This is a genomic window from Paenibacillus taichungensis, assembly GCF_050994985.1.
In the GTDB taxonomy this organism is placed as follows: domain Bacteria; phylum Bacillota; class Bacilli; order Paenibacillales; family Paenibacillaceae; genus Paenibacillus; species Paenibacillus taichungensis.
In genome coordinates this window covers 3,748,110-3,978,795 of record NZ_CP194720.1, presented here as the reverse complement: position 1 = coordinate 3,978,795, position 230,686 = coordinate 3,748,110, and the positions used below count along the sequence as shown (strand labels likewise).

The 230,686-nt window shown below is 46.7% G+C and carries 202 protein-coding genes, 4 tRNA genes, 1 other RNA gene, 2 pseudogenes and 1 riboswitch (2 of these 210 only partly in view); of the genes and pseudogenes, 142 read left to right on the top strand and 67 right to left on the bottom strand.

What is annotated here, in order from left to right; all coding sequences use genetic code 11:
- A protein-coding gene (locus tag ACR1R9_RS17680; RefSeq protein ID WP_099854736.1) for a YheC/YheD family protein crosses the window boundary here: on the bottom strand, positions 1 to 320 show its 5' end (the start). The gene continues 1,048 nt to the left of window position 1, outside the view; 320 of the gene's 1,368 nt are visible here — the first part of the coding sequence; it begins with the start codon at positions 318 to 320; the stop codon falls past the left edge of the window.
- Positions 321 to 600: 280 nt separating this feature from the next.
- Between ACR1R9_RS17680 and ACR1R9_RS17675 the strand changes: the two genes are divergently transcribed.
- The 3 genes from ACR1R9_RS17675 to ACR1R9_RS17665 all read left to right on the top strand — a co-directional run bounded on the left by ACR1R9_RS17675 (position 601) and on the right by ACR1R9_RS17665 (position 2,910).
- On the top strand, positions 601 to 948 hold the full coding sequence (locus ACR1R9_RS17675; RefSeq protein ID WP_076289793.1) for a YlbF family regulator: 348 nt from the start codon (positions 601 to 603) through the stop codon (positions 946 to 948).
- A gap of 102 nt (positions 949 to 1,050) precedes the next feature.
- The gene (locus ACR1R9_RS17670; protein WP_076289792.1) at positions 1,051 to 1,338 is read left to right on the top strand and encodes a hypothetical protein; all 288 of its coding nucleotides are present in this window, start codon (positions 1,051 to 1,053) and stop codon (positions 1,336 to 1,338) included.
- Positions 1,339 to 1,575: 237 nt separating this feature from the next.
- Positions 1,576 to 2,910 carry a DRTGG domain-containing protein gene (locus ACR1R9_RS17665; RefSeq protein WP_064639320.1) on the top strand — a complete coding sequence of 445 codons (1,335 nt, stop codon included), beginning with the start codon at positions 1,576 to 1,578 and terminating at the stop codon, positions 2,908 to 2,910.
- Positions 2,911 to 3,074: 164 nt separating this feature from the next.
- Here the strand turns inward: ACR1R9_RS17665 and ACR1R9_RS17660 are convergent, their stop codons facing one another.
- The 3 genes from ACR1R9_RS17660 to ACR1R9_RS17650 form a co-directional block, all read right to left on the bottom strand.
- Entirely contained in the window at positions 3,075 to 3,416 is a 342-nt protein-coding gene (locus ACR1R9_RS17660) for a YtpI family protein (protein WP_179087170.1), read from the bottom strand.
- A 97-nt stretch (positions 3,417 to 3,513) separates the two neighbouring features.
- Positions 3,514 to 4,002, bottom strand: a complete 489-nt coding sequence (locus ACR1R9_RS17655) for a hypothetical protein (RefSeq protein WP_076289791.1) — start codon at positions 4,000 to 4,002, stop codon at positions 3,514 to 3,516.
- Between the two features lie 21 nt (positions 4,003 to 4,023).
- Positions 4,024 to 4,353, bottom strand: coding sequence for a YtrH family sporulation protein (locus ACR1R9_RS17650; RefSeq protein WP_024629128.1), 330 nt, complete (start codon positions 4,351 to 4,353; stop codon positions 4,024 to 4,026).
- Positions 4,354 to 4,660: 307 nt separating this feature from the next.
- On the opposite strand from ACR1R9_RS17650, the gene ACR1R9_RS17645 reads away from it, so the two are divergent.
- From ACR1R9_RS17645 to ACR1R9_RS17610, 8 genes are all read left to right on the top strand, one after another.
- A complete protein-coding gene (locus ACR1R9_RS17645; protein ID WP_433923095.1) occupies positions 4,661 to 8,725 on the top strand; it encodes a DNA polymerase III subunit alpha in 4,065 nt (1,354 codons plus the stop codon).
- Positions 8,726 to 9,280: 555 nt separating this feature from the next.
- Positions 9,281 to 9,772 (top strand): phosphatidylglycerophosphatase A family protein, encoded by a 492-nt coding sequence (locus ACR1R9_RS17640; RefSeq protein ID WP_024629130.1) that lies wholly within the window; start codon positions 9,281 to 9,283, stop codon positions 9,770 to 9,772.
- A 285-nt stretch (positions 9,773 to 10,057) separates the two neighbouring features.
- Positions 10,058 to 10,246 carry a hypothetical protein gene (locus ACR1R9_RS17635; RefSeq protein ID WP_017689496.1) on the top strand — a complete coding sequence of 63 codons (189 nt, stop codon included), beginning with the start codon at positions 10,058 to 10,060 and terminating at the stop codon, positions 10,244 to 10,246.
- A gap of 406 nt (positions 10,247 to 10,652) precedes the next feature.
- Positions 10,653 to 11,546, top strand: a complete 894-nt coding sequence (gene accD, locus ACR1R9_RS17630; RefSeq protein WP_053783533.1) for an acetyl-CoA carboxylase, carboxyltransferase subunit beta — start codon at positions 10,653 to 10,655, stop codon at positions 11,544 to 11,546.
- Entirely contained in the window at positions 11,547 to 12,578 is a 1,032-nt protein-coding gene (locus ACR1R9_RS17625; RefSeq protein WP_076289789.1) for an acetyl-CoA carboxylase carboxyltransferase subunit alpha, read from the top strand.
- 105 nt (positions 12,579 to 12,683) lie between these two features.
- Positions 12,684 to 14,111 (top strand): pyruvate kinase, encoded by a 1,428-nt coding sequence (gene pyk / locus ACR1R9_RS17620; protein ID WP_063568089.1) that lies wholly within the window; start codon positions 12,684 to 12,686, stop codon positions 14,109 to 14,111.
- Between the two features lie 130 nt (positions 14,112 to 14,241).
- Positions 14,242 to 14,748 carry an acyl-CoA thioesterase gene (locus ACR1R9_RS17615; protein WP_076289788.1) on the top strand — a complete coding sequence of 169 codons (507 nt, stop codon included), beginning with the start codon at positions 14,242 to 14,244 and terminating at the stop codon, positions 14,746 to 14,748.
- 6 nt (positions 14,749 to 14,754) lie between these two features.
- Positions 14,755 to 15,156, top strand: coding sequence for an FxsA family protein (locus ACR1R9_RS17610; RefSeq protein ID WP_076289787.1), 402 nt, complete (start codon positions 14,755 to 14,757; stop codon positions 15,154 to 15,156).
- A gap of 111 nt (positions 15,157 to 15,267) precedes the next feature.
- Here the strand turns inward: ACR1R9_RS17610 and ytvI are convergent, their stop codons facing one another.
- The gene (ytvI, locus tag ACR1R9_RS17605) at positions 15,268 to 16,386 is read right to left on the bottom strand and encodes a sporulation integral membrane protein YtvI (RefSeq protein ID WP_076289786.1); all 1,119 of its coding nucleotides are present in this window, start codon (positions 16,384 to 16,386) and stop codon (positions 15,268 to 15,270) included.
- A gap of 478 nt (positions 16,387 to 16,864) precedes the next feature.
- Here ytvI and citZ point away from each other — a divergent pair, with 478 nt between their 5' ends.
- The 4 genes from citZ to ACR1R9_RS17585 all read left to right on the top strand — a co-directional run bounded on the left by citZ (position 16,865) and on the right by ACR1R9_RS17585 (position 20,935).
- Complete coding sequence (gene citZ / locus ACR1R9_RS17600; RefSeq protein ID WP_076289785.1) at positions 16,865 to 17,977, top strand: citrate synthase; 1,113 nt, start codon at positions 16,865 to 16,867, stop codon at positions 17,975 to 17,977.
- A 144-nt stretch (positions 17,978 to 18,121) separates the two neighbouring features.
- Positions 18,122 to 19,414, top strand: coding sequence for an NADP-dependent isocitrate dehydrogenase (gene icd, locus ACR1R9_RS17595; protein WP_062329572.1), 1,293 nt, complete (start codon positions 18,122 to 18,124; stop codon positions 19,412 to 19,414).
- Between the two features lie 15 nt (positions 19,415 to 19,429).
- Positions 19,430 to 20,371, top strand: a complete 942-nt coding sequence (gene mdh, locus ACR1R9_RS17590; protein WP_076289784.1) for a malate dehydrogenase — start codon at positions 19,430 to 19,432, stop codon at positions 20,369 to 20,371.
- Positions 20,372 to 20,509: 138 nt separating this feature from the next.
- The gene (locus ACR1R9_RS17585) at positions 20,510 to 20,935 is read left to right on the top strand and encodes a hypothetical protein (protein ID WP_099854726.1); all 426 of its coding nucleotides are present in this window, start codon (positions 20,510 to 20,512) and stop codon (positions 20,933 to 20,935) included.
- A 227-nt stretch (positions 20,936 to 21,162) separates the two neighbouring features.
- On the opposite strand, the gene ACR1R9_RS17580 is transcribed toward ACR1R9_RS17585, so the two are convergent.
- A complete protein-coding gene (locus tag ACR1R9_RS17580; protein WP_076289783.1) occupies positions 21,163 to 22,722 on the bottom strand; it encodes a histidine kinase N-terminal 7TM domain-containing diguanylate cyclase in 1,560 nt (519 codons plus the stop codon).
- A 433-nt stretch (positions 22,723 to 23,155) separates the two neighbouring features.
- Here ACR1R9_RS17580 and ACR1R9_RS17575 point away from each other — a divergent pair, with 433 nt between their 5' ends.
- From ACR1R9_RS17575 to ACR1R9_RS17520, 12 genes are all read left to right on the top strand, one after another.
- Positions 23,156 to 24,025: an SDR family oxidoreductase gene (locus tag ACR1R9_RS17575; RefSeq protein ID WP_326067739.1), complete on the top strand. Its 870-nt coding sequence runs from the start codon at positions 23,156 to 23,158 to the stop codon at positions 24,023 to 24,025.
- A 275-nt stretch (positions 24,026 to 24,300) separates the two neighbouring features.
- Positions 24,301 to 24,645: a cupin domain-containing protein gene (locus ACR1R9_RS17570; RefSeq protein WP_433923096.1), complete on the top strand. Its 345-nt coding sequence runs from the start codon at positions 24,301 to 24,303 to the stop codon at positions 24,643 to 24,645.
- A 30-nt stretch (positions 24,646 to 24,675) separates the two neighbouring features.
- Positions 24,676 to 26,505: a two-component system histidine kinase PnpS gene (pnpS, locus tag ACR1R9_RS17565; protein ID WP_076289780.1), complete on the top strand. Its 1,830-nt coding sequence runs from the start codon at positions 24,676 to 24,678 to the stop codon at positions 26,503 to 26,505.
- A gap of 115 nt (positions 26,506 to 26,620) precedes the next feature.
- A complete protein-coding gene (locus ACR1R9_RS17560; RefSeq protein WP_053783546.1) occupies positions 26,621 to 27,349 on the top strand; it encodes a response regulator transcription factor in 729 nt (242 codons plus the stop codon).
- 152 nt (positions 27,350 to 27,501) lie between these two features.
- The gene (locus ACR1R9_RS17555) at positions 27,502 to 28,695 is read left to right on the top strand and encodes a methyl-accepting chemotaxis protein (protein ID WP_433923097.1); all 1,194 of its coding nucleotides are present in this window, start codon (positions 27,502 to 27,504) and stop codon (positions 28,693 to 28,695) included.
- 218 nt (positions 28,696 to 28,913) lie between these two features.
- Complete coding sequence (gene pstB, locus ACR1R9_RS17550; protein WP_063568101.1) at positions 28,914 to 29,669, top strand: phosphate ABC transporter ATP-binding protein PstB; 756 nt, start codon at positions 28,914 to 28,916, stop codon at positions 29,667 to 29,669.
- Positions 29,670 to 29,732: 63 nt separating this feature from the next.
- Positions 29,733 to 30,392: a phosphate signaling complex protein PhoU gene (gene phoU, locus ACR1R9_RS17545; protein ID WP_076289778.1), complete on the top strand. Its 660-nt coding sequence runs from the start codon at positions 29,733 to 29,735 to the stop codon at positions 30,390 to 30,392.
- Between the two features lie 220 nt (positions 30,393 to 30,612).
- The gene (polA, locus tag ACR1R9_RS17540; RefSeq protein WP_433923098.1) at positions 30,613 to 33,267 is read left to right on the top strand and encodes a DNA polymerase I; all 2,655 of its coding nucleotides are present in this window, start codon (positions 30,613 to 30,615) and stop codon (positions 33,265 to 33,267) included.
- A 116-nt stretch (positions 33,268 to 33,383) separates the two neighbouring features.
- Positions 33,384 to 34,214 carry a DNA-formamidopyrimidine glycosylase gene (gene mutM, locus ACR1R9_RS17535; RefSeq protein WP_063568104.1) on the top strand — a complete coding sequence of 277 codons (831 nt, stop codon included), beginning with the start codon at positions 33,384 to 33,386 and terminating at the stop codon, positions 34,212 to 34,214.
- 154 nt (positions 34,215 to 34,368) lie between these two features.
- Positions 34,369 to 35,142: a manganese efflux pump gene (locus tag ACR1R9_RS17530; protein ID WP_433923695.1), complete on the top strand. Its 774-nt coding sequence runs from the start codon at positions 34,369 to 34,371 to the stop codon at positions 35,140 to 35,142.
- A gap of 9 nt (positions 35,143 to 35,151) precedes the next feature.
- Positions 35,152 to 35,748, top strand: coding sequence for a dephospho-CoA kinase (gene coaE, locus ACR1R9_RS17525; protein WP_433923099.1), 597 nt, complete (start codon positions 35,152 to 35,154; stop codon positions 35,746 to 35,748).
- Complete coding sequence (locus ACR1R9_RS17520; protein ID WP_063568107.1) at positions 35,745 to 36,308, top strand: lytic transglycosylase domain-containing protein; 564 nt, start codon at positions 35,745 to 35,747, stop codon at positions 36,306 to 36,308. Before coaE ends, ACR1R9_RS17520 begins: the two co-directional genes overlap by 4 nt.
- Positions 36,309 to 36,415: 107 nt before the next feature.
- On the opposite strand, the gene ACR1R9_RS17515 is transcribed toward ACR1R9_RS17520, so the two are convergent.
- Entirely contained in the window at positions 36,416 to 36,637 is a 222-nt protein-coding gene (locus ACR1R9_RS17515) for an alpha/beta-type small acid-soluble spore protein (protein ID WP_053783555.1), read from the bottom strand.
- A gap of 115 nt (positions 36,638 to 36,752) precedes the next feature.
- Here ACR1R9_RS17515 and nrdR point away from each other — a divergent pair, with 115 nt between their 5' ends.
- The 3 genes from nrdR (at position 36,753) to ACR1R9_RS17500 (ending at position 37,567) form a co-directional block, all read left to right on the top strand.
- Positions 36,753 to 37,220, top strand: a complete 468-nt coding sequence (gene nrdR / locus ACR1R9_RS17510) for a transcriptional regulator NrdR (protein WP_076289773.1) — start codon at positions 36,753 to 36,755, stop codon at positions 37,218 to 37,220.
- A 185-nt stretch (positions 37,221 to 37,405) separates the two neighbouring features.
- Positions 37,406 to 37,478, top strand: a tRNA-Ala gene (locus ACR1R9_RS17505).
- 16 nt (positions 37,479 to 37,494) lie between these two features.
- Positions 37,495 to 37,567 (top strand) — tRNA-Lys (locus ACR1R9_RS17500).
- A gap of 219 nt (positions 37,568 to 37,786) precedes the next feature.
- On the opposite strand, the gene ACR1R9_RS17495 is transcribed toward ACR1R9_RS17500, so the two are convergent.
- Together ACR1R9_RS17495 and ACR1R9_RS17490 are read right to left on the bottom strand one after the other, a co-directional pair.
- A complete protein-coding gene (locus tag ACR1R9_RS17495) occupies positions 37,787 to 38,983 on the bottom strand; it encodes an MFS transporter (protein ID WP_433923100.1) in 1,197 nt (398 codons plus the stop codon).
- A 71-nt stretch (positions 38,984 to 39,054) separates the two neighbouring features.
- Positions 39,055 to 39,336, bottom strand: coding sequence for an ArsR/SmtB family transcription factor (locus ACR1R9_RS17490; RefSeq protein ID WP_063568292.1), 282 nt, complete (start codon positions 39,334 to 39,336; stop codon positions 39,055 to 39,057).
- A 530-nt stretch (positions 39,337 to 39,866) separates the two neighbouring features.
- Here ACR1R9_RS17490 and ACR1R9_RS17485 point away from each other — a divergent pair.
- The 6 genes from ACR1R9_RS17485 (at position 39,867) to ACR1R9_RS17460 (ending at position 46,920) form a co-directional block, all read left to right on the top strand.
- Positions 39,867 to 41,513 carry an AraC family transcriptional regulator gene (locus tag ACR1R9_RS17485; protein ID WP_433923101.1) on the top strand — a complete coding sequence of 549 codons (1,647 nt, stop codon included), beginning with the start codon at positions 39,867 to 39,869 and terminating at the stop codon, positions 41,511 to 41,513.
- A gap of 115 nt (positions 41,514 to 41,628) precedes the next feature.
- Complete coding sequence (locus ACR1R9_RS17480) at positions 41,629 to 42,603, top strand: iron-hydroxamate ABC transporter substrate-binding protein (RefSeq protein ID WP_433923102.1); 975 nt, start codon at positions 41,629 to 41,631, stop codon at positions 42,601 to 42,603.
- Between the two features lie 12 nt (positions 42,604 to 42,615).
- Positions 42,616 to 43,623, top strand: coding sequence for a FecCD family ABC transporter permease (locus tag ACR1R9_RS17475; protein WP_326067731.1), 1,008 nt, complete (start codon positions 42,616 to 42,618; stop codon positions 43,621 to 43,623).
- Entirely contained in the window at positions 43,620 to 44,627 is a 1,008-nt protein-coding gene (locus ACR1R9_RS17470) for a FecCD family ABC transporter permease (RefSeq protein WP_310852496.1), read from the top strand. Before ACR1R9_RS17475 ends, ACR1R9_RS17470 begins: the two co-directional genes overlap by 4 nt.
- Before the next feature lie 191 nt (positions 44,628 to 44,818).
- Positions 44,819 to 45,634, top strand: coding sequence for a helix-turn-helix domain-containing protein (locus ACR1R9_RS17465; RefSeq protein WP_099853622.1), 816 nt, complete (start codon positions 44,819 to 44,821; stop codon positions 45,632 to 45,634).
- A 236-nt stretch (positions 45,635 to 45,870) separates the two neighbouring features.
- Positions 45,871 to 46,920 (top strand): NAD(P)/FAD-dependent oxidoreductase, encoded by a 1,050-nt coding sequence (locus tag ACR1R9_RS17460; protein ID WP_433923103.1) that lies wholly within the window; start codon positions 45,871 to 45,873, stop codon positions 46,918 to 46,920.
- Positions 46,921 to 47,065: 145 nt separating this feature from the next.
- On the opposite strand, the gene ACR1R9_RS17455 is transcribed toward ACR1R9_RS17460, so the two are convergent.
- The 3 genes from ACR1R9_RS17455 to ACR1R9_RS17445 form a co-directional block, all read right to left on the bottom strand.
- Entirely contained in the window at positions 47,066 to 47,362 is a 297-nt protein-coding gene (locus tag ACR1R9_RS17455) for a putative quinol monooxygenase (RefSeq protein ID WP_053783565.1), read from the bottom strand.
- A gap of 86 nt (positions 47,363 to 47,448) precedes the next feature.
- Positions 47,449 to 48,099, bottom strand: coding sequence for a nitroreductase family protein (locus ACR1R9_RS17450; protein WP_076289766.1), 651 nt, complete (start codon positions 48,097 to 48,099; stop codon positions 47,449 to 47,451).
- A 27-nt stretch (positions 48,100 to 48,126) separates the two neighbouring features.
- Entirely contained in the window at positions 48,127 to 48,546 is a 420-nt protein-coding gene (locus ACR1R9_RS17445; protein WP_099853618.1) for a MarR family winged helix-turn-helix transcriptional regulator, read from the bottom strand.
- Between the two features lie 439 nt (positions 48,547 to 48,985).
- Here ACR1R9_RS17445 and ACR1R9_RS17440 point away from each other — a divergent pair, with 439 nt between their 5' ends.
- From ACR1R9_RS17440 to ACR1R9_RS17420, 5 genes are all read left to right on the top strand, one after another.
- A complete protein-coding gene (locus ACR1R9_RS17440; RefSeq protein ID WP_076289764.1) occupies positions 48,986 to 49,507 on the top strand; it encodes a TetR/AcrR family transcriptional regulator in 522 nt (173 codons plus the stop codon).
- A 116-nt stretch (positions 49,508 to 49,623) separates the two neighbouring features.
- Complete coding sequence (locus tag ACR1R9_RS17435) at positions 49,624 to 50,577, top strand: NAD-dependent epimerase/dehydratase family protein (protein ID WP_433923104.1); 954 nt, start codon at positions 49,624 to 49,626, stop codon at positions 50,575 to 50,577.
- A 325-nt stretch (positions 50,578 to 50,902) separates the two neighbouring features.
- Positions 50,903 to 56,845, top strand: a complete 5,943-nt coding sequence (locus tag ACR1R9_RS17430; RefSeq protein WP_433956379.1) for a collagen-like triple helix repeat-containing protein — start codon at positions 50,903 to 50,905, stop codon at positions 56,843 to 56,845.
- Between the two features lie 412 nt (positions 56,846 to 57,257).
- Positions 57,258 to 58,685 carry an FAD/NAD(P)-binding protein gene (locus ACR1R9_RS17425; RefSeq protein ID WP_433923696.1) on the top strand — a complete coding sequence of 476 codons (1,428 nt, stop codon included), beginning with the start codon at positions 57,258 to 57,260 and terminating at the stop codon, positions 58,683 to 58,685.
- A 167-nt stretch (positions 58,686 to 58,852) separates the two neighbouring features.
- Positions 58,853 to 59,302: a hypothetical protein gene (locus ACR1R9_RS17420; RefSeq protein WP_433923106.1), complete on the top strand. Its 450-nt coding sequence runs from the start codon at positions 58,853 to 58,855 to the stop codon at positions 59,300 to 59,302.
- Positions 59,303 to 59,418: 116 nt separating this feature from the next.
- Here the strand turns inward: ACR1R9_RS17420 and ACR1R9_RS17415 are convergent, their stop codons facing one another.
- Positions 59,419 to 60,102, bottom strand: a complete 684-nt coding sequence (locus ACR1R9_RS17415; protein ID WP_076292092.1) for a G1 family glutamic endopeptidase — start codon at positions 60,100 to 60,102, stop codon at positions 59,419 to 59,421.
- Positions 60,103 to 60,364: 262 nt separating this feature from the next.
- Here ACR1R9_RS17415 and ACR1R9_RS17410 point away from each other — a divergent pair, with 262 nt between their 5' ends.
- The 4 genes from ACR1R9_RS17410 (at position 60,365) to ACR1R9_RS17395 (ending at position 65,138) form a co-directional block, all read left to right on the top strand.
- Positions 60,365 to 61,111 carry a DeoR/GlpR family DNA-binding transcription regulator gene (locus ACR1R9_RS17410; protein WP_433923107.1) on the top strand — a complete coding sequence of 249 codons (747 nt, stop codon included), beginning with the start codon at positions 60,365 to 60,367 and terminating at the stop codon, positions 61,109 to 61,111.
- Positions 61,112 to 61,113: 2 nt separating this feature from the next.
- Positions 61,114 to 62,025, top strand: a complete 912-nt coding sequence (gene pfkB / locus ACR1R9_RS17405; protein WP_076292090.1) for a 1-phosphofructokinase — start codon at positions 61,114 to 61,116, stop codon at positions 62,023 to 62,025.
- Positions 62,026 to 62,160: 135 nt separating this feature from the next.
- Positions 62,161 to 64,155, top strand: a complete 1,995-nt coding sequence (locus ACR1R9_RS17400; RefSeq protein ID WP_076292089.1) for a PTS fructose transporter subunit IIABC — start codon at positions 62,161 to 62,163, stop codon at positions 64,153 to 64,155.
- Positions 64,156 to 64,352: 197 nt separating this feature from the next.
- On the top strand, positions 64,353 to 65,138 hold the full coding sequence (locus tag ACR1R9_RS17395) for a class I SAM-dependent methyltransferase (RefSeq protein WP_175381640.1): 786 nt from the start codon (positions 64,353 to 64,355) through the stop codon (positions 65,136 to 65,138).
- A gap of 125 nt (positions 65,139 to 65,263) precedes the next feature.
- Here the strand turns inward: ACR1R9_RS17395 and ACR1R9_RS17390 are convergent, their stop codons facing one another.
- The 3 genes from ACR1R9_RS17390 to ACR1R9_RS17380 all read right to left on the bottom strand — a co-directional run bounded on the left by ACR1R9_RS17390 (position 65,264) and on the right by ACR1R9_RS17380 (position 68,647).
- Positions 65,264 to 66,403, bottom strand: coding sequence for a zinc-dependent alcohol dehydrogenase (locus ACR1R9_RS17390; RefSeq protein ID WP_433923108.1), 1,140 nt, complete (start codon positions 66,401 to 66,403; stop codon positions 65,264 to 65,266).
- A gap of 76 nt (positions 66,404 to 66,479) precedes the next feature.
- Positions 66,480 to 67,643 (bottom strand): oxalate decarboxylase family bicupin, encoded by a 1,164-nt coding sequence (locus ACR1R9_RS17385; RefSeq protein ID WP_326067270.1) that lies wholly within the window; start codon positions 67,641 to 67,643, stop codon positions 66,480 to 66,482.
- A gap of 119 nt (positions 67,644 to 67,762) precedes the next feature.
- A complete protein-coding gene (locus tag ACR1R9_RS17380; RefSeq protein ID WP_326067269.1) occupies positions 67,763 to 68,647 on the bottom strand; it encodes an SDR family NAD(P)-dependent oxidoreductase in 885 nt (294 codons plus the stop codon).
- Positions 68,648 to 68,853: 206 nt separating this feature from the next.
- Between ACR1R9_RS17380 and ACR1R9_RS17375 the strand changes: the two genes are divergently transcribed.
- On the top strand, positions 68,854 to 69,291 hold the full coding sequence (locus ACR1R9_RS17375; protein WP_076292084.1) for a MerR family transcriptional regulator: 438 nt from the start codon (positions 68,854 to 68,856) through the stop codon (positions 69,289 to 69,291).
- A 61-nt stretch (positions 69,292 to 69,352) separates the two neighbouring features.
- On the opposite strand, the gene ACR1R9_RS17370 is transcribed toward ACR1R9_RS17375, so the two are convergent.
- A complete protein-coding gene (locus tag ACR1R9_RS17370) occupies positions 69,353 to 70,285 on the bottom strand; it encodes an AraC family transcriptional regulator N-terminal domain-containing protein (RefSeq protein ID WP_433923109.1) in 933 nt (310 codons plus the stop codon).
- Between the two features lie 165 nt (positions 70,286 to 70,450).
- Between ACR1R9_RS17370 and ACR1R9_RS17365 the strand changes: the two genes are divergently transcribed.
- The 5 genes from ACR1R9_RS17365 to ACR1R9_RS17345 all read left to right on the top strand — a co-directional run bounded on the left by ACR1R9_RS17365 (position 70,451) and on the right by ACR1R9_RS17345 (position 75,179).
- Complete coding sequence (locus ACR1R9_RS17365; protein ID WP_433923110.1) at positions 70,451 to 70,726, top strand: Atu4866 domain-containing protein; 276 nt, start codon at positions 70,451 to 70,453, stop codon at positions 70,724 to 70,726.
- A 26-nt stretch (positions 70,727 to 70,752) separates the two neighbouring features.
- Complete coding sequence (locus ACR1R9_RS17360; RefSeq protein WP_175381635.1) at positions 70,753 to 71,490, top strand: SDR family oxidoreductase; 738 nt, start codon at positions 70,753 to 70,755, stop codon at positions 71,488 to 71,490.
- Between the two features lie 142 nt (positions 71,491 to 71,632).
- Complete coding sequence (locus ACR1R9_RS17355; protein ID WP_076292081.1) at positions 71,633 to 72,535, top strand: LysR family transcriptional regulator; 903 nt, start codon at positions 71,633 to 71,635, stop codon at positions 72,533 to 72,535.
- Between the two features lie 98 nt (positions 72,536 to 72,633).
- Complete coding sequence (locus ACR1R9_RS17350; RefSeq protein WP_433923111.1) at positions 72,634 to 73,383, top strand: spermidine synthase; 750 nt, start codon at positions 72,634 to 72,636, stop codon at positions 73,381 to 73,383.
- A gap of 179 nt (positions 73,384 to 73,562) precedes the next feature.
- A complete protein-coding gene (locus tag ACR1R9_RS17345) occupies positions 73,563 to 75,179 on the top strand; it encodes a sensor domain-containing diguanylate cyclase (protein WP_433923112.1) in 1,617 nt (538 codons plus the stop codon).
- Between the two features lie 70 nt (positions 75,180 to 75,249).
- Here ACR1R9_RS17345 and ACR1R9_RS17340 read toward each other — a convergent pair whose 3' ends face one another.
- From ACR1R9_RS17340 to ACR1R9_RS17325, 4 genes are all read right to left on the bottom strand, one after another.
- A complete protein-coding gene (locus ACR1R9_RS17340; protein WP_064639235.1) occupies positions 75,250 to 75,609 on the bottom strand; it encodes a winged helix-turn-helix transcriptional regulator in 360 nt (119 codons plus the stop codon).
- Positions 75,610 to 75,816: 207 nt separating this feature from the next.
- The gene (locus ACR1R9_RS17335) at positions 75,817 to 76,212 is read right to left on the bottom strand and encodes a DoxX family protein (RefSeq protein WP_076292078.1); all 396 of its coding nucleotides are present in this window, start codon (positions 76,210 to 76,212) and stop codon (positions 75,817 to 75,819) included.
- Positions 76,213 to 76,271: 59 nt separating this feature from the next.
- The gene (locus tag ACR1R9_RS17330) at positions 76,272 to 77,264 is read right to left on the bottom strand and encodes a Gfo/Idh/MocA family protein (protein WP_433923113.1); all 993 of its coding nucleotides are present in this window, start codon (positions 77,262 to 77,264) and stop codon (positions 76,272 to 76,274) included.
- A gap of 40 nt (positions 77,265 to 77,304) precedes the next feature.
- Complete coding sequence (locus ACR1R9_RS17325) at positions 77,305 to 78,492, bottom strand: adenosylhomocysteinase (protein ID WP_099853590.1); 1,188 nt, start codon at positions 78,490 to 78,492, stop codon at positions 77,305 to 77,307.
- 234 nt (positions 78,493 to 78,726) lie between these two features.
- Between ACR1R9_RS17325 and ACR1R9_RS17320 the strand changes: the two genes are divergently transcribed.
- Positions 78,727 to 78,810: transfer RNA gene (locus ACR1R9_RS17320), tRNA-Leu, on the top strand.
- A gap of 59 nt (positions 78,811 to 78,869) precedes the next feature.
- On the opposite strand, the gene ACR1R9_RS17315 is transcribed toward ACR1R9_RS17320, so the two are convergent.
- Positions 78,870 to 79,049, bottom strand: a complete 180-nt coding sequence (locus ACR1R9_RS17315; RefSeq protein ID WP_063564909.1) for a hypothetical protein — start codon at positions 79,047 to 79,049, stop codon at positions 78,870 to 78,872.
- Between the two features lie 160 nt (positions 79,050 to 79,209).
- Between ACR1R9_RS17315 and ACR1R9_RS17310 the strand changes: the two genes are divergently transcribed.
- Positions 79,210 to 80,364: a sn-glycerol-1-phosphate dehydrogenase gene (locus ACR1R9_RS17310; protein WP_433923114.1), complete on the top strand. Its 1,155-nt coding sequence runs from the start codon at positions 79,210 to 79,212 to the stop codon at positions 80,362 to 80,364.
- Between the two features lie 689 nt (positions 80,365 to 81,053).
- Here ACR1R9_RS17310 and ACR1R9_RS17305 read toward each other — a convergent pair.
- Entirely contained in the window at positions 81,054 to 81,650 is a 597-nt protein-coding gene (locus ACR1R9_RS17305; RefSeq protein ID WP_024629188.1) for a helix-turn-helix domain-containing protein, read from the bottom strand.
- Positions 81,651 to 82,088: 438 nt separating this feature from the next.
- Here ACR1R9_RS17305 and ACR1R9_RS17300 point away from each other — a divergent pair.
- The 4 genes and pseudogenes from ACR1R9_RS17300 to ACR1R9_RS17285 form a co-directional block, all read left to right on the top strand.
- Positions 82,089 to 82,481, top strand: a pseudogene (locus ACR1R9_RS17300) (phage holin family protein); the annotation flags it as partial.
- Positions 82,482 to 82,765: 284 nt separating this feature from the next.
- Entirely contained in the window at positions 82,766 to 83,053 is a 288-nt protein-coding gene (locus ACR1R9_RS17295; RefSeq protein WP_063564906.1) for a Dabb family protein, read from the top strand.
- 171 nt (positions 83,054 to 83,224) lie between these two features.
- Entirely contained in the window at positions 83,225 to 83,686 is a 462-nt protein-coding gene (locus ACR1R9_RS17290) for a DUF86 domain-containing protein (protein WP_076292073.1), read from the top strand.
- 11 nt (positions 83,687 to 83,697) lie between these two features.
- Positions 83,698 to 84,603 (top strand): DUF4261 domain-containing protein, encoded by a 906-nt coding sequence (locus ACR1R9_RS17285; protein WP_326067261.1) that lies wholly within the window; start codon positions 83,698 to 83,700, stop codon positions 84,601 to 84,603.
- Positions 84,604 to 84,620: 17 nt separating this feature from the next.
- Here the strand turns inward: ACR1R9_RS17285 and ACR1R9_RS17280 are convergent, their stop codons facing one another.
- Complete coding sequence (locus ACR1R9_RS17280) at positions 84,621 to 84,767, bottom strand: hypothetical protein (RefSeq protein WP_433923115.1); 147 nt, start codon at positions 84,765 to 84,767, stop codon at positions 84,621 to 84,623.
- A 24-nt stretch (positions 84,768 to 84,791) separates the two neighbouring features.
- Between ACR1R9_RS17280 and ACR1R9_RS17275 the strand changes: the two genes are divergently transcribed.
- The 6 genes from ACR1R9_RS17275 to ACR1R9_RS17250 all read left to right on the top strand — a co-directional run bounded on the left by ACR1R9_RS17275 (position 84,792) and on the right by ACR1R9_RS17250 (position 88,843).
- Positions 84,792 to 85,178 (top strand): YtxH domain-containing protein, encoded by a 387-nt coding sequence (locus ACR1R9_RS17275; RefSeq protein ID WP_076292071.1) that lies wholly within the window; start codon positions 84,792 to 84,794, stop codon positions 85,176 to 85,178.
- A gap of 226 nt (positions 85,179 to 85,404) precedes the next feature.
- Positions 85,405 to 86,214 (top strand): glutamate racemase, encoded by an 810-nt coding sequence (racE, locus tag ACR1R9_RS17270; RefSeq protein WP_076292102.1) that lies wholly within the window; start codon positions 85,405 to 85,407, stop codon positions 86,212 to 86,214.
- Between the two features lie 236 nt (positions 86,215 to 86,450).
- Positions 86,451 to 87,665 (top strand): M14 family metallopeptidase, encoded by a 1,215-nt coding sequence (locus ACR1R9_RS17265; protein ID WP_433923116.1) that lies wholly within the window; start codon positions 86,451 to 86,453, stop codon positions 87,663 to 87,665.
- 230 nt (positions 87,666 to 87,895) lie between these two features.
- Positions 87,896 to 88,153, top strand: a complete 258-nt coding sequence (locus ACR1R9_RS17260) for a hypothetical protein (protein ID WP_433923117.1) — start codon at positions 87,896 to 87,898, stop codon at positions 88,151 to 88,153.
- Positions 88,154 to 88,297: 144 nt separating this feature from the next.
- Positions 88,298 to 88,600: a hypothetical protein gene (locus ACR1R9_RS17255; RefSeq protein WP_063564902.1), complete on the top strand. Its 303-nt coding sequence runs from the start codon at positions 88,298 to 88,300 to the stop codon at positions 88,598 to 88,600.
- Between the two features lie 21 nt (positions 88,601 to 88,621).
- Positions 88,622 to 88,843, top strand: a complete 222-nt coding sequence (locus ACR1R9_RS17250; protein ID WP_024629198.1) for a DUF1450 domain-containing protein — start codon at positions 88,622 to 88,624, stop codon at positions 88,841 to 88,843.
- Between the two features lie 93 nt (positions 88,844 to 88,936).
- Here the strand turns inward: ACR1R9_RS17250 and ACR1R9_RS17245 are convergent, their stop codons facing one another.
- Positions 88,937 to 89,335, bottom strand: a complete 399-nt coding sequence (locus ACR1R9_RS17245; protein WP_433923118.1) for a hypothetical protein — start codon at positions 89,333 to 89,335, stop codon at positions 88,937 to 88,939.
- Between the two features lie 204 nt (positions 89,336 to 89,539).
- Here ACR1R9_RS17245 and ACR1R9_RS17240 point away from each other — a divergent pair, with 204 nt between their 5' ends.
- A complete protein-coding gene (locus ACR1R9_RS17240) occupies positions 89,540 to 89,821 on the top strand; it encodes a hypothetical protein (RefSeq protein WP_076292069.1) in 282 nt (93 codons plus the stop codon).
- 173 nt (positions 89,822 to 89,994) lie between these two features.
- Positions 89,995 to 90,825: an aldo/keto reductase gene (locus ACR1R9_RS17235; protein ID WP_433923119.1), complete on the top strand. Its 831-nt coding sequence runs from the start codon at positions 89,995 to 89,997 to the stop codon at positions 90,823 to 90,825.
- 146 nt (positions 90,826 to 90,971) lie between these two features.
- Here ACR1R9_RS17235 and ACR1R9_RS17230 read toward each other — a convergent pair whose 3' ends face one another.
- The 4 genes from ACR1R9_RS17230 to ACR1R9_RS17215 form a co-directional block, all read right to left on the bottom strand.
- On the bottom strand, positions 90,972 to 91,706 hold the full coding sequence (locus tag ACR1R9_RS17230; protein WP_433923120.1) for a DsbA family oxidoreductase: 735 nt from the start codon (positions 91,704 to 91,706) through the stop codon (positions 90,972 to 90,974).
- 156 nt (positions 91,707 to 91,862) lie between these two features.
- Positions 91,863 to 92,288 (bottom strand): cytidine deaminase, encoded by a 426-nt coding sequence (locus tag ACR1R9_RS17225; RefSeq protein WP_076292066.1) that lies wholly within the window; start codon positions 92,286 to 92,288, stop codon positions 91,863 to 91,865.
- Positions 92,289 to 92,377: 89 nt separating this feature from the next.
- Entirely contained in the window at positions 92,378 to 94,375 is a 1,998-nt protein-coding gene (locus ACR1R9_RS17220; RefSeq protein WP_433923121.1) for an LTA synthase family protein, read from the bottom strand.
- Positions 94,376 to 94,588: 213 nt separating this feature from the next.
- On the bottom strand, positions 94,589 to 95,740 hold the full coding sequence (locus tag ACR1R9_RS17215) for a THUMP domain-containing class I SAM-dependent RNA methyltransferase (protein WP_076292064.1): 1,152 nt from the start codon (positions 95,738 to 95,740) through the stop codon (positions 94,589 to 94,591).
- A 241-nt stretch (positions 95,741 to 95,981) separates the two neighbouring features.
- Between ACR1R9_RS17215 and ACR1R9_RS17210 the strand changes: the two genes are divergently transcribed.
- Positions 95,982 to 96,614 (top strand): O-methyltransferase, encoded by a 633-nt coding sequence (locus ACR1R9_RS17210; RefSeq protein WP_099853576.1) that lies wholly within the window; start codon positions 95,982 to 95,984, stop codon positions 96,612 to 96,614.
- Between the two features lie 244 nt (positions 96,615 to 96,858).
- Here ACR1R9_RS17210 and ACR1R9_RS17205 read toward each other — a convergent pair whose 3' ends face one another.
- Positions 96,859 to 98,070 carry an asparaginase gene (locus ACR1R9_RS17205; RefSeq protein WP_175381622.1) on the bottom strand — a complete coding sequence of 404 codons (1,212 nt, stop codon included), beginning with the start codon at positions 98,068 to 98,070 and terminating at the stop codon, positions 96,859 to 96,861.
- Between the two features lie 506 nt (positions 98,071 to 98,576).
- On the opposite strand from ACR1R9_RS17205, the gene ACR1R9_RS17200 reads away from it, so the two are divergent.
- The gene (locus ACR1R9_RS17200) at positions 98,577 to 99,791 is read left to right on the top strand and encodes a cytochrome P450 (RefSeq protein ID WP_433923122.1); all 1,215 of its coding nucleotides are present in this window, start codon (positions 98,577 to 98,579) and stop codon (positions 99,789 to 99,791) included.
- Positions 99,792 to 99,908: 117 nt separating this feature from the next.
- Here ACR1R9_RS17200 and ACR1R9_RS17195 read toward each other — a convergent pair whose 3' ends face one another.
- Positions 99,909 to 101,120, bottom strand: a complete 1,212-nt coding sequence (locus tag ACR1R9_RS17195; RefSeq protein ID WP_076292060.1) for an MFS transporter — start codon at positions 101,118 to 101,120, stop codon at positions 99,909 to 99,911.
- A gap of 204 nt (positions 101,121 to 101,324) precedes the next feature.
- Between ACR1R9_RS17195 and hemE the strand changes: the two genes are divergently transcribed.
- The 6 genes from hemE (at position 101,325) to ACR1R9_RS17165 (ending at position 107,884) form a co-directional block, all read left to right on the top strand.
- Complete coding sequence (gene hemE, locus ACR1R9_RS17190) at positions 101,325 to 102,389, top strand: uroporphyrinogen decarboxylase (protein ID WP_063564891.1); 1,065 nt, start codon at positions 101,325 to 101,327, stop codon at positions 102,387 to 102,389.
- Positions 102,382 to 103,332: a ferrochelatase gene (hemH, locus tag ACR1R9_RS17185; RefSeq protein ID WP_076292059.1), complete on the top strand. Its 951-nt coding sequence runs from the start codon at positions 102,382 to 102,384 to the stop codon at positions 103,330 to 103,332. The genes hemE and hemH overlap by 8 nt, the downstream gene beginning before the upstream one ends.
- A complete protein-coding gene (gene hemY, locus ACR1R9_RS17180; RefSeq protein WP_076292058.1) occupies positions 103,332 to 104,756 on the top strand; it encodes a protoporphyrinogen oxidase in 1,425 nt (474 codons plus the stop codon). The genes hemH and hemY overlap by 1 nt, the downstream gene beginning before the upstream one ends.
- A gap of 189 nt (positions 104,757 to 104,945) precedes the next feature.
- Complete coding sequence (locus tag ACR1R9_RS17175) at positions 104,946 to 106,355, top strand: CapA family protein (protein WP_433923123.1); 1,410 nt, start codon at positions 104,946 to 104,948, stop codon at positions 106,353 to 106,355.
- A 35-nt stretch (positions 106,356 to 106,390) separates the two neighbouring features.
- Positions 106,391 to 107,143 carry a glycerophosphodiester phosphodiesterase gene (locus ACR1R9_RS17170; RefSeq protein ID WP_076292056.1) on the top strand — a complete coding sequence of 251 codons (753 nt, stop codon included), beginning with the start codon at positions 106,391 to 106,393 and terminating at the stop codon, positions 107,141 to 107,143.
- Positions 107,144 to 107,248: 105 nt separating this feature from the next.
- Entirely contained in the window at positions 107,249 to 107,884 is a 636-nt protein-coding gene (locus ACR1R9_RS17165) for a fumarylacetoacetate hydrolase family protein (protein WP_310852520.1), read from the top strand.
- Positions 107,885 to 108,001: 117 nt separating this feature from the next.
- Here the strand turns inward: ACR1R9_RS17165 and ACR1R9_RS17160 are convergent, their stop codons facing one another.
- On the bottom strand, positions 108,002 to 108,403 hold the full coding sequence (locus tag ACR1R9_RS17160) for a hypothetical protein (protein WP_310852521.1): 402 nt from the start codon (positions 108,401 to 108,403) through the stop codon (positions 108,002 to 108,004).
- Between the two features lie 364 nt (positions 108,404 to 108,767).
- On the opposite strand from ACR1R9_RS17160, the gene ACR1R9_RS17155 reads away from it, so the two are divergent.
- From ACR1R9_RS17155 to ACR1R9_RS17115, 9 genes are all read left to right on the top strand, one after another.
- Positions 108,768 to 109,325: a MarR family winged helix-turn-helix transcriptional regulator gene (locus tag ACR1R9_RS17155; RefSeq protein WP_076292053.1), complete on the top strand. Its 558-nt coding sequence runs from the start codon at positions 108,768 to 108,770 to the stop codon at positions 109,323 to 109,325.
- Between the two features lie 46 nt (positions 109,326 to 109,371).
- Positions 109,372 to 110,811 carry an aryl-sulfate sulfotransferase gene (locus ACR1R9_RS17150; RefSeq protein WP_076292052.1) on the top strand — a complete coding sequence of 480 codons (1,440 nt, stop codon included), beginning with the start codon at positions 109,372 to 109,374 and terminating at the stop codon, positions 110,809 to 110,811.
- A gap of 21 nt (positions 110,812 to 110,832) precedes the next feature.
- Positions 110,833 to 111,888, top strand: a complete 1,056-nt coding sequence (locus tag ACR1R9_RS17145) for an ABC transporter substrate-binding protein (protein ID WP_433923124.1) — start codon at positions 110,833 to 110,835, stop codon at positions 111,886 to 111,888.
- 26 nt (positions 111,889 to 111,914) lie between these two features.
- Entirely contained in the window at positions 111,915 to 112,691 is a 777-nt protein-coding gene (locus tag ACR1R9_RS17140; RefSeq protein WP_310852524.1) for an ABC transporter ATP-binding protein, read from the top strand.
- Positions 112,692 to 112,707: 16 nt separating this feature from the next.
- Positions 112,708 to 113,481, top strand: coding sequence for an ABC transporter permease (locus ACR1R9_RS17135; protein WP_076292050.1), 774 nt, complete (start codon positions 112,708 to 112,710; stop codon positions 113,479 to 113,481).
- Positions 113,482 to 113,718: 237 nt separating this feature from the next.
- Complete coding sequence (locus ACR1R9_RS17130; protein WP_099853722.1) at positions 113,719 to 114,528, top strand: DUF92 domain-containing protein; 810 nt, start codon at positions 113,719 to 113,721, stop codon at positions 114,526 to 114,528.
- Positions 114,529 to 114,541: 13 nt separating this feature from the next.
- Positions 114,542 to 115,120 carry a TetR/AcrR family transcriptional regulator gene (locus ACR1R9_RS17125; RefSeq protein WP_076292048.1) on the top strand — a complete coding sequence of 193 codons (579 nt, stop codon included), beginning with the start codon at positions 114,542 to 114,544 and terminating at the stop codon, positions 115,118 to 115,120.
- A gap of 75 nt (positions 115,121 to 115,195) precedes the next feature.
- Entirely contained in the window at positions 115,196 to 117,133 is a 1,938-nt protein-coding gene (locus tag ACR1R9_RS17120; RefSeq protein ID WP_433923125.1) for an ABC-F family ATP-binding cassette domain-containing protein, read from the top strand.
- A 166-nt stretch (positions 117,134 to 117,299) separates the two neighbouring features.
- A complete protein-coding gene (locus tag ACR1R9_RS17115; RefSeq protein WP_433923126.1) occupies positions 117,300 to 118,238 on the top strand; it encodes a hypothetical protein in 939 nt (312 codons plus the stop codon).
- A 187-nt stretch (positions 118,239 to 118,425) separates the two neighbouring features.
- Here ACR1R9_RS17115 and ACR1R9_RS17110 read toward each other — a convergent pair whose 3' ends face one another.
- From ACR1R9_RS17110 to ACR1R9_RS17090, 5 genes are all read right to left on the bottom strand, one after another.
- Positions 118,426 to 119,466, bottom strand: coding sequence for a M42 family metallopeptidase (locus tag ACR1R9_RS17110; protein ID WP_175381613.1), 1,041 nt, complete (start codon positions 119,464 to 119,466; stop codon positions 118,426 to 118,428).
- A 116-nt stretch (positions 119,467 to 119,582) separates the two neighbouring features.
- Positions 119,583 to 119,972 carry a LapA family protein gene (locus tag ACR1R9_RS17105; RefSeq protein WP_076292044.1) on the bottom strand — a complete coding sequence of 130 codons (390 nt, stop codon included), beginning with the start codon at positions 119,970 to 119,972 and terminating at the stop codon, positions 119,583 to 119,585.
- Positions 119,973 to 120,108: 136 nt separating this feature from the next.
- A complete protein-coding gene (pepF, locus tag ACR1R9_RS17100) occupies positions 120,109 to 121,899 on the bottom strand; it encodes an oligoendopeptidase F (RefSeq protein ID WP_433923697.1) in 1,791 nt (596 codons plus the stop codon).
- 200 nt (positions 121,900 to 122,099) lie between these two features.
- Positions 122,100 to 122,285 (bottom strand): hypothetical protein, encoded by a 186-nt coding sequence (locus ACR1R9_RS17095; RefSeq protein ID WP_024629224.1) that lies wholly within the window; start codon positions 122,283 to 122,285, stop codon positions 122,100 to 122,102.
- A 3-nt stretch (positions 122,286 to 122,288) separates the two neighbouring features.
- Entirely contained in the window at positions 122,289 to 122,522 is a 234-nt protein-coding gene (locus ACR1R9_RS17090) for a hypothetical protein (protein ID WP_024629225.1), read from the bottom strand.
- Between the two features lie 163 nt (positions 122,523 to 122,685).
- Here ACR1R9_RS17090 and ACR1R9_RS17085 point away from each other — a divergent pair, with 163 nt between their 5' ends.
- Entirely contained in the window at positions 122,686 to 122,883 is a 198-nt protein-coding gene (locus ACR1R9_RS17085) for a cold shock domain-containing protein (RefSeq protein ID WP_017689394.1), read from the top strand.
- A 146-nt stretch (positions 122,884 to 123,029) separates the two neighbouring features.
- Here the strand turns inward: ACR1R9_RS17085 and ACR1R9_RS17080 are convergent, their stop codons facing one another.
- Entirely contained in the window at positions 123,030 to 124,199 is a 1,170-nt protein-coding gene (locus tag ACR1R9_RS17080) for an MFS transporter (protein WP_175381612.1), read from the bottom strand.
- Positions 124,200 to 124,236: 37 nt separating this feature from the next.
- The gene (locus tag ACR1R9_RS17075) at positions 124,237 to 125,577 is read right to left on the bottom strand and encodes a multi antimicrobial extrusion protein MatE (protein WP_433923127.1); all 1,341 of its coding nucleotides are present in this window, start codon (positions 125,575 to 125,577) and stop codon (positions 124,237 to 124,239) included.
- 179 nt (positions 125,578 to 125,756) lie between these two features.
- Here ACR1R9_RS17075 and ACR1R9_RS17070 point away from each other — a divergent pair, with 179 nt between their 5' ends.
- Both ACR1R9_RS17070 and pfkA read left to right on the top strand, forming a co-directional pair.
- Positions 125,757 to 126,836, top strand: coding sequence for a tetraprenyl-beta-curcumene synthase family protein (locus tag ACR1R9_RS17070; RefSeq protein WP_175381611.1), 1,080 nt, complete (start codon positions 125,757 to 125,759; stop codon positions 126,834 to 126,836).
- Positions 126,837 to 126,888: 52 nt separating this feature from the next.
- Entirely contained in the window at positions 126,889 to 127,860 is a 972-nt protein-coding gene (gene pfkA, locus ACR1R9_RS17065) for a 6-phosphofructokinase (RefSeq protein WP_076292040.1), read from the top strand.
- A gap of 78 nt (positions 127,861 to 127,938) precedes the next feature.
- On the opposite strand, the gene ACR1R9_RS17060 is transcribed toward pfkA, so the two are convergent.
- The 4 genes from ACR1R9_RS17060 to ACR1R9_RS17045 all read right to left on the bottom strand — a co-directional run bounded on the left by ACR1R9_RS17060 (position 127,939) and on the right by ACR1R9_RS17045 (position 132,028).
- Positions 127,939 to 129,300, bottom strand: a complete 1,362-nt coding sequence (locus ACR1R9_RS17060; protein ID WP_326067286.1) for an MATE family efflux transporter — start codon at positions 129,298 to 129,300, stop codon at positions 127,939 to 127,941.
- Positions 129,301 to 129,507: 207 nt separating this feature from the next.
- On the bottom strand, positions 129,508 to 130,689 hold the full coding sequence (locus tag ACR1R9_RS17055; RefSeq protein WP_433923128.1) for a putative glycoside hydrolase: 1,182 nt from the start codon (positions 130,687 to 130,689) through the stop codon (positions 129,508 to 129,510).
- A 162-nt stretch (positions 130,690 to 130,851) separates the two neighbouring features.
- Positions 130,852 to 131,040, bottom strand: coding sequence for a hypothetical protein (locus tag ACR1R9_RS17050; RefSeq protein WP_029880762.1), 189 nt, complete (start codon positions 131,038 to 131,040; stop codon positions 130,852 to 130,854).
- A gap of 175 nt (positions 131,041 to 131,215) precedes the next feature.
- Positions 131,216 to 132,028, bottom strand: a complete 813-nt coding sequence (locus ACR1R9_RS17045; RefSeq protein ID WP_375165310.1) for a YitT family protein — start codon at positions 132,026 to 132,028, stop codon at positions 131,216 to 131,218.
- A 312-nt stretch (positions 132,029 to 132,340) separates the two neighbouring features.
- Here ACR1R9_RS17045 and ACR1R9_RS17040 point away from each other — a divergent pair, with 312 nt between their 5' ends.
- From ACR1R9_RS17040 to ACR1R9_RS17025, 4 genes are all read left to right on the top strand, one after another.
- Complete coding sequence (locus tag ACR1R9_RS17040; RefSeq protein WP_076292037.1) at positions 132,341 to 133,924, top strand: DEAD/DEAH box helicase; 1,584 nt, start codon at positions 132,341 to 132,343, stop codon at positions 133,922 to 133,924.
- A gap of 183 nt (positions 133,925 to 134,107) precedes the next feature.
- A complete protein-coding gene (locus tag ACR1R9_RS17035) occupies positions 134,108 to 134,944 on the top strand; it encodes a YesL family protein (RefSeq protein WP_076292036.1) in 837 nt (278 codons plus the stop codon).
- Between the two features lie 51 nt (positions 134,945 to 134,995).
- Positions 134,996 to 135,187: non-coding RNA, 6S RNA (gene ssrS, locus ACR1R9_RS17030), on the top strand.
- 186 nt (positions 135,188 to 135,373) lie between these two features.
- A complete protein-coding gene (locus tag ACR1R9_RS17025; protein WP_024629239.1) occupies positions 135,374 to 135,766 on the top strand; it encodes a DUF1499 domain-containing protein in 393 nt (130 codons plus the stop codon).
- 73 nt (positions 135,767 to 135,839) lie between these two features.
- Here the strand turns inward: ACR1R9_RS17025 and tpx are convergent, their stop codons facing one another.
- A complete protein-coding gene (tpx, locus tag ACR1R9_RS17020) occupies positions 135,840 to 136,358 on the bottom strand; it encodes a thiol peroxidase (protein ID WP_063564797.1) in 519 nt (172 codons plus the stop codon).
- Positions 136,359 to 136,505: 147 nt separating this feature from the next.
- Between tpx and ACR1R9_RS17015 the strand changes: the two genes are divergently transcribed.
- Both ACR1R9_RS17015 and ACR1R9_RS17010 read left to right on the top strand, forming a co-directional pair.
- Positions 136,506 to 137,132, top strand: a complete 627-nt coding sequence (locus tag ACR1R9_RS17015) for a rhomboid family intramembrane serine protease (RefSeq protein WP_076292034.1) — start codon at positions 136,506 to 136,508, stop codon at positions 137,130 to 137,132.
- A gap of 70 nt (positions 137,133 to 137,202) precedes the next feature.
- Positions 137,203 to 138,114, top strand: a complete 912-nt coding sequence (locus ACR1R9_RS17010; protein ID WP_024629242.1) for a LysR family transcriptional regulator — start codon at positions 137,203 to 137,205, stop codon at positions 138,112 to 138,114.
- Positions 138,115 to 138,149: 35 nt separating this feature from the next.
- Here the strand turns inward: ACR1R9_RS17010 and ACR1R9_RS17005 are convergent, their stop codons facing one another.
- Both ACR1R9_RS17005 and ACR1R9_RS17000 read right to left on the bottom strand, forming a co-directional pair.
- Positions 138,150 to 138,830, bottom strand: a complete 681-nt coding sequence (locus tag ACR1R9_RS17005; RefSeq protein WP_099853542.1) for a zinc metallopeptidase — start codon at positions 138,828 to 138,830, stop codon at positions 138,150 to 138,152.
- A 29-nt stretch (positions 138,831 to 138,859) separates the two neighbouring features.
- Entirely contained in the window at positions 138,860 to 139,288 is a 429-nt protein-coding gene (locus ACR1R9_RS17000) for a MerR family transcriptional regulator (RefSeq protein ID WP_076292098.1), read from the bottom strand.
- Between the two features lie 354 nt (positions 139,289 to 139,642).
- Here ACR1R9_RS17000 and ACR1R9_RS16995 point away from each other — a divergent pair, with 354 nt between their 5' ends.
- The 3 genes from ACR1R9_RS16995 to ACR1R9_RS16985 are packed head-to-tail and all read left to right on the top strand — an operon-like array spanning position 139,643 to position 142,905.
- Positions 139,643 to 141,043: an ammonium transporter gene (locus ACR1R9_RS16995; protein WP_433923129.1), complete on the top strand. Its 1,401-nt coding sequence runs from the start codon at positions 139,643 to 139,645 to the stop codon at positions 141,041 to 141,043.
- Positions 141,044 to 141,076: 33 nt separating this feature from the next.
- A complete protein-coding gene (locus tag ACR1R9_RS16990) occupies positions 141,077 to 142,171 on the top strand; it encodes a DUF294 nucleotidyltransferase-like domain-containing protein (RefSeq protein ID WP_433923698.1) in 1,095 nt (364 codons plus the stop codon).
- Entirely contained in the window at positions 142,168 to 142,905 is a 738-nt protein-coding gene (locus tag ACR1R9_RS16985) for an exonuclease domain-containing protein (RefSeq protein ID WP_076292031.1), read from the top strand. Before ACR1R9_RS16990 ends, ACR1R9_RS16985 begins: the two co-directional genes overlap by 4 nt.
- Here the strand turns inward: ACR1R9_RS16985 and ACR1R9_RS16980 are convergent.
- Positions 142,891 to 143,379 carry a Mov34/MPN/PAD-1 family protein gene (locus tag ACR1R9_RS16980; protein WP_433923130.1) on the bottom strand — a complete coding sequence of 163 codons (489 nt, stop codon included), beginning with the start codon at positions 143,377 to 143,379 and terminating at the stop codon, positions 142,891 to 142,893. The genes ACR1R9_RS16985 and ACR1R9_RS16980 overlap by 15 nt on opposite strands.
- A gap of 184 nt (positions 143,380 to 143,563) precedes the next feature.
- Between ACR1R9_RS16980 and ACR1R9_RS16975 the strand changes: the two genes are divergently transcribed.
- The gene (locus ACR1R9_RS16975; protein ID WP_076292096.1) at positions 143,564 to 144,115 is read left to right on the top strand and encodes a TlpA family protein disulfide reductase; all 552 of its coding nucleotides are present in this window, start codon (positions 143,564 to 143,566) and stop codon (positions 144,113 to 144,115) included.
- A 93-nt stretch (positions 144,116 to 144,208) separates the two neighbouring features.
- Here ACR1R9_RS16975 and cimA read toward each other — a convergent pair whose 3' ends face one another.
- Complete coding sequence (gene cimA, locus ACR1R9_RS16970; RefSeq protein WP_433923131.1) at positions 144,209 to 145,828, bottom strand: citramalate synthase; 1,620 nt, start codon at positions 145,826 to 145,828, stop codon at positions 144,209 to 144,211.
- Between the two features lie 545 nt (positions 145,829 to 146,373).
- Between cimA and ACR1R9_RS16965 the strand changes: the two genes are divergently transcribed.
- The 3 genes from ACR1R9_RS16965 to ACR1R9_RS16955 all read left to right on the top strand — a co-directional run bounded on the left by ACR1R9_RS16965 (position 146,374) and on the right by ACR1R9_RS16955 (position 149,651).
- Positions 146,374 to 147,678, top strand: a complete 1,305-nt coding sequence (locus ACR1R9_RS16965; RefSeq protein ID WP_433923132.1) for a DNA polymerase IV — start codon at positions 146,374 to 146,376, stop codon at positions 147,676 to 147,678.
- A gap of 119 nt (positions 147,679 to 147,797) precedes the next feature.
- A complete protein-coding gene (locus ACR1R9_RS16960; RefSeq protein ID WP_053783645.1) occupies positions 147,798 to 148,040 on the top strand; it encodes a ferredoxin in 243 nt (80 codons plus the stop codon).
- Between the two features lie 171 nt (positions 148,041 to 148,211).
- A complete protein-coding gene (locus tag ACR1R9_RS16955; protein WP_433923133.1) occupies positions 148,212 to 149,651 on the top strand; it encodes a L,D-transpeptidase family protein in 1,440 nt (479 codons plus the stop codon).
- 86 nt (positions 149,652 to 149,737) lie between these two features.
- Here ACR1R9_RS16955 and ACR1R9_RS16950 read toward each other — a convergent pair whose 3' ends face one another.
- Positions 149,738 to 149,875, bottom strand: coding sequence for a hypothetical protein (locus ACR1R9_RS16950; RefSeq protein WP_162842436.1), 138 nt, complete (start codon positions 149,873 to 149,875; stop codon positions 149,738 to 149,740).
- Between the two features lie 255 nt (positions 149,876 to 150,130).
- On the opposite strand from ACR1R9_RS16950, the gene ACR1R9_RS16945 reads away from it, so the two are divergent.
- The 3 genes from ACR1R9_RS16945 (at position 150,131) to ACR1R9_RS16935 (ending at position 152,660) form a co-directional block, all read left to right on the top strand.
- Entirely contained in the window at positions 150,131 to 151,228 is a 1,098-nt protein-coding gene (locus ACR1R9_RS16945; protein WP_175381654.1) for a quinone-dependent dihydroorotate dehydrogenase, read from the top strand.
- Positions 151,229 to 151,363: 135 nt separating this feature from the next.
- Positions 151,364 to 152,179 carry a GTP pyrophosphokinase gene (locus ACR1R9_RS16940; protein WP_053783647.1) on the top strand — a complete coding sequence of 272 codons (816 nt, stop codon included), beginning with the start codon at positions 151,364 to 151,366 and terminating at the stop codon, positions 152,177 to 152,179.
- A complete protein-coding gene (locus ACR1R9_RS16935) occupies positions 152,166 to 152,660 on the top strand; it encodes a DUF309 domain-containing protein (protein WP_076292026.1) in 495 nt (164 codons plus the stop codon). Before ACR1R9_RS16940 ends, ACR1R9_RS16935 begins: the two co-directional genes overlap by 14 nt.
- Before the next feature lie 210 nt (positions 152,661 to 152,870).
- Here ACR1R9_RS16935 and ACR1R9_RS16930 read toward each other — a convergent pair whose 3' ends face one another.
- Complete coding sequence (locus ACR1R9_RS16930) at positions 152,871 to 153,419, bottom strand: thioredoxin family protein (protein WP_099853532.1); 549 nt, start codon at positions 153,417 to 153,419, stop codon at positions 152,871 to 152,873.
- Positions 153,420 to 153,640: 221 nt separating this feature from the next.
- On the opposite strand from ACR1R9_RS16930, the gene ACR1R9_RS16925 reads away from it, so the two are divergent.
- From ACR1R9_RS16925 to ACR1R9_RS16900, 6 genes are all read left to right on the top strand, one after another.
- A complete protein-coding gene (locus ACR1R9_RS16925; protein WP_433923134.1) occupies positions 153,641 to 155,329 on the top strand; it encodes an RsmB/NOP family class I SAM-dependent RNA methyltransferase in 1,689 nt (562 codons plus the stop codon).
- Positions 155,326 to 156,072 (top strand): pseudouridine synthase, encoded by a 747-nt coding sequence (locus tag ACR1R9_RS16920; RefSeq protein WP_433923135.1) that lies wholly within the window; start codon positions 155,326 to 155,328, stop codon positions 156,070 to 156,072. Before ACR1R9_RS16925 ends, ACR1R9_RS16920 begins: the two co-directional genes overlap by 4 nt.
- A gap of 347 nt (positions 156,073 to 156,419) precedes the next feature.
- Positions 156,420 to 157,223, top strand: a complete 804-nt coding sequence (locus ACR1R9_RS16915; protein ID WP_099853719.1) for a Cof-type HAD-IIB family hydrolase — start codon at positions 156,420 to 156,422, stop codon at positions 157,221 to 157,223.
- A gap of 99 nt (positions 157,224 to 157,322) precedes the next feature.
- A complete protein-coding gene (locus tag ACR1R9_RS16910; RefSeq protein WP_433923136.1) occupies positions 157,323 to 158,378 on the top strand; it encodes a hypothetical protein in 1,056 nt (351 codons plus the stop codon).
- 103 nt (positions 158,379 to 158,481) lie between these two features.
- Positions 158,482 to 159,036: a GNAT family N-acetyltransferase gene (locus ACR1R9_RS16905; RefSeq protein WP_433923137.1), complete on the top strand. Its 555-nt coding sequence runs from the start codon at positions 158,482 to 158,484 to the stop codon at positions 159,034 to 159,036.
- 440 nt (positions 159,037 to 159,476) lie between these two features.
- The gene (locus tag ACR1R9_RS16900; protein ID WP_433923138.1) at positions 159,477 to 160,607 is read left to right on the top strand and encodes a glycosyltransferase family 4 protein; all 1,131 of its coding nucleotides are present in this window, start codon (positions 159,477 to 159,479) and stop codon (positions 160,605 to 160,607) included.
- 89 nt (positions 160,608 to 160,696) lie between these two features.
- Here ACR1R9_RS16900 and ACR1R9_RS16895 read toward each other — a convergent pair whose 3' ends face one another.
- A complete protein-coding gene (locus ACR1R9_RS16895) occupies positions 160,697 to 161,755 on the bottom strand; it encodes a YkvI family membrane protein (RefSeq protein ID WP_076289378.1) in 1,059 nt (352 codons plus the stop codon).
- Between the two features lie 205 nt (positions 161,756 to 161,960).
- Between ACR1R9_RS16895 and ACR1R9_RS16890 the strand changes: the two genes are divergently transcribed.
- The 4 genes from ACR1R9_RS16890 to ACR1R9_RS16875 all read left to right on the top strand — a co-directional run bounded on the left by ACR1R9_RS16890 (position 161,961) and on the right by ACR1R9_RS16875 (position 163,758).
- A complete protein-coding gene (locus ACR1R9_RS16890) occupies positions 161,961 to 162,542 on the top strand; it encodes a xanthine phosphoribosyltransferase (protein WP_063564778.1) in 582 nt (193 codons plus the stop codon).
- Positions 162,543 to 162,640: 98 nt separating this feature from the next.
- Positions 162,641 to 162,970 (top strand): hypothetical protein, encoded by a 330-nt coding sequence (locus tag ACR1R9_RS16885; RefSeq protein WP_024629266.1) that lies wholly within the window; start codon positions 162,641 to 162,643, stop codon positions 162,968 to 162,970.
- Between the two features lie 122 nt (positions 162,971 to 163,092).
- Positions 163,093 to 163,311, top strand: a complete 219-nt coding sequence (locus ACR1R9_RS16880; protein WP_076289379.1) for a hypothetical protein — start codon at positions 163,093 to 163,095, stop codon at positions 163,309 to 163,311.
- A gap of 117 nt (positions 163,312 to 163,428) precedes the next feature.
- A complete protein-coding gene (locus ACR1R9_RS16875; RefSeq protein WP_062322073.1) occupies positions 163,429 to 163,758 on the top strand; it encodes a carboxymuconolactone decarboxylase family protein in 330 nt (109 codons plus the stop codon).
- Positions 163,759 to 163,873: 115 nt separating this feature from the next.
- Here ACR1R9_RS16875 and ACR1R9_RS16870 read toward each other — a convergent pair whose 3' ends face one another.
- The gene (locus ACR1R9_RS16870; RefSeq protein ID WP_076289380.1) at positions 163,874 to 164,338 is read right to left on the bottom strand and encodes a C40 family peptidase; all 465 of its coding nucleotides are present in this window, start codon (positions 164,336 to 164,338) and stop codon (positions 163,874 to 163,876) included.
- Between the two features lie 5 nt (positions 164,339 to 164,343).
- A riboswitch (cyclic di-AMP (ydaO/yuaA leader) is annotated at positions 164,344 to 164,475 on the bottom strand.
- A 423-nt stretch (positions 164,476 to 164,898) separates the two neighbouring features.
- Between ACR1R9_RS16870 and ACR1R9_RS16865 the strand changes: the two genes are divergently transcribed.
- From ACR1R9_RS16865 to ACR1R9_RS16805, 13 genes are all read left to right on the top strand, one after another.
- Positions 164,899 to 164,982 (top strand) — tRNA-Leu (locus ACR1R9_RS16865).
- Between the two features lie 331 nt (positions 164,983 to 165,313).
- Positions 165,314 to 169,252 carry a X2-like carbohydrate binding domain-containing protein gene (locus ACR1R9_RS16860; RefSeq protein ID WP_433923139.1) on the top strand — a complete coding sequence of 1,313 codons (3,939 nt, stop codon included), beginning with the start codon at positions 165,314 to 165,316 and terminating at the stop codon, positions 169,250 to 169,252.
- A 370-nt stretch (positions 169,253 to 169,622) separates the two neighbouring features.
- Complete coding sequence (locus tag ACR1R9_RS16855) at positions 169,623 to 171,833, top strand: helix-turn-helix domain-containing protein (protein ID WP_099853518.1); 2,211 nt, start codon at positions 169,623 to 169,625, stop codon at positions 171,831 to 171,833.
- A 326-nt stretch (positions 171,834 to 172,159) separates the two neighbouring features.
- A complete protein-coding gene (locus tag ACR1R9_RS16850) occupies positions 172,160 to 173,044 on the top strand; it encodes an ABC transporter permease (RefSeq protein ID WP_143805411.1) in 885 nt (294 codons plus the stop codon).
- Between the two features lie 15 nt (positions 173,045 to 173,059).
- Positions 173,060 to 173,959, top strand: a complete 900-nt coding sequence (locus ACR1R9_RS16845) for a carbohydrate ABC transporter permease (protein ID WP_076289382.1) — start codon at positions 173,060 to 173,062, stop codon at positions 173,957 to 173,959.
- 97 nt (positions 173,960 to 174,056) lie between these two features.
- On the top strand, positions 174,057 to 175,697 hold the full coding sequence (locus ACR1R9_RS16840) for an extracellular solute-binding protein (RefSeq protein ID WP_433923140.1): 1,641 nt from the start codon (positions 174,057 to 174,059) through the stop codon (positions 175,695 to 175,697).
- Positions 175,698 to 175,801: 104 nt separating this feature from the next.
- Positions 175,802 to 177,529, top strand: coding sequence for a right-handed parallel beta-helix repeat-containing protein (locus tag ACR1R9_RS16835; protein ID WP_433923141.1), 1,728 nt, complete (start codon positions 175,802 to 175,804; stop codon positions 177,527 to 177,529).
- Between the two features lie 22 nt (positions 177,530 to 177,551).
- Positions 177,552 to 179,927: a glycoside hydrolase family 95 protein gene (locus ACR1R9_RS16830; RefSeq protein ID WP_076289384.1), complete on the top strand. Its 2,376-nt coding sequence runs from the start codon at positions 177,552 to 177,554 to the stop codon at positions 179,925 to 179,927.
- Positions 179,928 to 180,055: 128 nt separating this feature from the next.
- Positions 180,056 to 182,113: an alpha-galactosidase gene (locus ACR1R9_RS16825; RefSeq protein ID WP_076289385.1), complete on the top strand. Its 2,058-nt coding sequence runs from the start codon at positions 180,056 to 180,058 to the stop codon at positions 182,111 to 182,113.
- Between the two features lie 152 nt (positions 182,114 to 182,265).
- On the top strand, positions 182,266 to 184,596 hold the full coding sequence (locus ACR1R9_RS16820; RefSeq protein WP_076289386.1) for a glycoside hydrolase family 95 protein: 2,331 nt from the start codon (positions 182,266 to 182,268) through the stop codon (positions 184,594 to 184,596).
- A gap of 100 nt (positions 184,597 to 184,696) precedes the next feature.
- A complete protein-coding gene (locus tag ACR1R9_RS16815; protein ID WP_433923142.1) occupies positions 184,697 to 186,229 on the top strand; it encodes a response regulator transcription factor in 1,533 nt (510 codons plus the stop codon).
- Positions 186,230 to 186,541: 312 nt separating this feature from the next.
- Positions 186,542 to 191,125 carry an S-layer homology domain-containing protein gene (locus ACR1R9_RS16810; RefSeq protein WP_433956378.1) on the top strand — a complete coding sequence of 1,528 codons (4,584 nt, stop codon included), beginning with the start codon at positions 186,542 to 186,544 and terminating at the stop codon, positions 191,123 to 191,125.
- Positions 191,126 to 191,292: 167 nt separating this feature from the next.
- Positions 191,293 to 193,413 (top strand): alpha-galactosidase, encoded by a 2,121-nt coding sequence (locus ACR1R9_RS16805; protein ID WP_433923144.1) that lies wholly within the window; start codon positions 191,293 to 191,295, stop codon positions 193,411 to 193,413.
- 68 nt (positions 193,414 to 193,481) lie between these two features.
- On the opposite strand, the gene ACR1R9_RS16800 is transcribed toward ACR1R9_RS16805, so the two are convergent.
- Positions 193,482 to 195,239 (bottom strand): cache domain-containing sensor histidine kinase, encoded by a 1,758-nt coding sequence (locus ACR1R9_RS16800; protein WP_433923145.1) that lies wholly within the window; start codon positions 195,237 to 195,239, stop codon positions 193,482 to 193,484.
- A gap of 222 nt (positions 195,240 to 195,461) precedes the next feature.
- On the opposite strand from ACR1R9_RS16800, the gene ACR1R9_RS16795 reads away from it, so the two are divergent.
- The 3 genes from ACR1R9_RS16795 (at position 195,462) to ACR1R9_RS16785 (ending at position 199,074) form a co-directional block, all read left to right on the top strand.
- Positions 195,462 to 196,418, top strand: a complete 957-nt coding sequence (locus ACR1R9_RS16795) for an ABC transporter permease (RefSeq protein WP_433923146.1) — start codon at positions 195,462 to 195,464, stop codon at positions 196,416 to 196,418.
- 28 nt (positions 196,419 to 196,446) lie between these two features.
- Positions 196,447 to 197,337 (top strand): carbohydrate ABC transporter permease, encoded by an 891-nt coding sequence (locus ACR1R9_RS16790; protein WP_076289391.1) that lies wholly within the window; start codon positions 196,447 to 196,449, stop codon positions 197,335 to 197,337.
- Positions 197,338 to 197,469: 132 nt separating this feature from the next.
- The gene (locus ACR1R9_RS16785; RefSeq protein WP_099853504.1) at positions 197,470 to 199,074 is read left to right on the top strand and encodes an extracellular solute-binding protein; all 1,605 of its coding nucleotides are present in this window, start codon (positions 197,470 to 197,472) and stop codon (positions 199,072 to 199,074) included.
- Positions 199,075 to 199,155: 81 nt separating this feature from the next.
- Here the strand turns inward: ACR1R9_RS16785 and ACR1R9_RS16780 are convergent, their stop codons facing one another.
- The gene (locus ACR1R9_RS16780) at positions 199,156 to 201,594 is read right to left on the bottom strand and encodes a glycosyl hydrolase family 95 catalytic domain-containing protein (protein WP_433923147.1); all 2,439 of its coding nucleotides are present in this window, start codon (positions 201,592 to 201,594) and stop codon (positions 199,156 to 199,158) included.
- A 209-nt stretch (positions 201,595 to 201,803) separates the two neighbouring features.
- On the opposite strand from ACR1R9_RS16780, the gene ACR1R9_RS16775 reads away from it, so the two are divergent.
- Both ACR1R9_RS16775 and ACR1R9_RS16770 read left to right on the top strand, forming a co-directional pair.
- Positions 201,804 to 202,703 carry an AraC family transcriptional regulator gene (locus tag ACR1R9_RS16775; RefSeq protein WP_099853500.1) on the top strand — a complete coding sequence of 300 codons (900 nt, stop codon included), beginning with the start codon at positions 201,804 to 201,806 and terminating at the stop codon, positions 202,701 to 202,703.
- Between the two features lie 76 nt (positions 202,704 to 202,779).
- Complete coding sequence (locus tag ACR1R9_RS16770; RefSeq protein WP_433923148.1) at positions 202,780 to 203,727, top strand: divergent polysaccharide deacetylase family protein; 948 nt, start codon at positions 202,780 to 202,782, stop codon at positions 203,725 to 203,727.
- On the opposite strand, the gene ACR1R9_RS16765 is transcribed toward ACR1R9_RS16770, so the two are convergent.
- Positions 203,702 to 204,475: an N-acetylmuramoyl-L-alanine amidase family protein gene (locus ACR1R9_RS16765; RefSeq protein WP_433923149.1), complete on the bottom strand. Its 774-nt coding sequence runs from the start codon at positions 204,473 to 204,475 to the stop codon at positions 203,702 to 203,704. The two genes, ACR1R9_RS16770 and ACR1R9_RS16765, sit on opposite strands and share 26 nt — an antisense overlap.
- A gap of 195 nt (positions 204,476 to 204,670) precedes the next feature.
- Here ACR1R9_RS16765 and ACR1R9_RS16760 point away from each other — a divergent pair, with 195 nt between their 5' ends.
- On the top strand, positions 204,671 to 204,895 hold the full coding sequence (locus ACR1R9_RS16760; RefSeq protein ID WP_076289396.1) for a YqzE family protein: 225 nt from the start codon (positions 204,671 to 204,673) through the stop codon (positions 204,893 to 204,895).
- Between the two features lie 94 nt (positions 204,896 to 204,989).
- Here the strand turns inward: ACR1R9_RS16760 and ACR1R9_RS16755 are convergent, their stop codons facing one another.
- Genes ACR1R9_RS16755 through ACR1R9_RS16745 form a run of 3 tightly spaced genes read right to left on the bottom strand, consistent with a single transcriptional unit; the run spans position 204,990 to position 209,209 of the window.
- Positions 204,990 to 206,195, bottom strand: coding sequence for a hypothetical protein (locus ACR1R9_RS16755; protein WP_433948928.1), 1,206 nt, complete (start codon positions 206,193 to 206,195; stop codon positions 204,990 to 204,992).
- Positions 206,196 to 206,222: 27 nt separating this feature from the next.
- The gene (locus tag ACR1R9_RS16750) at positions 206,223 to 207,446 is read right to left on the bottom strand and encodes a YqhG family protein (RefSeq protein WP_433923152.1); all 1,224 of its coding nucleotides are present in this window, start codon (positions 207,444 to 207,446) and stop codon (positions 206,223 to 206,225) included.
- Between the two features lie 2 nt (positions 207,447 to 207,448).
- Positions 207,449 to 209,209 (bottom strand): DEAD/DEAH box helicase, encoded by a 1,761-nt coding sequence (locus ACR1R9_RS16745; protein WP_433923153.1) that lies wholly within the window; start codon positions 209,207 to 209,209, stop codon positions 207,449 to 207,451.
- A gap of 190 nt (positions 209,210 to 209,399) precedes the next feature.
- Between ACR1R9_RS16745 and ACR1R9_RS16740 the strand changes: the two are divergent.
- Positions 209,400 to 210,092, top strand: a pseudogene (locus ACR1R9_RS16740) (HAD family hydrolase); the annotation flags it as partial.
- A 53-nt stretch (positions 210,093 to 210,145) separates the two neighbouring features.
- Here the strand turns inward: ACR1R9_RS16740 and msrA are convergent.
- The gene (gene msrA, locus ACR1R9_RS16735) at positions 210,146 to 210,661 is read right to left on the bottom strand and encodes a peptide-methionine (S)-S-oxide reductase MsrA (protein ID WP_433923699.1); all 516 of its coding nucleotides are present in this window, start codon (positions 210,659 to 210,661) and stop codon (positions 210,146 to 210,148) included.
- A 51-nt stretch (positions 210,662 to 210,712) separates the two neighbouring features.
- The gene (locus ACR1R9_RS16730; RefSeq protein WP_433956377.1) at positions 210,713 to 211,348 is read right to left on the bottom strand and encodes a Crp/Fnr family transcriptional regulator; all 636 of its coding nucleotides are present in this window, start codon (positions 211,346 to 211,348) and stop codon (positions 210,713 to 210,715) included.
- 127 nt (positions 211,349 to 211,475) lie between these two features.
- Here ACR1R9_RS16730 and ACR1R9_RS16725 point away from each other — a divergent pair, with 127 nt between their 5' ends.
- The gene (locus ACR1R9_RS16725) at positions 211,476 to 212,291 is read left to right on the top strand and encodes an HAD hydrolase family protein (RefSeq protein ID WP_433923155.1); all 816 of its coding nucleotides are present in this window, start codon (positions 211,476 to 211,478) and stop codon (positions 212,289 to 212,291) included.
- A gap of 97 nt (positions 212,292 to 212,388) precedes the next feature.
- On the opposite strand, the gene ACR1R9_RS16720 is transcribed toward ACR1R9_RS16725, so the two are convergent.
- Positions 212,389 to 213,021, bottom strand: a complete 633-nt coding sequence (locus ACR1R9_RS16720) for a LysE family transporter (protein WP_433923156.1) — start codon at positions 213,019 to 213,021, stop codon at positions 212,389 to 212,391.
- Positions 213,022 to 213,292: 271 nt separating this feature from the next.
- On the opposite strand from ACR1R9_RS16720, the gene ACR1R9_RS16715 reads away from it, so the two are divergent.
- Both ACR1R9_RS16715 and ACR1R9_RS16710 read left to right on the top strand, forming a co-directional pair.
- Positions 213,293 to 213,853, top strand: a complete 561-nt coding sequence (locus tag ACR1R9_RS16715) for a flavin reductase family protein (RefSeq protein ID WP_433923157.1) — start codon at positions 213,293 to 213,295, stop codon at positions 213,851 to 213,853.
- Positions 213,854 to 214,366: 513 nt separating this feature from the next.
- Positions 214,367 to 216,460, top strand: coding sequence for an acyltransferase family protein (locus ACR1R9_RS16710; RefSeq protein ID WP_076289405.1), 2,094 nt, complete (start codon positions 214,367 to 214,369; stop codon positions 216,458 to 216,460).
- A 160-nt stretch (positions 216,461 to 216,620) separates the two neighbouring features.
- On the opposite strand, the gene ACR1R9_RS16705 is transcribed toward ACR1R9_RS16710, so the two are convergent.
- Positions 216,621 to 217,727, bottom strand: coding sequence for an FAD-dependent monooxygenase (locus ACR1R9_RS16705; RefSeq protein ID WP_433923158.1), 1,107 nt, complete (start codon positions 217,725 to 217,727; stop codon positions 216,621 to 216,623).
- A 252-nt stretch (positions 217,728 to 217,979) separates the two neighbouring features.
- A complete protein-coding gene (locus tag ACR1R9_RS16700) occupies positions 217,980 to 218,504 on the bottom strand; it encodes an NAD(P)H-dependent oxidoreductase (protein ID WP_053783691.1) in 525 nt (174 codons plus the stop codon).
- Positions 218,505 to 218,693: 189 nt separating this feature from the next.
- Here ACR1R9_RS16700 and ACR1R9_RS16695 point away from each other — a divergent pair, with 189 nt between their 5' ends.
- Positions 218,694 to 219,176, top strand: a complete 483-nt coding sequence (locus tag ACR1R9_RS16695) for a MarR family winged helix-turn-helix transcriptional regulator (protein ID WP_076289407.1) — start codon at positions 218,694 to 218,696, stop codon at positions 219,174 to 219,176.
- Positions 219,177 to 219,260: 84 nt separating this feature from the next.
- Here the strand turns inward: ACR1R9_RS16695 and ACR1R9_RS16690 are convergent, their stop codons facing one another.
- On the bottom strand, positions 219,261 to 219,560 hold the full coding sequence (locus ACR1R9_RS16690; protein ID WP_433923159.1) for a hypothetical protein: 300 nt from the start codon (positions 219,558 to 219,560) through the stop codon (positions 219,261 to 219,263).
- Between the two features lie 215 nt (positions 219,561 to 219,775).
- Here ACR1R9_RS16690 and ACR1R9_RS16685 point away from each other — a divergent pair, with 215 nt between their 5' ends.
- The 3 genes from ACR1R9_RS16685 to ACR1R9_RS16675 all read left to right on the top strand — a co-directional run bounded on the left by ACR1R9_RS16685 (position 219,776) and on the right by ACR1R9_RS16675 (position 223,671).
- Positions 219,776 to 221,800, top strand: coding sequence for a Na+/H+ antiporter (locus ACR1R9_RS16685; protein ID WP_076289409.1), 2,025 nt, complete (start codon positions 219,776 to 219,778; stop codon positions 221,798 to 221,800).
- Positions 221,801 to 221,888: 88 nt separating this feature from the next.
- The gene (locus ACR1R9_RS16680) at positions 221,889 to 222,827 is read left to right on the top strand and encodes an aldo/keto reductase (protein ID WP_433923160.1); all 939 of its coding nucleotides are present in this window, start codon (positions 221,889 to 221,891) and stop codon (positions 222,825 to 222,827) included.
- 67 nt (positions 222,828 to 222,894) lie between these two features.
- Positions 222,895 to 223,671 (top strand): polysaccharide deacetylase family protein, encoded by a 777-nt coding sequence (locus ACR1R9_RS16675; protein ID WP_076289411.1) that lies wholly within the window; start codon positions 222,895 to 222,897, stop codon positions 223,669 to 223,671.
- A 100-nt stretch (positions 223,672 to 223,771) separates the two neighbouring features.
- On the opposite strand, the gene ACR1R9_RS16670 is transcribed toward ACR1R9_RS16675, so the two are convergent.
- Both ACR1R9_RS16670 and ACR1R9_RS16665 read right to left on the bottom strand, forming a co-directional pair.
- Complete coding sequence (locus tag ACR1R9_RS16670) at positions 223,772 to 225,313, bottom strand: DHA2 family efflux MFS transporter permease subunit (RefSeq protein ID WP_076289412.1); 1,542 nt, start codon at positions 225,311 to 225,313, stop codon at positions 223,772 to 223,774.
- 8 nt (positions 225,314 to 225,321) lie between these two features.
- Positions 225,322 to 225,957, bottom strand: coding sequence for an HlyD family efflux transporter periplasmic adaptor subunit (locus tag ACR1R9_RS16665; protein ID WP_053783698.1), 636 nt, complete (start codon positions 225,955 to 225,957; stop codon positions 225,322 to 225,324).
- A 201-nt stretch (positions 225,958 to 226,158) separates the two neighbouring features.
- Here ACR1R9_RS16665 and ACR1R9_RS16660 point away from each other — a divergent pair, with 201 nt between their 5' ends.
- The 3 genes from ACR1R9_RS16660 (at position 226,159) to ACR1R9_RS16650 (ending at position 227,574) form a co-directional block, all read left to right on the top strand.
- On the top strand, positions 226,159 to 226,629 hold the full coding sequence (locus tag ACR1R9_RS16660; RefSeq protein ID WP_099853474.1) for a hypothetical protein: 471 nt from the start codon (positions 226,159 to 226,161) through the stop codon (positions 226,627 to 226,629).
- A gap of 126 nt (positions 226,630 to 226,755) precedes the next feature.
- On the top strand, positions 226,756 to 226,962 hold the full coding sequence (locus ACR1R9_RS16655) for a YwbE family protein (protein WP_063564738.1): 207 nt from the start codon (positions 226,756 to 226,758) through the stop codon (positions 226,960 to 226,962).
- A 21-nt stretch (positions 226,963 to 226,983) separates the two neighbouring features.
- Positions 226,984 to 227,574, top strand: a complete 591-nt coding sequence (locus ACR1R9_RS16650; protein ID WP_175381582.1) for a DUF4269 domain-containing protein — start codon at positions 226,984 to 226,986, stop codon at positions 227,572 to 227,574.
- Positions 227,575 to 227,587: 13 nt separating this feature from the next.
- Here ACR1R9_RS16650 and ACR1R9_RS16645 read toward each other — a convergent pair whose 3' ends face one another.
- Positions 227,588 to 229,024, bottom strand: a complete 1,437-nt coding sequence (locus ACR1R9_RS16645) for a hypothetical protein (protein ID WP_433923161.1) — start codon at positions 229,022 to 229,024, stop codon at positions 227,588 to 227,590.
- 369 nt (positions 229,025 to 229,393) lie between these two features.
- On the opposite strand from ACR1R9_RS16645, the gene ACR1R9_RS16640 reads away from it, so the two are divergent.
- A protein-coding gene (locus ACR1R9_RS16640; protein WP_433923162.1) for a histidine kinase crosses the window boundary here: on the top strand, positions 229,394 to 230,686 show its 5' portion. It continues 507 nt past the right edge of the window; only the first 1,293 of its 1,800 coding nucleotides appear in the window; its start codon is at positions 229,394 to 229,396; its stop codon lies beyond the right edge, outside the window.

The window sequence follows — 230,686 nt, the reverse complement described above, 5'->3', positions numbered from 1 at the left end:
TGATCGGGGTAATCCTGGCTAACTAATACACTGATGTAAGGTCCGAGGCGCAGCGTGCGGCTGGCTGAACGATAAGATATCCTCAGGACCGAACGGGGAACAAGGCCGGTCTTGCTGGCTACCGTCTGATTGATGCGCAGACCGTCATACCTAGGAACAGGGATGACAGTGACCTCACGGCGGAAAGAGCCGAATTGTAACTGAAGCGGTCGGCCTGAAGGGATTTTAAGTGCCTTGAGCACCCCTTCGCCCAGCATGATGACGTCGTCCTGCAGGATGCCCGAGCCGGTAACCTGAATCGTTACTTTTTTAGTGGACATCACGGATCTCCTTCCGGGCGGCAACTTGATGTCTGATCTCGAAGTTGAACGGCATCTGAACATGGCATGTGCTTCATCATATGAGGACATATAACCCTTGGTGATTGACCCATTTGGATTAAATGCATTTGATGCCCAGTAGGTAATGAATGGCATGTTTCCGCAATCTTTGTTTGACGGAAGTGAAATACGTGTATTAACACGGGTGAACGTTGCGATGAGAATGCGAATGAATACGAATGGATAACAGAAGAACAACCCAATTTGAGGAGGAATTATAGTGAACATTTATGACAAAGCCAATGATTTGGCCAAAGCACTGAGAGAAAGCAGCGAGGTGGAAGAAATTACTTCTGCGATGAAGCTGATTGAAGCAGACCCGGAAGCAAAGGCTATGCTGGATAATTTCCGTGATCAACAGATGGAATTGCAACAACGTATGATGAGTGGGGATATGCCTGCACCGGACGAAATGGAGAAAATGGAGAAACTGTTTGAGGTACTGAGCCTGAACCTGAATATCCGTCGTCTGTTTGACGCTGAACGTCGCCTGAGTGTTATTATCGAAGACGTGAACAAAATTATTGCAGACAGCCTGGGTCATCTGTACGGTGGCGCTGAAGCCTAAACCGAAAACCTTGTCCCGTTTTTTTGCCAGAACCTCTCATATTAGCTCCTTATCGTTCATAGACTAGACATATAGAGTCGATCAAGAACGAAGGAGCTGTGAATGGTGAAAAGGTTGAAGAAAGCAAAACATGTGATCTATCTGCTTATCGCGTTGTCGATGCTAGTCATTGCGTTGCCGCGGATTTCCTTTGCTGGTGGAATGGACTGGGTTAATATTTTTGGCATCGTATGGGTGCTGTTCTCCTTATTAATCATTGGTGCACATCTACATTTTATTCTTGGTGTGGATGAAGAGAAGAAGCGTGCACTAGAAGCTGTTCGGCGAGCAAAGCTGCGGCAGTGGGAGATGAAACTGGTGGACAAGCAGGAGCAGAGCAAATCTGTATAAGGTTTGGAACACAGATGACATGGTGATAGAGATGGTTCTATCTGCCTAAGTAAGGCCGGATTCCCTTTGGTATGAAAGGGACCGGTCTTTTTTTATACCCGTAATTAGCTGTTCCGATTATTCAGATCAATGTAGCGCAGATCTTTAGGAGAATGGTGCGTAGAATGGGGTTATTTTCCTAAGGTCGTGTTATAATAGATACAGAATAGTACAGATGCATCTTCGGGGGTGGTACAGATGGACGGACAGGAAGAAAACGTGACGAAGCACGAACAATTGCTTCAACATATTGAACAACTGAAGGTAGGCAGCAAAATATCGGTGCGTGGACTAGCGCGGGAATTGGGCGTAAGCGAAGGAACAGCGTACCGTGCAGTAAAAGAGGCAGAGAACTTCGGCCTGGTCGTGACCAAGGAACGAATTGGAACAGTGCGGATCGAGAAAAGACCTCGCGGTATGACCGAGCAGCTGACTTTTGCCGATGTGGTAACCATCGTCGAAGGTCATGTGCTGGGTGGAAGTGACGGTCTGGCCAAACCGCTTCACAAGTACGTGATCGGTGCGATGAAAGAGCAGGCCATGGCCCGATACATTGACGCGGGAAGCCTGTTGATTGTTGGTAACCGGGACAATGCACATTCCCTCGCACTCGAACAGGGTGCAGGTGTATTAATTACAGGTGGCTTCGGTACAAGCCGTGAAGTGAGAGTGATGGCTGATGAGTTGGGTCTTCCCATCATTTCCTCCAGACATGACACGTTTACAGTAGCTTCAATGATTAACCGTGCGATCTTCGATCGACTGATTAAGAAAAAGATTATGTTGGTGGAGGACATTATCGGTCAAAAGCCACGTCTTCAGGTGCTAAAGGTGACCAGTTCAGCCGCGGATTTTCATCTGCTGGTCTCCGAAACGGGAGAGCATCGCTTTCCGGTAGTAGATGAATGGAACCGGGTTATCGGTATCGTAAGTCTCAAAGATGTGAGCGAGTTAAAAGAGGATCAGAGTATTGAGAAGTGTGTCGTACGTCGCCCAATCACAGCCTCGCTGCAAACCTCACTGGCTTCGGCTGCACAGATCATGACCTGGGAGGGTATTGACTTCCTACCAATTGTGGATCGGAATCGTAAACTGATTGCATCCGTCACACGTAAGGAAGTGCTGCAGGCGATGCGTGATGCACAGAAGCAGCCACAGCTTGGAGAGACGTTTGATCATCTGATCTGGAACGGGTTTGCGGAAGAGCGCGGAGAGCAGAACGAATTGTTTTTCCACGGATTCATCATTCCACAGATGGCGACAGACCTCGGTACGATCTCGGAAGGTGTTCTGTTGAATGTGATGACACAGGCGGGACGGCGTGCCGCATGGGACGTTACAGGTAACGACCATGTGGTGGATAATGTAACAACGTATTTTGTTCGTCCGGTACAGATTGAAGATCAGATTCTGGTTCGTCCCATTATTTTGGAGACAAGTCGCCGGACCTGCAAAATGGATATTGTCATTTCCCGTGATGGGAATGTTGTATGCAAAGCGGTGATGACCCTGCAATCCATCGACCATGCCTAGAAAAGCGAGAAATCCTGGATTTGAAAAATATTATAAGTTCGGAAAAAAGAGAGTATCCTCTTATCGAAATAGCGCACTGTACCCGAAATCAACGTGGCTCAGGCTTGTTCGATAGATGAGGATACTCTTTTTTTGGTAAAACGTAATGACATCGTGCTAATGCATCAGGCAGATTGTCCGGATGTCTTGCCAGTTGCACCGTCTGCATGCTGCTGAAGACGGGCATAGTAACTGCGGTTACGTAAACCGGCGAACAGGTTGTACGCTCCCATAATTAGAAATAGCGCTTCCACAACGACGGATAGCGTAGAACCGGTAAACACAAACATCAGGATGAGGGAAAGAATAATCAGCATGCTACCCATCCAGACGTTGGTCCATGAGCGATAAAGACCTGTCGCGATGGGATCAGTGGTTCTGCGGGAACGAATGCTGTTCAGAGCTGAACAGACCATGGCCAGGGCAAAGATGGCGATTAGGACATATTTGAGTACATCGATGAACACAAAGACGCAGCTCCTTTTCTGGAAAGCATTTACTGCCCTTATTGTACCATGCAGGCAGAGGGCAAGGGCAGTTTTTTTCCGGGGCTATCATCTATTTCTAAGCCGGAACGTGCATCCGAATCTGTACCCAAACTTGCAGCACACCTTCCATCACCAGCATTGTTTTCACCTGAACGGTATATTCCTTTTCTCTGACCGTGTACACTTTTTGGTTCAGCATGATGCGCGTCATTTTGCTGTACTCATCGATGTTGAATACGTCGCGGCCCCGGAGCACCTCAAGTTCATCGCCCAGTTTCTGTAACATCACTTTCAGGGAGGCCTCGTCCGGACCTTTGTCAGAATCTTCTGCACGGACCTTGATTTCCTTAATGACGGTTTGGCGTTTACTGTATTTTTTCAGCGTTTTAATATCCTCCTCATTCTGATGCAGCTGAAGCTGCAACTCCTGATTGTTGAGCCACAACTCGTTGTAACTCAAGTGAAATACACCGTTGTACACGACACAACCGGCGATCATTCCCAGAACAAAGACAGCAGTCATGCGCATAAGCGGGCGGTAACGTGCAAAAGGCGGGATTCTCATGGGCGCTGTTCTGGAGTCATGCTAACCCCGTCCTCCACCACATACCCATTTCACCAGTTCGGTGCCCATGTGGGCGCCCATAAATGCGGATATTAAATACAAAATTTGTTTGACTGCCGGAGACAGATTGCCGTCCAGCACGTTGCTTTCGATCACCCGCATCGGATCGATTGTACCGCCAACGGCCGCCGCGAGCGCCCAAATTTTTATTTTCCCAGCGACGTCAAGCATCGTCTGTGTCGGAGGCTGGAGAGAGACCACCGCTCCAATACCTCCAATCATCGCGCCGCCCAGCACGATCCCAAACGCAATGAAGAAATCAAGAATAGCTTTGGACAAAAATGTGCTCATCCGGCAACACCCCTTTCAGACCCAGCAGCACACCTCCTGTCTTCGGTCCGTAACAGGGGGAGCGGCTTGTACTTCTATTGTATGGGCGTGCCCCCGAACGTTATGATAAAATAGAATAATAAAACACTCTTCAATAGGATGAATCCTTATATTTTCATTCATTTCATTAATAGAGCATTTTACATGAAAACAGAAAGCAACTTTCGGTCTGAACCGAAGGATGAAAAATACGGATAGAAGAAGATAGTGCTGTAACCTGATTCAAGAAGGTTGCTGCGACTATCCATGGCGAAAGGAAGAAAAAAACATGAGTTCTTTTGTGCATTTGCACGTTCACAGTGAATATAGTTTGCTGGACGGCGCTGCGCGTATACCGGATCTCGTGAATAAAGCCGCGGATCTCGGAATGACTACGCTGGCATTGACCGACCACGGTGTAATGTATGGTGCTATTCCTTTCTATAAAGCATGCGTCGAGCGGGGAATTAAGCCGATCATTGGATGTGAGGCTTATATGACTGCCGGGTCTCGCAAAGAGCGGGGAAGCCGGAAGGATCAGCCGATCCATCATCTGATTTTACTGGCCAAAAATATGACGGGTTATCGCAATCTGATGAAACTATGCTCCATCGGTCATTTGGAAGGCTTCCATTACAAACCACGTATTGATATGGAGAGTCTGGCTGCTCATCACGAGGGTATCATCTGTTTAAGTGCTTGTCTGGGAGGCGAGGTTCCCCAGCATTTGCTGCATGGACGCGAGGAAGAGGCGAAGCGTGCGGCGCTGCGTTACAAACATATTTTTGGTGCCGATTTCTATCTGGAACTGCAGGATCACGGGCTATCTGAGCAAAAAAGAGTGAACCCCCAACTGATCCGTCTGGCAGCAGAGCTTGATATTCCACTGGTGGCGACCAATGATGCGCACTATCTGTCCGAAGAGGACGCCGAGCTTCAGGATGTGTTGATCTGCATCGGAACAGGGAAAACGGTAGATGACGAGAATCGGCTGCGCATCGGAACCAATCAGCTCTATCTTAAAAGTGAAAAAGAAATGGCGCGTTTGTTCCCCCATGTGCCCGAGGCTTTGACGAATACGGTTCGCATCGCGGAGTCGTGTGAGTTGCAGCTGGAGTTCGGTAAATCCATTTTGCCGGAATATAGACCGCTTCCTGAAGGGAAAACTCCTTCTGCCTATCTGCGTCAGTTGTGCGAAGAGGGAATGGAAGAGCGCTATAGTGAATCATCACGTTGGATGGATACGGAGCTCAGAGTCGAACTTGAACAGCGGCTGGATTATGAGCTCCGGGTTATAGACAGTATGGGATTCTCGGATTATTTCCTGATCGTATGGGATTTTATCGCCTATTCTCACCAGCAGGGAATTGTCACCGGACCGGGTCGTGGCTCCTCGGCAGGTAGTCTGGTTGCCTACACCTTGCGTATTACAGACGTTGATCCCATGAAATATAACCTGCTCTTCGAGCGGTTTTTGAATCCGGAGAGGATCTCCATGCCGGATATTGATATCGACTTCAGCGATGAACGTCGGGACGAAGTCATTGAGTATGTTGCGAAAAAATACGGTAAAGCCCATGTCGCCCAAATTATTACCTTTGGTACGATGGCTGCCCGTGCTGCTGTTCGGGACGTTGGACGTGCACTGAATGTGCCTTACGGCGAGGTGGACAAGGCAGCGAAGCTGATTCCTGCACAGCTTGGTATTAACATTCAGCGGGCAATGGAAGCCACCCCTGAACTGAAGGCTTTGTATGAGACCAAGCCGAAAACACGTGAATTGCTCGATATGGCTATGAAGGTGGAAGGCATGCCTCGTCATGCTTCCACGCATGCGGCGGGGGTTGTCATCTCCCGTGATCCGCTGACGGATGCTGTTCCGCTTCAGGAGGGCAGTGAGGGAACGGCCCTAACGCAATATTCCATGGAAAACCTGGAGTCTATTGGACTGCTCAAAATGGACTTCCTCGGTCTGCGTACCCTTTCAATTATTGAACGATGTCTGCGCTGGATTGGTGAAAATGGCGAAATTCCGGATTTTCGTCATATTCCGGACGATGATGCACTCACGTATGAGATGCTTGGTCGAGGTGACACGATGGGTATATTCCAGCTCGAATCCGCAGGAGTGCGTCGTGTCCTGAAGGAGCTGAAGCCGAGTGTATTTGAAGATATTATTTCCGTACTGGCCTTGTATCGTCCGGGCCCGATGGAGTTCATATCCAAATACATTCAGGGCAAACACGGACAGATCGAAGTGGATTATCCACATGCGGATTTGGAGTCCATTCTCAAGGATACGTATGGCATCATTGTATATCAGGAACAAATTATGCAGATTGCTTCCCGGATGGCAGGCTTCTCTCTTGGTGAAGCGGATTTGCTCCGTAGAGCGGTTTCCAAGAAGAAACGGGAAGTACTGGATCTCGAACGTGGGCATTTTGTTCAGGGCAGTCTTAAGCAAGGATACACTGAAGCGGAGGCAGACCTGGTCTATGACATGATCGTCAAGTTTGCCAACTATGGTTTCCCGCGTGCTCATGCCGCTGCGTATGGCGTGCTTGCTTTCCAGACGGCTTATCTGAAAGCACATTATCCCATTCATTTTATGGCATCCATGTTAACAGCCGTTATGGGCAGTCACCGTAAAGTAGCGGAGTACGTTGTGGAATGCAGACGCATGAATATTGAAGTGCTTCCACCGGATGTGAATGAGAGCGGCATTCTGTTTACACCTGTGCTTGCATCATCTAGCAGAACTAGTGCTGGACAAGCGGCAGAAACCCAACGTTTAGGGGGAGAAAGTGGTGAGAACGGTACAGCAGGTTCTACGGTGGAACGTGCTGTACATGATGATCATTATTCCGGACAAGCAGAGTACGGTGAAGCACCTCTGCCGGATGACCCGGGTCCCGAACCAGACGAAGACGGTAGTGGTGCATATGAGTGGCAGGCAGCGACGACAGTGCAAGAGCAGTCCGAAGATCGAAATAATTCTGGCGTAGTGACTGTTTCTACAGCAGAACGCCTGCATGGGACTGGGGAAGAGGAGTCCTCGCATTCCGAACAGCATGGAATGTCCGCTGTACAGGAGAAAGATGGATTGTCGAATCAGAACTCTGATGCAGATACAGCAACCGGGGCGATACGTTTTGGTCTGGCTGCGGTGAAAAATGTAGGTACCCAGGCGATGGAGAGTATCATGATTGTACGGCAGGAAAGACCGTTCGACAGCCTGCTCGATTTTTGTCGTCGCGTCGATTTGCGTGTATGCAACAAACGTGTAATTGAATCGCTTATTCAGGCGGGAGCCTTTGACACATTGCCTGGGCACCGTGCCCAATTACTGGCGATGCTGGATGAGACCGTGGAAGCCGCACTGAAATGGCGCAAGGAACGCGAGGATCTGCAAATTCAATTGTTTGATTTTGTCGAGACGCCGAACTGGGAGATTGAATATCCCGAAATTCCGCCTTATTCCGGGAGCCAGCAGTTGGAGCTGGAGCGTGAGCTGTTAGGTTTGTATCTGTCTGGTCATCCACTGGATGATTACGAAGATGTGCTTGAATCCAGCGGCGCAGATCGCATTATGGAACTGACGGAAGCGGCTGACGATACGATGGCCGTCGCAGCCGGTATGGTTGTGTCTGTGAAGTCGATTACGACGAAACAGGGCAAGGCTATGGCGTTCATGGAGCTGGAAGACCAGATCGAACGCTGTGAAGTGGTTCTCTTTCCCGAAGTATGGCGGCGCAGCCAGCAGCATGTCGGGAAAGGTGAACTGCTCGTCGTGCGCGCCAAGGTGCAGCAGCAGGACGAAGGGTTCAAGCTGCTGGCTGAGGAAGTGGCGCCGTTGTCATCGGCGGCACTGGAACAGCAGCTGCGCAGCCGCGAACGGCGCGGTAAGCCCGGCAGCGGCAGTGCTTCGCGCCCGGCGGCTCCACCACGGCAGGCGGCTGGCGCGGGAGCCGGAGCACAGCGCAGCAGCGGAAGCCAAGGCCCGTCAGCGACGCACAGCGCTGCGGGTGGATCTGGAGCGGCCGATGCTAATGGGGCTGCTTCCGTGGCTCGCCGGGCCGATGAGGCCGCTGGCGGCACGGAGCAGAGTCGTGGGCCGCGAGTGATGGAGCAGCGAGTGTTCGTGAAGATCACTCCGCAGGCGGAGAATCCAGAGCTCCTCGCCCGACTGAAACAATTGCTTCAGCAGCATTCGGGTCCGGTTGCGACGGTGCTCTTCTATGAACAGCAGCAGAAGCTGCTCGCATTGAGTGATGCCTACCGGATTAAACCTTCGCCCTCTTTGTTCTCCGAGATGGAGAAGATGCTGGGTGAGGGGACGGTCAAAATAAAATAATTGGTTTTCATGCACGTAATTGTTTTCTCGATTCAAAGCGCTAACGAAACTACCGCGCCTTAACAGGCGGATGATCGTAAAACGCGAAGTTTAACGAACTACAGTAACGTCACTCAGGTACAAAACTGCGGCACGACCTATAGAATGACGAAAAAACATCTCTGTAATTGTTAAACCGCAGTTTTGTGAAAAATTGGAGCTTATCGCGTGCGTTGATTTCATTTGGTCCGAATCGAATAAAACTAAAAAGGTATCCCAGGCCATGTTCATGACTTTGAGAACCCCCTCTTATTCCCAAGATGAAGCCTGTTCGGCCAAATGCCGAGCAGGTTTTTTGTATTTATTTTACCAAATTAAATCAAGAATGAAGGGGAAGGAGATATTGAACACAAGCATGTAATATGTGAATTTTTTACATAATTTATAGGATAAGCAGACTGCCAAAGCGAATGCGCGTTTCGCATTTTTTATGAACATTTTGCGAGTTTGCCGCATACACTTGAGAACACCGAAGGACCTGGGGGTCCTCGGGGGAGCGATGCGGGAGGTCGAGATATGTCATATGAAATCGTAGAAGCCATGCTGGCCCGGCGGGGTGTACAGATTGATGCAATCGCGGAAATTGTATATCGTCTGCAAAAAGGGTACCACCCGGAACTGACTATGGATGACTGTGTCACGAGTGTAAAATCGGTACTGCAGAAACGTGAGGTGCAATATACGCTATACACAGGTATAGCCCTCGACGAGCTTGCTGAGAAACGCCTTTTGCCGCAACCTTTGCAGGCAATTATGGAGGCGGATGAATCCCTGTATGGAGTGGACGAGACTCTTGCTCTTGGCATTACCCATGTGTATGGTATGATCGGTTTAACCAGTTTTGGTTATCTGGATAAAGAAAAGATTGGTGTCATTCATGATCTGAATGAAGCAGGACCAGCTATACATGTTTTTCTGGACGACCTGGTTGCCGGGCTCGCCGCTGCTGCTTCTGCCCGAATTGCTCACAAAAATATTAAAGCCAAGAAATATCCATCGGATATCTGATTTTCTTCATTTGTGTTTTCATTCATTTGGTATCTTTTGTTTGTTCAATGGAAGGTCATCCAGGGTGGCTGTTGCTGCCCTGAGCGGCCTGAAATCCCTTTTTTGAAAAGGAAAGTCCTAGGATCATTGCATCACCATATCGGTTATCCTCGCGGGACAAATGTCCCTATAGATCTCGTTTTCTCCCCAAAGGTCCCGAACCCTTCCTTGCAGAAAAAAAGTGAGGTATGTTATCATTAGTCCAATATACGGGCTCTGAACATTAGCTTAGGGGGCGGACATGGCATGTGGACGGTGATTTACATTGCACCGACAGCAAAGGTTGCGGACAAGATTAAGACCAAGCTTTCGGAAGAAGGTTTTCTGGTACAGACCCGTCCCATCAGTTTATCCAAGCAGCAATTTGAGATTCGCGTCCCTTCAGGGGAATTGGAAGAGGTTCAGGAAGTGCTGAATTCGATTCTGCATTCCTGATTCATTCGATATCAGACGTGCCTTGGCAGATGAAGAAGTACCAATGGTACATAAGGGACTGACCGCGTAAGCGGAGTGAGGAATCGACTTGCATGTATTGTATGCTGCTGTCCTTCCTTCTTTTTTTGTTAGGACAAGGACCGACCAGATTGCTCCCAGAGACCCTACCAAGACAGATTCAAACATCGGCGCAACAATCTTTCGGTTATTGCAGGTAACATCAATCGTGCTGACAGAAGCCGCTGATCCTTGCCTTATACCGGCGGATTTTTTTGTTGTGAATGCTGGACAAGGCCCATGGCAGCGTATGGGTCGTAAGCGGTTTACCGCAGCGCGCGGATGAAGTTGCTACATGCAACGGACTGCAGGTTGCGGCCATCAAATCAACGGCTGGAGAGGTGTAGTTGTGTTCAAAGATATATTCCAAAAAAAACGGAAGTACGCCACCATACCTTCCGAGCGTGCGCTTCGTGGCGAAGGTCAGGAAGCTGGAGAACGTCCAAAACGGGAAATACCTGAAGGGCTTATGAACAAGTGCAGCAAATGCGGCACGATTCAATATAGCAAGGAATTGGAAAAAAATTTAAAAGTATGTCCGGCTTGCGGTTACCATATGCGGTTGAACGCAATGGAACGTATTGCTATGGTTCTAGATGAGCAAGGGTTTGTGGAGCATGACGCTGATATGATCTCGGTTGATCCGCTCGACTTCCCTGGATATAGCAACAAACTGGAACAACAGCGCCTGAAGTCTGGACTGAAGGAAGCTGTCATTACGGGTGAGGGAACCATAGAAGGTTTGCCTGTGGTTGTTGCTGTCATGAGCTTCGACTTCTTCACAGGCAGTATGGGTTCGGTAGTAGGGGAGAAAATTACTCGTGCGATTGAGCATGCAACAGAGAAACGCTTGCCTTTGATCATTTTCTCAACATCTGGGGGTGCCCGGATGCAAGAGAGTATTCTTAGCCTTATGCAAATGGCAAAAACAAGCGCGGCTTTGTCCCGTTTGGATGAACAGGGTGGGTTATATATTTCGGTCATCACCGATCCGACGACAGGTGGAGTTTCGGCCAGTTTTGCGAGCCTTGGTGATATCATCATTGCTGAGCCGGGAGCTGTATTTGGCTTCGCCGGTAGAATCGTCATTGAGCAGACAATCCGTCAGAAACTGCCTGATGATTTCCAGACGGCAGAATTTAATTTGCAGCACGGCCAGCTGGACATGGTGGTCCATCGCAAAGAACTTCGAGCCACCCTTGGCAAGCTTCTAGACATGCATAGTGAAAAAGGAGGGGTCTAAATGGCGGGTGAGTTGCCATATGAAGCGCCTCTGGTTGAGATGCGCAAAAAGATCGAAGAGCTCGTACAGTTTGGACAGGAAAAAGGCATCGACTTCACCGATGAAATTGCCCGCCTGGAAGAACGTTATCATAGACTCGAAGAAGAGATTTATTCCGGCATAACGGCTGCCCAGAAAATGCATTTGGCGCGGCATCAGCAGCGTCCGACGGCACTGGATCTGATCCAATTGATATTTACCGATTTCATGGAGTTGCACGGTGATCGCATGTTCGGAGATGATCTTGCGGTCGTTGGCGGACTGGCGAAGCTGAACGGAAAAACAGTAACGGTTATCGGCCAACAGCGGGGGAAAGATACAAAAGATAATATCGCCCGTTTTTTTGGGAGCGCACATCCGGAAGGTTTCCGAAAAGGGCTGCGTCTGATGAAGCAAGCGAACAAATTTGGTCGTCCAATTATTACATTCGTTGATACTAAAGGGGCGTATCCGGGTAATACTGCTGAAGAGAGAGGTCAATCGGAAGCTATTGCCCGTAACCTGCTTGAAATGGCGAAGCTCTCGGTGCCCGTTATCATAGTGGTCATCGGCGAAGGCGGCAGCGGCGGGGCTCTAGCTATGGCTGTGGGTAATCGTGTGTTGATGCTGGAGCATGCGATTTACTCTGCGATCTCTCCGAACGGTGCTGCGTCCATTCTTTGGAAAGATGCATCCAAGGCAGATCAGGCGGCCGAAGCGATGAAAATAACGGCCAAAGACCTTCTGGAGATGGAGGTCATTGAAGAAATAATTCCTGAGCCACGCGGCGGTGCTCATCGGGATTATGAAGAATCTGCGGCTGCGATAAGCGAGGCTTTGGTTCGTCATCTGGACGAGATGAAAGGTTGGAGTGGTGACCAATTGAAACAGGATCGGTATGAGAAATTCCGTAAAATTGGATCAGTCACGTTTGAACCTGAAGTGCAGATAGAAGTTCCCCAAGTGCCAGTTGAAGTCGATACAGCAGGTAATTTGTCGGGAAATGCAGAATGATGTGACGAATTTCCTATACAAATGAGCAAAAGTATAGTAAATTTAATAGTTGGAAAAAGAAAAAGAGATAAAAAGATAGACCTTTAAAATCGGAGGAAACCCAAAATGCGCAAAACAAAGATTGTATGTACGATTGGTCCATCCAGTGAATCATTGGAAAATACCAAAAAATTGATTATGGCCGGTATGAACGTGGCCCGTTTGAACTTCTCCCACGGTGATTTCGATGAGCACGGCGGACGGATCACAGCAATTCGCCAAGCGTGCGAAGAGCTGAACAAGACAGTAGCGATCTTGCTGGACACCAAAGGACCGGAAATTCGGACAGGTAAACTCGAAGTGGAGCCTATCGAATTGGTTCAAGACGAGTACATCACTTTGACAACAGAAGAAATTCTGGGCACCAAAGAACGTCTTTCCATTACGTATGCAGATCTTCCGAGTGATGTTGAACCGGGATCTACAATTCTGATCGACGACGGTCTGATCGGACTGACTGTGGTGGAAGTGCAAGGCACCGAGATCAAATGCCGTATCGTTAACGGTGGTACGATCAAAAGCAAAAAAGGTGTTAACGTTCCGGGAGTTGCTATTTCTCTGCCGGGTATCACTGAAAAAGATGCCAACGATATCGTATTCGGTATCGAACAAGGTGTCGATTTCATCGCGGCTTCTTTTGTTCGTAAAGCAAGCGACGTCCTTGAGATTCGTGAATTGCTTGAAAAACACAATGCCGGACATATCCAAATCATCTCTAAAATTGAGAACCAACAAGGTGTGGACAACTTGGATGAAATCCTTGAAGTGTCCGATGGCCTGATGGTTGCTCGTGGAGACCTGGGTGTAGAGATTCCTGCGGAAGAAGTACCACTGGTACAAAAACGCATGATCGAAAAATGTAACGTTGCAGGCAAACCGGTTATCACAGCTACACAAATGTTGGATTCCATGCAACGCAACCCGCGTCCAACACGTGCAGAAGCAAGTGACGTGGCTAATGCGATCTTTGACGGTACAGATGCAATCATGTTGTCAGGTGAAACAGCTGCGGGTAAATACCCAGTTGAATCCGTTCTGACAATGTCCCGTATTGCCGAAAAAGCAGAATCCGCTCTGCCTTACCAAGAGCTGTATCTGAAACAACGTGTTGCTCAACAAACAACAGTTACTGAAGCAATCAGCCAATCTGTTGCCCTGTCAGCTCAAGATCTGAACGCTAAAGCGATCATTACTTCGACTGAATCCGGTCATACAGCACGCATGATTTCTAAATATCGTCCAGAATCTCCAATCATCGCGGTGACAACGGAAGACAGAACTTCCCGTCGCCTTGCATTGGCTTGGGGTGTAACACCAGTCAAAGGAAGACTTGTGGATTCCACTGACGCTTTGTTTGAAAATGCAATTGAAGGCGGCGTGAAATCCGGACTTGTAAAAGAAGGAGACCTTGTTGTTATTACAGCGGGTGTACCTTTGGGTCGTTCGGGTTCCACTAACCTGATCAAAGTAAGCCAAATTCCAAACAACGCATAATTGTGTTTGGACGAGAAGCAACAGGAATGAAGCAATGGGGCGTTTGCGTCCCGTTGCTTTTTTTCCATCTTTATGACACTTTAACGCCGCTAGATACGTAAGCATTGGTATATCGAAGGAGGCCTGTAACATGCAACAACAAAGCAATGGCAGTTGGTACACTGCACGCCTTCGCGTGCGTTATCAAGAAAGTGATCAGATGGGTGTTGTCTATCACGCTAACTATTTGAATTGGTTTGAAATCGGTCGAACCGAGATGATTCGCCAAATGGGGTATACATATCGTAAAATGGAGGAACAGGGGTTACTGCTTCCGGTAACCGGACTTGATGTGAAATATCATAAACCTGCCCGGTATGATGATGACATTGTCATTTTCACCCGTATTGCTGCATTTAGTGGTCTGCGACTGAACTATGAGTATGACATAAGGCGCATGACTCCAGACCTTAATGAGCAGATAGACGTTGGGCAACGAGTATGGTCATCTGAGGAGTCCCTTCCTGGTGAACGGTTGGTTACAGGCTCTACCCAGCATGTATGGGTCAATGGGGACTGGAAGCCAGTCAGGCTGGATAAGGCAGCTTCTGAGCTCTACAGCGCGCTTGAGAAAGTGTGGCTTTCAGGAAAGGGGTAATACGTAATGCGAAAATGGATGTGGGCCCTGCTATTAATCATTCCGGTGATTGAACTGTTTGGTTTCATTCTTATGAGTGACTGGATTGGAGCCGGAAAGACACTGCTTCTCATGATTCTCACGTCCTTGATCGGTATAGCAATGTTGCAGTTTGAAGGACGAAAAGTACTTATTGATGCCAAATCCGAGATGGAGCGCGGTAAGGTGCCCGGAAGGAAAATGGTAGATGGACTATTTATTTTTGTCGGTGGTTTCCTACTGTTGATTCCGGGATTTATCACAGATCTGATCGGTTTTACACTGTTGTTTCCAGTAACACGTTCAGTATACCGTCTATTCTTCCTGGGCTGGCTGGAGAAAAAAATGAGAAACGGAAGTATTAAGTTTTATCGTGGTCCGAAAAAATAGGACATACCAGCACGAGTTAAAGAAAGGCACCCACCACCAGATTCGTTCTGATGAGCGGTGCCTTTTTTAATTTTGATGATATGCGGATAACAGAAAACAGAAATCATGAATTCATCGGACACGTCCGTTAATAATGTATGTTCGGAGATCGCGGAATACGTTCGCTCGATTGAATGCATCAAGGATAACGAGGCTGACAGGACCGATGATCAAACCGAGTACACCAAATAGCTTCAATCCGACGAACATGCCAACCAATGTGGCGAGAGGGTCCAACCCAACACTGCTGGCAAGCACTTTGGGTTCAATGATTTGGCGGGCAATCAGCACAATAAGATATACAATACTGATGCCGATCCCCAGGTAGAGATCTCCATTCATAAGCAGGTATGCGGCCCAGGGAACCATCACCAAGCCGACGCCGAGATAAGGAAGCAGATCCACCAGACCGATGAGTAAAGCAATTGTGAAGGCAGACTTAACCTGGAGCACAAGCAATCCGATCATGACAAATAATGCGGTGATGGAGATCATGATCAACTGGGCTCGTGCATAACCGAACAGTGCTTTTTTGAGATCATTCCATATGTCAGTAATCGGTTTGCGAATGGAAGAGGGCACCCAGCCCGATACGGTAATGCTATGTCTGGTCCAACTTTTGCTAATAAAGAAAGTTGACAGCAGGACCACGATTAATACGGCTCCCATATTGGGTAGAGAAGTGAGCAGGTTCAGGATCATGTTGAAAAATCCGGTGACCAGATCCGTTACTGCTGTACCTACCGTTTCGGTTGTTTTGCTAATATTGCTGTTAATGGTCTCCTGATAATTGGGATTTTCTTTGTAAAATTCATTAATTTGTCCAATTAAACTCTGAATCGTATCATTCTGAGTCCAGCGGACGAACGTAGCTTTTATCTCATCGACATGAAGGTCGAAGCTCGTCGTTAGTGAAATAACTTCCTTGACCATACGGGTTACCGCGGCAGATAATACGACGACAATGGCCCCGAAATAAATGATTAGTGATAAGGTTACAGCCAGCCAGCGGGGAAATCGGGCCTTGTATTGAAGCAACTTCACCAGAGGATTCATCGCATAGGCGATAATCCAGGCGATGGCAAAAGGATATAACAGAGGGAACAGCAGGTATATGGCAACGGCAATGAGTATGGTCGCGATAATCACCCATAAGCCGCGCAACAGGCGTTTCATTATGATTCTATCCAAGCATCAACTCTCCTTATTCCATTTCAAGCTACCATGAGGGAAGCACAGGAAGCTATCTAGTTAATATAGAGCAAATACACTGATTTGAAACGCCAGGATGTCGTCGAATTATATCTTTTCTTTTGCCTAGAGTATGCCTCATGTTCACAAAATATAGCAATAAAAACTTGATTTATAGCACGGATTTATATAAAAAGAATAAAATGTCAACCTTGTTTTTGTAAAGGTTTTCAAAAATGCTTTATCGGTCTGATAAAGAAGTTTGATGTGCGGATGACCTCGCATCATGTTCACATAAACGACAAAATCCAGTATGATGAGATAAGGAAATACCGATTGACAGATATGAAAACCGGATATTGAGGTATTTATTAATTTTAAAATGTAAATGGTTACAAAAGAAGGACGAGTGCGTTTAAGCACGTAGATGACACTCTGGATGGGTTCTTGATTTCGTTTATTAAAGGAGAGATGTAATATGACAGCTACCAAAGGTCTGGAAGGCATCGTTGCAACAACCTCTTCGATCAGCTCCATTGTAGACGGTGTGCTTACATACCGTGGTTACGATATTGACGATCTGGCAGAACATGCAAGCTTTGAAGAAGTTGCCTATTTACTGTGGTTTGGTAAATTGCCAACTACGGATGAACTGAAATCCCTTCGCAAAAGCCTGAGCGATTACGCGCCGATTCCGAGCGAGTTGATTGCACAAATCCAATTGTATCCGAAAAACATGAGTACCATGGCAGCACTGCGTTCCGCAGTATCCGCACTGGCTCTGTACGATGAGCAGGCTGACGAGATGACAGCGGAAGCGAATGAGAACAAAGCGGTTAAGCTGCAAGCGCAGTTGCCAACCATTGTGGCAGCCATAGCCCGTATCCGTCAGGGCAAAGAACCTGTGGCCCCAAAAGAAGGCGCTTCCATCGCAGAAAACTTTTTATATATGATGACTGGAGAACAACCAGCCGAGACCGCTGTTAAAGCCCTTGATCAAGCGCTTGTCCTGCATGCGGATCACGAGTTGAACGCTTCTACATTTGCAGCACGTGTAACAGTAGCTACGCTGTCCGACATCTATTCGGGAGTAACTTCTGCGATTGGCGCATTGAAGGGACCATTGCATGGCGGTGCAAATGAAGCCGTTATGAAAATGCTGAATGAGATTGGTACACCTGATCGTCTGGAGGCGGCTATTCAAGAAAAATTGAACAACCGTGAGAAGATCATGGGCTTTGGACACCGTGTATACAAAAATGGAGACCCACGTGCAAAACATCTGCAAAAGATGTCCAAGGAACTGGGAGAAATGAACAACGATACACGCCTGTACGAAATGTCGGTGAAGATCGAAGAACTGGTAACAGGACAAAAAGGTCTGAAACCAAATGTAGATTTCTATTCCGCTTCCGTATACACCCAATTGGGTATTGAAGAGGTACTGTTTACACCAATCTTTGCGATTAGCCGTGTATCAGGTTGGACTGCTCATATTCTGGAACAACTTGCGGATAACCGTATTATTCGTCCGCGCGCCGAGTACACAGGCCCAACAGATCAGAAGTACGTTTCAATCGAACTTCGCTAATGGCATCAAAACCAGTATAATAAAAAAGGATGAAGGGTATAACCTGTTGGCTAATACGGTCAGCCTGTTCATAACCCTTCCTCCAACAAGACAAGCGGTATGTTATCATACTGCATCTACGAAACCCAAGGAGGAATTATACTAATGAAATTAGAAAAATTTGCTCACCCAACTGAAGGCGAAAAAATTCAAATTGATAACGGTACACTGCAAGTACCTAATAACCCGATCATTCCATTTATCGAAGGTGACGGTACAGGCCGTGACATCTGGAAGGCTTCCAAACGTGTATTGGATGCAGCTGTTGAAAAAGCATATGACGGCAACAAAAAAATCGCATGGTACGAAGTGTTTGCTGGCGAGAAAGCATTCAATACATACGGGGAGTGGCTGCCAAACGATACGCTTGAAGCCATTCGCGAGTATATCGTAGCGATTAAAGGACCACTGACTACACCTATCGGCGGCGGAATTCGTTCCCTGAACGTAGCGCTTCGTCAAGAACTGGATCTGTACACTTGCTTGCGTCCTGTTCGTTATTTTGATGGTGTACCTTCTCCGGTTAAACGTCCTGAGCTGGTAGACATGGTCATTTTCCGTGAGAATACGGAAGATATCTATGCGGGTATTGAATACGCAGAAGGTTCCGAAGAAGTGAAAAAAGTAATCCAATTCCTGCAACAGGAGATGGGAGCAAACAAAATCCGCTTCCCTGAAACTTCCGGTATTGGTATCAAGCCAGTATCCTCTGAAGGTTCCAAACGTTTGGTACGTGCAGCAGTACAATATGCCATCGATCACAACCGTAAGAGCGTTACATTGGTACACAAAGGTAATATCATGAAATTTACAGAAGGTGCCTTCAAAAACTGGGGTTATGAAGTTGCTGAAGAAGAGTTCGCTGATAAAGTGTTCACTTGGGCACAATACGATATCATTAAAGAAAAAGACGGTACGGATGCAGCTAATGCAGCTCAAAAAGCAGCTGAAGATGCTGGCAAAATCATCGTGAAAGATGCTATTGCCGATATCGCTCTGCAACAAGTATTGACTCGTCCAGGTGAGTTCGATGTAATCGCAACGTTGAACCTGAATGGTGACTATCTGTCCGATGCACTTGCTGCACAAGTTGGCGGAATTGGTATCGCTCCAGGAGCGAACATCAACTATGTAACAGGACATGCTATCTTCGAAGCTACTCATGGTACTGCACCTAAATATGCAGACAAAGATGTCGTGAACCCTGGTTCCGTTATTCTGTCCGGCGTTATGTTGCTTGAGCACCTGGGATGGCAAGAAGCAGCTAACCTGATCTACAAAGGTATGGAAACTTCCATCAACAACAAAACAGTAACTTATGACTTTGCACGTCTGATGGACGGCGCTACTGAAGTGAAATGTTCTGAATTTGCTGATCAAATCATTAAAAACCTGTAAGGGGAGATGTGAATCGTGACTATTCAGCGCAAAAAAATCACAGTAGTCGGCGCCGGATTTACCGGAGCTACAACGGCTTTGATGCTTGCCCAAAAAGAACTCGGGGATGTAATTCTGGTTGATATTCCACAACTGGAAAACCCGACTAAAGGTAAAGCGCTCGACATGTGGGAAGCTAGTCCTGTTCAGGGCTTCGACAGCAATATCGTCGGTACTTCCAACTACGAGGATACTGCAGGTTCGGAGATTGTTATTATTACGGCAGGTATTGCCCGTAAACCGGGTATGAGCCGTGATGATCTGGTCAACACGAATGCAGGAATCGTGAAGTCTGTTTGTGAAAATGTGAAAAAATATTGCCCTGATTCCATCGTCATTATTCTAAGCAACCCGGTAGATGCAATGACATATGCAGCTTATCAGACGCTTGGTTTTCCTAAAAACCGCGTAATCGGTCAGTCCGGTGTACTGGATACTGCACGTTATTGTACATTCATTGCACAAGAGCTGAATGTATCGGTTGAAGACGTCCGTGGATTCGTGCTTGGCGGACACGGAGACGATATGGTACCACTCGTTCGTTATTCCAGCGTTGGCGGGATTCCAATCGATACCCTCATCCCGGCAGATCGCATTGAAGCCATCGTACAACGCACACGTGTTGGCGGCGGTGAGATCGTGAACCTGCTTGGAAATGGCAGCGCATATTATGCACCAGCAGCTTCATTGGTGCAAATGACCGAAGCCATTTTGAAAGACAAAAAACGAATCATTCCGGTTATTGCTTACCTTGAAGGGGAATATGGCTACAACGACTTGTTCCTTGGTGTGCCAACCGTTCTGGGTGGTAACGGAATCGAAAAAATATTTGAACTGGAACTGACTGCTGAAGAAAAAGCGGGACTAGACAAATCTGCGGATTCGGTTCGTAACGTCATTTCAGTAGTAAACTTGTAAGTTTGAAATTTTTTTGACAGGAACAGACAGAAAACCTCCGGATCATCCGGAGGTTTTCTTTTCTTTGGATAAGTTCCCCAGTATAATGAGATGTGATGTATAGCACACTGAATGAAATTTTTGAGGAGGATGGACATTTTGACAATGATTATGTATTTGCTCCATATTATTGGAGCACTGGCGATGGGCTTCTATCTGATCTTGCCATTCGTAGTTGGCAAAATCCGGACCTTGAGTGTCGCCGCTCAAGAGGGAGCATTTGCATCGCTCCGTTCATTGAACCGTATCGCACAGTACGGACTTGTGATTCAGCTTCTTACGGGTGGTTACTTGATGACCAAGGGTGACTATTCCTATGTGTGGATGGGCGTAGTAGTGGTATTGTTGCTGGCTATCGCAGCAATTGGTGGCATTATGGGGAAACCGCTACGGTTGGCAGCAGAGGCTGTGAAAAGCAATCGTGACGTCAGTGCAGAGCAGAGCAAGATTCGTACGTTCAGCACATTACTGGCCGTATTCCTGCTCATTATGGTATATCTGATGGTGAACAACCAGGTAATCTAATAACTGCTGCGAACAAGTTTTATTGGCGAGCTTAACTTAAAACGTTTGCACTTCTAACGTTGGGACAAGCTGAATAAGAAAGTGAAATCTTGAATCGTAGTGAAATAGACAGCCCAGAGGCTGTCTATTTTTGTTCGCTTTATTTTGGCAAAATGTCTGACAAGAAGCGAGGTGGTGGTGTTGAACTAGCGGCATGTATAGGTTCACTTTGTTTACTCTACATTTAGTTAACTCAGGCTCACAGCGTGGGCAAATACGGTGTTACGACCGTTACGCTTGGATTCATATAGTGCTGTATCGGCATCACGCAGTAAGGATTCCAAAGAATCGGACCCTCCATTATATTGCGCCACTCCAAAGCTTGAAGTCAGTGGAATACGAGTACCTTGTACCTCCAGCGGGTCATTCAACAAAGCCACGCGTAACTTCTCAGCAAGCTGCTCACCGTCTTGGAGGGAGGCATTGGGTACCGCGATAACAAACTCTTCTCCTCCATAACGTGCAAACAACATCTCCGAATTCAGATAACGATTACATACAGAGACCACATGAATGATCGCCTGATCGCCAACGTCATGTCCATAGGTATCGTTAATTCGTTTGAAAAAATCAATGTCAAATAATATAAAGGCTGCAGGCCGCAGATTAAGCTGGGCTTCGCTCAGTATCTCTCGACCTCTAAGTAGGAACTGCGTACGGTTATAAATTTTGGTGAGACCATCAAAGTAAGCCATTTGTTTCAGTTGTTCCTGAAGGAAACGTTGCTCTGTAATATCAATCAGCATAATCAGAGTGCCAACGGCCTGTCCTTCTTTGTTATAAACATAAGAGGTCCTTACTTGATAACAGACGGTCTCTCCGCTCAATTGCCAGTACAAATCGGTTTGCAGACCTTCTCGGCCATATTCTACTGGAAAGGTCTCGCCGGCAAGGGATAGCCATATATCGTTCAGATGTTGACCCACCATGCTGAAATCAAGCTCTGGAAGCATATCACGCAGAGATTTGTTGTAATCGACGAGACGATTGGAACTATCCAGCACAATAACGCCTTCACGCATGCTCTCAAAGATACTATCTTTGGCAATAGGTACGATGGTTAGCAGTCGGGATGATAGAATGGCCCAGATGTACATTGCGGATGTAATGCACATGAGAACCGGAACCGGGTCCATACCACCTGGGGTCAGACCAAGCAAATACACAAAGGCCGCTACCATAGGAATAAGTTGTGAAGTGATCAGTGTGAGTAACTGACGACGATACATCTTTTTGGTATGTTTCCATTGTCCGACGAGAATAAGGCAGGCACATAGCAGACAGGAAAAGGTGAATGCACCATGAACAACGTACCATTGCCCTATGGCAATATCCATTAGAGGGACGGGACTATCTTCTCTTAGCCATACTCTTTTATAGAAAAGATGATGAAAATCATTTGTTGCGACCATGAACAAGGTAATGGAAGGGATTACAAACAGCGCCGCAGAAGCTTTTTTGGATAACTTTTTACCTGTGTATTGCATCATGAGCATCAGTCCAAGAGAGGCGGAGAAAGGCATGCCGATGTATTCGACGACCGTCCAGAATTTCATCTGCTCCAGTGTATTGCTGGCGAGCTCAATCGCGTATCCGAAGGTGTAAACAGACAGAGCTGCTGTATAGAGAATGAATATCTTCGAACTGGGGATTTCTGCTCTTCTAACATAAGTATATAAACACAGAAAAACATTCAGCACAGCTGAAGTAGTTACAAGTGTTATATAAGAATTAATGTGCGATTCCATGGGTTAGGTCTCCATATTAGATCAGAATATTTGCTAAGTTGGAAGTACGACAGTCTCATTCAAACTGAATTAATGCTGTTTAAAGCTTATCTGTATACTGTACATTGTACATCAGCCCCTACGGCATAGGAATACAATTTGGGTGGTGAATCGGTCAATTTCGAAAAAATTTCGAATGTTTGGAAATATAGATCGAATTCAATGCGGCTTTGCCTCAGTTACAGCATGTTTACGAGAGAAGATAAAGAAACAACCATTTTAGTATAGGGAATTTGTTGTTTAACCGCCAAAAGCGAGTGGTAAGTATGTATCGAGGCAATAGATCAGGGACTTTGAAGCATGACTGTTGAAAAAGGGAATAATCTGTAATGTTCATGCCATCCTACAGAATGAGACTAGATCAGATATTCCATTTTGAGAGGAGAAATGCCAGATGTCAACCAACACACAAAACAAAAAGACGATGCCAGCCCAACATCAGAATCAGCGCCCGGGTATTGAATCGGAGATGCACCCCAAGCCAGAGTTTGAGAAACCTGAATATAAAGCAGCCGGTAAATTGTTGGATAAGGTTGCTCTGATCACGGGTGGAGACAGCGGAATTGGACGTGCTGTTGCCGTTACATATGCGAAAGAAGGCGCAGATGTAGCGATTATATACCTGAGTGAACATGAGGATGCAGAAGAGACCAAACGTCAGGTCGAGCAGGAAGGACGCAAATGTATTTTGATTGCCGGTGACATTGGTGACAATGCCTTTGCCAAGAAATCCGTGCAACAGACAGTAGATCAGCTGGGCAAGCTGGATATTGTCGTGAATAATGCAGCGGAGCAGCATCCCCAGCAGCAGCTGGAGGATATTACTCCAGAACAGTTGGAGCGTACGTTCCGCACAAATATTTTTGGCATGTTTTATATTACACAGGCTGCTCTGCCACATCTTAAGAAAGGCAGTACAATCATTAATACAACCTCCATTACCGCATATCGCGGAAATCCGACGTTAATTGATTATTCATCTACGAAAGGAGCTATCACTTCATTTACACGCTCCTTGTCGATGAACGTTGTGGAGAAGGGAATTCGTGTGAATGCTGTCGCTCCAGGGCCGATTTGGACCCCGCTCATTCCATCCACATTTGATGAGAAAAAAGTGAGCGAATTTGGTGCAACTCAGCCGATGAAACGTCCAGGGCAACCGGATGAACTGGCTCCAGCTTACGTGTATCTCGCTTCGGACGATTCTTCCTACGTGAGCGGTCAGGTGATGCACGTTAATGGCGGCGAAGTGGTCAACGGATAATCCATTGACGGCGTAATTCGAATGAAGGCGTATCGTTTACCAGCACGACTGGTCGATACGTCTTTTTTTATGAGTATATTGCGAAATGGATTTAATTTTGATCCTATTTACAAAAGTCGGGATCGGCGTTGATACAATCATGATATTTTATCATTAGGCTTGCCAGTGGATAGTTCTAGAACAGCTGCCGCTCTGCTGCTTATCAAAAATGGCAGGGTCTCCATGCTATCTGTGATATGATATAGACCGAACAAGTAAGCTTCGGGGGCGGTCATATGAAGATTAGCAAACAAAATGCAGCACACTATATATGGGGTGGACAATGTGATGGCTGGCATCTCGTCCAAAATGAAGCACTGAGCGTTATTCATGAACGTATGCCTGCAGGAACATCTGAAACCCGGCATTATCATTTGATAAGTCGTCAGTTCTTTTTCATCCTTAGTGGTGAGGCCTGTATGGAACTTAACGGGGAAGAGTTCATGCTCGGACCCCATGAAGGGATAGAAATTGCGCCGAAGATGCCACATCAGATGCAGAATCGTGGAGAAGCAGATGTGGAGTTTCTTGTTATTTCACAGCCCACCACTCGTGGTGATCGAATAGAAATGGATATGTAATTATTAATTTTATAACAAAGGAAGAGATAGATGAGACCGTTCCGAATTCGCCTTGCCATCATTATGATGGTGCTGATCGGTATTTCCGTCATTGTTGCGGGTTATACGATGGGCAGAGTTTTTAAGACTACTCACATTACCGCACTGGAGCAAACGATGGTGCGTGAGATTAACTTGCTCAAAGCAACGTTCCCGTTTCATGATGCAACTGATCCAAACAATGCAGAGACACAGAAATATTACTCTGAACGTGCTGTCGAGCTGGATCGACTGACGGATTCACGGGTAACCTTTATCAATAAAGACGGAACGGTCATTGGTGACTCGGAGAGCGATCCCAATTCAATGGACAACCACTTGAACCGTCAAGAGATTAAAGAAGCGGTTGGACAAAACTATGGTCAGTCAATTCGTTATAGTGCAACATTAGGACAGGACATGCTGTATGTTGCGCTTCCTGTGAATTCGGATCAAAGCGACATGATTGAGTTACCCAATGGGAAATTTGACGGTTACATTCGACTATCCATGAGCCTTGAAGCTGTAGATCAGGGCCTTCAGCAGGGATGGATTTTGATGTTCTTCACCCTGGGCCTTCTGTTTCTGATTGTGGCTCTGGTAAGTTACCGGGTTGCGCGGGGACTGACATCACCCATTGAGCATATTACGAAGGTGGCTCACCGGATCACCAAGCTGGATTATGATGCGAGAGTGGATGTAACTCGAAATGATGAGATCGGTCAACTGGGACTTGCCATTAATGGAATGGCAGACAGCCTTCAGATGCAGCTAAAAACGATTAGAGATAATGAAGCGCTGCTGCAAAGCGTGCTTGCCAACATGACAGGCGGCATTATCATGATTGATGCAGGTCAATCCATTGCGCTGGTTAACCGGGAAGCGGAGCGTATGCTTGGCATTCAGGCGGAGCGGGTTACCGGGAAACCTTATATTGAATTGAAGCGGCATTATGAGCTGACGCGCACGATTGAAGAAAGTGTTGCATTGCGAGAACCAATGCATGAAGAAGTAAGTGTGTTCAATCCGGTGGAAAAATTGATTCGTATTGATGGAGTACCGATGTCTGAAGATGACGGCGCTTATCGGGGAATGCTCTTCCTCCTTCAGGATGTAACAGCAATCCGCAGGCTGGAATCGATGCGCAGTGAGTTCGTAGCAAATGTATCTCATGAACTTAAGACGCCGGTAGCTGCAGTCAAAGGTTTTGCCGAAACGCTTCTTAGCGGTGGCGTACAGGATAAAGAGACAGAGCGTTCATTCTTGCAAATCATATATGATGAAGGTGACAGACTGAACCGATTGATCGGAGATATTCTGGAATTGTCCAAAATTGAGTCCAAACGGGCTCCGCTGCAGTGTTCACCTGTGCATGTGCATTCGTTCTTCGAGATGGTTCTGGGTACCTTGTCCAAGGTGGCGGAGAAGAAAGAGATTCGGCTGGAGATGAATGTTCCCGAAGAATTGTATATTGAAGCTGATGAGGATAAAATGAAGCAGATCTTTATTAATCTGTTATCCAACGGCATTAATTACACTCCTGAGGGTGGACGGGTAAAACTACAAGTGTCGGTTGAACATAATGAGGACGAAGAAGAAGTTGTATTTGCAGTATCCGACACAGGAATTGGTATTCCGAAGAAAGATTTGCCGCGGATTTTTGAACGCTTCTATCGGGTAGACAAGGGCAGATCCCGTAATTCGGGAGGAACTGGACTTGGACTTTCAATTGTGAAACATCTGGTAGAATTGCACCATGGCAAACTGTCTGTAGAGAGTGAACTTGGCATGGGGACTACGTTTCGTGTTATCCTTCCATTAATTCAGGATGAAGAAATCTAGTGCAATGGAAGTGAAATGTAAAAGGAATGCGCTGTTTTACACAGAGTTAACAATTAGGTGCTATGATAAACAAAGTGTTGTGGCAACAGACAACCTATAGGAGAGAAGGGGTATCATGGCGCAGCGTTTGCTCGTTATTGAAGATGAACCAACATTATCAAGATTGCTTACGTACAACCTGACACAAGAGGGCTATGATGTTATTGCTGAGGATCACGGATCTTCAGGTTATGATCGGGCGTTGTCCCAGGAATTTGATCTGATTCTGCTGGATCTGATGCTTCCTGGAATGAATGGTCTGGATATTCTGAACAAGTTACGAATTCAGGGTGTCAGCACACCGGTCATTATTCTCACAGCCAAAAACGGTGAAGCCGAAGTTGTACAAGGCTTAAAATCAGGTGCCGATGATTATATTACGAAGCCATTTGGTGTATCTGAATTGCTTGCACGTGTAGATGCAGTATTAAGACGTTATTCGAACGGTGAAGATTTGCCGCAGCCAGAGGATAAGGACGGGTCACGTATTATTCTGGGAGAGCTTGAGATTTATCCTTTGAAGTATGAAGTGACACTGGGTGGACAATCCATCAGTCTTCGTCCCAAGGAATTCGAGGTACTGCTTTATCTGGCCAAGAAGCCGGGTGTTGTGCTTACTCGGGATGATCTGATGAATGCGGTCTGGGGCTTCGATTATATCGGAGGACAGCGCACGGTGGACGTTCATGTCAGTTCATTACGGAAAAAGTTGGAGCTTGATCCGGAATCGGTTCACATTGATTCAATTCGCGGTGTAGGTTATAAATTAGTTGTAAAAAGAAAAACTCCCCATCATTCAAGTTAACAATGATCGGGGAGTTTTATTTTACATTCCGTTAACACAAACAATTATTTTCCTTTACGTATAGGGAGTAGGATGAAGCTGTCTGAGTGATACTTTGTACCTACATATCCCACCTCAGGACGGAGCTCATACGTAAAGGAGATTGCGCATTTATGCCCATGTTGCTCGAAGTGAAGCCCGACCAGCCCGAAGAAATAATAGATACGCAACAGGATCAAGTTATAGCTCCCATGGGAGAGCAAAAAGATGATGATAAAGTTGGGGTCACCAAAGAGAATGTAATCTCATTAAGGGATTATTGCCGTCAAATACCTGTAATTGACGTTCACACTACCTGTGGGGAAGCGGCAAGCCTGCTCAATCAGGATCAGGAGTACCCTTGTATTGTATTATGTGCTGATCACATGCAGCCATTAGGTTTGTTGATGCGAGAGACGTTATACCGGATGTTGAATGGACGCTTCGCGGCAGATCTCTTCTATCGGAAGCCGGTTGTTCATGTAGCGGACTCTTCTCCTGTTATTGTCGATGTGCATGCAGAAGCGACTGCGATTATTGACATTGCCTTGGCGCGCAGTGAGCAATATTTCTACGATTGTTTGATCGTTACGGAAGAAGACCGATTGCTGGGTGTGCTGACGATGAGGGATGTCATGTCCCTTTCCCGTAAGCTGCAGCATGTGGCTTCGGAAGAACGTGTACATATTATTACACAGAGCAGGCAGGAAATAACGAGAATTAACGACTCTGTCACCAAACTGGTTCAAGCAGCTCGAAAGGCGGGGCAAGAAGCGTCTCAGATCATGCAGTTATCCGAACGGGGAGCAAGCAGTCTCAATCAGGTTGATGCTTCCTATAACCGTGTATATCAGCATATGGAGGGTCAGCAGAAGCACGCGGATGACATGCTTCGCTCCATCGATATGGGTTCCGGGATGGCGCGTTCCATTCGTTCATTGGCTGACCAAAGCGGGCTACTCGCCATGAATGCTTCCATTGAAGCGGCACATGCGGGGGAGTATGGACGGGGTTTCCAGGTCGTCGCTGGTGAGATTCGCGCACTAGCCAAGCAGACCCGTGAGGTTGCGGGTAATATGTCCTCTTTACTGGATGATATCGGAGGATTGACCAGACAGACTGTAGAACTGGTGAGAGCAAGCTCGGCAGAGATTGATAACAGCTCTGTTCATGTAAACGAAGGTGGGGCTGCGTTCAAACAATTGAACACGGCTGTAGCTGGCATGTCCCATATTGCAGCGGATATCGCGATGGAAGGCAATACGGCGGGAGAATTGGCTGGGCACATTCGGGAGAGACTGCAAGATATGGTTCAGGCGGATGACTAAACGAAGGTAGGATGGACATCATTCATACACAATGACCGGATAGGAGGGTCGTGGGTGTGAAAGATGTCTCTTTTTACATTCCGTTAACATGAAAGTGATACTGTTTTTACAATGAGAGGGTAGGATATTATAGATGACCGAGAGCCAAGTTCAATCATTGGCATCGGTCTACGTAAGGGAATCTGGTTGTCCCTGCCGCGAAGGAGAAGTGAACATCCATGAAGGACCTCATTCACATTGAAGGACTTAATTTATACTATGATACGCATCACGCGCTTAAAAATATATCGATGGACCTGCCGGAGAAGACGGTTACTGCATTTATTGGTCCGTCGGGCTGTGGTAAATCGACCTTGCTTCGTACATTGAATCGGATGAATGACATGATTCCAGGCGTACGTGTGGAAGGACAAGTTATGTTGGACGGTTCTGACATTTATAGCAATGAGATTGAAGTAGAGACGCTGCGCAAGCGGGTCGGAATGGTATTTCAGCAGCCTAACCCTTTTCCAAAATCCATTTACGATAACGTGGCCTATGGACCACGACTTCACGGGGTGACGCAAAAAGCCGAACTGGATCGTTTGGTTGAGCAGAGTCTTGTTCATGCTGCACTGTGGGATGAAGTAAAGGATGTGCTCAAAAAATCAGCACTCAGTCTCTCTGGTGGACAACAGCAGCGCCTCTGTATTGCGCGTGCTCTGGCCGTGCAGCCTGACGTACTGTTGATGGATGAAGCAACATCTGCACTTGATCCAATCTCAACGCTTAAAATTGAGGAACTGGTCAAGGAATTGCACCACAAATACACGATTGTAATGGTAACCCACAACATGCACCAAGCTGCACGTGTATCGGGTCGTACAGTATTTTTCCTGAACGGAGAAGTGGTGGAGGCAGCAGATACAGAAACGTTGTTCTCCACACCGCAGGATTCCAGAACCGAGGATTATATATCCGGACGGTTCGGATAAGCAAGCTGAGTTCGAACGATCCCGGCATGTCCGGAGATGATGGATAAGGAGGACATGGAATCTATGATTCGCAGAAAAGAATTTGATCAGGAGCTTGAGGAACTGCGCACACTGCTTCGGCAAATGGGTGAGCATGTAGGCACAGCTTTGGATGGTGCTATTGAAAGTTTACAGACGATGGATGCCGAGAAAGCTCAGGTCATCATCAAGAATGATGCGAATCTGAATGCCCTGGAAGACAAGATTATGGAACTGGGTTCCAAGCTCATCATTACACAACAGCCGGTAGCGAAGGATTTGCGACGCATTATTGTTGCCTTCAAAATCTCAAGTGACTTGGAGCGTATGGGTGACCTTGCGCTGGATGTGGCCAAAGTGACCCTTCGTATGGATGGGCAGGAGCTCATTAAACCGCTTGTGGATATTCCAAGAATGGCGGAAATCGTGAAGTCCATGATTGAGGAATCCATTGAATCCTTCCTGAAAGAAAATACGGATCTGGCCTACAAAATGGCTCAGACCGATGATCAGGTTGACCAATTGTACAGTCATATGATCAGTGATCTCTACTCGTTTATGACAGACCATCCAAATAAGGCTTCCCAAGCGATGCTTTTGATGTTGGTAGGACGTTATATCGAACGGATTGGTGACCACGCAACAAATATTGGTGAGAGCACGGTGTATCTGGTAACAGGAAAACGCCCTGATTTGAATCAATAGGTAACCGCTTATAGTGGAATTGGGGTATTATTCGTAGCGAAATGAAGGGACTTTCTCTCGGTCGGCCTGTGAACAGGTCACCCGCTGAGGGAGTTCCTTTTTTTGCAGGCCAAATCATGACCTATAAAGATGACTAATTTTTTTGTTGTAACTGGTGTGTATGGTATCATGAGAGTAGATGTAATTGAAGGATTGACCATACGATACGCGAGGTGCTGGAATGGACAAGTTTATTCTTATAGATGGAAATAGCATTATTTACAGGGCATTTTTTGCAATGCCGCCGCTAACTAACTCGAAAGGCTTGCACACCAATGCGGTGTACGGCTTCACCACGATGCTGCTGCGCTTGCTGGAAGAGCATAAACCGACACATGTGATGGTGGCATTTGATGCAGGCAAAGTTACGTTCCGGCACGAAGGTTACCAGGAATATAAGGGTGGTCGTGAGAAAACACCACCGGAGTTGTCCGAGCAATTTCCGCTGCTGAAAGAGCTGCTTCAGGGCTTCGGGATTGCCCAGTTTGAGCTTGCAGGGTTTGAAGCGGATGACATTATCGGAACATTAACGAAACGTGCGGACGAAGCTGGAAGACAGGTTCTCGTTGTGTCGGGTGACAAAGATATGTTGCAGCTTGCCTCTGAACATGTGCATATCGGGCTTACGCGTAAAGGGGTAACCGAGATTGAGCTATACGATCCCGCTCAGATTAAGGAGCGCTATGGTCTGACCCCGCTGCAAATCATTGACCTCAAAGGTCTGATGGGCGATGCGTCCGACAATATTCCGGGCATTCCTGGCGTCGGAGAGAAAACGGCTCTGAAACTGCTGCACCAGTTCGGTTCGGTTGAAGAAGTTCTTAACGGTACAGGTGAGCTAAAGGGAAAAATGAAAGAAAAGATTGAGGCTCACGCCGAAGATGCACGTATGAGTAAGCAGCTTGCCACGATCCACCGTGAAGTTCCATTGGAACAAACTTGGGAAGATATGCAGTTTGCTGGCTTAAAAGAGGAACTGGCAGGTCCGGCTTTGGCCAAGCTCGAATTCAAGTCTTTGCTTGAGCGCCTGTCATTCCGTGCAAGTGTAGTTTCTGAACAGGAAGCCGTTCCGGCTGCCGCAGTGGAATCCTCCATTGCAACAGAAGAAACGATTAGTGAACTGTTCGGTTCACTCGAATCCATTGATGTGCTGCATGTGGAGACACATGGCGATAACCCGCATCAGGCGAAACTAATTGGACTTGCTGTCGGTTCAGCCGGAACCTATACATTCCTGTCTCCCGAATTGCTTCAGTCTGAGGCAGCGGCCCCAGTGAGAGAGTGGCTTGGCAATGCAGATCAACCCAAGCGTGGTTATGATCTGCACCGTGTTGATCTGGCATTGCATGCGCATGGCATTGAGTTTGCTGGAGCGTCATTTGATGTGCAGCTGGCTGCCTATTTGCTTGATCCAACCGAATCGAATCAGACGATCAGTGGCCTGACCACGAAGTATGGTCTGCCTTCCCTTGTGGAGGATGATACGGTTATGGGCAAAGGTGCAAAATACCGGGTGCCTGAGGCGGATATACTGGGCGATTTTCTATGTCGCAAAGCGGCCGCAGTAGCAGCCATTATTCCACTCCAGGAGCAGGCACTGGAGAGCAATGAGATGAACGCACTTTTCCATGAACTCGAAATGCCGTTGTCACGTATTCTTGCAGATATGGAGAAACAGGGCATTAAGGCTAATACGGCAGATTTGCAGGCTTTGGGTAGTGAGTTCGAAGAAAATATCAGCAGGTTGATGGCGGAAATCTACAAGCTTTCCGGCACGGAATTCAATCTGAATTCACCGAAACAGCTGGGTGAGATTTTATTCGATAAACTAGGTCTGCCTGTGGTGAAGAAAACAAAAACAGGATACTCTACGGATGCCGAAGTATTAGAGAAGCTGGCTCCATATAATGATGTGGTCAAACATATTCTGCAATATCGTCAACTTGCCAAGTTACAGTCCACATATGTAGAAGGACTGCTCAAAGAGATTTCAGATAAGGATGGCAAGGTGCATACGTTTTACCGTCAGACGATCGCGGCTACTGGGCGTCTGAGCAGCCAGTTCCCGAACTTGCAGAACATTCCGATTCGGATGGAGGAAGGTCGTAAAATCAGGAAGGTATTTGTTCCTTCCGAGCCGGGCTGGTCCATTTTGGCAGCAGACTATTCGCAGATTGAACTGCGCGTCCTTGCACATATTTCAGATGATGAGCGGCTGAAGGAAGCTTTTGTTCAGGACATGGATATCCATACGAAGACGGCCTCCGATGTGTTTGGTGTGAAGCCAGAAGAGGTGGATGGAGACATGCGTCGTTCTGCCAAGGCGGTTAACTTCGGAATTGTTTATGGCATCAGTGATTACGGCCTTTCGCAGAACCTGCACATCACGCGGAAAGAGGCAGCACAGTTTATCGATCAATACTTTGAAGTATTTCAGGGTGTTCGCCGATATATGGATGATATTGTGAAGGAAGCCCGTCAGGATGGTTATGTCAAAACGTTGCTGGAACGCCGTCGTTATCTGCCAGAAATCAATGCAAGCAACTTTAACCTGCGTTCCTTCGCGGAACGGACAGCGATGAATACACCGATTCAGGGAACTGCGGCAGATATCATCAAGCTTGCCATGGTACAGATGGATGAAGCACTGCGTGAACGCAAGCTGAAGAGCCGCATGCTATTACAGGTGCACGATGAGCTTGTATTCGAAGTGCCTGCGGATGAAATGGAACTGATGAAAGAGCTGGTTCCTTCGGTGATGGAAAAAGCATTGGAGCTGTCAGTGCCGCTAAAAGCGGAAGTCAGCTACGGAGAAAACTGGTACGAGGCTAAATAATAGATCCCAAGCGGGTTTTCCGTTATTTTACAAAATATTTTTCAACTGTTTTCGACACAAGAAGGGGTCCCGCTGAGCGCCATCTTCCGTTATAATATAGGGGAGGTGAGAACATCATGCCGGAATTACCGGAAGTCGAAACAGTCAGAAGAACATTGAATCAACTTATTGTTGGCAAGACCATTGACTCCGTTACCGTTAGCTTGCCGCGGATTATTCAGCGGCCGGACGACATAGATGCATTTGCAATGGAACTTAAGGGACATACCGTGATCGGTGTGGAGCGCAGAGGCAAGTTTTTGCGTATTTTGCTGGACGGGCTGGTGCTTGTCTCCCATCTGCGGATGGAAGGCAGGTACGGGGTATACCAACAGCATGAGGAAGTGGAGAAGCATACCCATGTTATCTTTCACTTTACCGATGGTACAGAATTACGTTACAAGGATGTCCGTCAATTCGGTACAATGCATCTCTTCAATGCAGGGGAGGAACTGGTATCCAAACCTTTGTTAAAACTGGGGCTGGAGCCGCTTGATCCTGCGTTTACTGTAGCTGCATTCCGTGATGCTGTTGGCAAACGCACGACCAAAATTAAAGCCGTCTTGTTAAATCAGGCATATGTGGTCGGCATCGGGAATATTTATGTGGACGAGGCCTTGTTCCGCGCTGGAATTCATCCAGAAACCATTGCCAAGACATTAACCGAAGCCCAGTTAACCGTGCTGCATGAAGCGATCGTGGTTACGCTCCAGGATGCGGTGAATGCAGGAGGTTCCTCCATTAAGTCCTATGTCAATGGACAGGGCGAGATGGGAATGTTCCAGCATCAGTTGAAAATATATGGACGCAAGTCTGAACCTTGTGCAACGTGTGGCACATTAATCGAGAAGAGTGTTGTAGGTGGTAGGGGCACGCATTACTGTCCAAACTGTCAACCGCTGCTCTAAATCGTTGATGGGTTTGGTAGCATGAACGAAATCGTCAAATTGTAGCACCCTTGGATTCCTCCCTCCATATACTGATATGGCAGAAATAAGCGGGCGTATACCCATACTGGCAGCCGCCAGTTGGAACGAGTTCCGCACAGGGGAGGAATCCGGGGTGCTGCATCATTTTATTTCATTACTGGCGCTTGCTTTGGCGCTTAGTTTAGATGGTTTTGGAGTCGGGATTACATATGGGCTGCGGAGAACTAAAATTCCGCTGTTATCCATTGTCGTCATTTCCATCTGTTCGGGTCTGGTTATTGCATTATCGATGCAAGTAGGTGTACTTCTGTCTCATGTCGTATCTCCGGACGTGGCTTCAATTGTTGGAGCGGTTATTCTGATCGGTATTGGCGCATGGTCGTTGCTGCAACTCATTCGAAAACGGGGCAAGGAACAGCTGGAAACGGACAATGGAGTGGGTGAGGGAACAGCAGCAGGAACAATCCGCAGTAGTACGCAAGCCTCACCAGAAGCTCAGCCGAAGGGCAGAAATCAGGTGCTCGCGCTTGAACTTGAGCCATCTGCTTCTGGAGGATCTCTGGAACGAATGGTCTTTACACTTGAGCTGCGGAAGCTGGGTGTAGTTATACAAATTCTGCGGAGTCCCTCGAAGGCAGATATGGATAACTCGGGCAGTATATCCGTCCAAGAAGCGATGTGGCTTGGTATAGCCCTTTCTCTGGATGCTTTCGGTGCAGGATTAGGGGCAGCGTTATTGGGATTCCCAACTTTGTGGACAGCATTAGTTATTGCGTTGTTCAGCGGAGCATTTCTGTCTCTGGGCATGAAAGTTGGATTACGCTTTGCTGCTTTGCGGTGGATGCGAAGATTATCTGTATTACCTGCGCTTTTATTAATGTTTATGGGAATAATGAAGTTGTTGTGAGGTGAAATAATGAATATTGGCTTAACCGGCGGGATCGCGACAGGCAAAAGCAGCGTGTCCGCCTTTCTCGCCAGTAAGGGAGCGTTGCTCATTGATGCAGATGTGATTGCCCGGGAAGTAATGCTGCCCGGGCATCCCGTTTTGGCTGCGGCTGTACAGCGGTTCGGACAAGCCATATTGAATGAGGACGGAACATTGGATCGGAAAAAGCTTGGCAGTATTGTGTTTCAGAATCCAGAGGAACGTAAGGCACTTGAGGCGATTACACATCCTGCGATCCGCAAGGAGATGCGCGAGCGCGCTGCACTGTATGAGCTTGAACATCCGGAAAAGCTGGTCGTATCGGATATTCCGTTATTGTACGAGTCAGGGCTGGAGGATGGCTTCGAAGAAGTGATGGTTGTTTACGTTCCGAGATCAGTGCAGCGGGAACGACTGATGGGCAGGGATGGAATGACGGCGGAACAGGCAGACGCCCGTATCGACGTGCAGATGGATATTGAAGATAAGAAGCAGCGTGCTGACGTGGTTATTGATAACAGCGGCTTGTGGTCAGAGACGGAGCAGCAACTCATTTCTTTTTTGCATCGTAAGGGCCTAATATGAGATTGCTGCGTAAGAAACGGGTATTGTTGTTGATGTTTGTGTCTTTTGTATTGGTGCTGTTCCTGAATACCAATTGGATGTCATGGTTCTATCCGATTCATTATAAGGAAGAGATTCGTGCCCAGTCTCAGAGTTATGAGGTTGATCCGTTTCTCATCGCTTCCATCATCAAGGTGGAGACCAATTTTAAGACAAGCAAGGAATCCAAGAGAGGTGCCATCGGGTTAATGCAGCTAATGCCTGACACTGCTAACTGGATTATGGAGCAGGCCAAAATTCCGGGCACCTCACTGGAAGAATTGAAGCACGAGCCTGAAAGGAATATTCAGCTGGGTACCTGGTATCTACGCAACCTGTCAGATCAATTTGACGGGAATGAAGCGGCTATGATTGCTGCTTACAATGCAGGTCCAGGTAAAGTGAACTCATGGCTAAGGGATGGCGTATGGGATGGTTCATTCGAGACGGTCAAAGATATTCCGTTTGGTGAAACCCGGCACTATGTACAACGCGTCATTTATTATTATAATCAGTATGTAAAGATCTATAATACGTTCTAAGTTAATACAATCTGGATTCATGGTCTAAAATAAGTAGAAGCACCGAGCAGGCCGGTTGTTCACCGGCCGCTCCATGCTCCTCTGTGTACCGTATTACGATGCAGATATTATTGGTATTGACCTGCCAATTGCTGTTCTGCAATTGTTACCAGACGCTTCGTGATGTATCCACCGATCGAACCGTTCTCGTAAGAAGTCATGTTACCTTGGTATCCGTCTTGTGGGATGCTGATTCCGAGTTCTTGAGCAACTTCATATTTCAGTTGTTCGAGAGCTGCGGAAGCTTTAGTTACCACCAGGTTGTTGGAGTTACCATTGCTTTGTGCCATTGCTGTTCACCTCCTCGCGGTTGGTAAAAGTATTATGTGTCGGCAATACGATTTTCATAACTAAATGCATGTAGGCAATTTCTGGTAAAAAGTAAAACATGGGAAGTGATCTGATTTGAAATGTCCTTATTGCGCCTATCTGGGCACAAAGGTGCTTGATTCAAGGCCGGCCAATGAATCGAAATCGATTCGTCGTCGTCGTGAGTGTGAGCAATGTAGCCGTCGATTTACAACTTTTGAAATGGTGGAAGAAACACCGCTGATCGTCATCAAGAAGGACGGCAGTCGTGAGGAATTTAGCCGGGACAAGATTCTTCGTGGCCTGATCCGGGCTTGTGAGAAACGTCCGGTCTCTGTGGAGACACTTGAAATGATGGTATCTGAGGTAGAGAAGTCTCTGCGAAATACAGCCGATGCTGAAGTAGAGAGCCGTCAGATTGGCGAACTACTGATGGAACAGCTATTTCCAGTGGATGAAGTAGCCTATGTGCGCTTCGCTTCGGTGTACCGTCAATTCAAAGACATCAATATGTTTATGAAAGAACTCAAATCCCTATTGTCCAAAGATGACAACGTGGATTAGTGAAACGGGTAAAAGGGGAAGAGCATTCTGGGGTTACCATCTGTGTGTTCCAGTAAAAAGGTTGTTCTTCTCCAATCACTTTAGCTTCAAGAAAAAGTTGTTGACAGCAAAAGCTGTATTTTATATGATATAGGAGTCGCCTGCGGAGCATTGCAGATTTGGACAACTTGTTATATTCATAATTTGGGGCCTTAGCTCAGCTGGGAGAGCGCATCGCTGGCAGCGATGAGGTCAGGGGTTCGATCCCCCTAGGCTCCATACAAGAACATCATATGGACTCTTAGCTCAGTTGGTAGAGCAGTTGACTCTTAATCAATTGGTCCAGGGTTCGAGTCCCTGAGAGTCCATCAAAAAGAACGGCAGAGATGCCGTTCTTTTTTTATTAGGAGACAACTTGATTGCTTTTATACAGTTACAGAGTCTTTAAGTGGCAAAATGCTTAACTATATGACGAAATTGTCGTGCTGCGCCACGGGAAGAAAAACAAATTCCTGACCCGACTTGAATAGAAAAACAAAAACCAGGGTGCTGTAAATTAGCAGCCTGGTTTTTTGGGGAGATTTGAATTACGCACAAGTCTCGACTAGGCTGCATTTTACTTCTTCGCGGCGTTTGCGCAAGTAGGAAATACGGAAGAAGGTAGCAGCAGTTACAGCAGCCAGAATGACGCTCGTTGCGCCGATCCAACTGATGTAGCTCAGTGATGCCTGCTCGACGACAACACCGCCAAGACCAGCACCAGCGGCCATGCCAAGATGCAAAACGGAGGTATTCATACTAAGCATAATGCCCGATGCCTCTGGAGCAAGTGACAATAAATAAAACTGCTGGGTTGGGCTCGAAGACCAAACGGTGAAAGACCAAAACATCAGAAGTGGGAATACGATCAACGGCGTTTGCCCATCTAGTGAGAGCAGAACTAGAGCCATGGTATTAAACAGCATTCCGATGACTAATGTGCGGGGAGCTCCCCATCTATCGGTGCTGTAACCGCCGAATTTAGAACCAAACAAGCTAGCGATACCGAAAGAGAAGAGTGCGATGCTTACGCTTTGCTCGCTTAATTTGGTTATGGTCAGCAAGTAGGGCGAAATATAGGTGTAAACAACCGAGTATCCACCAATCCACATGAAGGCGACAACCAACGCGATCGCAATTTCAGGTTTCTTCAACAGTGCAAACTGTTTGCGAATCGGAACAGGCGCCTCGCCATTGGATTGGGGTATAGCAATAAGGATTAAGAACATGGCAAACAAACCTAGTAGACCGATAACGCCAAAAATGAGCTTCCAATCATAAACCGAAGCGGCGACTCTTCCAAGTGGAACTCCGATAATTAAGGAGGCACTGAAACCCATTATAAGAGTTGCAATTGCACTTCCTTGTTTGCCAGGTGCAGCGAGCTTGGCAGCAACCGTCAATGAGGTAACGAGAAACACGCCGGTACTAATCGCGAGAACAATACGCGATACGAGCAAGAATGTAAAGCCGGGTAACGCGACGGCAATCAGGTTGCCTACTGCAAATACACCAAGCGCATAAAGGAGAAGTTTACGTCTCTCCATACGTGCAGTGACGGCTATGACGATCGGTGTGCCGAAGGCATAGGCCAGAGAAAAAACGGTAATCAGCTGACCTGCGACCGATACGGAGACACCTACATCTGCAGCCACCTTATCCAAAATCCCTGCAATAATATATTCGGATGTCCCAACTAGAAAGCTAATAATAGCCAGCATATAAATTTTCAATGCATTCGACATACTGGTAAAGCTCCTCTCTATACTTCAATGTTTTATATTTCTAGTTCTATAGAAATAATGTTCAAAAAAAATTACTCCAGCAAATAAGGCGCATATTTCTGTGCCATTTCGCGGTTTACGCTGTAGTAGATATACGTTCCTTCCTTGCGGAGGTTCAACAGTCCACAGTCTGTCAATTGCTTCAAGTGATGGGAAAGCGTTGAGCTGGCCACTGATTCCAGCTTAGACTCGATATCAGAGCAACACAAAGTTGTCTCCTCCGTAAGGAGTAAGGCAATTTTGATTCTCGTGGGTTCTCCGAGCGCTTTGTACACTTTAATAGCTTGACGCACATTCGCATTTTCTTCTACCATCGTAAATTCACCTTTTTTCTAACTGTAGTTATTTCTATATCCGTAAAAATAATGTAGCTCACCTTTTTTTGAATGTAAACAGAGAATAAGACTGTGTAGTTATTTTAACAGATGAGTCGCTTGGGCTTTCCGTCAAAATAGCTACCACTTTGCCAGGCTCTCATGCCGGGAACACCTGAAATCTGGTGCTTCCGGCTTCTTGGGTTCGCAGCCTGAATCGGCTCTCCCCGCAACATGATTAAACTTTGAGTTAAAAAAGGATAGGATGGAATGTTTTATTTGAGACCATTATGTAAAAGTAACTTGCGTTGTAGAATACGGTTGAAATTTTTGCCATACTTATGGCGACAATCGTAAAAGCTATTTATAATTGAACGCTAGTATTCTGGAGGAAGCCACAATGTTAAAATAGTCATACAGAGACGTTTATCAGGCATCATCCCTCATCAGTAAGTGGAATGAGTGACCCCAGAACGGACGATTAGTTTAGTTTCCCGCTAACAGGCATAACAGTCACGGAGGATAAGAAAATGAACAACTCGGAATGGGCAGAGTCCTATTTTCCAATATATATAGCAGACAGCATTCAATCATTATATAGTACGTCAACCATGCCGATACATAGAATCCATGAGAACTTGACCGTTCTATTGGCTGTTTCAAGTGGCAAGGGCTCACTTCATCTCGACGATCACATCTACGAACTCACCGATGGGATAGTAATCCTTATTCCGGCGAAGAGTGATGTTGTAATACAGGGGAATCAGATGCATCCTCTTCATATATACACGCTATCCATCAGCACACAAGAACAGAAGAGATCACTGCCCGTGCAAGCCATGGGGCGGTCCAGTGTGCTTGCGTCAGGAACCCTTATTGAGTTCTATGAACCAACGATTGCAGCTCAGCTTGAGGAGCTCTATATGTATCGTTTACCTGGCAATGAAGTCAGGCATATGCGTAACCAGATTCTGTTTCATCAAGTACTGATGAGTCTTTTGGAACGAATGGAAGCAAAATATATTGCGAGTGAGCAACCGTCTATGGAACGCAGCATCGTATTTATGGAGAACCATTTTAGTGAGAAAATAACAACTGAAGGACTTTCCGAAATTGCGGGGGTCAGTCGATCTCACTACTCCACTCTTTTTAAGCAGCTAACTGGATTCGCACCGAATGAGTATCTCTCACGCTTGCGTGTTCACCGTGCCAAAGAGTTATTGATTGGCGGGTCCACTTCACTTCGTGAGATCGCGCTGAAGGTTGGATATAAAGATGAATTCTATCTTAGTCGTCGTTTCAAGCAGCAAACAGGAGAGAGTCCATCAGGTTACACACGTCGCAGACCTTCTCAACAAGTGGCTGTGTGGTGTGCACCTTATGCAAGCCATCTAATGTTACTTGGAGTGGAACCAGCGGTCGTAATCTCAGAAAGCAGCGAATATGTAAGCACAGAGGGAGTTAGCCCACCTCAAACGATACATTTTATCCATTCTGACAGTTCACCTGAACAAATAAAGTCCGTATTACTAGATGCTAATATTGAGCTCATCATTGCAGCGAATCAGCATCTACATATGAACGGATTAAGTTCTGAACGTCTGAGATCCATCGCTCCTATTGTTGAAATTGCGTGGATGGAGCTTGGGTGGAAAGAACATCTGCGGTTTATCGCACAGGCAATTCAAAGATTGGAGAAGGCAGAACAATGGCTGGCAGACTTTGAAAGGGAAGAACAGCAGGCACGTGAAGCCATTCAAACAAGCCCGATTGTGAATGAGACACTGACCATTCTCGTCATAAAACCGGATACCTTACAAATATATGGAATTAGAAATGTCGGATATGTGATGTATCAATCGCTCGGATTACGACCTTCGGCCAAGATTGCCCAGGAAATAGAGAGGTTTGGCGACCAATTTCATTCGGTTACTATCCAACTGTCGCAACTTCAGGATTACGAGGGCACTCGTATGCTCGTCATTGTTTTTCCAGATGAAAAAGGGTCAAAGGCTCATTCAGAAGGTATATTTAACTCGGAATACTGGAAAGGGCTTGAGGCAGTGAAGCGAAATCGGATCTATCATCTGGAGCAGGAAGAGTGGATACCCTACAATCCGGTTTCCATTCGTTTGCAGCTCGGACGGGCTGTATCCTTGTGGACTGCCATCCAATAATCCAAAGGTTTTCTCAAACAAAAAGGCATGGTTAGGTTCATCCTGCATGCCTATAATTAGCTATTGTAATGAGAATGATTTTCATATTCAAAGAGAAAAGGGAGAGAGTCATCTAATGAGAAAGCTTTTTGTTCCATTTATATTAGTTCTGGTATTATTGCTTAGCGCTTGTGGAAGCAACTCAGCCAAAGATACAACGGAGAATGCAACTACATCCAACGAATCCAATTCTTCGAACACGGATTCAGCAGGTTCTTCATCCGAGTCAGATTCGGGCACGTTCACTTATCAATCGGAGACAGGTCCTGTGGAAGTTCCCTCCCACCCGCAACGTGTGGTTGTGCTGACCCGATTCCTGACAGGAAACGTGATGGCACTGGATGTACCGCTGGTCGGTGTGGATGAAATGTCCAAGGAGAACCCAAATTTCAAAGATAAACTAGCGAATACAGAGGCGGTTACCGATGAAAGTCTGGAGAAAATTATTGAATTGAACCCAGATCTAATTATCGGCCTGTCTGATATCAAGAACGTAGACAAGCTGAAGCAAATTGCTCCAACAGTCACCTATACATATGGTAAGGTGGACTTCCTCAAGCAACAACTGGAGATCGGAAAACTTGTGAACAAAGAAAAAGAAGCACAGGCTTGGGTTGAAGATTTTGACGCTCGAAGCAAAAAAGTAGGGGAAGAAATCAAAGCTAAAATTGGCGCGAATGCGACTGTATCCGTTATTGAAACGTTCAATAAACAACTTTATGTTTATGGCGAGAAATTCGGACGTGGAACGGAAATACTGTATGATCAATTCGGTTTAGGCATGCCAAATAAGGTCAAGGAAGCTACCAAGAAAGACGGATTCTTTGCTGTATCGAACGAAGTATTGAAAGACTACATGGGAGACTATGTAATATTCAGTAAAAATGCCGATGAGGACAATTCGTTCCAAAATACCGAAACATACAAAAATATTGATGCGGTGAAAAATAATCGAGTATTCGAAGCGGATGCCAAGGCATTTTACTTCAATGATCCACTGAGCATGGAATACCAGCTGGAATTCTTTATCGAACATTTTCTTGGCAAGTAAACCTTGAACGCGATGAAAAATAAACGACTTCCTTTTCGGTTTGCAACCAAGCTGCTGGGTAGTGTACTCGTACTTATCGTGTGTTTCATCATCGCCATGATGTTTGGCGCAGAAGAAACGACATTTCGCAATCTGTGGCTGACCCTGACCTCTGCGACGAAGAACGATAATATTCTTATTCTGCGAGAGATCAGACTTCCACGGGAACTCGCTGCCATGCTGATTGGAGCGGCTCTCGCCGTCTCCGGAGGCATCATGCAAGGAATTACTCGCAATCCGCTGGCTGATCCTGGACTGCTTGGTCTGACTTCAGGGGCCAATATGGCACTCGCCCTGGCTTTTGTTTTTATGCCATCACTCGGATATTTTGGAATTATGGTTGCTTGTTTTGTTGGTGCTGCACTTGGAGCAGTTTTGGTTATTGTGCTTGGCTCGATGCGGAGGGGGAGCTTGTCTCCAATTCGGGTAGTGCTGGCTGGGGCAGCGGTATCCGCTTTTATGTATGCCATCTCGGATGGTATCAGTATCTTTTTCAAAATTTCCAAGGATGTATCCATGTGGACTTCGGGAGGACTCATCGGAACGACATGGGGGCAGATTCAAGCTATTGCGCCTGTCATACTGATTGGTTTAGCTGTAGTTCCGTTTCTTTCCAACCAGATTAACATTCTTAGCTTGAGCGATGAAGTGGCGACTGGACTGGGGCAGAAGCTTGTACTCGTCAAAACTGTTCTGTTCCTGCTGGTCATCGTACTTACCGGAGCGTCGGTTGCATTGATCGGAAATATGGCCTTTGTCGGCTTAATGATCCCGCATATTGTCCGTAAATTGGTAGGCACGGACTATCGGTATATTATACCCGTATCCATTTTTGCCGGAGCATCGTTTATGCTGCTTGCCGAAACACTGGGTCGAACGATAAATGCACCTTACGAAACACCGGTGGTCGCCATTGCTTCCATGCTTGGTTTACCTTTCTTCCTGTTCGTTGTGCGTAGAGGGGGCAAAGCATTCTCATGACAATGTCTGCGCGAATTCGCAAGCAACGACTGATTCTGCTCGTGTGTTTGCTGCTGATCCTCATTACAGCTGTGGTAGGTATGAGCTGGGGTTATTCCTCGTTGTCTTTCAAAAGGGTAATTCCGGTGTTATTTGGCCAAGGCACATTCAAAGAAGACTTTGTTCTGTTTTCGGTCCGATTACCTCGAATTTTTATTACATTACTAGCTGGTATGGCGCTTGCGCTGTCAGGCTCTATTTTGCAAAGTATTACGCGTAATGATTTGGCCGATCCAGGCATCATCGGAATCAATTCAGGTGCAGGTGTTGCTGTTGCGATCTTCTTTCTGTATTTCCCGATTGAAGCGGGCACGTTCGTTTATATGTTGCCGTTAGCTGCTTTTATCGGTGCATTACTGACTGCGGCGCTCATCTATCTGTTCTCCTATAGTCGGACTAAGGGACTTGATCCCCTAAAAATGGTGCTGGTCGGGGTTGGATTCTCGATGGCGCTATCAGGTATCATGATTGTCATCATCTCTTCCGCGGAGCGATCCAAGGTCGACTTTATTGCCAAATGGATATCCGGAAACATATGGGGGGCAGACTGGCCATTCATATGGGCTTTGCTGCCTTGGCTGATTGTGTTAATCCCGCTTACTTTGTTCAGAACCAGACGGCTTGATCTGATGGGGCTGAACGAAGAAACAGCGATCGGAGTGGGTTTGAAGCTTGAGCGGGAACGCTTGGTACTCATGGTGATTGCTGTTGCAGCCGCCGCATCTGCTGTATCGGTTACGGGAGGGATCGCGTTTATCGGTTTGATGGCTCCACACATTGCCAAAGCGCTGGTCGGTCCACGTAATTCGTTATTTATTCCTGTTGCCGTTCTGCTTGGAGGATGGCTTCTATTAATTGCCGATACGGTTGGGCGCAACCTGGTTGACCCTGATGGAATTGCAGCTGGAATTATGGTCTCCCTAATCGGTGTGCCGTATTTTGTCTATTTATTATTGAAGAAATAATCTAAAAAAGTTTTAGACTAATTCAATACTCAGCTAATCAGGCTATCTTTTTGTCGTCAAGACAAGGGATGGCCTTTGTTTGTAGTTTTGACGGTGGAGGGTGAACTCAGGCAACCCAATATGACTTGATTTGTGTGATAAGATAAAATAGGCACAGTTTAAACCGATTCTAAAAGATAGGTGGAATTACCATGACAGATGTGGGCCAATTAGCTTCAATATTTGCAGATTATTCTTATAAAATAGATGGAATCAATCGATTGGTTTTGCAACCCAAAAGTATATTGCGTGAATTCAGAACATTAAATCATGGATTTCTTTTTGTGGTACGGGGAGAAGCCAGTATGTCAGTAGATGGAACGTTATACGAGTTACAGCCCGGGTCTGTTTTTCATGCAGCACCTGGCATGCAGCTGGACTCACAAGTGAAAGGCCATTCGGAGTATGAATATTATTTACTGTTTTATAGTTTTGACCAATTGGAAAAGGGCGACAGTGTTCAGGAATGCGACTCTCATTTCAAATTGGAATCCGGTGCCAATCCAAGGGTTGTTGAATTACTGGTCATGCTGCAGGAACAATTGCACGCGCAAGGGGGAATTGGCAAACTGCGAGTCAAAGAATTATTTTTGAGCATCATGGTTCAGGTTTTTACAGGCTGCAGTCAACGGGAAAGTGGAACTTCGCCGAGTGAAAAGGTGATTGAGCAAGCCATCTCTTATATACATGGACATTACATGAATCTGCTGACACTGGATGAGCTAGCAGAGTTACATGGCATGAGTTCAAAGCGTTTCTCATACTTTTTTCACAAATACACGGGATTCCGCCCAATTGACTATGTCATCCATTATCGCATGGAGAGGGCAGGGGAGCTGTTGAAATCAGGTAGTTATTTGATTCGCGATGTTGCGATCAGTGTTGGTTATACCAATCCGCTCTATTTCAGTCGAATTTTTAAAAGTAAATTTGGTGTTTCTCCTTCGGAATACATGCATCTTGATTAAGCCTCCATTAGACAATAGTACATCCCAAATTGGTGATTTGTGCATTCGCATTTTCAATGATCCTTGCTATAGTATTAAATGATAATGAGAATCATTATTATAAAAGGTTGGAAGGTTGACTGAGATGAATACAATAAAAGCTCTTTTTTCTCTCGATGCGTCCTCGGTCGTTCTAACCATGCAGGAATAAATTGAAGAATGTTGGACAAACCAATTCGGAAATGAGGGTATTCAAGATGAAAGATCATGAAGTGTTTGATGTAACGATTATTGGTGGTGGGCCTGCCGGATTATTTTCAGCTTTTTATAGCGGTTTGCGTGAAATGAAAACCAAAATCATGGAATTTCAGCCCTATCTGGGCGGTAAGGTGCATGTGTATCCTGAAAAAATGATCTGGGATATAGGGGGATTACAACCCGTTCCGGGCGCACAACTAATCGAACAAATGGTCAATCAGGGGCTGACTTTCCAGCCAGAGGTTGTTCTTGGAGAAAAGGTCACCTCCATATCCAAGGATGAGCAAGGACACTTCGTACTGCACACCGCTTCTGAGGAAAAACATTACTCCAAAACTGTGATTTTAGCTATTGGTGGAGGAATTCTGAAGCCGATTAAACTGGAAATTGAAGGTGCAGAACGTTTCGAGGTTACGAACTTACATTATACAGTCAAATCACTGTCCCGTTTCAAGGACAAAACGGTTCTGATCTCGGGTGGCGGTAATGCGGCGATTGATTGGGCAAACGAGCTTGCCCTTATTGCCAAACAAGTCTATTTAACGTATCGGAAAGATACGCTGAAAGGCCATGAAGCTGAAATATCACGTCTTGAGAACAGTTCAGTCGAATGCCTGCTTAATACAACGATTGAGAGGCTGGTCGCTACAGACGATCATCAACAGATTGAGACGGTTGTGCTAAAACGTAATGAGGACGGAGCTTCATTGGAGCTGGCCGTGGATGAGGTCATCATTAACTACGGTTATGAGCGGGACAAGGCATTGCTGGTGAATAGTCATATTAAAATTGATATGAAGGATCATTGGATCGCAGGCACACCAGTCAGCGAAACATCTGTTCCGGGCATTTTTGCTGCCGGAGATATTTTGCATCATGAAGGGAAGCTTCATTTGATCGCAGGAGCGTTCCAGGACGCAGCCAATGCCGTGAACAAAGCCAAACTATACGTAACACCCGAAGCCAATACACATGGAATGGTTTCCTCACACAATGACTTGTTCACGCAGAAAAACCGTGAGCTGATGAAGCATCTATACACCAAATAAAATACACAAACTAAAATGGTCATCATAAAAATCTTCGTTCAATATCAAAAAAGCCGCTCACCGTCAGCATGACGAGGAGCGGTTTCTTTTTCACAAGCCGACGATCTCGTCGGTCTGCTTAATTAATTAGTGTAAGGCTCATGTTTTAGCGTTTAACCGCTTCTCCAGCGAATACTTCAACGTTCATTGGAGCGGCCATGAATGCTGCTGCTTGTTGAACGAAAGCCTGGAAATGGGCGCTTGCATTATGGGAAGCTGTAGCGGCTTCGTCTTTCCACAGCTCAATCATCGTGTAGTGATGTTCGCGTTCAGTACTTTTGGCGAGATCATAGCTGATGTTGCCTTCTTCATTACGTGTTGCAGGGATCAGCACTTTTGTAGCTTCCAAAAAAGCTTGTTCCTGGTCTGGTTTAACTTGCAAGTGAGCGTGAATGATAATCATAATATTCAACCTCCATTAGTGTATTTAGAATGTTGTTATTGTTTGAAATGTAACTGGTGCTGGAGCACGTAAAACATTGACTGATATTATGCCCAAGTCGTAATTGTCTCAACAGGCAGACGGTAGGAAGGGTGACCTTCTTTGGCCGATTTACCGATCGAGATCAGCATAACGGGTTGGTAACGATCTTTATCCATACCGAATGCTTCAGCAATTTGATCTTTCTCATAACCACCGATTGGGTTAGTATCATAACCATGAGCACGTGCAGCGAGCATCAATTGCATGGAAGCCAGACCTGCGTCAATCAGATTGACATCGCGAAGAGCGGAAGCGGGCATATTTTCGTAATAAGGCATTACAGTTTTGAGCTGCATATCCTTGACTTCCTGTGGCATATAACCAAGCTCTACCGCTTTACCAAAAATTTCGTCCATGTACTCGACATTGTTCATATCAATAAATACACCAACGACTGCTGCGGAAGTCAAAACCTGATTTTGGTTGAATCTGGCGAGAGGAGCAAGTTTTTCTTTGCCTTCAGCCGTATCTACAACAAGAAAACGCCAAGGCTGTAAATTGATGGAAGATGGGGCGCGAGAAGCTTCTGACAGAATTTCTGTCATTTCTTCACGGCTGATTTTAACTTCAGGATCGTATAGTTTTACAGACCGGCGGCCGTAAGTAATTTCGTTAAAATCATTTGTCTTTTGAAAAGTGCTTTGGAATGTACTCATGTATGATTCTCTCCTCTATATATGGGTTTAGAAATTGTTTTGCATTCGTTCCAGGAAATCGGCGAGAGCGTAAACTTCATCTTCGTTGAACCCCTGTAAAATCTGGTTAATATAATTGGTTTTCTCTGCCTTGTAGCCTTCAATCTGCTTCCGACCATGGTCCGTCAGACGAACAAACGTTACCCGGTTATCATCGGGATTTTTACGTCTCGTGACCATCAGGTCCGCCTCAAGCTGTTTCAAGTGACGTGTGATTGCAGCACTATCGATGTTGATGATTTTCTGGAGCATGGACTGGTTAATCTCGTCCACCTGATCCAACTCATGCAAAATCTCAAAGCGAGAGGAACTGATACCAGTACAGCGTTCGAATTTGGGACTAATTTTATTCCCCAGTACGTTCAGCAGATTGATAATCTGCTCTTCTTTGGAAACAATACGTGTCATGACTAGACCTCCCGGGTGAATCTCGACCATGAACAACGGCTTATGTGAACAAAATACATAAAGTGCCATTATACAGTGCCATTGCTTAGTCAGTGAAATCTGCTAAGTTAATCTTTGACGTATCAATATTTGATGCATCAATCATTGATGGCTCAATTAATATATCATGAGTATTTTGATTTTGCAACAGGGTAGTCATGAGAAGATAAATCCATCTATTCCAAAGCGAAAGTCTTCTTAGTTCCGTAGGTGTAGGTTATCCAATTAAGTAACTATATATCGATTTCCTGCCGGACGATAATAGCATGTGGGAGCGCTGCACGAGTCGGTTCAGTTTATCCTGGATTAGAGTGATGAGTCTCTTTGCAATGCATTAGACTTTCCTATATACTTCAAGCTATTGATCAATTAATTACTAATGAATGGAGGCGTGATTACCATGGCTAAAGATGCAGCGGTGTCGGTTAATCGACGTAGTGATATCATATCCGCAGCTATTGAGGTGTTTGCTGAAATCGGCTATTTTCGGGCGACCACAGCTCAAGTAGCAGAAAGGGCAAATATTTCGCAACCGTATATCTTTCGTTTTTTTAAAAGTAAAGAGGCTTTGCTTCTAACAGCGCTGGAGGTATCTTGGACGCGAGTAATTGATTCATTCCGAGCGGTGGTGGAGACAGCTACTCCAGATCAATTGGAGAACGAGTTAACAGAAGCCTATGAGGAGATTCTTAAATCTCACAAGAACGAAATTTTGCTGCAAATGCAGGCTCAGACGATTCAGGAGGAAGTCATCCGTCAAGCCATGCAAAAAGGGTTCACTGAGGTGCGAGATATGGTATTGGAAGCTTTCACAGCAGCAGGCAGTGCCAACCCAAAGCAAAGAACGTTAATATTCCTGGCAATTGGCATGTTATGTAATATATCGACCTCACTGCATATGCCAGAGCTTATGGATAGATAGAAAGGGAAGAATCCCTTTTTGCATTTTAGTTATTGATCAATCACTAAATATACGTTATATTGTGTTTAAGTAAGTAATTGATTAATAACTAATTGAGAGAAAGAGGTTGAGATGAAATGAACAGAGCAATCGTAGTTGGGGCAACAGGTGGAACGGGCGCAGCAATTACAGAGGAATTGATTAAACGTGGCATTTCTACAACCATTTTTGGTCGCTCACGTCAAAAACTGGAGCAACTTGCGGTAAAGCTTGGTTCCCCTGATTACCTTCAAATCGCTGTGGGAGATGCGTTCCGACCTGATGATATAGTAGCTGCTTCACTAGGAGCTGATGTAATGTTTCACTGTGCGAATGTACCTTATAACGAAATGGAGAGTAAGCTGATCCCTTTGGGTGAATCCGTTATGGAGGCGGCAGAACAACTGGGCCTGAAGGTGGTCGTCATTGACGGGATTTATCCTTATGGCAGAAGACAAATGAAAGAAGTGACTGAAGAACATCCAAAGCAGCCGCATACTCGAAAAGGCAAAACTCGACTTGCCTTTGAGCAGATGTTATTTAGCGGTCAATGGCGCAAAGCGCAAGTGATGATTGTTCGATTGCCTGATTATTATGGCCCTACTGCCAATCAGGCTTCATACCTGGGGTCTACGCTTGAAGCAATAGCGGAAGGGAAAATGACTTTTTTTATCGGAACTATGAAAACGCCACGAGAATATGTCTATTTGCCAGATGCGGCGGTCATGGTTGTGGAGTTGGCGAGCAGAGATGATGCCTACGGGCAGAACTGGAATATTCCTGGTGCTGGCGTAATATCGGGCAAGGAAATCGTACGTATTGCACAAGAGGTCGCGGGTAAAGCGAAACCGGTCATAGCCCTCGGCAAAACAGGACTTTCGCTGCTTGGATTGGCCGTACCGGTAATGAAAGAAATTGTTGAAATGTTATATTTGACAGAAGAACCGCTGGTGTTGAGTAAAACGAAATACGAGGCCAACATTGGGCCGGTGAAGATGACTTCTTTTGAAGAAGGGATTACACAGACGATAGGTGAGCTGCAAAAGAAATAATTGTGTTATGTTCAATTGTAATTGATCAATCAATAATTAAAATACTTTATGACTCGGTTAATGCTTACGACCTAAACCCAAATGATGCATGGTGATATGACTTCATTAATGGGCGGTGCACAAGACCTGTCCTAGACATAGAGTGTAGTATTGCAAAAGCGGAGAATTGATACGGTGTACAAGGAGGGGGGATTTTCTTGTGAGCTATATATCCAAAAAGGAGCGCAAAATGTCCTCCATCAGTACAACCAGACGCAAATTAAAAAAAGCAGGCACTCGCGTTTCTAAAAAAGGAAAAGTCAAATGTAAATCTAAAAAGAAGCTTATGCTAAAAAAGAAAAGAGCACTCAGATCCAGATGTCGTGTGCTTCGTGGACCGAGGGGATATAGAGGGTTTCAAGGAAAGACAGGAGCGATTGGAGCTACGGGAACCACAGGAGATATGGGATTAGCAGGTAAGATGGGGAGTACGGGAGCTACTGGCTCGATAGGAATAACAGAATTGACTGGAGTAACCGGTAAAGCTGGTGGCCGGGGAGTTACAGGAAGTACAGGGGTAACTGGGTCAACCGGAATCCCAGGCATAACTGGTGTGACAGGTGCAACAGGAATTACTGGTGATCCAGGAGTCACAGGTGCAACAGGCTCGACAGGGGTAACAGGAGCGATGGGCGATCCTGGGGTGACCGGAGTGACAGGTAATACAGGTTCGACCGGAGCTACCGGAGCCGTGGGATCAATGGGTACAACAGGTGTAACCGGTGTAACTGGAATGGGAGCTACGGGAGTAACGGGTAACACAGGTAGCACAGGAGTGACGGGTACGACAGGTATAACTGGGTCCACAGGCGATCCTGGAGAAACAGGCGTTACAGGTACCGCAGGTGTGACTGGGGCAACTGGAGCTATCGGAAGCCCAGGAGCAACGGGAGCCACCGGAGCCACCGGCGCGACGGGGCTTACTGGGATAACCGGTACGACCGGAGCAACTGGAACAGGAACGACTGGGGCCACTGGTACAACAGGATCTACGGGTATAACTGGTGTGACCGGCGATCCTGGAGTGACCGGAATTACAGGCGTTACAGGTTCGACTGGAGCAACTGGAGCCGTTGGAGCAATGGGCACAACAGGTGTTACAGGTAATACAGGTGTGACTGGGGCTACTGGAGTAACGGGGCTTGATGGGGTAACTGGTGCAACCGGGGCAACGGGAACGACAGGTGCGACTGGCTTAGCTGGGATAACCGGTACGACAGGATCAACGGGAACAACAGGAACCAGTGGCGCGACAGGATCTGCTGGGGTAACAGGTGTGACAGGTGCCACCGGAATAGGAACAACTGGAGCCACCGGCGTGACGGGATCAACGGGTGTGACAGGCGCAACCGGAAGCGGAACAACTGGAGTTACAGGTGCAACTGGAGCTACTGGTGCAACTGGACTTACTGGGATAACTGGTGTGACAGGTGCAACCGGAACAGGAACAACTGGAGCCACCGGCGTGACGGGATCAACGGGTGTAACCGGAGGAACGGGGCTTGATGGGGTAACTGGTGCAACCGGCGCAACGGGAGCGACAGGTACGACGGGCTTAGCTGGGGTCACCGGTACGACAGGATCAACGGGAACGGGAATAACCGGCGCCACCGGCGCGACGGGTTCAACTGGGGTAACAGGTGCGACAGGTGCAACGGGAACAGGAACAACCGGCGCGACGGGGTTTACTGGTGAAACTGGTGCGACAGGTGCAACCGGGACAGGAACAACTGGGGCCACCGGCGTGACGGGATCAACGGGTGTAACCGGAGGAACGGGGCTTGATGGGGTAACTGGTGCAACCGGCGCAACGGGAGCGACAGGTACGACGGGCTTAGCTGGGGTCACCGGTACGACAGGATCAACGGGAACGGGAATAACCGGCGCCACCGGCGCGACGGGTTCAACTGGGGTAACAGGTGCGACAGGTGCAACGGGAACAGGAACAACCGGCGCGACGGGGTTTACTGGTGAAACTGGTGCGACAGGTGCAACCGGGACAGGAACAACTGGGGCCACCGGCGCGACAGGATCTACTGGGGTAACAGGTGTGACAGGTGCCACCGGAATAGGAACAACTGGAGCCACTGGTGTGACAGGTTCCACCGGAACAGGAACAACTGGAGCCACCGGCGTGACGGGATCAACGGGTGTAACCGGAGGAACGGGGCTTGATGGGGTAACTGGTGCAACCGGCGCAACGGGAACGACAGGTACGACGGGCTTAGCTGGGGTCACCGGTACGACAGGATCAACGGGAACGGGAATAACCGGCGCCACCGGCGCGACGGGTTTAACTGGTATAACTGGTGTGACAGGTGCAACAGGTGTGATTGGAGCAACTGGAATAGGAGTCACCGGGGCTACTGGAACTACAGGAGCCATAGGTACGACAGGATCTACTGGGGTAACAGGTGAGACAGGCGCAACCGGGACGGGAACGACTGGGGCCACCGGAGCCACAGGATCTACGGGTATAACAGGTGCGACAGGCGCCATCGGAACAGGAACAACTGGAGCTACAGGAGCAACGGGTCTTACAGGAGTAACTGGTGAGACAGGTGCAACCGGAAACGGAGCAACTGGGGCCACCGGCGCAACGGGTTTAACAGGTGCAACAGGTGTGACAGGCGCTACCGGAGCCACAGGTACGACAGGGTTTACTGGTGAAACTGGTGCAATCGGCGCGACGGGTTCAACAGGTGTAACTGGTGCGACAGGTTCCACCGGAACAGGAACAACTGGTGCAACCGGCGCGACGGGTTTAACAGGTGCGACAGGCGCAACCGGAACGGGAACAATGGGAGCTACTGGTGCAACGGGTCTTACTGGTGAAACAGGTGTGTCAGGCGCAACCGGGGCTACCGGAACAACTGGAGTCACCGGTGAGACAGGATCTACGGGTATAACAGGTGCAACGGGGTTTACTGGTGAAACTGGTCCGACAGGCGCAACCGGAACGGGAACAACAGGAGCTACCGGAGCAACGGGTCTTACTGGAGTAACGGGTGCGACAGGTGCCACTGGAACAGGAACAACGGGAGCCACCGGAGCAACGGGTCTTACTGGGGTAACTGGTGCAACAGGCGCCACCGGAACCGGAGCTACGGGAGTCACAGGTGCGACGGGTTCAACTGGTGTAACCGGAGTGACAGGAGCAACGGGAACAGGAACGACAGGCTCTACTGGTGCAACTGGTCCGACAGGTGCAACAGGAACGGGAACAACTGGTGCAACGGGTTTAACAGGTGTAACTGGTGAAACAGGTGTGACTGGAGCAACAGGAATTGGAGTCACCGGAGCAACGGGTCTTACTGGGGTAACTGGTGCGACAGGTGCCACCGGAATAGGAACAACCGGAGCTACCGGAGCAACGGGTCTTACTGGAGTAACTGGTGAGACAGGGGCAACGGGAACGGGAGCCACTGGTGCAACTGGTGTGACAGGAGCAACCGGGACCGGAACGACAGGAGTCACCGGAGCAACAGGATTTACAGGTGCAACAGGTGTGACTGGCACAACCGGAATAGGAATCACGGGAGCCACAGGTACGACAGGGTCTAGTGGTGAAACTGGTGCGACAGGCGCAACCGGGACAGGAACAACTGGGGCCACCGGCGCAACAGGTGCGACAGGCGAAACCGGAACGGGAACAACTGGAGCCACTGGTGCAACGGGTCTTACTGGAGTAACAGGTGAGACAGGTGCCACCGGAACCGGAACAACGGGAGCCACCGGTGCAACGGGGTTTACTGGAGCTACTGGAGCAACAGGATTTACAGGTGCAACTGGTGTGACTGGCGTAACCGGAGTAACTGGTACAACAGGAGCCATCGGAACCACCGGACCCACAGGATCTACGGGTATAACCGGTGAGACAGGTGCCACTGGAACCGGAACAACTGGAGCCACAGGCGCGACGGGTTTAACAGGTATAACTGGTGCAACAGGTGCTACCGGAACGGGAACAACAGGAACAACCGGAGCAACTGGTCTTACCGGTGTAACTGGAGCTACAGGTGCAACGGGTTCAACTGGGGTCACCGGTACGACAGGATCAACCGGAACGGGAATAACCGGAGCGACCGGCGCAACGGGCATTACTGGGGTAACTGGTGTGACAGGTGCAACGGGAACAGGAACAACCGGAGCAACTGGTCTTACCGGTGTAACTGGAGCTACAGGTGCAACGGGTTCAACTGGGGTCACCGGTACGACAGGATCAACCGGAACGGGAATAACCGGAGCGACCGGCGCAACGGGCATTACTGGGGTAACTGGTGTGACAGGTGCAACGGGAACAGGAACAACCGGAGCAACTGGTCTTACCGGTGTAACTGGAGCTACAGGTGCAACGGGCTTAACTGGGGTCACCGGTACGACAGGATCAACGGGAACAACCGGAGCCACGGGAGTAACGGGTCTTACTGGGGTAACTGGTGCGACAGGGGCAACCGGAACCGGAGCTACGGGAGCCACGGGTGCAACGGGTCTTACTGGAGTAACTGGTGCAACAGGCGCAACCGGAACAGGAGCAACTGGAGCCACAGGTGCAACGGGTTTTACTGGAGTAACAGGAGTGACAGGAGCAACGGGAACAGGAACGACGGGAGCTACTGGTGCAACGGGTCTTACTGGGGTAACAGGTGCGACAGGAGCCACCGGAACAGGAGCAACGGGAACTACTGGTGCAACGGGGATTACTGGGGTAGCTGGTGCGACAGGTGCAACCGGAACGGGAACAACCGGAGCCACAGGTGAAACGGGTCTTACTGGGGTAACAGGTGTGACAGGTGCCACCGGAATAGGAACAACCGGAGCCACTGGTGCGACGGGTGTAACTGGAGTGACAGGCGCAACCGGAACAGGAACAACAGGAACCACCGGCGCGACAGGATCTACTGGGGTAACAGGTGTGACAGGTGCCACCGGAATAGGAACAACCGGAGCCACGGGTGCAACCGGTCTTACTGGAGTAACTGGAGCCACAGGTGCAACGGGTCTTACCGGAGCTACCGGAGCAACGGGAACAGGAACGACAGGAGCCACAGGCGCGACGGGTTTAACAGGTATAACTGGTGTGACAGGTGCAACGGGCTTAACTGGGGTAACCGGTGTGACAGGTGTTACAGGAACGGGAACAACCGGAGCTACAGGTGCAACGGGTCTTACTGGGGTAACTGGCGTGACAGGTGCAACAGGAACGGGAGCTACAGGGGCTACTGGAGCCACAGGCGCGACTGGTTCAACGGGTGTAACTGGTGCTACAGGCGCAACGGGTACAGGAACAACTGGAGCTACTGGTGCGACGGGATCTACGGGTGTAACCGGAGTTACCGGCGCAACCGGAACGGGAACAACCGGAGCAACGGGGCTTACCGGGGTAACGGGTGTGACAGGTGCAACCGGAACGGGAACAACTGGAGCCACAGGCACGACGGGACTTACTGGAGTAACTGGTGTGACAGGGGCAACAGGAACCGGAACAACTGGAGCCACTGGAGCAACGGGTCTTACTGGGGTAACAGGTGCGACAGGGGCAACAGGAACCGGAGCTACGGGAGCCACTGGTCCAACGGGTCTTACTGGGGTAACAGGTGCGACAGGGGTCACAGGAACCGGAACGACTGGAGCCACAGGCGCGACGGGTTCAACGGGTGTAACGAGTGCAACTGGTGCTACCGGGGCGACTGGAGTTACTGGATCCACAGGAGCCACAGGGGCTACGGGTGCATCAGGGCCCAATCTAGCTGCACAAGGATTTTCTGCATTTTTGGCTAATCTATCAACAACAACCAGTGCACAGTTAACCAACTGGAGCACAGCAAGTCCCTACTATGGTAATGCAAATTTTAATGCAACTACAGGCAATTACACGGCGCCCAATACTGGGACCTACTCGATTGTGGCAACAATCAATTTTTCTACAACTGCCGCGATCGCCATCTCATTGGGTGCTGGGGTCAATCCGGCGTTTCTGGTGCAAAGAACATCCCCCACTACGACTACATTGGTCAATGGACTATTGCCAATCCTGAATATTAGTGTAACGCTACTCACGTTGCGGGCAGTGCTTGGGAGTGGAGCCGTAACGCTAGCTGCGCAGGTTACGCTGAACGCAGGCGATGTGATCGGGTTGTTTTACGCAGCGAATGGATTAACGATTACTCTGAACTTGGGCATTGGAGCAACGAACGGTATTGTATGGTCAGTACACGAATTGACATGAGGTGTTGATTTCCAGCACCCCACCTATTTGAAAATAAGACAAAACGAAAACAGATCCAGGTTGGATCGACCATTAATATCCAACCTGATCTGTCTTTTTTACATACAGGACGAAGTCATTAAAATTTGGTTTCGTTATAGTTAACAAGCATGTTAGATATTTTTAGGTCTGATGACAAGAAATCTGTCGTGATATTCAAAAAAGTGACCCCAACTCATATAATAACGCTAATCCTCATGAAAATGATGTAAGGGATTGAGACGAAATCATCGGCTTCATCCATATGGTAAATGAATTAGGCTGTTTTGAACTTACAGAATATCCATTAACGAAATAAATTATTACACAAACATAACATTAAACGGGCGGTTCGTAGCAGCATACGAGTGGACATTGAAAGGGTTGATGAATGATGAGCCTTGAAACATTAAACCAACGAGTACAAGATGATCTGGCTTATCTCGCATATGGAGGTGCGGATTGGATTCGCCCACGCGAACATGACGAAGGCCATATCTATGATGTCGTTATTGTAGGTGGTGGGCAGAGCGGTTTGGGGGTTGCTTTTGGATTCCTACGTGAGCGGATATCCAACATTCTGGTCATTGATGAAAATGCCGCAGGGTTGGAGGGACCTTGGGAAACTTACGCGCGTATGGTCACGTTACGTACACCAAAACATCTGACTTCCATTGATCTCGGTATTCCTTCGCTGACGTTTCGAGCATGGTGGGAAGCGCAAGCGGGTCCTTCGGGATGGGATGAGGTTGATAAAATTCCGCGCAGCGAATGGATGAACTATCTGCGTTGGTACAGGGATGTGCTTAAACTACCTGTCGTGAATGAAGTGAAACTGAGACTGATTGAACCTGCAGATGGAGGCTTACACCGGCTACACATTACGGGCGCAGGGGCTCCAAGTAATATGTTGCTGGCACGAAAGGTTGTCTTGGCTACGGGCATCCAGGGTGGTGGAGAGTGGCATGTACCGCCGATGATCGCTGAGAAAGTACCTAGACATCTGTACGCTCACACGTCCGAGCTAATTGATTATGAGCGGTTAAAAGGAAAAAGGATTGCCATACTTGGTGGCGGGGCGTCTGCCTTTGATAATGCCAACTTTGCACTTGCCACAGGCGTGGCTGAGGCTCACGTATTTGTGCGGCGGGAACAATTGCCAAGCGTTAACCCGATACGTCAGATGGAACAATCCGGTATGATCGAACGTTTTCACGTATTGTCGGACGAGGATAAGTATGCGACCATTTCCCATTTTTTTAAATACAATCAGCCACCAACCAATGATACCTTCAACCGGGCCGCTGCATGGCCAGGCTTCCAATTACATCTTCATGCGCCTTGGCTGGATGTACAGATGAAGGATGGGAAAGCGGTAGTGACTACGCCACAGGGCCAGCACTCCTTTGATTTTCTGGTCATCAGCACGGGTATGGTGAGTGATCCGTCACTGCGCCCCGAGCTCAGAATGGTGGAGGCACACATTGCACGCTGGGCAGACCGTTTTCAAGCTCCGATGGAACAAAGGAATGCATTACTTGACGCACATCCCTACCTTAGTCCCGGATTTGCAATGACCAGCAGAGATGAGGAGGGACAGGTTAAACTGCGTGGGTTGTTTGTCTTTAACTACTCTGCACTTGCAAGTTGCGGCCTCTCTGCCTCGGCAATATCGGGGACAAAGAATGCTGTGCCGAAGTTGGTTTCAGCTGTAGCTGATCAGCTTTTCCTGGATGACCGTGAGCAGATCTTGGAGCAATTTTTGAAGTATAACGAACAGGAATTTACTGCGAGTTGGGTGAAGAGTGAAGTTGGAATCTGAGTATTCAAAATGACCGTACAGCGGAGTAAGATGCTGTACGGTTTTCCTTTTTCTAAAGTTACATTTACGGGTGCTTATATAATGCTGTAAAATATCGAATTATACAGCGTTAAGGCAGGCGATAGATTATTGTGAGAATCATGGATTATGAGGGGTTCAGAACTCATTTGAAGAAAGCGTCACGCAAACGAAATGAACCCTTGATCAAAATTGTGGCTTTTCAGGAAAAGTATATGAAGATTGATGAGATCCAATATTATGATGTAGAGCAGAACTATATGAGTGTTCAGGCGTGTAATACGCTGTGGATGAACTTGAAAGATAAATCGTTCCGCAATCTGGTGTCCCATGATCTGAAGTATTTCCAAACCATGGACAACCTCGGGCGTCATTCATTGGAAAATCTAATTAGAGAACTGTACGACATGGCTGTTCCAATTCTGCTGGATTATGATCCAAGTGATTTTTATAGTTTGCAGCAGTTGTCCGAAATTCTGGTGCTGGATGAGATGAAGCTAATAGAGAAATTGGAGATGGGGCGTTTCAAGGGAGCATTTATTAATGAAGAAGGAAATTGGGTAAAACCCAAACCAGACAGGGCTGAGCTATTCTTATAATTGAAAAAAGAGACTCGTGTCAATTCCACAATGACCGAATATCCATTCTGCAATGGTACGCCGAATACGGCTCATTGCAGTTTTTTTTCATTAACGAATCTGTCAACGAAGAAGTCTTAGCCGTTTCGTTTCACGACGAAAGAGTCTCCGCGTGGTCCCGGTGCTCCTGGAATGGAAACAACCTGTTTTTGCTGAATCATGATACCTTTCTCTTTGGCAACGAAGCCGGGGGAGCAACCATTCAGGCGACAACATTTGAAGGTGACAGGCGTAATTTTTGCCATCTTGGAGATGGAACTTCCCACTGATGGGGCTTCTACAATCCACTCCGCGGATGATTGTTGGCCTGTATATTGCTGAACGGTGCGGAAAGTCCAACTTTGAGTCAGGTTATGGAGTGTGATACACCAGCGGGTACGATTGATTTTATAAATGGCAGCTCTGATCCGATCTCCTGGTGATACAGGAAAAGGGATGACCGTTTCAACGTCCGGAAGAATTTCCCACCAGGCATAATAACTAGCTTGGCCGTTAACCCAGTCATGGCCTGTTCCAGTCTGAATGAGATTGGAATTCTCGTATCCATCAATACCGATCCAGGCTGAGGAGTATGAGGACTTGGATGATGGTAGAACAAAGGGCACGTTCCATTCAGCCGAGATACGTCTGAATTTAGCTTTGTCACTCGCTCGGGCATAACCGCTCCAGTTGGAGGAAATCCACCCGAAGCGTAGTGAAGAATTTATTTTACCTGTATGAGGAATACAAGGTCTTCGGTGTTTATTTCTACTATTCGTCATACGGCCACCTCCCATGTGGAAATAGAGACGAAATCATTCGTTCGATATTATCAAATGCATGGAAGAAGAAAGAGGATATGGACATTCTGAAAAAGAAATAAGATTTGAACGATTTTGAACGATATTTAGGGTTGAATGCGATGTTTGATGTCTATTAAATGTCGAATGTTGATGGTTTTTGGATGTTTTTAAATTAATTTGAATGAAAGTAATTGTTTTTTACGGATTTTATGTTACTATAAAAGCAGTTGGAGGAATGAAAATGCTAACTGAAGAACGATATGCTGCAATTATAGAGCGCTTACACGAAAGAGGAATTGTGAAACTGCAAGAGCTTGTCGATTTGCTTGGTGCTTCTGAATCAACGATACGGCGCGATTTGATTGATCTGGAGAGCCGTCAGATGCTGAAACGCATACATGGTGGTGCTGCTCTAGTGAATGAAAAGACGCCAGAACCAGGTATGGAAGAAAAAACGTTCAAAAACATTCAACAGAAAACGGCGATTGCTCGTTTAGCTGCGCAGGAGATCAACAATGGTGAATGTATCTATCTGGATGCAGGGACGACAACATTAGCCATGATTCCCTATATTGAAGCCAAGGACGTTACGGTAGTGACGAACGGGCTTTCTCATGTAGAAGCGCTGGTAAGTAAACGAATACGCAGCTATCTGCTTGGCGGAATGATGAAAATTCACACCAAAGCCGTGATTGGCAGTATCGCATTACAGAACATGGACAACTTCCGTTTTGATAAATGTTTTATTGGAACCAACGGAGTGGACGCCGAAATGGGGTATACAACTCCTGATCCGGAGGAAGCCTTGATTAAAAGGCGTGCACATCAATTGTCCGGTAAATCTTACGTGCTGGCTGATTCCAGCAAAATTGGAGAAATTACTTTTGCCAAACTGTTTGACCTTGAGGAGGCAGACTTGATCACAGAACGTATGCCGGAACACTGGCGCTCTGTAATCGCCGAGAAAACTAAAATAATTGAGGGATAGCCATGATATATACCGTAACACTTAACCCTTCCATTGATTACATCGTGGAAGTGCATGATCTGAAGCTTGGTGATTTGAATCGCATGAATCGGGACCTGAAACTTCCTGGAGGCAAAGGTATTAACGTATCGCGAGTGCTTAATCAACTGGGAGCCGAAAACACTGCACTCGGATTTCTGGGAGGGTTCACAGGCCGTTTCATTAATGACAAATTGCAGGAAGATAAGATCCTGACGGATTTCGTTACCATCGCAGATGATACCCGGATTAACATCAAGCTGAAGCATGGAGACGAGACAGAGATTAACGGATTGGGACCAGCCATTCGACCAGAGGAAGTAGAAGAGTTGCTTAACAAGCTATCCGCACTGCAAAAAGGAGATATCGTCATTCTTTCGGGAAGTGTACCACCTTCGCTGGGAGCCGATTTCTACGATCGTCTGATCAACGTGTGCAAACAAACAAGTGCCGATTTTGTAATCGATACGACAGGCCCCGCTTTATTGGATGCTTTAGTACATGAACCGCTGCTGGTGAAGCCGAACCATCACGAACTGGCTGAACTTTTCGGGGTGACGATTGACTCTCAAGAGGAACTGGTGACGTATGGTCGCAAGCTTTTGGAAGCAGGTGCCAAACATGTGTTGATCTCCATGGCAGGAGAAGGAGCGCTGTTGATTACCAAAACAGATGTCTACCATGCGAGTGTGCCAAAAGGAGTCGTGAAGAACTCGGTTGGTGCTGGAGATTCCATGATCGGTGGATTCGTAGGGACATTTGGACTAAACGAAGACCTGCTTGAAGCGTTCCGAACAGGGGTTGCTTCGGGGAGTGCGACGGCTTTCTCGGATGATCTGGCAACTCGGGAACTCATTGAACAGCTGCGTACTCAAGTCACGATAACCCAAATATAGTCCGTACAAAATGAATGGAATGCATGCCCCTTTTAGAAGAGGGGATTCAATGGATAGCATATAACAGCGCAAGAAGTACAATTATAAGTCGGTCTGCATCACAGAGGCCGACTGAATTTAAGGGAGTGTACCAAAATGAGAATAACAGACCTGATGATCCAGGAAACGATGATCATGGACCTGCAAGCCACAACGAAAGAAGAGGCTATCGATGAACTCATTGCAAGCTTAAACCGTAGCGGACGTATTAATGATCCAATTCTGTTTAAGGAAATGATTTATAAACGTGAAGCGGAATCCAGCACAGGGATCGGTGGCGGTATTGCCATGCCTCATGCCAAGACAACAGCAGTTAATGAACCAACAGTTGTATTCGCCAAGAGTCGAAAAGGTCTTGATTTTGAAGCACTTGATGATGAACCGGCCCATATTTTCTTCATGATTGCAGCTCCAGAAGGGGCGGCCAATACACATCTTCGTACACTTGCGGCTCTTTCCAGGCTGTTGATTGATAGCGATTTCATCTCGCAGCTGATGAGCACGGACACTCCTGAAGAAGTGACTGCATTATTCGATGCCAAACAGGCGGAGGAAGCGGAGAAAAAAGCTGCCAAAGAAAAAGCTGAAGCGGAAAAAGCAGCAAAAGCTGCAAATGGAACAAACGCTGTATCTGGCTCGGACAATGCGAATGGACAGAAGCAAAATACATCAGGCCTTATTGTTGGTGATGCGGCATCTGAAGATTTTGTCGTTGCAGTAACAGCATGCCCAACAGGTATTGCTCACACGTTCATGGCTGAAGACGCTCTCAAAAAGAAAGCACAGGAAATGGGCGTTAATATCCGCGTGGAAACCAACGGTTCCGAAGGAGCACAGAACGTACTGACAGCTGATGAAATCGCGCGTGCCAAAGGGGTTATCGTTGCGGCGGATAAAAATGTGGAAATGGCGCGCTTTGATGGCAAACCGGTATTGCAAAGACCTGTAAGTGATGGCATTCGCAAATCCGAAGAACTTATTCGTAAGGCAGTTAATGGGGACGCTCCGATCTACCGAAGCCAGGGCGGTAACGGTGGCAAGAGTGAAGGAGAAAACCAAGGCAAAGTGAGCATGGGCAGCAAGATTTATAAAGATTTGATGAACGGGATCTCGCATATGCTTCCATTTGTCGTGGGTGGCGGGATTTTGCTCGCTATATCCTTCTTGTTTGAACAAATTGCAAGTCCGGAAAATCCTATTGTGCAACTGCTGCAAACCATTGGTGGCGGGACTGGTGCATTCCACTTCCTGATTCCTGTTCTAGCCGGATTTATTGCGATGAGTATTGGTGATCGTCCGGCCCTGATGCCTGGTATGGTCGGTGGATTGATGGCCGTGAATTCAAACGCCGGTTTCCTTGGTGGTCTGGCTGCCGGTTTCCTGGCAGGTTACGTTGTAATTGGTCTGCGCAAGCTGTTTAAAGGACTGCCTAAAGCAATTGATGGTTTGAAACCGATCCTGCTGTATCCTGTGTTCGGATTGCTTATCGTTGGTGCAATCAGTTTCTATGTCTTTGATCCAATCTTCGGTTCCCTTAACACATGGCTTGTAGATGCGCTTGGCAATCTGGGTACTGGAAATGCTGTATTGCTTGGCTTGCTGCTTGGTGGCATGATGTCCATCGATATGGGTGGACCGTTTAACAAAGCGGCTTATACGTTTGCTATCGGTGTATTCACATCGAGCGGCAATACGGATGGTGCTTGGATGGCAGCTGTTATGGCAGGCGGTATGGTACCGCCACTGGCGATTGCACTCGCTACAACGTTCTTCAAATCGAAATTTACGGAACAAGAACGTAAATCAGGTTTGACGAATTATGTGCTCGGATTTTCCTTCATCACAGAAGGTGCCATTCCATTTGCTGCGGCTGACCCGCTGCGTGTCCTGACATCCTGTATTCTCGGTTCTGCTGTTGCAGGTGGACTGACTCAACTGTGGAGCATTAACGTACCTGCTCCGCATGGAGGAATTTTCGTTGCGGCACTGGCGAATCACGCATTACTCTTCCTGCTCGCTGTAGCAATCGGTGCAGTAATCTCCGGTCTGATTCTCGGACTATGGAAAAAATCGCCGACCGTTGTGAAATAAGTCAAAGAGTAAAGTTTCCTTAAAAGTTAAAAACAATCTCTATCTCATAGTTTGTTTAAAATAAGATGGCATCTTCTCAGTGAAATTCACTGGGGAGATGCTTTTTTATTTCGCTCCAGGTCATTCTGTGATAAGATATATATTATCAAAATAATGAAACATAGTTTCATCTAATGAAACTCAAAGGAGGAGAGAGTATGTCTAATGATCAGATTAAAGGACAGGTGCGGAAACAATTTGCTAAAAATGCAGAGAAATATGTGACTAGTGCCGGTCATGCTAAGGGGGATGATCTGGCATTGCTTGTGGCTTCATCTCAAGCGAGCTTGGATATGAAGGTGCTGGATATTGCCACTGGAGGAGGACATGTTGCCAATGCGTTAGCTCCGCTTGTGGAGCAGGTTATCGCATTGGATCTAACAGATGAGATGTTACAAGTGGCTGAACGCTTTATCCGGGGAAACGGGCACCAGAATGTGGATTTTGTTGCAGGAGATGCTGAACATATCCCTTTCGAGGATGATTTCTTTGACCTTGTGACCTGTCGCATTGCTGCACACCATTTTCCAGACGTGCAATCCTTTGTATCAGAGGCGCTTCGGGTAATGAAACCTGGTGGCAGACTGTTATTAATTGATAATGTGGCACCTGAACGTGATGAGAGCGACCAATTTTACAATGAAATCGAGAAGTGGCGTGATGGAAGTCATGTTCGGGCATGGCGTAAGACGGAATGGATTCGGATGTTGGAGCTTGCCGGATTTCGAATGGAAACGATGGTTTCCTTTGAGAAACACTTTACATTTGAAGACTGGTGCATCAGGGCTGGACTTCCGGAGACGCAGAGTAAAGAGCTTGAAGCAAGCATGCTGAGCGCGCCATCTGTAATTAAGAAGTATTTCAATTTTGAAGTGACGCAGTCTGGCAGACTCGTTAGCTTCAAAGGAGAGAGTGTTTACATTCAGGCGGTAAAAGCGAAATAAGGTTTATTCGCATTATCATATTGATCCTTTGTAGGAGCAATAGTTAAAGTGAGCAAAAGCAAAATCAAAAAAGGCAGAGGTCCCGTGTATGGGACTTCTGCTTTTTTAATCGTTATACAATCAAATCAAGGCTTCAGTATAACTTTGGTACATTTGTCTTCGTGTTCGTAGAAAATCCGGTAAGCTTCCTTCGCATTTTCCAGCGCAATGCGGTGGGAGATGATCTCGGTAGGGTCGAATTCGCCAGCCGTGATTTTGCGGAAAAGCTCCGGCATATAGTGAATGACAGGAGCTTGTCCCATTCTAAGGTTAATGTTTCGTTCAAACAGATTGCCTAGGGGGAACATGTTATAGGACGAGCCGTAAACCCCCGTCAGTTGCATCGTCCCGAATTTGCGTACAGCCTTGATGCCGATTTCAATCGCACTCAATGAACCGCCATGAATTTTCAGCTTCTGTCCGATTTCCTCCAAAGTGGATTTCTTGCCATCCATGCCTACACAGTCGATGACAACATCCGCTCCGCCTCGGGTTATTTCGCGAATATGTTCACCCATATCATCGTAATCTTCGAAATTAAATACTTCGGAATCATTCATTCGTTTGGCTTTTTCCAGTCGATATGGAAGACGATCCACTGCAATTACTCGCTTGGCACCTTTCATCCAAGCGAATTTTTGTGCCATAAGACCAATCGGCCCGCTGCCCAATACGGTTACAGTGTCTCCTGGCTTCACCCCAGCATTCTCAACACTCCAGTACGCAGTAGGAAGCACATCGGACAGGAATAACAGAGCTTCATCCTCCAGTTCACATGATTCGGGAATGACAAAAGGCATGAAATTCCCATAAGGAACACGCAAAAATTCAGCCTGACCGCCAGGATAATTTCCGTACCGTTCCGTGAAGCCAAAATAACCTCCGGTATGAACCTCCGGATTGCGGTTCGAGTTATCGCACTGGCTCTCCATGTCGTGATTGCAATAAAAACATTCGCCGCAGGAGATGTTAAATGGTACCACCACACGATCTCCTTTTTTTACTCGCGTTACCTCGGGCCCCACTTCCTCAACAATGCCCATAGGCTCATGACCGATGACATAATCCTTTTGGGCGGGCAGTGCTCCCTGATATATATGTAGATCTGATCCACATATGGCTGTAGAAGTAATACGGACGATGATGTCATCCTTTTGCTGTAATCTCGGGTCTTCAACCTCTTTTACTTGAATATCCTTGGTTCCTTGAAAAGTAACGGCTTTCATCTTTATATTCCACCTCCGTATTGGGATTATTTAACTTTTAACCGATTTGCCTCTATTTGATAGAGGTGTAGCTCCACTAAACAACGGGCCATTTTTCTTTACGCAATGCATGAAGTAGTTCAGGGGAAGCGTTCAGGTTGTCACGTACAAGCTCTTCCGGGGTTAATGCCATCCATTGATTTAGGGAGATATCCTCAAACCGATCACTTCTAAACATCTCCAAAAACCATAACGTGTCGGTGCCCGTATTCTGAATATAATGCCCCATAGCTACAGGTACGTATCCAACATCTCCAGCCCGATAGTCAAATGTGCGTGCAATGCCATTCCCTCCAAAAACCGTCATCCTTCCTTGCCCAGTCAAATAGTATTGCCATTCATCCGCATTAGGATGCCAATGAAGCTCGCGCATACCTCCAGGCTTTATTTCCACGAGTGCTGCGGCAACGGTTGTGGAGATCGGAAAGTTGGTGGAGTCTACAATGCGCACACTACCTCCTGGTGTAATGATCGGTTTTTGGGCTAACAGCCGATGTTTGAAGGAGAGTGGAACTGTGCCATAGGGGGAGTGAACTTCCTGGCTAGCGAGGGAACCAGGGACCTGATCCTGAAAAATGTAAACCTGTTCTTTTGGCATGGATTGGAATGCAGATTCGGGTACGCCAAAATTGACGGATAACACCTCTGGTGGCGTATGTGCAAACCAATCAGAGATGGATAATGTATTCAGATCGGAAAAGGACCCATCATCAAAAACAAGCAAAAACTCACACCCATCAGCTAAGCCCTGAATGGAATGCGGCAGACCTTTTGGAAAAAACCACAGATCTCCCGGCCCCACATCTGCAATAAAATTACGTCCTTGCTGATCCACGGACGTAATTCGTGCCGTCCCCCAGATCATATACGCCCATTCCGATTGTTGATGCCAGTGCAGCTCTCTTACACCTCCAGGTGTAAGACTCATATTTACACCGGCCAGTGTCGTAGCGATGGGCAGGTCCCGTACTGTAATTTCGCGGGACCAACCGCCATGGTTCAACTGCATATGTGTATCGGAAAAAGACATTCTCAGGTTGGGTAATAAGCCGTTGTCGGTTTCCGGAGGCACCAGCATATCCGGATTTTGTAAATCTCTCATCACATCCCGAGGTCCCAGATCGGGTCCTCCGGCACCGTCTTTTCGTATTGGCTGCGGTATAATTAATGGCTTGCCATTGTTGTTGTTTTCATTTTTCATATGCAGATTCCTCCAGTTCATTACTTCATCCCATGACAGATGTCGGTATAGAGAAGTTATGAACCAGAGCCTGTCAATTATGAGGGACGGGGAATTATATCCAAAGTACAGAAGAAAGCTCAGACACTTTTTTTGCTTACTGGATCAGTCTTGGAGTCAAGCTGCAAAAATTCATGCTCATAAATTTCATGCACTCTGTTCAAAATGGCTGGGCCTTGCTCCGTAAACCGGAGATTAGTGGGTTTGTTTTTCATCAGAAACGTACCGGATGTAAGACTGGTTTGCGCAATGGCAGCCTTATACAGCAGAGAAGCTCCGTGACTTGGATGTGGGAAGAACAGCTTCATGATTGGTTTGATATAAAAGGGTAGTCCGGATGTTTTGTTACCTCTGAGTGTATTGTTGCCTCCAGGGTCCACGCTGAGTAACCGGATTCCCTTAGCCGCAGGGTAAGCGGCAGCTTCGCGTGTCCATAAAGACAGTGCGAGCTTCGAAGTCGCATAAGGACCGAACAACTTTTTGAACTCGGCTGGATGTTCCAGGATGTCCAGGTTAAACTGTTTGACCATATTAAACGCACTGGTGGATGTATTAATAACGGTTTTCAAGGTGCTTTTGTGAAGGAGATCCTGTAGTTCCATGTAAATGATGTACGGCACCACGGTCTGTAATTCAAAGTGCATTTCATGCCCCTGATCGGACAAACGGAGATCATTACCGCTACCTCCGGCATTATTAAACAATACATCTATGGAATCCGTTTCGGATTTAATCTGGTTGAATGCTTTTCTCAGACTATCGTACTGCGTAAGGTTAGCTTGAACCCAACGGAGCTGGCCAGAGCGCAATCCGTCCTGAATATCACTGTCTTCCTTCGGAAAAGCGGAACGATTGAGGCCGATAACCTGCCAGCCTTCGGCTAACAAACTGCGGGTCAGTTCAAGACCGATTCCCGAAGTTGATCCTGTAATTAAGGCTGTATGACGTGTATGGTTTGAATTCATATAAATACCTCCTGAGTGAATGGGATGACAGAGCCAATCTGTCTAATGCGCTCATTCTATAATTTGGAGTCGACTCCAAGTCAAGCGTACTGTTGGTTTATATTTTAAATTTTTAGGATGTAGTATCGATGAACTCAAAACAACCTTGACTTGGAGCTGACTCCAAGTTGTAAGATAGAGTTCAATGAAAGCGGAGGAGGTCGACGATGATGAGTGATACTGAAGTGTTCTCCATTAAAGAGACGTCAGAACAGGCCGGATTATCGGAAGATACCATTCGTTATTATGAGAAGATTGGACTTCTTCCCCGGGCTGAACGCAAGGCCAATCGTCATCGGGTATACCGTTCGGAGGATATCCAGACGATGAAGCTTATTACTTGTTTGAAAAAAACAGGCATGTCTCTGGAGGAGATGAAGCCTTATTTACAGATGTCGATGGATTCGGACCTGGAAGATTTCCCGGATGAGCGTGAAATGCTGCTGAACCATCGGAAGAAAATTGAATCACAGATTGCATCCTTGCAACAGATCGTCGATTTTATAGATGAGAAGATGGAGAAGCGAAGCATGTTTCCGGATGAGTGCCCCATTATCGGGGAGAATCAGATGTCTGTATTTGAAAAGAAGAACATCTTCTCCTGAAGGCTGCTAGCCAACAAAACCCAAAAACCACGTCATTATGACGTGGTTTTTTTGCTTATATTTAGCATTCGATATGGAGTGTATGGCGAAGGCGTTTGATATCACTTTTGGGAGGAAGACCATACATGCGAGCGTACTCCCGACTGAATTGGGAAGGACTCTCGTACCCAACCTGGAATGCAGCATCGGCTGCATCGGTTGAACCTGCAAGCAGCATTCGCCGTGCCTCCTGCAATCGAATCTGTTTTTGATATTGCAGTGGGCTCATGGCGGTAATGGCTTTGAAATGATAATGCAATGAGGATGTACTCATGTTGATCATGGAAGCCAATTGCTCGATTCGTAGCGGATGGGCGTAGTCTGATTGAATCAAATCAATGACTTGAGCAATATGCTGTGCGTGACTGTTCTGGACTGCAAATTGCCTGATGGAATGTCCATGTTCATCCTGAATCAGGCGATATAGAATTTCGCGGATCATAAGCGGTGCAAGTATAGGAATGTCTTCAGGTGTATCCAGTAACCTGACCAATCGGATTACAGCTTCCAGAAGCGGAGGTTTGGTTGAGCTTACAAACAACCCACGACGTGTTGAATTGTCGGGTTTGGTTTGTGTAGAAGGAGCTTCCTGAATAAGATCAAAAATCTGCCCTGAATCAAAATCAAGTCTCAGGCAGAGATAGGGATGTTCTGTCGTAGCCTGTACAACTTGCCCTGAAATAGGCAAATTTATGGAAGCAACCAAATACTGTGAAGAGTCATAGGTGTAGCTCTCCTGTCCGAGAATAACCACTTTGGACCCTTGGGCCACAATACACAGGGCGGGTTCGTGCACGGCATGAATGGGCTCTGAAACCTGGGAAGCACGGATCAAAGCAAGCGAAGGTATTGCTGTTAGATTAACCCCGTCTTCGTGGTTGAAACGGCTAATCAGACGGGCCAATTCCTGCTGCTGCTGAATAATAGCGGTATCCTGTTCCATTTTTGAAAGCATGGATTGCTGGCCCTCCTTTCCTCGTACTCGTTTAACTATTTTAGAATGTACTGGACGAATAGGCAAGAATACTGTGGGATTCTTCTATCGGATAGAGACTGATTCCTTACATAATGAAGGTAAGCAATTAAATCTGTTGGCAACAGAAAGGAGTGTCGTGGAAATATGGCAGGCAACACTACAGGAAATATACAAGAAGTGAAGCACCCGTATGTTGGAATGTGGGTGACGAAGGACGGGTACATCAGACATGAACTTCTCCCTGACGGTCGCTATGATGAAGCGCGGGGAAATAGGCAAAGTGCATATCAAGGTCGGTATGCAGTCGATGGAGACCATATTGAATATGTCGATGATACTGGCTTTACTGCGGATGGAGACTTTAAGGGCGACGTGCTTTATCATGCGGGCATGGTGTTGTACAGAGAAAATGCACAATAAAATATCTAATAGGGAGAGAAATCAAAATGTCTAATGTAAAAGGGAAAGTTGTTGTGATCACAGGTGCAAGCAGCGGAATTGGGGAAGCAACGGCGCGTCTGTTAGCAGAGCAGGGTGCACATGTTGTCATGGGTGCAAGACGAGTGGATCGTCTGGAGACGCTGGCTTCCTCCATTCTCTCTGAAGGTGGTTCAGTAGAATATCATACCCTTGATGTTACACAGCTGGAAGAAATGCAAACGATCGTAGAGCTTGCGCTCAGTCGTTATGGACGTTTGGATGTGATCGTTAATAATGCCGGAGTCATGCCACTATCACCTCTTGAAGCACTAAAAGTAGACGAGTGGAATCGTATGATTGATGTTAACATTCGTGGTGTTCTACACGGCATTGCTGTTGGGCTGCCCGTTATGAAAGAACAGGGCTACGGCCAGTTTATTAATATCGCCTCCATCGGAGCCTACGCTGTGACACCAACAGCCGCGGTATATTGTGCAACCAAGTACGCGGTTCGTGCGATCTCGGAGGGTTTGCGCCAGGAGGTAGGCGCAGATATCCGTGTGACCCTCGTATCGCCAGGTGTAACTGAATCCGAACTTGCCGAATCGATCTCTGATGATGAAGCGCGCGAGCTTATGAAAGATTATCGGCGCATATCCATTCCGGCCGCGGCTATTGCTCAGAGCATTCTGTACGCGATCAACCAGCCGGCTGAGGTAGATGTGAATGAAATCGTGGTGAGACCCACAGCAAGCATGGCTTAAACCTCGATATAAGACTCCAATGATGTCCCCAACCATATGTACTGGTTGGGGGCGTCTTTTTGTCCTCTGAAAGAGAGATCGTCTAGGTTACAATATGGTATAGTATGTTCAAGTAACGCACCAGAGAGAGGGGAATAATGCATTGACGCTGCAACAGCTAAAATATGTGATTGAAGTCGCCACGCGTGGCTCGATGAATGAAGCCGCCAAACGGCTGTTTATTTCCCAGCCCAGCCTGTCGAATGCCATTCGGGATCTGGAGCAGGAGCTACGGATTACCATTTTTGAACGCACGAATAAAGGGATAACCTTGTCCAAAGAAGGCGTGGAATTTCTAAGTTATGCGCGCCAGGTGGTGGAGCAGGCGGAATTGCTGGAGAATCGTTATTTGAACGCGAAGCCGTCTCCGCAACATTTTTCCGTCTCCACACAGCACTACGCGTTTGCAGTAAATGCCTTCGTCAAGCTGGTGCAGCAGTATGGACAGGATGAATATGAACTGGCTCTGCGGGAAACGAAAACGTATGAGATTATCCAGGATGTAAAAAGCCTACGCAGCGAAATTGGCATACTATATCTGAATGAGTTCAATTCCAAGGTTATTAACAAGCTGCTTAAGGATGCGGGGCTGGTGTTTAACAGTCTGTTTATTGCCAAGCCGCATATTTTTATCAGTGTGCAAAATCCGCTGGCGAAGCAGGAATCGGTTGCGATTGAACAACTTCAGGATTATCCGTACCTGTCCTTTGACCAGGGGGAATATAACTCCTTCCATTTTTCAGAGGAGATCCTAAGCACGCTTTCTCATCCCAAAAGCATACAGGTTAACGATCGAGCTACGCTGTTTAATCTGCTGATCGGTTTGAACGGATACACTATCTCGACAGGTGTGCTTAGTGCCGACCTGAATGGGAATGAGATCATCCCTGTCCCGCTGGAGTGTGAAGAGACCATTAATGTTGGCTGGATCAGCCATAAGAATGCTTCGCTTTCCAATCTGGGCGTGGAGTATGTCCAGGCTCTGCATGAGGCGATTCAATCCTAATTGGTCATGGAAAAACCGTTTCCGTTCAAGCGGAGTCGGTTTTTTTTTAGAAACACATGTATAATCATTTGCGTAAAAGTACGAAGGGAGAACGGTCAGTGCGAGTTTTATACCGAAATAAGAGTGAACAGCATGAGTTGACGATATATGATACATCCAAGCTTTATGGGGAAAAGGGCCGATTTCGTGTGCTGGAATTCTCCAATGCTGCAGTACAGGGGGCGATGGATCTGGACGAGCCATCCCGAATGGTGCTTGAGTATCCAAGAGCGATGGTTCACCTGATGGAACGAAATAATCCCGAATATCAATCAGTTTTTGTAATTGGCCACGGCATTGGAACCTTAACAAGCTATTTGTCTAACCGTCAAGTAAAAGTCGCCGAACTTGATGCTGAAGTCGTTGAGCTCAGCAGAACTTTCTTTGGATATCGTGGAGATCAAGTGCTGGTTGGTGACGGTCGTGAACTGTTGGAGCAGGAAACCTCAGGCTCATATCATTATATTATTGTAGATGCTTTTACGGCTGCGGGAACACCTGCACAGTTTACTTCTAGCTCATTTTTCACGATGCTAAAAGACAAAATGCATTCTGGTGGTATCGTATTGCTGAATGTATTTGGTCGTGCAGGCAATGACAGACTGGTGAATGCGATTCATACCACGTTACAGGAACACTTCGCTTATACGCGCTCGTTTGCATTACCAGCTGAAACAACTGATGAAATCCAAAATCGTATTTTGGTGGGTTGTGACGGACCCATTTCGTTTCAATCACGTCATATGGCTGGGTTTGTAGAACAGCAGCCTGGCGAGGGATATGTTATTGTGGATTCAAATGAATTTTAATCTCGAATACAGATCCAGTAGATTTCGAAGAAAGTGTCATATCATGTAATCAATTGTCATTAATTCGTCAATGTTCCTATGTAATTATTCGAACTTCACAAACTATTTATTTCTTCTTAACAACTTTCGTATAAGATAGAAGGAATATGCCTTTTTATGAAAAACCGGGGGACGCAATAATGATCGCAAAGAATAAAACATCCAGATTAAGAAGAAAAGTAAGGGAGATCAAAAAAATCAGCCTTACCGCTCTGTTGAGTGGATTGGTCACCATTGCCGTTTTGATGACATTGACCATTATGTTTATTTCGTCTTATACATCCCAGAAGCAATCGCTGATTGATAATACACTCTCACTTAATTATTCAAGTGCCGTGCAAATGAGCCAAACTCTGGACTCGTTGTTTCAATCCATGCAGGGCAGTTTGAAGTATTCAGCCAACTATTTTCCGGACATAGACTATGCAGACGCCAAAAAACTGGATTCCACACTAGATTTGATTCGAAACAGCAGTAACTACTTCAATTCGGTTTCTCTTATAGATGCATCGGGAATTATTCGAGGTTCATCTCCTTATTTGGAAAAAAGCCTGGGACAGCCTATAACTTCTAATGCAGCGAAGAATGCGTTTAAATCGAGGGCTTCCTTTATATCCGAAGCGTATCGTGCGCCTTATTCGGAACGCATAGTCGTTTTTGTAAGTGAACCGATCTTCAGTCCATCAGGTGAATTCAAAGGTTTAATTAGTGGGAGTATCTATCTGCAGGAAAACAACATTTTGAACCTGTCATTTGGCAGTCAGCTGAGGACCAGTAATGGCTCTTATTTTTATATTGTTGATGCCAAAGGGACGTTGTTGTTTCACCCGGATACGGAAAGAATCGGTGAAAATCTAAGCAAAAATCAAGTTGTGCAGAAATTGCTTAACGACCAAACAGGCAAAGAACAATACAAGAATCTGGCGGGTGTGGATTCACTCGCAGGTTATTATAAGGTCCCGACAACAGATTGGGGAGTTGTCGTTGTATCTCCAACCCAAATGGTATACGATCAGCTGAATCAACATATTCGTATGTTGTTGTTGTACACTTCAATTCCGTTTATCATTCTGACGCTTATCGTTATTCGTGTAGCTCGCAAGCTGGCTAGTCCGTTTGTTTACCTTGCGGATTTGGTTAACCAGGTGGATCAGGGTAAAGTAGATCTGCCTGTAATGAAGCCGCATTGGAACAGGGAAGCGGACTTATTAACACGCACTGTCCTAAGTGCACTGGCGAACTTTCGAAAGCAAAAGGACCAGCTAACTTATGATGCCAGAACGGATGTATTGACCGGAATGACCAATCGCAGGACATTTGAAGAAGTTATTCAGCAGTGGATTGATGAAGAAGTTCCGTTCTCCATAGTAGTACTGGATATAGATCGCTTCAAATCCATAAATGATACGTATGGGCATCATGCGGGGGATCAGGTTCTGAAGCATATCGCGAATATCATTAAACTGTCGGTTCGGACACAGGATGTATGTTCCCGGTTTGGGGGAGAGGAGTTTGTTGTGTTATTGCGACATACGAATTCCAAAACAGCGTATCAGATTGCCGAGCATATCCGTGTATCGGTGGAACAGAGTATATTGCCCATTGATCGTTCTGTGACGATTTCGGCAGGCATTGCCGAATATCCGCTGCATTCCACAACGGCGACAGAGTTGTTCCATTTGGCGGATAATGCGTTATATCAAGCCAAGGAAGAGGGACGTAATCGTACCATTACCATTCAAACGGTCATAAAATAAGGTTTGCGTACCTTCTATCTTGAAATAAAAAGAAGCTAATCCCATCTAAGAGAGGGATAGCTTCTTTTGTTTAGACCTCTTGTGATCTGGCCTGGACTTCATTTGTATACTGTTCTCCCCAGTCTCGCATGCTGTAAATAATCGGCTGGAGCGTTTCTCCAAACGGTGTAAGCGAATATTCCACTTTGGGTGGAACTTGAGGATAGATTTCCCTGTGAACAATTCCGCTGCTTTCCAGCTCTCTTAATTGGAGAGTTAACATCCGCTGAGTAATATCAGGGAATAACTTTCTGATCTCGTTGAATCTTAACGAGCCGGAGAATAGGTGATATAGAATCGCACCTTTCCATTTGCCTCCAATGACGCTCAGCGTGACTTCGACGGAACAGCCATATGGCGAGGGGCACCCATCGGCCGGGTTTTTTCTCATTATAATTGCACCTCCAGTTCGTGGTGGTTATTTATAGTATCAATTTTAGTACTACAGCACATAAATGTACATATTACTCATCTATGAGCATATCACTTCTCCCTTGGATTATAAACCCCATCCCATACATCTACATGAAGATAAAACAACAAAGAACCCCGGTTTCGTATCACGAAACACCGAGGTTCTCAGGAATGAAAGGCTTGATTAGATTAAAGTGTCCAGGGAGTAAGCTCCAGCACCCGCAAGTGCAACACCGATCAGTGATCCGAGCATAACCAGATTGTACTCGAATCCTCCGTTCAGATTCCAAAGTCCTTTACCTGCATGGACTTTTGCTATGGCAACAACCATAGGGATGATGAGCAAAATGACAGCAAAATCAGTCCACAGACCTGCCCCAAACAGGAACCCGCCGATCAACTCAATAAGGCCTCCACAGACAGCCATAACTCTTGCGGGCCTCAGACCAATCGCCCCGAAAAATTCGGCTGTTCCTGATATGCCTTCTCCACCAAACCAGCCAAACAGTTTCTTGCATGCATGACCCATCATAATGAAACCAATAACAAGTCGAATGATAAGTAATCCGGCGTCTAACATGTGCTTCTTTCCTCTTCTCTAGTTGTATAAAATGATTGGTCTTATATATCGTATGAACGTCAGATCAGCGACGCCAGAATGGTATCACATAACGCCATGGTTTCAATATTATCCTTACCACTGGAATGTGGATCAGATTTGTTCTGGCAGCATTCCATAAAATGAGCCATCTCACCAACAAATCCTCGTAAGTAGAGATCGCGATAAGCCCCTGACATGGGAGAGCCCGACGGGGTGAAAACAGTATCCTGCTCCTCAAGGGATTTCCAGGGAAGGTTTTCCCCTGTACGAGATTGATGAACCGTAAGCGTGTTGATTTCATCTGCTAACGCAAATCCGTTGTCAAAGGTGACAAGTACATTTTCGCTTTCGCGTGACCATGCACTCATGCCAACAAAGTAGGCACTGCCTACCACACCATGATCAAATTTCAGGGAAATGCTCTGGTTAATATCTTCTCCGTCCTTAACCGTTGTGCCTGTTACCTGTATGGCTTCCCCGAACAGAAAACGCATCAGATCGACCATATGAATGGCAGCGAGCTTTATGAATTGTTCCTCATCCTTGCAGAATGGTGTGCTGTCTACAGCGAATTTCATTTGGAAAGAACGTGCTCTGCCCAATGATCCACCATCAATCAGTTCCTTGAGTTTCATGTAGATCGGAGCATATCGTTTCATAAATCCAACCATGACAACCACACCTGCCTTTTGGGCAGCTTCAGCCACAGCAGCAGCTTCGGCAGCATTCCATCCGAGGGGTTTATCCACGTATACATTTTTGCCAGCCCGGATGCATTCAAGGGCAAGTGCTGTCTGATCCTCTGGTTGCGCCACAACAACGACGCCGTCACAGTCTTCATTCTGCAACATCAGCTGAGTATTATCATACGCTTTCCCGCTGCTCCCGAAACGGAGGAGAGCATCCCTTGACCGTTCAATACTGCGGGTGGCGATGGCCTGAATGTCTGCTCCTGCTTCAACAACAGATGGATATATATTCGTGGATGCATGGAATCCTGCACCGATAAAACAAAGTTTCGCTTTTTTCATGTGAATCTCTCCTTTAAATGCAGATCACCAATCACACTGATTAGATTTTGTAGCTTAAATGCTTCAACATCTGTCCTGCAATGGTGTTGTTAACGCTATGAGGAACCGGCTGTGGTCCGAGGGTGAGATGCTGGCGTTGCTGTACAAGATATAGGAGGGAGGCGGCTTGTAGGGACAAGCCTAGATCCATCGTTTCGGCAGGGTTACCGCTGCCACCAGCCAGGTTCAGCATCTCGCCTTGAGTAAGCAGCATGAGTCGACGTCCATTGGCTAATGTAAATTGTTCGATATCCGCGGTCAGTTGTTCCGTATGCTTCGCATCCTGACGGAGACTTTCCAGATCCATCTCCCAAGAAAAATGTCCGGCATTGGCGAGGATCGTTCCATCATTCATTTGATTAAAATGTTCCTTCAGAATGGCGTTAGGACGTCCAGTGACAGTGATATACACTTGGGCAAATGCAAAAGTATCCTCCAGTCGCGCCACTCTGAATCCATCCAGTGCCGCTTCCAAGCCAGCAATCGGATCGGTTTCAACAACGACGACCTGACTGCCCAAATTCCGCAAATACCTGGCAATGCCTCGTCCACAGGTTCCATAACCTACGATGACGAAACGACGTGTGGGCAGAATCAGGTTTGTAGTACGCATAAAACCTTCAATAATGGTCTGTCCAACACCGTGTTCATTTTCCATAATTCGTTTGAGTGGGCTGTCATTAATAACAATGATCGGGAAAGGAATGTTCTCACCCGTCTCTTCACGCAGCAGATTGGCACCAGTCGTCGTCTCCTCCGTACCACCAATAAGAGAGTTAGGATCATACTGTTGAATGAGCGTGCGCGCCAGATCAGCTCCATTATCCATAAGGAGATGGGGGTGGTGACGAAGTACGCTGTGGATATTTTGCAGGTGCTCATTGCGTCTGTCCGCACGTTGACCATATACCGTGATGCCTTCTTCTTGCAGAGCTGCTGCGACGGCGTCTTTGGTTGTGCCCGGGCTGCCAGTCAATACAACGTTGGCTCCACCTGCCTGGAGTGTGCGGCATAGCACAGCTGTTTTGGGCTCCACATGAATACATATACCGATGGTTAAGCCAGCAAAAGGCCGCTCTTTGGCAAACTGGGTTTTCAATTCGCCGAGTAGGGGCATATGCATTTCCGTCCAGTGAATGCTGCGTTTTCCTTCTTCAATACGTTCATGTGTTGTGTTCTTGATCGTCATGAAAAACTCCCCTTTTCTATGCAAGGTATAGCGTGTCCAGCAGGACACATGATCTGCTTAATGTCTACGATAGGGAGTTTGATGGGGTTAAAAAAGGACATATGTCCTTTTCATTGCAGCTTGGAAAAAAGGTATTGCAAACTTATTTGAGAGCATGTATACTCTTAATTACGGTAAAACAAGCAATTGCTTGACCGGGATGCTTTTCATCCATGATGAGAAGATACATATTATGCGGTCGTGGCGGAATTGGCAGACGCGCACGGTTCAGGTCCGTGTGGGCTAACCCCCGTGGAGGTTCGAGTCCTCTCGACCGCATCGAAGAAAAAAGCTCGCGAAATTGCTCTAAAAGCAATTCGCGAGCTTTTTTTGTTTTTTTATTTATTGAATATGAATTGCTGCACACATAGGCCTGCTATCGCTCCAGCAATACCAAAGAGTGCAACACTGGCCATCACCTCATATGCTTGAAAGCGAAACAAAAAGGCGATGCCGCTGCCAAATGTCGTTCCTGCGAGAAATCCGAGAGAAATTCCTATTTCTTTGGTTAATTTCATAGGTTCACCTGCTTGGGAATGTGAGTTTAGGATTTGCAAATTTTGGATACAGGAAGTAAAGTGTGATCAGGAAAATACTCACATTTTATTTCCTTTTTTCATTTTGTGGTTTTCTCCATGTAATTATGCATGATATTTCTTAAGGGAGGTTAAGAGCGAAATGAATATGAACGAGCGGATTGCCGCATGGAACGAAGAAGCGCAGAATTGTACTTGTGGGCATGATCATCGGTTGGTAGAAATGCAGGTCTATCTGGAGCATGGAGCTATTCAGCAGTTACCTGGTTATTTGTCCAAGCAAGGATACAGACATGTAACAGTTGTATATGATCGATTTACAGGTCCGGCAGCAGGACACGAGGTGGTAAAGAACATCCGAGAAGCTGGCGTTTATGTGGATGCGATATGCATGCCAGAGAACAAAGCAGGCGACGTGATCGCCGATGAGGGCGGGATTGTGCAGGTACTGCTAGGTGTGAAACAGGAAAGTCAGGCGATCATTGCTACTGGTTCAGGGACCATTCATGACCTGGTACGATTTGTTTGCTCCAAAATGAACAAGCCTTTTCTGTCAGTACCTACAGCAGCTTCGGTTGACGGATTTACTTCGGCAGGTGCTCCTCTTATTGTAAGCGGCGTCAAACAGACGTTCCAGGCGGTGCCGCCTGAAGCTATTTTTGCGGATATCGATATTTTGGAGCAAGCTCCCCAAGAGATGAATGCCGCCGGATTCGGAGATATGCTTGGTAAATATACTTCACTGGCGGACTGGCTGGTTTCCAGGGATTTGGGTGGGGAACCGTTCTGCCCCGTTGCTTATCGCATGACGGAAGAAGCACTAACGTCCTGTGTGGAACATGTGCAAGGTATCGCTGAAGGACGGGCCGATGGTGTGACTGTATTAATGGATGCGCTGATCGCTTCCGGCATTTCTATGCTAATCATCGATCATTCCCGTCCTGCATCTGGTGGAGAACATCATCTGTCTCATCGGTGGGAGATGGACCTGATGGAGGCAGGGCACAAGCCTGTTTTGCATGGAGCCAAGGTGGGAGTAGCCTGTGCACTGCTTACCGTAAAATACAAAGATCTTGCACAAAAATCCGAAGAGCCGATTTTCCGTATTTATAATAATCTGCCGGATGCTTCTCAGCTTATGGCTTGGCTTGAGCAAGTTGGGGGACCTACGACGACTGAACAACTGGGTGTATCCATGGAGATGGTGGAACATGCTTTCACCACAGCTCATTTGCTACGGGATCGTTATACGGGACTGAAATATATCAATGAGATTCTAAATGTCGGTTCGAAATAAAGAAGGAAGAAACAGTATGAACAGTGTTATCTTATACAATTAGTTGTACGTACAAATTAAGAATGAATCCTGTAATGTACGAGACAGGATAGCGTCGTTGTATACAATAGAGGTATTGGTGCTTGATTGGAAAGCAATATATCCAGATGAATTTCTGAAGAACAAGGTCATATAAGGGTTTAGAATAGATCTGATCAAACGTTATTCAAACTGAATTAGAGGATGAATTAAAGCCTACTCCCTTAAGGGACAGGCTTTTTTTATACTTCATATAAAGCGTTGGATTAAATTGTTCGTACAAATAGATCGGGGGATGGAGCAAACGATGAAGTTTTATTTCTTTAAATGATCAATGATTTAATGGAATGGTTGGTTAGCATGGTTAGCATGGATGAGGTATATATGGGCATATGAGTATAAGTCGCGCGTCTTTCGACAATGGGGTTTTCGCCTCGTTCAGAGAGCACGCTGTACCGGCCCAGGTTAAGGAGTGACTGGGAATGAAGGGAATGATGCACCCAAAGCTGTTGGTGGGCAAGTGGGCCGCTTATCGCCCCTGAGAGACGATGCTGAGTGCAAGCGATTGGAGAAATGGTAACTTAATATAATCTGTACGATGAAAATGGTATTTTAAAAAGGCTCTGTCTTTCCCATTGGGAGAGGACAGAGCCTTTTGGTTGTTCGCTAATTTAGTTATTGTGGCGATCTTTCAAGATGACATCTGCGAACAAAATAGTTTTCGGGATGCGGAAAAATTGTTCCGCTTGTTCCTGAAACGCAGCAGAAGGCAGCGTTCCCTGATGCAGCCATTTGCGGAAAGTGCCGGGGTGAACCCCGATCCAGTGGCTGACATCTGTCACCGACAAATCATGGACCATACACAAGCCTGTCAGAATACGGTTGCTAACCGGAGAACGGGTCACCGTACGCTTCATGAAGCGGGAAGGCTCGGGCTGACAAATGACAGGGCTTTTGCGTACCACTTCTTCATTAAAAAGAATGTGGCGCGGGTAGCCGAGCAATTGGCATGCCTTGTCCAAATTGGTACTGCCGGGTATCCGTCCTTCATACACCCACGCGCTGACGCTGCGTGAAGAGATGGATAGATCTTCGGCGAGCTGAGACAACTTGATATCATTGGCCATCAGCACGGCAAGAAGAACACGGTTGCGGATTTGACAGCGTGTCGGTTTTCGGAATCGTTTAACACGGACGCCTTTTCCCAAATATTTACGGTTGATCAGAGACCACGCCTGGATGGAATGTTGTTCTGGTTGATTAGGCATATTTCCTCCGATTTTTTTAACCAAATACTACAATAAGTACGGGGGTACTTTCAAGTGCCGGGTGCACCTGTTTCAAATGAGTGGATGCGCGAATCCGCTACAAAGGAGGAATTATGAACTAGACCAGACGCAATTCACATCCTAGTATATTCCTAGATTACAATGTTTCACTAAATTTAAGGGATCAAATAGATAATGAATAAAAATAAAATGAGTCTAATTACCTATTAGTGAGACTTTAGTACTTTTATCTATTTTTTGTTGATATGATGCGGTTTATTTCCCTGATTTAACCATAAATATTCGATTTCCGTTAAAGGAACCCATTTCCAATGTGCACAAATCTGAAATTAGAAATCCGCGTGTTCAGCAAGGCATGTGGACTGTCAAAATCTCTTATTCTTACATATCTTGTATGGAGATCAATGAGAGGGAGAGGTGAGAAACGTGAGTCCATCCGTGAGTACCTTTGCTGCCATTTCAGGGGCGTTCATGACGTTTGCTTTTGGTGGATGGGATCAGCTACTTAGCTTGCTGGCCGTTGCAATGGCTGTGGATTATATTACGGGTCTCGCTGCGGCAGTAAGAACGGGAAAAGGATTGAATAGTAATGTTGGATTCTGGGGGCTTGCGCGCAAAGGTCTCATGCTGACGGTTATTTTGCTTGCCCACCGAATTGACATGCTCATGGGAACTGACATCATTAAAGGGGGAGCCATCTACTTTTATCTGGTGAATGAGCTAATATCCATTACCGAAAATTATGCCCGCATTGGGCTTCCTTTGCCTGACAAGCTCAGACAGGCTATAGCGGTGCTGAAAAAACAGGAGGGGTTGTCTGACAGGGAATGGCCTCCACCACAGCCAAACGTGGAGAATAAGGAGACAAAAGAACAAGCAACAGAAGTCGTACCGGAAAAACAGACAAACCAAATTGAACAGACGGATAATATGTCTCAGGAGAAATCCAAGGCGAATGAAAGCAGCCCCGATTAGGTTGTCTTTTAAGAGAACGTTTCCAAGTATCCTTTCGTAATAGAGGACGTTATGATATATTTTGGATACAAGAAAATTCATTCATACCAATTATTATACTTAAATGAGGTGCTTGTCTGATGATTAAACATATTGTTCTGTTTAAAATGAAAGATCGTTCTCCTGAAAGTATCGAAGCGGCTGCGAATGTTCTTCGCAATCTGCAAGGAAAAATTGATGTTCTGGTCTCGCTTGAAGTGGGTATTGACGTGCTTCGTTCGGACAGATCTTTTGACATCTCACTTACGGCAGAATTTGCCTCACTGGAAGATCTTCAAGCATATCAGGTGCATCCGCTGCATCAGGAAGTCATCAAGTATATGAACGAGGTCAGAGAGCAGTCGATTGCAGTGGACTACGAAATCTAATCTGTTATTCATTCTACTTTGGATAGGGGACTCTGCATGAGCGATTTAAGAGACGTTATGGAATTTTTATATATTTTTGTCGTGTTTCTGATCGCTTGTCCTGTGATGTTATTTTGGCTGAAGCGAAGAGGAAAAAGGAACCGATAATTCACTGAACGGGAAGTGAACATATTGTATTACGTAAACAGAGAACAGATTGCCCGCCGGCTTGCTGCCGTACCGGAGGTGGCTGAAGGTCTTCGCCGCGCATCACAAGCCTGGGATGGTAGTCTGATGCTGGGTCTGGTACAGGAACGTTGTCTTCATCTGGCAATTGAAATCGTTACGGATGTTGGAAGTTATCTCATTGATGGCTTCATCATGCGTGATGCGAGCAGTTATGACGATATTATTCAGATTAACCACGAAGAGAAGGTTTTTGATCATGCAACCTATGAGGTGCTTAGTCGCCTCGTATCGTTGCGCAAGCCGCTCGTTCAGGACTATTACAGCTGGGAGCGGTCTGAACTGCATCCACTGAGCAGTGACTTGCCGGGCGTGCTTGAACATTTTTCCCATCAGGTCAATACCTATGTGGAAAAAGAACTCGGACCTTTCCAGACTACACAGGCCGAGGGACAGAGCAAGGAATGAGGGGAAGCAGCATGACGAACGAATGGAAAGAAGATCGAGAAGTAAATAATGAAACGAATGACATACCTTCCGGGTTTCATCCGGTATATATGATTGAGCTGTTATTTCAGGAACGTCCCGTTATAGATCAGGGGCGTCTGCAGGATGCACTGAGCCGTCATACCGGACAAGTCCGGCTTGATGTGAAGAAGGGTAATGAGGAGCATAAACCTGAGATGCTGGTTTTCTACCATCTGGACCATAAGGTTTCTTTTCAGGAAGGTAACATTCCGGCTCAGACTTGCATGCTCCCCATTACTGAAATTGTAGATCGCGCCCGCTTTGGAGGGGCTTTGCAGCAAGCCTGGCATTGGCCAGAAGCAGGACAAGCTATGGATACGATCCAATATTCCATCCGACTTCATGATATGTTCACTGCTGCCATGCCGCGTAAACAGCGGCTCGAATTGTTCCAAAAGACGATTCAGGCTGTCATGGAAGTGTTGCCTTGTGAGGCGTTATACTGGTACGGCAGTGACAAATTAGTTGAACCGGAAGCCTATGTGCTGTCACAGGAACGTGAGGAGCATCTGTACGCTGCGATGAATGTGCGCATGTATCAGGCTGGAGGCACAGAGGAACAGCGTCAGCTGGTTATGGACACGGTAGGTTTGTCAGCACTTGGCGTGCCTGATGTACAGTGTCATTTCATTGGACTCGATCCGGATACGGTAGCCCAGACATTACTGGGTGCCGCCTATTACATATTTGATCAGGGGGATGTTCTACAAGATGGACAGACGCTGGGATCTTCCGGTGGACGACGCTGGCGTTGTGAGCATCAGGCTGCATTGATTGCACCAGGAAGATATGTAATTGATCTGGACCCGGGTGATGAACATGCTGCTGCTCCGCTTGAGCCGGCGCGGCAGACTTGAGACATATCTCGATTACGTCAGAAGGTGCGAAAGACGGTATCCAGAATTTTTTTTTGGTATCCGAGTGTCAGGTCAAGCCCTTGCTGCTTATACTGCATCAACAGAGTAGGCATTCGCCCGGATTGACGAGCAACAGTCCGTTGCTTGGTTATTCGGTACTTCATTTAAGGTAAAGGGAGAGATGCGACGTGAAGGATTCTAACAAAAGTTTGTTGTGGGGAGCATTAATCGGTTCAGTTGTAGGTTCGGTGACAGCGCTGCTGCTGGCACCAAAATCTGGACGTGAGCTGCGTCAGGACATTTCGGAAGGTGCACGTCAGGTGAGTGAGAAAGGTCAGGAGCTGGCTACTAAGGTGGGCGAACAAAGCGCACAGATCGTATCCAAAGTAAAAGAGACGGCAGATGTTGTTATCCAGGATATCCAATCCTGGCGCAATTGCGCTGAAGGTAAAGAAGTGCGCGTATCCGCCGTCATTACTGATTCCGATTCTTCCATCGATGCAGATGCAGCGAATGAGTCAGGTATTGAAGTCATCGCGAAGCTACCTGCCGACGACTCCAAAGATAACATCTAAAACTAAGCTTGAACGCGAGCGGGCTTTCCTCCATCTGGAGGGGAGCCTGCTTTGTTGTGCGTGGTCGTACAGGAGTTGTACGATACGGTATTTTGTTTGAACCCTGCGATGAAATCGGGTAAGATGTAGGTACCTTTTTGCCTGGAAATTCATACGGTAGGAAAGAAAGCTCTGGGAACCAATTTGTTAACAGAACCAAATCAATGAAGAAGGAAGCGGTGTGTTCGTGCAGCAAGCAATCGCTATATTAGACTCCGGTGTAGGGGGATTGACCGTCGCCAAGGAAGTGATGCGTCAGCTCCCACGGGAAAAGATCATCTATTTTGGAGATACTGCCCGGACACCGTACGGACCCCGTTCGTCCGAACAAGTTAAACAATTCACGGAACAAATCGTTGATTTCTTGATCCAGTTCGATCCGAAAGTTATCGTTATCGCCTGTAATACGGCTACGGCAGCAGCGCTCGATTATATTCGAGCCAAGGTGAATGTGCCTGTCATTGGTGTTATTCATCCGGGAGCACGAGCAGCCATCACAGCGACACGCACAGGACGCATCGGTGTCATTGGCACCGTGGGAACTATTGGTAGTGGTGCGTATACATCTGCACTCAAACAGTTGTCTCCCTATATTGATGTGGTCAGTCAGGCTTGTCCGGCACTTGTGCCACTGGTGGAGCAAGGCGAATTCCGTTCCGAGCAAACGACAAGTACGGTGGAGCAATCTTTAGGCGAAATTAAGCAGCAGCCAATTGATTGTCTTATTCTGGGTTGTACGCACTATCCTTTTCTCATGGATACCATCCAGGAGGTTATGGGGCAGGAAGTGAAGCTGATTAGTTCGGCAGATGAAACGGCGAGGGAAATTAGTACGATTTTGTATGATAAACGAAAGCTGGCCAGTGGAAATGAGACGCCAGTCCATCAGTTTTTTTGCACAGGGGACCCACGCATGTTCCAGAATATTACCCGCCAATGGTTAGGAGAGCAGATCTCCAAAACGCCAGTTGTATGGCAGGTTACGCAATTATCATAGCTTTTTTGATTTCTAGGCTTATAAGAATCCCGGAGCAGTTAGTGTTCCGGGATTTTTTTCAATCCAAAAAGTAAAAGAACTCCGGATGATCATCACGTTTTTATTATGTTAAAGGGATATACGCGATTCATGTCACATGACGGACAACCAGATTGGCATACATATTACATACAGTAAGGACAAAAGCGAGAAAAGGACAGGAGATTACACAATTTCCTAAGGGAAAGGAGATCGACATGGAACTGCAATGGATTATTGTTCATCAGGGAGATACCTTGTCGCGTATTGCGGCAGCGAACCATATGACGAAGGAGTTACTGGCTGCTCTCAACCCGGAAGCAGCGTCCCAGCCCTATTTACTGACAGGACAGATGTTGCGCATTACGCCGGGGACGGGGCGCAGGTATGCAGTACAGCCTGGGGAGAAAGTGGCCGTGATTGCATTACGTTTTGGACTGAATGAAGAAGAATTGCGCGAGGCCAATCCAGAAATAGCGAACATTCCGGACTGGTGCGGGCGATGTATTCATATTCCGGATTCAAATGGAAAAACTATCGTCAAGCTGCAGGGAGAGTATGGTTATCGTGAAATGAGCCGTGATATCGGTTTGCTCGAAAAGAAGTATCCATTTATCGAGATTGGCTCGATTGGCAGTAGTGTCATGGGCAAGGCTTTGCCTTATCTACGTTTGGGTCAAGGCCCCAGACATATTCATGTCAACGCATCTGTTCATGCAAATGAGTGGCTGACAACGGCCGTTCTGATGCGGTTCATTGAAGAATATGCGAAGGCCTACAGTACACATATGCCATGGCATCAATTCCAGACGGAACGCTGGATGCAGGAAACTACACTGTGGGCTGTGCCCATGGTCAACCCGGATGGAGTTGAATTGGTGCAAGAGGGCGTGGTCAATGATCATCCCCATGCAGAAGATTTGCTGGAATGGAATGCCGGACGCTCCCATTTTACGCATTGGAAGTCCAATATCAGGGGAGTGGACCTGAACGATCAATTCCCGGCTTATTGGGAGGAAGAGGCGGCTAGAAGAGGGATAACGTCCCCAGGGCCAAGAGATTATGCAGGAACCGCTCCTTTATCGGAACCGGAGGCATGGGCACTTGCACAGTGGACCGAGCAGCATCCTTTTGATGCTGTCGTTTCGCTGCACAGCCAGGGACAAGAAATATATTGGAACTACCGAGATTTGGAGCCAAAGGAGAGTGCCCCGCTGTCTCGCAGACTGGCAAAGGCTTCAGGATACAAGGCAGTTAAGCTGGGTGGAAGTGATGCAGGGTACAAAGACTGGTTCATTCAGAAGTTTCGGAAGCCTGGCTTCACGGTAGAAGTGGGACTCGGGGTCAACCCGCTGCCCTTGGATCAGTTCGATGACATCTGCGTAGAGGTTGGCATGCTGTTGGCTGAATTATTATCAGATCGAGAGCGCTAACAGGGAAGATCGGGAATCCTCGAATCCTGACTTCACATAATCTGGATGGGGGAACATGAAACTTACGGGTTGTCCACTCGTATAACAGGAACGGGCGCTGTTACCGGCGTTCGTTTTTTAATCTGCATGTTGCATCATTCGTTCCGGATCGCTCTGGAACGGGTAATGATGGGTGTGACTATAACATGTGCTGTTTTATTTCAGTGCATTAATCATACGGAGGGGTTCATATGAAGTGGAGAAGACTGCTGTCATTCAAACGATGGACACAAGTATTCAAACGGCTGCCGCGTCTGTTGAGGGCTCCGCAGATCTCTTTGGGTGAGAAGCTGCTGTTCATCATCCCGGCGCTGCTCTACTGGGTGCTTCCTGACGTGATGCCGTTTATGCCTATAGATGATATCGGGGTTACGTTGTTGCTGATGAACTGGTTTGTAAGTCGTGCGGAGCGCAAATATCCGGTGCTTACAGCGGGTGCGTCGTCTTAATCCGACACAAAATGGGTGGTTTTAACATCGATTTTGCATCAATGTTATTGCGAAGCGCAGTAATTTTCTTTACAATAGATGCTGGAGTTTAGAAATACTGAAAAATTGTTGGGACCAGCAATTACGATATAGGAGATGAATGAAATGAACTGCAAAATTACACGTAATGCCGCGAAAGTATTGAAACTTGAACTGGACAAGCCTGAGAACGAAGGTAAATTGCTGCGCGTTGTGATTACACATGCACATGGAGATCATGCCCACTACGGCCTCGATATCGATACGCCAAAAGAAAATGATACGGTTGTATCTACCGATAAAGAGATCGACGTTATTCTTGAGAATGATCAGCCTTTGCTGGATGGCGTTAAAATTGATTACCTCTACTTCCCTGAAGAAGGCTTCGTTATTACGAACCCATCCCAAGGCAACCACGGCGACCACTAAGGGAGCGAAGAAGGGGAACTCATGGCTAACGATATCCGCGTATGCGAAAAATGTAATCATATCAGACTAAAATCGATTGTAGCCAAGTTGGAGAAAATGGCTCCGGATACGGAGATCAAAATTGGTTGCAAATCGTATTGCGGTCCTTGCGCGAAGCGTGCTTTTGTCTTCATCAACGGTAGGTACATCAGTGCTCCGTCAGAAGAAGAAGTGCTTGCAAAAGTAGCGAAATTCGTAAAGTAATTGTATGGGTATGCAGTGGGCAAACTTGTCCACGACAGGGAAGAGAGGCCGCGGCCTCTCTTTTTTTAGTTGTTGATGAGGAATTGTACGAAATTAGAACGTAAAGTCCTGCCTCATTTCAAAAATCTCAAAGGTATCCTCTCGAATCTCTATGGCGATGATAGTATCACTTTTTTTCAGAAAATGAACATGTCCTATACGCTCTTCTTCCACCTCAACCCATCCGGCTTTGGATAACTTCTCAAAATAATCGGATGGTACATGTAATCCCTGTTCTCCCCCGATATGTTTCAATTCATATTTAATGCCTGTTTGAATGTTTGGATTGTCTGAATGTGTCGTTATGCTTAGCTGCTTTGCATTCACGGGGACCGGAATCTCGTTATTAATGGAGGAGCCTGTATATCCCGTTATTTCATACGTCGAAGGTGTACAGCCGCTGATGAGCAGTAATAAAAGTACCAGTATGAACACAATCCCAAAGTTCTTCAAATACACACCTCCTTGTGAAAAAGTACTTATCAAATAAACGCAGTCAGACCGGAAAAGGTTATACACTTCATTAATATTCATCTTTAATCTTACATAGGGAACATTGAGGCTATTCGTTATTGTTTCAACAAAAGAAGAATAAGGAAGGCCGATGTCAACCATCCTAAAGGGGTAACAGGAACATGATCCCAAGGAGGAATACTCATGCCGAAGCGTTATGATTCCAGTTTGCAAGCCGATACGACCGTATCCCAGGCGCAGAATGCAGTGAACAAACTTCATTTTGCCGTTTCACAGGCAATGTCACATCCAACAGAACAGACCATTGAACAGGCAGAACGTCGTTTGGCGCATACCGAGCAGGCTATGCTTCAAGCAGAACGTTCACTTGGAGGTCAGGGCGTTGAGCTGGCAGAAGAGATGTTCATTGAGGAGAAGAGAAGATTGAACTCGATCCAGAGTCAGAATGGGCAAGGGGATCTATAGGCGTTCCTGTCACACCAGAACCCGCAGAGCAGCAGTGCTTTGCGGGGTATTTATGTTTCCTTTGAAAGACCCGCAAAATGGATATCAGCCAAACTGTATGCAAAGTGCCGCTTAAAATTTGGTGAGAAGGTTAATAGACCAAGAGCAGGCAAATTTCACACAGGAGGTACAGAATGACAAAACATATTACAGATTGTACGATTCTGAACAACGGCGTGACGATGCCATGGCTGGGATTTGGGACTTATCGAGCAAAGGGCAAGGAACTACAGCAAGCGGTGGAGACTGCATTGGAAGTCGGATATCGGAGCATTGATACGGCGTCCGTTTATGGAAATGAAGAGGAAGTGGGACAAGCCATTGCGAGCAGCGGTATTGCCCGTAATGAGCTGTTTGTGACAACCAAGCTGTGGAATGAGGACCAAGGGTTTGATTCAACTTTGAGAGCCTTTGAGGCCAGTCAGAAGGCGCTTGGATTGAATGTCATTGATCTATATTTAATCCACTGGCCTGGCAGAGACCAGTATAAAGAGACGTGGAGAGCATTCGAACGTCTATATAGCGAAGGAAGTGTACGTGCTATTGGTGTAAGTAATTTCGAAGTGCACCATCTGCGCGATATTATAGATGAAGGTGGAACGGTACCCGCGGTGAATCAGGTGGAACTGCATCCGGGTCTGATTCAACAGGAGTTACAGGACTTCTGCGGGGAACAGGGCATTCAACTGGAGGCATGGAGCCCCATTATGAGAGGTAAACTGAACAAGGAATCGGCTTTGAAAAGTCTGGCCCAGAAATATGGGAAAACACCAGCACAGGTTATTCTGCGTTGGGATATCCAGAACCAGATTGTGACGATTCCGAAATCGGTTACCCCGGAGCGGATTCGCGAGAATGCGGACATCTTTGATTTTGAATTGACTCCTGATGAGCTGAAACTGATTGATGCGCTGGATTCGGATAAACGGACGGGACCACATCCGGATCAGCTGTTTTGGGATTGAGTGTGTAGCTCAATTCCAAAATGAGTGTTTAATGATCTGCTTGGAGTTGTTCCGGTTACGACTAAAACTTTATAATGAACTTGAGTTGTAGATTGTAAAAAAAGCAGCAGGTTCAGGGGATTACCCTTGATCCTGCTGCTTTTGTGTTATTTGGATTGTTCCGGTTGCGGAACCTCGCAGCCGTCTTCGGTGCATACTCCACTGCCATCCGCGTCAGTGGTGCTGGACTCTACCATGGTGAAAGGGGAGCGCTCATCCCATGCTTTCTGGATAGCGTCAAGGAACACCTCATCCGGTTGAGCGCCAGATACAGCGAACTTGCGATCAAATACGAAGAACGGTACACCCCGGATGCCTAACTGTTCGCCTTCGGCCTGATCGGCACGAACCTGTTCTGCGAATTGATTACTGGACAACACTTCTGTTGCGGCATTGCGATCCAGACCCACTTCTTCAGCCAACTCGATCAGTACATCGGTATTGCCGACATGTTTGCCTTCAATGAAGATTGCTTGAAATAGTCGTTCGCTCAGCTCAAGCATTTTTCCTTGTGTTTCTGCCCAATGCGTCAGACGATGAGCAGAAAAAGAGTTGGTAGGGATCATTTCATCAATGTTGTATTCCAGTCCAGCTGTACGAGCATTGGCATTCATTTGGGCATTCATGCCGCGTGCCTGCTCCACACTCATATTGTATTTGGCAGCCAGATATTCCGCGTTGGTTTTGCCACTGTTCAATTCAGCATTTGGATCCAGCTCAAAACTTTTGAACTGCAATTTCACTTCATCGCGGTGTGGGAATTGTGCCAATACATTCTCCAAACGACGTTTACCAATATAACAGAAAGGACACATAAAGTCGGACCATATTTCAATATTCATTCATTAAAACCTCCATCATCTATAAATGAAACCAATACAGTTACAATTATATAGCGACTTTCCATCATTCGCAAGCTTGTGGTTAATGCCAGCCTCGAAAAAAGAAGTGCTGAAGCATGCAATGGATTGCAGCCACAACACTTGTAGTTTAACTTCTTACTTATCCCGGTATGCTTTGGTCCAATGGTAAGGCTGAATTTCGTCCAACCTCTTGTAAATTAAAGCTCCATCTGGATCGTACACGGCAGCCTTCACGTCTTCTCCCCAGAAAAACAGTCGTTCCTGGCACACACCACAAGGGGTGAGGACCTTGAATTCCGAATGCTCATCGTCACGTGCTACACAGATCGAGTGGGTGACCCGCTCATTTAATTTGTGGGCTTCCAGATAGGCTCCTGTTTCCATACATAAGTGCGTGGCGTCATTAATCACTTCTGGAGCTACGCTGATTAACAGCGAGCCAGCTACAGTATAAACGGCAGCTGCGCCACCCCACCCTTGGGGGTAGCGATGTTTTACAAAGTTTGCAGCTTCATCGAACAGTTTTTGCTCGATATTGAATTGATCTGGATGTGACGTCATGGTAATGCACTAGCTCCATTTCATTGTAGTGTCGGGTTAGCTTTAATAATTGATTTATACCGTTCCCTCAGCGTACCGTCCCATATCTGTTAGGATTCGGAATCAGACGCTTGCTCCTCACGAAAATGCGAGATTAAGTCAAACGTATTAACCGTATCTGACACATGTAGTCGCTTTGTTGCTTCATCATGACCAGCTCGGCAAGCATTAATATCCGTTTTGTTTCCTGTAGACAGATCGTAACAGGAGCCGCTGTCATAGATGTAATCATCCGAAGGAATATAGAACAGGGAGCCATCTGTAAATGCACCACTGCGCAATACCACCATGCGGGAGGAACCGTCGTACACATCGTTGCCCATGTGGTAGTAGGATTGATCTGAAATACCCAGCAGATGCAGTACTGAAGGTGTAACATCCAGTTGTCCGGCAGGCTCGTCAATCGTTCCCGCTGCGGCTCCGTCAGGCAGATGCACCAGCAAAGGCACTTCGTTCATAATCTGCTCCATATCCAGATCAGTTAGTGAACGCCCGAGAAATTTCTCGTATTGTGGCTGTTCCTTTATAGAATTATCGTGATCCCCATAGAACATGAAGATCGTTTTGTCCCATAATCCCCGATTTTTCAGGTCTTCCACCATGTTGCCGAGCGCAGAATCCACGTAATGAACAGATTGCAGATAGTTGCCAAACATCGTTCCTTTGAATTCGCCCACATCCAGCTGCTGTTTATCTTGGGGTAACGCGTATGGATGATGACTGCTGAGAGTAATCAGGAAAGAATAGAATGGCTCTGTAACCTCACTGCTCATTTTTTCAACTGATTGGCGGAAAAAGGACTCATCCGACAGTGACCAGCCAAGCGGGTCATCCTGTTCAAAATCATTTTTACTGTAAAATTTGTCATACTTCATATTCTGATACATCGTATAGCGATTCCAAAATCCACTCTCATAGGCATGAAATACATTCGTACTATAACTATGATCCTTCAAGATAGAAGGCAGGGAATCATAACTGTGGTCTGCGTAACGGACAAACGCGGATCCAACCGACAGTGGATGTAATGAAATATTGGCCCCAAAGTCAGCATCCGATGTCCGCCCCTGACCTGTCTGATGATAAAAATGACTGTAGTACTGGCTTTCCTTCATCAGCTCGTTAAAATGAGGCGTAATTTCCTGTCCGCCAATGCTCTGACCAATCATGAAATTCATGAAGGCTTCACCTTGGACAATAATCACATTGCTGTCTTTGTACTTGCCAAACATCGCATCCTTCAGTGGATCAGCCTGTTGTCTGCTGGCGAAATAAGCTTCAGCCTGCTCCAAATCGGCAGGATCGACCTCCGGTCCAGAGCCGAGCTGGTCTTTGGCATAGTTGTACAGATCATAGCCATGAAAAGCAAGAAGTCCGGTAACATTGTACATGGATACATTCCACCAGTTGTTATCAAACAACCCTTTTGCCCAGGTTTTACTATAAAAATAAATCGGACCAACTGCGAGCCCTAGACCCAACACTAGGGCAATGCTGCCTGCGGTGAGTCGACGACGCATGCTTGATTTGCGGGAATTTGATGAGTAAGAGTTCAACCCGTTCGAATATGCGCTGAAACGTCCACGACGGTTACGTTTGCTGAACAGCAGGATCGCCGCATAGGGGATAATCACCAGCCAATCGACGAAGAACCACAGATCACTGGCGTAAATAAGCGTAGCAATACTTTCTCCCAAAGCGTCGACCTGTCTGGCTTGCATCAGCACAGGGATTGTTAGGAAATCCTGAAAGTAGCGATAATAAACCATATCCGCATAGATCAGTGCAGTGAGCAGCAGATTGAGTATAACGAGTGATATAATCATGCCCCGACGAGGCAGCCACCAGGTCCAGAAGGACAGAAGCAGCAGCGAACCAATGGCAATCACTTTGTCCAGAAGCCCCATTGTAATGTTGTAAGCGTGCAGATTGTGGTGGAGCCACATTAATTTGAGCAGCATGAGTACAAGAAAAATAAGATATAACGTAAGTGGATGATTCAGAAGCCCACGCGGCGTAAGGCTGCGTGTTGGCTTAGTGACAAACATATATGTCTCCCCCCTGATGAATGGATTTGTTAACGGAATGTAAAATAGGACTTTATCCATTATAGCGTGGTGTCATGGCTTTTCAACTATGCCCAAGGGAGAAAAACTTCATGCGGAAACAATATCACCAAGATCAATCATAGGTCACCGGCAATACATACAAAAAAAACGCCCCAGCCGTGGAAGGCAGGAGCGCTGATCATTCTGATATTATTATTGTTGTGGTGTTTTATTGCGTGGAGGCAGTGGCCCCAAATACTGATAATATTGGGTTTCAATACGTCCATTGAACAACTTACGACGTTTGTCTGCCTTGTGGCCAAAGTCTTCCTCGAAAGATTTGGTCGACGTGATGGCAAAAAAGGACCATGTAGGCAAATCGAGGTAACTGCGCCCTAAAGAACGCAGCAGCTTCTGCACTTCTTTCTCTTCACTCAAACGTTCACCATATGGGGGGTTGGTAATAATGACACCATATTCGCCTTGTGGTCTTGCACGATGAGCGGGCAGGACGCTGACTTCAATCTCTTTGGCGAAGCCGGCACTCTTGATTGCTGCCTGTGCAACTTCAATGGCTTCCGGATCGATGTCGCTGCCCGAAATTTGCAATGGAATATCGTCGCGAACCGCGTCAAATGCTTCTTCGCGCGCCTGTTCCCACAATTCTTCAGGAATGACAGCCCAGTCCTCGGAGTTAAACGTACGACGCAGTCCTGGTGCAATGTTCCAGCCGATCATGGCGGCTTCAATCAGCATGGTGCCTGATCCACAACATGGATCATAGAAGGGGCGGGATACATTCCAGCGACTGAGCTGAATAAGTGCCGCAGCAAGCGTTTCTTTGAGTGGTGCTTCGGTTACGAGTTTACGATAACCCCGTTTATGCAGACCTGGTCCCGTCGTATCTAAAGTAAGCAGAGCGCGATCGTTCAGCAGAATGACCTCAATCACATAACGAGACCCATCCTCTGGGAACCACTCAGTGTCATAAGTCAGCTTCAGTTTCTCTACGATTGCTTTCTTCACGATCCCTTGTGATGCAGGCACGCTGCTTAGCTGAGACTTGTGGGAGCGACCTTCTACCGGAAATTCGCCATCGGCTGGAATCCATTCCTCCCAAGGTAATGCTTTGGTACCTTCAAATAATTCATCGAAAGTTGTCGCCGGGAATTCACCCATTTTGATCAACACCCGATCAGAACTTCTCAGCCATAGATTACACCGGCAAATATCAATATAATCTCCAGTGAAGAAAACCCGGCCGTTGTCGATCGTAACATCCTCATACCCCAGCTGCTTCAGTTCCCGGGCGACAACAGCCTCGAGTCCCATCGCCGAGGTCGCAATCAATTGCAATTGAGCCATGTGATTCATTTCAACTCCATTTCAAGCTGGAGAAGGAATATCCTTCTCTCAGCTGTATAGTGACGGTGCGGCCTTGCCGCTTTCCGTGAAAAAACTTACAATGAGAAATGCGGTGAGCTAATGCATTTATCTTTCGAGTCGATGCAGCAGTTCAACCGCCTGTGTTTGACAACAAACATTTATTATAGAACATTGGCATCCATATGGAAAGCAGTCCAAGTGTCCAAGGAGGATTTTAGCGGTGAATCTGACCCCTGATGAATATGTAAATCAATTATTTCAAGAGGATGATCTCTTGTTAAAGGTAAAAGAAGCCATCCGATCGAACGGCATGCCGGAAGTTTCGGTGGCAGCAGCCTATGGCCGTTTGCTCACTTTTCTCGCGAAGACATCGAAAGCGGAGGCTGTACTCGAAATCGGTGTACTGGGCGGATACAGCGGTATCTGTCTTGCTCGTGGTTTAAGTGACGGGGGAACCCTGACTTCGCTGGAACTGAAAGAGGAATACGCAGCGATGGCACGTGGTCATCTGGAGGAAGGAGGTTTTGGGGATAAAGTCGAATATCGAATTGGCCCCGCAGCCGACAGTTTAGAGCAGTTGGCGCAGGAAGGACGTACCTTCGATTTCTTCTTCATTGATGCAGACAAGGAGAATTATCCCGTATACCTCGATTACGCCATTAAGCTCGCGCGGCCTGGGGCGGTCATTGTGGGAGATAACTGTTTCCTGCGCGGCCGTACGCTGAATCCAGACAAGCAGGGTCCGGCTGTCCTCGCGGTTCGGCGCTTCAACGAACAGATGGCCAGTGACCCGCGGCTCGTAACGACGATGCTTCCGGATTATGATGGTCTGGCTCTGGCCTGGGTGAAGTAAGCATATCAGCTTACAGGAGAAAACTTCGGATGGATCGACATTCAAGCGGTTATTTCTGTTTTGGAATCATCCAATGAAATAAATAACTCAGTATATAGATGAAACGAAATCCGTGTTGCACCTAAATCTTAAATGCAGGAGATGGAGGGGCAATTACACAAAATACAAGAGACGATCACAACCCTGAGACAGGGAGTGGATCGTCTCTTGTTTTCTTTAAAGATATAAAGTGATGAGAGCCTTATTAAACTTCCGGCGTTCCGTAAGTCTCGAACCATTTTTTGATCGTGTCAAAATCATCGCTGAACGACAGTCCGAGCATCAACAAAATACGTGCTTGCTGAGGACTGAGGTTGTCACCGGCGATAACGCCTTTCCCTCCGCCATATACACTGCCTGAACCTGTCCGAGTGGTCGTTACGAAAATTACGCCATCCTCCACCGCTTGGGTACGTGCTTGTCCCATCGCTCTGGAGATACCGCCTGCTCCTGTGCCGGACGTTACGATTCCCTTGGCGCCGCCTTTCACAAATCCTTCAATAGCCTCGCCGCCAGCTTCCTGATAGGAAATCGCAATTTCCACCTTGGCGAGATCTGCCTTCGTGATTTTGCTCAGGTCGAATGCCGGTTTCAATGTACCTTCAGGCTTCAAGGCGCGTGCAGGAGCACGGTAAATTCGAATGTTTTCTTCATCAATATAACCTACTGCACCAAGCATCGGGGTTTCGAACGTGTCTGTTCGATAATCATTCGTTTTGGTCACGCCGCGTGCCAATTGAATGGTATCGTTCAACATCAGCACGGTTCCAAATGAAGTGGTGCGCCCGCTGCCTGCGAGCTTGATGGCGTTGTATAGATTGGCTTGTGCATCTGAGCCGATAACTGTCCAAGGGCGCATGGACCCTGTAATGACGACGGGTTTGTCACTTTGTACGGTCATGTCAAGGAAGTAGGCGATTTCCTCCATGGTATCTGTACCAGTGGTAACTACAACGCTGTCATACTGAGCCAGAGCCTTATCTACCGTCTGAGATAAGTCATAGAGATCAGCCATGGTATAAGAACCTGAACCTGAATTTCCAAATTGGAGTGTGCTAACATCTGCAATCTTCTGTTTGTCCGGTAAGGCGTCGACCATTTCTCCAATCGGGAGTGTACCAGCTTTATAGTTCTGGAAGCTGGTTGCATCCTCGGATTGACCAGCAATCGTACCACCCGTTCCAATGACCAGAACGTTAGGTAGTGCGGATTGTTTGGACGAATCTGATAGAGCAGGGATGGCCGTATTGCGAGCCGGCGTGGATGATGCAGTCTGAACCGCACTAGTTGTACCGCTCACTTCTACCGTAGCCGCGTGAGCCGCATAGGTCCCGATGGGGGACAGGGAAATGGTCAGAGCTGTCAAAGCGGCTGTGCTCCATACAGCCCAAGGACGAAGATTTGAAGTTTTTTTCATGAATAGCACTCTCCTTCAGGTTAGTTTCGTGTGATGTTTGTTGATGATGATATGTATATGAATTCAAATTGATTGTATTTCATGTTAAATAATATGACAATTAAAGATAAAGCTAGAGTAATCGGTTACATTGATAGAAATGTAGAGTATATAGCGTGTTTATAAGGTTTTATGGATAAATGTAAGAAGATAAAAAAGAGAAAGAGGAATATGAAATCATGATAAATGATTTTTGTGTCATATTTTATTACACATGAGTCTTTGGGCCTGGTAGATGTAGAAGGGGATTTTGGGGAAAGTGTTGCAGGATCGTCCATAGCAGAAGTGATCTTATCCAAAACGAATAATAGGGGTGTAAGTTAGCAAGTCTTAACGATTTTTGTAATACGGTCTAGGAAAAGAGGCTCAATTATTGCCAAATATTTGTATGCCCGCAGTGTTGAGTCTATAATATATGGTGATTTCAATATGTAAATAAATATATATCATTGATTGGAGGAGAAACGATGAACCGAGCACCCAGAAAGTATGCCAATTACATTCCGATCCGGGAGCTGGAGGTGGTGGAGCACCAATTACTTCCCTTCCAGGTGTACGCTGAACTTCGTGAAAATACTCCAGTCCGCTATGACAACCATCGAGAATGCTGGGATGTTTTCCGATATGAAGATGTGCAATATGTGTTGAAAAACCCTAAACTGTTCTCTTCTGAACGTGATCGTGCCAACGCCAGCATGCTTACTACAGATCCGCCGAAGCACAAACAACTGCGGGATCTGGTTAATCAGGCGTTCACACCTAGAGCGATCGAAGCATTAGCTCCGCGTATTCAGGAAATCGCTGATGAATTATTGACTCCGCACTTTTCAGAAGGCCATATGCGTCTTATCGATGATCTTGCTACTCCACTTCCGGTTATCGTGATTGCCGAATTGATTGGCGTCCCTGCTTCAGATCGCCAAAAGTTTAAAGACTGGTCTGATGCACTTGTGAAGGGTGCGCGGGATGTCAGTGATGAAGCTTTCCAGGAATTGATGGAAGAAAAGAAACGGAACCAGCAGGAACTGGCGAGCTACTTCACGACCATTATCGAAGAAAGACGTCAGAGACCAGAGGAGGATCTGATCTCTTTACTGCTTGCGGCGGAGATTGAAGGGGAGAAGCTAACAGCAAGGGAAGTGGTCGGATTTTGCATCTTGTTACTTGCTGCCGGTAATGAAACTACAACCAATCTAATTACCAATGCCGTTCGTATTCTGTCAGAGCAGCCTGAGCTTCAGCAGCAGCTGCGAGAACATCCTGAACTTATCCCGACTGCGGTAGAAGAAACGTTGCGATATTATCCGCCAATTGTGGCTATTGGGCGTATTGCCAAAGAAAACGTAGAATTGAACGGACAAACGATTCAGGCGGGGGAACAGGTGATATCCTGGGTAGGATCGGCAAACCGGGACAGCGCTCAATTCGATCAGGCAGAGAAATTCGTGCCTGACCGCAAGCCGAACAGACATATGGGTTTTGGATTTGGTATTCACTTCTGTCTCGGTGCGCCGCTTGCACGACTTGAGGCGAGGGTTGTACTTCAGACGATGCTTCGCCAAATGGAAGACATTCAGCTTGTGCCGGAAACGGTTTTGCAGCCGATTCAAAGTGCTTTTGTATTTGGCGTTAAAGAATATCCGATTCAATTCACAAGCTCAATCAATTCAAAAGCCATCTGACACACAATGGATCCATGTTGAGGTTTGAGCAAATGAATGTGAAAAGCCGCTTTCATGCCTGATAAGGCGCTGAAAGCGGCTTTTTCTTAAGAACAAAATATCATTTGAATCCAAGCGTCACGATTCTCTGATCAGAGGGGGCTTTTTGTACAGCTTGAATCTTACCCATACCATGTTGAGCAGCAGCAGCCCACCAGAGACGATGAACAGTCCTTCGATGCCGATGAACCCGGCCATAAAGCCGCCGATTACGGCTCCAAGCATGTTACCCAATGCGAGTGTGCTCGTATTAAAGCTGAACGCCCGGCTAATCATGCTGTCTGGCGTATAGGAGCGAATGAGCGCGTTGACACTCGGAAGCAGGCCACCCATGAACACACCCATCATGAAACGGACGATGATGAGCTGCCATACCGTCTGCACGAAAGCTTGCGGTATAAGCATGAGCCCTGTTCCTATAAGAGAGAATGTAAGTACCTTGTGTGAACCTACCCTGTCACTGAGCTTCCCGAGAATTGGGGACATGGCCATGTTGGATAGTCCCGTGACTGCGCCGACAAGTCCTGCCCAGAAGGCGACGTTGACATCCGAACCGTGTAACTTCTGTACATATAGCGGCAAGAGTGACATCGGGCTGATCATGGCAAATTGCAATAGGAATGTTACAGCAAATAGCGCAGGTAACTGGGGAGACTTGTTCAGTTCCTTCAGACCGGACAATACGGATTGTTCCGGCAGTTTGGCCGCTTCCTTGCGGTCAAACTTCTCTCTGACCAGGAACATGGCGAGCATTGAAGCCGCAAAGATCAGTCCGCCAGTAATATAGAAGATAGGGCGGAAGCCCACTGCATCAGCAAGCAAACCGCCGATCAGCGGACCCAGAATCGTACCGGCCACTTGGCCGGATTGGCTGATGCCCATGGCAAAACCCATGCGATCTTTCGGCGTTGTACCCGAGATCAATGCAACTGCTGCCGGGTTGAAGCCGGAGATCGTACCGTTGAGCAGTCGTAATAAAAGGAGCTGCCATGGGTTCTGTGCAAAACCCATCAAGGCAATAACAATCGCCATCCCGAATCCGGAACGCAGCAACATAATTTTCCGTCCGTACTTGTCAGACAATTTGCCCCACAAGGGCTGGAACAAAAATGAGGTGAGGAAGTTGGCAGCAAATATAAATCCCGCCCATATGCCAATTTCATGCTCACCAACCACGCCAAGATCCCTGGCGAGATAAAGGGACAAAAACGGGGTGATCATGGTCATTCCCGAGTTGACCAGAAATTGTCCAAACCAAAGCACAATGAGGTTTACTTTCCACGTTTTCAAAGTGCTTTCACTTCCTTTCCGATCGTTTCTGCAACGTTTCAAAAAAACACGATTCTTTCATTATAACATAATTTGCATATGGATGAGGGGATGTAAGGAATGTCATAGTATTGTCATCGGAACAGATCGACACGTGGTTGTTACCGCTCTTTAAAAAGGGCATAATGTTATTTATGAGTCCAAAAACTATTGGAGGCTTCTTACATGAGCTATAATGATCGTCTGATTCAGGCCAGCTTCAAACAGCAGGTGGACCGTGTTCCCGTGTGGTACATGCGTCAGGCTGGGCGTTATGATCCCGAATATCGCAAGATTAAGGAAAAGTATTCTTTGCTCGAAATTTGCCGTCAACCTGAGCTAGCAGCTGAAGTTACACTCATGCCGGTACGTAAACTTGGTGTGGATGCGGCTATTTTGTATTCCGATATTATGAATCCGGTTGCTTCCCTCGGTATAGATTTTGATATTGTTAAAAATATTGGACCTGTCATAGACAATCCAATCCGCACGGCGGCAGATGTGGATCGTTTGCGTCCCATTGATGTTGAAGGAGATCTGTCTCATATTTTGGAGACGATTCGAATTCTGGACAAGGAACTGGATGTACCTCTGATTACGTTTGCCGGTGCACCTTTTACCATTGCCAGTTATTTGATTGAAGGCCGACCTTCCAAAGGGTACATACGGACCAAAACGATGATGTACAGTGAACCTGAAGTGTGGCATAAATTAATGCAAAAACTGGGCGATATGGTGATTACATATGTCCGTGCACACATTGCGAACGGCGGTAAGGCATTCCAACTGTTCGACAGCTGGGTTGGCGCGCTTTCGCCAAACGACTTTAGAACGTATGTGTTGCCGACGATTACTCGTATCTTTACCGAATTATCGGATTTGAATGTACCGAAAATTTATTTCCCGGGTGTGGCTTCTGGTGAATTGCTGCCAACATTGCACGATCTGCAAGCTGATGTGATTGGGCTGGATTGGAGAGTATCAATCTCCGAGGGGCGTAAACGACTGGGCGGAAAATTTGCTGTACAAGGCAACTTGGACCCTTATGTGCTGACAGCTCCGATGGATCTGATCAAGCAGCATGCCAAATTGATTATTGACGAAGGTATCAAGGAGCCGGGGTATATTTTCAATCTGGGGCACGGACTATTTCCTGAAGCATCTTTGGATAAATTAAGAGAACTCACGGCGTATATTCATGAATATTCAGCTGAAGCACTGAAGACTGGGGTGACGGTTACTAATGACTAATACAGTAGGTGTACTGGTGATGTCGTATGGCACACCTGAGAATATGGAAAGTATTGAAGCGTATTACACACATATCCGGAGAGGACGTCCGCCTGAACCGGAACAACTGAAAGAATTGACCGACCGTTATGAAGCGATCGTTGGGGGGGTATTCCCACTTCGGGAAAACACGGATAATCAGGTTAAGGCTCTCCAGGAGACGTTAAACAAGGATGACCGTTCCAATGAGGTTGAATTCCGTTGTTATCAAGGGTTGAAGCATGCGTATCCGTTCATTGAGGATGGCGTGGAACAGATGGCGAAGGATGGAATTCAGACTGCAATAGGCATCGTGCTGGCACCACATTTCTCCACGATGAGTGTAGGGAGCTACATTAAGCGTGCTCGTGAGAAAGCGGAAGAACTGGGTATTCAGATGTCCTTCATTGAGAGTTATCACCTGCATCCGAAGTTGATTCAGGCTCTCTCCACACGTGTTAGTGCCAAATTGGATGCTTTCGAGGAAGCGGGAGCTAAACGCGGGGATGTGCGAGTGCTGTTCAGTGCACACAGTCTGCCTGCACGAATTGTAGATATCGGTGATCCATATCCGCAGCAACTGATGGAGACTTCGGAAGTCATTGCTTCCCGTTTAGGTATTACGAACTGGCAGTTCACGTGGCAAAGTGCGGGACGGACGGCGGAGCCGTGGCTGGGCCCTGATATTCTGGACACGCTTCAGGATCTTGCTCGTGAACAGGTGGAAGATGTGCTTGTAGCACCGATTGGATTCGTATCGGATCATCTGGAAGTGCTCTATGATCTTGATATTGAAGCTAAAGCGATTGCCAAAGAGATCGACATGCGCCTTATGCGTATCGATTCTCTTAATAGTGACCCACTTTACATGGAAACGTTAAGTGACGTCATTATTAACCAGTGGCAGCAAGGAACGGATGAGTAATGGAAGACCATAAACGTCGTGTCGTTGTTGTCGGCGGAGGTCTGACCGGCCTAAGCGCGGCATTTTATATTCGGAAGCATTACCGGGAAGCAGGGGTTGAACCTGTCATTACCTTGGTTGAGAAGAGTTCTTCCATGGGTGGCATGATTGAAACGCTACACCGGGATGGGTTCGTCATTGAGAAGGGCCCAGATTCTTTCCTTGCCCGCAAAACGGCGATGATTGATTTGGCTAAAGAGCTGGAAATTGACCATGAACTGGTCAGTCAAAATCCGGAATCCAAGAAAACGTACATCATGCAGCGTGGCAAGCTGCATCCTATGCCGGCAGGACTCATTCTCGGTATTCCGACGGAGTTGAGACCTTTTCTGAGAAGTGGTCTTGTATCTCCGGCAGGCAAGCTGCGCGCATTAATGGATTTTGTCATCCCTCCCCGTCGTACAACGGAGGATGAATCGCTTGGTTATATGATTGAGCGCCGCCTTGGAGCGGAAGTGCTGGAAAACCTGACTGAACCGTTGCTCGCAGGCATCTATGCTGGTGATATGCGGCGATTGAGTCTTCAGGCAACCTTTCCGCAATTCGGTGAAGTGGAGCGGGATTATGGTAGTTTGATCCGAGGAATGATGACTGGCCGCAAACCGACAGAGACCCATACGGGAACGAAGAAAAGTGCTTTTCTGAACTTCCGTCAGGGCTTGCAGAGCCTGGTTCATGCGCTTGTACATGAGTTGCAGGACGTGGATCAACGGCTGAACACTTCCGTGAAATCTCTGGAGGTTCAGACTGGAGATTCGGCCAGGTATAGCATTCAACTGGATAACGGAGAGCGTCTTGAAGCAGATGATGTAGTCATTACCGTGCCTACGTATGTTGCATCTGAACTGCTGCAACCACATGTGGATACAGCTGCTCTGGATGCAATTAATTACGTATCGGTAGCGAATGTGGTGCTGGCTTTTGAGAAAAAGGATATTGAACATGTATTTGATGGGTCTGGTTTCCTCGTTCCGCGTAAGGAAGGCCGCAATATTACAGCATGTACTTGGACATCAACTAAGTGGCTGCACACCAGCCCGGATGACAAAGTACTGCTTCGTTGTTATGTTGGCCGTTCCGGAGACGAACAGAATGTGGAACTTCCGGATGATGCACTGACAGATCTAGTACTCAAGGATTTGCGCGAAACAATGGGCGTAGAGGCCGTTCCGATCTTCTCGGAAATTACTCGGCTTCGCAAATCCATGCCGCAGTATCCAGTAGGTCACCTGCAGCAGATTGCAGCACTCCGGGAGGAACTTGGCAGCAAATTGCCGGGGGTATACATTGCGGGTGCTGGTTATGAAGGGGTAGGCTTGCCTGACTGTATCAGACAGGCGAAAGAAATGTCAGTGCAAGCTACGCAACTCATTGCTGCAAAATAATTAACGTACATGGCTGTCTCGATCGTAGAGTTTTTCTACAGGGGAGACGGCCTTTTTTTTGCACCATAAAGCGAAAAGGGGAGAGAGATGAATTCTTTCAATGTTCGCACTTCCAAGGAATGATGGAAATCCAGAATATGCCTGATATAATATGATAAGGATTGCTGTGAACAAGAAGAGGAGTTGCCTATGTATCCCCCAAGATCAAAACGAAGTGTACAAAAGAAAAAAGTAAAACGTGCCCGCAAACGTATGGTCTGGATCATTAATTTGGTATTGATTGTGGCTATCGGACTTGTCTGCCTCTATTATGCAGTTGGAATGAAGGAACAGCAGGCGGATCCGGAAGTAAAAGAAACGGTTGTGAATCAGGAATCTGTGAATGAAGAGAGCCCTCAAGGCGGTGAGCAGGTAAGTTTACCTGATACTGACACGGAGGCAGGTAATACTTCGGATGAGGGGTCGGAGGGTTCTACTGAACAGGTAACTGAAAATTCCGGCGGTAAGTCTGGTGAGAAAAAGCCTGATGCTGCAGACTCCAAGGCAAATGGAAAGACAGATACGGGAACGAAAAAAACGACGGATACTTCTGCTTCTTCCGGCTCCAAGGGGAGTGAAGGTACAGGAACTGAGACGACACAGCCATCTACTTCGGCAAACGATGTAACCATTAACTTTGTTGGGGATATCCAGTTTTCGGGCAAAGTGGCTGAATTGTTGGATAAGAATGGTTATGACTATCCCTTTGCAAAGCTCGGCAACTTGTTCAAGGAAGATGATCTGACCATTGGAAACCTCGAAACCCCCGTAACCCTTGGTGGAACTGGTGCAGCAAACAAAACCTATGTATACAAGTCTTCGCCAAAAGCGCTCGAAGCGATGGCTTCAGCAGGTTTTGACGCCGTGAATCTCGCCAACAATCATATTCTGGATCAAGGTGTAGAAGGTCTGGTTGATACGTTAACTTACCTTGAGCAATACGGTATAGCGCACACAGGAGCGGGTATGAACAGGGATGAGGCTTATGCACCAGCTTATCTGGAGCGCAAAGGCATGAAGATTGCACTGCTTGGATTCAGTCGGGTTGTGCCTGAAACAAGCTGGAAAGCGGAAGGGAATCGGGCAGGTGTTGCCGAGACCTACGATTCTACTGGAGCTGTAAAAGCAATTCAGGAAGCCCGCCAAAAGGCTGATCTGGTCATCGTTGTTGCACACTGGGGAGAAGAACGGGTCAGCACTCCGAATAATGATCAGACCCGACTGGCTCATGAATTTGTAGATGCAGGTGCTGACCTGGTTATAGGTGGGCATCCCCATGTCTTGCAAGGTGTGGAGTACTACAAGGGCAAATGGATTGCATATAGTACAGGCAACTTTATTTTCTCGAAATCAACAACAGAGGAAACGTGGAAAACAGCAGTTTTTCAGGCGAGCTGTAGTAAGGATGCCAAATGCAGCATGAAGGTTATCCCTTATGAGGCAGGGTTGGGTCAGGCCATTCCTATGGTGGACCAAGCCAACAAACCTCTGCTGGAGCAGATGACCCAGCTCTCGCCAGGTATTCGTTTTGATGCGAACGGATTCGCATCGGTAAATTAAGGTTCGATTTATTTATTTATTTAGGAGGGGATGAAATGAACAACCTTTGTGTAGCGCACCGTGGTTTTTCGTCCATTGCACCAGAAAATACGATGGCTGCATTTCTGCTTGCCATGGAACAGCCGGAAGTTCAGTGGATGGAGTTGGATGTACAGCTGTCACGTGATGGTGTACCGGTGGTTATTCATGATTTTACTTTTGATCGGACTACGAATGGAAAAGGATTAGTTCGGGAAAAGGACTGGGCAGATATTCAACAGCTGGATGCGGGATCTTGGAAAGGAAAAGCTTATAAAGGGGAACGTGTTCCTTCGCTTAGTGAAGTGCTGGAACGCACCTGTGGCAAAGTGAGATTGAATATCGAACTGAAAACGCAAGGCAATATGTATCCCGGCCTGCCGGCAGCGGTTATTCATGAGGTGAGGAAGAGACATATGCAGCATGATGTGGTCATCACTTCGTTTGAACCTGCGGCTCTGGTTGAAGTGAAGAAACTGGCCCCGGAGTTCAAAACAGGTTTGATTATTGATGCACGTCCAGGGGATCTGGCAGCAGTTCTGCGGCAGATGAATTGCAGTTTTCTTTCCATCGGTTACACCAATGTGGACAAATCGCTGATGCGCGAGATGCGAAATGAAGGCATTCAGGTCATGGCCTGGACAGTGGATGACAAAATCATCATGAAGCGTCTTGCAGCGATTGATCCGGAGCTGATGTTATGCACAAACCGGCCTGATGTGTGGGAACAGGCTTTTCAGGAAACGAGCAGCCGATTTTTCAGACCCTAAACTCCAATTTTTTGAATAGCGAAAATATGATATGTACTTATATAATAAAAAGATGAATATGCTCCATATACGCTAATGAATCCGATAAAGGTGGTCGTAAAATCCATGCTGACAAACATTCGCAATGTATACTGTGTAGGACGAAATTATAAACTTCATGCAGAAGAACTGGGTAACGCGGTTCCGGATGAACCGATGATCTTTATGAAACCTTCCCATGCGGTTGTGGCCTTGAATAGTGAAACGCTGCAATTGCCTGCGACAAAGGGCGAAGTTCATTATGAGGCTGAACTGGTCATCCAAATCGGGCGGGATTATGAACCGGGTATGGCTGTGGATGAATTGGTTGACGCGTATGCGTTTGGCATTGATTTTACATTACGTGACGTACAGACGGTCATTAAGAAAAAGGGCCATCCGTGGACGGCAGCCAAAGGGTTCAAGAACTCGGCTCCGGTTACTGCATTCCAGCCATTTCCGGGGTCCCAGGCTCTTCTTGAGAAAGACTTTACACTCACCAAGAACGGTGCCGAAGTCCAACGTGGCAATATTCGTAACATGATCTTCAGTCTACAGGATATTGTGGATTATGTAGGTCATCATTACGGACTGGGACCTGGAGATATCATCTTTACAGGCACACCAGAAGGGGTTGGACCAACGGCAGCAGGAGATGTGCTTGAACTAGCCTGGGACGGCGAATCTTTGGGCAAATGCACGATTGCAGCAGCGGTTCAGTAAGTATCATACATCATCAATTTGCTTATTTAGAGTAAATATGAAACAGATAAGGGGCGTTTCGACGCTCCTTTTTGGCGTGCCCTCATTCTCTGCCTTAGCACATGGGAGACTATTCATTCACGCGAAGCTGTATGCTGTATTGGCACTCTCCGTGACCAACTCTTCCAATTCACTGCTTTGCACTGCGTGCTGCTCCGCGCTAATACTCCCACTTGCGAGTCGTTGATCTAACTGCTCCTTGAGCTGCCTTATTTGCAATGCGACAACCTCGTTGAAGTCACCAGCGTTCTCATCTGCAATCATCCTCAGCGATTTACCCGCGTATAGATCCTGAACCAAGTCATCTTCAGAATGTTGATTCAGAGCACTCAGCAACTCATCCTCGCTATTGTCTTTGGTATCTATGTTAACGATGGACCATTTCGTCAAAGGTATCGGGGTTATCGCTGATCTGCCCCAGGCTGTTCCGGCGAAAGACATGGTGACAATCATTGTTCCGACAATGATTACGCGCTTCATATTCATATGTGTCATCCTCATTTCTATGGTTAAGTACGAACTGAATCGTAGCTGGTTTGATGTAACGCTCTGAGGATAGTGTAACCGGGAAAGCTGAAGTGAAACTTAAAACCGGATAAGTAATCTAGATATGAGGGACATCGAGCCACAAAAAATAAATCTAAATTCACACTTGACAGGTTGGGTTAGTGGGTTATATGATGAACTCAATTATTTTAACACTAATTAAATGAACAGTGAAATAAATTGAACTGAAGCGAGCTGATTGGACCACCAAAGGCTCCCGGGACTACTCCACTATGGAATGTCCGCGGGAGCCTTTTTTCGTATTTACTGCCGTTTTCAGTTAGACAGGGAGGATGAAATGAGCAATAACGACTGGGAAGCGTTGGAGAAGACAGATTGGTTGTTTCGTAAAATGGTCAGACGATTCGTGAAAGAACGAGATCGTATATCGGTAGAGGGGGTCAGTTTACCTGGTATGCTCATCCTGCACAAAATCATTCGTGAAGGGGAACAACGGTTGGGGGATTTGGCTGAACAACTGGACTTCACTTCAGGTGCCATTACAGCGTTAACAGACAAGTTGGAGAAAAAGGGACTTACGATCCGCAGGCGCAAGGAAGATGACCGCCGGACAGTTCTGCTGGACATTACTGCCAGTGGACGGGAGATGTTTGCACGTAACAGCAATATCGGTGCCCGATGTATCACGCTTCTGTTTGAGGGCTTTACGACGGAGGAACTGGAGCAGCAAAGCCAATTTTATGAGCGGGTGATAGCGAATCTGGAGGGATTCTCGGATACGCTGCTGGAATTGGCAGAGAACAACGGGAGGCAGGAACACGATCCATCCACCGAAAGTGACCCTGAACAGAAGCAGAGGGAGAATACCGGAAAGAGCAACTATCTCAGTTATTAAGGTTTGATCCGATGTGAAAACAAACAATCCAAGGGAGAGATGATCAATGGGGCATTCAACAATTTATCCAACCGGGGCAACCGTATATAACCCTGATAAGGCTTGGGGCGGTTATACCGTCTATCAGGCAGGCGAGGAAGGGGTTGTACTGATTGATATGAATGGTAAGGAGGTTCACCTGTGGAAAGGGCTACTGGGTTTTCCGGCCAAAGTTTTCCCCGGTGGCTTCGTATTGGGCAGCACAGGGCGAAGAGATCCGAAGTTCGGTATCCAGGACAACGTCGATTTGGTTCAGGTGGATTGGGAAGGCAATATTGTATGGAAGTACAACAGCTACGAACACATTGAAGATCCGGGATATGAACCGCTGTGGTACGCTCGTCAGCACCATGATTTTCAGCGTGAAGGCAATCCGGTCGGCTATTACGCCCCTGGGCTTGCACCTAAGACCCAGAGCGGGAAGACACTGATTCTTGCTCATAAAAATGTGAACAACCCGTCCATTTCGGATAAACCTCTGCTTGATGATGCGATTATAGAAGTCGATTGGGAAGGGAATGTATTATGGGAATGGCTGCCGAACGAGCACTTTGAGGAACTTGGATTTGATGAGGCCGCCCGTAATGTTCTGTACCGTGACCCGAACACACGCTCATTCGGACATCTCGGTGGTGGTGTGGGCGATTGGCTACATATTAATTCAGCTTCTTATGTTGGTCCAAACCATTTCTATGAAAATGGAGACGAGCGGTTCCATCCCGACAATATTATCTGGGATGCCAGAGAAGCAAATATTATCGCAATAACCGACAGACAGAGTGGAAAGATCGTATGGAGACTAGGGCCGGATTACTCTTTGCCTGAAGTAAAGCATATTAGCACCATAATTGGACAGCACCATGCACATATCATTCCCAAAGGTTTGCCTGGAGAGGGGAATCTGCTGGTATTCGACAATGGTGGCTGGGCCGGTTATGGCCTGCCCAATCCGGCTTCTCCATACGGCTTGAAACATGCTGTTCGCGATCATTCACGCATACTGGAGATCAATCCGGTGACGCTGGAGATCGTTTGGCAATATACATCCGCAGAAGCCGGATTTTCCGTTCCGACAGATTCCTATAAATTTTATAGTCCGTATATCAGCTCCGCTCAGCGCCTGCCTAATGGTAACACGCTAATTACGGAAGGCTCCAATGGTAGATTGTTCGAGGTTACATCTGAGTATGAGCTGGTTTGGGAATATATTTCCCCTTATAAGGATGGACGGAACACCAATATGGTCTATCGTTCGTATCGCGTGCCTTATCACTGGGTACCACAGCTGGAGAAGCCCCAAGAGGTTGCTATTGAAGCCATTGATGTTTCCGCCTACAGAGTGCCGGGAGCAGCGCCCAAAGGTTCTTCATCCGTTGTAAGTGTTGAAGTAACACTGCCGTTTGTTGAAGGTGCAGCCTGTGTGGCAACGTCAGATGAAGGCAAGTAAGGTGGCGCAGAGCGACGAACAATGATTAGAACGAATGGGGTGCATATTGTGAGAAAACAATCCACCTTAACTGGTGCGTTATTAATGCTCTTATCCATGTTATTGATATTATCGGGATGTTCTGCAAACGAATCGGTATCCGAAGCAAAGGGTGCCTCCGGCACAGAGGCCAAAAAAGTGAAAATCCGGATCGCAGATACAAGTACTAACCCAACGTTCAGGGTAGCTATTGCCAAAGGTTTCTTTGCAAGCCACGGTATTGATGCAGAGAGCATTACGTTTGGTTCGCCAGCGGAAGGTGTAAATGCGCTATTTATCAAGCAGGTGGATATTGCGTACGGAGCTGACTTTCCTGTATTAAACGCTTTGGCAAAAGGGGATTACTCCGTCATTGCTTCCGCAGGTCAGGCTACGAATGAAGCAGCAGCTGCGTGGAAGTTGTATGCCAAGAACGATATACAGAGTGGTGCAGATCTGAAGGGTAAAAAAGTAAGTTTCATCCGTGGTACATTTATTCCTTACCTGTGGGATGAATATTTGAAGGACCAGGGATTGGAGTTAGGTGCAGTAACTCAGGTCGGTCAGGGAGCATTTGACGAAGCGTACATTGCACTAAAGCAGGGCGATCTAGATGCAACCTGGGTCATTGGTTCCGCCTTGACTGATAAGTTCGATGCGCTTGAAGGCGTACATCAGCTCACCGATATGTCCCAAACCCCTGTACGCCTTGGAATGGGGCTTGTAGCAAGCAATGAGTTCATCCAGGCGAACCCTGAAACGGTGAGTGGTTTTCTCGCAGCGCTGAATGAAGCCTCCGTATATGCCCAGGCACATCCTGAAGAGGTTGCAGACCTGATGTATAAGGAAACCAAGCAGCCTAAGGAGGCCACCTTGAAGGATCTTCCAATCAATCCATGGGAAGTTGGATTTACCCAGGCAGCTTATGACAGTCTGGCAGGGCAGAAGCAGTATATGGTGGACAACGGAATCATCGAACACGATTTTGATCTCGATAGCAAACTGAACCTGGAGCCCCTGAAGCAGACACTGCCAGATAAAGTGACTTATAGTAAATAACTCGCAAATTGAATGGAGGTGTTCTCATGTCCTTACCTGCAGATGAGCATACGATTCGTATCGAGCAGCTTCGCAAAACATACAATGCCCCCACCCATGGGGATGTACACTATATTATCAAGGATGTCGATCTGATCATCAAGGGAGGGGAATTCTTTGTCCTGCTTGGCCCCAGCGGATGTGGCAAGTCCACGCTTCTAAATATGATTGCAGGCTTTATCTCCAAGTCTGGCGGTCAGCTCAAGGTGGATAATAAGGAGATCGATAGACCGGGCAAGGATCGGGCCATGGTATTCCAGCAGGCGGATTCTTCTCTCTTTCCATGGCTTACCGTAAGGGAGAATGTGGAGTTTGGACTTCGGATGGCCAAGGTGCCCAAGTCTCAGCGGCGTACAATATCAGACCGATACATCGAGCTTGTTGGACTGGGTAGTCATGAAGCAAAATTTCCAAAGGAACTGTCAGGTGGCATGAAGCAGCGGGTGCAATTGGCCCGGGTGCTAGCTAACGATTCGGCCATCCTGTTGATGGATGAACCCTTTGGAGCGTTGGATGCAATGACTCGGCGTACGATGCAGAAAGAGCTGGTCAATATTTGGCAGGAAACTCACAAGACCGTTATTTTTGTCACTCATGATATTCAGGAGGCGCTCTTGCTGGGTCAGCGGATAGGAATTATGTCAGTAGGACCTTCATCCAAGATAACGGATATATATGACAATGCTCTGTCTTATCCGAGGAACATTGCTTCATCGGAGTTCAACATTCTATATGACCAGATTCAAAGCCATTTTGAAGAATAATTGAGGTGATAGCAAGATGAGGTGGTTGGAGAAAAAGTGGGTGTCTATCCCTCTATTGTGGGTGACGGTAATTCTGATTTGGCAGCTAGGGGCCATGCTCTATGGTCCTGAAGTGATTCCCGGTCCGTGGGATACCATTCTTGGTGCCCGTGAACTGCTTGCTGACGGTACACTGATGCAGTATATCGGAATTAGTTTTACACGTGTGCTTGCGGGTTGGGTGCTTGGCAGTGTGATAGCGATCCCGGTAGGGCTTATCATCGGCAAGGTTCATATGATCCGGCTGTTCGCCGAACCTTTCCTTAATTTTATCCGCTTTATTCCGCCGATTGCATTCATTACCCTATTCCTGGTCTGGTTCGGGATTGGGGAGCAATCGAAGATTGCACTCATCATGTATGCAACGTTCTTCATCGTTGTGTTAAACACGCTGACAGGTGTACTCTCCATTGAAGAAGACAAGATCCGGTCAGCCCGCAGCATGGGAGCAAACGAATGGCAGATTTTGCTGCATGTCGTTGTTCCGGCGACGACTCCGTATATTTTCACGGGGGTACGACTGGCAATGGGCACTTCCTATATGGCTATTATCGGAGCAGAAATGATTGCTGCAAATGAAGGCGTGGGTTATCTGATCTGGAATTCTCGATTATTCTTTCGCACAGATTGGATCTTTGTCGGCCTGATTTCTCTGGGCTTTATGGGCTTTCTCACCGATCGGTTGTTCAATTGGTTTGGTCGCAGCGTGCTCTACCGTTATGGTGTAATTGGTGGAACGAAGCGTGTCTGAACTGGCACTTGAGTTGATGGCATCCTCGAATCCTTGATTAAACGGAAGCAGGATCATTCATCACAGTTTTATCACAATATCATAAACCTGATTTGGCAGCTTTCAAAGTTGCCAAATCAGGTTTTTTGTATGCGGGGTCAGGGAGTTTCGGCATTGGGTTCAAACCGTGGTATAATTAAATTTCAAAAATATAAAACGTCATGTGGGCCATAGATGCTGCCACATGCAGGAGAACTTATGGACTGGATTATTGGCGCCGTATGCGCTTTTATTGTAGCGGGTGCTGCTTACGCGAAGAAGTCGTTAACCCTGTCCGGCTGCCTGGCGGCTGTGATCATGGGGACGATATATTACGGAGCGGGCAACCTGTTCTGGTTTGGAACACTGCTGCTGTTTTTCATTACCTCAACACTGTTCTCCAAATTTCGCAAGGATCGCAAGCAGGAGCTTGAGAAATCGTATGCCAAGACGGGCAATCGTGATGCTGGACAGGTCATGGCTAACGGTGGAATCGGCATGTTTCTTGTTCTGGGGAACTGGATCCTTCCACACCCGGCCTGGATGTATGCTTTTATTGGTGTCATGGCTACCGTTACTTCAGATACATGGGCAACCGAGTGGGGAAGTCTCAGCCGTAAGCCACCGCGCTCTGTCGTGACGTGGAAGGTGCTGACTCCAGGTACCTCTGGAGGTGTTTCATTACTTGGGACGCTGGCTGCTGCCATAGGTGGAGCTTTGATCGGCGTGGGTGCGTTTTTCTTTTCCTGGATTGCCGGGATCGGAGGATTGAGTCTGCTCAGCTGGACGTGTGTCGGCCTTGTAGGCGGATTGGCAGGAGCTTTTGCCGATTCTTATCTGGGCGCAACGGTTCAGTATATGTATCGTTGTACTGTGTGCGGCCGTGAGGTCGAGGTTAGTGAACATTGTGGACACAGAACCGTTCGAGCGCGTGGCTGGACTTGGATGAGTAATGATCTGGTGAACGTGCTCAGTTCGGTGATCGGCGGATGTTTAGCGATCGGTTTGGGTATCATTTTGGCGTCGTAGGGAGGGAGTGCGTTTGAGCACTGTGCAAGGAGACAAATCGGAGGCAATTCTGGATGCAGCTTATGGTATTTTCGGTTCAAAAGGATTCTATGAGACGAAAATGTCCGATATTGCGGACGAAGCAGGCATCGCGAAAGGCACCATTTATTTATATTTCAAAAATAAGGAACAATTATTTATCGCCGTATCCAAGCGAGATTGCGACAGTTTTATCAGTCGCCTGGATTATGCATTGAAATCACATGAGAGTACGGGGGATAAGCTGGGTGCGATCGCCAAGACTCACCTTACGTATTATTATGAGCGTCGCAATCATACCAAGCTGTTTTTTATGGCACCCAATAATGATCCGGATCTGATGAAATTCATGAAGGCATTTATGAATGAATATATGAGCATGGTGCGTGAGGTGTTAGAGAATGCTGGTGTGCCTGAGCCTGTGCTGCTCGCAGAAGCTTATATCGGTATTCTCGATCGGCTAAAGATGGATATCATGTTGAATCCGGAATTTAATGAGGAGCACCTGAACAAACGAATTGCCTTTGCAGCAGCTCTGTTTCTGGACGGATGTCGTTCCTTTCTGCAAGTATAGCGTGAGTGAGCGTAGTTGCATCTTATGTGCAGCCTCATATTTGAATACATTTTACAGAGAAGTAGGTTACGAGCAATGAACATAATGACGGTAGAGCAAGTTGCGAAAAGCTATGGTGAGAAAATATTGTTTAAAGACGCCTCATTCGGTATGGGCGATCAGGACAAGATTGGTGTCGTTGGTGTCAATGGAACCGGGAAGTCCACATTTTTGCGTGTCATTGCAGGTATGGAGCCAGCGGATGAGGGACAGATCTCGATTGGGAATGACGTGCGTATACAGTTCCTGGCACAGAATCCGCAGTTTAACCCGGATAATACAGTCTTGCAACAAGTATTTGAGGGCGACAGCCCGGAGATGAAAACAGTACGTGAGTATACAGAAACAATGGAGCTACTGGAACTTAATCCTTCCGATCCGGCACTGCAAGAGCGTTTATTGCGTTTGAACCAGCAAATGGAGCAGCTCCAGGTTTGGCAGATGGAAAGTGAAGCGAAGAGCATTCTGTCCAAACTGGGCATTCGTCAATTCGATGCGCTGATGGGCACATTGTCTGGTGGACAACGTAAACGGGTGGCGCTTGCTTCTGCGCTGATTCATCCCTGCGAATTGCTCATTCTGGATGAGCCTACGAACCATATTGATAATGATTCTGTAGTTTGGCTGGAACAGTATTTGCAAAAAAGGCGCGGCGCCCTGCTCATGATCACGCATGATCGTTATTTCTTGGATCGTGTAGCCAATGTGATGCTGGAGCTGGATCATGGACGTTTATTCCGTTATGAGGCCAACTATACCCGTTTCCTGGAACTGAAGGCTGAGCGTGAAGAGCGTGAATCCGCATCCGAACAAAAACGGCAAAATCTGCTGCGTACGGAGCTCGCCTGGATTCGTCGCGGTGCAAAAGCACGGACCACGAAACAAAAAGCGAGAATTGATCGCTTTGAACAGTTGAAGGATCAACAGGGACCCAATCGTTCAGGCTCATTAGAGGTATCTGTGGGTTCCACTCGTTTGGGTAAAAAAATACTGGAGATTGAGCATCTGTCCAAATCGGCAGATGGCCGCAAATTGATTGAAGATCTCAGTTACATTGCGGTACCAGGTGACCGGGTAGGTATTGTCGGCCCGAACGGCAGCGGTAAATCAACCTTGCTGCAAATGATTTCTGGTAAGCTGGAACCCGATGCCGGTGAGGTTGTTGTGGGCCCGACGGTTAATCTGGGCTACTTCACTCAGGAGCATCAGGAGATGAATGAATCTCTGCGGGTTATTGAGTACATCAAGGAAGTGGCCGAGAATATAAAAACGGCTGATGGATCTCTTATTACAGCAGCTCAGATGCTGGAGCGTTTCCTCTTCACCCCTGCGTCACAGTGGACACCCATCTCCCGTCTGTCTGGCGGAGAAAAGCGTCGTCTGTACCTGCTGCGTGTGCTGATGGCTGCACCGAATGTCCTGCTGCTGGATGAGCCGACGAACGACCTGGACATTCAAACACTTGCAGTACTCGAAGATTACCTGGATGATTTCCCGGGTGTTGTATTTGTCGTATCCCATGATCGGTACTTCCTGGATCGGACGGTGGATAAAGTACTGTCTTTTGAAGGTGGCGGTGCTGTGCGTGTGCATGTTGGGGACTACAGTGAATATGCAGAATGGATGTTGAAAAATGCCCCTGCATCTTCTCAGGATAGTGCGACGGGAGCAGCTGCTAAATTGAAACCGGCAGCAACGGAAGAAAGTAAACCTGCTGCCTCGGCCGCTAAACCTAAGTTGAAGTTCAGCTTCAAGGAACAGCGTGAATATGACCAGATTGATGAGAATATTGAGAAAGCTGAAGCCAATATCGCCCGCATTAATAAAGAGATGGAAGAATCGTTCAGCGATTCAGCCCGTCTGCAGGAGTTAATGGCAGAGCAGGCGGAGGCGGAGCGTCATCTGGACGAACTGATGGAACGGTGGACCGTTCTGAATGAGCTTGCGGAACAGATTGAAAACAGCAAGTCTTAAAGTATATTTCAGTGAATCGTCTTCTCTTCAAAAGCGACTTGTAGTCGTCTTTTGGGGGAGGGCGATTTTTTTTGCATTGATGAAAATGAATTTATATGAAACGTTAACCATATTCAAACCGTTTATTAAATAAAGAATTCCATAGAAGGGGGAGAACTCCACATCCATGCACAGAGAACTGAATGAACAATTGGCAGTGATCAAGGAAAAGGGAAGAATGTACGATAAATGGAATGATCGGCTGGAGAAGCTGAATGAGGAGGAAGCGGAATGGAAAAGGAAAGTACAGCAGCGTCTGGAGCATCTACAGAAGGAACAAAACGATGTGGATCGCCTCAACAACATGACGTTATCAGCATTCTTTTATCATTTAATCGGCAAAAAAGAGGATCGACTGGAAAAAGAAGAACTGGAGTTGATGGAAAGTAAGGCAGAGTACGATACAGCATGCCAGATGTTAACGGATATCCAGAAGCAGCGCCCGCAAGTTAAGCAGCAACTGGACGGACAGCGGCAATACCAATTCTGGCAAAGTGATTACAAGGTGTTATTGGGCAAGAAGGAAAACGATTTGCTCGATAAAGATGCAGAATTGCAGCAGATGGCTGAGGATCGGGAACATCTCTCGGGAGAGCTTCAGGAGCTAAATGAAGCGGATCGAGAAGGTCAGTATCTGCTCGATGCACTTGAACGTGCTGAAAAGGCTTTGTCCTCTGCGGGAAATTGGGGAGTATACGACATGATGGGTGGGGGGATGATCTCGACCCATATTAAGCGCAGCAGAATGGATGACGCTCAGGTTGCTATTGTCGATGCCGGAAGACGTCTTCGCCGATTTCAGAAGGAGCTGGAGGATGTGAAGATGGCTGTAAACACGGAATTACACCTTGGAGGCCTGCTTTCATTCGCAGACTATTTCTTCGATAATCTCTTTGTGGATTGGATGGTACAAGACAAAATTCGCAAAGCTGAAACTCAGGTGAAGGATGGATTGAGTGCAGTGCGAAGCACGTTGCGTGTGCTGAAGGATGAGATCCGGGATCACAAAGTGAAGCTGGAGCTTCTGGAACGTAGGTATTGCGAATATATTGAACGAGCAAATTGAGACATTTCAAATAAGAAGGACACTTCCGGCTTGCGCCTAAACGGCGCAGCAGAAGTGTCCTTTTTTACATGATAAAAAGTGAATCATAGTATCCAAGTCGGCATGCCCGACAAAATTGAGATCACAACTCTGATCATTTATTCAAATGCTGTATTTCCATTCGACTGGCGTATGACCATGTCACAATTTACTTGGTCGTAATATATGCAGCAAGCAGTCTCGCTGTATTCAGGACAGCGTCTTTATGCGTGCGTTCCATGGAGTGGGAAGCATGAACGCCTGGACCAATCAATGCAGCACGAATGTTATTTCCTCCACGTAATGCTGCACTGCCATCGGAGCCGTATTGTGGATAAATATCAACGACATAATCAAGGCTTGCTTGTTTGGCCAGTTCGATCAGTCGCGAGGTCATATCGTAGTCATATGGTCCGGATGAATCCTTGGCACAGATGGATACATCCGTCTCCTTGCAGCTAAGGTCGTCACCCATTGCGCCCATGTCTACAGCAATCAATTCGCTGATTTCCGCAGGAATATAAGATGCGCCGTGTCCAACTTCTTCATAGTTCGAGATGAGCAGCGAAACGTTATGCAGTGGTTTCCAGTTTTCCCGATGTGCAGATTCCAGGATACCGAACAAAGCAGCTACGCTGGCTTTATCATCAAGGTGACGCGATTTGATATATCCGCTGGGTGTAATGACCGCACGGGCATCGAAGGAAATAAAGTCCCCTACAGAGATACCCAATGCCAGAACATCTTCCTTGGAAGAGACCACTTCATCAATGCGTACTTCCATATGGCTCTCGCTTCGCTCAAACGTACGTGCATCCGGATAGACGTGTACAGAAGGGTGCAGGGAAAGGATGGTGCCTGTGTAGGTCTTTCCATCGCGTGTGTGGATGGTGCAATACTCATTCTCGATACTGTTCATGGTAAATCCACCGACAGAGGTAAGCTTCAGTGTGCCGTAGGATGTGATGGAACGCACCATAGCTCCCAATGTATCCACATGTGCACTCAATCCGATCGTTCTGGAAGAGTCCTGCCCAGGCAATGTGAGCACAGCTCCACCCTTGTTGTTCAATTCAAAATCAACATGAAGTGATTCAGCTTCCTTGCGGATCATCTCAATAATATCGTGGGTATAGCCACTAGGGCTGGGAGTATCGAGTAACTTTTTCAGAAAAGACAGGACATAGGATTCGTCAATGGTAAAACTCATATGGAAATTTCCTCCTCGTTAATAATTGTGCAGTAAGTTGTTCTTAAAACAGAATACAGCCTGTCTGGCAGAATGTACAATTCCATTCTTGATAGCCAGCAGGCTGCTCTGATGTGTTACAGCGTACCCGAAGGATTTCCTTTTCGTTGACTCTGAATGGAATCGGACTCCACAGAAACGTTGTCCGAATCGATCGTTCCGAATGTATCCATGGATTTAAACGAATCCAGAGAAGAGGTAGAGCTGCTTGCTGCGGAGTTTTCCAACTCGGATACACGCAGCTTCAATTGTTTGTTCTCGCGTTGCAGTCGATATTGGCGGAAGATGCCATAAGAACCTACAATGATTCCACCGATTAGGGTGCAGCCAAGAATGAGCAGAATCAGCGGGATTTGAACCGTGTTAAATAGCAGGTTGACTTGTACGGAATCCACATTAATGACCGCAAAAATTCCGGTAAGTAATGCAAAAACGAGACCTGCGATGAGTGCCCATTGCATTTTCATGGTGGTGCCTCCTTGTTAAACAATTCAGGACTATGTATGCAATTACCCTAATTTATGGAGCTTGCATCTTGCTTGATTATAAAATCCCTTGCCCGAATGGGCAAGGGACACAGGTCACATGGACGAAAAAGCAACCTTATTTCGTTAGTTGTTCCATTTGCTCAATCAATTCCTTGAACACACTCATAGCTTCGCGAATCGGCTCTGGCGTTGACATATCCACTCCTGCTTTTTTCAGGATGTTGATGGAATAGTCACTGCCACCGCTCTTGAGGAATCCAAGATAACGGTCTACAGCAGGTTGCCCCTCTTCCAGAATTTGCTTGGAGAAACTGGTCGCTGCTGAGAAGCCGGTCGCATATTTGTACACGTAGAAGCTGTTATAGAAGTGGGGAATACGCGCCCATTCCATTTCAATATCTTTGTCCACCACCATGCTATCTCCATGGTATTTGACATTAAGGTCATAATAAATCTCGGAAAGCAGCTGAGGTGTGAGAGCTTCACCCTGTTCCGCACGCTCGTGAATGATTTTTTCGAATTCTGCAAACATGGTTTGACGGAATACCGTGGTACGGAACTGATCTGCATAATACGTCAGCAAGTATAGCTTTTCCTTCGGATCTGTCGATTTATTGAGCAGATAATCCATTAACAAAGCTTCATTCGTTGTAGATGCAACCTCAGCCAGGAAAATGGTGTATTGTGCATCACGATATGGAAGCGTAGTGTCTGAATAGTGGGAATGCAGTGCGTGGCCCATTTCATGTGCCAGTGTAAACATGCTATTCAGGTTATCTTTGTGATTCAACAAGACGTAAGGGTGGGTGCCGTAGGCTCCCCAACTGTACGCGCCTGAACGTTTATTCTCATTTTCGTATACATCAATCCAGCGATCATCATAGCCGGCCTGTAATGCGTCTGCATAATCCTTGCCAAGCGGCTTCAAGCCATCTTTAACCGTTTGTTTGGCTTCCTCGTAGGTAATGTCCATTTTGTATTCATCCACCAGTGGGGCGAAAAGGTCATACATATGCAGCTTATCTACGCCGAGCAATTTTTTGCGCAGGTCCATATAACGGTGTAACAGCGGAAGGCTCTCATGAATTGTATCCACAAGATTGGTATAGACATCCTTCGGAATGTTGTCGCCGTAAAGGGACATATCCATGACGGAAGGGTATTTCCGAACATCGGCATAAAACATATTTTTAGTTACGTTAGCGTTCAGAGCTGCAGCAATGGTGTTCTTTTGCTTGCCATAGGTTTCATACACCGCTTTGAAGGCACGTTCGCGAACTTCCCGATTCGGATTTTCCAAGAACTGAATATAGCTGCCATGAGTCAGTTCCACTTCGTTTCCATGCTCATCCTTGATTTTTGGGAACTTGAGATCGGCGTTGTTCAACATGCTAAAGATGGTCTGTGGTGCCTGGGATAGATTACCCACCTGTGCAAGCAATGCTTCCTCGGCTTGGCTCAGTACATGAGCCTTTTCACGTTTCATCTCTTCCAGTGTGAACTTATAGGCAGAGAGTTTCTCGTTGGAGATGAGGGCATCCAACTGATCATCCGGAAGGGACAAGATTTCGGGTGTAACATAAGATAGTGCTTCACCAACCTGCACGCTTAACTTTTGTGCTTTTTGGGACAGGTTTTGATATGTAGGGTTAGCTGTGTCTTCATCTTGATGCATCCGTGCATACACAAAGAGGCGTTCGGTTTTGAGACTGATCTCATCTTCGAGTTCAAAACAGTTTTTGAGTGTCTCAGGTTTGTTCAGTTTGCCTTGGAATTCGGAGGCTTTCTTAGTCAAAGACGATACTTCTTCATATTCCTGATCCCAAGCTTTCTGATCGGCGAATAGATCTTCCAGTTTCCAGGTTTGTTCAGTAGGTACCTCGGAACGTTTCAATAGTTGACTCATGGGAATCCTCCTTTGATGAAGTGATGAATATATAGACGAAGCTGCCTTCGTCCCACTCGCTTGTGCGGAGAGAGACGAAGGAATCAGACTAAGTACCAGCAAAATGAACAGCGATTTGCGGTATTTCAACGGCCTTCCTCCTCACTATACGAATAATCCCGTATAGTATGACCTGAGGGGCATTGAAATATTTGATGAAGCTAGGCTCCCATATTGACCAAAAAGTAAACGATCAGGAAAAATGCGAAACAGATCAGCAGGGTGGCAATCAAAGCCATGCCCCGTCTTAGACGATCCGGGATGGAGTTGCGTCCCAGAATCAGCACGATTCCTAAGGAAAAAGCAAGAATAATAAAGATGACAACATTGCTTGAGTCAAGCTGCATGGGCTAGACCCCTTTGAAGGCAGCCATCAGTTGACGCCATTCGTCCTCGCGGTTCTCGAAATCTTCTTTCGGGAAGCGGCGTTCAGCCCAGTGCATCAACGCAGGACGGCTGAGGAAGGTATGGCATTCTTCGCCCCATTCTTCCGAGATTTCACGAAGCACCAGATATTTGCCTTGAACTTCTACGGTCATCATATTCCACTTGTCTGTTTTGTATATTTCATGTTTTTTTATCATAGGTAGTCTCCAAACTAACGGTTTTGGTAAAATGATACCGTACCCTTGGATTCAAAGCAAATTTTTTCGACTTTTATGGAAAAGATAAATTGCAATGTAGAAGGTCATACAGTATAATGAGGGTATTCGCCATAGATGGCGATATTTTTAGGAGGTTGTTCATTTGAAAGGTACAGTTAAATGGTTTAACGCAGAAAAAGGCTATGGCTTTATTTCAGTTGAAGGCGGCGAGGACGTATTCGTACATTTCTCCGCAATCCAAGGCGACGGCTTTAAAACATTGGAAGAAGGTCAAGCGGTAGAATTCGAAATCACTGATGGAAACCGTGGTCCTCAAGCAGCTAACGTAAACAAATTGTAAGAATTTTTCCGATCATACGGATTTCTTATAAATGATTGGCTTCTAGCTGAATATACGAACCCAAGCACAGTCCCCCCATGGGAGACTGTGCTTTTTTTGATATATTTGATAAGTGGAGTTCCATATGGGAAATCCTTTTTGGATGTTTATGTGCGGCTAGTCATGCTTGACCAAAGCTTCATACAAAATCCAACAAGTGCCGCCAGAGAAAACGCCATCGCAGTGAGATAGAAGGTGTTTCTGTTGGTATGCTCCAGCAGCAATCCTCCCAGCGTTCCGCTGAGCAGACCGGAAGCGCTGGACCACACAATGGTGAACAAGGCCATACCAGTGGCGCGATAGCCATCCGGAACAAGGCGGGTAATATAACGGACTGCCGTCACGTAGAAGATGCCAAAGGTCACGCTGTGCATCGTCTGAATGGCAACGACCGCCGCGGGTGTATCCGAGATGGACATCAGAAATAAGCGAATCGTATACATCAGCGCAGCGATCGTCAGCAAAGGAAGTTCTTTGTAGCGATTGCCGTATCTGCTTAGCAGCAAAAACACCGGAATTTCACTGACCGAAGAGATCAACAGGGACCAGCCGATGAGCCCTTCACTGGCACCTAGATCTTTCAGTGTGATGGTGAGAAAAGCTTCATTCATCCGGTGACCCAGAGCGAGCAGAAAAACGCATCCGAAAAAGGTGAGGACATCCCTTCGTTTCAAGATGGACCATAGTCCCGAAAGATCCATTTTAGTGCTGCTGCCCGAAGGCTGATCTTTTAATCGAAAACCGATTAGGAGAGTAGTCGCGGCCAGAGCGATACATACCCACATCGTCCATCCTGGTCCGAAAGATCCGAGAAAATATCCAATGCTTAAGGCAAAGAACGCATATCCGATCGAGCCAAATACACGAATGGAAGTGAAATTTCGCCCATACTTGCTTGCGGTTGTAATCGCCATCGTATCCGAAAGTGGATAAACCGGGTAGTAGAAAAAGTAAAACAGGGTCACCAGTACAAACACCTGACCAAAGGTTGTGGCATTGGCAAGCATGACACCTGTGATCAGTTGCCCGGCAAGCAGGATGATCATCACTTTGCGTACAGTTTTGTAACGGTCACTGGCCATACTCCAGAACATGTTGGAGAATACGGAGACGAGAGGACCGATTCCGTAAAGGTAACCGATTTCGGCCCGACTGAACCCCAGATGACTGAAATAAAGCTGGAAATACGATACCACCAGAACGGTGGAACCGAAGATGGTGAACATAAGTGCCCGCAGCCAGTTTTGATCTGGCCGGGCAGTATGACTTGATTTCATGATGAAAGGCTCCATTCTTGATTACAGTTCAAATTTATTATCCCTTGAGGGAAGATGATTTCCCGGATGAGTGTACAGACATGCTAGGTTCCTTCTGCGTACGCCGGATGACAAGCCAGACAATGACAAGCTCGGCAAGCAGGCCTAGGGATTGAGCCACTGCACCGATCATGCCGTTCCACGCAGGGAATATGCTAACTAGAATGAGCAGGACGATCACCGTACATATGGCATTGGCCGTCTGGGAGCGAAACATCGTTTTGGTCTGTCCGCGCAGTAGAATCAAACCATTACTGAAGTCGAGAAAAGGTGAAATCAGCGGAAAGAGCACAAACGCACGTAGTGTCCACAAACTTTGCTGTAGCAGATTGCCCTGAACGCTCATTACATTTTCCAATACCCACGGTCCAAGCGGGGTGTAGGCAATCGACACGGTCATGGCAAAAGGAACAAATCCGGTGACCAGTGCGAACTTCTTCACTAGTTTGGCATCAACAAGATAGAAATTTAGCACGATTTGGTGGATGTATGTAAAAAAGCTAAGCATCAGCTGCATCAGGCTACTCGCAACGGCAAAGGAAGAGATGGCTAGAGCAATCCCGGTCGTTTTGCCAAGTACGATATTAATGACGGGTCCGATAAACAGTGCCACAAAACTGGATAATAACAGCGGTTTGTAAAAGCGAAAGACGTCTGCCTTGTTTTCAACAGGATGATCTTCCAGCTTGGCTGGCATCTTGCGTTTAATGCTGTTACCTTCAAGAAAACTGACCAAAGCCTCAATCATCATTCCTGCCGCAAAAATGATAGCGCCTACACGTCCACTATCAATGCTGTCAGTAAATATGAAATACAAGGACAGGCCATACATGCCAGCAAGGCGGAATAACATACCGATTGTCAGCCATTTCGTACGGTTATTCGTAATAATGATGCCTTGATAGATATTGCGGATGACCGAAAAGATGCTGACATACATGAGAATCTCGTAGACGTCGATCACTTTGGATAACAGATCCGGGCTTACGCCAAACAGATATTTGAATACACCTGTACCAATGGGAGAATATACGATGAGAAATCCGATTAGAAGTACACAAGCGAGAAATATTTTGGTCACAAACGTGAGGGCCTGAAAGGAAAGGCGGTCCCGAACCAGCGCCGAACAGGTTTGACGCAGTAGGGTTGAAGGGCGCTCGGTGAGGGTTAGCAGGCTACCAGCGATGGCGTAGCTGGCAATGACCGTCTCGGGATGAGCGGAACGTGCGAGTGTACTGTTAATGATTACGTGCGAAATGGTAACGAGAGAGGCGGATATGCCCAGCGGCACAAAAAATGCAAATAACCGTCTCCACGAAAGTGGTTCACTTGACGTCATGTCAACGACTCCTTTGATGGATGAAATATGCCTAGTATATCACAAAGCCTTGAAAGCGGATGCGATTTTTTGTGCGGAATATGCGGGAGATCATTTGTACAATTAAGGGGATCATATTATAATAGGATTGGTTAAAAATCGCTCTAATACGTATTCAACCAAGTGGAGGCACATTTATTTTGAGCCAATCAAATCGAAATCGTCATCAATATCCGCGTGGACCGTTGGCATTGATGAGAGGGGTGTACAAATACACCATTCCGGAAACGCGGAAGGAATTGGATGGATGGCGTGCCCAAGCTGAGAAAATTCCGAATGAGGAATTGCGCAATCAGGCACTGGCCAGTCTCAGGGACAAGCAGTTCCACTGTGAAGGCGGGACCGTTTATGCTTTACCTGATTTGCCGAACAGGCACATTCTGATTCCACTGATCGTTTCATATCAGACTATTAGTGATTATTTGGACAATCTGTGTGATCGCAGTACATCGATGGACCCGAATGACTTTCGGCTTCTCCATCAATCTATGCTTGATGCGGTAGATCCCGAAGCAACCCCTGTCAATTATTACGCGCTCCGTGAGGAGCAGGATGATGGTGGATACCTAAGGAATCTGGTGACCTCATGTCAGGAGCTGACTCGTCAGCTGCCAGGCTATGCATCCGCCAAGCCTCAAATTCAGGATCTGGCAGGCCTATACACGGACCTGCAGGTATATAAGCACATCAAGCCGGAACTGAGAGAAACGGCTTTGCTGGAATGGTGGTCGGAACATCGCCACCGCACACCTCAGTTCCGTTGGAACGAATTTGCCGCCGCTACCGGCTCTACGCTGGGTGTATTCATGCTGTTTCTGGCTGCGAGTGATGATCAGCTGACAGAGGAGCAGGCGGCTTCGATCCACACTGCCTATTTTCCTCATGTATGTGCTCTGCATATTATGCTCGATTATTTAATCGATCAGGATGAAGATCGTATCGGAGGAGATCTCAACTTCTGCAATTATTATGAGAATGTGGAGACAATGCTGGACCGAATTGCTTTTATTGTGGAGATGGCCCGCAGTGATGTGCAGAAGATTCCGGGAAGTTCGTTCCACCGGATGATTATCGAAGGACTGCTTGCCATTTACCTGTCTGATCCCAAAGTCAGCGAACAACAGGAAGTTCGCGTCGTTTCCAAGCGTTTGATGAAGAATAGTCCGATGACAAGAGTATTTTTCTTTATTTTTAGCCGCTGGATTCGTAAGCATATGTAAGTCAGGCGTATTGGTGGGAGCCTGAAGTGAAACTAGAGGAGGAAGAAACATCATGACAGCAGTAAAGAAAATCGCAGTTTTAACGAGCGGTGGTGATTCACAAGGGATGAACGCGGCTGTTCGTGCGGTTGTTCGCAGCGGACTGTTTCACGGTCTCGAAGTGTACGGGGTTCAACGTGGATACCAGGGTCTTTTGAATAACGATATTTTCCCGATGGATTTGCGGAGTGTAGGGGATATCATCCAGCGTGGGGGAACGGTTCTGCAATCGGCACGCTGCAAGGAATTCTATACCGCTGAAGGTCAGCAAAAAGGTGCAGACATTCTGCGTGCACGCGGCATTGACGGCCTGGTTGTTATTGGTGGAGACGGTTCATATAACGGTGCCAACAAACTGAGCAAGCTGGGCATCAACACGATGGGTCTTCCGGGAACGATTGATAATGACGTTTCTTTCACCGATTATACGATCGGATTCGATACAGCAGTAAGTGTAGTAGTAGATGCAGTAAACAAATTGCGCGATACCATGTCTTCACACGAACGCTCTTCCATCGTTGAAGTAATGGGCCGTCACTGTGGCGATATCGCTTTACATGCAGGACTCGCATCGGGTGCAGAAACGATTCTTGTACCGGAAGTTCCGTTTGACATGGACGAAGTGGCAGATCGGATGAAAGCCAATTTTGCACATGGCAAACGCCACAGTATCATCATCGTTGCTGAAGGCGTGGGCAAAGGTGAAGATGTAGCGAAAGAACTGATGGAACGCTGCCCAACGTATGAGCCACGTGTAACTGTTTTGGGTCACATTCAGCGTGGAGGTACGCCAACTCCGTTTGACCGTAACCTTGCCAGTCGTCTGGGAGATTTCGCCGTACGCAGTCTGATCGCAGGTGAGACAGACAAAGGTTGCGGTATTATCAAGGGAGAACTGACCCTGACGGATATTGATAAAGTTGTTAATACGAAAAAAGACTTCGATATGGAGACTTATCAGCTTGCACAGCGTTTGTCCCAATAATCCAGTCATCAACAAAAGTTTAAATTAAATGAGCACAGTCCCGTTTTATCGCGGGCTGTGCTCTTTGTTATATTTCCATTATTTATTTTCAGCCATACGAACCGAGGCTTGCTTCTGAACAAGGAACAATCTCCAGAGAAGCGCTGTTGCTCCAACGGCGAGGCCGGCAATGAGTCCAACCCAGTATCCAAAGGCACCGAGTGAGGTATACGTAGCCGTGATGTAGCCGACCGGTAGACCGATGATCCAATACGCGACAAACGTTATAATCAATGCAGGATTCACGTCCTTGTAACCCCTAAGTGCTCCCTGCGTTGGGGTGGCAATGGCATCAGAGATTTGAAAGAAGATGGCGTAAATCAGGAAATGCTGTGTCAAAGCAATAACTTCGCGATCATTCGAGTACACGCCTGCAATTTGTTCCCCGAATACCAGTAATACCACAGCTGTTAACAGAGAGAGCCCAATGGCTCCTCCGATACCCAGGAGGCTGTATTGCTTTGCGTCTCTCACACGCCCTGCGCCCGCCTCATAGCCCACAAGAATCGTAAGGGCCATACATATACTCACAGGCAGCATATACAGCGTAGAAGCGAAATTCAGGGCTGCCTGATGGGCAGCAATCGTAATAGTGTCGAACCGGCTCATTAATAATGTGACCGCTGCAAAGATAGAGGTTTCAAAAAAAGTAGCGAAACCGATGGGAACACCGATCTTGAGCAGCTCTTTCCATTTGGTCAATGAAATGTTGGGCAATTTTCGAAAGATCCCATATTGGGCAAAGGGCTCAATTCGGTGTACGAAAAAGAGGCTGAGGAGAAAAATGAGCCAGTATGTACTTGCTGTAGCTACACCTGCTCCGACACCTCCCAGTTGAGGGAAGCCCCAGCGTCCAAAGATAAGCAAATAGTTCAGGAAGATGTTTACAGGCAGCGAAACCAGCGTAATCATCATGGTGATCCGTGTCTGGCCCAGTGCATCCATAAAACTCCGCAGCACAGTGTAGCCGAAAAGGGGGATTACCCCAAAAGCCAAAGCACACAGAAAATAGAAGGCGACTTGGGCAACCCGCGGCTCCAAAGGCATTCCGTTAAGAATGGGACTGAGCAGTAATGTACCTGCTGCAAGAACGACGATTCCGACCGCCACACCGAGATATAAGGCTTGAATGACGCTATGACCAATCTTGTCATTACGATTCGAACCGAGCAGGTGTGAGACAACAGGTGTAATGCCAATCAGAATACCACTGAGTCCTGTCTGTACCGGCAACCACAGGCTTGCACCAATGGCGACACCCGCGAGATCAGCAGGGGAGAACTTGCCTGACATATTGGTATCGAAAAACGACATGGCAGAGAGGGCGATTTGTGTGGTGAAGATGGGTAGAAATATAATCAGGAATTGCTTTACTTTTTGAGAAAAGCTGGTGGTGGTCATGTTCACTGGCAGTGCCTCACTATTCTTAAGAGTTATCACTAAACTGTCATGTACGGACAGCTATTTATTGTAGTGGATTTTGCCCAATTTGAATAGGGAGGGGAATATGGTTGTGCGGAAGGTAAGGTTGAGATCATAGTAAAAAACCTCGCTCCAGAGAATACGGAACGAGGTTATTGGAGTATAGTGGACAAAAATAAGAGTGCATTATTTATAGTTTACATCTGGTGTATATCGATTGGAAGCATTCCAGAGCAGGTACTCATCCACATCCATGTCTTTCATCGCACGAATTTGGTCTTCTACCTGTTTTTTGCCGTATTTGATGTAATGTCCGCTGCCTAACCAGCTTGCTGTAAAGTCCTGAATCCATGGGCGGATAACGGGTTTCAGCTCCTTGGTTGGATCGAGTTTCTTATGTGTATCTTTCATGGAGCCTTTGATGGTCGTATAGGGATCTTTGTCAGGGTCCTTCACACCGTACCAGCCGGTGGAGTAGTGACTCGGGTAAACCATCGGCGAAATGACATCCACGTTTTCAGATATCTTCACAAAATCCTGTCCAATACCCTCGGCTGCTGGTACTGAGGCTGCGTAACCGAATATATCTACCGAGACTCGGACACCCAGCGGTGCGAGCTCTTTGCGTGCATACTGCACGAATTCGGCTACAATGTCGACCCGGGACTTGTCGGACTTGGTGTATTTCAATGCGTCTGCACGCGTTTCAAAACCTTCCGGAAAGCGAACATAGTCGAACTGAATTTCCTTAAATCCCAATTTAGCAGCTTCTTTGGCGATCTCTATGTTGTAATCCCATACTTCCTTACTGTAGGGATTCACGAAGCTGTCGCCTTTGCCATTGGCCCATACAGAACCGTCCTTGTTGCGGAAAGAGAGCTCCGGATTTTTTTTGGCGAGAATCGTATCCTTGAATACAACCACTCGTGCGATCGGGTAAACATCATGTTTTTGCAGGCGTTTCATCAAGGCATCCATATCACGGATAAAAGGCTGAGATTTGCCCATTTCCTGTAATGTCTTGTTCTCCGTAGGGTAGGTTATGTATCCGAGATCGTCCTTGATATCAATGACCATGGAATTGAGCTCTGTGTTATCCATCAGATCGAGTAATGATGTCATGCGTGCACCACCGGCGCTGTAAGCCGTCACATAGATGCCTTTGACAACGGGGGCATCGGGTTGAGGGTCAATTTTGGCAGGTGGGTTATCCGCATCAATAACGACTTGATCTTTTTGAGATTGAATAATGGCGGTATTGAAGCTGTTTGTTAAAGATTGAAAAGGTTGATTCCCTTGATCGGCTGTAGCGGGTGCACCACTGATAGTTCCCCAGGCCATAGCCAGTAAAGCCCAAAACATGTTCATTCATTTCCACTCCCCTATGTGCATTCCATGTTTGAATTATACATTAAAGCCTCTGGGCTTTTAACCATATTATTCAAGTGATGAAACACATGGGGAAAATGAAAACCGCTTCCTGTTGAGGGGTAACCCCCACAAGAAGCGGCGTGATCAATCTAAAAAAAATTATTGAATGTAAATCTCATTTTGATGCTCACAAATACTGTACTGAATGATTTCCATTGCGTCTCCCTGTTCCAAGATGCCCAGCCCATCCCGGAGAACAATCAGTGAGTCGAGCTCATTCGGTTTTAAGAAAGGGAGCATTTCCGGGCACCATCTGTTGACGATTTCAAACAGTTTTACCGTTTCCATATCCACAATAATCACCCTTTCCTACTCGAATTCCAAAATGGTAAGTCATTCGGCGCGAATCGGAAAAGCACATGGTTCTGTGAAATTGAAGGGCACATCCTGCTATACAACATATTTAGGAGCCGTACACCGTTATTATACCACAATGTTTAGAATTGTTAACCGTACATCTGTCTCAACTTCGGCGGAAAGAGCCCATAACTCCAACCGTTTCCACAATATTAACAAAGGCGTTCGGATCCGTTTCCTTGATAATTCGTTTGATTTCAACGAGTTCGTAGCGAGTAGTTACTGTCATTAACATGTCCTTTTCGATGTCTGTATATGCTCCCTGGGTTTTGATTTTGGTGACCCCACGAGGGCGAACAAGCAATTTTTTCAACATCGCTTCGGTTTCATTGGTAATGATGTACAATGTGACTTTGACATGGCTGATGTGAATCAAATCCAGCACTTTGCCTGTGATATAGATCGATACCATGGAGGCAAGCGCGATGTTCCAGTCATCATTCAGATAGCCTGCGAGCATAATAATGGCTCCGTTCATGCCAGCCATTACCGTACCAATCGGGAAATCACGATTACGGGTGAAAATGGAACCAACAATGTCGAGCCCGCCCGTCGAGCCGCCGACTCGGAAGGAAACTCCGGTACCCAATCCCACTAACACGCCGCCAAAAACACAGCTCAGAAGGGGGTCTGTTGCCACAGCAAAAACAGGCAGAAGCCCGATGAACCATGAAGTGGCTGCTACCGAAACAATACTTAATGTAATGAAACGTCGTCCAAGAATAAACCAACCTGCAACCAGCAGAGGAATGTTTAGAACAAAATACATTATACTAAGATTCAAATTCGTAAAATAGCCGAGAAGCATGGAAATACCGGATACTCCGCCGCTAAGAAGCTGATGGGGAACCAAAAACCAGTTGAAGCCGCAGGCAATAGCTGCAGCACCCAATACGATCACTAAAAAGTGCCAAACCATTTTGGGCAATTTAATCACCTCATTTATATTTAAAACCAGATTGCTGGTAATCTTGAATTGTTTTGTGATATAATGATTTGTGGATATTCTTGAGTAGGAAACTTTTTCCAAATGGAACTATAAAATTTGAAATGTTTCAAACGCATGTATGTAGTTTTAGTCTTATGTTGGGGACCCATTCACGAATTATGTTCGTTTGTGAAAATAATTCGACTTGATGGGATAACCTATAAATATTAACGCTACTTAAGAATACAGACAACAAAGTGGATTGTCCACCATGTCCACCATATAGAAGGAGTATGAATAATTTTGACAAATTTAAATTTCACAGATTTCAATCTTGAACCACTGGTGCTGCAAGCGATCACCGAACTTGGTTTTGAAGAGGCAACTCCGATTCAATCCAAATCAATCCCTCTTGCTCTTGAAGGCAGAGACTTGATCGGTCAAGCTCAAACGGGTACTGGTAAAACCGCTGCATTTGGTATTCCATTGATCAGCAAAATCTCCAAAAGTGATGAAAAAATCCGCGCCCTCATTATGGCACCTACACGTGAACTCGCGATCCAAGTTGCCGAAGAAATCGAAAAACTCACCCGCTTCAAAGGTTTGCGCTCCCTGCCAATTTACGGAGGACAAGATATCGTTCGTCAAATCCGTGCACTGAAAAGAAAACCACAGATCATCATTGGTACACCAGGACGTCTCTTGGACCATATCAACCGCAAAACAATCAAACTTGATGATGTACAAACTGTTGTATTGGATGAAGCAGATGAAATGCTCGACATGGGTTTCATGGAGGATATTCAATCCATCCTGAAACAAGTTCCAGACGAGCGTCAAACGATGCTGTTCTCAGCAACAATGCCTCCTAACATTCAAAAATTGGCTCAACAATTCTTGAACAACCCTGAGCACGTTTCCGTAATCCCTAAACAAGTAAGCGCGCCTTTGATTGACCAAGCTTACATCGAAGTGCCTGAGCGTCAAAAATTCGAAGCACTCAGCCGTTTGTTGGATATGGAATCTCCCGAACTGGCGATCGTATTCGGACGTACTAAACGTCGTGTTGACGAATTGGCTGAAGCTCTGCAAAAACGTGGATACTCTGCTGACGGTCTTCATGGTGACTTGTCGCAAAACCAACGTGATACAGTAATGCGTAAGTTCCGTGACGGCAGCATTGATGTACTCGTTGCAACAGACGTAGCTGCACGTGGACTCGACGTATCCGGCGTAACTCACGTTGTTAACTTTGACCTTCCACAAGATCCGGAGAGCTATGTTCACCGTATCGGCCGTACAGGTCGTGCGGGTAAAGAGGGTGCTGCATGGTCTTTCGTAACTCCGCGTGAAATCGACCACCTGCACTTCATTGAGCGTGTAACACGTCACCGTATTCCGCGCAAACCACTGCCAACAATGGCTGAGGCTGTAGAAGGAAAACAACGTTTGACAGCTGAGCGTTTGCTCGAAATCGTACAATCTGGCGAACTGAACGAATACAAAGGTATCGCGATTCAAATGCTTGAGCAATATGATTCTGTTCAACTGTTGTCAGCTGCGCTGAAGCTCCTGACAGGTGACAAAAAAGATGCTCAAGTTGATCTGACTCCTGAAGATCCGATCCGTGCAAAACGTCGTAAACCGGATGTTCGCTCAGGCGGACGTAAACCATCTGGTTACAGCGGCAACCGCAGCAGCAGTGGTGGCGGTGGTTACAACCGTGATCGCAACAGCAGTGGCGGCGGACGTGGCGGATACAACCGCGATCGTAACAGCAGTGGAAGCGGAAGTGGAAGCAGAGAAGGTGGTTACAACCGTGACCGCAAACCACGTCCAAGCAACAACGAAGGACGTCGTCCTGCCAAAGATTCTTCTTTCGAATAATATACAAGTGTGAACTGGAAAATGGAGCAGGGCGACTGCTCCATTTTTTTATGTGCAGATTATGCGAAACCACTATGCTGTTGATCTCTTTTCGGGAAGGGCTGGCTTTTCCTATCTATAATAAGGTATATTAATATTATTAGAATTAAGGCTAGACGCAAGGCTGCGGAGGAGGAGAATTGTTTGGAATTTAAAGGAGCTATGGGTGGGATCTACCGACTTACAGAGTGGATTACGAGACTGGCCGCAACCAATTTGTTGTGGGCTATTTGTTCGTCTCCGTTCTTGTTTTTCTTGTTTATGAAACTGCTCGTGATGCAGCAGAACCTGGCTAACGAATCACTACAAATGAACTGGGCTATAGCCATTGTGGCACCGCTTACACTATTCCCGGCGACGTCGGCGCTGTTTACGGTTGTTCGTAAATGGAATATGGGTGATACGGATGTGCCGATCTTCCGTACTTTCTTTGTAGGTTACAAAGAGAACTACAAACAGAGTTTAATCGGAGGCGTCTTCTATACCTTGCTGTTTGCCATCATGTATCTGGATTACACAGTATACATGACACAATTCAAGAATATGCAGCTGGTCGGAATTATTATGCTCGTACTGCTGCTGCTGCTGTTTGTTTCTCTCTTTAACTTCTTCTCGATGGTTGTGCATTACCACATGTCCATCGGAATGATTATCAAAAATGCAGTTCTATTGACGCTGATCAGACCATTCCGTGTATTTTCCACGTTGCTGGGAAGTGGATTGTTGTTCTATATCGGTTTTCGTTATCCGGTCTTGTTCATCTTCTTCATTATTAGTATTGTTGCTTGGTTTGCTTTCTTCAACTTCTACGCTACGTTTAATAAGATGCAGGAGCAGATGGAGAAGATGCAACTAAAGAAAGAAGAAGAGGAAGCTGCACAAGCCGCTGAACAGGCAGGGGAGTCAGTTGAGACGATAGAGACGGCTGAACCATCTGAGCTTAAGTCATCTGACGAAAAACAAGATAATATCCAAAAATAAAACATGAGCTGTCACCATTTACTTTTTACACAGTTAGGGATATAATAATTGTACATCCTGCGATGTACGTTTCGGTTATTCGTTGTTTTGAACCAATGATGATGTCTTCGGGAGATCAATACAGAATGTTGCTGAAACGCCCTGTCTATATGACATGGGGACTTCAAAAAACATTTTTGCGGCCACCCACCTGCCAAGCAGGTTCATAAGACAATGTAGCCGGACGGCATAGGCGGGTTCCTATTTTATCATGTACAGCACCCTGACTCTTTCCTCTAATCCAGGAATTTCAGGGTGCTTTTTATTTGAGCTTATTTTGTTGAATTGGCTGTATTTTGTTAAAAGTGTCGCTTGCCCTTTTGTTACTACATGAACAATGTTACACTAGTATACATAAATGGAACGGTTACATTCAAAGGAGGAAGGGTCTTGACCTTAAAGAGAACGCTCGTCGGTATCATCCGCAGCATGGAGGGAACCAGCGATCGAGCCAAGGATCCCAAATTAAAAACACGGTATTATAACTTATCCAAAGACAGAGCCTGGGAAGAGGTTTCTTCGACACTCAAAAAAATTCCGGGTTATAAAGTGCTGCATGAAGTGCCTTCTGTGGGAGAGGTCATACTGGAGAAGCGGACTACCTTTGGACGGACGATGGATATTACAGTTTCCATTATATCGGTAAGTCCTGTTCGTAGTGCGGTCGATATGTATTCGGCTTCACGTGGTTCACTTGGAGATCTGGGTTCTAATTATCGCACGATCATGAACTTGTTCTCCGTATTGGATAAGAAGCTGAGTAAGTATAAGTCAAATGATTGAAATAGATGGTTGAATAACAAAAAGCGAGAGAAGGTTAACCTTCCTCGCTTTTGTTCTGAACGTGAACTACCTTTTACAGCAAGGCTTTTACAGCGGAAATCGCTTGCTCGAAGTTAGGGGAGTCTGTCATTTCAGGCAGATATTCCACATATGTAATTCGGTCTTCAGCATCCAACACGAAGATGGAGCGCATGTCCAATTGGAATTCTTTGATCAGAACACCGTAGTCTTCACCGAATGAACGTGTTTTGTAATCGGAAAGTGTTACGACGCGGTCAACTCCGGCTGCTCCACACCAGCGTGCTTGTGCAAATGGAAGGTCAACGCTTACTGTCAATACGACAACATTGTCTCCAAGATCTCCTGCTTCAACATTGAAGCGACGAGTTTGGGCATCGCATACGCCAGTATCCAGTGAAGGAACAACGCTGATTAATTTGATTTTACCTGCGAAGTCTTTCAGGGATGCATCTTCAACCAGGTTTTTACTCAGTGTAAAATCGGGTGCTTGATCGCCCACTTTCAACTCGGGTCCGATCAATGTAATAGGGTTGCCTTTAAAGGTGGCTGCGCCTGTACGTTCTTGTGCCATAATAATGTTCCTCCTTATAAGTTGGTGATCCGTGCCAAAATCCATTATAATCTTTTATGAAAGGCATTGTCCAATTCGGACGAGGATCATTAAAATGGGCCATACTTGAAGGCTGATCTGAACAGGGTGGAGTGAAAGCAGAAACTTATGATATTTATAAGGTATGAGAACTGGAAAAGTTATTTGAAATTTTTCCCTTTGACGTCGATTCTTTTAATTGCCAATGTTGTTATGTTTATTGTGTTGAGTTTGAACGGTGGTTCCACAAACAGTATGACGCTGCTTAAGTTTGGAGCGCTTGTTAACCATGAGTTGTTTGCAGCAGAATGGTGGCGTTATATTACGTCGATGTTCTTGCATGCTGGTTTCAGCCATTTGTTGTTTAACAGTTTTGCTCTCATCGTATTTGCACCACCAATGGAACGCTTGCTTGGTTCAGTAAGATATGGTGTGTTGTACTTGGGTGGAGGCATTTTGGGCAACATTCTGGCTGTTGCGTGGTATAACTCGGTTGGGGCGACGACAATCTCAGTAGGTGCTTCAGGAGCAATCTATGCAATCTATGGTGCATTTCTGTATGTTGCCTTGTTCCAGCGAACAATGATGGACGAAACCTCACGTAAAACGTTGTATACACTGCTTGTATTCGGAATTATTTTTTCCTTTGCCATGACAGGCATTAACTGGATGGCGCATTTGGGTGGGTTGTTAGGTGGATTCTTCATTTATGGACTGCTCATCCGCTTGTGGAAACCCCGCAGCTTTAAGCAGTAGTCGGATTGGTCTGAAGACGGAATGCAATCAAGGATAAGTAGGGTATAGTAGATTGGAGAGATCAGTGGCAGTGGAATTAAGACAGTTGCATTACTTTTTGAAAGTGGCACAGAAGGAGCATGTTACGCAGGCGGCGGAGGAATTGCACGTAGCGCAGTCTGCGGTGAGTCGTCAGATTCATCAGCTGGAGGAAGAACTGGGAGTAGACCTCTTTATGCAAAAAGGGCGAAATCTGCAGTTGACCGCAGTCGGGCAGCTCTTTTGCAAACGGGTTGAAGGCATATTGAAAGATCTGGACAAAGCGGTCGGTGAGGTTCATGAGTTTCTCGACCCAGAGCATGGTGAAATTCGTATCGGTTTTCCTCACAGTCTCGGTATTCACTTGATTCCTTCGGTTGTAGCAGCGTTCCGTCAGCGTTATCCTAACGTCAAATTCAGATTCAAGCAAGGCATGTTCCCAACGCTCATTCGCGATGTGTTATCGGCTGAAGTGGACTTGGCCTTCATATCTCCATTTCCGGAAAAACATGACCAGGTAGATGGAGACATTGTGCTTACGGAAGAGCTGCATGCAATCCTTCCACCCAATCATCCGTTGGCCGGTGAAGAGAGCATTGCGTTAGAGCAACTTAAAGATGATAAGTTTGTATTATTCAGCAAAGGGTATTCTCTACGTCCGATTGTTTGGCACGCGTGTCTCGAAGCTGGGTTTACCCCCAAGATTGCTTTTGAGGGTGAAGAGACGGATACCATTCGTGGGCTGGTTGCCGCCGGCATGGGTGTGAGTTTGCTGCCGGAAATGGCCCTTTTCCAGACGAACCCGCTGCAACCGGCGCATGTAGCCATTTCTCATCCAAAAGTGACACGTACGATTGGGTTGATCCATCGCGCGGATGACAAGCTTCCACTTGTTGCGCAGTCATTTCGTTCATTCTTGCTTAATTATTTCGGTTTACAGCAAAACAATACCCCATCCGATTAACGGTGGGGTATTGTTGTTTTTGTTTGTGTATTCAATTAGTCACGGCTATTGAAAATTCCAATGTAACGAACCAGTTCCAGTAATGAGATTAAGGCTGCAGCGACGTAAGTTAATGCTGCGGCATTCAGTACTTTGGCGACGCCTCTTTCTTCTTCGTTCCGGATATAACCTTCCGATACCATAATCTCTCTTGCACGATTACTAGCATTGAACTCGACCGGCAACGTAATGAGTTGGAACGCAACGGTTACGGAGAAGAAAATAATACCAATTCCGACTAGGTTCATTGCATTAAAGATGAATCCGGCAATGAGCAAGAAGGGTGCGAGTCCGGATGCAAAGTTGACGATCGGGAAAATCCGGTGACGTAGTGCCAACATCGGATAACTTTCCTTATGCTGGATCGCATGGCCAACTTCATGGCACGCAACGGAGACAGCCGAGATTGAGTTTTCATAATATACAGGCTCAGACAACCTCACGACACGATTGATTGGATCGTAGTGATCGGAGAGTGCTCCACGCACCGGTTCAATAGGAACGTCGTGTAGGCCGTTAGAGTCCAGCATATGACGAGCAGCATCGTAACCGGTCATTCCATTCAGGTTTTTAACATCAGACCAACGATTGAATGTGCTCTTAACGCGGAATTGCGCCCACAAGGAGAGCACAAAGGCGATAATGATCAAAACGAACATACCGTTATTAAAACTCATATTCATTCCTCCGCTTTCTAAATATTAAGTTACATCATGGTGTTCTCAAGCAAGATTTTTAAAGCTTCCATCGTACCAGCACTTTTGGCGAGCAGTCCGGCCATCATCTTACGTGCTTGTACAGGTTTCATCTCGCCTAGCAGCGGTTTAAGCTCATTTACCTCTCGCTCAAGCTGTTGCACATGGAGTTCCAATGTTGTCAGTTTGCTGGCAACCTGTTCTTCCGTGCTCACCATACTCCACTTCTCAAGAGATTGTTTAATCTCGTCGAGACTATACTTCTCTTGTTTCATGTGTACAATACGTTCGAGCCTGGTTAAAGTTTCATTACTATAAAGACGATAGTTTTTTTCTGTGCGCTCTTCTGGAGCAATGAGACCGAGCTTTGTGTAATAATCAATCGTCCGTTCGCTCACACCTGCGGTTTTGGCAAGTTCGCCAATCCGAAACAATTTCATATCCCCAATGATATTCACCTCGCTTGCAAGTTCAAATGTAGGGAATTGTAGATTCCAGTTGCGGCTTTGCATAACCCGCCCAATTTTTTTCTTACTAATAGTTATGATACATGATCTTTAACCATACAGTCAAACGTTACGCTTTGGCGGCAGTCAGGCTGCGTTTCTATATCTATGTACTCATAGGACATGAATATGTACTTAAGTGCAAGAAAAAGACGTAAGACTTTATTCCCAGAAATATTTTTCATTTTTGATGAAAATACTCTTGTCAACTTTCCTGTCTTCTGCTTATAATGGCATTAAGAGTTTCACGATATGTGAAGAAACTTAACATAAGAGGGAGTGGGGTATATGAGAAAGAAATGGTTGGTTTCGGTGTTAATAATGCTTACTTTATTGGCTTTCCCGGTCAGCGCATTTGCAGCTGCGGAGGGGCCGACTAACATCGAGCTTCAAAGCGGTCTGAACTCAGCCTTTACGTTTCTGGCTGTTGTGCTGGTTTTCCTGATGCAAGGGGGATTTGCTTTACTTGAAGCGGGTTCGAGTCGAATGAAAAACGCAGGGCACATTGCGGGTAAAACAATCCTAACATTGGGAATATCGGTTATTGCCTTCTGGGCTCTAGGCTTCGGTCTTGGTTTCGGTAATGGTAACAGTTTCTTCGGAACAACTGGATTTTTCCTGAGTGGGGACGGAATGGCGGCTTCTTTCGAATCATTGGCCTTCTCTGATGTTCCGCTAACAATTAAGTTTGTATTCCACCTTGCCTTTGCGGCAGTATCCCTGGCCATCGCCTGCGGTGGTATGGCTGAACGTGCAAAGATGAGTGTATATATCGTTTTCGGTACGTTGTATACCATTATCATGTATCCGGTTGTTGCTCACTGGGTATGGGGCGGCGGCTGGTTGGCTGAGCTTGGTATGCAAGACTTTGCAGGTTCGACGGTTGTCCACTTGACGGGTGCAACTGCTGCACTGGTAGCTACTATCTTGTTGAAGCCACGTATCGGCAAATATAACAAAGATGGTAAACCTAACATCATTCCAGGTCATAACCAAGTATACTCCGTACTTGGTGTAATTATCCTATGGATCGGTTGGTTCGGTTTCAACCCAGGTAGTACATTATCTGCCATGGGTGATGGATTCTTCGGTTATGTAGCATTGACTACAAACGTAGCTGCGGCTGCTGGTGGCGTTGCGGCACTGTTGATCTCATGGGCTGTATTGGGTAAATCCGATATTCCGAGCATGCTGAACGGCGTGCTTGCGGCACTCGTTGCCATCACAGGTGCTTGTGCTTTCGTAGAACCATGGGCAGCGTTGGTTATTGGTGCTCTGGCAGGTATTATCACATTCTTCACTGCTCAATTCTTTGAACGTAAAGGAATTGACGATCCAATCTATGCTTTCTCTGTACATGGTATTGCCGGTATGTGGGGAGCGATCTCCACAGGTCTGTTCGCAACACCAGAACTTGCTGAGAATGCAGGTGTAGGTCAAGCGGGATTGTTCTACGGTGGCGGTTTCCACCAACTGGGCGTTCAGCTTCTGGGTCTGGCAGGCGCATTTGCCTTCGTACTGATCATGTCCTTCATTATTCTTGGTGGTATGAAAGCTGTCATGGGTATCCGTGTAACGGAAGAAGAAGAAACAATGGGTCTGGATTTAAGTGAGCATGGTACTTACGGGTACCCTGAACAAATGAAAAATGTAGAAACTAAATCCAATGGCGGTACGTTCAGCTCCTAAGAGGAATGATTGCTGAATCATGCTTCAAGGAGGCTGGACATGATGGAACTCATCCCGTATATAAATCAATCCTGGTCCTATCAGGGAATAGATGGTGCGGCATCTTCTCAAGAACTGCGCCAGGCACGTGTGATATTGCAGAATGAGCTCCAGGAACTGTTGTCCGCTTCCTTGTCGCCGATTGAATGGTACCAGACGGTAAATGAACTGCATGACCGGGTTGCTCGGCGAGCAGTAGAGTTATGCATCCAGGGGATGGTAGAGGAAGGCTTAGGCCGACCTCCCGTCCCCTATGCCTTTATCGTTTTTGGCAGTTCCGGCAGGCAAGAAGCGACGTTATGGAGTGATCAGGATAATGGCATGATTATCAGCGATTTCCCTCATGAGGGGAAAGAGGCATATTTCGCTGAACTCGGACTTCGAATGACCGATATGTTGGAGGCACTTGGTTACGCCAAATGTGAAGGCAAAGTGATGTGTTCAGAGCCTTTATGGAGGAAAACGCTGGAATCCTGGAAGGAACAACTGAAAACATGGGGATCGGACCTGTCATGGGAGCCGGTTCGCAATCTAATTATCGCTTCAGACATGCGCTTTGTTGCAGGTGAGCCAGAACTCGCGGAGGAATGGATTTCTGCATTTTATGAAGGGTTCAGATCGCTTCCTGATCTTTCCGATGCTGTGTTGCGCAATACCGTTAAACACAAGGCGACACTGAACATTCTTGGAAGGGTCGTAACGGAACGATTCGGTGAACATGCAGGTGGATTTGATGTGAAATACGGCTTGTATATTCCTCTGGTGAACAGTGCGCGTTTTCTGGCTTTACAGCATGGTATCAAAGAAACGTCCACGCTGAAGAGAATTCAGAGGTTGGTGTCACTTGAAGCAGTTCCGCTTACTTTGCTGGATGCAGCTCAGCGTGCATTTATGACGGCTTTGAAGCTGCGCCGCAGTACACCCATTGTGATGAAACAAGGGTTGCAGCATAGCGGTGGTTTTCTGAATGAGAAACAGTTGAAGGAAAAACAAATGCTTTATGAACTAAGGGATACGTTAGGGTTGGTGCGGCGAGTACATCGTGCGCTGCAAAGACAACTTCGTTTTGCAGAAAGGAGACGTCCATGAGAGAGCCGGCAAGGGGCAATACTGGATTCTGGAATTCGCTGCGCCAGGGAGGGGTTCCTTCCGCCATCGCTTCCATAATGGGAGCCCCTACGGCGCAACATATGGCGTTTATCCGTTCGATGATGAGAGAACAGCGCAGACCCGAGGTGCTGCACACGCCCTTGAATGAATTGAATGCTGTCGTATTTGATCTGGAAACGACGGGCTTCTCTCCCCAGCACGGGGATGAGATCCTTTCCTTTGGGGCGGTGCGAATTAATGGTGGTGTGATGCTGGATAATGAGCAGTTCTATACCTTGGTTCAGTCCAAAGTCTCCGTTCCGGAACACATTACGGAACTGACAGGAATTACACAGCAAATGACGATGGATGCTCCGTCGCTGCTGGAAGGCTTGCATGACTTCATGTCTTTTGTTGGTGGAAGTGTACTGGTTGCTCATGCAAGCGCGCATGATCGGGCTTTTCTGAATGCGGCCTTGTGGCGGACATCCAAAGTAAGGTTAACGCACCGGCTCATCGATACGATGATGCTGGCACGTTGGCTTGAGCCGAGTAGGCCTGGTTATGGACTGGATGAATTGCTGGAATCCAAAGGCATTCCCATCTATGGGCGCCACCACGCTTTGGAGGACGCTAAAATGACTGCACAGCTATGGTCCTGTTATCTGGAGGATATGTCTCGCAAAAATGTAGAAACATTGGGTGATCTGTACACCCAGTTAAGTCACGCATAGTGGGGTGGGCTGTAAGCTGTATGGTTGGCCGAGGCTCGTTACAATGCTCGAATCAACATTTGAATGAATTTGATAACCATTTAGAAGCATCTTTGATTGTGTGTCAGCTGTAAGGTCTGGTGAGCCTATAAAATAGACCTGGAGTAGTCCAGCGAAAATCGGTAGGTTGCGCAGATCCTCATTGGAAGGTATGGGAGTGGTTCGAGGGTGGGAGTGAAAGAGCCCGATAAGTTGCGGCTCATTGAACACACATCGGATCCATTCTGCATCTTCCAATGCGAAATGGTGCAGCGGGTCAGGCGCTACGTTACGAATGGGCTGAAACCGACTGATTCGTATGCCGCCCGCTGCGGCTTCACCCAGCACAACCCCGCAGGCTTCCAGCGGCAGCGAAGCAAACATGTACTTAGACATCTCCTGCTCTACGAAGGAAGGGATGTAGAAGGTGTTTTGCTGCCCGTGAAGTGCTGCCATTTGTATTCACCCCTCTCTCTTTGGCTCCTGCTTCGGCAGGAGTCCTTTTTTATTTTATTTTGTGTGACTCGGATTGTAAAATTTTAAAGGAAAAGGGTACAATATGAGAGAGAGCTTGAAATATCTCACATGTTATAAAAGCGTAAATCTCGATATGTTTGATTATACAAAAGGGTGGCTGGTCATGAAACGAAATATATACATACTGCTGGGTGTTGTATTGCTGGTGGGCATTGCTTTGGCTCAAAATGCAGACAATGGAATCGCAGCTGTGTTTAAGCAGGAGGAGCCGATGCCCACGGAGACGGGACCGAAAGCGGGTTTACTGGCACCAGCGTTCTCTTTGCAAGCCATGGATGGGAAAACCTATTCTGTAGGCGGAGCCAAGGAAAAGGCCATCTTCGTCAGTTTCTGGGCATCATGGTGTGAACCGTGCAAGCAAGAAGCTCCTGCGCTCAATACATTGGCAGCAAAATACAAGGATAAACTGGATCTCTACGGTGTGAATGTAACCACGTACGACAAAATCAGAGATGCCAAAGCTTTTGTAGATGAATACAAACTGACGTTCCCTATTCTGCTTGATGAAGACGGAACAGCATATGCCAAATATAACGGTTTAGCTTTTCCAACGAATGTACTGATTGATTCCCGAGGAGTCGTTCAGGAAATTATCTTGGGGATTTTGCCTGAGAAAGAGCTGGAGCGAAAAATCAAGGAGTTAATTGCCGATTAACTAAGCAAGAAGCTAGCCGAGCGAGAAGCAAAAGCGCCTGTCTTCCAATGTTTTTGAAAACAGGCGCTTCTTTTATTTTCCGGGAAATATGCATTAATGGTTGCTTAGACCGTGAGCTGGAATGTTGACTACATCAGGCTCGTCCTGCAATTTTTCTTGAAGAAGGGCATAACGGAAACTGTGTACGAGAGCTTCCCAACTCGCTTCAATCACGTTCTCGGATACACCGACCGTATTCCAGGTGTTTTCTGTGTTTTTGGATTCAATTAATACACGAACCTTCGCGGCAGTAGCATCTTTTTCATCCAGAACACGTACTTTATAGTCGGACAGATGCATGTTGGCAAGGGAAGGGAAGTACTGCACAAGTGCTTTCCGAAGTGCGTTATCCAGTGCGTTGACCGGACCGTTGCCTTCAGCTGCGGTATACGCACTTGTTCCACCTACGTTAAGTTTAACAAAGGCTTCCGAAACAACTGACTTGCCAGCCACTTTTTCAACAAGCATCTTGAACGATTCAAAGGTAAATAATTCTTTCATGTCACCGTTGGCTTCACGGATCAACAATTCAAGAGAGGCATCAGCGCCTTCGAACTGATAACCCTGATGTTCCAGATCTTTGATTTTCTCAATGATCTGACGTGAATTGGCACTGCTTGGATCAAATTCAAGACCCAGTTCCTGTGCTTTGGACACAATGTTACTTTGTCCGGCCAGTTCGGAGACGAGCACACGCTGTTTGTTACCAACCAACTCAGGAACGATATGTTCGTAGGTCCGCGAATCACGCAGTATGGCAGAGACGTGAATACCGCCCTTGTGAGCGAAAGCCGCATTTCCGACATAAGGCTGGTTGATTGGCATATTTACGTTGGCAATCTCACTGACATAACGGGCAACATTTGTGAGCTGTCTCATCGAATCCTCAGAAACGCACTCATATCCAAGCTTCAGTTGCAGGTTAGGGATAATCGAAGCCAGATTGGCATTGCCACATCGCTCTCCATACCCGTTCATTGTACCTTGCACCTGTCTGGCACCGGCTTGTACTGCGCTTAAGGTGTTGGCTACAGCAAGTTCACAGTCATTATGTGTATGAATGCCCAGATGGGCTTGTGGAAGCCGTCCAGCGAGTGAGGATACGATCTTGTACACCTCATGAGGCATCGTTCCACCATTGGTGTCACACATTACAAGCCAGTCCGCTCCAGCTTCATGGGCTTTGGTCAATACAGCCTGTGCATATTCCGGATTGTGTTTAAATCCATCGAAGAAATGCTCTGCATCGAAGATGACTTCCATACCGTTTTGTTTCAGATAGGCAATGGAGTCGTAGATCATGGACAGATTTTCTTCCAAAGTGGTCTGCAAAGCAGTGTGTACGTGGAAATCCCATGACTTGCCTACCAGAGTCGCTGCCTGAGCACCGGATTCAATCATGCGCTTCAAGTTCGCGTCTTCACTTGCGATGCTGCCTTTACGACGTGTACTACCAAAGGCGACAACCTTCGCGCTCAGGTTCAGTTCCTTGACTCTTTTGAAAAACTCAATGTCCTTGGTGTTGCTGCCTGGAATTCCGCCTTCAATATAATGAGCACCCAGGTCATCGAGCTTCTTGGCAATTTTGAGCTTGTCATCTGCCGATAAGCTGACTCCCTCCCCTTGTGTGCCGTCACGTAAAGTCGTATCGAAGATGGAGATGGCCTTTGACATGAAGATCCTCCTTTAAGATGAAGCGCTTTTTTTAGAAAGTTTAATGGTGTGTTTAAAAAACATATGAGCATGTTGGTGACGAATCCTTCGATTCTGTACCGCTACACTGTATTAAATTCAAAGTGTAGATTTGTCCTAAAATCGTGAATTTGTATAATTAATTATTATAGCACCATTATCGCCAAATGCTACATCGAATTCACCATTTGGTGTAACAAATGATGGATTGTAGAGTTAAGTGAGCTGTGAACGTAGTCTTGTAATATGTTATGCTTCATCTAAATACAAGTATTCCAGGATTGAATATGGATTCAAATCTTGTCTTTATAAATGGAGGGAAGAGAATGCATTTTGTGTGGGAGAATACAATTATTTCATTCATTATTATTGCTATTATTGTCGTTGCCGTGTGGGGTATCATTCGATCGATCGTTAAACCTCGCCGATAATAAGGGAATATAAATGATTTTTACATAAGGGACTTTGATATAATAGAGTAGATTGCATTTAACGGAATTGTGTATACGAAAGGGCGTTGGTGGATCATGTCTTCGAACGAGACGCATAACAACATAAATGTAGATCGATATTATCCTACCGCCGGACGAGTGATTTTGCATGTCGATATGAATGCTTTTTATTGCTCTGTACATGAAGCCGAGGAACCGGAATTATATAGAGGAAAAGCGACGGCCGTTGCTGGCAGTAGTGAAGTGCGCAAAGGTGTCATAGTAACTTGTTCATACACAGCTCGAAGCAGGGGGATTTCTACAGGCATGGTTGTTCATCAAGCATTGAAGAAATGTCCTGATTTAATTGTGATTCGTCCGGATTTTCATTTATATCGTCGTTATTCGAAAGAATTCATGAAAATAGCTTACAGTTATACACCGCTACTTGAAGCGACCTCAATTGATGAGTGTTATCTCGATATTACGGGGTCCAGACAGTTCGGTACACCGCTGGAAATTGCGGAAAGTATTCAGACCAGAATCCGGGATGAGTTGGGGATGCCCTGTTCGATCGGAATTGCACCCAACAAGCTGCTTGCCAAGATGGCCTCTGATTTGAAAAAGCCAAATGGCATTTCGATCTTGCGGATGAGGGATGTACCTCAGATTTTATGGCATAGACCTTGTAACGAGATGTTTGGAATTGGCAAAAAGACAGCGGAAAAGCTGAAGAAACTGGGCATTGAAACCATAGGACAGCTTGCCAAATCAGACGAGCGGATGTTAACCGATGTGTTTGGAATTAATGGCTCCTGGTTAAAAAATTCAGCAAACGGCATTAATCATTCGGCAGTTCAGGCTGAACGTGAAGCGAACAAATCGATTGGACACACGACAACGTTACCCGCGGATATATCTGAAATGGATGATGTACATCGGGTGTTACTGAATATAAGTGACCAGGTTGCAAGACGGTTGCGCAAACACGAAATGCTTAGTCAGGGCATTCAGATTACGATTCGTACACCGGATATGAAGACGATTACGAGATCACGGATGATGGAGGTGCCTACTGAAGATGCATCCATCATATACCGGGAGGCCTGTGCTTTATTTGCAAAACATTGGGGCGGCGGGAAGCCAGTTCGTATGTTGGGTGTGACCCTTCAAACGCTGATTCCGCGTGAGGAGTCCGCGATACAGCTGGATCTGTTTGAATATGAGCAGAAGCCGAAGAAGGAAAATCTGATTCGCATCATGGATCAGTTACGTGACAAATTTGGCGAAAATGCTGTCGTTACTGCTGGCATGCTGGGGGATGATCCTTCCGTATTACTGCGCAATCATAAAGTCCGGGGAACATCGCTGCAAAAAGATAATTTGCAAAGTCTCGATTAAATAGGGCATAATGAAGTCTTGAGGCTGTTAAAATTATTTGTAATAACTCTTACTTTGTATTAATATGTTTCTAGATAAAAATACTGTACGTTTTTGAATAATAGGAGGAGAGATTGGTAATGAGTAAATTTACTTGGGTAGAAAAAGATACATGTATTGCGTGCGGAGCATGCGGAGCAACGGCGCCAGACATTTATGATTATGATGATGAAGGTTTGGCAGAAGTAATCTTCGATGGAGATGCTAACCAAGGGATCAAAGCAATTCCGGATGACTTGTTCGACGACATGCAGGATGCTTGTGACGGCTGCCCTACGGACTCCATTAAAGTTGCAGATGAACCTTTCAACAAAGAAGGTTAATTTCTTTCATATGAACATACAAAAGCACATTCTTCTGTCTTTGGGACAGTGGAATGTGCTTTTTTTGTCGAATGTAGAGGCTTACATCCGGGTACTCAAGTCCTATGGATTTCTTGTCATCATTTGCCGATATATATATAAACGGAAAAAGGCGAAATGATGGAGGATCGGATGCAAAATACTCACCTACGAACATATGTAAAGAAACATCCTGATAATAAAATGGCCTGGTATTTACTCGGTAAGGAATATTTGGGTGAAGGGCAGGAAGCCAAGGCGAACTATTGTTTTCAACAGGCGGGTGAAGTCTACGAGGCTTTCGAGCGAAGCAAGGCACCGGCAGATATATGGGTGGATTATCAGGAGAAGCTGGTTGAGATGGTTGAGCAAAAAGAGAAAAAACATCGTGTTCGCAAGATGTGGCTTACCCTGCTGATGCTGCTTGTACTGGTAGGATTACCACCTGCGGATGCTCCTGGTTTCAATCGTGATGCAGCCGAGGCGTTGGCTTCTGCTTTGGAATCGACGGACGATTCCATGGATAACGAATCAGGTAATAACCCGAAGGAAGATTTGGCTCTTGTTGTGAACTCCAATGTGTTTACAGCTGGAGCATTCGGTGGAGGTGACCAGGGGGAGGTTGCACTTGCAGCTGCATGGTCGGGTTCTGGTGCGAAAGTGCAGACATCGGCTGTGCTTGGAATGCAGGTCGCAGGTAACTGGACATTATGGAAGCGAAATATGGCGGTGAAATATATCGTTCAGACGAACAGCAGTGGCAAATTAACGGCACAGAGTTATGATGCCAAACAGTGTAACTGTGAACCGCCGGAAGTATCACCGGAGATCAAGCGTCTGGCGCAAGCCTGGACAGCCAAACAGGAATCCGCTGCAGCTCTGTCGAGTGCAATGATTACATATAAGAAACGAAACGGAAACTGGCCGAAAAGTGTTGAGCAACTTGCCCAGCCATTTCCAAATAATATTCTGGGCGAGACTGCACCTGGCATGACCCGGATGTTTCCGGAACTACTAGCCATGCATCAACAAGGACAAATGGGTAAAGGAAAAAACACAGCCGAGGGAAAACGTGAAGGTTCAGATTCGCAACAAGGCAAAAACGCTGCGTTTGTGGATACGTTAGGCGGAAAGCCTTTTTTGCAGGATCGGCTTGAGATTATCGTGGACAAGAGCAGACATAAGCTTGCACTGATTAGTGGCGACACCATTATTCGGAATTACGAGGTAGGGCTTGGGGGAGATCGTACTCCAGAGGGTTCGTTTGTCATTTCAGACAAAGTTGTAAATCCCAATGGCCGCTCCAATGGCGAATTTGGAAGTAGGGGCATGCAGCTATCGGATACGAATTATGCCATCCATGGGACCAACGAGCCAAACAGTATCGGGCTGGATGAATCCCTTGGATGTGTGAGGATGAGTACTGAAGATGTGGAAGAGCTATTTGCTCTTGCTCCTCAGGGAACTCCGGTACGCATCGGGAAAGATCTGCTGCCAGAGACAGCTATGGTTCCAGAAGCGAAGGATCGCTACCGGTACACACTTGTTCCCAAGCAAAATAATCCGAATAAGACGTATCATTGGTTGAATTAAACGATAAACCAAGTGATTCAGACCGAAGAAAACGTAAAATCTATGCTGGATTGGTATGTAGATGCAGAAACAGTAGGTTGAAGCATTTACAGGTTGGCGATAATAATAAGCGCACCAATGATAATGATCAGTCCACCGACGCTGGCTGCGGTCCAGATAATGGCTTTCCGGTTGACCTCATCTTTCTTTTGCTGCAAAGTAGGTGGTTTGCGTTTGGGAGCCATGGGCTGTTCCTCCTTCATGGAATAAGGCTATATAGATGTAGCCATGCTCCCATTGTAAAGAATTCAACTCGCCATTTCCAGTAGGCGGGTGGATTTCTTGTGAGCATTTTGCATATTACGAATCCTTCTGTCTATGCTCAAACTACTTTCCTTTTGAAGAAGAAACGGATAGACTTGTGTATAGAGTGTTTTTTTACATATGAAAAAGACGGAAAGCATTTTTTCAGCGTACCGGACCAGAACGGAGTGAGTGATTTGTTATACAGAAGTCTTGCTAAACCCTTGTTGTTCAAAATGGACCCTGAGCAGGCCCATCATCTAATTATCGGCGGCCTTAGTGGAATGGGGAGTATTCGCCCGGTTCCTTCCGGTTTGCGTGTCATGTATGGTGTGCGTGAAACATCGGATCTGGCTGTGGATATGTTCGGCTGTCATTTCCCTACACCTGTAGGACTTGCGGCTGGTTTGGACAAAAACGGACAGGCTGTAACGGGCTTTTCTTCCATCGGGTTTGGCTTCATGGAAGTGGGTACAGTCACACCGCTTGCACAGCCAGGTAACGACCAGCCAAGGTTATTCCGCTTGCCTCCCGATGAGGCATTGGTGAACCGGATGGGCTTCAATAACCTTGGCGCCGAAGCGATGGCGGGTGAATTGGCACGCCTCTCGGAGCGTCGTATTCCAGTGGCCGTAAATATAGGTAAAAATAAGGCGACATCGAATGAAGAAGCGCATTTGGATTATGCGAAATGCATTCGGGCGCTATACGATTATGCGGACCTGTTTGTGGTCAATATTAGTTCACCAAATACACCGGATTTGCGTAATCTGCAACATGGGAATGAACTGAAAGAATTGCTTGCCGCTGTGATGAATGAGATGGAGACGCAACGCAAGAGAGCAGGCGGTTCTGTTAAATCGGTACTGGTCAAAATCGCACCTGATGTGAATGACCAGGAGCTCGAATATATGGTGAGTACCATTGCAGATAGTGGAGTTGCCGGTATCATTGCAACGAATACAACGATCAGCCGCGAGGGTCTGTCTCATCAGCATGCCAAAGAGACAGGTGGACTAAGTGGCAAGCCGCTGCGTGATCGTTCCACAGAAATCATTCGCCAAATCTATCGCCAGACCGAAGGCAAACTGCCAATCATTGGATCGGGGGGCATTTTCACAAGCGAAGATGCTTACGAAAAGATTAAAGCAGGTGCCAGCCTGGTGGAAATATATACGGCATTGATCTATGAAGGACCTGAAGTGAACCGGCGCATTCATGCCGGACTGCGTGAATTGCTGCGCAAAGACGGTTATAGTCATATTTCGGAAGCTGTCGGTGCAGAGCATCGTTAAGCAATGTTTCGGAGTTCCCCGGATTGAAAATTAGAAGCGTGGAAGAGGGTAATGTCGTACGGAACTCTTCCCCCCGCTTAACATCATGTATAATGGATAAGAACAGGGGAAGCTATAGAGACAGGAGGCATAAGCATGGACGGTAGAGACTGGGGTACATTTTTACTTCCTTATGAACAAGCGGTAGAGGAATTGAAAGTTAAGTTTAAAACGATGCGGGCGGAGCTTAAGAAAAGGGAAGAATACGCCCCGATCGAATTCGTTACCGGTCGTGTCAAAAAAATATCCAGCATTCTGGAGAAATCCAGACGCCTGAATGTGCCGCTTGATCAGGTGGAAACAGGCATTGAGGATATTGCAGGTATCCGCATTATGTGCCAGTTTGTGGATGATATTCGGCGGGTAGCCGAGTATATTCGTGGTCGTAAGGATTTGACGGTATTAATCGAGAAAGATTATATCACCAATTTCAAAGAGAGCGGCTACCGCAGTTTCCATATGATTATTGAGTATCCTGTTCAGACGGCTCTAGGGCAGAAAAATGTGCTGGCCGAGATTCAGATTCGGACGCTGGCGATGAACTTCTGGGCCACGATCGAGCACTCCCTAAGTTACAAGTTTCGGGAGAGTCTGCCGGATGATATGCGTGCAAGATTGAAAAAGACGGCCGAAGCCGCTTTTGTACTCGATAATGAGATGTCGGCGATCCGTCTGCAAATTCTGGAGGCGCAAAAGGCCTTTGAAGATGACTCCAATATTGTATCAAGAACGCTGAACATCATACATCAATTGTACTTCTACCACCTCGTGAACGAAGCAATAGAGGCACAAAAGCGCTTCAATGACTGCTGGGAGCGTCATGATATGGAAGGGTTAAAAGACCTTCTGGATGATGTGAAAGCACTTCTGAATGCGGCTAGAAAGGGCGAAAACCCGGATGAGCAGCTATGAGCCGCTGTATGTGGACTATCTGATCTACTTCAACCGGGATCAGGACTACTTTGAATGCCATGAGGTATTGGAAGAACTATGGCTTGAACGGGATCGGGATTCTCTGTATAAAGGATTGCTGCAGATTGCAGTGGGGCTGTATCATTTCAGGAATGATAACCTTCGCGGAGGACGCATGATGTTACAGAGTTCGGTAGATCTGTTAAAATCATATCCGGAAACTTCGCGAGGCATTGCCCTTGGGCCGTTGGTGCAGGAAGTACAGGAGCTGGTTCATGGACTTTCCGGTCCTGAGCCGCAGAATTTTCCTTACAGAGACTTGCATATTCAGATTCAGGATGAGGTGCTGGTGCAGGAAGTTCGAGAACGAGCTCTTGAACTGAAGCCTAATATTCCCCAACGCCGAAGTCCTACACGTGGACGAATCTATGAAGAGAAGATGAAAGCATTGCAGCAAGAGCAGAACTTGCAGAGCGAGTAAGCTTGTAATGTAAAGACATCATTCATTTCATCATTAACATATTTTCAGACATATGATATTAAAAAACACCCCGGCAGTTCCTATAGAGGAATTGGCCGGGGTGTTCAATATTAAAGGACATCATTAAAGTTTGGAATGATTCCAGAGCTTGTCCATACAAAGGACAATATGATCCATGCGGGTCCATCGCAACCACGAAGAGTTATATGATTAGCTTGCTGATGGAGTGGTACTGCCTTTATATTTTTCGAAAAATTGCTTGTAGTCATCCAGGGTATAACCGTTGTCACTGCCATTTTCCTGCAGCCCGCCAACCATGCGGTCTTTCTCAATACCATCCTGATAATATACCAGAGTTGGTGTGTACTCAATGTTATAATCGGTCCAACCGGAATCGAATTCGCGCAGATTGAACTGTGGTAGTTGAATCCCTTCCTCATCGACCAGTGGCATCAACTGAGGTGTTGTCGCACGGCAGTGTGAGCAGTCGGAGGCAAAGAAATAGACAAAGAAGCTGTCTTTGTTATCAATTCTAGCTTTCAGATCGTCAGGCAAAATAATTTGTTGGTAGTTCGGATCGTTCAGCAGTTCGCGTGTTGCAGGATTAAGCTTGGAGGCGGCGATGCCATAAGCATTCCCCACGGCGTCCATTTGTTTCTTGGATTGCTGGTTCACCAGGACAAGTGCTGCAATCAAAACGACGAAAATACCCAGGAAAATAAGGATCGCAGCGCTTTTCTTTTTCTTCTTGGATTTCATTAAGACATCCCCCATCGATCATATCGAAATATAGTTTTGGCAAAAATACAGGATGGGATAATATGCATAAACACCCGAATTTTTGCACATCAATCAATCTACTTGCCATTATACTACATTACACGCTGTAGTGGAATATGTATGAAGCAATAGGAAAGCATTGCCCGGATATGATAACATAGAACTATATGCAATTTTAACAAGACAGGATGAGTGGGATTATGGCTGTACAGCTGCCTTCGATATTTGCCGAGCGGATGAAAAGCTTGTTAGGCGATGAATTTGAACAATTTATGAAATCTTATGAGCAGTCGCCACATGCGGGGCTGAGAGTGAATACGTTAAAAATATCGCTGGAACAATTCAAGGAAATTGCTCCATTTGATATGCGACCCATTCCGTGGTGCGGAACGGGTTTTTATGTGCCTCATGGAGTTAAGCCGGGGTTACACCCTTATTATCATGCGGGTTTGTATTATATCCAGGAACCAAGCGCTATGGCCCCAGTTGAATTATTGGATGTGAAACCCGGGGAACGCGTGCTGGATCTATGTGCGGCTCCTGGCGGGAAAACAACCCAGATTGCTGCCAAGCTTCAGGGGAAAGGTGTGCTCGTTACGAATGATATCCATGCGGAACGTACGAAAGCCCTCGCCAAAAACGTGGAACTGTATGGAGTACGCAATGCTGTTGTATTGAATGAATCACCGGAACGGATTGCGAATGCATTTCCTCATTATTTTGATAAAGTGTTAATCGATGCGCCTTGTTCGGGTGAGGGTATGTTCCGTAAAGATGAGGACATGGTGAAATCCTGGGAAAATCATTCGGTGGAAAAATGTGTGCTGATGCAGCGCGATATTCTGGAGACTGCGGCCAAGCTGCTTGCTCCAGGGGGGACCATCGTATATTCCACATGTACATTTGCACCAGAGGAAAATGAAGCGATGATAGCGGAATTTCTGAACATCAATCCTGATTTTGTGGTGAATGACATCCCGGGAAGTGCTGGATTTGCTCCAGGACGACCGGATTGGGTGCGTCAGATGTTGCCCGAAAAAGCAGAAGAGACGGGATCTGTACTGGAGCAAACGCGCGGCACTGCTAGGTTGTGGCCCCACCTGTTGGAGGGAGAAGGTCATTATGTTGCTGTATTGCAGCATCGTTCCGAATCTCTTACTGAAGAAGATGGAAATCAAAAAGAGGGTAGCGTTTTACAAATTGGACAGGCAGTGGACACAGATTCCATCGAACCAAATGAATCGGTAGAACCATTTATCCGTGCATCCGCACCAATCAGTAAAGAAGAGCGGAAACGGGAACGTCTAATGAGAACCGAATCCAGAGAACGCAATGATAAGCATACCCGTGGTGGCAAGGCTCAGGGAAAACAGGGTAAAGGAAACGAACGTGGTGGTCGCAAAAACGAACGGACTCAAGGACGAGGAACCGACCAGGCAAATGTCGATCCAGGAACGGTGTATGCTCAATTTGTACAAGAAAATTTGGGAATCGAGCTTGCTGGAGAAACCGTGTTTTACGGTGATCGTGTGTATCAATCTTCTGTGGGTGCTGCTCGTCTGGAAGGGCTCAAGGTTATTCGACCAGGGTGGTTTGTGGGTACCGTGAAGAATGGGCGATTTGTGCCCTCTCATCCGCTTGCATGTGCTTTGAATGCAGCTGAGGCCCAGAGATCCGTTAACCTATCTTCCGCAGAGGGTGAAGCGGTAAGGTATCTCAAAGGAGAAACGTTGAACATCGAAGAAGCACGAGTAGAACGTCAAGCAGATACAGCGGCCAAAGGTTTCGTGCTGGTATGTGTGGACGGTTTTGCGGCTGGCTGGGGCAAATGGCTGGATGGTGTACTGAAAAATGAATATCCAGCAGGCTGGAGGTGGACATCGGTATGAGTGGAAAAGGAAAACAAACGCTGCGTCTGGATAAAATATTAAGCCATATGGGTGTGGGGTCTCGAAGTGAGCTCAAAAAGATGGTCAAGCAGGGCAGAATTCGTGTGGACGGGAAACCGGTAAAAGACAGCGGTGTGCAGGTTAATCCAGACGTAAACGTAATTGAAGCTGATGGAGAACGGATCGTCTATCGGGAAATGATCTACCTGATGCTGCACAAACCACCTGGCGTGGTGTCGGCAACCGAAGATAATCGGGATAAAACGGTGATTGATCTGCTGCGTAAAGAGGAGCGTGTCTTCGATCCGTTCCCTGTGGGACGACTCGACAAAGATACCGAGGGTCTGCTCATTCTTACTAATGATGGGCCACTTGCCCATGATCTGTTGTCCCCGCGTAAACATGTGCCCAAGACGTATGAAGCTCGTGTGCTGGGGAACGTTGATGAAGAAGATATCGAAAAATTCAAAGCCGGCATTCAGCTGGATGATGGATATGAGACGTTGCCAGCGGAACTGACTGTGCTGGAACGTGAGGAAACGGAAGAGGGCGTATTCTCTTCCATTTCATTGATCATTCATGAGGGCAAGTTCCACCAGGTGAAAAGAATGTTCCAGGCTGTTGGCAAACGTGTGGTTTATTTGAAACGTGTTGCCATGGGTGACCTGGAGCTGGATGCCAATCTGGAAATTGGCAGTTATCGTGAACTAACCGCAGACGAGTTAAATCGTCTGCGGAAGTAATAGCTCCCGTCCTTCGCGAAGCGGAGCAGGGAGCCCGGGCAGGAGGCGAAGTCCTGCCCACCGCACCAAAGGTGCAGCAGCTCCCGTCCTTCGCGAAGCGAAGCAGGGAGCCCGGGCAGAAGGCGAAGCCCTGCCCGTAATGGTCCCGCTTGAGCTTGGGCGGGACCGCCGCTGTTAAGCGGCAGACCCGGCAACCAAGCGTTCCCACACCGACCGTCACATAGCAAGCTCCTACCTGCCGCCGGTAAACGAGACGGGAGTCCAGAGGGCAGAGCCCTCTGGGGCCCTCCCTCGGAAGGGAGGGTTTGGGTGGGTGCGACTCTTTTACAGATAAGGAATGAAGACAAATGACAATTAAATTAATCGCACTGGATGTTGATGGAACGCTGCTTAATGATCATCATGAACTTACCGAAATGACGCAAGAGACCTTAATTCGTGCTTCCCGTCAGGGAGCTGAGATTGTCCTGTGTTCAGGCAGAGGTCCTGCGAACACGATCCCGTTTATGGAGCAGATGGGACTTGACGGATATGTCATTACACATAATGGAGCGGTAACTGCACAGGTTCAGACTCGTGAAGTGGTGCACCATTTTGCCATGGATGGACAGGGGCTGGAGCCTTTCATAACTTACTGCCGCACGCAAGGTGTGCATTTTGATATCAACACAGCGTTTGGACTCTATGTGGATCAGCCGGAAGGTTTGGAGTTGCAGGTACGCGAGATGTATCAAAACTTTATGGCAGAGCCATTAAAGCTGCCGCAATGGGCGGATATGACAGAGCCGCTTGCGAAATTCACTGCGTTTGGACCGATTGAGCAAATGAACGCAGTGCAGCAGGAGTGGTCAACCTGGAATCTTCCATATTATATGACTCGTAGCGGTGATTTTTTCATTGATCTGATGCATCCCGAAGCCTCCAAAGGTGCAGCTCTAAAAAGACTGGCCGAAGCAAAAGGAATCCTGCCTTCCGAGATCATGGCGGTAGGTAACTACTATAATGACATCACCATGTTGACCTTTGCAGGCAAAGGGGTGGCGATGGACAATTCCCCGGAGGAAGTTAAGGCTGCTGCGGATGAGGTTACACTTTCCAACAACGATCAGGGTGTGGCCCACGCTATCCAAAAATATGTGTTGTCCGTCTAATAGTTCGCTCTTAAAATCTGAATATCGTTGTATCTTATAAACTGTCGCTCTCAAGGGTAACCTAATAGAATAACGTTAGGAACCGAGGAGGACAGGTGCATGGAACTGAAAGTAGAGCTGATTCCTGATCTTCGTACATCAGGCGGCGAAGTGCAGGATATTATGGTGGACGGTCAATATGCGGGTTCATTGCTGCTCGTGTTCAGGGAAGGGGATCGGGTATCCGGCAGCCTTCAGATTGAGCAAAATTCACTACCTGACGAGACAGAACAGTATATAGTTGAGCAGGTGCACGAATATATTCGTTCTCTCGCGGATGCGGTAAGTGCTGCTGAATATGAAGTGCTTGTAAGCTGCGGTACACTGTATTCTGTGTTACAGAAGCCAGAGTCTCAAACGGATGTGTTCATTCAGTCGTCACGGTCTGAAGATACGTATAATCACGATGGACAGAATGGTCGAACTGATGTAAATGAAGTACACGTCATTCCTGGCTCACAAGCCGAATCATTTACATATGAAGACCCCGAACATTTGCTTGAGATGGAGCTTGTAAGCGCCGGACGCAGCATTTCCACCTATGTATTTAATGACGCCAATGGACAGGAACTGGCCGAAGCCTCTCTGAAACAATATGGTGCAGATGTACAGGGTGAGATCCACTGGTATGATGAACCAGCAGAGAATTATCAGGATGCGGCTGCCGAGCTGCTGGTACGAGAGCTGGATGAAGAAATCATCGATACGATTACGATCCGCATGTGGCATCAAGGGCAGGAGCTGGAATCTGCGGAATGGGTACACCGAGATTTTGCGGATGATGATCAGATAGCGTCCGAAGAAGATCTCGAAGAGATTGAAGCTGCTGAAGAAGCTTGTTATGTCATGTTGGTACGCAAAGATCGGGAGTTTCGGGTATATGAACTGTTCCTACAAGAACGCGGAGGGCTACCTGTAGGTACAGCAACGATTGATACCTCACAAGCAGATTTGTCAGGCTATATCGATTATCAGGTTCCCGGCACAAGTGTTCAGCGAAAGAGTTTGGTTGAAGTTCTGATGCGAGAGCTGGAAAAAGAGCTTGAGTTTGATACATTACATCTGACGATGTTATACCGAAATCAAATTATTGATGAAGCGAAGATTGAAGGGTAAGAGGCACAGCCTCTTGCCTTTTTTTGTTTTCTTTTTTGACGAAAAAGCCATTTCCCGGTATAGTACCATTAGTTTAAGAGAGACCTGGAAGTGGAGGAGAATCATGAAGCACTCATTCAGTATCACAACAGACTACATTAATGATGAATTTAAGGCATTGCAGGCTCAGCCGGAAGACACGGAGGATGTGATGTCTCTGCTTATGGAAACAGCCGAATGGCTGCGGAGCCAGGGGTCTTCTCAATGGAATGCGTTGTTAAAAGGTGAGGATTCTCATAATACGGCGGAGGCTATTCAGCGTGGCGACGTATTTGTATTTAAAAAGGGTTCTGACGTAGCTGGCATGGTTATTTTGATGAGCCAGCCAAGTGCGTGGGATGTGCATTTGTGGGGAAGCAAAGCGCATGCCGGGGATGGCGCACTTTATTTGCACCGATTAGCCATTCGCAGAAAGTATGCCCAGAGTGGATTGGGAAGGGCGATTTTGCAATGGTCCAGCAGCGGGATAGAGTTTGAGGACAAACATATCGTCCGATTGGATTGTGGAGCCGAGAACGCAACATTGAACGCATTCTATGTGCGTAATGACTATACTTTTGTGGGAGAGACAGACGGCTTCAGTACGTATGAGAAGGCGGTCACACATCTGTCTGTATAACACTGTATGCAACATATCGGGTGCATTCAAAAGCCGGGAGCTACCACTGCTCACCGGCTTTCATTTGCATGTGGGCAAAGAGGTTTAACTTTCAATCCATACATCCGCTTCTTAGCCGAGCATCTTCTGAATATGTTGTATATACGACTCCGGAGTAAGGGCTTTCGCTCAAACAAGATGAAAAAGATAACGTATAGTAGAATAATGGCAGTCAGATAGCGATTACTTCAAGTGGAATTCCTCAGTACCTAACAGTATTCGTAATGTCGTCAGCGTCAGATGCAACATGGTACAATTGATATTGAAATGAATTCTAGTATTCGGCTGTAAATGAGCGAGTGATAAGGAATCTCATTTTGTACCTTTACTGAACATATGTTCTGATATATCATGATTGAAGATGTAATGAAAAGATTTATGCTAGAAAGGGGGAACTAACGGTGAGATTGCTGCAGGCGCTTTTCTTTCCTCCGGAGCAGCCCGGAGGTGTATCCTCTATGATTCCGTATATGCAAGAGAGGTTTACAACCCCGAGGTGGGAGATGGATCTATTCTCGTTGCCTAAGCGAATTCGCAACAAGGGCAGGGAAGATATCCAGTTTGAGACGTTCGATTGGACTGCGTATCAGGATAGTCCTGTTGTGCAAAAATATATGCAAACCTACCGGGATTATTTGTGGTGGACCAAGCTGCGTATTCAGAAGCCTTACGATCTGATTCATGCCCATCACCCTATTGCGGGGCTTGCAATGAAGAAGGTTTTCCCGGATGTTCCTCTAATTCAAACCATCCACTCCAGTTATGAGCGAGAGCTGATACTGAATGGACGCATTGAGCCAAACGGACCAGAGCATCAATTCCTGCTGGCCATCTATGGTGAACTGGAGTACCAGGCAGAGCGGTTATTAACGGTATCGGATTCTTTCCGTCGTTATCTGGCGCCTCATGTACAGCATCCCGATGTTATCGGTGTGATTCCGAATGGTTTTGATGAGAAAAGGTTCAAGCCAATTCCCCATGAGAATACGATACCACAGCTGGTCACCGTATGCCGTCTGGTTCCGGCGAAAGGGCTGGATATTCTGTTCAAAGCCTGTGCCGAGTTGAAAGCGCGGGGACATGATTATGTGCTTCATATTATCGGGGACGGACCGATCCGTCCAGATTTGGAAGAATTAGCCCAGCGGCTGGGCATTTATAATGAGACTATTTTTTATGGTTACACGCTGCACCCGGAGGAATTCATGCCATTTTTTGATATCTTTGTACTTCCTTCGCGGGCGGAGGCATTCGGATCTGTTTTCGCGGAAGCAGCGCTTAGCTGTCTTGCTCTTGTAGGTACAGATGTTGGCGGCATACCAGAGCAGATCGAGAACGGCAGTAACGGCTTGCTGGTGCCTTCAGAAGATCCATCTGCACTGGCAGAAGCGCTGGAGAAGGTGATGGTTGACCCGGCGTACCGTTATGAGCTCGCTCGTTCGGCCTGTGAGAAGGCCAAAACCCATTACTCTTTGGGCAGATCGGTCAATGAACTGAAAAAAATGTATTTGCAATTTCCGAGCCAGTTCTAACTTCTGGAAAGGGAAAAGAAGGAAGCCGCTGTATGAACAGCGGCTTTTTTATATTTAGGGAAATGATGTTTCCCAACAAAAATACGTTGTTATAGGTGTTTGTTACGACCTCGAAAGCTTCCCCATCGATCCATTACTAATTTTGCACCCCAGATAAGTGCCAAACTGCCGAAAATGGGGTAAAGGATAGAGAGCAGGGAACTGAATCCAAACTGGCTGAGCGAATAACATAGCAGCATGATGGCCAGTATGATTAGTTTGGGATGTACGTGGACATGCTGTCTGAGTTGGAGGGTCATTCCATAAATATCGGCTACAAATGTACTGAAGATTTCCATAAAAATCAGGGATACATAGATAGACTGGACTACCCATCCAAGTTGAAAGGCAATGCTGCCCATCGGAATTTCAAATTGTGTGATGCCAGGCATCTGGGCTGACATGGCGAAGTGGGCTGCCATAAGCATGAATCCTACACCAATCCCGCCCAGAACGCCGCCCCATTTGAGTACCTTTCGGCTGCGAATCTGATTCCCCACCGGAACGAGCACTGCTTGGGCAAGTGCCAGGTTGAATGAAGTATACAAAAGAGGAGATAACCAGACCTGGATTGGATTGCTGTCCGTGGTTAATGTAATAAATCGGTTTGCGCCGGGATGATGTATGGTGCTGGTGATCATAAGCAGAGAGAGCAGGAGCATCATAGGCACCACGATACTGTTCATTTGTAGAATAGCCTGAATACCCCGTCCAAGCAGCAGATAAGTACCGATAAGGGTAACAATCAGTCCGGTCTGATAATGAAGTCCCAGATGCTCTACAAAGACCGACCCTGCTCCGGCCAGCATGACACTGTTTACTCCAATGAGTATCACAAGGGTAACCCATGTAATCCAGTTTCCTGCTTTATGACCGAATAGATGCTTGTTGAGATCTTCGTAAGAGCGCGAGCCGGTATCATGGGCAATCAGCATCATTTTTGTACCTAACCAGACAAAGAGCATGGTCGATAAGCCAATGGTAATGGTGGCCCATTTGCCATACTGGGTAAAGAACTGCAATATCTCTTGCCCTGTTGCAAAGCCGGCTCCTACTACCGTTCCAATGTATGTAAATGCGATCTGCAGCACCCGAAATGCCTGTTTCATGCGTTTCCCCTCTCAGGCCCCTGAATAGTTTGGACATGCGGGTGCCATGGTACAAGGTATGCTTGACCCGTCAAAGTCATGACAATTGAAGTGTGGCAAAGGGTCATTTAACATGCTCTGAACAAGAGCAAAGGCAATTTCGCTTGAACTGAGAGCCGGATCTATGATACTTTTACGTCATAGGATAGGCTTGGGAGGTCAAATTATGGAAGTATTGAAACAACGAATTTTACAAGAAGGTGTAGTCATGTCGGATCAGGTGCTGAAGCTGGATGGTCTGCTGAATCACCAGATTGACCCTGCACTGACGATGGAAATGGGACGGGAATTTGCCGCTCGTTTTCGTGAAAGTGGTGTAACCCGGGTCATTACAGTGGAGTCTTCCGGGATTCCGGTCGCTTTTGCTGCTGCACATGAACTGGGTGTTCCACTGGTATTTGCCCGGCGAAAAAAAACACTTTTGGCTGACCCCGACGCTTACTGTGAAAGAGTACCTTCTTTTACCAAAGGGATCGTAACGGATATTATGGTGTCCCGTGAATATATTCATGAGAATGACCGTATTTTGTTTATTGACGATATCATTGCAAATGGCGATGCCGCTCGTGGTGTCATCAAAATTATCGAACGTTCGGGTGCAGAACTGGTCGGATTCGGTGTCGTGGTCGAAAAATGTTTCCAGGCCGGAGCGCGCACCATTCGTGAGCAGGGTATCCCGGTTGAAGCGTTGGTGCGCATTCGTTCACTGAACGATGGCACTGTACAATTCGACGATAACGAATTGTGACTTTTTAAAGGAAAAAGTGCCTATTTTTATAACAATGCCTTTGCATGACCGCTGATTTCATTTATAATGGGGTTATGTTAGGGAGAGGAGGCAACACCATGGGTAACCAACCGGCAACAGAACAATTTTTTATTGATAAGCTGGCGGAATCGAAAGTACATTTTGAGCGTGCCCTGGATTGTAAACATACGGAATTCGATGACCTTTATCCCTATATGATTGAACATCCTCAATTTTTCTGGTACAAACGCTACGTTGCTTGGTCAGAATTGCTGACGATTGTAGGCTTGTGCGAAGAGTTGTCCTTCTCTTGGAAAGAACAATTTACACCGCATCAAGTGGAGTACCTTGAAGAACGTGTGATGTCCGCCAAAGTGCTTGATTTTTGGTTTGAGAAGAACGACAGCAAAGAGCACGCGCAGCGGTAACTTTCAGTCGGGACATATTTCGAATGACATGACAGTCCAATACAGTCACGTGAGACCTAAATGACTTTTCATTTAGGTCTCTTTTTGTAAATAATTTTTTTGGGAAAGTAGGCGCCATAAATATGATCAGTGATGCAGAATTGGATGCACTGCGTTTATCGGGTGAAAAAGTAAGGGTAGTACGGGATGAGATTCAGTCCAATGATGTGACAGGCATTGTAGTGGCCTGGGACGGGGAGCAGGTGCTCATTCGCCGTCAGAATCGTCGTGTGGTTAAGCTTGATCGGAATTATCAGTATCAGTTGTTCAGCGAACCACGTAAGAGCCCGCTCGAAGAATAGGACATGCGTTTTTAGGTTCATTTACCATGGATGTTTTGGCATAATTGCACCTCTCGGGAGAGAAGATAGGTACAGTGAGAGCTTGTAACATATCAGCCGAGAGGATGTGCGGTAACCATGACACTGATGAATGATAAGGTTCATGCCTATAAAGATCAGATTGGTGAATTAAGCGACGTGCTGCCAGCTGTGGTGAAGTCTTATCATGAGTTCACTGGAGAGTGCTTTCAGGCAGGGGCGATTGATGCCAAGACCAAACAGCTGATTGCGCTGGGCATTGGACTGTTTGCAAACAATGAGGTATGTACGTTTTACCATGTGGAAGAAGCGCGTGCCAAAGGAGCAACCGATCAGGAGATTATGGAGACGGTTGCTGTGGCTGGAGCAGTTGGCGGAGGCCATGCGTTGTCTCAGGGTGCAATGAGAGTACAGAAGGCTTTACATTAAAAGCTTTGGTTAAGACGGATGATGACCTTGTGTACCTCTAGAAAATCAATATTAATGTAGACAAAGATAGACAAAGAAAAGGCTCCGGTTATAACCGAAGCCTTTTCGTGTTAACTTATATTTTGCCCAGCATTTTGTTATACATAAACTGTCCTGTTACCCGGCGTGCTGTTACGTAACGATCGTTGAAGTAAGGATTAGATAATTGAGTGATGCTGACACCCTTGCTGCTTGAAGCATGAGCGAACTGTCCGCCCCCGATATATACACCTGTATGTGAAATGCCACTGCCCATCGTATTAAAGAATACCAGGTCACCCGTACGCAGATTAGCTTTGGATACCGGCGTTCCGGCCTTAGCTTGTTGCTGGGAAGTGCGTGGTAATTCAATGCTATATTTGTTGAAAATATATCTCATAAATCCAGAGCAATCAAACCCGGCGAGTGTAGTACCACCCCATTTGTAAGGTATGCCTGTCATGTTGTTAACGACGGTGTTAATACTGCTTGCCTCTGTGCTTGCTGCACCAGATGTAAATAATACTGCTGCTCCAAAAATGGAGATGATAAGCTTTTTCAAAATTTTTGTTCTCCCTTCGATGCCTACGGAGTTAGCTAAGGGTTCGGTAGAAGGTTCCCTATATTTCCTATGTATAAGAATAATTCACCCAAAATGGTTCCCCCGTTTTCAAACATGAAACTCGGCAAATGAATAATTAAGTTTTTGTAACCTTTTGAAACTATATTGCATAAATGCGAAAATGTCAAACCGTTCTTGAACACTTCTTATCATCTCAATGTTAACGGAATTATCGCTATTTATGTAGAAATAACTCGAAGGTTGAGTTTTGATAGATGACAAAAAAGTAACTACTGTTTCAAATGCAGGATTCCAGCTTCCTAAACATTAAAGAGGAGGTGGGTATGCCTGGTACGGAACTGGCCTTCCAACATATAATTCATTTAGACAGTTTTTTATCATCAATTGTATTGGCCTTAGTTTTTTGTTTTGCATGAAATGATGGATGAGTACAGCTTTACAAATTAAATAAGGAATTATTTTTTTGTTGACACTAATTACCTGCACATGATATATTACTTCTTGTCGCCGCGATGTAATTTCTCGGAGATACAACATACGCGGTCGTGGCGGAATTGGCAGACGCGCACGGTTCAGGTCCGTGTGGGCTAACCCCCGTGGAGGTTCGAGTCCTCTCGACCGCATCATATGTAATACAAAAAAAGGTTCCTAGAATGGCATTACTGCCACTCTAGGAACCTTTTTTCTTTGTTTACGGATTAGAGTGATGGCTCATCCTGGTTGTCTTCAACCCATTCCCTTAATTTGAGCAAAGATGAAGTTTTTATTTGTTTATTTATCCATTAATGGAAATATGTTTGTTCTGCGACGGTTTGCCCCTATATTTCAGGTGAATTGTACGTAAAATACCGAATTGTACCTATCCTGGAAATCCACTATACACTATTCTCTTCTCGTATGGAAGCGCTATCAACAGGAATTTGATTGACCAAATTCAGAGGGGGTAGGGATAATTTGAAACGAATCGGAAAAAGGATGGCAATGTGTTTCATGGTGTTCATGATTGCGGCAGTTCAGTTCGGAATTATGGGAACGACAGGTAATGTGGCACAAGCAGCAGATAAGAGTCTGGCCCAAAAGCCGTATATGGGGTGGAGTAGTTACAGCATGCAAGTATATGACGGGGCGGGTAACTGGACATCTGCCGAGAGTATTAAGAAGCAATCGGATGCCATGCGCGAGAAGCTGCAAGCCCATGGATATGAATACATTAATATTGATGCTGGCTGGAACGGTGACGAAGATGAATACGGCCGTCCTATTCCGAGTACTGTTCTTTATCCAAATGGATTTCAGGAGGTCATCGATTATGTCCATAATAATGGACAGAAGATCGGAATCTATCTGATTCCGGGATTATCCATTACAGCCTATGATAAAAATCTTGAGGTGTATGGAACGGGCGGGGCATGTCGTATGCAAGATATTGCAGTAAAACCGCTCGTTGTTATGGATGCTTGGGATTCGTACACGTACAAAATTGATTTTTCGAACCCTTGCTCACAGAAGTACATTGACTCCATCGCGGATCTTCTTGGAGAGTGGGGTATCAATTTTGTCAAATTCGATAGTGTGACGCCAGGATCGGGAATTAATAACCTGAGCCGCGATGCACGTGGTGATGTGGAGGCTTGGTCCAAAGCCCTGGACAGAAATAACATCTGGTTTGAGCTTTCCTGGGCGCTTGACCACAATTACGTGGACTTCTGGAAAAAGTATGCGAACGGCTGGAGGATCGACTGGGATGTTGAAGCCTATGACAGCAGTAAGGGATTGACCGAATGGTCGAGTATTTCCCGCTTGTTCCCCATCGCTGCCCTCTGGTGGCGGGATGCAGGTCCCGGAGGCTGGAACGACTTCGATTCACTGAATGTCGGGAATGGCTCGATGGATGGTCTGACCAGGGACGAGCGGAAGACCGCTACCACGTTCTGGGCAATCTCTTCAGCACCGCTTTATACAGGTAATGATCTGACCAGGCTGGACAGCTATGGGCTGGAACTGCTGACGAATGACGAAGTCATTGCGGTCAATCAGGCTGGTCGTCCAGCCCATCCGGTTTCCATGGACACCAAACAGCAGGTTTGGTATGCCAATAACGGAGATGGTACGTACAATGTAGCTCTGTTCAATCTGGGCAATCGGAGTGCCGAGGTCAAAGTGAAATGGAGTGATATTGGCCTCGAAGGTACGGCTTCGGTCCGTGATCTCTGGAGCCATTCCGAACTGGGGAATTTTAATCATGAATTCAGTGGCGGCGTACTGGAACCTCATGCTTCCCGGATGCTTAAGGTAACCGCATTAAGCGGTACATCAGCTGTTAATGATGATGATACGGGCATGCGCTATAGTGGAGATTGGAAGCGGAACGGGGGCAAGGAGCAAATCGATGGCAGACAGGATCTGAGCATCGCTATTACGGATTCCTCGACCACTGGTCCAGCGAATATGAATACGCAACAAGGAGCTGACTTGGAAGCTGAAGTTGACCCAACCGCGAATACAGAAAATGTAGCAAATGCTGCTTCCATGGATGCGGCTGCTGTTACCGATGTGGTTTATATTAATGATGATGATAGCCATATTCAGTACAACGGTTCATGGAGTCCAAATAGCAGCAGAGGTTTCGGAGATTACAAAGATGATGTACATTTTACTGAGGATGACGGCGATTATTTTGAATATACCTTCACGGGCACAGGTATTGATTTGCTGACGGAGAAGGACAAGGGTCTGGGAGACATGATAGTCACACTCGACAATGGAACGCCTGAAACGGTTAGCGCTTATACCGATGATGAACGAGAAGCCCAACAGGTGCAGTATAGTGCTGCTGGGTTGACTAACGGTTCACATACCTTGAAAGTCGTCAAAAAATCAGGCCAGTATATGCTGCTGGATGCGCTTAGAGTAACAAGGGAAATTCCTACAGGAGAGCAGAACAGCACCATTAATCCGGCTTCTGCTGACTTTGACAAGGCAACAGAACAACAGAAGGACATTACTGTCACGCTCACATTGAACGGAAATACATTAACTGGCATTGAAAATGACGGAGTAATGCTCAGTGAAGACGACTACACGGTGGTCGATGACCAAGTGAACATCAAAAAAGAATATCTCACCCAACTGCATGTAGGAACAACAGACTTCGTTATCAATTTCAGTGCTGGTGATCCGCAAACTCTTACTGTTCGAGTTAGCGATACAACGGGCATTCTTTATGTCCTGATCAATAACGACGATCCGGCAATTAAATACAATGGCTCATGGTCCCGCAGTACTGGTAGAGGCATGGGCGACTATAAGGATGATGTACAGTATACCGAGACGAATGGTGATTCTTTTGAATATACCTTCAGAGGAACAGGGATCCAACTGTTCACGGAGGTAGACCAGTCACAGGGAGATATGGATATCTATGTGGATGGTCAATTCAAGGAAACGGTCAGTGCGTATCGCAACGGAAGATTGGCACAGCAGAATCTATACAGCATATCGGGCTTGCCTGATGGGCAGCACACGCTGAAGGCCGTCAAGAAATCGGGTAGATTTATGCTGCTTGATATGCTCAAGGTTGAGCTCCCGAATATGATTAATCCGGTGAATGCGAGCTTTGACAAATTAGCTTCTGCTCAGGCTGACATTGATGTCACGCTGCTGATCCAGGCGGGAAGCTTTAAGGGCATTACCAACGGCTCCAATGAACTGACACGAGGGACTGATTATACGGTTAATGGCGACCGCGTTACACTGAGCAAAACATATCTTGCTGCCCAGCCTGTGGGAACGTTAAATCTCAGTTTCTCCTTCGGCGGTGATTATCTCAATGACGTACATTCTACGACGGCGGATGGAGATTTCTTCGAGTACACCTTCAAGGGTACCGGAATAAGCTTGATTACACCTACTGGACCGGAGCAGGGAGAAGTAGATATTTATGTCGACGGACAACTGAAGCAAACCGTGAACGCATACAGTCCGAGTCGCCAAATGATGCAGGAGATTTACAGCATCTCAGGACTGGCAAAAGGTCAGCATACACTCAAAGTTGTGAAGAAATCCGGTGATCTTATGCTGGTCGATCAACTGAAATTTACTGTCCCTACTGGAAACGGAAACGGAGAACCAACGAATCCGTCCAATCCGTCGAATCCGTCGAATCCAGGTGGTCCATCCAATCCAGGCGGACCATCGACTCCAGTCGTCCAGCCTTCAGACCCTTCTGTGCCAACGCCAACTCCTGAATCCGGAACTACTGACGGGACAACAGGAACGGATGATGGTCAGGATATTCCGTACAAGGCGTATATTCAAGGATATCCGGGCGGTTTGTTCAAGCCAGATAACAAGCTCACCCGTGCAGAGATGGCAACCATACTCGCATTGGTATCTGAGAAAGAAGCCACGGGATCTGCTGTTGCATTCAGTGACGTTAAATCTGAATATTGGGGAGCCGACGCCATTGCTAAGGTAAGCAAGATGGGGCTGATGAATGGCTACAAGGATGGCACGTTTAAGCCAGATCAGTCATTGACTCGTGCGGAGATGGCCACTCTTGTGTCCCTTCTTGGTCCGGCTTCCGAGAATTCAGGCGATGGATTCTCGGATATCGGTAGTCACTGGGCCAAGGAAGCCATTTTGAAAGCGCAAAGCGCAGGCATTCTGAGAGGCTATAAAGATGGAACTTTTCGACCGAATGCTTTACTGACAAGAGCGGAAGCCGTTGTAGCAATCAACAGAGCTTTGGGCAGAGCACCGCTCACGAACGTTTCGCAGCCACAGTGGAAGGACGTTCCTTCCACACACTGGGCCTTTGGTGATGTTGAAGCAGCATCCGTCGATCAGGTTGTAAAAGCCCGATCAGAGGTGGAAGAACCGAAGAAGAAATGATGTGAACTAGGAATGGGGGCCATCTCGGCCCCTTTTTTCTGAATGTTAAGGAGTTATGGAAAAGGAGGCTTACTATACAAAAAATACACTATTGGAGACGCACGTCATCTCAAACCAAAGAACTTCGGAAATGTTAAAAAAAGCAATGATAATCGTCTTTTGATCGTTGCCTTTTATTCATTCCCGAATGAAACATGATTGAAGAATGAGATAAAACAATTGACTAACCCGGAAAATATTATTATCTTTGATAACGCTACCAATACCTCAAGGAGGGGGAGGAGGGTTACCCATTAAATATTCCAATGTTTTTCGTAAATTTTTAATTTCCTACGTGATCATTTTGGTGATACCCAGCATTGGCGGTTATATGTCTTATCTGACGTCCATCTCCGTAACACAGTCCATTTCCATTGAGAATAGTGTTACCCAACTTCAGAAAAGCCAGGAAATATTGGAGGGCCGCATGGCGGAAGTGGAGGGCTTCACCCGACAGCTTGCGGTCAATCAGGAATTGAACGTTCTTATGAATGAAAGGGACAACGAAACCAACGTATATGGGATATGGAGAACGATGGAGAATGTGTTGACCTTTGGACAGACCAATGATTTTCTGCAAAATTATTATATTTATCTAGCGAATTACAATCTAATTTTGACCCCGGGCTCTTCTTACAGACCGAATCACTATTACGCTGATTTCCGTTATAACGATCTTTCGTTGGAAGAATGGATGAAGGACGTGTTGGGGAAGACCCATCGGAGTGAAATTAAACCGCTTAGTTCCTATGTCAGTAGGGGGAAGCAGACTTCCGTAATCACATATATGCAGTCATTGCCTCTGGACAGCTTCAATGATTCTTCACCGGCTGTTGCCGTTGTAATTATTGACGAGAAAATGATTCTTAGTCCATTGTCCAGTCTGAATGACCGATACGGTGGCTGGGTTCATATCAGCGATGCGGAGGGCAATACCATTGCGCTGCAAGGGAGCTCCGAGCCCGAGATGGTAAGAATGGCCGCTGACTCTCATTTTGACCCAAGTAGGGTCAGCCAGTTCTATGGGGATGATCTTGTGATTACTACAAAATCCGATAAGAACGGATGGGTATACCAGGCGGGTATTCCCCGTCATGTCCTGATGGAGAATGCAAACAGGATCAAGGGGATGACGATGCTGATTACAGGCGGCACACTGCTCATCGGACTGATTGTTGGACTTGTGCTGGCTTATCGCAACAGCGTTCCAATCAATCGACTGTTAAGTGTAATGAAAGAGCAGTTTGGGAAGGATGAATCGGCTCCCAAAAATGAATTTGACTTTTTGAGTGGAAATATCGCTGATATGCTTACCAAGAACAAGCTGCTTGAATCCGAATTAAATCGCCAGCTCCCACTGGTCAGGGATGCCTTCCTGAAGCGGCTGATCTCCGGCGAATTCAAATCGCGTGATGAGATTCTTTCCGCGGCCGAACAGGCGGATATTAATTTGTATCAAGGCACGGGATATGCGGGAATTGTCCAGATTAAGGGGTATGCCAGTATGGACAGCGTAGAGATCCTGAATGAATTGAATGCCTCCCGACTTCTGTTGAAGCAGGCTTTGGCTGAACTGGGCGTAGATGTCCTGATGACGGATATGGGCTCGGATAAAGTGGTCATCCTGTTTTTTTCCAAGGAAACTGACTCCGGAAATGATCGTGAAAAGGAAGATATCACACATATCATGGAGAATCTGGCACAGTATGTGTTTAATGAATACAGGATCACCATCCAGTCAGGATTCGGAAATCTCTTCACATCGTTGACAGAGGTCAGTCTTTCCTTTGATCAGGCCAATCAGGCGCTGGAGTATGCAGTTTACATGAACAAAAAAGGCATGATGTGGAACAATGAAGCCCAAACCGAAAATACAACGTATTATTACCCGCTGGATTCGGAGCAGCGACTGATTGGCACGATTCGTGCAGGAGAACTTGAAGAGGCCAAACGGATTGTCGATGCAATCATCGTGCAGAACATGGAGCAGCGGGAGTTGTCCATGGAAATGAAGCATCAACTTGTTGGAGAAATGAAGGGGACTTTTCTCAAGTTGCTGGATCAAAAGGCGTTTACGGAATATGCCTCCATCGAGAATGTGAAACGGCGTGTCATTGATATTGGTTCCTCGGAGCCGCTTGAAACGATAAAAGCTGAGTTTTATGAAATCATGGAAGAGCTGTGCTCCGTTATTGCAAACAAGAAGAAGGATGCCCATATTCAAATCATCAAACAGATTAAGGAATATACTGCGACAATGTATTCCGATACAGAGCTGACTCTGTATCGCGTGGCAGAGCATGTGGAGCGGCCCGAGAAATACATTTCTCAATTATTCAAAGAGTTTACCGGTGTTAATTTCTCCGATCACCTGATCAAAGTCCGAATGGATCAGGCTGTGATTTTGTTAAAAGAGAGCAATTATACAGTGGATGAGATTGCGTCACGGGTAGGTTATAATAGTTCTCACTCCTTCAGGAGGGCCTTCAAGAGATTGAATGGCGTTTCGCCCAGTGTGTATAGACAATCGGTTGACGATTAAATGAAAGGAAGACCTACAGGCTGTGTTGTCCGTGTTCCGGACAATACGGTCTTTTTTTACGAATACGCCCCCGTAATGGAAAAATGGCTGTCGTACTGCGGATTTGTGCCCCCAAAAACAGGATAACTGTACGTTTAACGGCGCAGGTGTACCTGTTTATGGGACATTAAAATCGACTATGATCAGAATCAAGAAAGCGCTATCAAAATTTACGCATCGCAGACAGCTAGTAAGGGGGGATTGTTCTGGAGAAGGAAATCGTATTAAATCACAAGACATCAACACAGCCGAAGGCACCTGGTTTTCTGACCAATGCCCGCAAAAGAATGATGAAGCACTGGCAGTTACATCTACTGGTGATTCCGCCCTTGCTATTTTTTCTCATCTTCAAGTATTATCCGATGATCAATGCGGTTCTTGCCTTTAAGGACTATAACGTCATCAAGGGAATATGGGGAAGTGATTGGGTTGGTTTTCAAAACTTTCGTCTGTTCTTTGAGAACCCATTATTTTGGACCCTGGTGAAGAACACCATTTTACTTAGCGGTTATTTAGTGTTGGCCGGATTTCCAATTCCGATTGTGCTCGCACTCATGATAAATGAGGTGCGCGGAGCCAAGTTCAAGAAATTCGTCCAACTCGTATCCTTTGCACCCTATTTCATCTCAACAGTCGTGATGGTATCCATGATCATGCTGTTCCTGGCACCACGGCTTGGATTTGTGAACATCGCCATGAACTTCTTTGGGTTGGATTCCGTGAATTTTCTGGGTGAGCCAGGCATGTTCCGCTCAATTTACGTCTGGTCCGACATTTGGCAGACTGCGGGCTACAGTGCGGTAATTTATTTGGCAGCACTTGCCGGAATCGATCCCACATTGTACGAAGCGGCCAAAGTTGATGGGGCCTCGCGTTTTCAAAAAATCCGTCACGTGGATCTGCCAGGGCTGGTGCCAACCATTGTCATTATTTTGATCCTGAATGTCGGAAATGTCATGGCGATTGGCTTTGAGAAAGTCTACCTGCTACAAAATCCGCTCAATCTGGCTAATTCTGAAATCATTGCAACTTATGTCTACCGAGTCGGCCTGTTGAATGCCAACTATAGCTTTGCAACTGCCGTAGGGCTGTTCAACTCACTGATCAATCTGGTCTTACTGGTTACGGTGAATGGTTTGGCGAAGAGAGTTACTAAGAATAGCATTTGGTAGGAAAGGAGTTCACCTATGGCTGCAAACGTTCAAACCAAGATTAAAGAGTCCGCCGTCGACAAAACGTTTCTGATTACAATCTACATTTTGCTCAGTCTCGTGGCGCTGGTGGTTATTTACCCCCTGATATTTATCGTCAGCAGTTCAATTAGCAGTCCGGCAGCAGTAACTTCCGGCCGGGTATGGCTATGGCCTGTAGATATTTCCTTCAATGGTTACAAGGCATTATTTAATACACCTGAGATTCTCATCGGCTACGGTAACTCCATTTTCTATACGGCCGCTGGTACGCTGATCAGTGTAGCGTTGACCATCATGATCGCCTATCCGTTGTCACGCAAAACTTTTTTCGGCAGAAACACCCTGATGATGATCATCACCTTCACCATGATTTTCAGTGGAGGGCTGATTCCGACTTATATGGTGGTGAAGCAGCTTCATCTGATTGATACCCGCTGGGCGTTACTGATCCCGAATGCAATCTGGGTATGGCAGGTTATTATTGCTCGTTCGTTCTTTCAATCTTCTATTCCGGGGGAGCTTCTGGAAGCCAGTGAAATTGACGGCTGTAGTGATATGCGGTTCATCTGGAGTGTTGTACTCCCATTATCGAAGCCGATTATCGCCGTGCTGGTTCTCATGTATGCTGTGGGGCAGTGGAATGCGTACTTTGATGCCCTGATCTATCTCAAATCGGCAGACTTGTTCCCGCTGCAACTCATCTTGCGAAGTATCATCATTCAAAACAACGGTTCGGGTGCCATGGACGTGGCGAAAATGGTGGAAAGACAGCAGCTTACCGAACTGTTAAAATATTCGTTAATTGTGGTCGCCACTTTGCCTGTACTTGTCATCTATCCATTTGTACAGCGTCATTTTGTACAGGGGATGCTGGTAGGTTCCGTTAAGGGTTGATCCTTAGATTCGGTGTATGGAGAAAGAAGATATAGACAGTTCATACGCAAGGTACCATCGTCTCAACTGGTAAACTACAAAAAGGGAGTGATCAGATTTGAAGAAAAGTATGGTAACGTTATTGATGCTGGTAGTGGCATTCACAGTTGTCATGAGCGGGTGTTCCAATGGCAGCTCGACCTCACAACAGGGGAGCTCGGAAGAGGGCGGCAAGGTGAATATCAGCGTGTTCGCGGTTCAGGATTCCAGCATTGATATTCCGACCAATAAATTTACAGCATTTGTGGAAGACAAATTCAATATCAAATTCAATTGGGAGATCAATCCATCGGATGGAGCCAAGGAAAAGCGCCAAATCTCACTTGCAAGCGGCGACTATCCCGATGCCTATCTGCTGACCCACTATATAGACCAATTCTCTCAAGCAGATCTGCTGAAGTATGGCAAGCAGGGTGTGCTCGTTCCTTTGAACGATCTCATTGATCAATACGCTCCCAACATCAAAGCGGCCATGGAGAAGAACCCTAATTTGAAAACGCTTAATACAGCGCCTGACGGTAATATCTATGGACTTGTTGCGTATACAGAATGTTTCCACTGCTCCTATCCGAGCAAGATGTGGATTAATACCGAGTGGCTGAAAAAGCTGAATCTGGAAATGCCAAAGACGACCGAAGAATTCAAAAACGTGCTGCAAGCTTTCAAAACGCAGGACCCGAACGGAAACGGCAAAGCAGATGAGGTACCGCTGAGTGGTTCCATAGAGGAGTTTGGCGTACGAATTATTCCTTTCCTGATGAATGCATTTGTCTATGACGATGACCGGAACTATCTGCAAATGGAAAATGGAAAAGTTCAATCTGCGGCAATTACACCTGAATGGAAAGAAGGATTGACTTACATCAAGTCCCTCTATGATGCAGGTCTTATTGACCCTGGTGCATTCACACAAAACGCAGAAGCATTCAAGAAAATCGGTGAGAATGCTGACGCTGAAATTCTGGGTGCCGGTGCAGCTATGCATCCCGCGATCTTCGTAAACATTGACGAAGGCAATACTCGTTCGGCGCACTATAACCCGCTGCCACCGATTTCTGGACCACAGGGTGTGTCCTATGCAACGCATGATGCGGGGGGTGTATCTCCAGGAGCAAAATTTGTAATCACAAACAAGGCAAGTGAAGAAGCGCAGATTGCCCTGATCAAAATGGTTGACTACATGTTCACACCAGAAGGCCAAACGAACGGTGCAAGCGGTATGAAGGGGATTGACTGGACTGATCCGGTGGATGGTGATGTGGCACTGGGTAAAGACGTTAAACCTGTAGTGAAACAAATCCCTATGGCTGAAGGTGAGGCACCACGTAATGCGGGCTGGAGCGGCATGGCTCACTTCTATATGCCAAAAGAATACCGTGATACATTCGTACAGGGCACAGATATTTATGCATCCAATGGTTATGAGCGCAGATTATATGATGCATCGCTGTTGTACGAAGGGCATGAGCCCAAAGAGTTGTTCCCGATCTGGTCCGTCTGGATTGATCCAAATGAAATTGATGAAGCCAGCTTGCTGCAAACCAATATTAGAAACTACATTGAGCAAAATGAATTACAATTCATCACAGGCAACAAGGATTTGAATAAGGACTGGGATGCTTATGTGAAAGGTTTACAGAACCTGAAGCTCGATCGTTATCTGGAAATTTTGCAAAAAGCATATGACACAAGCAAGTAATTAACAGGGATATCGGAATCAGGTGCCTATGATGTACCGGCACCTGATTTTCCTTGTATTTAGGCAGAAGGTTACATACCAAGAAGGGTGGGATCAGCATTCCTGTGACTGAACAAGAACATATCACGAATTCCACGACGATAAGACTGACGGATTATGGCGCTGTGCCAGACTCTGAGTTGGACACCCAGCCAGCTATGGCTCGTGCCATTCAGGCGGCGGCTGAAATCCCTGGTCCGGTGGTGCTGGACTGTGCGAGAGGCAGGTATCATTTCTACCCGGAAGAGGCGATTCGGGCTGCTTATTATATCTCCAATACAACGAGTGAAGAAGAGAACCCGGACATAACCAAGACCATTGCCATTTTGCTTAAAGGAATGAATGATGTAACACTGGAGGGCAACGGCTCCCTGTTTATTTTCCACGGCAAACAGACCCTGTTTTTGTTGGATAATTGCACCAATGTAGAGATTCGCAACCTGCGTACAGACTATCACCAGCCGACAGTGACGGAGATGACGATTATCTCCAGCGGAAGGCATTATTTCGATGGGCGGGTTCACCCCGATTCCCGTTATCACATTCGGGACAACAGGCTAACCTGGCTCGGTGAAGGCTGGAGTTTTGCGGAAGGTCCTATGCAAACCTATGATCCATTGCGGAATACAACCTGGCGAATCGACAATTGGTTGGAGTTGGCCCAATCTGTGGAAGAACTTGAGCCCATGACCATCCGTTTGCATTTTGATTTTCAACCTGATGTGGTCCCTGGTCATGTACTACAAAACCGCGATGGCATTCGTGATCAAGTTGGAGCTTTTATGACCGAATGCTCGGATATAACGTGGAGAGACGTGAGTCTGCATTTCCTGCACGGACTCGGTGTTGTTGGACAGTTCAGCACAAATCTGACTTTCTCAAGGATGAACCTGGCTCCCCGCACCGAAACAGAACGTACAGTTGCCGGTTTTGCGGATTTTCTGCACATCTCCAGCTGCAGAGGTAAGGTAGCCGTAAGAGACAGCTATTTTTCCGGTTCGCATGATGATCCTGTCAATGTCCACGGTACCTATTTACGAATTGTAGATCAGCCGGCGGTGGATCGCGTGAAAGTTCGATTCATGCATCCCCAGACGTATGGGCTTCCGGCCTTTTATCCTGGTGATGAGATCGAATTTGTCCGTTCCGGTTCGTTGACGACCTACGCTTCTAACAATGTGGTTGCGGTAGAGCGTTTAAGTGCTCGTGAGCTCTTGCTGACTCTTGCTCATCCAATACCTGATGGTATTGGCAGCCATGATGTCATTGAGAATGTAACCTGGACACCAGAAGTGGAAATTACAAATAATCATTTTGCTCGAGTGCCAACACGAGGAATACTCGTAACGACTCGTCGGAAAGTGCTGATTACCGGGAATACGTTTGAACGCATGTCCATGAACGCTATTTTGATTGCGGTGGATGCCGAGTCCTGGTATGAGTCAGGAAGGGTAGAGGATGTGACGATCTCCGATAACCATTTTATTGAATGTGGCGGCAGTGATCATCCCGTGATATTCATATCCCCGGAGAATGTGGTGGTTGATGAGAGCGCTCCCGTTCACCGACAGGTCGTTATCCAGAATAACCATTTCGAAACTTGTAGTGATGTCCCGATTCTAAGGGCCAAGTCCACTTGTGGGTTGGTTTTCAAATCGAATAAAATATATTCCTCCAGCGAGACAGGAAAGTCATCTTGCGTTGAAGAAGCAGTCTATGCAACCGCCTGCAGCGAGGTTGACATTGCGGATAATACGTTCACTAATGTTCCAGAGGAACAGACTAGAAATTGAGAAATCATGAGGGAGAGTGCACATGAAACTTCAATATGACAAACCTGCACATGTATGGACGGAAGGGCTTCCCATAGGTAATGGCCGTCTTGGCGGCATGATTTTTGGTGGGGTGGAGCAGGAGAAAATCAGCTTGAATGAGGACACACTGTGGTCCGGTTATCCGAAGAACGGCAGTAATCCTGGCGCAAAGGACGCTCTACCAAAGGTTCGCAAGCTGTTACAGGAGGAACGTTATACGGAAGCAGACACGCTGACCAAAGAGATGTTGGGTCCGTACACCCAGTCCTATCTTCCTTTCGGGAATTTACTCCTGCGCTTTGAACACGGGGACATCCACCATTCTTACAAGCGGACGCTGGATGTAGAAAATGCAGTGCACAGCCTTGAATATCAGATTGGCCATGTTATCTATACCCGTGAAATGTTTGCGTCGCATCCTGATCAGGTACTTGTACTGCGGCTGGCTGCAAGTGCGGAAGGTGCGCTGAATGTACATGCGTCACTGGATAGCCCGCTTCGGCATGCGATTAGTGTTAGGGAAGGCCGCTTTGTTCTGGAAGGAATAGCCCCGGAGCATGTCGATCCCAGCTACGTTGCGAGCGATGAGCCGATCCGATACGGTGATCCCGGAAATAACAAGGGCATGGTCTTTGAAGGCCAGCTAGCGGTGAAGACAGAGGACGGACAGGTAACGGTAGATGGCAGTGGAATTCATGTATTGGGTGCGACAACGGCAACCTTTTATTTCAGTGCGGCTACAAGTTTTAATGGTATGGATGCCATTCCGGGAATCGAGGGAAAAGATGCTTCCTTCACTGCAAGTTCATTTCTGAATGAGGCGGTAGCCAAGCCATATGACAGCCTGCTTGACTCACATATTGCGGATTACCGTTTGCTATTCGATCGGGTGAAGCTTCAGCTTGGAAATTCACCTGCTCCGGAGCAGATGTCCACTGAACAGCGGATTACAACCTATGGGGCGGAGGATCCAGGGCTTGTGGAGCTTCTCTTTCATTATGGGCGTTACTTGCTGATCTCAAGCTCCCGTCCTGGAACGCAGGCTGCAAATCTTCAGGGCATATGGAATGCAGTAACTCGTCCTCCCTGGAGCAGCAATTACACGCTCAATATTAATACTGAGATGAACTATTGGCCGGCTGAAATATGCAATCTGGCTGAATGCCATGAGCCCTTGCTGGACTTGATCAGCAATTTGGCGAAGAAGGGCGTTGAGACCGCACAGGTCAACTATGGCACTCGCGGCTGGACCACGCATCATAACACGGATATCTGGGGACAGACGGCACCAGTGGGCAATTATGGTGACGGTGATCCAAGCTGGGCCTTCTGGCCGATGGGAGGTATTTGGCTGACCCAGCATTTATGGGAGCATTATGCCTTCAGCGGAGATGAGACGTATTTGCGAAATTCAGCTTATCCAGTGATGAAGGAAGCTGCGCTGTTCGCACTGGACTGGCTCATTGACGATGGTAGCGGTAACCTTGTGACCTCACCTTCGACTTCGCCGGAGCATAAATTCCGGACAGCGGAAGGCGTAGCAGCGGTCAGTCCGGGTTCAACGATGGATATCTCATTAATCTGGGAGTTGTTCACTAACTGTATTGAAGCCTCCGAAATACTTGGAACAGACCCGGATTTCAGAAAAGAACTGGTGAGCATTCGCGATCGTCTTCTGCCGCTGCAAGTCGGGAAATATGGCCAATTGCAGGAGTGGTCGAAGGACTATGAGGATGAAGACATTTACCACCGGCATACCTCGCATCTGGTAGGCGTTTATCCGGGTCGACAGCTTTCGGACGAAGAGACACCAGAGTTGTTTGTCGCCGCCAGAACCTCCCTTGAGCGGCGGGGAGACGAAAGCACGGGTTGGAGCCTGGGATGGCGTGTTGCGCTTTGGAGTCGTTTCGGGGAAGGAAATCGTTCCCTGCATCTGCTCTCCAACATGCTGCGTCTGGTCAGAGATGGAGCGTCGGAACAATATAACCATGGCGGTGTATATCCGAATCTTCTGGGCGCACATCCTCCGTTTCAGATCGACGGCAACTTCGCGGCCTCTGCCGGGATAGCCGAGATGCTGCTGCAATCTCACCGTCCTTATATGGAACTTCTACCTGCATTGCCGGATGCTTGGCAGCAGGGCAATGTTTCCGGCCTGCGTGCCCGAGGCGGATTTGAGATCAGCATTCGATGGGACAACGGAAAACTTGCAGAAGCGCACATCACTTCACACCTGGGCCGGGACTGTGTGCTTAGAAGTGAAGACCCAATTGTGGTAACGCTTGACGGTAGCGTGGTTAAAACGGAGGACACCGATTCAAATATCATAAGTTTCCCTACATCTGCAGGACGTACCTACAAGATTAAGTTGAGTTAAATCGCGTTATGGATCGGAAGATCGTTGCATGGAAAATGCTCTATTCGGTCTTTATAATGAGGGCAGACTTGGGCAGGAGAGCATAATCAGCTCCGCTCAGGGCACAGCATGCAACAATAAGGAGGCATATGATGCTAACTAGCGATACAGCCGTACAAGTGCAGCAACAGAATGTTAATCTTGTAAGCGTTACAAATGGCCACGTGAGCCTGGAGATCAATCTTGAAAATGGTGAAGTGTCCTTCATCGGCAACCATTCTTCCCATGTGAAGGGCATTCGTAGTGCTTTTCGCTGGCAGGGCCGGGAATACAGCACGGATCATTATCAGAACCATGAGCTGACGGCACAGGAAGATATTGTTCGAGAAGGATTTGGAAAAGGCATCCGCTTGGTCGTTCTGCATAAAGCTTCGTTGCTGCCGCAACTGGAGCAGCATTTCTATATGTATGAATCCTCACCGTATGTACTGGTGCAGACCGCTATAGTCGGTGATGAAGAGCTTAAGGCGAATCGCATGGCTGTCATCCAATCCAAAACCATATCTATCGGTGGAGAATCCGGCCAGGATGAACCAAGCATTCTGCGTGTTCCGTTTGACAACGATAAATGGGTCAGATATACGGTTGTTAAGCCACCGCTTGATGTGGAGAGTTACGAGGCGACAGCCTTGTTTGCGCCCGACAGCCGCCGGGGAATTGTGATGGGTTCCCTTACGCATAAGGTATGGAAAACAGGGATTCGTATGCAAAGCGAAAAAAGCGGACATATCGAGGGACTTGATCTGTATGGCGGTGCCGTGAGTGAACTGACTCGCGATTCCCAGCCTCATGGTTATGTGAAGGGAAAAAGAGTTGAATCCCCATTGGTATTCGTCGGGTTCTATGAAGACTACCGTGACGGTCTTGAAGCCTACGGTCAGGCGAATGCCTGGATTGAGGCTCAATTACCTTGGGAGGGCGGTGTTCCGATCGGATGGAACAGCTGGTCCGCGGCCATGAGTGATCTGGACTATGATCTGTATACAGCGACCAGCGATTTTCTGAAAAATGAAGTACAGCCGCTTGGATTCGAGAATGAGGAAACGTTATACATCAACTTTGATGCTTTCTGGGACAATTTTACGCCGGAAGAGATGAAGAGCGCGCTGGACCGGGTGCGGCAAAATGGACATAGAGCGGGAACGTACTGGACCCCATTTGCCTTCTGGGGAGGGCCAGATCAGTTCGGTCAGGCGGTTGAAGGAACGAACGGCAAATACACCTATGCAGATATCCTGCTGCGTGACAGTGAGGGCGAAATTCTGCCAGATGTAGACGGTGGTCTGGCGATAGACCCGACACATCCTGGCAACCTGCAAAGAATCGATTGGTTCACGGATAAATTCATCGCGGAAGGTTTCGAATATATCAAACTGGATTTCTTGGCACATGGCTCGTTGGAAGGACAGCACCACAATTCGGATATTACAACAGGGATAGCGGCTTATCACTATGGCATGTCTTATTTGCAGCATAAGATCTCACCAGAAGTAATCGGACGGCCATTTTTCATAAACTTGTCCATCGCTCCATTATTTCCATATGCCTTTGCCCACAGCCGCCGTATTTCCTGTGATGTCTTCGGTACACTTGCGGATACGGAATATATGCTGAACTCGCTGACACACGGTTGGTGGATGAGCAATACGCTCTATCGCTACAATGATCCGGATCATTCGGTGTTATACAAGAGCTTTAACCAGGAAGCTACCGGCTGGCATGAAGGACGTAGCCGTCTGACTGCTTCAGTCATTGCCGGGACGGTGCTTCTACTCGGAGATGACTTCCGTAAAGAGGAAGCTGCCGAACGAGCAAGAGAGTGGCTTGGCAACAAGGATATTTTGAACGTTGCTCGTATGGGCAAAACCTTCCGTCCAGTTGAAGGTGATTTTGGGAAACTATCTTCTGATGTGTTTGTCCTTGAATCGCCGGAAGAGAAGAGTTTCTATCTCGCTGTCTTCAATTTTGATGCTGAACAAGCTGCGGTTAAATCCATCTCGCTGGAGCGGGCCGGACTAAACACCAATGCCGTATACCTCTTGCAGGATCTGTGGGAAGGCTCACAAGGGGAAACGTCTGGAGAGCTTACGGTATCACTGGAACCGGCGGAATCCAAAATCTTTAGATTGACCGTGAAGGGAAACTGACCTGGGCGAAAAGACAACCCAGAGCTGTGATCGTTTTTAGGATATAAAAACAAAGTCAAACGCGCGCTTTTGTATCTTACAGATCGCGCGTTTGTCTATTTTGGGAATGAGTCTATTTCAAAAATAATCATTATTGGACTGGAGGACATGATATGAACGATTTTACTTTGTGGTATTCAACCCCTGCAGCGGATTGGTCTCAAGGCCTGCCGCTGGGCAATGGAAGAATAGGGGCAGTTGTTATGGCGTCATCGCATCGTGAGGTATGGAGTATGAGCGAGGTTACCTTCTGGTCGGGTCGGATTGACCCGGAGCATCCTTCCGAAGGAGGCAAGGCTACACTGGAAGAGATGCGCAGCTATTTCTTCTCCGGCGATTATGATGAAGGAGATCGACTTGCCAAACAACATTTGCAGCCAAAGAAGCGTAATTTCGGCACCCATCTTGGATTATGTGATGTTGTTATTGATTTTGGGAAGAAGAATTCGAGTTCTGATGAAATTGGAAGCTTCCAACGTGAGCTGGATCTGACTCATGCGCTGGCCGGAGCGTTCTGGAAGGATGATGACATCACGATTCTTCGTGAAGTTTTCGCTTCTCACGCCGATGATATAGTGGCCTCCCGAATTTGGAGCGATGCCCCGGGTGGAGTATCCTTTACACTTGGCTTGCAGGCAGGCACGGAATCATTCAAGGTTGTAGCCTTAGATGACAACACGCTTGAATTCCAAGGACAGGCAACGGAAAATGTACATAGTGATGGGACTTGCGGCGTATGGGCCAAGGGTTTGGTCAAGTTGGTTATATCCGGAGGGACTGTCGCAAGTAGAGATGATCGATTGACTGTGACCGGAGCGGATGAGGCATGGATTTATTTTAGTGTGAGCACAGATTATCGCCGTACAGATCAGGAGTGGGAAACAGAGAACGAGTCTACGCTTATGAAGGCGTTAGAGAAGGGTTATGCCTTGCTGAGGGAGGATCATATCCGTGATTACGGTGATCAATATGACAAGGTAGATATTCAGTTGGGGCACAAGGGGAAATCCGGTCTGGCTACAGACCAACGCATTCGTTTGTTGGAACAGGGTGAGGGGAATGAAGATCCGCAGTTGTTTGCATTGTTTTTTCAATATGGCCGGTATCTGACTATTGCGGGCTCTCGCGAGAACTCTCCACTGCCACTCCATCTCCAAGGAATTTGGAATGATGGTGAAGCGTGCCGAATGGGCTGGAGCTGTGATTATCACCTTGATATGAATACCCAGATGAATTATTACCCCACAGAAATTACGAATCTTGGAGAGAGCCATCTTCCGTTATTTCGGTATGTTGAGGACCTTGCACAGGCGGGCAGGGAAACGGCTCGTAATGTATATGGATGCGAAGGATGGGTCGCTCATGTCTTCTCTAATGTATGGGGCTTTACGTTGCCTGGGTGGGAGACCTCATGGGGGCTGAACGTTACAGGCGGATTATGGCTGGCTACGCACCTGATTGAGCATTATGAGTATAGTCAGGATCGTGTTTTCCTAGAGAATGTGGCCTATCCTGTACTTAAGGAATCCGCGGCCTTCTATCTGGACTACATGTGTGAGCATCCTCGGAACGGTTGGCTGGTGACGGGTCCTTCTAATTCGCCGGAGAATCATTTTTATCCCGATAATTCGAGAGAGACGGCACAGCAGCTGTCTATGGGAACAACAATGGACCAGATGCTGGTGCGCAGGCTCTTCGAATTTTGTCTTCATTCAGTTGAACTTTTGAATAAAGACGAGGAACTCGGACGCAAGCTGGAAGAAGCAATCAGCAAGCTTCCACCTCTACAGATCGGCAAGAAAGGCCAGTTACAGGAGTGGCTGGAAGATTATGAAGAGGTGCAGCCGGAACATCGGCATTTGTCTCATATGTATGCGCTGTATCCGGACAATCAGATTACACCTGACCATACACCGGAACTCAGTGCGGCAGCACGAGTAACGCTGGAGAACCGCATGGTCCAGGAAGAGCTGGAGGATGTTGAATTTACAGCTGCTTTGTTTGGACTGGGTTTTGCGAGATTGCACGATGGAGAGACGGCATATAAACACCTCTCACATTTGATCGGCGGCCTGTGCTTCGATAATCTGTTCACCTATTCCAAATCCGGAATTGCTGGAGCAGAGAGTAATATTTTCGTCGTTGATGGGAATTTCGGCGGTACAGCTGTCTTAGCAGAGATGCTGCTGCAAAGTTATGCGGGCGAGATTCACCTTCTCCCAGCGCTGCCACAGGCATGGAGCACCGGCTCGATAACCGGGCTGAGAGCAAAAGGAAATGCCGAAATTGACATCGTCTGGGAGAATGGAAAGCCGACCTCTACGAACATCCACACGTTCTCGCCGGGAACGTTCACCATTTGTTGGGGCAACCAAAGAACGATCCTTCATGCCGAAGCAGGCGAAAGTTACTATTTCAATAGTGAGCTGGAGTTGGTAAAATAACGATCTATACTTGAAAATAACTTTCATTTATATGGACCATGGTCCCACGGGGGGAAAAACATATAATAGAGATAGACAGAGACAAAGGGAGGGGACGTTGATGTACAGTATTTTTTTGGTAGACGATGAAGAACTGGGACTTGAGATGATGAGAGATTATATCCGTTGGGAAGAGATGGGTATCTATATCATGGGAACGGCGAGTAACGGCAGGGAGGCCTTGGAGAAGATCGAGGCCACCCAGCCTGATATCGTTCTTACCGATGTTCAGATGCCGATAATGAACGGTATTGATCTGGCGAGAAAGATACATGATAGCTACGACTCGATCCAAGTGATGTTTCTGACCGGGCACGATGAATTTCAATATGTAAAATCGGCTATCAACGTAGGGGCCGTGGGATATATGCTAAAACCTTTGGATTTAAATGAAATTGAAAGCGTTATCAGTAAAGTTAAACAGCGTTGTGAAGAAGTTGCAATGAAGAACCGTTCCATGGAGGCGGCCAAAGCCAATATCCTGAAGGAGTTATCTTACGAAAAAAATGAGGATCGTGCTCTTGATCTCGCTTTTAGTTTCAGCCGTCTAAACCGACAATCGGAGACCACCCGATATGCAATGGCCTTGTTCAGTATCGATCCCAAGGAGGCTGAAGAGGAACAGCAAAGTCTGGAGGAATGTACAGCTCGGCTGGTGTCTTTTCTCGATCATTTCTTCAAAGCGAAGAACCTGAAAGCGATCTTTGTGGATTACAAGGAAGGAGAGACCGGTGTATTTATGGAAGCGGCCCAGCAGCCGGGACATTATGCGTGGGAAGACTTGGCGGAGGCTATTCGTAGTGCTCTGGATTTTACGGTAACGGCAGCTGTAGGCGGACAAGAGACCGAGTTAGCCTATATTCACTGTCTGTACGAACAGACGCGAACCATCTTGAACGAGCGTTTCTATGAAGGTACAGGCACGATAATTCATGCTGAGACGCTTTCGAACCAATTTTATACGGAGCATATGCCCCCTTTTGAACAAAAGGAATGGTTTGAGGCTATTAACCGACTGGATTTTGAATGGGCCGCACAGAAGCTGCACGGGTATATTGAGGGATTGGCAACATTGCGAGTCAAGAAGAAAATCATCTGCGACTGGTCGATAGATCTCGTTAATGAGCTGCTGGAGCAGCTTCACAAACCTGTTCCGAAGCGGGCTGAGCTATATCACTCCATCTATAATGCACTGACTCTGCATGAGATCGAAGATCTGATTCTCGGTACTGCGGAAGATGCCGTGAGTATGCTAGGTGAGCGGTTTATGGACAAAAATGCAAAATTGATTCACAAGGTCCGTACCCTCATCGATCAGAATTACAATCAGCCAATTACCATCAACAGCCTGTCTGATCAGGTCTATTTGTCACCGAACTATTTGAGATCCATTTTTAAAGAAAAAACAGGAGTGACCATTCATGATTATCTGACACGCATCAGACTGGATAAAGCCAGGGAACTGCTGGCAGATGGCTCGCTCAAGATTCACGATATCGCGCAGAACGTGGGCTATGAAAGTACATCCTATTTTATTTCTCTTTTCTTGAAGACACAGGGCGTAACACCCAACGAATACAGGAAAAGTATATGACGATACAGGCTGTTTGGTAATGATGATGTTGATCCTCCTGTTTTCCTTGAACATGATTTGGATAGGCTCCCTCTTACTAACCCATGATATGGCAAATGAAAGAGGCTTTCCTGTATGAATAGTAACATTGTGGTATGGAACATCCCCCTCCTCCTTTTTACAATTAGGCATATAGGAAAGGAAGGAGGAGAGAGGGGATTTAACAGATTTTTATGAAAGCGATTACAGATAAAGGCTGTGAACCACCGCAGGATAGGCATATGGAGACCTAACTCAATCATAAGAAAATGGAGGCATGTTATGTTGGGACGGATGATGAAAAAAGGATTTGTGTTCTTTATCATTTTTTGCTTGGTAGTTGGCGGGGGCCAGTTCGTCCGAACAGCTCACGCCGATGATATGAATACCTATGAAGCCGAGGCCGAGGGGAATATTTTGCTTGGTAACGCGAAAATCTCCGATAGCCCGACGGCTTCAGGCGGCAAAAAGGTCGGAGGCATGTACCAAGGCAGTTCCTTGCAATTTAACAATGTTACTGTAAGTGAGGCAGGAAATTATAAGATTTCCGTTTACTACATTTCAGGTGATTCGCGGCCGTTTAATATTAGTGTGAATGGCGGGGAAAAGCAATTTGAAGAACCACCCAAGACAGTCGACTGGGATACGGTGGGAACGTATGATGTGACTCTTCCGTTGAACGCGGGTACCAACACAATCCTGATTGATGACAACAACTGGTATTCTCCCGACATCGACAAGATTGTGATCCGCGGTTTGGACAGTGACATGCCGGGAGAAGGTGGCGGAGACGACTGGAAGAAAAATCTGCATGGTGCAATCATTGAGGCAGAAGCAGCCGACAATATTTTGAAAGGCAATGCCAAGGTGGTGGACAGCAGTATCAGTTCAGGCGGAAAAAAAGTAACGGATATGAACAAAAAAAGTTCACTGCAATTTACGAATGTAAACGTACCGGCAGATGGTACATATTTGATCCGGATATCTTATATTTCTGGTGATCAGCGACCTGTCTATATGCAGGTGAACAATGGCACGGATGAGATGATTGATCTGCCCAAAACGGCAAGCTGGAATACGGTAGGCACGTATGATGCGGAAGCTTCCCTCCATAAGGGAGTTAATACCATCACGTTCTCGGATCATGATTGGTACTCCCCCGATTTTGACCGAATTGAAGTGATCCCGTATACGCTTAGCTATGAAGCCGAAGATTCGGGCAATACACTGACTGGTGAAGCACGCGTAACAGAGAGCCCGAATGCTTCCGGCGGCAAAAAGGTCGGCTATCTGAATGGCGGGAGCTCCTTGACTTTCAATAAAATTATAGCCCCCATGACAGGTGATTACCGCGTTAAGGTAGATTATTTTTCCGGTGATCCGCGGAGTTTCTATGTCCATGCGAATGATGGGGAAGAGCAGTTCCACGACCTGCCCAAAACCCCGGACTGGGATACGGTAGGTACGTATGATCTTACACTCCCATTAACTGAAGGCGAGAATACGATTACCTTTTCAGACAACAATGGCTATTCTCCCGATCTGGACCGGATTATCGTAGAGCCTGCGATAGAGACAGAACCTGAAAATCCAGGTGAAGGAGATGACGATCTGGGAACACCGGGTGACTCTCAACGATACGGGGATATCACGGTGACTGATTACACGTATGGCCTTCTGGTATCGAACGGACAATATGAAGTGTCTTATAATACCCAGACTGGATTCGTCGGCTATAGCTGGGCAGAAGGGCAGAAGATGCGGGGGATTTTCAGCAGCATTAAACTTGGTGAGAGTCTTGTGGAAACCAAAGGTTATGAGAGTCATGCGAGCGGTGGAACACCTGTGGAGATTCAGGATGGATTCGGCAAAGGCATTGAGTTGAACTTTGTTCATACGTCAACTGGCAAACCAACCCTGAAGCAGGTCTATCGGTTTTATGAAGATAAATCGTATTTCCTCAACCGTCTGGATGCCTTCAGTGATACAGAGATCCAAAGTAATTACATGTCACCAATTACTGTGAAAAATACGAGTGGTGTGGATATCGGCGTCAGCTCGGATAATCGCGTGCTTACAGTACCTTTTGACAATGACGCCTGGATTCGCTATAAATCTCAAACGATGAACCGGGCGGATACCAGTTACGAAATGACAACGGTATTCAATAACTCAACACGTAACGGTCTCGTGATCGGTTCAGTAACCCATGATACCTGGAAGACCGGTATTGACTGGAAAGGCTCAGCTAATCGTCTGAATGAATTTGCTGTGTATGGTGGTGCAGCGAGTGACGTTACTCGTGATACCCAGCCACATGGCAGCCTGACTGGTACTGAACTGTCTTCACCACTGATTATGGTAGGTGGTTTCAGTGACTACCGTACAGGACTTGAAGAATACGGTAAAGCAAATGCGATTATTACACCTCCGCTGGCGTTGAATCCGGAGCTGCCACAAGGTGTTCCAGTAGGTTGGAATAGCTGGGGAGCTTATGATAGCGGGCTTTCGTATCAGAACGTAGTGGATGTGTCCAATTATTTCAAGAACAATCTTAAGAAGTTCAACAATAACGGCAATGTATTCATTAATATGGATTCCTACTGGGATAATCTAAGTGATGCAGAGCTTGCCCAAGCCGTATCTGTAATTAAGGACAATGGTCAGCATGCAGGCATCTATTGGGGACCATTTGTGTATTGGGGCAACGATATGAGCCAAAAAGTAGATGGTACCAACGGGCAATATACGTATGGTGATATTGTGCTTAAGGATGCTGAAGGGAAACCTCTGCCTACACTGGATGGAGCATATGCACTGGATGTGACACATCCGGGGAGTCAAATGCGTATGGATTATTTTCTGGATAAGTTTAAATCACTTGGATTCACATTCATTAAACTGGATTTCCTGACCCATGGCTCACTGGAAGGCCAACACTATGACACTACCGTGACGACAGGAATCCAGGCATACAATGAAGGGATGCGTTATGTTGAAGAGCGATTGGATGGAAAAATGTTTATTAGTGCGTCCATTGCACCGATTTTTCCAAGTCAGTATGCGCATAGCAGACGGATCTCTTGTGACACCTATGGCAAAATCAATGAGACGGAGTACATGCTCAATTCATTGACATATGGCTTCTGGCAAAATGGAACGATCTATTCTTATACAGACCCAGATCATTTGGCATTAAGCAGTGCTTCAAGCCTGGAGGAAGCCCGCAGCCGGGTTAATTCCGGTGTGATTGCCGGCACGGTGATGATGGATTCTGATGATGTGAACGATCCCAAGGCACAGGAATACATGACAGCATTGTACAATAATACGGATGTTCTTCAGGTAGCGCTGAAAGGAAAAGCATTCAAGCCGCTTGAAGGGAATACGAATGCAAATGCGGCAGATACGTTTGTTCTGAAAGACGGCAATGATTATTACCTCGCTGTATTTAATTACAGCGGCAATAGTTCAGCGAACAAAACAATTAACTTGGGTCGTGCCGGATTGAATGAATCCAAATCCTACACGTTACAAGATTTGTGGACAGGTGAATCTTCGTCAGCCACCGGTTCATGGTCCATCTCGCTTGGACCGGCTGAATCGAAGTTGGTTAAATTGACCGAAAAACCAGTCAATCCGGAAAATCCAGGAAACCCAGGAAACCCAGGAAACCCAGGAAACCCAGGAAACCCAGGTAACCCTGGCGACAATGGCAATACCAATAATACTAGCGGGAACTCCGGCAACAGCTCGGCTCAGGAGAACGATACAGCAAAACTGGTCATCACGGCCGATATGCTGAAAGTGGACAATGGGGCAGGGAAAGCCGTTGTAGACATCAAGGCTGGTACTCCAGAGCTACAATTGTCATCTGCTGTTTTACGTCAGCTCGGCGACCATGTACTGGAAGTTAAATCAGGTAAGTTAACCCTGCAAGTACCTGCGAGTTTGTTCCAGCAGCTGTTGAGCAAGCTACCAGCGGGGCAACAGGAAGATAGTACGATTTCTTTGAAAATGGTTCCGCTTGGCAGCAAGGCCAAGGAGGTCGTTGCTGCAGCGGAATCATCTTCCCGGGCAACGGTTTCCCTTAAGGGTGAAATCTATGAATTCAGCCTTTTGGTAACAACTAAATCTGGTGCAACCGAAACACTCTCTGCGTTTGATCATCCGGTTACGCTGAGTCTGGCAGCGGCTGAAGGCTTCGATCCTTCACAGGGAGGAATATATTATATTAACGAAAATGGGGAATTGGAATTTCTCAAATCGGATTACGTGAATGGCATATTAACGACTAAAGTGAGCCACTTCAGCAAGTATGCCGTTCTGGAACTGAATCGGACGTTTGCCGATGTTCCGGCCAATCATTGGGCCAGCTCTGTAATCAAGGAGTTAGCAGCAAAGGGGTATGTTGAAGGCACAAACGAAGATCAATTTGAGCCAGGACGTGCAGTCACTCGCGCTGAATTCACCGCCATGCTCGTTCATTCTCTGGGACTGACCGTAGCGGGAAAAGTACAATTTACAGATGTAGCGACAGATGCCTGGTACGCGGAACCCATCTCGATTGCGAACCAAGCAGGTATTGTCAACGGCCGAAGCGCAGCCAGTTTCCAGCCAGACGCACAGATTACCCGGGAAGAAATTACGGTGATGCTGATGAAGGCATATAAACTGAATGATGGGAAAGTGCCTGTTGGTTCTTCAGATATCTTATTTACCGATATGGCTCAGGTTTCTTCATGGGCAACTGCTTCGGTAAAGGATGCAGCCCAACTAGGACTGGTTCAAGGCCAAAGACAGGGGCAGTTTGTGCCTAAAGGGATTGCTTCCCGTGCAGAGGCGGCTCAGGTCATCTATAACCTGATTTTGAAGTAAGTTTATAAGGCTGCGAATTGCATCGCAGCCTTATTTTCATAACTTAGAATGACAGATGATTTCCCCTATGGATTGTAAGAATGCGATATGGCTAATTTAACTCCTGCTTCCTACAATAATATGTATGTTCACAACACACAGCACGAGGGTAACAGGAACTCGAAAGGATGATAGACTTGACGATTCAATATAATGAACAACTACGTATATTTGCAATACAGACGCAAAATTCGTCCTACATTTTCGGAATTAATGAGAGGGAACACCTCCAGCATCTATATTGGGGTAACCCCGTGGACATCGAGGACAGCGCTCCGTTGCTCCATCTACAATCCCACAGCTCTTTTGACGCGGAAGTGGAAGGAGAGGTGGAGGAGTACAGCTTCTGGGGAGGTGCATCTTATACAGAGCCATCTCTGAAGCTGCGTATGTCTGATGGTGTCCGCGATCTTCATGTAAAGTATGACCGTCACGAGATCATTGAACAAGATGGCAGACAGACGTTGATTATTACGTTGAAGGATCAGGTATATGCACTTGAAACGCAGCTGATATATCGGGTCATCCCGGAATTCGACCTGGTGGAGCGTTATGCCAATATCGTAAATAAGGGACAAGAGGATATCGTGCTGGAAAGCATGCAATCCGCAGCCTGGACTTTGCCATATCTCCAGGATTACCGCCTAACTCATGTTACGGGGAAATGGTCGGGTGAATTCCAACTGCGCAATACCATTTTGACAGAGGGAAAGAAGGTACTTGAATCGCGGAGAGGTTTCACGGACGGTCATGCCAACCCATGGTTTGCGATTGATGATGGTCTTTCGACAGAAAGCGGCGGTGGGGTATGGTTTGGTGCTCTGGCCTGGAGCGGCAACTGGAAGATTGTTGCGGAGAAGACCCCATTCACGCATGTACGGGTAACAGGTGGCATCAATGATTTTGACAATGAATGGTTGCTGGGTGCGGGCGAAACGTTTGAGACGCCTGTCTTTGTCGGCGGATTCAGCCCAGAAGGCTTTGGCGGAATGAGCCACCGCTTGCATCAATATCAATACAATTACATACTGCCTCGCAGTGAAATCGGGAAAGTGCTGTACAACTCCTGGGAAGCTACCTACTTCGATGTGAACGCACAGGACCAAATGGCGCTTGCCGAGCGGGCAGCCAAGATGGGCGTGGAGCTATTCGTCGTGGATGACGGCTGGTTTGGACAGCGGCATTCCGACCGAGCGGGGTTGGGCGACTGGAACGTGAATAAAGAGAAGTTCCCGAACGGACTTGTTGAGCTGATTGATCAGGTTCACGGACTTGGGATGGAATTCGGCATATGGGTAGAGCCGGAGTCGGTCAACCCGGATAGTGATCTCTATAGAGAACATCCAGACTGGGTATATCATTTTGAGACTCGGGGACGTACGGAGCTTCGCAATCAGTTGCTGCTGAATATTTCCAAGCCGGAGGTTAAGCAATACATTCTCAATTTTATGACCGAACTGCTTGGCAACCATGAGATTAAGTTCATTAAATGGGATATGAACCGGACCATCACGGAGCCTGGCATGAAGGGTCACCCCATAAACCGTCAGAAGGAAGTATGGGTAAGGCATGTCCAGAGTCTCTATGATATATGGGCACAGCTGAGAGCCAAGTTCCCGGATGTGGAATTTGAGACCTGCGCAGGAGGTGGCTCGCGGATTGATCTGGGCATCTTCCGTTATGCCGACCAATCCTGGCCGAGTGACAATACGGATGCGTTCGACCGTCTGAGCATTCAGGAAGGCTTCTCCTATACGTATGCACCACGTATGATGACCTGTTGGGTAACCGAGTCACCTACAGGAATGAACGGTCGAAACGTCTCCCTGAAGTATCGTTTCCACAGTGCAATGATGGGCACGCTTGGTATTGGCTCCAATCTGAACGAGTGGAGTGATGAATGGATCGAACAGTCCGGGGAATTCATCGGACAGTACAAAGCCATTCGCCACCTCGTACAATTCGGCAGACAATTCCGCCTGACTGCGCTTCGCGATAAGGGGGTTACGGCTGTCCAGTACAGCGATGCTACCGCAAGTGAACATGTTCTGTTCGCTTTTCTTCACTCGCAGAAGCTAGGTGAACCGTTGCCTAGACTGCGTTTGGCGGGTCTTCAGGCTGACAAGACCTATCTCATTGAAGAACTGGGATTATCGATCAGTGGCCGTGCGCTGATGAACATCGGGGTGGAGCTATCTCTACGTGGCGATTTCGACAGTCTGGTATACCGTATCCGTGAGCAGGTATAAAAGGATGCTGTAGAATGGATTAAAAGGAGTGCTTTGCAAGCCAATAGTGGCTGCATTGCACTCCTTTTTTATTGGATCTCTTTTTGTGGCAGACGAATTTGGACCGTGGTTCCCATGCCTAGTTTGCTGTACACTTTAACACCGTAATATTCACCGAATTTCAGCTTAATTCTCCGATCCACATTTGAAATGCCATAGCCGCGTCCTTCTTTCTCTTCAAACAAAGACTGAAGCATCTCACGCCGCATGCCCATTCCATCGTCTATAACAGATAAGATGATACTATTGTTCTCGATGACGCCCTTGATATGGATATTTAGGGGCCGATCCTGATTCCAAAGAGCGTGAATGACTGCATTCTCCACAAAAGGCTGTAACGCAAGCTTTACGGTCGAGTAGGGAAGGATCGATTGATCTATCGTGTAGATGATATTCAGCTTGCCTTTAAATCGAATAAGCTGAATGGCATTATAGCTCTGCGTCAATTTCAATTCCTCATTGATAGTCAGGATGCTCTTTCCTTTATTCAGGGATATCCGATAAAATTTGGCCAGGTGAAGGACCATATCCTGAATCTGGGGATCCTGATGTTTTACGGCCAGAGAGGAGATCGAGCCGAGTGTGTTATACAGAAAGTGAGGATTGATCTGAGCTTGAAGCAGGTCAAGCTCGGCTTCCTTGCTCTGTAGCTCCTTCTGGTAGACCTCCGTAACCAGACTTTTCAGCCGGGTTGTCATCTGTTCGAATGCAAAGTGAAGCTGTCCTATCTCATCACTGCCCATTTGTTCCTCATGGGTAGGGTTGAAATCTCCCCGTTCAATGCGCCGAATCATCCGTATTAACGTCCTGATGCGTTTGCTGAACAGCGATGCGGTAATATAAATGAGCAACAGCGCCACGCCGATGAAGCCCAGTGAAATTTTGATAATAAGCTGAGAGAGAGATTTAGCATCCTTAATAATACTGTCATAAGGGAAGATGGATACCGTTTTCCAGCCGTTTTTGAGCGTGTTATAAACCGCTAGAGCCTTCACACCTTGATACGTTGTATCAAATCTGCCTGAAGGTGTCTCGTCAAAATTCTGATGAAGCAATTCGGGCAGGCTTGTGTTGATTAACTGCTTGTCTGCTGAAGATAGAATAATGCCCTTGTCATTGATAATAAAAATATCTTTGCCACCTGCTTCTTTTTCCATGAGAGAGTAGATGACAGACTCGGAAATTTGAAAGACCAGCATCCCGTAGGGATACTGATTACTATTGTTGTTCAGCAGCCGGGCAAGCGTAAACATGGCGGGACCATTCTCGGTCTGCGGCGATGAGAGATGAATAATGTTCCCATAGGATTGTTTCAATTTGTGGAACAGTTCCGTGTTCTGAACTTCGGGTGTAATCGGCCTGATATAATAATTGTCTTTGGGCAGCGATGGATTGTCTGAATAAATGAATGCGCTATCAAAATCAGGGTAGGCAGCCATCACGGTGTCGATTCGATTGCCAATGTAGTTATAGACGTCCAAATAGGATGGATCATCCTGATACTCGTTCGTAAGGTAATTGGCAAGACGATTATCCAAATAAATGGAGGCGGAAATATGTTCGTAGCTATCCAGTTTATTTTCCAGATTTTTAGTGATCTGAGCTGTTGAGTTCGTCATGTTGATGTAGATCTGCTCAGTAAGTTTTGTTTTGGTAAGTTCATAGGAAAAATAAACCAATAACATCATCGGAATGATGGTGACGAGTACAAATACCATAAATAGTTTGGAACGAAAGGTCAGGTTAACAAAAGGCATGTATATGTATTTTCGATAGAATTGGCGCATTAGGTAGCCCTCTCTTGACTGATTATTCGTTGCACAGTTCATCATAGCAGAGTGATTATGGAAATCCAATCCTCTCTTTGCACAAAAACATCTTTAAAAAGCGGTATCTTTCGGAGAATTCGACTATGGCAAGCGATCTGCGTCAAATTTATGATAAATAGGAGAGAAGTTGATCAAGATATGGCTGGCCATGCTGCTGTATAGAAAAAGGGAGGGTATTTAATGCATAAGGTAAGCGCTATCAAAACAGTCAGGAGCAATAATCTGATAAGCAGACTAAGAGAGCAAAAATGGTTATTCGTGCTTATGCTTCCTGCCTTCATTGCGACATTGCTATTTTCCTATGGTCCGATGTTTGGACTATATATGGCGTTTACAAATTATCAGCCGGGTGGGGGATCGTTTTTTTACCAGTTCTTCCATGCCGAATTTGTAGGTTTCCAGTGGTTTGAGTATTTCTTTACTACAGGGGACTTCTATCGGGTTATGCGTAATACGCTTGCGACAAGCTTGCTGACGCTGTTCTTCGGATTTCCTGCTCCGATCATTCTCGCGCTTGTGTTGAATGAAGCGAGACAGGGATTTTTCAAGCGTTTTGTACAGACGGTTTCTTATCTGCCGCATTTTATCTCATGGGTAATTGCAGCCAACATTGTAATTACGCTGCTGGCTTCGGATGGAATGCTTAACAATATTCTGGTTTTGCTGGGTATTGTCAAAGAACCAGTTGCATTTTTGCAAAACGGGCCTCTATTCTGGTGGATAATCGCATTATCGAATATGTGGAAAGAGATGGGTTTCAGTGCCATTATGTATCTCGCCGCAATCGCTTCCATAAATCCTGAACTCTACGAAGCGGCCAGGGTAGACGGAGCCAGCCGATTTAAGCAAATGTGGCATATTACGCTGCCATCCATGCGCCCTACAATTGTTATATTGGCTATTCTTGCGGTCGGAGGCATTTTGAATGCAGGATTTGAACAGCAATACCTGCTGCAAAATAATACCGTACTTGAATACTCCGAAGTTATCGATATTTATGCCTACAAATACGGACTACAGAACAGCATGTTCTCTTACGGGGCTGCCGTGGGGATGTTCAAATCCGTTGTTGCCTTTATTCTTGTTCTCATCGTGAACCGGATTTCCAGAAAAGTGAACGACCAGGCGTTGTTCTAACTATAAAAGACAGAGGGGAGCGCTTGTGATGATTCTGAACAGATTCGGGGATCGTATTTTCAAAATTATTGTGTATTTCATTCTAATTCTCGTATTACTGGTTACATTTCTTCCGTTTTGGAATATACTCGTTCTTTCATTGAACAGCGCGGAGGATACGGTAAGGGGCGGCGTTTACTTGTGGCCTAGGGACTTGACCTTGGACAGCTATCAGCAGATTTTGAAAGATAGCGAGATTTTAAACGGGCTGTGGGTAACCGTCAAACGAACGCTGATTGGCGCACCGCTATCGGTTCTCGTCATTACGATGCTTGCGTATCCGCTAAGTCGGCGGAATCTGGTTGGTCGCAAAGGCTGGAACCTGTACTTTATCTTTACCATGTATTTCAGTGGTGGGCTCATTCCGTTCTACATGGTGCTTAAGGCACTGAACATGATCGATACATTTTCGGTCTTCATTTTACCAAGTTTGATGAATGTTTTCTATATGATCATTGTCCGTACCTTTATGGAGCAGCTTCCCCATGAGATTGAAGAATCGGCGAGGGTGGATGGCGCTAACGATCTGACCATTTTCTTCCGGATTGTGATGCCGCTGACAACACCTGTACTTGCAACAGTGGGGCTTTTTCAAGCAATTGGGCATTGGAATGCCTGGTTTGATTCCTATGCATTTACCTACAGCTCGGACCTGAAGACCTTACAAGCCGTGCTTGTCAAAATATTGAATCAATTTCAGACTGGCGGCATGATCTCACAAACGCAAATGCTGGCCAACTCGGCCAAACGAAATGCAGTTTCCAGCGATACCATTCGAATGGCTGCTACGATGGTAGCCACCTTACCAATCGTTATGGTGTATCCGTTCCTGCAAAAATACTTTGTTAAAGGCATGACTTTGGGAGCGGTGAAGAGTTAATCTATTCCATAATCCGGTTGCAGGAAAGGCTTGTGTGGTGGCCTCTCCTGAAAGGGGGTGGGCAAAGATCGTTTTGGAAATGCTCAATCAATCACTACAGGAATTTATTCATTGGGAGGAATTAGGGTGTCAATGACAAAGACAAAAAAATGGATGACCATGGGGATTACGGCTGCATTAGTCGTTGGTTTGCTTGCGGGCTGCTCCTCCAGTGATGCGGAGAACAACACAGCGGGAAAAGATGGGGAACAAGGGCCGATTACGCTGTCCTGGTTTGATGGTAATACCAAAGGAGAGCCTTTTACCGATGCGGTTGCCCAGGAAATTACCAAAAAGACAGGCATAGAGATTTCCATACAACAGCCAACGGGTAATCCAACGGAAAAACTGAGCCTGATGCTTGCCAGTGGTGACTATCCGGATGTGGTGGTCATGAGCCGGGGAGATGCTTCCCTCGATAAATATATTTCAAGCGGCGCATTCATTCCACTGGATGAGTTAATTGAAAAGTATGGTTCTGATCTGAAAGAAATGTATGGCGAAACATTGACCAAAACACGTTATACAGACGGCAAAAACTACTATCTGGCAAACTGGTATGGACTCGACAGTGATCCGGTCTTCGGTATGCTGATGAGACAGAGTCTGTTGGAAGAGTTCCTTCCAGACAAAGCAGATGGTTCACAGCCCCTCACCACGGACGAGTTTGAAGCACTCCTGAAAAATTTCAAAGAAAAATACAATACGATTGATGGCAAAGAGTCTATTCCCATGACGATGAACGGTGAAAACATGGGCGCGAATCTGGGAACATTCAAAGGCATGTGGGGCTTAAAAACGTATTATGACAACAATGGACGTCTGCAATATGATGTTAAGGACCCTAAATATCGTGAAATGCTGTTATATATGAATCGGTTATATAGAGAAGGTCTGATTGAGAAGGAATTTGCCATTAGCAAAACGCAGACATGGATTCAAAAGCTGACGACCGGCGCGGTATTCGCTACCCCTGGAGCATATTGGGACCCAGGTAACGGCAATGCGGCCCTGAAGAAGGATGGCGGGGAAAAGAATCAGTTGTTCGCATACAAGGTTGTTGCTCCAGGTGTAGATCCGGCCCAAACCACATTTGGCCCAAGAAGCTCGCTTGGATGGGATGCAATCGCCATTACCAAAAATAACAAGCACCCGGAAGAAACGATCAAACTGTTTAATTATCTGGCGAGTGATGAAGGACAGCATTTGCTGCTGTGGGGCAAGGAAGGCGAACAATACACCATGGTGGATGGCAAGCGCCAACCAGACCCTGCATTCCTGCAGAGTTTCAAGGATAACTGGGATGATACAGTGAAGAAAAGTGGCGTTCGTAAATGGTTATGGTTTGTCAAAAATGGTCTGGATCCAAATGGACAGCCGTATGACATGGCCGTTAAATTCCAACGCAGTGAAGTGGATGAACTGGCCCTCAAGAGTCTTGGTGATTCCGTATGGGATACAGCACAGTATGATAACCTGAATCCGGATGGGGGGACACCTCAAGCACTGACGGCCCAGAAGGTGAAGGATATTATGGATCAGAGCATTACGAGAGCCATTATTGCTCCAAGTGAAGCTGAAGCCAACTCCGTATTTGACAAAATGCTGGAAGATATGAAGAAGGCTGGCGATGAGAAAGTGGAAGATATCATTAACGAGAAATATGCTCAGCGTATGGAACTGTGGTCTTCCAAGTAATTGAAAAGCAATTTATAAATAAGAAGCGTCCCGGGATAGTCCGGGACGCTTCTTATTTATGGACACATTCCACAAGATGAGCTAAACCGTTGCTTTAACAATGGAGATGAAATCCCCTGCTACTGTGGTGATCTTGCCAACCTGACCAGACAGTATATATTGCTCACCAGAAGAAACTGTGCATAATGCCCCTTCTGCCCAAGGGATATAGAAGGTTAGACAAGCACCAGCTTCGCTCTCAATCTCGATCCAATCCGTCTCCCCATCCACAAAAGCTGCACTGACAAGGAAGCCTCCCACAGCACGTAGAGTATGGAACTCTGCCTTCTGTTCGCTCGGCCAGTTGGGGAAGAAGCGCAGGTTTCCATTATAACTTTGAAGAAGGCATTCATTGATCACGGTAGGCAGGGAGAAATTTTCGAACCAGATACCCATCCGGGACATGAAATCGAAGTTCTCCTTGTCAGCATAGCGACCACCGCTCATGAGGACCCGATCTGTGCAAGTGCCGTTTGGTAGCAGACAATACTGGATTTGACGCTTGAAGCGTTCCAAATCCAACACGCCAAGCCGGGCTCCGGCAAGATGATAGAATACCAGTTCATTCCCGCCTTCGTTGCGGTGATTAAGGTAGGAGTTCACCGCGGTCTGGTATTCCTCCTCTGGCGAATGAAGTCCGTGCTCTTCACCTGGAAATACGGTCGTAATAGGAATGGGGACGTTATACACCACATCAGGATCCTCACCCTCCACCGACACAAAGACTGAACCGTTGCGGGATTCGGCTTTCGGATAAGAAGGGAAATGGCTCAAAATCTCTTTTACTTTCTCTAGCAGATCGTGCTCGGATTCCATCCTATCAAGGACATCGCAAGCCTGGGTGTACGCATTGAACAGAAATCGCGTTAGTGTAAGGTCAATCAGGCAGTCTTTGTTTTTGGCAAAGCCAGGTGAAATCTCATATAGCTCCGGCACCACCGTCGGAAAAATGTGATAATTACGATCTCCCCAGCGTTCACCCTGTGATTCGGGGCGATTCAAGTAATCGACCATAAACAGCACGGCTTCTTTCATGGGTTGAAATGCACGATCACGCAGGAACGTCTCGTCCATGGAATATAGATAGTGCCACCATAGACTTTGTACGGTCCAAGGCGTCTCACAGATTTCCCATCCCCAGTGCGGGACAGGGTAGGGCATCATGGACATTTCAACAGGATAGGCCGAGTGGGGGAAATAAGCTCCGCTCAGTCCGTAATAATCACGTGCCCACGCTCGGCTGACGGGAAGTACATGATCAACCATATCCACGTAGGGAAGATGTTTGTCGAGATGATTGCTGGAGAATGCGAGCCAGAATGGCTGCTGTGTGTTGTAATTCATGTGGTAATCCCCATGCCAGTCTGCACCGATGGTACGATAGCTCCAGTTGGCAAATAGACCTGGACAGGTAACGCCCTCTTTCACGGCACAATTAAAAAAGTACAGATTGTGGTACCAGATACGCTCCAGAAATTCATCTTCCAGTGCGACGGAGGAGCGGCTCCAATAATCACGCCACATGGCATTGGATTCTTCCTTAGCTTGACTAAAAAAAGATAGTTCTGGCGGGTGGGCCTCATTATTCAGTTCGCTATAAAGGCCCTCCCAGAGCTCTGCGCAAGCCAAAAAGCCATGTACAGGTTCTCCCAGAGGGAAGCCGTTGACTGCGGGCTTCTGATGATGCAAAGCATATTCTTTCATTGCAGATAATCCAGACGAGCGAACAGCGAGCCGGAAAGCTCTATCTTTTTCATGTGTGATATAGGGCACAGCGGGATGCTCCACGTACGGCAAAATTTGCGTAAATGACTGTTTACCCGTAATTTCGCTGGTAACGACTGCGGCTTGAGGAAATTCAGGCGGTGTTTCAGGGTCAGGAATCAGCTTGATCTCCTCGAATAAGGGGATCAGATCACCCGTCGCGGTATCACTTACCTTCATCCAGACCCGGTCGTGCTCTCCTTCTACAAAGAGTTCGAATACAGCAGGTTCACCATCGATCAGGAAATCAATTGTGCAAAGGCCATTGGCAATATCCATGGTATGGCCGATGACTTCGGCCTTTCGCCGATCATACCGCAGCAGCAGTGACCCGCAGGGCATGGGCTTGGGATAAGCTTTGCTGTAATTTTGGCCAGCCATCTCACAATATTGTTTGTACCACGGATGATCCGTTAATTGCGGCAAATCTGCTGGCAGTGCAGCGAATCTGTCATATACCTCTTGGAAAGTCATGAGCTCTTCACGGTGTTCTTCGGCGAGACGAATATCCCATACATTGTTGTGTCCAAAATGGAGCATCACAGCGTCAGGGCGGGTTGTTACGACAATACCCAGTCCTCCATTGCCCAGTAGTGCGCCTTCAAAAAAATCCGGTGCAGGACCATCGAAGGAAATGGAATGCTGCTTTGCACGTTCATAGCCTCTGTTCTTATTTATCTCGTATCTTCTATTCGGCTGCTTATCATTCTTCTGCACAAGTTTTCCTCCTCATAAAGTCATGCGATGTACAGTTATTACTGTATCTGAACAGCAGTTTGCTGTATTTAGCAAGACGTCCATGATTTGCACGATCGTCAGATCAATTGGCGCACGATGATATGTACCTCTAGTCTCCAATTGTACCTTTCGGTGAAGGAGATGAAAGGTTAACATCGAGAAAAACGGAGTCGGAAAGGAAACTTCCAATGAATTTTGCTTCCTTGCATCCCTATGTATATTTGGCAACCCGGTACCCTTTTGCGAAGGGTCAGTCGAGTTCTCCGCGAATTTGTTATACCAGCTCCATTTACTTGATCAGCGAAGGGTATGGGGTATTAAGTACAAATGGAAAGAGCAGCAGACTTGGCCCCGGTTCACTGATCTATATTCCAGCAGGTCAACTGCATGAATGGGTGGCTGATTCGGATAACCCTATGGTTCACCTGTGTTGTTATTTTGATTGGCATTATGTGGAGAGAGAAGATGTATTTGATACGGCTTGTCCGGTCTGTTATCCACCAAATGTGTTACAGCAAGCTTATGTGGGCCCGACTTTTCCGTATGCGCTAAAAGAAATATCAAAGGTGGAATCTCTGCAGATTTGGCAGGATCTTTTTGAGGATTTTTATAAAAGCGGGGCATACACCAATGAGCAGACTTTTATGTGGAGCTTGATGATTCAGCGTAATTTCCAGACGTTTATCGACTATTTTCTGAACTGTTGCATGGGGAATGACTATGTAATCCCTGATCGCCGGATATCTCAAATGCTTAAAAGTATGGAGCAGGACTTACTTCACGGAGCGCCCAAGCAACTGGATAGCTATTACAAAAGCCTCAATATGAGCCGTGGACATTTTTTTGAGCTGTTCAGGAAGTCTACAGGATACTCTCCCAGTAAATATATGAATCACTTTCGTATTGGACGAGCGAAGTACGATTTGCTTCACACCACATTAAGTATCACTCAAATTGCAGAAAAATATCACTTTAAGTCTGTTCATTATTTCTCCCGCCTCTTTCATCAACTGACAGGTCAGGCTCCGCGCCAATATCGCTTATTAAGTCAGTCCAACACTAGGGCCTCAAGCGCTTCATTGGAATGAACAGGCTTTTTTTGTCTACATATTCCCCCTTCATTGTTCAAATAATGATGGGACAGAACAAAGGAGGGAACGATGGATGAATAAGGCCGGACGAAAAGGGTGGTCCAGCACCTGGAAATTTAAAATGTCAGTGGTAATCACAGGTACGATATTCATGGTTTACGGTGTAGGCCTCTCTGCCAGCAGTGCGGAACCACATATTCCTTCAGGGCAAACCCCAGAGCAAATGTTAACGGAGCTGACCTCAACACAAGTACCTGGTTCAACTTCAGGTAAGATATCACCAACTCCGACAGACAAATCGCAGCGTAAACGAATGGCGATCATCATTGATGATGCGGGGAATGACATGAAAGGGACTTCTGAAATTTTGGCGACCCCGGTTAAACTCACATTGGCCGTGATGCCATTCTTGCCAACGACGAAGAAAGATGCGATTGCCGCACATGAAAAAGGAATGGATGTGATTGTTCACATGCCAATGGAGCCCAAAAAGGGCAGACCGGAATGGCTCGGTCCAGGAGCGATCACATCCAATCTGACGGATGAAGAAGTGCGTGAACGAGTCGAGAAAGCCATAGATGAAGTTCCTTATGCCGTCGGCATGAACAACCACATGGGTTCCAAAATTACGTCTGATAAACGCATCATGTCCATTGTATTGGATGTATGTCGAGAACGTGGATTGTTTTTTGTGGATAGTCGAACCAATTTTCGCTCTGTGGTAGGGGAATTGGCCATCACCAAAAACATGCCACCCGTCGGCAACGATATTTTTCTGGATGACCACAATTCCAAACAACAAATACGCAAGCAAATGGATTTGGCAGCCCAACGTGCTTTGGCCAAAGATGTGTGTGTAGTGATTGGTCACGTTGGCCATACCGGATTAAATACCTCTGCTATCGTCCATGAATCCGTATCTCGGCTCAAAGATCAGATTGAGTTCGTCGGTATTAGCGATCTGGTTCGAGATGTGTGGCATTGGCAAGCAGAGCCTAAACTGCCGACAGATAATAAATAATGCCATTAGCAATGGACTGTGCAATCCGTTTCTGTTCGCTTGGGTCGCTGATCATTGCGCGATCATGTGCATTGCTCAGAAATCCGGTTTCAACAATTACAGCGGGTTGCTTCACATGATTTAACAGGTAAAAGGGCTTGCCCCATACAACATCGCGCTCCGTCTCGTACAATTGATTTAGCTGATTCTGAATGGAGCTTGCGAGCATGTAGCTTCGTCCTTCGTTCTGATGTAGAACAACAGGGCCTCGCGCAGCTGATCTCGGACTCCAGTTGGCATGGATGCTGACGACGATGTCGGTACTAACCTCTTCGCTAAGGCTTTTGCGTTGAGCCAAATCTCTGCGATGGCGTGAGCGACTGTTTAACCAGCGATTCTCGTCACTCAGCGCATAATCGCCGAGTCGGTTGATGATGACTGCATAACCCTTGCTGCGAAGCAGGAGATACACCTTTTGGCTAATGGCTAGATTGATGTCTTTTTCCAGTACACCATGGTCTGTTGTTCCACCGTCAATGCCGCCATGACCAACGTCCAGAAGGATGACAGGTGCTGCAAACGCATGATGAGTGGAGTGATAGGCATCTCCATCGGTTACCGGCAACATGGATGGGCTTATGGGCGATCGTTGTGAATGCAATGTAGGTAGGTCGGTCAGGGCGAATGTCGCCGCACTGGCATGTGTGGTTAGAGGGATGGAACTGATGCTGATTAGCAATGCCATCAACGCGGCCAGCAGCTTATACATGAGAATACACGCTCCTTCTTGAAATAGGCATCTTATGTCATAAAGTGAGTGGATGGATACCTTTGGCATTAGACTGTGCATTCTTCTGTTTTTCATACTCTTTGCAGCAAAAAAAATGTTTATTGATGATCCCTTCTGCACACAATAGAAATAACATAAGCCCCGGCTTTGCCGGAGCTAAGGGAGGCAGAGGTTATGGCCAAAAGTGATGAACTGGTGAAATACATTACAGAGCGAGTTGTTCATTATATCGATACTCCGAAGGATGAGCGTAAAGGACGCACCAAAGCCAAAGAGCCGTGGACAATGAAATGGTTTGGAATGATTCCTTTTGCCGTATCTCTATGGGTTGGGAAAAAGGAAAAAGCAATGGATTCGCAGGGGAAAATGCAGAAACGAAGCTCTTCAGGTAAAGGTTAATCAAAGAACCAGCGTAGTAGTAGCTTCTTCCAAAGAAAAAGACGCATTCCTATCAAGAATTAGAGGAAGGCGTCTTATTTGTTGTGAGGATCGGTCACGGTTTCACAGCATAGAAATGCCCGTCGCGCAGCAAGGTCTGAAGAGGTACAAATCGTCTTACCGAAGTATTCCCGCCAATAGCTACATATTGTTTTTGAACGGTTCCACGATCGTCACGCCAGATCTGATAACCACTGACAGGCAAAGGCCCACTATACAAGACATTTTGCTGATCTGCAGAGAAAACGATCTTTTTATGCTCTTTCCATTGCTGATTCAATGTCTTTACGCCGCTTATCGAAAGTGCTTTTGAAGTGATCCATAACAGATTGTCCGCGGGATCAAACAGAGGTTGCAGATCCATGGAGTCAACGGACAACGAGGAGACTTGTGGTGAATCTTCGGGCGTTATCACGACAGCTTGTACAGATATTGACCTTATGGACTTTATTCGTTTCGTAGCCTGCTGTGAGTCCCTATCCAATGCATTCAGAACACCCGTTGGCAAGGTATCGCCGTTAGTTGCGTCAATATAGATTGCATCATCGTTAGGCCTTTCCACTTTCCAATAAGTGAGCAGGGGTGGCGCATAGTGTAATTGAAGCCCTCCTCCGTTAGTAATTAGCTCCTTCAAGTCCAGTTGCTGCCGATTCAGAGCTTGGTCCAACAAGGAAAAGTTGTACGGTCGTTGTTCTCCATGACCATACTCGCTAAGTTGAAATTGTCCTTGGTCGTTAGCTGAAATGATCATATAACCAACGGGTGACTGTCCAACATTAGCGTATACCAACCAGCTACGTGTGCCTGGACCGAGGGGATAAAAGTCCAATTGGGCATGATCCCAATGGTTCCCTGCATGTTCAGTATTTAGAATGATGGCTTGCTCGCGAGCAAATTGTTGTACTGCATCAGGAGCTAGTGTATCGGAATGAAGTTCCGCCGTACTTGTGGCCAATGTAGTGGGGAGTACGGATCTAAATGCAGTTTGAATTCCAGCACCTTCAGCTTGCAGTAAGGGGAGCAGGATGATTACACAAAGAAGGCACATTACAATTCCGGTTATTCGGCGAATCACGTTCCATCCCTTATGGAAGGGTCTTTTCATGCTAACACCTACTTTTCTGGGGTACATATCCTGACAAAACGGACTCCATTTTCGCTGCGTGATCGTTTCTAGTTCCATTTTAGAGGACAGGTTATGCAAAGGTTGCTGCAACCTGTCGGGATGCCACTCATGAATAAACACTACTTTTGCCGTCATTTGCGGGAAAAGTAGTGTCTTCGTCGTCTATCTTAAATGAAACATGCCACTGCTAATCGCAGTCACCTTCACTTTGGGCTCATATTGCCAGATCATCTCGGTACGGCGTGTCTCGTATTGCAGCTTCATGGCTTCCCGGTCCAAGACCGCTTGGCGGGCTTTATCCTGTTCCGGGTCCGTTTCTGATTCTGCCTGAACAGCAGCTTCAGCAGCGAGTTCGACATCTGATCCGATTGTCACATTAGTTGATTCAACGGGCTGCAGACGTGCATTCTGGATACGGGAAGGGCCGGAGCGGGAAGTCTGAATTGGAGCAGATGATCCGGTCCCCGCATATTCCTGATCCGTTGAACCGTCTGTGCTGGAGGAGGTTGTATCTACGTCGACGTCGACCTCAGGGGTGTCTTCTCTAAGAACTGCTTCATAGTACGTGTCGACAACAGCAAGCTCCAGATCAAGCCGTTCTTTGGCTTTCTCTGCCCAGCTATAGTCGAGTTCCAGCAAGCGGTTTGTCAAATGCGATTCCAGAGCTGCCCCGGCATCGGATAACGATACTTTGGCAGTCTGTACGTGCATATTCTCAGCCAGCCTTGGGCTAAGGTCACGCCTGTTCAGCTTCGAGCCGAACTTCTCGACAATTTCCCCTGTTTTGAGGGAGATGCCGATAAAATGAAGTTCCTCTTTTTTCAGATCACAGGCAAATTCCACTTTAAAACACACCCCAAGCCATGGCTCGTATACTGCTGGTGCGGTAGCGCGCAATTGCCTTTTTGCAGCCTGTTCAAACAGGTTCACGAACGCACCACCTTCACGCGCTGCATTGAAGATCTGCTGCAACCTGCGGCTGCCATATACAACATCTTCTTTCAAAATCCGTCCGGGTCCCAGCTGAGGCAGAGAAGGGACAATACCGAAGTATCGACCTAGAATAGTCTCTTTGGGAGCCTCGGGGGTACCGGGATCGGCACCTGGTGAGGCTGGTGGAGCTAACTGTGCAGCTTTTGCTTCTTCAGCTTCCAAAGCTTGCTGATAGGCATCCGGATCAAAGACGAATGTAAAGGACATCGTCTCCGCAGGTGCGCCGGTTCGCTCCACAAATCCCCAATAATACGGACGGTTGGTTAACGCCTTGTCAGCTTCAGGTGAAAGTTTTACCGTAACATGGGCAGGAGAACGCTCCATAATCTGACAATCAAGTGTTTCCAGGTAAGTGAGCACATACGCCTGCACTTCATGGGGTGACATGGTCATAATCAGAGGCCTCCTTTACGAATATCAAGCCCGGATACGGCTGGTGCCTCATCTGCAACTTCGCGCTGAATGGAGTTCAGCGATTGTCCGAGCGAGTCCATTTTACGGCGGATATCCTCTTCGTTTTGTGATTCAAGCATGATTTTGTACAAACTTTTTTCGATTGACTCCTTCTTCTCCAGCCGCTCCAGAATGACATCCAATCCACCAATGACCATCTCGAACATATTGATCTTCTCATGAAGCAGATTCAGAATATGCTCCTCGATTGTGCCGGTCGTCGAAAGGTTGTAAATGTTTACATCATTCTGCTGTCCCAATCGGTGAACGCGACCGATCCGCTGCTCAACACGCATGGGATTCCAGGGCAGGTCGAAGTTGATCATGTGATGGCAAAATTGCAGGTTGATACCTTCACCGCCCGCCTCGGTTGCAATCATTGCCTGTACGCGGCCACGGAAGAGGTCCATCATCCAGTCTTTTTTACCCCGGTTCATGCCGCCCCGGTAGGGAACTGCGGTCAGGCCGTTGTTACGAAAATAATTGAGCAAGTACTCCTGCGTGGCACGGTATTCGGTGAAAATAATAACCTTCTCATTCATGTCACGAACAAGTTCCATCGTTTTTTCCGCTTTGGTATTTTCCTTGATCGCTTTAATATGAGCAACGAGCTCCCAAATCTTATCCCGCAGTGGGGAGTCCAGTGGAAGCTTCTTCGACAGATTGACCAACGTCACAAACACGGCATCCCGGCTGCTGCATACTTCGCGCTGCAACGTCACTAGGGAAAGCATGCTGCTCAGATTGCCGCCCGCTTCCTGGTACTGATCCTTCACAAAGGAAGTCACCCCATCGTAAAGGGCCTGTTCTTCAGGAGAAAGCTGCAAATTCACATTGGACACGTTCCGTTTGGTAAATTGAACAGGTCCTTCACCGCGACGGTTACGGATCATGACTTTGGACAACTCATCCTTGAGCTGCTCCTGATTTTTCGGAATGCGTTTGTCGACGACAAAGTTGGCTGCAAAATCACCCTGACGGCCAAGCTGTCCCGGCTTGAGCAAGTTAATGAGGTTGAACAGCTCGCTCATATCATTCTGCACCGGTGTAGCCGTAAGCAGCAGGCAGTACTTTTTCCGTAATTTCAGCATGAATTGATAGTTGGTCGTTTTTTTATTTTTGAGTTTATGAGCCTCGTCGATAATAATCATGTCGTAATCCGTATTCAGCAGCATATCTTTATGCGGGTCACGCTTTGCTGTATCCATCGAGGCAACCACAATTTCGTTCTGCCAGGAATACGCCTTTTTCTGTGCAACCGCAGGGATGCCAAATTTGGAATTTAACTCCCGAACCCATTGCAGTACAAGGGACGCAGGCACGAGAATGAGCACTTTGGATACAAGTCCACGAACCATATATTCTTTCAAAATCAGGCCGGCTTCAATCGTTTTGCCAAGTCCAACCTCATCGGCGAGAATGGCACGACCTGACATTTCAAACAGTACTCTGCGTGCAGTATCCATCTGGTGTGGAAGAGGGGTGAGTCCCTGTAAATGCTTCAGACATTGGATTTCATCAAAGTTGGGAATCAGATTCGTCTCTTCCGCTTGAATGCCAAGTTGAAAGAGTCTGTAATCGCACCAAGGGCCGCCTTTATCGAGTCTGGACTCCAGTTGGGTGATCCAGCTGCGATCGAATTCAAGCGGAACGGGTAGTTCTGCTGCAGGTTGATTAATTTGATGCGGGTTTTTCCGGTTCATGGTGCTTCCTCCCCTGCCATTCGTGATGACGGTTTATTCGTAGGTAATAGTATGGACGAATGAGAGGCAGTTCATAACCAACCTTGGAATAAGGGGTGATTTCAATCAGAAAGTATGGAAGGGTTGTAAAATGATAGGTATTCACGTATGTTGATGAATAGTCACTTTACTTAAGTAGAGTGACTATTATGTCTCAAACTATATCCTGAATATGAAGGAGGAGAATCTGTTTATGCTTTCATTGATTTTTGATATGGATGGTACGTTATTTCAGACAGATCGAATATTGGAGACTTCTCTGCATGACACTTTTAATCATCTGAGATCAAAGGGATTGTGGGAGCAGAATACACCAATAGAAAAGTATCGTGAGATTATGGGAGTTCCTCTGCCCGTCGTCTGGGAGAATTTATTGCCCGGATACTCGGACCAGATTAGACAACAAGCAAATGAATGGTTTCATGAGAAGTTGATTGCGAATATCGACGCAGGCCATGGTGCCCTGTACCCGTATGTAGAAGAGTTCTTTCACTACTGCAAAGAGAAGAGTATACCGATATACATAGCGAGTAATGGACAAATCGAATACTTGAATGCCATCGTAAACTATTATCATCTGAATGAGTGGGTAAAGGAAACATTCAGTATACAGCAGATTTCATCACAAAATAAGTCTGATCTCGTACGCTCCATCGTGGAGAAATATAATATCACTCATGGGATGGTTATCGGAGATCGATTGTCTGACATTAAGGCTGCGAAGGATAGTAAATTAATTTCCATTGGATGTAATTTTGACTTTGCTCAAGCCGATGAGCTAGCTCAGGCTGATCGGGTTATTGATAGCATTGAGGAGTTGAAGGCTATAATCGGTGTACTGTAAAATGGATGCAACAAAAAAAGCGGCCAATGTGGCCGCTTTATGATTTAAAGAAGTTAACTCCAATATTTCTTGATAATTTCATCGCGTCCGGAATAAATTCGGGATTCTTTATAATATTTCGGATCTTTGCGATGGAAATTTTGATGATATTCTTCTGCCGGATAAAATACGGATGCTTCCTCAATAGCGGTAACGACAGGTTTATCGAATCGGCCTGTTTTGGCCAGTTCCTCTCGTGATTTCAGGGCCAATTGGCGTTGCTCTTCATTGTGATACAGGATGGCAGCCCGATATTGGCTTTTGCGATCATTACCCTGACCCGTGGCATCTGTAGGATCGATCTGCGGCCAGTACAGCTCAAGCAACTTCTCATATGGGAAAATGGCTGGATCAAACGAGATTTGCACGACTTCCAAATGCCCTGTTTCCCCGGTCAACACTTGTTCATATGTAGGGTTTTCTACGGATCCACCCATGTATCCGGATATAATCCCGTGAATGCCGGGCTGCTCTTCAAAAGGACTTACCATACACCAGAAACATCCCCCGGCAAACGTTGCTTTTTCAATCACTGCTATTCCCCATTTCTCAGTTGTGTTTAATCAAGATTACTATGAATGCTAGTCATAACGCAATCCATTTGATAGTTCATCCACCCGCTCCCAATCGAGCACAACAAACCCTTTTCTTTTTTTGCACAGGATTTCCAGATCGGACAGTTTCTGAATGAGGCGATTTAAGTGACGGGGCGTTGTACCGATTACGGATGCTATTTCTGGAATGTTAGGCGTGCTAATTTCTTTGCCAAACTCTTTGGGTAGACGAGTGGACATCAAATAGATGGCAAACCGTTCTTCAACGGAGGAAAGTGAGTTGATTCGGGATGCCGCTGTACATGTCTGCAATTTATAGGACAGATGTTTAAGTAATTCATTCAAAAAACGGTAATCCTGCATTAAGTTTCGTTCAACGGTTTGTATATCTATAAACAGGAATTTGGAGGGCTGTACAGCTTGAACCTGTGATTGTACAACCACCTTCTGAATCAATTCAATATCACCAAAGATGGATAAGGGGTGGCAGAAACGCAGCAAAAGAGACTTGCCAGTCTCAACACTTGAGGAGACTCTGGTCAGACCTTCCACTTGGAAATAAAGCCCTTCTAGTTCATCGCCTTCCGTAAGAACATATTCATCTGAATCATACTCCCGAAGCTGAATGGGAAGCAAAGCAGCGTCAGCAAAGATTTGTTCCAAATTAAAAAGGGACATATAAGGTTGTATTTTTTCGTATCCCCTGTACATTTTCATTTTTTTCACCTCGAATGGACATCGGTCCTTTTCATTATATATGAACTTGATATGATTAGAAAAACGAGGGGGAATGATGATGAAGTTTGTATTTGATCTGGATGGAACCATCTGTTTTCAGGGGAAACCGTTAACCAGAGAAATGGTTCAGACATTGGACTTTCTTGTGGAGAAAGGTCATGAACTTATTTTTGCATCTGCACGACCGATTCGTGATTTATTGCCTATACTGCCTGTCCATATGCAGCAATTTCCGCTGGTAGGCGGTAATGGAGGATTTGTGTATCGCAGCGGGCTTGAGATTTCCACAGTTTATTTGGAAGCATCTATTGCTGACCATATACTGGCGTTATTGAAGCAGCATGAAGCAGAGTATCTCATTGATTGTCAATGGGATTACTGTTATTCAGGCAAGCCGGAGCATCCCATTCGAAGAAATCTGGACCCCGAGTGCAGAGCGAAGAACGTGCTGCTGGAGGAATTAACCGAGATAGTGAAGGTAGTGGTCTTAAGCAGCCGCAATCACCAGGAGATGCTGGAGGCATTGCACAACCTTCCTGTGGTTACATACATGCATGGAACAGAGAACATTATTGATATTAGTCCTAAGGGTGTGAATAAATGGACAGGTTTGCAAGCACTTGGGGTCTCTCCCCATGATTTTATTGCTTTTGGAAATGATGCGAATGATTTTCCCATGTTTGAGTATGCCAGTCGTTCCATTTGCGTTGGGCAACATGAGAAGCTTGCTCAGATTGCGAATGAAAGGGTTGAGAGCCAAGAGAAGAATGTCATCGACAAAATCATTGAAATTGCAGAAAGATTGGAAGAAGAGGGAAGTGTATTTGGAAAAGCTAGGGTAAAAGTCGAAAACATTGCGGCAGGATGATCACTATCGGGATATGCATTCATTAGAGATAATCAAAAAAATGAAGAAGGAGTCCGCCAGTAGCGGACTCCTTCTTCACATAACAAGCATCTCTCTTCTAAACGTAACCGACGATCCCCATGATGAACTCATAGAGGAAGTATAGGGAAAATCCAAACAGTAGTATTCCGGCTATGACGGAGACCCAGCGAATCATGGAGCGACTCATCACTCTTCTGGTGACAGACACCACCGACAAAAGCCCTAGATCATGAATTAAAATACCACTCATTACGCCGCATGCTGCGAAAGCAAAGCTGCCTGAATGTGATGAGCTATAGGAATCAGATAACACTGCACCGAATACGGAAACCCAAAAAATCAAATTCCCTGGAGATACGGCGACAAGCAACCCATTGCGATATGTACTAAAGAATGATTTCTGAGTCTTTTCGTCTGCGGGTGTAATATCTTTATCCGCATTTTTAATGGAATCGTAGCCCAGATAGGCCAAAAATCCTGCACCTACCAGCCAAAGCGGGATCTGCACGTAAGGCAAGGCCAGTACAGAAGCGAAGCCAAAGTACATGGCGAGTATAAGCGTGACATCAATTGTCATACCGCCGAGACCAACTGCCCATCCATGGATAAACCCATTTTTTAAACCTTGTTTTGTCATTTCTACAGTAATTGCTCCGACTGGCATGGCAATGGCAAGACCAATCAAGAAATATTTTAGATAAACTTCCATTTCACAATCCTTTCATCTCAGTTGATTCATCTTACTGATGTATAGTAAAAATGTATTTTTTAATTTAATACACCTATCTTCGAATATCAAGAGAAAAATAATTGGTGAAATACAGCAGTGGCCCCGTTTTCGGTAATATTTTCGTATATTCAAATAGTGATTAGCGATGGAGGAAGTAATTCTTTTTCATCCTTTACTTATATTGTATAATTATGGATGAGAAAAAGCCTATTATATCTCATGGGCCTATTGAAAACGAAGAGGTGATCAGATGCGAAAACCGATAGATGAACCTATGTTTTATTCGTATCCCGGCATGGTGGCGGTAGTGACATCCCGTCATAAGGGGATTCAGAATGTGATGGCCTCAGGCTGGCATACCTATATTGGATCGTCTCCCGGAATTTACGGGATATCGCTGAGGAAGGAAACGTACTCTTATGAATTGATTGAGCAGAGTGGAGTATTCGGGGTACACTTCCTTCCGGGTCATCATTCGGAGTGGATTCAGGCTGCGGGAACCTTCAGTGGAAGAGACACAGACAAATTCTCGAAATTCGGGATTACATACGAAGAAGGAATCAAAGTGAATGTACCCATTCTGACCGAAGCTTATTTTGCTTACGAGTGCAAGGTAATCGATATCACAACATATGGGGATCATGAATGGATTGCAGGTGAAGTGGTACAGCGGTATCAAGACCCGGAATACTTCTTAGAAAATGGAATGGTTAATCTGGACAAATTGCAGATTCCAATGTATGTAGGACGATCCTCTTATCGGATTCTTGATGGGAGTGCGGAAGAGAAGGTTCATCCGTTTTACCTCTAGGGGACTAGGCACCAAGATGCAATTATGAGCAAAACTTTCAATCCGGCAAGAGATAGGTTTATAATGGTTATTGGCTGCTGAGCAAGTCGGCAGCCTTTTCCTATTGGCTCAAGCGTACACTCCAGACCCTCAGAAGGATCTGCTCATATATGAAATAAAAGGCAAGGTAATATTAGCCATTCCATGAAAAATGCTGTATTTAACAATAAAATTAGAGTATGATTTTACAGCTATATATGCTTGGCAGGAAAGGTTACATCGTTTCACTGGATTGTAACTATTGCTGTAATTTGTGAATAATCTTTCGGGCGTATAATGCTAAACGGGAGATAACAACAAAGATATAAAGAAATCGTAATCATAAACATCATGGTTAAGTAACTCGTCTTCTTTATGTTGTAAATGAATGATGGAAGGTGCAATACGTATGTTAATGACAACCAGAACCACAAGGAGTTCTCGAACGCCCCAGACATGGATGATGTCGACTCACATTGTCAAGGAGGGGCTCGCATGTCACAATCGTTAAAAAGCAAGCGGCATATGAACGGACTGGATGGTTTGCGAGCCATCGCTGTGCTTGCAGTCATAGGGTATCATCTGAATTTAAGTTTTATTCCGGGTGGTTTGCTCGGTGTAGGCATTTTCTTTGTTCTATCAGGGTATTTGATTACAGACATTCTTTTGACACAATGGCAGGAGCAAGGCCGGATATCGCTCGGTGATTTCTGGGTGCGAAGAGTAAGGCGCTTGTTACCTGGCATGATCACGATGACAGCAGTGGTGATGATTTGGTTGCTCTGCACAGATCCATCTCGACTCGCTGCGTTGCGTGGTGACATTGTCTCGGGAGTATTATACATAAGCAATTGGTGGTATATCTTTCATAACGTTTCCTATTTCGAAAGTTTCGGCCCTCCATCACCCTTTGGGCATTTCTGGTCGCTGGCTGTGGAAGAACAGTTTTACATTGTATGGCCCCTTCTACTGGTCGCAGCAATCATTTTGTTCAAAAGAAAGGGATGGCTGGTCGTCTTTATTGTCGTGGCAGCTGAATTGTCTGCTGGTGCAATGGCCATCATGTATAATCCGGATCTGGACCCGAGCCGTGTTTATTATGGAACAGACACAAGAGCATTTGCTCTACTGGCTGGTGCTGCACTGGCCGTGGTATGGCCGAGTCGCAAGCTATCGTCATCCCTAGCCCGCATCAATCGCCTTGTCCTGGATGCGTTAGGTTTAGCTGCGCTTGCTTGGTTAATCTACATGATGCTGAATAGCAGCGAGTACGACCCTTCATTGTATCGAGGAGGAATGGTACTTCAGGCCATAGCGACGACATTGCTCGTAGCTGTACTGGCTCATCCATCATCTTTCCTGGCAAGGCTCATTGGCGCTAAGCCATTGCGCTGGATTGGGGAAAGGTCCTATGGTTTATATTTGTGGCACTATCCTGTTATTATTCTAACGAGTCCAACGGTAGACACGGGTGGAGCACATCCTGTGCGAATGGTTTTGCAGGTTGCAGCAACGGTTGCACTGGCCTCCTTGTCACTTAAATATATTGAAAATCCAATACGTCATAACGGATTTCGTGATTCCTGGTCCCGGTTATGGGGAAGAGGGCGCAATACAACAGGTATTCGCAACGTATGGTGGAAGCGAGCTGGCTTGCTGATGAGCATTCTGTTGATGTGCTTTACGGTGTCACAGATGATGATTACGTCTGCAGCGAATTCTGATTCCCATTCGGTATCAATGTCGGCCACGCTGAATGGAGAACATTCCGTAACGGAGGAAAAAGGGCAGGACGTTCTTCCAGCAACAGTGAGCACTTCTGGGGCTGACAATCAACCTGCGCCTCAGAAAAACGACAAACCAGCGGCGAACGCTGGAGATCCAGCAGGCAAAGAAGAACAGCAAACGGTGAAGCCAGATAATGCTCCCAAATCGGAGGAACCAATCTCAGGTGAGCAGAAAGGATCAACTCCTGGCGATTCGAACCACGCTATTGGTAAACCCAGAGGCAGCACCGACAATCCAGGAAATCCAGAAGACAACGGTAATGAACATCCAGAGGATCCTGTAAATACGTCAGATTCGTCCAAAGAACAAGAGGAAACAGCTCCTCCAGCCAAAGACGGCAAGATTCACTATACGGTCATTGGAGATTCGGTTATTTTGGACGCCAAGCCTTACCTTGAACAAACCATATCGGGTGTGCACGTGGATGGTCATATCGGCCGTCAGATGTGGGAAGCTGCCGATGTACTGGATGGCCTGAAGAGAAATAACCAAATGGGCAGTCAGGTCGTATTGGAGCTTGGAACGAACGGTTCCTTTAATTCCAAAAGTCTGAATTCTGTGCTGGATTATTTGAAAGATGAAGAACATGTTTATCTGGTTACCGTGCGAGTCCCTCGCCCATGGGAACGAACCGTGAATAAAGCACTGAACGAAGCTGCTTCCGATTATAGCAATGTATCTCTTATTGATTGGCACACTGCAAGCGAGGGGCATGACGAATATTTCGAAAAAGATGGCGTACATCTAACGAAGGAAGGTTCGGAAGCTTTTGCAGCACTTGTGAAAGACAGTATGAAATAAATCAGAACTTATCTATTCATTTATTTATAAATTCATGAATGTTTACGGACCCAAATTAGAGACATTCAGGTTAACTCCACAAAGAACAAAACAGCCGATGCTTCCCAACTGGGAGTCATCGGCTGTTTGTTGATTACGCGGTGCTTGAATACACGCATCATTATTGAAAAGATTCGTACCGCTGCTGGAACGAAGACTCCATTTCCAGTTGCCTAGCCAACTGCTGCTTCACTTTTTCTCCACGTCTGGCCTGCAGCTCTTGCAGCCGCTCTGTAGAAGTGAATTGATCGGCGGCCATATCAATGAGTAGCTCAGCGAGCACGTCTGCATCTTCCAATGCTGCATTCAATCCAAAAGCGCCCGTTGGAGTCATCGTGTGAGCGGCATCACCAAGCAAGACCACGTTGTCCTGCACCCATAATTCGGCGAAACTGCTCTCTACGGATAACAAAACAAAATCACTCCATGTCTGGATATGTTGAGCTACCGAATCAGCGAGACAGGGGAAGGCCGCCACGAGTTTCTGTACAAAGGGAGCAAAAGGCTGTTCACGCAACTTGGAGAAGGACCCTTGCGGAATGTTCCATCCAATCTGCACGTATCCTCCGAATTGTGAGAATAACGCCAACTGCTGACCATCCATACTGGCCATTCGAACAGCAGGTTCCCAGCCTGTTGGAGCAGGAATGCGAGCCCATAACAGGTCGTATCCATGTTTGCGGATATCCGGGGTCAGACCAGCGTGTTTGCGTACAGCTGAATATCTGCCATCTGCCCCAACGATTACCGCTGCTTCAATGGAAGCAGGCCGTCCTTCTTGCCGAATGTTGATGCCAACCGTATGGTCAGCCTTATTTCGTAACAATCCAGTCATAACCGTATTATAAAGAACCTGTTCGTTTCTCTGTTGCTGTGATTGTGACACGATGACTTCAAGCAGATGATCCTGCGGCACATGAATGCCTACATGGGATTCTTGCTTGCCAGGGAAAATGGTGTGGATGATCTGACCATTCTCCCAGTATTGAATTTGCTCCAGGGGTAGCACGCCACGCTGGGTAACAGAAGAGTATAACCCATGCTTATTCAATACATGTTCACCATCTGCATTAAGTACTTCGCCACGAAACGACTTAAGCAGGTGCGGCTGGCGCTCGATCAGAATGGTGGATATTCCCTGTCGTTTCAGCAGGAATGAGAGTAGAGCCCCACCAGGACCAGCTCCGACAATACAAACGTCAGTTTTTAAATGCGTATTTTGATTCATGTGTAAAATTCCCTTGCAATATAATGGATGAATATCGTATTACTTTATAATAACAGATTTATAAAAATCATTAAGTAACTAAAAGTAACTTTAAAGATATACGTTATTATAAACAAATTCAATCCAATATTGCAACAGAATCATTCTATTTCTATACAGGAAGAGGAGTTCAAGCCTGCGGTATTGCTTTTTAGCTTATGAGCGCAGGCTTGATAAGAACAGCAATTTCTTTTATGTGAAATACTCTGATTTCTATGTGATCAATCGGTTGGTTATGCGAGCCACGCGTTCTCCCAGAGCTTTACCCAGTGCTATGCCCTGTTCGCTGAGCAGATCATCACTGTCCACCGGACAAGTCACTCCAACACCATAATAGGAGCCATATAATGCGTTATCTGCAAAGTTGCCAGGTAGCCCGGTAATAATCATGCCCTGATGGAGCATCGGTGTCAGCAAATGAATCAACGTTGACTCCAGTCCACCATGCTCGGTCGCGATGGTACAGAACACCGCACCGACTTTGTCGACAAGCTTGCCCTCTGCCCAGAGGTAGCCCAGCTTGTCGATCCACTTTTTCAACCCGGAGCTGATGGAGCCAAAATGTCCGGGGCAGCCCCAGATAATGGCGTCCATTTCCACCAGCTTGTAGATGTCGGCTTCTTCTGTGGAATGCAAATGAACGGTTGCACCATGCACACTGGCTGCGCCAGCAGCAATCGATTCGGCAAGCGCTCGTGTATGCCCGCCTTCACTATCGAAAACAATATAAATGTTCATTGCTTGATTCCTCCTTGTGTGGTTATCTGTTCATGCTATAAGGTAGCTTGTCACATGAAACCGCAAAATAAGCATGAACTTTACAGACAAGTAAAGGGTTCTGGGAAACAAGCGCATTTTTCACAAACAAAATAGTACAAATATGTTACAATATAAGGTAGGTTATGATCAAAGGTAGGAGGAACGTTTATGAGCCCGGATACGGAGCGAAACTCTCAATTGGCAAATGTGGATCAATTGTTGGAGGCCTTCTTCAGATATAAAAATAAAGTATTGGATCAGCAGCAAAAGAATGAAACAAACTGCAAATTGAACCCGACGAAAAGTCATATATTGGGCATGATTTTACGTGAAGAACGCTGCATGGCTGTAGATGTGGCCAGACAACTTAGTCTATCTTCTGGAGCAACCACAATTGTACTGAATCAACTGGAGAGCGAAGGTCTGATTCAGCGGGTGCGCAGTGAAGAGGACCGAAGAATTGTATGGTTATCCTTAACAGAAGATGGGCAGCAGCTTGCAAAAACGTTAATTAATAATCGCGGTCGAATGACATGGGAACTTTTGCAGGCGCTTACGGAAGAGGAACAACTGCAGATGTTTGGCATGCTGAAGAAAATTGAGCTAAAACTGTTAGAGAAAATGAAAACGTTGGAACAAACGCATCGCTAAATATTTGGGATGTAAAAAGCCAGCCTTCAAGAAAGAGCCCGTTTTGGGACTTAATTCTTGAAGGCTGGCTTTTAATTTTTCCAGTCAGAGATGGAAGCGTTGAATGTGATCGGTCAGCCCTTCCTGGATCAGAATTTCCTTCTGTTTTTTACCGAGCAGGTCAAAATGGGGAAAAGGCTGACGCCGATGGATATAACGTGGGTCGAGTTCATGCTCTCTACACCAATCCTCAAGCCGTTTCAGATCCGAACAGCCTACTTTGGTCACACTGGTAATGCCCGGAAAACGGTTGTCGATCCAGAAATGAGTGAGATAGGCAAGGTCGCCACGAGATACAAGTTCTTTCCACTCGGCTAGTTCCTGTCGTTTAATTCCAAATGCCATAGACACCAAGTTCCTTTCCAAACGGGTATTGTCCTGAGCATATTGTAACATCTTATAAACAGAACCAATCAGAAATCTGCAATCGGACTGTTGTGCGTTCGCATTAGACGGGGATTGAATATGACAACATTTTTATAATAAACTTTGGTTTATGCTAAAATAAGGCTATACAAAATGGTTTTCACCACTTCATTTTTCGGAAAGGGATTGTCATCATGGAACTATTTATCGCCGTGCTTGTTTTGCTGGTACTGATCGGTTTATCGAATATTTTGAACCGGTTTGTACCCTTTATCCCCGTTCCGTTGATTCAGATTGTTCTCGGTGTAGCCATTGCACTATTACCTGCGGGTGTGCATCTGCCACTGAATCCGGAATTGTTTTTCGTGCTCTTTATCGCTCCGTTGCTGTACAACGACGGGAAGCGAACACCGAGGCACGAGCTGTGGAATCTAAGAGCACCCATCCTTTTGCTGGCCCTGGGCCTTGTATTTGTTACGGTTGTCGTGGCAGGATATGCCATTCACTGGCTCATTCCAACCATTCCGCTTCCTGCGGCTTTTGCACTCGCAGCAATTCTGTCCCCGACAGACGCTGTGGCAGTAGGCGCTATGGCAGGTCGTGTGCATTTACCCAAGAGCATACATAGGCTTCTTGAGGGAGAAGCATTGATGAATGATGCATCCGGTCTGGTTGCATTCAAATTTGCGATTGCCGCCACGGTTACAGGGGTGTTTTCCCTGGCTCAGGCGTCATTTAGTTTTATACTTATCGCGATTGGCGGGTTGCTGATTGGTGCCTTGTTATCGTTCTTGTTGATCCGACTCGGTGTCTGGATTCGGCGTCTGGGGATGGAAGATGTCACCATTCATATGTTATTGCAAATTCTTACGCCCTTCGTCATCTATCTGGTAAGTGAAGAGGTGGGTGTTTCGGGCATTCTTGCGGTCGTCGCAGGCGGAATCATTCATGCAATTGAGCGAGACCGGACCGAGTCCGTACAACTGAAGATGCAGGTGGTATCTGCCAGTACCTGGTCAGTTATTTTATTTATTTTGAACGGGTTGGTCTTTGTCATTTTGGGGGTACAGATCCCGGATGTACTGAGTACCATCTTCGAGAATGTCTCGTTTGATAACCTCCAAGTACTCGGCTATGTGGGCCTCATTTCTGTGCTATTGTTGGTGCTTCGTTTTGTCTGGATCTATCTGTTCTGGAAAGGTAATGAAAATTCCGGTGAGGCGTTGTCTAGCGGGAAGCCTCGGCTGAAAGAAATTACGATTATTACTCTTTCGGGTGTGAGAGGGGCTGTAACACTGGCGGGGGCCTTCTCCATCCCGTATGTTCTCCAAGACGGGTCTCCTTTTCCGGAAAGGGATCTGATCATATTCCTGGCGGCAGGTGTGATTCTGTTCACTCTGATTGCTGCAAGTGTGTTCCTTCCTATTCTTGCGAAGAACGAAGAAAAAGCCGAAGAAGGTACACCGCAAACGACGGAACGAAAAGCACAGGATATTATGCTGAATGCTGCCATTCGTGCAGTGAAGTCGGAAATGAACGACCAGAACAAAGCTGCTGCGCTGGCGGTTGTTTCCGATCTGTCGAAATATATCAGGCAGGCGGCTGGCGAGCTTACTGCCGGTAAGCGCAAGGACATTTTGAAACAGGAAACAGCAATAAATCTCATCGCTACGCGGGCTGAACGTAAAGAGATTGAGAAGATGATGGATGAAAATGTAATTGCTTCGGAAGCCGCGTTTAGATGTAACAGCTGGTTGGATCGGAAGGAAATGATGCTTGCGAACCGTACGAATACCCAGATGATGTTCTCGCTCAGTGAAATTGGTCGCGTGTTTGGTCATGTGTTTATGAATCGTTCAAAAAAGCCGGATCAGCCATTTATGATTGAGAATGCGGATCTGTTCCGTCAAGTGAAGATGCGTACCTCTGAAGCGGCGATCAAGGCGATTCGTGCAAACATGAACGATAGTAACCGGATTGTGGCTCTGTCGGTCATCTCTAGATATGAGCGGGTTATTGCCAAATTACGCACCTGGAACCAGGGCAAAACGGAAGATCCATTTGATCAGGAAAAGCTGGAATTGCAAATGGTGGCCATGCAGGAGCAGCGCAATACCATACAGCAGCTGTACGAAAATGGTGAAATTAATCGCGATGTGGCTGCAAAACTCCGTCGATTCATTAATGACGTGGAAGCCACTGCGCTGAAAAACACCTAATCCGATAAACCCGATATTTTAAATATGCTTAATCCTTTGATATAATATATGTGAGTTACCAACGCTCAGAAAAGGAGATGGATGAGACATGGCAGAACAACGTACTCGCTTGGGCAAAACCGATCTGATTGTTAACCCGATTGGATTGGGGGCAAATGCAGTAGGAGGACATAACATCTATCCGAATATGCTGAATGATGAGACAGGCAAAGATGTTGTTCGTACGGCTTTGAAACAGGGCATTAACTTTTTGGATACTGCTTTCATCTATGGACCTGAGCATTCAGAACGGTTAATTGGTGAAGTGCTGAAAGAAACGGGTCAGCGCCAAGATACCATCATTGCAACGAAAGCTGCACATAAATTCGTGGATGGCAAGGTAGTTTTTGATAACTCACCTGCTTTCCTCAAAACCTCGGTTGATGAGGCATTGAAACGTCTGCAGACAGACTACATCGACTTATTTTATATTCACTTCCCGGATGAACATACACCGAAGGATGAGGCTGTAGGGGCGCTGAAACGTTTGAAGGACGAAGGTAAAATCCGTGCCATCGGAGTCTCTAACTTCTCCATTGACCAGTTGCGTGAGGCGAATCAGGATGGAGCTGTGGATGTACTGCAGTCTGAATATAATTTGTTCAAAAGAGAAGCGGAGAAAGAATTGCTGCCTTATACGGCAGAGCATGACATTTCTTTTGTACCTTACTTCCCTCTGGCAGCAGGGCTGCTGGGTGGCAAATATAATCGGGATACAACCTTTCAGGATGGGCGGGCGAAGAACCCGTTATTCACAGGGGAAGCCTTTATTCAGAATCTGGACAAGGTGGAACAACTACGCAGCATTGCACAGTCCAAGGACACTGAGGTCGCACATCTCGTTCTGGCCTGGTATCTGACTCAGCCGTCCATTGATGCGCTCATTCCTGGTGCCAAGAAACCGGAGCAGGTCATCAACAATCTGAAAACACTGGATGTTGAGCTCACAGCTGAGGAAATTGCAGTCATTGATCAAATATTTCGTTAAATAGTTCTGGTGAATCGGGAAATGCTAACAGGGAGTTTACGTTTGAAGATAAAGAGAGGACATAAACATGAACCTGAAGGCAGCCCGATGCATCGGATTGTGTGCGCTTGTTTTTTTGCTTGGAAGTAGCTCTGCCTACGCCAAACCTGTGCAGAAGAATCGACAGTATTATGAGGAACGGGGAGAGATTGTGTGGGAGGTTCCCACACATGATAAACTCATCGCACTTACCTTTGATGATGGGCCCGATCCGGTCCAGACCCCGCAGATTCTGGCTTTACTCGAGCAGTATCAGGCCAAAGGCACTTTTTTTGTGCTTGGCAAATGGGCGGAAAAATTTCCTGATCTGATAAAGCAGGAGCAACGGGAAGGACATGAAATCGCCAATCATACGTATGCACATACGTACGCGGTCAGGTCAACAAGGGCGGATAAGTACAGCCACGAAATGAACATAGCGGAGAAATCCATTGTTGGAGCAGGGGCGCAGCGTCCCACGTTGTTTAGACCCCCGGGAGGCTATTACAATGACATGGTCATTCAGGTCGCCAAGCAGCAAGGCTATACGATTGTGCTATGGTCCTGGCATCAGGACACACGTGATTGGGCTTCACCAGGTGTATCCGCCATTGTGAACAAAGTGCTGAAGAACGCACGTAACGGGGATATTGTTCTGTTTCATGACAAGGTGGAGGGCAAGTCCCAGACGGTTGCTGCGTTAAAAACGATTCTGCCCAAGTTGCAGGAACAAGGTTATCGTTTTGTAACTGTATCGGAACTGCTTGCCGTTAAGGCGAGAGAGGCTGCAAAGGATGACAATTCATCCTTACCACAGCATCCATAGTACAAGCCAAAAACCGCACGTCTCTGGATTGAAGAGACGTGCGGTTTTTTATTATTTCGTTTTATCTAAATAGGGTAGGTATGGTTTGCCCAAGGCCATTTTAGCGTTCAGGCTTGACTTTACGAGGACGGGAGCGAGCTCGCCGCAGGAATAATGAGAGAAACAGACCAATGATTGAAATCCAGGTCGCTACAATGAAAGCATCATTAATGCCTTCAATCGTTGATGTCTGAACAGCGATACCATAGAGCTGCTGTAATGCAAGGCTTGAACCTTGTTCAGGCGGCATTCCAGCCGCAGTAGCCATCTGCGTGCCGAGTATACCCACTTGTTCTGTCAGTGCGACATTGGTTGTGGTCACGGTGTTGCTGTAATCCGCCAAATGAATACCTGCACGTGTCGCCATCACGGTGATGAGCAGGGCGGTCCCGATCGAACCAGCGACCTGTCTGACCGTATTGGACATGGCCGTACCATGACTGGTGAGATGAGGCGGCAATTGATTTAGCCCCTCTGTCTGTACAGACATCATCAGCATGGACATGCCGAAGCTACGAAACGTGTATAGCATCATGATGTGACCATAGGGCGTCTCCCCCGTCAATTTGCTAAACTCAAAGGTTGAGATGGCGGTAATGATCAAACCGACAATGGCAAGCGGGCGAGAGCCAATCCGGTCAAACAGCGCTCCTGAGATGGGAGACATAACGCCCATTAGCAATGCACCAGGCAGCAGCAACAATCCGGATTGCAGGGGAGAGAATCCCCTTATATTTTGCAGATAGATCGGTAACAGCAGCATTCCGCCAAAGAGTGCCATGTTAATCGTTGCACTGACCAGCGTTGAGATGGTGAAAATATCGTATTTGAATACACGAAATTCTAGCAGAGGGTTCTTCATGGCCGTTTCTCTGAGTACAAAGAAGACGATGAAGAGCACGCCGATAATCAGTGTCAACAGCACAGTTGCACTGGTCCAGCCTTTATCTCCGGCAGAGCTGAATCCATATAGTAGAAAGCCGAAACCGATGGTGGAGAATAAAGCGCCAAAACCATCAAATTTCGGCGAAGTAAGTTTGGACACATTTTTCAGCCAAATGAAGGCAAACAAAATATCAAGCAAGGCAAGCGGGATGACCATATAAAACAGAATCCGCCATGTATAATGTTCCACGATCCATCCAGATAACGTCGGGCCAATGGCTGGAGCAAACATCATGGCAATGCCCATCGTGCCCATGGCAGTTCCCCGTTTCTCAGGAGGGAAAACAGTCAGAAACACGTTCATAACCAAAGGCATAATAATACCAGCCCCACTGGCTTGTACGATACGACCGATGAGCATGACCGTAAATCCAGGACTGATGGCACAGATCAGCGAACCTAACGTAAACAACAGCATCGCAGTCACGAATAATTTGCGGGTTCCAAACGATTCAATCAAGTAGGCGGTAATCGGAATGAGTACCCCGTTCACCAGCAAATAGGCTGTGGACAGCCACTGCACGGTCGTTGCTGATACGTTAAAGTCATTCATCAGATGGGGGATGGCTACATTGAGCAAAGTCTGGTTCAGAATGGCGATAAAGGCGCCGAGCAGCAGGACAGCGATGGTTTTCCCAAGAGGTACTTGATTATCCATCAGCAGCCTTAGATATGAACGCGCACGGTAGCGCTCATGCCGGGAACCACACCCAGTCCTTTATATCCTTCGATCGTAATGATGATCGGGATGACTTGTGTTACTTTAGTGTAATTCGCATTAGTATTGGACGACGGTAGCAGCGAAAAGGAGGACGCAGTGGCAAGTCCGATCTGGTCTACTTTGCCTGTCAATGTCGTATCCGGAAAAGCATCGACATATACATCGACGATCTGACCCGCTTTAATTTTATCAATCGCGGTCTCGTCCACATTGGCCGTCACGTACAGGTTATTGAAATCATAGGCCCGTGCGAGGGGTGTACCCGCAGATACTAGTGAATTTTCGACGGCGGTCTGTTGTACAATGGTACCATCAACCGGCATTGTCACGGATGTTGATTTTCCCGCAGCGGTAACGGTGGCAACGGTATCGCCTGCATTAAATGTTGTACCTACCTTACCTTTCCAGGATCTAAGCTCACCGCCTACTGCGGAAGCCACGGAGATCGGCTGCCCGGTAACAAGCGCATTATCGGTTTTAACGTAACTGGTGGATTGGTTGTAATAGTAGATCCCGGCGGCCCCGGCTCCCAAAATCACCAGTATAACAATGATATTGATCAAAATGGCACGTGAATTCATGCTGATCATTCCCTCCTCAATTCGGTTTTCTGTAAACATTCTCTTCGCTAGGTGTTGAAAGTCTTCTGCTGACAATCCTGTTTGGAGCATTCCCGCTACTTTGTCGCTCTATACGAAACAAGATGAAATATTATTCGCAGAATAGGGCACCAATATATTGATTAAGGCTGCCTACAGGCGGATGATAAGGAGGATGCTCATATGTTGATCATTTTGGCGGTAATCGTTGTTATCGGGGTTGTGTTTCTGATGATTTATAACTCCAGATCGTCCCGCAAGGCTGCAGAAGCACGAGCTTCCAAAATAGCAGAAGTGGATGAAGGGCCTGTCCTACTACATGAAGAAGACCAAGCCCAAAAGGAAGACCGAATTTACGCAGAGGCAGAGCATGCAGAGGTTTTGGAACATGCGGATCATAGGCAAACGGAGACTCACCAGATGGATTCTACATCGGAAGTGACCCCTTCACCACAGAAAAGAGAGATGCAGACTACAGATGGTGATCAAGCTTATCGCCAAGCATTGCTTCATTTCCGTAAACCTGCCGAAGTGGAAGACGAAACGGTGCTGACGGAGACAAAAGAACCTGAACAGAGTGCAGATGAAGTCTATCGATCAGCTCTGAAAGTGATGAAAAGCAAATCTTCTGATCCCTCTCCAAAGCGAAAATAACAGTTCAGTTATGTTTTTGAACATGGGACATGGCTTTCGTTTTCAATTCAAAACGTCTACAATAGATGAAGCTTTGTAAATTATGGCTACATGACATGGAATACGTTGAAGAGGAGAGAGAAAACCATGAATGGACAACAACGAGTAAATATCAAACCGGGTCTTGAAGTGGATATCGTGCTCAAGCAAGATCAGCCGACAGGCAAACTGACACGCGGTATCGTGAAGGATTTGTTGACCAAATCGCCCACACACCCGCATGGGATCAAAGTACGTTTGACCAGTGGACAGGTGGGACGAGTGAAACAAGTCGTTACAGGAGCGTCGGAATGAGCCGCTTCCCGAGGTTGTGACATGATTACAACTACGGATGTAATGGTACATCTGGCCTCGGGTAACGAGCGTCAGCAGGATGCGTATAAGGTGTTGCAATCCAGTGGATTGTTCAGCATATTGGCTGCTTACCAGCCTTATCCGGCTGGAACAGTGCCAATTGATATTGATATTCCCGGAAGTGATCTTGATCTATTATGTGAGGCAGCGGATCTGGAGGCGTTCGAAACCTTGGTGTACCAACAACTAAGCGGAATGCAGGGTTTTCGATGCGACCGGGGGGATGGCCGTGCTGGCCAGCGTCCTTATGTGACCTGTAGTATGGAAATTGGAAACTGGCCTATAGAGATTTTCGCTCAATCCCTATCTGTACGCAAGCAGAATGCTTATATTCACATGTTGGTAGAGTGGGAATTATTGCAACTCTGGGGTGCAGCAGGACATCGGGAGATTCGCAAATTGAAGCTGGAAGGCTGGAAGACGGAGCCTGCATTCGCTGCGGTCCTGGGACTTCAGGGAGACCCTTATGAGGAGATGCTTCATCTGGCCTCAATGAGCAAGGATGAGCTTTGGCAATGGGCACGCTTGCGCACGTCTTTTCAGTTCGAATAGCACGGTTAAGCAATTAGATTAGAAAGATAGCCACAATAGTAGTAACGGTTAACCCCAACAGTACAGGTTTCAGATTGCGGCGTGCCAGTTCAAATGGACTGACTCCGCAAATGGCCGCAGCTGGAATTAAGGCCCATGGAATTAAGGTCCCACCGCCTACCCATATGGCGGCGACCTGACCCAGTGCCGTCAATATAGGTGCGGAATCTGCCGATCCTGCAAACATGGACGCAATAGAGCCGACGAGGGATATTCCAGAGAACCCCGAACCATCCATTCCCGTGACCGCTCCGGTCACAGTCATCGTTATAGCACCTACCGTATTATTCAGTGGCACTAGCCCTGCAAGAGCAACCCCCAAATCATTCACAATACCGTGTGATCCAGCAGGAAGCGGGTTGTTGAACAGTTCTGTGATCGCAGCATCCCCAAGATAAAAGAAAGCGGCAATCGGGATGACAGGACCAAACACCTTGAATCCGAATTGAAATCCTTCAATTAAATAGTTTGTTGTTTCTTCCGGACCTGTATGACGATGCGCGGCAAGTGATACGGCAATCAGAATGAGCACGGCCGTTCCACCAATTAGTGCTGTGGCATCACCGCCTTGTAATTTAAGTAAAAACATCAGAATGACGTCGACTAAGAATAACAATGGGATGATCAGAGCGAATGCCTTTTGCAAACGTGGGGGAATTGCTTGACGTTGAACGGCTGGCTCCTCGGAAATCGGCGCAGAGTCTGACGAAGGTGGATGAACGGTTACTGCTTCACCAGAGATCGGATCACTGAGTTTAACGTGGGAACCTGACTTCATCTCCTTGCGCAGCATCCAGAATGCCGTTACGGTAGACACCGTCCCCATAACTATGACAAGTGGGATACTTGCAGTCATAACAGCGGTAACGGGAAGCCCAGCTGCATCAGCTGTCAGTTTGGGTGCCCCTTGGATAATGTAGTCCCCTGATAAGGCAATGCCGTGACCGAACAGATTCATGGCAATGGCAGCGCCGATGGGAGGAAGTCCGACTCGTACAGCTACCGGAAGAAGTACAGCCCCAACCAGGGCAACAGCAGGAGAGGGCCAGAAAAACAATGATACAATCATCATAATGAATCCAATTCCCCAATAGGCGACCTGTGGAGAACGGATGAACCGGGTGAGTGGTGTCACCATGACTTCATTGATCCCTGTCCGAATTAACACCCGGCTCATTGCAACAATGATCGAGATGATAAAAATGGTGCTGAGCAGCTCCTTGGCTGCGTAGATAAAACTGTTGAAGATTCCGGAAACCGATCCGCTTAATGTTTCAGTTGCGAGGAGTCCAATGGTCATGATACCCGCGACACAAATGATGGTTGTGTCTCTACGCCGTACCATCACGGCGATAATCAAGACGATAAATGCCAGATATACATAATGCAATGGGACGAGTTGAATATTCATCGGACATGCCTCCTTACATCCTTGGTGTCAATCCAAGGAGTGATATATCGTATGCATGTCATCACCGAGCGTTCGTGGAGGATGGAGAAGGATTTTTTTTACAGATGGAGAACTAATTAGAGCATAGACCCTCGAACACGCACTAAAGCCAAGAAGTGCAAGTCACCAGAGTTGACAGTGACAGGTCACGGAACCACATAGACAGATGCAAGCAAGTATGACTACAATAAACATGCCATTATAAGGAAGAAGATGGAAGGAAAGCAGAGGTACAGCATCAGAACACGGAAAAAATCGCTTAATATTGATAGCGGTTACAACGATGTGCAACAGAACTGAAATTCAGATTACACAAAAGGGCGGGAATTCATGAACTTCATCCGTTCACTGCGCTTTAAGTTTATCGTGGGTCTGACATTGATCATGCTGCCACTATTCATGCTGCTATATTACAACAACGTATACGCCATGAAAGTTGTACGTGATCAAGTGTCTCTCACCAATATGAATCATCTTGCAAAAAGTGTGGAGCAGAACGAGCGTGTGCTGCAGGAGACCAATCGTTATTTATACAGTCTGGGCGAGCGAGACCCGGACATTATCTCCCTGTTTTTTCTCAAATACGGCAGCGGCGATTATATTATTGCCAAACAGCGTATTATGAACAAATTCATGACCGATATCGGATTTTATAATCTGATCGATTCATTTTTTCTGTACGATGCTGTGAATGACGATCTGTTACTCGCTACTTCAGGCAATTATGATGTCAAAATGTCGATTGTGCAGGAGAGCATGCCGGTCCAGATGCAGCAGCTGGAGGGGGAAATCCAAAAGCCAGAGTGGAGCATCGTTCGGGGAGGCACATGGAATGCCTTGGTCAAAACGGTGCGGATCAACGCCCAGTTCTATGCGGGGGCTCTTGTGGACATGAATGCACTGAATCACCCCGAACAATTTACGGAGTCCGGTGACCGGGGAGGCGCAGTCATCGTGGGAGCAGATGGCGGGGCACTGTCCGATTCAGCCCTGAACCCGGCACAAATCAAATTGGCCGCAGCCCATATCAATGGATTGAATAATCCCTACCAGGTGATCTCTGAAGTAACGTCCACAGGCAGTGCACGTCAGTATCTGATGCTTGGCATTGCCTCAGCCATGTCTGAGATGAATTATATCGTCCTGCTGCCCGAAGAGGACATGATGCGAAACCTGCCATTTTTTCAGCAGATCATTCGCCTGCTTCCAATTGGTGCAGCGGTCATCCTGATCACAGCTATGATTTTTCTCAGACAGCTCCTATTCCGTCCGATGAATGTGCTCATACGTGGGATGAGGAGGGTTAGCCGAGGAGAACTTGATGTGAGGCTTGAGACGCCAGCTTCATCTGAACTGGAGTTTGTCACGCACAGCTTCAATCAGATGACAAGTGAGATCCAGCATCTGAAGATAGATGTGTATGAGGAGCAATTGCGCACGAGAGAAGCAGAGTTTAAACAATTGCAGATGCAGATCAATCCTCATTTTTACCTGAATTCATTGAATATCATTCATAGCCTGGCTTCGTTGCAAAAGCATGAGTTAGTGCAGCAGATGGCTGGTCATCTGGCAGATTATTTCAGGTTCAGCCTGCGTGCAGGCAAACGTGTCATTCGATTGGAT

Bases quoted from the DNA above. Each gene is read 5' to 3' on its own strand.
- ACR1R9_RS17670 (WP_076289792.1), top strand. From the start codon at position 1,051: ATGGTGAAAAGGTTGAAGAAAGCAAAACATGTGATCTATCTGCTTATC.
- ACR1R9_RS17665 (WP_064639320.1), top strand. From the start codon at position 1,576: ATGGACGGACAGGAAGAAAACGTGACGAAGCACGAACAATTGCTTCAA.
- ACR1R9_RS17655 (WP_076289791.1), bottom strand. From the start codon at position 4,002: ATGAGAATCCCGCCTTTTGCACGTTACCGCCCGCTTATGCGCATGACT.
- ACR1R9_RS17650 (WP_024629128.1), bottom strand. From the start codon at position 4,353: ATGAGCACATTTTTGTCCAAAGCTATTCTTGATTTCTTCATTGCGTTT.
- ACR1R9_RS17645 (WP_433923095.1), top strand. From the start codon at position 4,661: ATGAGTTCTTTTGTGCATTTGCACGTTCACAGTGAATATAGTTTGCTG.
- ACR1R9_RS17640 (WP_024629130.1), top strand. From the start codon at position 9,281: ATGTCATATGAAATCGTAGAAGCCATGCTGGCCCGGCGGGGTGTACAG.
- ACR1R9_RS17635 (WP_017689496.1), top strand. From the start codon at position 10,058: ATGTGGACGGTGATTTACATTGCACCGACAGCAAAGGTTGCGGACAAG.
- ACR1R9_RS17625 (WP_076289789.1), top strand. From the start codon at position 11,547: ATGGCGGGTGAGTTGCCATATGAAGCGCCTCTGGTTGAGATGCGCAAA.
- pyk (WP_063568089.1), top strand. From the start codon at position 12,684: ATGCGCAAAACAAAGATTGTATGTACGATTGGTCCATCCAGTGAATCA.
- ACR1R9_RS17615 (WP_076289788.1), top strand. From the start codon at position 14,242: ATGCAACAACAAAGCAATGGCAGTTGGTACACTGCACGCCTTCGCGTG.
- ACR1R9_RS17610 (WP_076289787.1), top strand. From the start codon at position 14,755: ATGCGAAAATGGATGTGGGCCCTGCTATTAATCATTCCGGTGATTGAA.
- citZ (WP_076289785.1), top strand. From the start codon at position 16,865: ATGACAGCTACCAAAGGTCTGGAAGGCATCGTTGCAACAACCTCTTCG.
- icd (WP_062329572.1), top strand. From the start codon at position 18,122: ATGAAATTAGAAAAATTTGCTCACCCAACTGAAGGCGAAAAAATTCAA.
- ACR1R9_RS17580 (WP_076289783.1), bottom strand. From the start codon at position 22,722: ATGGAATCGCACATTAATTCTTATATAACACTTGTAACTACTTCAGCT.
- ACR1R9_RS17575 (WP_326067739.1), top strand. From the start codon at position 23,156: ATGTCAACCAACACACAAAACAAAAAGACGATGCCAGCCCAACATCAG.
- ACR1R9_RS17570 (WP_433923096.1), top strand. From the start codon at position 24,301: ATGAAGATTAGCAAACAAAATGCAGCACACTATATATGGGGTGGACAA.
- pnpS (WP_076289780.1), top strand. From the start codon at position 24,676: ATGAGACCGTTCCGAATTCGCCTTGCCATCATTATGATGGTGCTGATC.
- ACR1R9_RS17560 (WP_053783546.1), top strand. From the start codon at position 26,621: ATGGCGCAGCGTTTGCTCGTTATTGAAGATGAACCAACATTATCAAGA.
- ACR1R9_RS17555 (WP_433923097.1), top strand. From the start codon at position 27,502: ATGCCCATGTTGCTCGAAGTGAAGCCCGACCAGCCCGAAGAAATAATA.
- pstB (WP_063568101.1), top strand. From the start codon at position 28,914: ATGAAGGACCTCATTCACATTGAAGGACTTAATTTATACTATGATACG.
- phoU (WP_076289778.1), top strand. From the start codon at position 29,733: ATGATTCGCAGAAAAGAATTTGATCAGGAGCTTGAGGAACTGCGCACA.
- polA (WP_433923098.1), top strand. From the start codon at position 30,613: ATGGACAAGTTTATTCTTATAGATGGAAATAGCATTATTTACAGGGCA.
- mutM (WP_063568104.1), top strand. From the start codon at position 33,384: ATGCCGGAATTACCGGAAGTCGAAACAGTCAGAAGAACATTGAATCAA.
- coaE (WP_433923099.1), top strand. From the start codon at position 35,152: ATGAATATTGGCTTAACCGGCGGGATCGCGACAGGCAAAAGCAGCGTG.
- ACR1R9_RS17520 (WP_063568107.1), top strand. From the start codon at position 35,745: ATGAGATTGCTGCGTAAGAAACGGGTATTGTTGTTGATGTTTGTGTCT.
- ACR1R9_RS17515 (WP_053783555.1), bottom strand. From the start codon at position 36,637: ATGGCACAAAGCAATGGTAACTCCAACAACCTGGTGGTAACTAAAGCT.
- ACR1R9_RS17495 (WP_433923100.1), bottom strand. From the start codon at position 38,983: ATGTCGAATGCATTGAAAATTTATATGCTGGCTATTATTAGCTTTCTA.
- ACR1R9_RS17490 (WP_063568292.1), bottom strand. From the start codon at position 39,336: ATGGTAGAAGAAAATGCGAATGTGCGTCAAGCTATTAAAGTGTACAAA.
- ACR1R9_RS17485 (WP_433923101.1), top strand. From the start codon at position 39,867: ATGAACAACTCGGAATGGGCAGAGTCCTATTTTCCAATATATATAGCA.
- ACR1R9_RS17480 (WP_433923102.1), top strand. From the start codon at position 41,629: ATGAGAAAGCTTTTTGTTCCATTTATATTAGTTCTGGTATTATTGCTT.
- ACR1R9_RS17475 (WP_326067731.1), top strand. From the start codon at position 42,616: ATGAAAAATAAACGACTTCCTTTTCGGTTTGCAACCAAGCTGCTGGGT.
- ACR1R9_RS17470 (WP_310852496.1), top strand. From the start codon at position 43,620: ATGACAATGTCTGCGCGAATTCGCAAGCAACGACTGATTCTGCTCGTG.
- ACR1R9_RS17465 (WP_099853622.1), top strand. From the start codon at position 44,819: ATGACAGATGTGGGCCAATTAGCTTCAATATTTGCAGATTATTCTTAT.
- ACR1R9_RS17460 (WP_433923103.1), top strand. From the start codon at position 45,871: ATGAAAGATCATGAAGTGTTTGATGTAACGATTATTGGTGGTGGGCCT.
- ACR1R9_RS17455 (WP_053783565.1), bottom strand. From the start codon at position 47,362: ATGATTATCATTCACGCTCACTTGCAAGTTAAACCAGACCAGGAACAA.
- ACR1R9_RS17450 (WP_076289766.1), bottom strand. From the start codon at position 48,099: ATGAGTACATTCCAAAGCACTTTTCAAAAGACAAATGATTTTAACGAA.
- ACR1R9_RS17445 (WP_099853618.1), bottom strand. From the start codon at position 48,546: ATGACACGTATTGTTTCCAAAGAAGAGCAGATTATCAATCTGCTGAAC.
- ACR1R9_RS17440 (WP_076289764.1), top strand. From the start codon at position 48,986: ATGGCTAAAGATGCAGCGGTGTCGGTTAATCGACGTAGTGATATCATA.
- ACR1R9_RS17435 (WP_433923104.1), top strand. From the start codon at position 49,624: ATGAACAGAGCAATCGTAGTTGGGGCAACAGGTGGAACGGGCGCAGCA.
- ACR1R9_RS17430 (WP_433956379.1), top strand. From the start codon at position 50,903: ATGCTAAAAAAGAAAAGAGCACTCAGATCCAGATGTCGTGTGCTTCGT.
- ACR1R9_RS17425 (WP_433923696.1), top strand. From the start codon at position 57,258: ATGAGCCTTGAAACATTAAACCAACGAGTACAAGATGATCTGGCTTAT.
- ACR1R9_RS17415 (WP_076292092.1), bottom strand. From the start codon at position 60,102: ATGACGAATAGTAGAAATAAACACCGAAGACCTTGTATTCCTCATACA.
- ACR1R9_RS17410 (WP_433923107.1), top strand. From the start codon at position 60,365: ATGCTAACTGAAGAACGATATGCTGCAATTATAGAGCGCTTACACGAA.
- pfkB (WP_076292090.1), top strand. From the start codon at position 61,114: ATGATATATACCGTAACACTTAACCCTTCCATTGATTACATCGTGGAA.
- ACR1R9_RS17400 (WP_076292089.1), top strand. From the start codon at position 62,161: ATGAGAATAACAGACCTGATGATCCAGGAAACGATGATCATGGACCTG.
- ACR1R9_RS17395 (WP_175381640.1), top strand. From the start codon at position 64,353: ATGTCTAATGATCAGATTAAAGGACAGGTGCGGAAACAATTTGCTAAA.
- ACR1R9_RS17390 (WP_433923108.1), bottom strand. From the start codon at position 66,403: ATGAAAGCCGTTACTTTTCAAGGAACCAAGGATATTCAAGTAAAAGAG.
- ACR1R9_RS17385 (WP_326067270.1), bottom strand. From the start codon at position 67,643: ATGAAAAATGAAAACAACAACAATGGCAAGCCATTAATTATACCGCAG.
- ACR1R9_RS17380 (WP_326067269.1), bottom strand. From the start codon at position 68,647: ATGAATTCAAACCATACACGTCATACAGCCTTAATTACAGGATCAACT.
- ACR1R9_RS17375 (WP_076292084.1), top strand. From the start codon at position 68,854: ATGATGAGTGATACTGAAGTGTTCTCCATTAAAGAGACGTCAGAACAG.
- ACR1R9_RS17370 (WP_433923109.1), bottom strand. From the start codon at position 70,285: ATGCTTTCAAAAATGGAACAGGATACCGCTATTATTCAGCAGCAGCAG.
- ACR1R9_RS17365 (WP_433923110.1), top strand. From the start codon at position 70,451: ATGGCAGGCAACACTACAGGAAATATACAAGAAGTGAAGCACCCGTAT.
- ACR1R9_RS17360 (WP_175381635.1), top strand. From the start codon at position 70,753: ATGTCTAATGTAAAAGGGAAAGTTGTTGTGATCACAGGTGCAAGCAGC.
- ACR1R9_RS17345 (WP_433923112.1), top strand. From the start codon at position 73,563: ATGATCGCAAAGAATAAAACATCCAGATTAAGAAGAAAAGTAAGGGAG.
- ACR1R9_RS17340 (WP_064639235.1), bottom strand. From the start codon at position 75,609: ATGAGAAAAAACCCGGCCGATGGGTGCCCCTCGCCATATGGCTGTTCC.
- ACR1R9_RS17335 (WP_076292078.1), bottom strand. From the start codon at position 76,212: ATGTTAGACGCCGGATTACTTATCATTCGACTTGTTATTGGTTTCATT.
- ACR1R9_RS17330 (WP_433923113.1), bottom strand. From the start codon at position 77,264: ATGAAAAAAGCGAAACTTTGTTTTATCGGTGCAGGATTCCATGCATCC.
- ACR1R9_RS17325 (WP_099853590.1), bottom strand. From the start codon at position 78,492: ATGACGATCAAGAACACAACACATGAACGTATTGAAGAAGGAAAACGC.
- ACR1R9_RS17315 (WP_063564909.1), bottom strand. From the start codon at position 79,049: ATGAAATTAACCAAAGAAATAGGAATTTCTCTCGGATTTCTCGCAGGA.
- ACR1R9_RS17310 (WP_433923114.1), top strand. From the start codon at position 79,210: ATGAATATGAACGAGCGGATTGCCGCATGGAACGAAGAAGCGCAGAAT.
- ACR1R9_RS17305 (WP_024629188.1), bottom strand. From the start codon at position 81,650: ATGCCTAATCAACCAGAACAACATTCCATCCAGGCGTGGTCTCTGATC.
- ACR1R9_RS17295 (WP_063564906.1), top strand. From the start codon at position 82,766: ATGATTAAACATATTGTTCTGTTTAAAATGAAAGATCGTTCTCCTGAA.
- ACR1R9_RS17285 (WP_326067261.1), top strand. From the start codon at position 83,698: ATGACGAACGAATGGAAAGAAGATCGAGAAGTAAATAATGAAACGAAT.
- ACR1R9_RS17280 (WP_433923115.1), bottom strand. From the start codon at position 84,767: ATGAAGTACCGAATAACCAAGCAACGGACTGTTGCTCGTCAATCCGGG.
- ACR1R9_RS17265 (WP_433923116.1), top strand. From the start codon at position 86,451: ATGGAACTGCAATGGATTATTGTTCATCAGGGAGATACCTTGTCGCGT.
- ACR1R9_RS17260 (WP_433923117.1), top strand. From the start codon at position 87,896: ATGAAGTGGAGAAGACTGCTGTCATTCAAACGATGGACACAAGTATTC.
- ACR1R9_RS17255 (WP_063564902.1), top strand. From the start codon at position 88,298: ATGAACTGCAAAATTACACGTAATGCCGCGAAAGTATTGAAACTTGAA.
- ACR1R9_RS17250 (WP_024629198.1), top strand. From the start codon at position 88,622: ATGGCTAACGATATCCGCGTATGCGAAAAATGTAATCATATCAGACTA.
- ACR1R9_RS17240 (WP_076292069.1), top strand. From the start codon at position 89,540: ATGCCGAAGCGTTATGATTCCAGTTTGCAAGCCGATACGACCGTATCC.
- ACR1R9_RS17235 (WP_433923119.1), top strand. From the start codon at position 89,995: ATGACAAAACATATTACAGATTGTACGATTCTGAACAACGGCGTGACG.
- ACR1R9_RS17230 (WP_433923120.1), bottom strand. From the start codon at position 91,706: ATGAATATTGAAATATGGTCCGACTTTATGTGTCCTTTCTGTTATATT.
- ACR1R9_RS17225 (WP_076292066.1), bottom strand. From the start codon at position 92,288: ATGACGTCACATCCAGATCAATTCAATATCGAGCAAAAACTGTTCGAT.
- ACR1R9_RS17220 (WP_433923121.1), bottom strand. From the start codon at position 94,375: ATGTTTGTCACTAAGCCAACACGCAGCCTTACGCCGCGTGGGCTTCTG.
- ACR1R9_RS17215 (WP_076292064.1), bottom strand. From the start codon at position 95,740: ATGGCTCAATTGCAATTGATTGCGACCTCGGCGATGGGACTCGAGGCT.
- ACR1R9_RS17205 (WP_175381622.1), bottom strand. From the start codon at position 98,070: ATGAAAAAAACTTCAAATCTTCGTCCTTGGGCTGTATGGAGCACAGCC.
- ACR1R9_RS17200 (WP_433923122.1), top strand. From the start codon at position 98,577: ATGAACCGAGCACCCAGAAAGTATGCCAATTACATTCCGATCCGGGAG.
- hemE (WP_063564891.1), top strand. From the start codon at position 101,325: ATGAGCTATAATGATCGTCTGATTCAGGCCAGCTTCAAACAGCAGGTG.
- hemH (WP_076292059.1), top strand. From the start codon at position 102,382: ATGACTAATACAGTAGGTGTACTGGTGATGTCGTATGGCACACCTGAG.
- hemY (WP_076292058.1), top strand. From the start codon at position 103,332: ATGGAAGACCATAAACGTCGTGTCGTTGTTGTCGGCGGAGGTCTGACC.
- ACR1R9_RS17175 (WP_433923123.1), top strand. From the start codon at position 104,946: ATGTATCCCCCAAGATCAAAACGAAGTGTACAAAAGAAAAAAGTAAAA.
- ACR1R9_RS17170 (WP_076292056.1), top strand. From the start codon at position 106,391: ATGAACAACCTTTGTGTAGCGCACCGTGGTTTTTCGTCCATTGCACCA.
- ACR1R9_RS17165 (WP_310852520.1), top strand. From the start codon at position 107,249: ATGCTGACAAACATTCGCAATGTATACTGTGTAGGACGAAATTATAAA.
- ACR1R9_RS17160 (WP_310852521.1), bottom strand. From the start codon at position 108,403: ATGAAGCGCGTAATCATTGTCGGAACAATGATTGTCACCATGTCTTTC.
- ACR1R9_RS17155 (WP_076292053.1), top strand. From the start codon at position 108,768: ATGAGCAATAACGACTGGGAAGCGTTGGAGAAGACAGATTGGTTGTTT.
- ACR1R9_RS17150 (WP_076292052.1), top strand. From the start codon at position 109,372: ATGGGGCATTCAACAATTTATCCAACCGGGGCAACCGTATATAACCCT.
- ACR1R9_RS17145 (WP_433923124.1), top strand. From the start codon at position 110,833: ATGATTAGAACGAATGGGGTGCATATTGTGAGAAAACAATCCACCTTA.
- ACR1R9_RS17140 (WP_310852524.1), top strand. From the start codon at position 111,915: ATGTCCTTACCTGCAGATGAGCATACGATTCGTATCGAGCAGCTTCGC.
- ACR1R9_RS17135 (WP_076292050.1), top strand. From the start codon at position 112,708: ATGAGGTGGTTGGAGAAAAAGTGGGTGTCTATCCCTCTATTGTGGGTG.
- ACR1R9_RS17130 (WP_099853722.1), top strand. From the start codon at position 113,719: ATGGACTGGATTATTGGCGCCGTATGCGCTTTTATTGTAGCGGGTGCT.
- ACR1R9_RS17120 (WP_433923125.1), top strand. From the start codon at position 115,196: ATGAACATAATGACGGTAGAGCAAGTTGCGAAAAGCTATGGTGAGAAA.
- ACR1R9_RS17115 (WP_433923126.1), top strand. From the start codon at position 117,300: ATGCACAGAGAACTGAATGAACAATTGGCAGTGATCAAGGAAAAGGGA.
- ACR1R9_RS17110 (WP_175381613.1), bottom strand. From the start codon at position 119,466: ATGAGTTTTACCATTGACGAATCCTATGTCCTGTCTTTTCTGAAAAAG.
- ACR1R9_RS17105 (WP_076292044.1), bottom strand. From the start codon at position 119,972: ATGAAAATGCAATGGGCACTCATCGCAGGTCTCGTTTTTGCATTACTT.
- pepF (WP_433923697.1), bottom strand. From the start codon at position 121,899: ATGAGTCAACTATTGAAACGTTCCGAGGTACCTACTGAACAAACCTGG.
- ACR1R9_RS17095 (WP_024629224.1), bottom strand. From the start codon at position 122,285: ATGCAGCTTGACTCAAGCAATGTTGTCATCTTTATTATTCTTGCTTTT.
- ACR1R9_RS17090 (WP_024629225.1), bottom strand. From the start codon at position 122,522: ATGATAAAAAAACATGAAATATACAAAACAGACAAGTGGAATATGATG.
- ACR1R9_RS17080 (WP_175381612.1), bottom strand. From the start codon at position 124,199: ATGAAATCAAGTCATACTGCCCGGCCAGATCAAAACTGGCTGCGGGCA.
- ACR1R9_RS17075 (WP_433923127.1), bottom strand. From the start codon at position 125,577: ATGACGTCAAGTGAACCACTTTCGTGGAGACGGTTATTTGCATTTTTT.
- pfkA (WP_076292040.1), top strand. From the start codon at position 126,889: ATGACAGCAGTAAAGAAAATCGCAGTTTTAACGAGCGGTGGTGATTCA.
- ACR1R9_RS17060 (WP_326067286.1), bottom strand. From the start codon at position 129,300: ATGACCACCACCAGCTTTTCTCAAAAAGTAAAGCAATTCCTGATTATA.
- ACR1R9_RS17055 (WP_433923128.1), bottom strand. From the start codon at position 130,689: ATGAACATGTTTTGGGCTTTACTGGCTATGGCCTGGGGAACTATCAGT.
- ACR1R9_RS17050 (WP_029880762.1), bottom strand. From the start codon at position 131,040: ATGGAAACGGTAAAACTGTTTGAAATCGTCAACAGATGGTGCCCGGAA.
- ACR1R9_RS17045 (WP_375165310.1), bottom strand. From the start codon at position 132,028: ATGGTTTGGCACTTTTTAGTGATCGTATTGGGTGCTGCAGCTATTGCC.
- tpx (WP_063564797.1), bottom strand. From the start codon at position 136,358: ATGGCACAAGAACGTACAGGCGCAGCCACCTTTAAAGGCAACCCTATT.
- ACR1R9_RS17015 (WP_076292034.1), top strand. From the start codon at position 136,506: ATGATATTTATAAGGTATGAGAACTGGAAAAGTTATTTGAAATTTTTC.
- ACR1R9_RS17005 (WP_099853542.1), bottom strand. From the start codon at position 138,830: ATGAGTTTTAATAACGGTATGTTCGTTTTGATCATTATCGCCTTTGTG.
- ACR1R9_RS17000 (WP_076292098.1), bottom strand. From the start codon at position 139,288: ATGAAATTGTTTCGGATTGGCGAACTTGCCAAAACCGCAGGTGTGAGC.
- ACR1R9_RS16995 (WP_433923129.1), top strand. From the start codon at position 139,643: ATGAGAAAGAAATGGTTGGTTTCGGTGTTAATAATGCTTACTTTATTG.
- ACR1R9_RS16985 (WP_076292031.1), top strand. From the start codon at position 142,168: ATGAGAGAGCCGGCAAGGGGCAATACTGGATTCTGGAATTCGCTGCGC.
- ACR1R9_RS16980 (WP_433923130.1), bottom strand. From the start codon at position 143,379: ATGGCAGCACTTCACGGGCAGCAAAACACCTTCTACATCCCTTCCTTC.
- ACR1R9_RS16975 (WP_076292096.1), top strand. From the start codon at position 143,564: ATGAAACGAAATATATACATACTGCTGGGTGTTGTATTGCTGGTGGGC.
- cimA (WP_433923131.1), bottom strand. From the start codon at position 145,828: ATGTCAAAGGCCATCTCCATCTTCGATACGACTTTACGTGACGGCACA.
- ACR1R9_RS16965 (WP_433923132.1), top strand. From the start codon at position 146,374: ATGTCTTCGAACGAGACGCATAACAACATAAATGTAGATCGATATTAT.
- ACR1R9_RS16960 (WP_053783645.1), top strand. From the start codon at position 147,798: ATGAGTAAATTTACTTGGGTAGAAAAAGATACATGTATTGCGTGCGGA.
- ACR1R9_RS16955 (WP_433923133.1), top strand. From the start codon at position 148,212: ATGCAAAATACTCACCTACGAACATATGTAAAGAAACATCCTGATAAT.
- ACR1R9_RS16950 (WP_162842436.1), bottom strand. From the start codon at position 149,875: ATGGCTCCCAAACGCAAACCACCTACTTTGCAGCAAAAGAAAGATGAG.
- ACR1R9_RS16940 (WP_053783647.1), top strand. From the start codon at position 151,364: ATGGACGGTAGAGACTGGGGTACATTTTTACTTCCTTATGAACAAGCG.
- ACR1R9_RS16935 (WP_076292026.1), top strand. From the start codon at position 152,166: ATGAGCAGCTATGAGCCGCTGTATGTGGACTATCTGATCTACTTCAAC.
- ACR1R9_RS16930 (WP_099853532.1), bottom strand. From the start codon at position 153,419: ATGAAATCCAAGAAGAAAAAGAAAAGCGCTGCGATCCTTATTTTCCTG.
- ACR1R9_RS16925 (WP_433923134.1), top strand. From the start codon at position 153,641: ATGGCTGTACAGCTGCCTTCGATATTTGCCGAGCGGATGAAAAGCTTG.
- ACR1R9_RS16920 (WP_433923135.1), top strand. From the start codon at position 155,326: ATGAGTGGAAAAGGAAAACAAACGCTGCGTCTGGATAAAATATTAAGC.
- ACR1R9_RS16915 (WP_099853719.1), top strand. From the start codon at position 156,420: ATGACAATTAAATTAATCGCACTGGATGTTGATGGAACGCTGCTTAAT.
- ACR1R9_RS16910 (WP_433923136.1), top strand. From the start codon at position 157,323: ATGGAACTGAAAGTAGAGCTGATTCCTGATCTTCGTACATCAGGCGGC.
- ACR1R9_RS16905 (WP_433923137.1), top strand. From the start codon at position 158,482: ATGAAGCACTCATTCAGTATCACAACAGACTACATTAATGATGAATTT.
- ACR1R9_RS16895 (WP_076289378.1), bottom strand. From the start codon at position 161,755: ATGAAACAGGCATTTCGGGTGCTGCAGATCGCATTTACATACATTGGA.
- ACR1R9_RS16890 (WP_063564778.1), top strand. From the start codon at position 161,961: ATGGAAGTATTGAAACAACGAATTTTACAAGAAGGTGTAGTCATGTCG.
- ACR1R9_RS16885 (WP_024629266.1), top strand. From the start codon at position 162,641: ATGGGTAACCAACCGGCAACAGAACAATTTTTTATTGATAAGCTGGCG.
- ACR1R9_RS16880 (WP_076289379.1), top strand. From the start codon at position 163,093: ATGATCAGTGATGCAGAATTGGATGCACTGCGTTTATCGGGTGAAAAA.
- ACR1R9_RS16875 (WP_062322073.1), top strand. From the start codon at position 163,429: ATGACACTGATGAATGATAAGGTTCATGCCTATAAAGATCAGATTGGT.
- ACR1R9_RS16855 (WP_099853518.1), top strand. From the start codon at position 169,623: ATGTCTTATCTGACGTCCATCTCCGTAACACAGTCCATTTCCATTGAG.
- ACR1R9_RS16850 (WP_143805411.1), top strand. From the start codon at position 172,160: ATGATGAAGCACTGGCAGTTACATCTACTGGTGATTCCGCCCTTGCTA.
- ACR1R9_RS16845 (WP_076289382.1), top strand. From the start codon at position 173,060: ATGGCTGCAAACGTTCAAACCAAGATTAAAGAGTCCGCCGTCGACAAA.
- ACR1R9_RS16830 (WP_076289384.1), top strand. From the start codon at position 177,552: ATGAAACTTCAATATGACAAACCTGCACATGTATGGACGGAAGGGCTT.
- ACR1R9_RS16825 (WP_076289385.1), top strand. From the start codon at position 180,056: ATGATGCTAACTAGCGATACAGCCGTACAAGTGCAGCAACAGAATGTT.
- ACR1R9_RS16820 (WP_076289386.1), top strand. From the start codon at position 182,266: ATGAACGATTTTACTTTGTGGTATTCAACCCCTGCAGCGGATTGGTCT.
- ACR1R9_RS16815 (WP_433923142.1), top strand. From the start codon at position 184,697: ATGTACAGTATTTTTTTGGTAGACGATGAAGAACTGGGACTTGAGATG.
- ACR1R9_RS16810 (WP_433956378.1), top strand. From the start codon at position 186,542: ATGATGAAAAAAGGATTTGTGTTCTTTATCATTTTTTGCTTGGTAGTT.
- ACR1R9_RS16805 (WP_433923144.1), top strand. From the start codon at position 191,293: ATGATAGACTTGACGATTCAATATAATGAACAACTACGTATATTTGCA.
- ACR1R9_RS16800 (WP_433923145.1), bottom strand. From the start codon at position 195,239: ATGCGCCAATTCTATCGAAAATACATATACATGCCTTTTGTTAACCTG.
- ACR1R9_RS16795 (WP_433923146.1), top strand. From the start codon at position 195,462: ATGCATAAGGTAAGCGCTATCAAAACAGTCAGGAGCAATAATCTGATA.
- ACR1R9_RS16790 (WP_076289391.1), top strand. From the start codon at position 196,447: ATGATTCTGAACAGATTCGGGGATCGTATTTTCAAAATTATTGTGTAT.
- ACR1R9_RS16785 (WP_099853504.1), top strand. From the start codon at position 197,470: ATGACAAAGACAAAAAAATGGATGACCATGGGGATTACGGCTGCATTA.
- ACR1R9_RS16775 (WP_099853500.1), top strand. From the start codon at position 201,804: ATGAATTTTGCTTCCTTGCATCCCTATGTATATTTGGCAACCCGGTAC.
- ACR1R9_RS16770 (WP_433923148.1), top strand. From the start codon at position 202,780: ATGAATAAGGCCGGACGAAAAGGGTGGTCCAGCACCTGGAAATTTAAA.
- ACR1R9_RS16765 (WP_433923149.1), bottom strand. From the start codon at position 204,475: ATGTATAAGCTGCTGGCCGCGTTGATGGCATTGCTAATCAGCATCAGT.
- ACR1R9_RS16760 (WP_076289396.1), top strand. From the start codon at position 204,671: ATGGCCAAAAGTGATGAACTGGTGAAATACATTACAGAGCGAGTTGTT.
- ACR1R9_RS16755 (WP_433948928.1), bottom strand. From the start codon at position 206,195: ATGACGGCAAAAGTAGTGTTTATTCATGAGTGGCATCCCGACAGGTTG.
- ACR1R9_RS16750 (WP_433923152.1), bottom strand. From the start codon at position 207,446: ATGACCATGTCACCCCATGAAGTGCAGGCGTATGTGCTCACTTACCTG.
- ACR1R9_RS16745 (WP_433923153.1), bottom strand. From the start codon at position 209,209: ATGAACCGGAAAAACCCGCATCAAATTAATCAACCTGCAGCAGAACTA.
- ACR1R9_RS16725 (WP_433923155.1), top strand. From the start codon at position 211,476: ATGATGATGAAGTTTGTATTTGATCTGGATGGAACCATCTGTTTTCAG.
- ACR1R9_RS16720 (WP_433923156.1), bottom strand. From the start codon at position 213,021: ATGGAAGTTTATCTAAAATATTTCTTGATTGGTCTTGCCATTGCCATG.
- ACR1R9_RS16715 (WP_433923157.1), top strand. From the start codon at position 213,293: ATGCGAAAACCGATAGATGAACCTATGTTTTATTCGTATCCCGGCATG.
- ACR1R9_RS16710 (WP_076289405.1), top strand. From the start codon at position 214,367: ATGTCACAATCGTTAAAAAGCAAGCGGCATATGAACGGACTGGATGGT.
- ACR1R9_RS16705 (WP_433923158.1), bottom strand. From the start codon at position 217,727: ATGAATCAAAATACGCATTTAAAAACTGACGTTTGTATTGTCGGAGCT.
- ACR1R9_RS16700 (WP_053783691.1), bottom strand. From the start codon at position 218,504: ATGAACATTTATATTGTTTTCGATAGTGAAGGCGGGCATACACGAGCG.
- ACR1R9_RS16695 (WP_076289407.1), top strand. From the start codon at position 218,694: ATGAGCCCGGATACGGAGCGAAACTCTCAATTGGCAAATGTGGATCAA.
- ACR1R9_RS16690 (WP_433923159.1), bottom strand. From the start codon at position 219,560: ATGGCATTTGGAATTAAACGACAGGAACTAGCCGAGTGGAAAGAACTT.
- ACR1R9_RS16685 (WP_076289409.1), top strand. From the start codon at position 219,776: ATGGAACTATTTATCGCCGTGCTTGTTTTGCTGGTACTGATCGGTTTA.
- ACR1R9_RS16680 (WP_433923160.1), top strand. From the start codon at position 221,889: ATGGCAGAACAACGTACTCGCTTGGGCAAAACCGATCTGATTGTTAAC.
- ACR1R9_RS16675 (WP_076289411.1), top strand. From the start codon at position 222,895: ATGAACCTGAAGGCAGCCCGATGCATCGGATTGTGTGCGCTTGTTTTT.
- ACR1R9_RS16670 (WP_076289412.1), bottom strand. From the start codon at position 225,313: ATGGATAATCAAGTACCTCTTGGGAAAACCATCGCTGTCCTGCTGCTC.
- ACR1R9_RS16665 (WP_053783698.1), bottom strand. From the start codon at position 225,957: ATGAATTCACGTGCCATTTTGATCAATATCATTGTTATACTGGTGATT.
- ACR1R9_RS16660 (WP_099853474.1), top strand. From the start codon at position 226,159: ATGTTGATCATTTTGGCGGTAATCGTTGTTATCGGGGTTGTGTTTCTG.
- ACR1R9_RS16655 (WP_063564738.1), top strand. From the start codon at position 226,756: ATGAATGGACAACAACGAGTAAATATCAAACCGGGTCTTGAAGTGGAT.
- ACR1R9_RS16650 (WP_175381582.1), top strand. From the start codon at position 226,984: ATGATTACAACTACGGATGTAATGGTACATCTGGCCTCGGGTAACGAG.
- ACR1R9_RS16645 (WP_433923161.1), bottom strand. From the start codon at position 229,024: ATGAATATTCAACTCGTCCCATTGCATTATGTATATCTGGCATTTATC.